The organism is Bradyrhizobium arachidis (assembly GCF_024758505.1).
GTDB lineage: Bacteria > Pseudomonadota > Alphaproteobacteria > Rhizobiales > Xanthobacteraceae > Bradyrhizobium > Bradyrhizobium manausense_C.
Window position 1 is genome coordinate 7,556,554 of the sequence record NZ_CP077970.1, and the last position, 230,686, is coordinate 7,787,239.

The window sequence follows — 230,686 nt, forward strand, 5'->3', positions numbered from 1 at the left end:
GAACACTGCCGGAGGTGGCATTTCCCATCCCGATCCAGCGTTTCATCCGGCAAGGATCGCTCAGACGCGGCCCTTTTGATCTTCCAACCCGATCGCCGCCCCAACGTCGCGACTGGCACCAACTGCACATCACACCGAGCCCATAATTCACTACCGTCAAACGGTGGAATGACCTGCTGTTCGGTATGCGGTAGTTGTGGTGAGCACGCAGACACGGTGCGCTTATCCTTATCGTAACCTTCCCGAAATCGGCAGATCATCGTGACAATGATGGGGTGTTACGATGGCGGATATCATTTTCAAGGCCAGCATCTTCGGGCTTGGCATTCTTTCTACCGTCCTCTTCTCTCTGTTAGTCTTCAGCGGATAAGGCCGAATTGCCCCGCCTGATCGGCGCCGGTCATGGCCAAAACTCATCCGATGAGTGGCTCTGCGCCATGCCCGGAGAGTCCCTGTAATCGCCATCCAGCAATGTCGCTGCTCTTCCCGCACTGCTCGCAGGTCAGGTGAGAGCACCCTAGAGATCGCCCGCGCTTGACGTTCTCGAGGGAAGCTTCGCGTGCGCAGCGCGGGCACGCCAATGGAGCGCGCCTGCCTCCCACGAGGGCGAGCAAAGAACTAGCGAAGGTCGACGCGCGGTTAACGATCCTTTTGACCAATTTCGGAATCCAGAACGACGGTCCGGACTTGGGGGCTGAGTGTGGGGTTCCGGGACCGTCTTCGAGGCGCGGGGGCGCGGCCCATCCGCGCACCGCTAGTAACGTGGATGACGTGTGCAACAGGCAATTGTCTTCTGGTACAACCCTACTGCTGATGTGCATGGTGAGGCCGACACCCCACTGGCATGCACGAGCTGCGGTCATTAAATGCGGCTTTCCGCCCACCCCCCTGACCAGCCCGCTATGGTGGGATCAACGCGCAGGAACGGACAGCGCTCAGCACTGCCGTTGATCTAGATCAAGTTTGGACGCGACCCGATCCAGGAGGATGATAGTTGGGCCAAGCGCGGGGCTTCCGAACCTAATTGGGGCGGATGGCATGAAGTGTTGGGCGGGGCTGCTAATCGCTGCTCTTCTCGTGGCGGGATCGCGCGCGAGTGATGCCACAGTGCGGATCAGAGACGATCCCGGTGGATCAATTGGGAAGTACATATTCAGGTATGAGAGGCTGCGCGCTTCGGGTCAGCCTGTGATCATCGACGGCTTCTGTGCGTCGGCTTGCACCATTGTGCTGGCAACCATCCCTTCGGACAGAATTTGCGTGACTTCTAAGGCGAACCTCGCGTTCCACGCTGCGTGGGATTTCGGCCGTCGTGGACGCCCTGTCACGAACCTCGGAGCGACCCGAATGCTCTATTGGATGTATCCCGTGCCGGTGCGACAATGGATCGCTCATCGTGGCGGTCTAACGCCGCGAACAATCTTTCTGAGCGGAAAACCATTACAGGCGATGTTTCGCTCATGCCCGTCCTTGGCCCGCGAGAGAAGAAGCTTTTGAGACGATTGGCGCAGGGCAAACGGATAGTCAGAACGCTGGGAAAATCAGAAAAGATCAAATCGGTTTGCAGCGCCAAAGGTGGATTGGAAGGCTGCAAATCCGACCGCAGGAGCAGCTTGAGGCCCTAACCCAAGAATTTGCTCCTTGGCCGGAACGAGCAGGCGGCGATAATTGAGCGGACCGCCGCCCGCGCCGCTCGAATTCGTCAGTACTGTATCCATAGGATACTGACCCGGACAAACGTAGCTGCCGTAGGCATCGTAGTAGCAGTGCAGCAACTTGTTGAGATGGGCATCGGCACCGACAACCGGCAACGCGCCGATACGCACGGGAAACAATATCTCGTCAATACCGTCCATGGCTTGTGAAGCGCACGCACTTGTTCGATGAAATGAATACTTGGGACGGGGATAAAAAACGTGGCATGCTTCTGATCGCGTAACATGCGGTCGAGAACGACGCGCGGCGACGTGTGACGCCCCGGTCTCGACGAGTCGGAGCGAGCTCGTTCGCGGCGCGCCGCTGGCCAGGGCTCCGTAGGAGTCGGCAAGCTCACCGTGAATTAGGCGGTCATTTGCATGATCAAGGCACCGCCTCGTCACTCATGTGCTCCCGCCATTTGCGGCGTGATCAACGGTCCGAACACCAACCGACGCCGCTCTAAGCCGAGTATCTTGGGTTAGGCGGCGTCGGCATTTCGCTGGCCCCTGAAATCCCCAGCGCTGGCTTCTTACAAGATCGGCAGAACGAGGTCTTGTGACAGCATGCCAAATTTTTGGGTTTTCGAGCCCGCGCTTCCGGGTTCCCGTGACGGCGCGGCCGATGACGGTGGCGCAGCTGGCACGACGGAGGCGCGGCCCCCGAACGTCAGCCCTCCTGATTTCGGGCTACATCCTGAACAACATCCAGACCATCGCAGCTAACCAACCGGCAAGCCAAACAATCGAAGCCAGGAACGCCCAGTCATATCGCGTTAGGGCTCTGAGGCCGCGCCCCAGCGGATCGCTGTCCTTTGGTACAAGTGTGCTTAGTATCGCTGCCGCTTTTCGTCTTACTTGCATGGTCCCGCGCACTAGCGGATTGCAGCCAAACAAGTCTTGTGATCATGCGCCAGGAAATTGGGACATTGGGCCAGCGTCGCGCCGCAACTCAGCGAACGTCTCTCAGATTGCGGAACGTTGTTGGCGTCGATCCCGTCCAGCGAGCGAAGGCATGTGTGAAGGAGCTAATCTCACCGTAGCCTAACAGCCATGCGATCTCAGAAATCGGAAGGTCCCGTTCCCGGAGATAACGTTTGGCAAGCGCCTGCCGCAATGTCTCAAGCACGCCCGAAAAGGCAGCGCCCTCGGCGGATAACGCACGCGCGAGTGTTCTGCGGCTCATGCCAAGGCGGCGAGCAATCTCCGACGCGTTAGCTTTGCCGTGCGGAAGCAATTGCGCGATTTGATCTTCGACCTGAGAACGAATGCTCGTGCGACGCGCTGCTCGGTTGCTGAGAGCCTCATCGGCGTATCGAAGCAGCAGCGTGTTAAGACGGACGTCGGCTCCAAGAACCGGCAACGCGCCGATGGCCGCTCCAAACAAGATCTCATCCCTATTCGCCCCAAATTCGATTTCGCATCCCAAATGAGATCGGACATCGGAGGGTGTCCCCGGCCTAAAATGTTTCAGCTTGATCTGGTTTGGGGCAAGCCTGCCGCTGCTCAGCGTCCGGCAAATGCGGACCAAGGAGACGAGCCAAAATTCCATGTGGTGACGATCGGAGAGGCGATCAATATTGAAGTATTCGAACCCGATGGCGAGCCTGTCCTTTAAAGAAACCCGCAGCCGCACACCTTCGTTGTTGATCGCGCAATAGCGCTCCGCGTTTTGCAGCGCATCGCCGAGCCGCTCCGAGGAGGCCATAACGTAGTAGAGCAACCCGATTTCGCCCAATTCGAAGTCCCGGGCTAAATGGAAACCAAAACAGTCGTCCTGCATTTCCTTGGCGGCGAGTTCGAGCATTCTGACCTGCGCGCTCGCGCCGACGCGTCGGTTTTCGTCCTGGATATCTTTGCTTGTTAGGCCTGCGCCTGACATGACTGGGGCCAGGTCTGCTCCCGCATCGCGCAATCGATTATATGCGAGCCGAGCTATCCCTCCCGTGGCGCTAGGTATCGACGAGAGGTCCTTAGCGAGACCTTTGCGCATCTGACGTTCCCATCGCGTCCGCGGCGCGCCCGACCCGAGAGTTTGGGGTGAGCGTCGAGGCCGTCGCACGCCGCGGACCGCTTGGCTGGAATGGTCGAGCCGAGTGGTCGCCGCTAGAATGTAGGCAAGTGGCATGGATAGCGCGGCAGTCATTGACTTAAATCAAGTTTGGAAGCGTAAAGGCAATGGGCAGCCGCGCTGGATCGAAAACGGCGCCTGATATGCAAATGCCCCCGGGATCGGCAATGCTCTCCAATCTTGCTGCGATGTTAACCCCGTCGCCAAGGAGGTCATTCCCCTGAACAACAACAACATCGCCCAAATGAATGCCGATCCGAAACCGAAGCGCCAGGTCTTCAGGCTGATCGCCCTCAGCTTCAACGAGCCGAAGTTGAACAGCAACACAGCATTCAACGGCATCCATGGCACTGGGAAACTCAGCCAGAACACTATCGCCGGCTGTGTTTGCTATTCGGCCGCCATATTCAGCGATCAGGTCATCAACAATTTTGCGATACGCAGAAAGTGTTTTGAGGGTGGTGTCTCGTCGTGACTTACCAGCCGAGAATAACCTGCGATGTCGGCTGCAACGATAGCGGCTAGCTTTCGTCGAAGCGCTACCCGTGCCAATATTTACCCCCCTTATCGCATCATTTACGTCGCAATCTCGCGAACGGCCCGGATTAGAATGAACCAAAGCTTAGACGCGGACAATTAGGCCGGGTCCGCCATCGGCAGCATTGGACTTAAACCCGGCGATCTGGCCGCAGGTCGGTTTGGGTCAAAAATGCGGAGAAGTCGGTCCGAGCAAATCCACTCCGCTCCCGCCCACTATGCGGACGTCAATGACAGGCTTGGCCACTTCGCTGATGGGCCACATCCGGACTCATGCAGCGCAACAAGATACGCACTCAGCCGATCACTTTATCAGTGCGCGCGAGTACCATCGGGAGTCGAACCTTGCAATTCGATTCGAATTGCGCGGCGCTTCATTCGGCTAACTTTGTGCGTCGGCGCCAAGTTCGAGGCTATGTCCTGCGATTGGCTGAATCTTGGCCTCCAGGCTCTGCGCATCACCGGCTCCAACGGTCCGATCTCGGGCGCCAACACTAGTTCAACACTCTCACCAGATCATCAGCCTCGCGCAGATCGCGGGAAGTTTCCGCGGATGCGAATTTCGCCCGGGTCGATATTAGCAGGTCTCGTGCCTCAGTGCGTCCGGATGCGCTCCCGCCTGCGCTGACCAGGCGCGCGATGCTGATCGCCGTGCGCAATTCCCAACCGACCGCCCCGAGCTTCCTGGCAGAGGCAAGCGAGCGCTTGAACAAGCGCATGGCGGCCCGGTCGTCCCGCGATGGATCGCGACACAGCAGCGAGCCGTGGATCCGGTAAATCTCGGGAGCAGCCCAGCGCTCGCCGGTTTGCTTCACCAGGGCCTCAGCCGAGGCAGCGAAGTTTCGAGCCCTGCCCATCTGCCCGATCCGTCCGAATTCCGTGGCAAGCAGAATTCGATAGAGCGGCATCTGGATGCACCGGTTCTCGGCGGGCAGCTTATCGAGCAGGCCGCATAGCTGCTCGAGCACGTCCGGCGCGGGGCCTCGTGCCGCCAACGCTGCGGTTGCCCACAATGGACCGATGACCCGGTACATCGGATAGCCATACTCGTCAGCGACCTTCAGACCACGCTTCACGCTGGCAAGGTTCTCCGCAAGGTCACCCTCATACCAGTGATCGGCGACGCCGAGAATGGAGGCAAAAGCCACCATGAACGGATGTCCGATCTCGTTCGCAAGCTGCCGCGCCGTCACGCAACACTCTCTGGCCCGGCCGGGCCGGCCCAACAGCCATTCAATGTGTCCGGAATAGACGAGCGATACAATTAATGGATCATGCTGATAGATCTGGACCAGCTTGCCGTGCTCGCGCGGATTGTAGCGAGCGCTGACCAGAGCCGCGAGCTCACTCGCCTGCTGCAAACGACCGAGGAAGAAATTGGCGATCACGGCGGCGGTGTAGGCCATGAGGGCGGCCTCGTCGTTGCGCCACACTTCTGCCCGCCGGACGAAATTTTCCGCGTGTTCGAGGCCCTTGGTGAGCTCGCAGTTGACCAGCTTGGCTATGGTACTTCCCCACAGCACCGTCGCCTTCTCGCGAATGGTGCCATGGCTCGCGCAAAGCTCGAGTGCACGACTGTAGGGGCCATAGACGTTTGGGTCGGACCATCCGGCGTTGGCCGTGTACGCCATCGCCAGATTGGATTGCAGTCCGATTTCAGCCTCGAAGCGCCGTGGCGACGCCGGCATCTTGGATATCAGCGAGAGGCCTTCGCGAAGGTGAGCCACGGCTTCCTTGGTGGCAGATCTGCGCAGCGCGGATTTGCCAGCCTGGAGCCAGGCCTCGATCGCCTCCGGAATGTTGCCTGCGCGCGCATAATGATAGCCTAATACCGCCGGCTGGCCGCTTTCTTCAATGGAGGCTTCCTGGAGCAGCCACGATGCCACGCGCGCATGGAGTTCACGCCTTTCCTCCATGAGCAACGACGAGTAGGCGACTTCCTGTATCATCGCATGTTTGAACGTGAAGACCTCGCCTTGAGGTTCCTTGCTGCGATACACGATCCCCGCTCTCTCGAGAGCTCGCAACGCCTGTGGCAGCGTTTGGCTCTTATCCGGAAACACGTTGAAAATGCCTTCATAGTCGAAACGCCTTCCGAAAACGGAGGCGATCTGGGCGACGCGCTTGGCAGGACCGAGACGATCAAGGCGCTCCATCAGGGAATCGTGAATACTTGACGGCACCAGGGGTTCCGGCAACTTCGGCACAGGGCTTTCGGCGGCCGGCGGGACCGCACCGGCATCGACGACGGCCCGCGTGAACTCCTCGACAAAGAGTGGCACGCCGTCGGTCCTTTCCACGATCTGGCTGGTAATCTGGCGCGGCACGAAATCGCTGCCCGCGACGGCTGCGACCATCTGCTCGCATTCATGCGCTGCCAGCTTCCGGAGGGGGACCCGTCTAATTGCCGTGCTTGACAACCAGTCGGCCTTGTAATCATCGCGATGCGTGATCAGGACCATGATCCGCTCGCCAGGACAGCGAGCCATCACGCGTACCAGCAGTTCGATGGTGGTCGGGTCCATCCACTGGACGTCCTCGACGATCCCGAGGATCGGCTGCTTGCGCGAGGCGGCGACAAGAGCGTCCACGAACACCTGAAACGCACGCTCGCGCTCCAGGGGAGATCCGAAATCCGCGGGCTCGTATCCCGCGCATGCGGGGATCGATAGCACCGCCCCGTAGTAACGAAGCGCCTGCTTGAGATCGGTGACGGCGCTCGCCAACAGCGATTGCAGTTTTGCCAGCGCGAGTTCCGCGTTGTCGGTCTCGTGGATGCCGGTCGCGCGTATGAGGCGCTCGATTTCCGGGGCAAGCGGCGTGTTGATGTGGAACGGTGAACATTGCAGCGACAGAACATCACGCGGAGACGCACCGAGCGAACTGCGGAACTGGCGAATCAAACGTGACTTGCCGATGCCGGGCTCGCCGGAAATGACGCCAACTTGCCCCGAGCCGGCGAGAGTCTGCTGCCACATCTCGGCAAGTAACGCACTTTCGCTGGTTCGGTTTATCATCGGGGCAAGAGGCGACCTCCGCGCGCGGTCGAACCTGCTTTCATTTGACCCAAGCGCCTCTGCACGCCAAGCCTCGACCGGCTCCTCCACGCCCTTGAGAGCTTGTCGGCCAAGCGGCGCATAGCTGAAGGTTCTGCGGGTCAGATCGTAAGTGCTCGAGCCGACTACGATACCGTTCTCACTCGCGAGTCCTTGCAGGCGGGCAGCGACATGCGCCGTACTGCCGAACACTTCCCGTCGATCGGGGGGCTCGCCGGGCACGCTGCCGACGACGACGACCCCGGTGTTGACCCCAATGCGCACGCCCAGGCGAACGAAGCTGCCGTCCGACAGCAGAAACTTGTGTTCCTTGATCGCCGCGGCAATCGCCAGAGAGGCGCGGACCGCGCGCTCGGGATCATTTTCATGGGCTTGCGGGACGCCAAAAAATGCGAGCAACCCGTCACCAATCATTCTGGCGATATAACCGCCGTAGCGGCGAATCTGCTCGTCGCAGATATCGCGGTAAGTTCTGATAATCGCGAAGAACTCCTCGGGATCGATCCGCTCGCTTAGGGGTGTCGAACCGACGATATCGATAAATGTCACGGTGAGCTGGCGGCGTTCGGCATGCGGAGCCTCATTCTCGACATTCGGCGGCCCCTGTGTCCGCTGAAGTCCGCCTAAACGATCGGGCCTCGGCTCGCTGCTCATGACCCACCAAGTTCACTTTCCGCCGTACCTGCCGCGAGGCAAGATAGACGGCGAGCCGCATCCAGTTAACGCTGCCGAGCCCGTGCCCAGGCAGACAGTTCCAGGGATTGAATACCATGTGCTCGCAGTCGTACAGCGCATTCTGCGTCAAACTCTTGAAATGGCAGTGCTTCCTGGGCGCACTTTAGGACGGGTCCATGGCCGCGAAGCGTCCCCGACGTCATCCGACGTGACGGTGTGACGTACCCTTTTGGAGAAATCGAACACGACGTCATCGCCGCCTTGTTGCGTGCGTGGATGCGGATCCCCCACAAGCGATTTTTGAAGAAAGCTTTTCGATGGGCCCAAAACGCAGACGTCCACCATCTGATGTCCTCATTCGACCACCGGGAGGACCGACCAAATAGCGCACTACCTTGTGCTCGCCGATCTCGGCTTCGGGTCAAAAGGCGAAGAACTCAGCATGAGCAAATCTAGTCGGCTCCACGCCACTAAGCTGACCACAGTGAGCGGTGTCGGCGCTTCACCGATGGGCCAGAAGCGGAAACCTAGAATTGACGATTAAAGACGCCAGCCAATAAGCGATTGTTAGGTGCTCTCATTTGCTTCGGCGGCTTTTTTGCACGAGGTCGTCTACATACGCCTTGCACAGATGGAGGTCGGCACCTGTTTCCGACCGGACAAGGGCAATGGCTGCGATGGGGTTGCGGTCATGTAGGAGGCTCGCCACACGCTCAAAAACATTGAGTGGCAATGTGATCTCTGGACCTGGATCAGCCTGACTAGGCTCTGGCCAGACCGCTGGAGCAATCTTGGCGGTCCATTTGACCATGTCACCGCAACGTTCGGCATATCCGCACGCGACGAGCGCGGCAATCTCGCTATCAAATTCGGGCGCCGGCTCGAACGGTTCAGACCTGAAAAGAGCTGCGTCCCGGCAGGGCCGTATTCGCAAGCGGTGTCGACATATGCCTCCAGCAGGCGTTTGAACAACACATCCGAAATCTCACCACAGGCAAGCACTCGCGCCCGTGTTTCGGGAGCTGGGAAGAACTTATAGACGGCGAATGTTTCCTCGCCCGGGCGCCGCTTTGCATCGACATATTGCTGCCGAGTCATCCCTTGGTAGCCGGTCGCGGTCGTTACCAAGGCCAAGGCGACGCCAAGCTCCCAAAGCACATCGCATCCATCCTCGAACGGAGTTTGCGCGTAGTGCCAATAGTAATCTGGCGGGTCGTCAGGTTCGAGCGTCATTGAAAGGCGCCGCGCGAGACCGACGGCAAGTTCCGCGGCCAACCGAAGGTGTTCTGATGGCTGATCGGCCTTCGTCATTTCCTGATCAATCCGGTATCGGACGACGCGCAGTTCGCCGCAAAACCTACCCCCTGAAGGTTAGGATTTAGTCATCGGCTGAGTCTGCTATGGGTCACATTGAGAAGTCCAGGCGGGCAATCGGGAAGTCTGCTTTGCCCTCAGAAACGGACATTGTCGATGTTGTGGCCGGTCAGGTCCGAAAACGGCCAACACCGGAAGTGGGCCGGGTCTATTCGATCGCCGCGTCGGCGTGCGCAAGGAGTTGTGCGGACACCTCTAAGCTAACGACGCCGGCCGCGGCACTCGATCTGGCGATCAAGTCGCACCACATTTGTAGGCTCGCTGGAATCGTTCGCCAATTTCGGCGCGCGACGACGCAGGAGGAAGGAAACGCCGCAAAGCGTCTGCTTCCTCCACACGACGCGGCAGATGAAGATTCCAGAATGGCCGTCGAACGACAACACAAACTCATTGGCAAATATGTAGTACGGCGCGGAGATACAGGCCCCCAGGGCGCTGATATCGCGCACCACGCATGGATGAGTCCCACGAATTTCATCAAATGACAGCAGCGCCGCCCGGTTGATCGGTATGCGCTTCAGTGCACGACGTTCGATCATGGCGAGACGCTCCAAATGAGGAAGCAACTTCCCATCGAACGACCGCAGCGATCGCGATCGCGCTTTACGAAGTCGGTTTCCCGGTCCCGCCGACGTCCGGAAAACGTAACGTTGATCTGCGCGGTTTACGCTAACAAGCAGTATTATTGTCTTATTAAAATTGGATCTGAGTTGTGGTTAATTCAGATGCTTGACGCCGACCTTTCAAGCGGCCGTACTTTCGGCGGAATAGTAGGCGCTTATCTCCTCCATGAACGCGCGCGACCTCGGGCGGAGCCCCGGCTGCTTGGGTCTGTCGATCACCGCTTGCTCCTGCGACCGTCACCGCTCAGGCTTCGCGCGCATCGCGGCCGCGAATGTCCTGCCCTCATTCAACCATACATCGAGTGACAGATCATTGAGTCGCTCCACCGGCACAATCTTGGTGCCGGACCGCCCATGGTCATCAAACTCGAAATACCAATAGCCTTTACCTTTGGCCCGGTACAACTTCAGGCAGGGGTCGCCGATCAGGTGGACGACCGTTTCCGTGTTGAACATCGTCAGTTATAGCTTCGTTCGATGACCCGGACGCCCGCGTCCTAGGAGGTCGTGGTGTTGCCACTTACAGCGGCAGGAAGCCGCGCATGAATCCGCGATCCAAGCTCGAAGTTGACCCGTCTGCCCTTTTTCGAACGGCATGAGATCCACACTAGGAGCCATCTCGACATCGCAGCCGATCGAGTAACTGCCCGGCGCCTTTCCGACCTTGAGCCAAGCGGTTGCAATGGTGTGCCCTATCAGGCTGCACGATCCGGCAACAGTGATAACAAGGACTCGGCTCAAATCGCTTGGGAATTTTCGCCATCTAATTGTTGTTTCGCGCCAGTCGCAGCAACAGCGGGAGAGCGTAATGAATGGCGCATATTCACAAATTGTTGGCGTGAGGTCCCAAGATACAATCCGGCTTTTTTATTAAGGCGTCCCGCCGCCCCATGGGGGGCATACTTCCGACCAAAATCGATGACCGACCAGCAGCCATCAATGCGCGTCTTTTTCAGTTGCCTGTTTTGCGGCGCGCTTCATAGCGCTATCCAGATAAAGCGGCCGGTCCCAGGAAACGGCCGTTTTGAGTGTCAAAAGTGCAAGCGCACAATGCATCGATGGTGGTTCGGATACGACTTCACAGATTGGAAAGGGCCGCTCGACCGGTAGAGGGGCCGCGCCGACGCGATGAGCGCCAGCAGCCGAACGTTCCGCCCTGCTCTCATTAGCGCACGAAAGCGGGCCCCGCCCCCATCTATGCTCGAGTTCTTAGAGCGGGCTGTGAGGCACTGAGCACGGACCGTAAATGTCGCGGCCGAAGAGTTCGGCTCGCGCTTAAAACTGCAACAAGCCTATCGACCTCCCAAAGCACATCCTCGTGCTCGCCACACATTTGCGCGGCCCACCGTATCGACCGTTCACGGAGTTACATGATAGCCCGCGTAATGGCGACGCGGCACATGTTAGCCTAACGTTGCCGGATCGCCATTACGTCGAGAACGTCAGCAGTGCTCATTGCCCATCCAGACTTCGACGACGTCGATCTCCTCATGACCGGGACTTGCGAATGTTGATCATCGCCACCCTCATGCTCATGAAGGTCAAACAGAACCTCCTCGTCACGCATAATCTTTGGCTCGTGCCGGGTCTGTACGGGCCCGCCTGCTGATGAACTCGTCACCCCAAGCTGCCGTAGCTTCATTCAGAATCACTCATTCACGATTGCAACGTATACAACGTGAAGCGTTATCGGTGTTCTTGAACCGTCCAATAGGATACGGAGGCTTTTGGGATGATATCCAGCACCAATCAACGTCCCAGTTTTACCAGATAACCGTGGCCCCGCAGAGGGCTTGACCTCGATGCGAGAGCCAACAGTAAATTGGTCTTTGATTGAGAGAGGCTCTTGCATCGCTGGCGCCTGCACCATTCTCAGTTTACCGATGTCAGGGGCTACGGCTTCTTGACCGAAGCACCTAGACGGTGGTTTGCCGCTTCATCATCAGGCCCTGTCCAACAAGGAATCCTCGCCGGTGGTTTTCGCCTAGACTGTCGCTGCTATAAGTCGCGCTCCCATTTTGCTTGCGGACGCGCGAGTCGGTGGCAATAGCGAGGCTACTTAGTAGCGAGCGTATGTTGTGCCGGGCTTGCATCCTTCTTTGCGCCCTTCGTTTTTGGTGGGTGTGTTTTGTTTGAGCCAGCGCTGGAGGCGAATAGAGCGGCGCGACGGTTGAAATCACCAACAGAATTAGGACCGCGAGCATGATCGATTTCGTCGAAGATACCTGTTCTTGACCCGCGCAGATTTATCTGCCATTTTTTGATATAGATATTTAAGTACGACTTCTTCTAGAGCTATTTCAATATTATACCCACTCCCGTCGGGATGGAAGATGATCGACGAGAAGATTGCCCGTTTGCGCACCTATCAGAAGAACATTGAGCGGTATGTGCGCCTGCTCCAAACTACGCTGACCGAGGTTGAACGGCAGTATATCGAGAGGCGCTTGACCGAAGAACAATCGGCCATGGCACTCCTGTCCGCCTCGTCGCTTCAGATGGCCATCGAGGCCAAAATTGCCAATCAGGCAAACCGCCAGCCCACGCCCAACGCCCCAGAATAGAGCTAACATCGGTCAATCGACATCCAATGCGCAACTCACCCGCAAGCCGGGTTGCGCAGAGAATCCCGCGGCGAGAAGTGCACGAATCTGCGCAAGGCGGCTACGGTCCAATATGCAAACCGGTGCTGGCATGATCAAATCGGATCCGTTGCCAAAGGCCGGCATTTCCCAGTCGTTGGAGAACGCGTCGGTGACGCCCTCACCTGCTGCTTCTATTAGCTGAGGGACCGGCTTGGGGGCAGCTACCTCTCTGATCCGGGACTTAGATCAGCTAACCTTCGGATGTGCCTCGGAGCGCAATTTGAACAGCTTTGCGGATTCGCTCACCTTGGCTAGGGGCGATCGCATCCAAGTGGTAGATTCGGCATAACAGGCCGTTGATGCGCCTGACAATAACGCGGTTACTGGAATGCCGGTTGCGCGCGCACACCAGCTGACGGCGCACCTCGAGCAGGTCCAGGCGGCGAAACGCCCTTGATTGTACCATGCGAGTTGGCCCCTCCGCACAGGTGCCACGGCTCTCGTTTACCCCAGCGCGCCGTTATCGCGGGTCGAACGATCACAGGCTTCAAACAGATCCGGTGTCGACCGCAAAAGCTCTTTTCAGTTAATTCGCGGGATGTTATTAACATTTAATTTATTTATTGTAAAATTTGAGTGGGCGCCGATTTGAATACCCCATTAAACCAAAAGCTCGATATTGCCGGATCTGAGATCGCTTGGAAGTCCTTTAGCTTCCCTGAGCCGGGCCCAGCTAACGCACTCATCGTTCCGGATGCGCATCTCCTGTTCTCAGGAGAATATGCACGTTCGGGCTATGATCTCATCATTTCCGATCTTAGCCATCGGATCACGATCCCCAATTACTTTCTCGGTGAGAGGCGTTCGCCGCTAAGCTCGGCGGACGGCGCGTTGCTCGATTCGAGAGTCGTTGAAGCCCTCACCGGCTATCAAACCTTTGCTCAAGCCGGAGGAAATGCCGCCGCTGGAAAGGTGATTGGCCATGTCGCCACCATAACGGGAAGCGCCAGCATCGTTCGCAACGGCGTTACGATCGAGGCGAACAATGGGGACGTCGTCTATCAGAACGATGTCGTGCAGACTGGAAGTGGCTCTACTCTCGGTCTCGTTCTGATCGACGGCACAACGTTCAACCTCAGTGCCAATGCTCGCTTCATGTTGAACGAGCTTGGGTATGAAGAGCAGAATAGTGCGAGCGGTACCCTAGTCAGTCTGACGAGTAGCTCAAACCATTCGCTGTTCACTCTCGTCCAGGGTGCCGCCAGTTTCGTCGCTGGCCAGGTTGCCAAAACGGGTGACATGCAGGTCGCGACGCCTGCTGCCGTGATTGGAATTCGCGGTACAGCAGTCCTTCTTAATGTCGATGCAGTGGATGGGCAGGTGTCGGTCTCCGTTGCCGATCAGCATGACGGTCAGGTTCATTCAGTACAGGTCTTCAAATGCGTGCCAACGAACTTGCTTCAAGGCGTTTGTATTGCGGGAGAGGCAATCGGGATAGTGACCAGCGACGGTCCATCGCTGACCATCACGCCAACCGCCAATCTTGAGGTCATCACCCAGGCCATCAGCAAGAGCCCAAGCCAGGTTGCGCAGGAATTCGACGCTTTCCAGCAGGTGTTAACGACCTACGATATCGGGAAGCAACTCGCGCCGAGCACGCCGCCACCGAGCGACGGCAAGCGCGGAGACGTCAATACAAAATCGCTGCAGAAGTTCGCTGGAAGTCCTCCACCGTCCCCCACCGACGCTCCGACGACTGTTGTTGCAGACGACGTCACCGGCCAGGCAGGTGGCCGGTCAATCACCCCAATTTCTGTGACATTCGCCGGCAATACGGGAAATGCTGCTGCGACCTCGACAACGAAGTCTGTCGTGCCCGCTGTCGATACAACCCAGGCTGTCGGCGCGGTTTCGTTGACACCTGTAACGATCAGCAATGCAGGTGGTCCAACCAACCAAGGAAACCAGACGATCAACGGAACTGTTGATGCGGCCTTTGTTGGTACGACAGTGACGCTGTATGATACCTACAACGGTGTCACCACACAAATTGGAACGGTGACCGTTGGCTCTGGCGGCGTCTGGAGCATGGCCGTCACTCTGTCAGGAGACGGCAGCCACAGCATCGAGGCCCGGGACGCCAGCGCCAACGTTACCACAAGCGCGCCCGTTGTTTTCACCCTCGACACAACGGCACCCGCCGTCGCCATCACCAGCGCGGGCGGTTCGACCAACCAGGCCAGCCAGACCATCACCGGCACGGTCGGCGTGGCCGATGCCGGCGCCACCGTCACCATCCTGGACGGCACCACCGCGATCGGCACGGCGATCGTGCAGGGCAACGGCACCTGGAGCACCACGGTCACGCTCAACAACGGCCCGAACTCGCTGACGGCACGGGTCAGCGATGCGGCCGGCAACACCGCGACCAGCAGCGCAGTGCTCTATACGCTCAGCACCACCGGCCCGACGGTGACCGAGGCCCTGGTCTCCGACACCGGCAGCTCGGCCACCGATCACGTCACCACCAACCCGGCGCTGAACGGCACCGGGCTCGCCAACACGGTGGTGCATCTGACGATCGATGGTGTTCTCAGCACCAACACGGCGACGACCGATGCGCAAGGCACCTGGTCGTTTACACCGAGCGGGCTGGCCGACGGACTGCACACCATCGTCGCGAGCCAGACCGATCCCTTTGGCAACACCGGTTCGGCATCGCTGAGCTTCACCCTCGACACGGCCGCGCCCACGGTCGCGATCACCAGCGCGGGTGGCTCGACCAACCAGGCCAGCCAGACCATCACCGGCACGGTCGGCGTGGCCGATGCCGGCGCCACCGTCACCATCCTGGACGGCACCGCCCCGATCGGCACCGCTATCGTGCAGGGCAACGGCACCTGGAGCACCACGGTCACGCTGAACCAGGGCGGCAACTCGCTGACCGCAAGGGTAACCGATCTGGCCGGCAACACCGCGACCAGCAGCGCGGTGCTCTATACGCTCAGCACCACCGGCCCGACGGTGACCGAGGCCCTGGTCTCCGACACCGGCACCTTGGCCACCGATCACGTCACCACCAACCCGGCGCTGAACGGCTCCGGGCTCGCCAACACGGTGGTGCATCTGACGATCGATGGTGTTCTCAGCGCCAACACGGTGACGACCGATGCGCAAGGCGCCTGGTCGTTTACGCCGAGCGGGCTGGCCGACGGACCGCACACCATCGTCGCGAGCCAGACCGATCCCTTTGGCAACACCGGTTCGGCCTCGCTGAGCTTCACGCTGGACACAACGGCACCGACGGTCGCGATCACCAGCGCGGGCGGTTCGACCAACCAGGCGAGCCAGACCATCACCGGCACGGTTGATGTGGCCGATGCCGGCGCCACCGTCACCATCCTGGACGGCACCACCGCGATCGGCACGGCGATCGTGCAGGGCAACGGCACCTGGAGCACCACCGTCACGCTCAACAACGGCCCGAACTCGCTGACGGCACGGGTCAGCGATGCGGCCGGCAACACCGCGACCAGCAGCGCGGTGGTCTACACGCTCAGCACCACCGGTCCGACGGTGACCGAGGCCCTGGTCTCCGACACCGGCACCTTGGCCACCGACCACGTCACCGCCAACCCGGCGCTGAACGGCACCGGGCTTGCCAACACGGTGGTGCACTTCACCATCGACGGTGTTCTCAGCGCCACCACCGCGACGACCGATGCGCAAGGCGCCTGGTCGTTTACGCCGGGCGGGCTGGCCGACGGTTCGCACACCATCGTGGCGAGTCAGACCGACACCTTCGGCAACACCGGCTCGGCATCGCTGAGCTTCACGCTGGACACGGCGGCACCCACGGTCGCCATCACCAGCACCGGCGGACCGGTCAATCAGGCCAGCCAAACCATCACCGGCACGGTTGATGTGGCCGATGCCGGCGCCACCGTCACCATCCTGGACGGCACCACCGCGATCGGCACGGCGATCGTGCAGGGCAACGGGACCTGGAGCACCACGGTCGCGCTGAACCAGGGCAGCAACTCGCTGACCGCAAAGGTAACCGATCTGGCCGGCAACACCGCGACCAGCAGCGCGGTGCTCTACACGCTCAGCACCACCGGCCCGACGGTGACCGAGGCCCTGGTCTCCGACACCGGCACCTCGACAACCGATCACGTCACCGCCAACCCGGCGCTGAACGGCACCGGGCTTGCCAACACGGTGGTGCACTTCACCATCGACGGCAGCCCGATCGCGGCAACGGTGACAACCGATGCGCAAGGCGCCTGGTCGTTTACGCCGAGCGGGCTGGCGGATGGACCGCACACCATCGTTGCGAGCCAGACCGATCCCTTTGGCAATACCGGTTCGGCAGCGCTGAGCTTCACGCTGGACATGGCGGCACCGACGGTCGCCATCACCAGCACCGGCGGCTCGACCAACCAGGCCAGCCAGACCATCACCGGCACGGTCGGCGTGACTGACGCCGGCACCACCGTCACCATTCTGGACGGCACCGCCCCGATCGGCACCGCTATCGTGCAGGGCAACGGCACCTGGAGCACCACGGTCACGCTGAACCAGGGCGGCAACTCGCTGACCGCAAGGGTAACCGATCTGGCCGGCAACACCGCGACCAGCAGCGCGGTGCTCTATACGCTCAGCACCACCGGCCCGACGGTGACCGAGGCCCTGGTCTCCGACACCGGCACCTTGGCCACCGATCACGTCACCACCAACCCGGCGCTGAACGGCTCCGGGCTCGCCAACACGGTGGTGCATCTGACGATCGATGGTGTTCTCAGCGCCAACACGGTGACGACCGATGCGCAAGGCGCCTGGTCGTTTACGCCGAGCGGGCTGGCCGACGGACCGCACACCATCGTCGCGAGCCAGACCGATCCCTTTGGCAACACCGGTTCGGCCTCGCTGAGCTTCACGCTGGACACAACGGCACCGACGGTCGCGATCACCAGCGCGGGCGGTTCGACCAACCAGGCGAGCCAGACCATCACCGGCACGGTTGATGTGGCCGATGCCGGCGCCACCGTCACCATCCTGGACGGCACCACCGCGATCGGCACGGCGATCGTGCAGGGCAACGGCACCTGGAGCACCACCGTCACGCTCAACAACGGCCCGAACTCGCTGACGGCACGGGTCAGCGATGCGGCCGGCAACACCGCGACCAGCAGCGCGGTGGTCTACACGCTCAGCACCACCGGTCCGACGGTGACCGAGGCCCTGGTCTCCGACACCGGCACCTTGGCCACCGACCACGTCACCGCCAACCCGGCGCTGAACGGCACCGGGCTTGCCAACACGGTGGTGCACTTCACCATCGACGGTGTTCTCAGCGCCACCACCGCGACGACCGATGCGCAAGGCGCCTGGTCGTTTACGCCGGGCGGGCTGGCCGACGGTTCGCACACCATCGTGGCGAGTCAGACCGACACCTTCGGCAACACCGGCTCGGCATCGCTGAGCTTCACGCTGGACACGGCGGCACCCACGGTCGCCATCACCAGCACCGGCGGACCGGTCAATCAGGCCAGCCAAACCATCACCGGCACGGTTGATGTGGCCGATGCCGGCGCCACCGTCACCATCCTGGACGGCACCACCGCGATCGGCACGGCGATCGTGCAGGGCAACGGGACCTGGAGCACCACGGTCGCGCTGAACCAGGGCAGCAACTCGCTGACCGCAAAGGTAACCGATCTGGCCGGCAACACCGCGACCAGCAGCGCGGTGCTCTACACGCTCAGCACCACCGGCCCGACGGTGACCGAGGCCCTGGTCTCCGACACCGGCACCTCGACAACCGATCACGTCACCGCCAACCCGGCGCTGAACGGCACCGGGCTTGCCAACACGGTGGTGCACTTCACCATCGACGGCAGCCCGATCGCGGCAACGGTGACAACCGATGCGCAAGGCGCCTGGTCGTTTACGCCGAGCGGGCTGGCGGATGGACCGCACACCATCGTTGCGAGCCAGACCGATCCCTTTGGCAATACCGGTTCGGCAGCGCTGAGCTTCACGCTGGACATGGCGGCACCGACGGTCGCCATCACCAGCACCGGCGGCTCGACCAACCAGGCCAGCCAGACCATCACCGGCACGGTCGGCGTGACTGACGCCGGCACCACCGTCACCATTCTGGACGGCACCGCCCCGATCGGCACCGCTATCGTGCAGGGCAACGGCACCTGGAGCACCACGGTCACGCTGAACCAGGGCGGCAACTCGCTGACCGCAAGGGTAACCGATCTGGCCGGCAACACCGCGACCAGCAGCGCGGTGCTCTATACGCTCAGCACCACCGGCCCGACGGTGACCGAGGCCCTGGTCTCCGACACCGGCACCTTGGCCACCGATCACGTCACCACCAACCCGGCGCTGAACGGCTCCGGGCTCGCCAACACGGTGGTGCATCTGACGATCGATGGTGTTCTCAGCGCCAACACGGTGACGACCGATGCGCAAGGCGCCTGGTCGTTTACGCCGAGCGGGCTGGCCGACGGACCGCACACCATCGTCGCGAGCCAGACCGATCCCTTTGGCAACACCGGTTCGGCATCGCTGAGCTTCACCCTGGACACCACGGCACCGAGCGGCGGCACGCCAGATCTGACGGCGGGCTCGGACAGCGGCAGCTCGAACACGGATAATCTAACGTCGGCGACCTCGCCGAGCTTCACGGTGGCGCTGAACCCGACGGATTCCATCGGCGATACGGTGCAGCTGTTGCTGGGCGGCGCGCCGCTGGCGCATCCGGTAACGCATGTGATCACGGCCGCCGACGTGACGGCAGGCAGCGTCAGCCTGGTGGTGACGGCCGGCGATCTCGGAGCCGATGGCGCCAAGCAGGTCACGGCGCAGTTCAGCGATGCTGCCGGTAACAGTTCGACGACGGCAGCGCTGGGCTTCACCCTCGACACGACGGCGCCTGCGGTTGCGATCACCAGCGCGGGCGGATCGACTAACCAGGCCAGCCAGACCATCACCGGCACGGTTGATGTGGCAGATGCCGGCGCCACCGTCACCATCCTGAACGGCACTACGACGATCGGCACCGCGATCGTGCAGGGCAATGGCAGCTGGAGCACCACGGTCACGCTCAACAACGGGCCGAACTCCCTGACGGCCCGGGTGAGCGATGCGGCCGGCAATACCGCGACCAGCAGCGCGGTGCTCTACACGCTCAGCACCACCGGCCCGACGGTGACTGAGGCCCTGGTCTCCGACACCGGCACCTCGGCCACCGATCACGTCACCGCCAACCCGGCGCTGAGCGGCACCGGGCTCGCCAACACGGTGGTGCACTTCACCATCGACGGCAGCCCGATCGCGACGACGGTGACCACCGATGCGCAAGGCGCCTGGTCGTTTACGCCGGCCGGGCTGGCGGACGGATCGCACACCATTGTGGCGAGCCAGACCGACACCTTCGGCAACACCGGCTCGGCATCGCTGAGCTTCACCCTCGACACCACGGCACCGAGCGGCGGCACGCCAGACCTGACGGCGGGCTCGGACAGCGGCAGCTCGAACACGGATAATCTAACGTCGGCGACCTCGCCGAGCTTCACGGTGGCGCTGAACCCGACGGATTCCATCGGCGATACGGTGCAGCTGTTGCTGGGCGGCGCGCCGCTGGCGCATCCGGTAACGCATGTGATCACGGCCGCCGACGTGACGGCAGGCAGCGTCAGCCTGGTGGTGACGGCCGGCGATCTCGGAGCCGATGGCGCCAAGCAGGTCACGGCGCAGTTCAGCGATGCTGCCGGTAACAGTTCGACGACGGCAGCGCTGGGCTTCACCCTCGACACGACGGCGCCTGCGGTTGCGATCACCAGCGCGGGCGGATCGACTAACCAGGCCAGCCAGACCATCACCGGCACGGTTGATGTGGCCGATGCCGGCGCCACCGTCACCATCCTGAACGGCACTACGACGATCGGCACCGCGATCGTGCAGGGCAATGGCAGCTGGAGCACTGCGGTCACGCTGAACCAGGGCGGCAACTCGCTGACCGCAAAGGTCACCGATCTGGCCGGCAACACCGCGACCAGCGGCGCGGTGGTCTATTTTGTGGGCCTGCCCGGCGCCATTCTCGGTGACGCTGGCGACAACACCCTGACCGGGACCACCGGGAACGATGCATTCGAGGGCTTCGGCGGCAATGACATACTCAACGGCTTGTCGGGTGTTGATCGAGCGGTCTATGTCGACGCGACCGGGGGCATCACTGCAGATCTGACGGCCGGGACCGTGACGGGTCCAGGTGTCGGCACCGACACTCTGATCGGTATCGAAGCCATCCAGGGCAGCAACTTTGCCGATCACTACTCGGCCGTCGGCTTCAACGGTAATTCCGGGGTGCCTGGCACGCCAATTGGCTTCAACAGCTTCGAAGGCATGGGGGGAGACGATATCATCGTTGGCACGGTCAATTCTTCCGGACAGGTTCTGACCCGTGTCTCCTATCTCAGTGCGACAGCGGCAGTTGTCATTGATTTCGCCGCGGGAACGGCGAGCGGCGATTCGTCGGTTGGCAACGACACCTTCACCAACGTCAATTCGGTCATTGGGTCCGCATTTGGAGACACGCTGCGGGGCAGCGACAATCCGAATGGGACTTTCGAGCAATATGACGGTCGTGCCGGCAACGATCTGATCGACGGCCGCGGCGGCTACGATTTCGCCGTCTATAACAACGACGCCGCTACAACCACTGGCATAACCGTCAATCTTGCAGCCGGAACCGTCACTGGCGATGCTACGATCGGCACCGATACGCTGCGTTCAGTAGAAGCCGTCCGCGGCACCAACTTCGCTGACACTTACGATGCCACCGGTTTCAACGGCACGAGCACCAATGCCGGATCGAGCGGCACCTTCAACAATTTTGAAGGCATGGGCGGCAACGATACCATCATCGGCAACGGCAACACTCGAATCCAATATACGCAATCAAGCGCCGGCGTGACGGTCGATTTCCTCGCGGGCACTGCGATCGGCGATGCCTCGGTGGGCACCGATACATTCACCGGCGTCAACGCCGTCATGGGCTCGATGTTTGCCGACACCTTTTCCGGAAGCGGCGCCAACGAGAACTTCATGGGCCTTGCCGGCGATGATTTTATCGACGGAATAGGCGGTTTCGACACGGCGCAATATGCCAACCTAACCTTCACGACCAGCGGGATCAGCGTTCACCTTGCAGCCGGAACGGTGACCGGCGACGCCTCGAGCGGCACCGACACCTTGCGTTCAATCGAAGCCATTCAGGGCACTAATTTCTCCGACACTTATGACGCGACCAATTTTGGCGTCACCGGGGCTATCGATCCCGCTACCGGCCTTCCCTATGCCAACGTCGGCAACAATGGCGCCTTCAATCAATTTGAGGGAATGGGCGGTAACGACATCATCACCGGCAACGGCAGCACGCGTCTGATCTACACCAATGCAACCGGCCCCGTGTCGATCACTTTCAGTCTCAATGGCTGGACCAGCACCACCAGCGGTGCGTCGGGCACCGTAACCGGCGATGGGTCCGTAGGCACCGATACCTTCTCCGGTGTCGGTTCGGTATCGGGGTCGTCGTTTGCCGACACCATCACCGGCTCGAACAATCCAAACAACACCTCGGAAGAATTTGCCGGCCGCGCCGGCAATGACTTCATCGACGGTAAAGCTGGTTTCGACAGAGCTTTCTACAACAACGATGGCTCGGCTTCAGGTATTCAAGTCGATATGGCTTCGGGCGCGGTGACCGGTGACGCTGCGACCGGAACGGACACCCTCCGATCGGTTGAAGCGATCCGCGGCACCGCTTTCTCCGACACTTATGTCGCCACCAATTTTGGCGCCTCCGGGCCAAATGTCGGCGATTTCGGTACTCTCAACGAGTTTGAGGGAATGGCCGGCAATGATGCCATCACCGGCAACGGCAATACCCGCATTGCATTCTACAATGCTCTGGACGGGGTGACCGTCGATCTCGCCGCCGGCAACTCCCACGGGACGGCCTCCGGTGACCTCGCAGGCACCGGGACAGACACGTTCACCGGCGTGAATGCCGTCCGGGGCTCAGCTTTCGCCGACGTCATTCTCGGAGATGCCAACGCCAATACGCTCGACGGGAGGGATGGCAACGACCGGATCGCCGGTCGTGGCGGTGCCGATACCCTGACCGGCGGGAACGGCGCCGACACCTTCGTCTACGCCGATGGCGACGGAGCAGACACAATCACGGACTTCGATCGTACCCAAGGCGACACGATCGATCTGACGGGGTTGTCAGGCTTGTTCACGCTCGCAGATGTTCAATCGAAGGCAACGGTGAGCGGCGGCAACACCATAATCAATGTCGGGAGCGGAAATACTCTGACATTGATCGGTGTAACAAGCCTCCAGCAAAGCGACTTCATCTTTCCCAATGCCACTACCGGCACCTCGGGCTCGGATGTGCTGCTCGGAACGAGCCAAGCCGATGCAATTTCCGGTCTTGCAGGAAATGATCGGCTTCAGGGATTCGGCGGCAACGATCTGCTCGACGGCGGGGCCGATTTCGACCGCGCTGTCTACACGGATGCCACGGGCGGAATCTCCGTCAACCTTGCGGCGGGGACGGCATCCGGTCCGGGAGTTGGCACCGACACGCTCGTTGCTATCGAAGGCGCGGTTGGCAGCGATTTTGCGGACACATTCAATGCGACCGGTTTCGCGGGGACCACCGGTACTCCCGGTACACCCATCGGGTTTAACGAGTTCGAGGGTCGGGGTGGCAACGACACCATTCTAAGTGCAGTAAACCCTTTGGGCGCCGCTCTGACGCGGGTTTCTTATCTGAGCGCTACCGCCGGCGTGACTGTCGATATCGCAGCCGGAACGGCGGATGGTGATGGATCCGTTGGTCACGACACGTTTGTTGGCTCGGGGATTATTGCAGTCTGGGGCTCTTCGTTCGCCGATACCCTTTTCGGAAGCAACAATGGATTCGGTACGATCGAGGTATTTGCCGGGTTCGCTGGCGACGACACGATCGACGGTCGCGGCGGTTTCGACCGCGCCGACTACAATATCGATCCGACCACTACGTCAGGTATCACTGTCAATCTCGCGGCGGGCACCCTGACGGGAGATGCCACCGTTGGTACTGATACACTTGTGTCGATCGAAGCTGTCCGCGGCACCAATTTTGCCGATACCTACAACGCCTCTGGATTCAGCAACGCCAGCACGAACTCCGGATCATCGGGAACCTTCAATGAGTTCACCGGCGAGGGCGGCAACGACATCATCACCGGCAACGGCAACACGCGCCTCGGTTTCAATAATGCGACCGCAGGCGTTGTGGTGGACATAGCAGCCGGCACTGCCACTGGGGACGCCTCGGTCGGAAGCGATACGTTCACCGGCGTCAATGCCATCATGGGCACGATGTTCACCGATTCCCTGTCGGGAAGCGGCAGCAACGAGACATTTACCGGACTTGGCGGCAACGACACGATCGACGGTCGCGGCGGCTTTGATACCGCCGGCTACAACAACATCTATCTTTCGAGCGGCAGTGTCTCCATTGACATGGCGACCGGCACCGCCACCGGCGACTCTTCGATCGGCACGGACACGCTGCGCTCGATCGAGGCTATCCAGGGAACCAACCTTGCCGACACCTATGTGGCAACGGGATACGGCCTCGCAGGCGCTCTTAATGTCGGCAACAACGGCACCTTCAACCAGTTCGAGGGACTTGGTGGTGACGATGCCATCACCGGCAACGGCAACACGCGTCTGATCTATGCGAATGCAACCGGTCCGGTAACGATCACGTTCGGTCTCAATAGCTGGACCAGCACCACCAGCGGCGCGTCGGGCACCGTAACCGGCGATGGGTCGGTGGGCACCGATACCTTCTCGGGCGTCGGCTCGGTGTCAGGGTCGTCATTTGCCGACACCATTACCGGCTCTAACAATCCGAATGGCACAGCGGAAGATTTTGCCGGTCGCGGCGGCAATGACGTCATCGACGGCAAGACTGGTTTCGACAGGGCGTTCTACAACAACGACGGTTCTGCGTCAGGTATTCAAGTCGATATGGCTTCGGGCGTGGTGACCGGCGACACTGCGATCGGAACAGACACTCTTCGATCAATTGAGGCGATCCGCGGGACCAACCTCGACGATACTTATGTCGCAACCAATTTTGGCACCTCCGGTGCGAATGCCGGCGATTTCGGTACCCTCAACGAGTTCGAGGGAATGGACGGCAATGATGCCATTACCGGCAACGGCAATACCCGCATTGCATTCTACAATGCTCTGGATGGGGTGACCGTCGATCTCGCCGCCGGCAACTCCCATGGGACAGCCTCTGGTGATGTCGCAAGTGTCGGTACAGACACGTTCACCGGCGTTAATGCCGTCCGCGGTTCATCCTTCGCTGACCTAATTTTCGGCGATGCTGGCAACAACACGTTGGATGGGCAAGTAGGAAACGACGTGATCCAAGGGCGAGGAGGTGCCGACACGTTGATAGGAGGAGCGGGAAGCGACCAGTTCATCTTCGCTGCGGTTTCCGACTCTACGATTGCAAACCACGATACGGTCAGTGATTTCGTTCATGGCGCAGATATCATCGACACCTCGGCGATCGCAGGAGTGACGAGTGTCCAGGGCTTGCTAAGCGGGAGCGCCCAAGTCGCTGCGCATAGTATCGCGTGGATTCAAAGCGGCGCGAATACAATTGTCTACGTCAACAGCTCGACCACCGCGCAGAACCAAGGGGCGGCGGATATGGAAATTGTCTTGACCAGCGTAGCTGCGAATACTCTAACCGGTCAGGATTTTCTCTTCCACGTCTAACGGCGCAAATTTTTTGATCCTCACGACTGCATGGCCGATGGTTGTTGTCGCGGCAGAGAGCGGGTGCCGCTACAGAGATACGGGCGCGCCAAGCCCTCTCCAATCAGGCTTGTAAAGAAAAACGAAAATCCTCACGCCGCGATTACCGCGGTGGGACTCGGATTTTCGAATGGTTGGAGCGAGGCCCCAGACGTGCATTGTTCGAGATGATCAGGAAGCGCCTGATTGGCCAAGTGCTCCCAGTACTCTGCTTCGGCGAGCAGCTTCCAGCTTCGATCAGGATGATACACGGCGGTCTGTCGGCACAGCGATGCCATCGCGCGCAAGCGGCCTACGCTCTCCATCCACTCCTCCCTTTTGATTTTCCCCACCTTATTTTCTGTTTTTAGGTCGGAGTCATTATGATTATGACACAGAACAAAATTTCGATTTCCGCGGCAGGAGCGGGCTCTGGTCACCCCCGCGCTGCCAGTAATCTTACGGACATTGCGCATTAGCGATCTTTCACCTCTACTTCAGATTGCGTTTTTTCACCATCTCATTTTCGAGCAGAGCCATGAGCGTCAAAGCCATTATGGCGACCATTCTGAAAGACGAGCTGACCTCGCGAGGCGTGACCTCCCTGACGGAATCCGACTATGAGGCGATCATTAAACGTCTTATCGAACTGCTCACCGAGCTTGAACTGGGCTTGGCGGCGCGAGATATCAAAAACAAACCCAAATCCTAGCCCAACCCAAGGAGCCGCCGCGCAACCGCAGCAAGGCGCACCTGTTATTTGTCCGGGCGCAGCCCTGCCTCGTCTGCCAGCAAACCCCGTGCGATGCCCATCATCTAAAATTCGCCCAACCCCGAGCGCTCGGCCGCAAGGTCAGTGATGAGTTCACCGTCCCGTTGTGCCGGGCGCATCACGAGGAGCTGCATCGGCATGGCAATGAGCGCGCGTGGTGGGCGAACCTGCAGATCGCGCCGTTGCCGGTCGCGCAGGACTTGTGGGCAGCGAGCCCGATCCATGGTCCGGCCGCGGTCAGCATCGCGCCGCTTCCCGCAAGCCTTGGTTCGGAGGCCTCACCCCGATGAACGGCCTCTTCCAAACGGCGCGCGAGCTGACCGTAACGGCGCTGCCGGTCGAGTTCGAGGCGTTGGCGCCGCCGCCCCTGCTGCTTCCCGGTGAACATCTCGAACACTACCAGGCACTACGGCAGGCGATCTTCGCAGACCTTGCGCCGCGATCCGCCATCGAATGGCTGCTCGCCATCGACGTCGCCGAACTGTCCTGGGAAATCCAACGCTACCGAATGTTGCGGCACAAGTTGCTCGAGACCTATCGGCAAGAGGCGATTGCAGCCGCCCTCCGACGCATCGACATGGTCGGGATCGATCCGGACTTCGAAGAGGAAGCCGAGTCCTACACGCTGCAAAACGCGTTGAGCTGGCGGATTGATCCCATCGCTGCGACGAGATCGATGCGCGTCTGGCATCCTATGGCTTCGATGCGCACGCCATCACCACGGAAGTCTACGTGCAGGCGCGCGAGGTTCTGGTCCTGTTCGAGGGCCTGCTGAACGCGGCACAGACCAAACGGATGCTGCTGCTTCGCGAGATCAGGAATCTACGCTGGATGGGCGCAACAAGGCCAAGACTTGCAACCGCCGCGCAAACGCCTCGGGGAGATCCGGAGCTCCGATGACAGCGTTCGCTTTTGCGCAAGGCTCGCATCGATCCGCGTCCTGGAAAACTCATTGACCAGCTGACCGAAGACATCGAAGTCCAGCCAGCCAGAAAGCGAGGCCCACATACGAGCGCGGGCTTGCGTCTCGCGTTCGACCCGTCGCCCGTGATTTTTCCTCGCAGGACAGGGGTGGAGGCCAGCCGCGATGATTCATGTCATGTGCCGCTTCTGATCAAAAGCTGAGGCGATGAGGAAATCATCCAGCTTCCGGCCACCTCGAAGTTGCGGCTTGAGCCATCGCGGTACCCTGCCCCGCCCCGACCAGGTCTCCATCGGGTTGTTCGGATTCCGATACTTCGGACGAACGGGCGGGTATTGGCGGCGCTTACGCTCAAGCCGAGTGACTTCGTGAGCCATTCCGATCTTTCGCAGCCGTTCCTCCAATCTGGCTTTTTCCGCCAACATTGTGTCGCTAAGTTTGGCGGTCACCTCGTCGTGAATTTTCAAAAGCTCGTCAAGCGAGAGCAACTTCAGATGATCGATGTTCATAGCTCCATCCCCCGTTCTAGAGCATTAATCAATCAGGCCCAAGCAGCGGACAAGCCACGGCTTATTAAACGGTCCCGCAATCCACATTTAATTGCAGTAACCAGCAGCGATAAAGGCGAGAGAGCGGCAATTGCGTGACGAGCGCGAAAAACCCGTGGGCGAGAACCAAAACGCGACTGCATTCATAGAGAAGATCCCCTCGACTTCGCAACGCATGGTGTCGCGGCATACGCACGCCACTGCTGCGAACCGTGGTGGGTCGAAAAGTGTTGGCTAAAGACCACGCCAGACTGAAAAGCTTTGATTGCCGACGGCACCCGACCACGAACATAATACCGCGAATATTCATTGCGAGTTGCAGCCACTTCTTTAGAGCTGTGGAGAATATTGAAAACTAGAAGAATTGAGAGCGCAGCTCGCATTTAATCCGACGCAGTGAGTCGGAGTCCATGAAGTGCCGGACATTTGGTTTCCACTTCTCGCGACCGCCATCGTCGGCACGCTCCTTTTCCTCGCGTTCCGACGATAGCCCCGCCGTGTGGCAATGAATCCTCAGCCGCCGCTGAAATCGCGGTTCCCCGCGCGATACCTTTGACTGTGCATAAACAGGAAGGTTCACTTCCAAGACAGGAGGTGGACGTGAATACTTGGTTACTCATTTTTCTAATTGTTTTGAGCGTGAGCATTTTGATCGCACACGCTATCGACGCGATGCGCTCCTGAATCCCCGCTCGTCACTTGTCGTTTGATTGGATTTCTCGTTTAGTTTGATTTCGTGAAGAATGACAGAATCGTGCACTGTCTAATCGTAAGCGCTGCTCCGCGCGAAATTGATCGGCTTAGGGCCTGAGGCTTCTGCTCGCCAAGGCGAGGCAGACTGGTGAGTCGAGAAGCAAGACAAAGGAACGCATTTTTTGTTTTGGCCGTAACGAGGCTAAGGCTGCCTTCGCCCAGCTATGCAAGACGCCAAGCGTTCATTGTTCGATCGCCTAGCGACCCAGTTTGATCTCTCAGAGAGGGGCCCGTGCGCCGCCAACCAGACAGCGAGACTGAATCCGAGCGTGGGCTTGTGCCTTGGCTCACGATCTGTACCGCGCGCGGACTAACATCGACAGATGGCATGACCTGGGCGTCCCGCGGGGGCTCACCCTTCAAACTGCACCAGCTCGCTGCGGCCACGGCTTCCTCGGCGCGCGGCGCTAGCTGTTCCTTTCAGGCTTGCGCTCAAGGATAGCCTCAGTTGGATCGCGGAGGCGCAACGGGTTGCGAAGGAACACCGGATCATTAGCCGAGCACGGCCACCGCGAGGCTGCGCAGCACTCGCGGTATCTTTTGAGAGCTTCGACAAGCGGCCGGCGACCTCCGCCATTCGTTGATTGAGACCGTTCGCCCATTCCACCATCCGCTGCTTCGCTCGCAGACTACAAAACTGGCTTTGTCCGGCCCGGAACACGTCTGGGCGATTCAATTGTTCGTCGCTCGACTTGCGCTTTAGCGTCCAGGACCTTGTCGCCAGCTCGTGCGGCCCGCGGCGGGCGTATCCGGTCCGAAAGGCTGGTGCCCCTCCCGAGCACTCCGATCGGCAGGCCATCTGGACCAACACTGCTGTTTCCTTGAGCCTGTGCTGCCGGTGGGGATCTGTTTCGGGAGGGCGCTGAGCCAATGGCCATCTGATCCTCATTGCTCGTGCCGGTCCCAAGCGCGCCGATCGGCAGTCCATTTTGAGCGTGACCAATCCCGGCATTTCTTGCAGCTTGGGCTGCCGCCCGCGACTTGGCCGGCGTGGCGGGCTGAACGTTCGGATTTGTCGGTTGGCCGTTGGTGCCCTGACTTCCGCCGGTGGCGGCGTCCTTTCGTCCCCATTCCACGCTCTTCTCGACCGGTGATAGTACCCGTTCGTCGAAACGCACCCAACAGTGCGGTCAAGACTTCTGTCCTAAGCGGTCCAAGCGTGCCGCCCATCTCCGGGTGTGGTTATGAAATGACGCGATGGGTCAGAGTGGTAGACGTTGCATCACCATGCGGCGTCTTTGCGGTGATCGAGCTCGCTATCCAGAATTGGGTTCGTTCTGTCAAAACTGAAGTTGAGAAGTCGGTCGCCTATTTCTTCCGGAGTGCCGAGGCACTACGCTTGGCATAGCGTTCGAGAGCGCCCAACTGGCGCAGCCGGTCATCGATCTCCTTGCTACTCCCATTCCCCTCCCACAATTGCGTTTCGATCTCGAAGGTGAGTTTGCCCCGCTCGACCTCGATGCGCCCGATCCGCTCGGACAGCGCTTCCAGGTCGAGGCCTGTGTCGGACGTCGTACCTCCACCATGGTCCTCGAGCGTTGCTGCGAGGCCATGGCGGAGCGCGTTCATCCTGGAACGCGCCTTGCCTGAAATCGTCCGTGGTCCGGTGCTCCGGGCAGCGTTTTTCCTGTTGGCGGCAATCTGCTTCTCGGTAGCCATCAGTTCGCCTCGCGCTTATCGGCCACTTCCGGGCGCGCGCGAGAAACGGCGTTCAGCGTGGCCCTGCGCAGCTCTTTTGCGCGCTCGGCGTCGCGGCGATCAACCTCCTTCAAAAACGTCATCAACTGCTTCTGGGCAGCAATGATCTGGCGATCGATCGGCGCAAGGGAAGGCAGCGCGAGCTGGAATGCCTCGACATCGACCGCGTCCGTTGCATAGCCCACGCGGGTGAAGCGCGCCTCGACCTTGGTCTGGCCCGCCTTGCTTGCAAAATACTCCTTCCTGCTGTCGTAGGCCTGGAATGAGGCGGCGGAGCCGCGCTCGACCACACCATCCGTGAGGCGGATCAAGGCCACGACTGCCTCGGGGCGCATGTGCTGGAGGATCGCGTCGCGAATGCGCTCAAGCCCAATGATACGAAAAGTCAGAATCGTCGCCTGAAGCAGCATGACGAACTCGGCGGCCGAACGCTGACCGCCCTGAACGGCCTGCGCCAATTCGTGGAAGAGCGAGCGGAATTCGCCGGCACTTTCGTTCGGGCCAATCGGCGGATGGGCGAGCTGACTCTGGATGAAGCGCGGAATGGGCAGCGACTGCGGGATCGCCTGCGAGGATTGCTGAACGTTCTCTGCCATGTCTGGGGTCCTGTTCTCGGGCACGCGCCAACGCATGCCCTCAAGAAGACCAAACCAGACTCGGCGGCGGCCGGGGAACTCATTTCTTGTGGGCGAAAAGGGGCAGCGCGAACCGGCAACTCAAGTGAACTCTTCGGCAGCAATTCGCTCGATTGTTTCGATGGTTACGCCGGGCAAACCAACCTCATCAAGGTGTGTTTGCAATGGACCGATCACCTTTTCAAGGAAGGAATAGAATGGCCCGCTTTCGACATAGCGCACGCCGCCGCCCGGCGCATCGATCGGGGTCCGCCGCCGGACGATGCGACCGCCGAAGGTCCTGAAGGCGAGCGCCAGGCTTTCGGCAAGCAAGCGGTTGGCGACATTGCGCGGACGACCACGCTGCCGCCGCTGATTTTCAAGTGCTCTGCGAGCTGCCTTCGCGATGCTCGCCGGTGTCGGCCTCTTCGCTTTCGCCTCGAAACGAACCCGCCGGCGCCCAAACACATCCTGCAAATGCATACCGGGCTTCTCGGAGAGTCGACTGTAGTTGGATACGATGGCCCAGTGCACCTCTGGGGGAAGGCCCTTGATGCGAAACAGCGCCGGATTTCTTGCGATCCGCTCGAGCCAGGCTCGGGCAACGCCGTCAGGGGTCTGATGCGAGCAATGTGCCGCAATGGTCAACGCCGTTGCGATCCTCTCGATTGCAGCCTTTTCCTCTCCTTCGAGAGTCCGCGTCTCATCCGCGGACTGAACCTCTATGTCATAGTTCTCGTAGAAGCCCGTCGGCTGCAAAATTGAGACGGCTCGCGGTGCGAGTGCAGAATAGATCGAACTCCAGATCGACAACCAGCTCGGCGCCGGCCGGTAGGATTCTGGACCGTAACGCTTCGGCATGAGCCATTCCCTCTACTTGTCACTCACTGAACACAGTTCAGGCTCCCCCCTGGTGGTCACATCGACCCTAGGCTTTGCCTCGTGGCAGCGCAAAATACTGGGGATACAGCTTCGAGAACTTGCGCACACGACGAATCAGATGATCATCGGCAAGATGGCAGACCTTAGCGCACCATAGAGACGACGCCAGCAGCAAGCCCATTCGTCAAAAGGAGTTCTAAATGTATTACGCCAGAGCGGCTGCGCTCCGCCTTGATCAGCAACGGGTGTGGCTGCGAACACTGCATAAGTCGCTCCTTGCCGATCTCAACAAATGCGGCTCGGGCCGCACGGCCCCAGCCGAGCTCTCCGGGCGCATCGATAGCCTCCGGCGTACGCTCAGAAAGTCAATGATCGAGAGCATCGAGGTTTCGACTACGCTGATCGAGCGCACGGAGATGTTGAACCTGGGCAGTATGGCTGAGGCAGTCCGCGCACAAACACGTCTTCACCAGGTCCACCGCGATGTTACCAAAACGCTGAGCGAGCTTGACAAGGGCGCCGCGGAGCGGAGTTAGAAGACGAGTTAACGACGTCCCTCGAAAGTCCCCGGCCAAGCCGTAGCAAAGAATGTTACTTGGGTAACGTCAATTGCTACGCGCGCGTGCGGAGTACTTGAAACATAGCCTTCACGAGCGCCCCGCCGAATTGCCTATTGCCATCTTGCGATCGGCCCAGCCCTTGATATCGCCGACCGTCATCGCCTTGAGGAATGGATTGGCGTTGACCAGCTTTTCGCGCGTGGTCCGACCTGTCGCGTCAGCGGCGGCCATAAGGGAAGCAGCATCGGCACTTTCTGCGCTGGCCAAGAGCGCCACGGCGCCCGCCGGTCCCGCGAAATGGGCAAGGTAGAGAGAACCGGGCGTGATTGGCAGACCGCGCTTGTTCAGCATCACGGCATATTCCTCGACCAGCCGTGCTGCGATCTCTCGCGCAAGCTCGGCATCTCGCCGCAAGTCCAACACTTGCTTGTCGGTGCGGCCCTGGATCAGATCGCGTCGGTGCCTTCGAACGGCATCGAGCCATGTGTCATCGAGAAACTGGGCGGCGCCAGTCGCGCTCGACCGCTTGTTCCTTGCATTCGGGTCACCGTTGGACTCGGCTATGACAATGCGCTCGACCAACGCCTTGGCGGCAGTCCTGTCGATCGATTTCCCGTTCAAATGAGCGTCGCGAGACAGGACGAAACTTGCGGCGAAAGCTACACCGATTGCCACTCCAAGAACGAGGGTGATGGATTCCGCCGACAGCCAGTCCCGCGCGGCGACAACCGATCCACGCTCGTCGGGTCGAGGCGGCCGGATCTCGTCGGCACGATTTGGTTGCTCTGACGACCGCGCGAGGAGCCGCGGATTGTCGTCGGCCATCTCGCCGATGAAAGGGAATCGTTGGGCTAGGTCTGGCATCCCGTTGATAGTTTCAATACTTTGAATAGGTCATCGAAGGCACCTGACCGGCAGGGCTTGACCTCCGCGACCGGTTTGGCGCGATTGGCATTCGCAGTTGCCTTGGAAGTTTCCTGTCGAGGCCGAGGTCTGGGCAGCATGACTGCGGATTTTCCTCCGCTTGCGCTGTGTTGCTCGATGATCTTCGAACGCTCTTGCGCAACAATCGGTGTTAGATGCGGCGTAGGCATCGGCTGGCTCGAGGGCTGCGGCGCCTCAAGCATGTGCGGGACTTCGAGCCGGTCTGCCGTCGTCAGCATATCGTGTGAGGCGCGTAATCCGACGGTTGCCTGAGCGGGAGGTTCGCTCATAGGCTTTGTCGTGCGCGGCGGTGTCTCGAATTCCATCACCGCGAGTGTACCGAGGCCAACAAGGATGAGAGCCCCTCTCATCTGATTTCACGCTTTCCGAACGAGAGACCTCGCTCAAAGCCTGCCGGAAATAAGCTCCCGAAAATCGGAGAACGATTGCAAACATCCAATAAGGCGGCTTAACGGCGGAAGTGAACCTGCGGGTGGGGTTAGTGAGAAGATCAGAGACAAGGTTAACGCGGGTCGCGCCGGGCAATCAGCCTCGCTGTCCGGAGGGCTTCAATTGCTCTTACGGTAAGGCCTTGATGGCTGCTCTTCCCTTTTGAGACATGTCGACTGGCGCTGGCGACGTCCGTTCACCGCGAGTGGCCGGAAATCGTCGTGTCAGCGCCAACCGAAGCGAATCGGTGCAAGAGCGCCTTCACCGGCATGCGCCTACGGATCAATCAGGACACCCGGGTTGAGCATGCCCTGCGGATCCAGTTCGCGCTTGGCTGCCCGCAAGGCGGCGACGAAAAGCTCTGGCTGTTGTCGGTCGTACCATGGCCTGAGATCGCGGCCGACGGCATGATGATGCGTGATGGTGCCGCCTGCCGAGATCAGTGCGTCGCTCGCCGCATTCTTGATGGCCTGCCACTGCTCGAGAAGCGCGCCGTGGCGACCAAGGGCATGGAAGGTGAAATAGGGTGCAGGCCCGTCCGGGTAGACGTGGGTAAAGCGGCAGGTGACTTCACCCTTGACGCCAGTCGCTTCCCGAATGGCGCGCTCGGTTGCCGCCTTGACTTTGTCGTGAAAGCTTTCGAACCGCTCCCAGGTGATGAATCGCCTCGTCCGAGTTCCCTAAATGTCGAAGATCATTGACTAAAAACCCGGGCGTGTATGCCCATTGATTTACGCCACAATTCGGAGTTCCATTCCTGGATCTGCTGACGCGAGGCCGTGCAATGCCCGTCGGAGCCAGCGCGAGGGAACAGGCCGCCTATATCCCGAAATGGGTAAACGCGCGGCTGCAATTGCCAGCGGGCGCAGCCTCAGTGGATGCGCGCGATGCGACGGTACTTTTGATTGATATCGCCGGGTTTACGGCGAAGACCGATAGTGCGGCGGGTGACGGCGCCGAGGGCCTCACCTACTTCATCAATGACTGTTTCGCGGTCCTCACCGATGTCATCGTTGCGCACGGCGGCGACATCGTCGCGTTTGCAGGCGACGCCATTCTTGCCGTCTGGGCCGACGGTGACGCGGCCACCACGACCGAACAAGCGGCCCACTGCGGGATTGCGCTCCGAAGCGCGATGGCGGGCTGGCCCCATGGCGAGGGAATTAGTGCGCGCATCGCAGTCGAGACTGGCGAGGTTTTCTTCTGTAAGCTCGGCGGCTGGCGCAACGCTTGGCACTACGTCGCGGTCGGCGATCCGTTTTACAGCATTGGCGCGGCCTACCGACGTGCGGACATCGATGACATCGCGCTTTGCACCAATGCGGCGGCACTGCTGTCCGGATCCGCCGAAACAGAGGCAACGCCGTACGGCGCGCGCCTGCTTCGGCTGAAGCCCGCCGATCATCCCCTTGGACTCGCCGGCCCAGTTCAGGCAGAAATAAGTGCGATCGAAATCCCCTTAGCCGACGCGAACGCCTGGGTCGGTGAATTCCGCGCGCTGACAATAGCGCGGATCGGCCCTGCAGATTTCAAATTCGATTCTGGCTTCCCGGCTCGCCTCCAGGATTTCGTTCTCGAGATCCAACAGATAGCGGAGCGCCTGGAAGGCACGATCCATCAGGTCCTGATGGACGACAAGGGGCTGACGCTCGCACTGGCGTTCGGCCTCGCGCCCTTTGCCCATGAGGACGATCCGTTGCGTGCCGTGGAGGCCTGTCTTCGGATACAGCGGCGGCTGCAAGCAAAGGCCATTCCCATATCCGCCGGGATTTCGACAGGGCGGCTGTTTTGCAGCAATTACGGCGGCCGTCACCAGAAGACATTCGGCATCTTTGGATCGGCGACTAATGTTGCCGCCCATCTTGCGGAAGCCGCGCAAGGCGACATCGTCTGCGACGTGACCACCGCGCAAACCGTCGGACGGCGGATGGCCTTTACCTTGCTGCCGCACTTTCGCATCAAAGGCAGCGGCGCATCGATCCTTGCTTTCAGTCCCGCATTCGCAGGCGACGCGGCCTCGGCCAATCCGAAACGGACCATCATCGACCGCCATAGCGAACGGGCCATTCTCAAGGGATGCCTTGAAGGCACCCGCTCAGGCATCGGCAAGCTTGTGCTCGTGTCGGGCGAAGCCGGCATCGGGAAATCGCACTTGTTGGAGGATTTCGTTGCATCCGCGCAGACGCAGGGCCACTCGGTCTTGTTTAGCAGCGGCACAGCGATCGAAAGATCGACACCGTACTTCGTTTGGCGAACCATCTTGAAGCAGTTGCTCAAGTTCGAAACGTTGAGCGACGGGCCGCGAATCCAGCGCGAGCTGTCGCAAGCCATGTCCGGCCATCCCACGCTCCTGAGCTGGCTGCCATTGCTCGAGGAGATCATTTCGCTCGGCTTTTCGCCATCTGGATTCACCGAGCAGATAGTGGGGTCGGCGCGAGTCAGTGCGATCGAGGAACTCGTCATCTTCCTTCTCCGGCAGTCCGGCTTCCGTATCCTGGTCGTCGAGGATCTGCATTGGTTCGACGGCTCGTCCATCGATCTGCTTGGCGCCGTCACGCGGCGGCTTCGCGAATTCCTCAGCGTCGTCACGCAACGCACCGGTGCGAGTTCCGCGTCGAAAGACGACCTTGGTACCGCGCTCGTACCGTCGCTGCAGCTGCCGCTCAACCGGTTATCCCGCGACGATATCGCCGCGTTGATCGGCCAGCGCCTCAAGTCCACCGAGATTCCCGAGGCGCTAACGCAATATGTCTACGGTCATGCCAGCGGAAATCCGTTCTTTAGCGACGAGCTTGTCCTGGCCCTTCGCGATACCGGCAAGGTCCAGGTTTTGCGCGGCGTAAGTTCTTTCGAGGAGCCGCGGTTTACGGATGCTGGCATATCGCCATCGTCTAGCGTCGAACGCGCGATCGTCAGCCGAATCGACCTGTTGTCACCCGACGACCAGTTCGTTCTGAAGGCAGCGAGCGCCATCGGCGATAGCTTCTCGACGGAAATGCTTGAGCATGTGGTCTACGAGCTTTCCCGGGCCTCCGTCGAGGAGAGCATCCGTCGGCTGATCGAGCACGACTTCGTACAAGACGATCGGGAGACGCCGCCCCATTCCTTTACGTTCCGGCATTCGATTACGATGGACGTCGCGTACAATCTGCTATCATTTGCTCAGCGCAGAACGCTGCACCAGCGTGTCGCGGAGTTCATAGAGCTTCACCATGCGAACGAGCTGCAACCATATTATGCGCGCCTCGCGCGGCATCTGGAACTGGGGAACGAGCCATTGCGCGCGCTCACCTATCTGGAACTTGCCGCCCAACACTCACATAACCATACCGCCAATCGCGAAGCGATCCGCTATGTGGAAAAGCTGTTCGACCTGACGCAACGCGAAGCGATTACGATCGGAAACAGCCGGAAAGCGGCCTGGGAAGTCATTCTCGGCGACGCCTATCATGAGCTCTCGGACTACGACAGCTCGGCCGTCCATTACGAGCGCGCGATGCAGCTTCTTGGCCATCGGCTTCCGGCAAACAGAGCCGAGAGGGTCGGCGCGCTCATTCGCAATGCCGCTACACAGCTCAATTTGCGGCTGTTTGCGGCGGGACAGAAAGAGCTGTCTGAACAAGATAAAGCCGACATGCAACGCATCGCGCATATTCATGAATTTCTGTCGGAGCAGTACTTTCATCAGAACGACTCCCTGGCAGTGCTTAATGGGACCTTGGCCTCATTGAACCTGGCCGAAAAATGCGGCGCGACGTCGGAGACGATTCGCGGCTACAGCGCGCTCGCGCTCGGAATGGGCATGTCGGGGCTTGTCAGTATCGCACGCGCCTACGGAGCGCGGGCGATCCGGCTGGCGGAAGACTATGGCTCACTGCCCGAGATCGCGAGGGTGCGGCTGGTGCTCGGCGTTCTCGATTACGGTCTGGCCGAATGGGACAGCGCCGAGGCGTATGGGGAACATGCAAGGCTGCTTTACGAGCGGCTGGGCGATCGAAAGCGCGCGCAGAATAGCGAGACGATGTCGATATTCATCGCGCTATTGCGAGGAAATATCGCGCGCGCCGACGAGAGGCTTACCAGGCTTTTTGGCGAACTGTCCGACGATTCGCCGCTTCAGATTCGCGCATGGGGTCTTTCCGCCCGGGCACGGATCGGCATCACCACGGGGACTTCCGATGCGGGCTGCCTGGATGAGCTGAGCATCGTAGCGAGCCGGCGATTGCTCCGCACCGAACAGTTGCTTTGCGTCGGCGTCGCAGCGGCGGGTTATCTCGAACGTGGAGAGTTGGATGTTGCCCTGGAGCTTGCGGAGCGGGGACTTGCCATTCTGCAAGAGTGTGGCGTTGTCTGGGGCGGATATGTCTTCGGGGCGGCGGGAATCACCGATGTCTTCCTGACGCATTGGGAGCGCGCATCGGGTGCCGTCCCTTCAAACATCCAAAGCAAGGCGAGGCTGGCGTGCCGGCAGCTCTCCCGGTTGGCTCGAACGTCGCCGATCTGTCGTCCCTACAACCATTTGATGAACGGCCGGTTGTCGCTCCTGACCGGCAAAACGACGCAAGCGCTCGACCACTGGAAGCGCGCCGCCGGCGCGGCTGAGTTCCTGCAAATGCCACACGAGCAGGCGCAGGCGATCTACCGTCTTGGCAACGCGTCCGGCGAAGGCGATCCGCGGCGCGCCTCCCGTCTCGAACAGGCCGCGAGCATCTTTCAGCGTCTTGGCGCCGTCAAAGAGCTCGCCGAACTGAAGCGTGCCCATCCGTCCATAACGACGCAACGGAGCCAAACTTGACCGGACAACGGATCGCGATCGTTGGCGGCGGGATGGCCGGGCTTGCTGCCGCCTTCGCACTTACCCGAAGAGAGTTGTGCCAGTGCTACAAGGTCACGGTCTATCAGATGGGATGGCGAGTCGGCGGTAAATGCGCCAGCGGCCGCGACAAGCAGGGACGCAACATTGAGCACGGTCTGCACATCTGGTTCGGCTTTTACGAGAACGCCTTTCGGATGATGCATGAGGTCTACGACGAATGGGATACGCACGGCGCGCCCAAAATCCCACTGCACGTCCTGCTTTGCCCGCAGGAGTTCACCCCGATCGGCGATGGCGACGTGAATAAGCCGGACGTATACGATGTCGAATTTCCTCCTGACAAGGGCACGATGCCCGGCAAGGGATCGGTCGATCTCAGCATTGGAGCTTGCCTGTCGCGTGCCGTCGGGCTGCTGGGACGCCTTCACGACCATGCGCTTGACACAAATCCGTCACCGGAAGTGGACCTCGACGCCCCTTCGTCGCGCACCCTCGCGCGCGGCAACGATCCGCGACTGGCGTCCGGAATATGGGACAAAGCCAAGATCACGGCAAAAGACTGTCTGGAGATTTCCGCAGTGTGGCTGTCGCGTCTCGACGACGATATGATCTTGTTCGGTCCAGAAGACGTCGAACTCGTCCGCCGAATGCTTAAGAACGCCTCGGATGCCACCAAGCAAATGATCTTTGCGCGACGGCGCGCGGGCGAGCTGCTAAGCCAGGCATTGAGCCTCGCCGAGCCATTCGTATCCGGCGTCATCGCGGACATTCTGATCGAGCAGCGGTCCATTAACCAGATCGACAGCGAGGATTTCCGCCACTGGCTTGTTCGTCACGGCGCCCCGCGCGGCCTTGTCAAACGAACCCCACTGGTGAAGTCGCTTTACGACACCATGTTTCAGTACCCGGATGGCGATATCACCAAGGCCAGCTACGGAGCGGGAACAGCGGTCCAGGTCCTGCTTCGAATGCTTGGAACCTATCGGGGTGCAGTCGCGTGGGAGTTGCAGGCGGGGACGGGCGAGGTGATCGTCGCCCCGCTGTTCGAGTTGCTTCGGCAGCGAGGCGTGCAGTTCAAGTTCTTTCACAAGCTGACCGACGTCCATGTCTCGCCGGACACAAAATGCGTCGAATCGCTGCACTTCGACGTGCAGGCTATTCCGCGGCCCGACTACGAATGGACCACGCGGGTCCGCGGCGGCATGGTGGGCTGGAGCAACCAGCCGAACTGGGATCAGATCGAGGGCAACCCGAACCGCAACGCTGATCTGGAATCGTTCTGGTGCAACGAGAAGGTTGGTATTGATGTGGTCAGGCGTGGCGAGCATTTCGACGATGTCATCCTCGCCGCGCCGCTCGGCACTTTCAAGAAGTTCACCGGCGACAAGAAGGTCGAGCGACGGCCCCGGTCAGCCAACTCATCCCGCCCTGAGCCACCGCGCGAGCCGTTCGACGACCTGTACGAGTACAACACCAGGTTCTGGAATATGGCGGCAAAGCTTCAGCTCGTACCAAGCATTTCGGTTCAGTTGTGGAGCGATCGAACGCTCGTTCAGCTCGGCTGGACCAAGGCAAAGCCGGCGCTTGTATCGGGGCCCGATCCCCTCGATATCTGGGCGGACATGTCGCAGCTGCTGCAATACGAGCCAAGTGGGCCTGCTTCGCTTCATTACCTCTGTGATGTCTTCCCTTCGAAACTGTATGAAGCTCCGCGGACGCGCCCTGGCGTCCAGGCGCTGGCGGATCTAATCGCCCGCCTCAAGACGTTGAAATGGCTGAAGCGTAAGTCGCGGTTCATCTGGCCCAACGTGATGGCTCAAGGCAAATTTGACTGGCGCGTGCTTTTCGATCGCGCAGGGCGCACCGGACCGCCACGGCTCGCGGCGCAGTATATCAAGGCCAATATTGGTCCGTGGGACTGTTGCGTCGCGACGGCGGCCGGCACCAGCGCTTGGCGGCTGAAGACAAACGATTCCGGCTTCGTGCACCTGTATCTGGCCGGAACCTGGATCGACACCGGGTTCAACACCGAATGTGTCGAAACGGCCGTGATCTCTGGCATGCAGGCCGCGCGCGCGATCACCGGCGAGAGCATAGAAATTCCGGGAGAACGCTTCCTTCATCCTTCCCGACAATATCTGAGTGTCTGCGATGTGTTGCGCGGCTGCGCTCACCTCGGCTGAGTGAGGACCAGCATGGCGCGGAAAAAGATTGCAATTCTCGGAGGTGGGGTTGCAGCGCTGAGCTCGGCGTTCGAGCTGACGGAATTGGATCCGCTGCATGAACTGTTCGATATCACGGTCTACACGATCGGATGGCGGCTCGGTGGCAAAGGGGCCGTCGGCCGCGATGAGGCAAAAGGCTACCGCGCCGAGGAACACGGACTTCATATCTGGACCGGGTTCTACGACAACGCGTTCGAACTTGTTGATCGAGTTTACGCCGCGATGGATGGTCTCGGCCTGAGTCCACCGTTCGAATCCCGCGAGCAGGCCTTCGAAGGTCTCGATCGTTCCGTGCTCATGGAGCCGTCGAAACAAGCGTGGATTTCGTGGACCTTCGACATTCCGCCCCATGAGGGAATCCCGGGCACGCCACGCCCCGCGTTCTTCTCCCTTGTCGATTTTCTACGCTCGCTGCTCGAATGCGCGGTGCACCAGACTCGTTCGATCGCCGGATTCACCGACCAATGGCCGCAAGGCGTGGCGCCCTCGTTCATGGCGACCGGGGCTGGAGACGGGCCCTTTGGTTCAGCGCGAGCCAGGATCGATGCGCTACCGCTGGATCCCAAAGCAATCAGCGCGCGCCAAAGCGAGGAACTTCGGACGCTGTTGCGGCTGTCACGCATCCAGCTCCGAAGAAAAGCGAAGTTGGCCAAGATGGCCAGCGATCCGCGCAAGATCGTGGCAGAGATCACATTGACAATTGCGATCGGGATGCTGAAGGACGGCGTGCTGTGGCAGGGCTTCGACTGCATTGACGACTTCGAATGGACCAAATGGATGAAGTCGCGCGGGTGCTCTTCAGAGGCGCTCGACTCGGCCGTCGTTCGCGGTTGCTATGACTACGTATTCGGATTTTTCGGCACGAACCCGTATTCAACAGCGGGCACTGTACCGCGCAGGGACGTCGCGGCTGGCACGGGCACTCGCATTTTGCTGAAGCTGCTCTTTACCTATCGCGGGTCGTTCTTCTACCTATTGAGAGCGACGATGGGCGAATTGTTGTTTGCGCCGCTTTACCAGGTGTTGTCGAAACGCCGCGTCAACTTCGAATTCTTCACCAAGGTCGAACAGATCGGACTTTCCCAAGACAAGGCTTCGATTGAAACTATCGAAACCACCATTCAAGCGACCACCCACTCCGGCAAGGTATACGACCCACTGATCTGGATTGGTCAGGATGAAAAGCTCGCCAGCTGGCCGAGCCATCCTGACTACGCTCAGCTCGTTCAGGGAAATGAACTCAGGAAGCGTCGGATCGACCTGGAATCCGCGTGGACGGATTGGACTGGCGTCCGCCCCCGTACCCTGACGCGCGGTACGGATTTTGACGATATCGTGCTCGGCATTGGCATCGGAGCCTTCGACACGATCTGCAAGGATCTTGTCTACCACAAGCCCAAATGGAAACAGATGGTCGATGCCGTCAAGACGACAGCAACCGTCGCCTTCCAGGCGTGGACGACGGTGGGCATGCGAGAGCTTGGCTGCAAGCACGATCGAACGGCTCTTTCGGGATTCGAATTGCCGCTGGATACCTGGGCCGATCTCAGCCTGATGTTACCCCTGGAGGAATGGCCTCTTCAACATGCTCCTAAGGGGTTGGCATATTTCGTCGGCTGCCTAGTCGATGATCAGGCGGCGCCGACACCTCCATTCAGCGATCACACCTATCCAGCGCGGAAGCTCGCCCAGGAACAGAGCAGCATGCTCGCCTGGATCAAGGCGTATCTCCCCTTCTTGTGGCCAGGTATCATCTATCCGAACGGCACAATTCGGTGGGATCGGTTCTTCGACTATCGCGGCCCTTACGCTCCCCCTACCCAAGAGCGATTCGCCGCGCAATATTCGCGGGTAAACATCAATCCCTCGGACCGATATGTGCTATCGGTTGCCGGCAGCATGTTCAAACGCATGAGAGCCGACGAATCCGGCCTCGATAATCTTTACCTGGCCGGTGACTGGGTTCGTACCGGCATCAATGCGGGTTGTATTGAAGCTTCGGTCATGGCGGGCCGCGCCGCGGCAGCCGCAATTGCAGGAGTACATATTGCCATGCCAAACGCCAACGACTTTGATGACGTTTCGCTGCCGACCGCCCTCCTACCGGCATTCGATTTCCTGCGCAAGGTGGGCACCAACGCCGTCGCCGGCACCGGTGAGATCGAGGCGTTCTGCGTCGTCCAGTCACTGCCGTTTGAGTTCGTCGAAGGCAAGCTGCCCGACGGTCTGGCGCTCTACACTCCCGCCACGCCGCCAGGCAAACTCACGGTCGAGACGCACGGAAAGCAGTACGATCAGAAGGAGAGCGGAACATCGGAGCAGACTACCGAAACGCCTGTGCCGAAAAAGCCCGACACACACGAGATCGTTCTGATCTTTGCACGGCAACGCAATGTGCGCCCCGGATTGGTGCCGTTCGGCGGCGCGCGCTACCTGGAAATCGCCCAGTTGATTCCCGACGTCGTCCACAAGGATTCGCACGTGCTGCCCAACGTCCTGTTCAGCTACATGCCGCATTTACTGGTGGACTCGGTGGCAGCTGTCTTGATCGGCCAGAGGTTTTACGGCTTCAACAAGCAGGTCGCCAACATTCGCGAGGACGGGGATTCCTTCTCGGTGCGGAGCCCCACCGGAACAATCAGGAGCTGGTTCAACCGCGATGGCTTGCCGGGCGGCATCGCCAGCTTTCCAAGGATCGCAACCATTCGCGACAAGCTGCAACAGCCTTTGGTCGGCGTCCAGCCAGATGGCAACTTCATTTACTCCGTGCTGAAATACGGTCTCGCCGGCGCGGTGTTTCAACCGATCAAGGGCTCGATCGAACTTCTCCCCCCGTTCGTAAAAGACAAGCCCTCGAAGCCGATCAGCCTCAATGCAATGACTGAGAGTGGAGCCCAACCTTATCCCTGGGGATTCCGCTTCATGAGTCCCTGGACTCTTACCCTGCCCTTTAACTTCCCGAACTGGGACTCCGGTCCGACGGAAAAAAATCTGGCAAGGGCGACTGGTGAATACAGCAAGGCGCTGTTGGGGCGGCTCCTGGTGCGGCGCTAACCGTCTCCGCGTAACTCCGCTTGCCCGAAGACGGGCCAATAACCTCCAAGCAACGCTGGAGGTTTGATTGGAACCGCCAAAGGCGGTTTAAGGGATGTTAGGACGAGCGATTTATTTTCTTTGGACGGCCGAGATCTTAAGCTCTGCTCCAATTCCCGGTCCGCCAGTTCTCGGATCACTCCTCATCCCGACCGATGGTCGCGACAAAATATCCGCGAACCCAGAATCTGTAGGCCGAGAAAAATCTGCTTCGCCTTCTCGTTGCAGCGGATGCAGGGATCGACCGGACCTTTGGGCGCGGGCTCGAGAATTCGACCGTTGCGGTGCTCGAAAAACTCGCAAGGGCGATGCATGCCCCCAATACGGAGCTCTTCGCGACGCCCATTCGGGGTGAACTACCCCCGACCTCTGCCAGGAGGAAGCAGGCGCTTGAAGTAGCGCGCGCAGCCGCCAAGCCTGAGCGAGAGCCGTCAGGCATTGCACGTTAGCGCGACGGGCTGCGTAGTCGGACTCCCGCGCCACCGCCATTCTCGTCGATAAATTCAACGCCGGCATCCTCCAATGCCCTGCGAATGGCGCGGTCATTGGCAGCGGTTAACGAAGTCGCTCCCTCGGTGACTTCCGCCCTCCGAACGGTATTTGCCCCGAGCGCCGACGCCCGCGCCAACTCCTCGGCACTCCATCTCAAGAGCGCTCGCGCCGCGCGAATTTGAGCTGCGAGTAGAGGAGGCTCATCACCCTTGACGTTATTGCCCATGTGGGTTATTTTACACCATATGATCTATTTTGATCATGGAATTTCAAATTAGGAGGCACACGGAATGGATACGCGAGTCCCAGCAAAGGTACACCCCGATCGCCGAACGTTTGTCGGTGGATCCGACGCACGGATCATCATGGGAGACGATCAGGACAAGCTGATCCGGCTTTGGCGTGAGAAACGCGGTGAAGTCTTGCCTCAGGACCTAAGCGGCGACCTGATCGTCCAGCTCGGCAGCATCACCGAAGACCTCAACCGAACCTGGTACGAGCGCACCAGCGGCCACACGGTCGAGGACGTGCAGCGGAAAGTTCGGCACCCGATCCACAAGTGGATGGGCGCAACGCTGGACGGCCGTGTTCAGCAGACCGGGGCAGTGTATGAGGCCAAGTTCATGCTGCCCTGGAATTTCTCCGAGGAAGCGGCGGCCGACAAACACATGGCGCAACTTCAGCACAACATGTGGGTGATCGCAGCGCGCTCGGCCGTTCTTTCCATCATCACCGGCGGCGGCAAATGGGTCGAGATCACCGTGCATGCCGACCCGCTGTATCAACATCTTCTCCTGACCGCGGAAAAAAATTCTGGCGCTGCGTGCAGACCGGTGAGCCACCTGCCCTGTTCGGAATCGAGACCCCACGCCCGCGGCTCGAGGCCATCAAGATCGTCGACATGGCAACATCCAACTCGTGGGCCGAACTGGCCGCGACGTATCTCCGCACACGGGAAGCCCATGGAGACCACGAGCTGGCCAAGGCGGACCTGAAGAAGCTCATGCCAGAGGACGCCAAGGAAGCGGTTGGCCACGGCATCAAGGCCAAGCGGTCGAAATCAGGTGCAATCAGCTTTGAAGCTCTTTCAGCGGAGATCAACCATGCATCAGTCCAGTGAGCGGATCGGCACCATCGCGGCCGCCCTTGCAAGAGCGCAGGCAGAACTGATCAACCCCGAGAAGACGCTCACGGCGACGATACGCTCGCCCTTCCCGAGAGAAGAGGATCGAACATTCCGCTATGCATCGCTGGCCAGTGGCCTCGATATAGTGCGGAAGACGCTGAGCCAGCAGGAAATTGCGACCATCCAGACGACACGCATTGCAGGCGGAACGGGACAGATCCACCTCACTACCCTGCTCGCCCATTCATCAGGGGAATGGATTTCCTCGGACTTGCCGGTGTGCTCAGGCAAAGATGTCGAAGCGCCTCATCGGATGGGAGCGGCGCTGACGTATGCTCGCCGCTATGCCCTGTTCGCCTTGGTCGGGATCGCTGGAGAGGACGATCTGGACGCACCAGATGCGAGCGGCGGCCGTCCGGCTGACACCGAGCCACAAGCCACCCCACGAGGGAATGGAAAGGCACCTAAGGTCGTCTTGAACCGTTCCCCGGTTCTGCCGCCCGAACACTCCGCCGAGTTGCTAGAGCGGCTGCTCGGCGAGCTAGCCTCCCAACAGGACGGCGACGGCCTGCTCGACTGGGCCAAAGCCAGCATCCCCTTGAAGAACACGCTCCTGGCGGCGGACGCTCACATTCTCGAGGCCGCCTACCAGAAAAGGTTCGAGGAAGCCGCCCTTCCCGAACTCAATGTAGCAGAACAAGGGCCAGCCGCATCGATCGAGAAAGCTCCCGGGGAGCAGCATCGGTCGGGATTCCAGGTAACTGCTGACCCTACCCAAGAAGACCAACAGGGCCTCGCCTTTCCGAAGGAGCCTCCTCGAAAACGCAGCAAGGTGCACCTTGCCTTCGTTCGCAGCCAAGCTTGTCTGGTATGCAAGAAGGCCCCGACTGATGCCCACCATCTGAAGTTCGCGCAGCCACGAACACTTGGACGCAAGGTCAGCGACGAATTCACCGTCCCGCTTTGCCGATCTCACCATCAAGACCTGCACCGTCACGGCAACGAGAGAGCGTGGTGGAGCAATATGCAGATCTCGCCGCTCCCGATTGCCAGGGAATTGTGGAGCACAAGCCCGGTTCATGCCGATGGCGAAGCAAGCATGACCAATCAAGATCCTGCACTATCAGCCGGGCTGGAGGCACCGCGTCCATGAACGGGCCTTTTGACAGCCGCCAACCACAAACGTTCACCGCATTGCCCATGGAATTCGCTTTATGTCCTGCACCCCAGCCGCTGCCTGGAGAAAGCCTAGACCACCATCACGCACTTCAGGCGGCGATCATCAGCTTGACCTGATGACGCCCTTTATCGTCTACCCAACGGCCCTCGTGACCTCGCAGCGCGTTGAGCTTGATCACAACGCGCTTCAACCCGCTAATACCCTTCTGACAAGGACCGCATCCGATCGCGACGAGAAGTCGAAATATTAATCAGTGATTAACCAGCTTCACCTTAAGTTCCAATTGCGGAACTCGTGCCTTGTGCCGCTTGCATTGGGCCCCGTGTATGTTTTGCCGATTTTTCATGACCGCCATTAGTGTCGCCAGTCTACTCGCAGGCTGCACAACCGCGCCATCAACCCTCAGCAATTCAATCGGATGGGATGGATTGGGCCGCAATCCCAATCTATCTTTTAGCACGACGCGCGCACAAAACCCTTCCATTTCACGCGACCCCAACAAAGAACGTGAGAGGGTATTACTCGCCCTTCGTCCTTATTCAGAAGCCTGGTGGGGCGTGCACGACGACATCGAAGCCGAAAACGATCGGAAGCTCAGTACCAGGCTGGTGATTTGTCGCGGCTGCCTTGCTCGCTCGCAATCTCAAGACGTAACTGGATCTATCTCTGGACGACAGGGGACGAAGTGATTTGAGCCATCATTCGCCTGCCTCAGCGAGCCGGTATCACGCGTGAGGGCCAACAAAACCGCGCTGTTGGCAAAAGCTTTCAATGCATATCGCCTGAACCGTTCGACAAAGTTCTCGCCTCTTCAGGCCCTCCAGCTTATGCCACCGCAGCCCTCACCTGGATCCGAAAGCTATGCAACAAACAAATAATCCAGTTCACCAAGATGCGTTACGCCCACAATCGTAAGCTTATCGACTCCTCCAGCGTAATGAACGGCCACTCGTCTCCTTCAACAGTCAGATACGCGCTTGCGTCATAACCCTTGAAAAGTAACTTGTCGTGCTCGGCGGTTGAGCTTGTACATACATCGAAGTCGGCGATCGTATCGTGCTCGCTTCCTTTGCCATAGATGAAGGTGTCGTTACCTCCATCTCTAAACAGCCAATCATGGCCTCCTGCCCCGTCGAGAATGTCATGCCGCTTGCCCCCACCATTCGGTTTGCAAGATCGTTTCCAGTTCCGGTCATGCCCACCTGCATCAGACTTAGATTTTCGACGTTTGGCTGGAGCGTAGGCCTGTTCAACGATCTTCGTAGTGCGATCGTAGACGACATAAGTATCGTCCGCTGCCCGCGCGTTCCGACCCGCAGACCATTTCCTTCGGCCCGTGCTGCTGGCAGCGAGCTGTTTCGGGTGGACGACGAGATCATCTGATCTTCATTGCTCGTGCCGGTCCCGCCCCGATCGGCAGGCCATTTTAGCGTGGCCAACCTCGGCATTCCTTGCGGCTTGTGCTGCTGCCCGCGAGACTGGCGGCGGTGCCTTTCGTCTTCCATTCCCGGAGGCTGGCAATGTGAAGGTGCCTCGATCGGTTGCCCCCGCCGCGGCATTACTCTCGCCACTAGACGGAAAGCTGTACGTCAACGGGGGCCTCGGAACTTCAATGGTTGCGTACCAATTTCGGATTATTGTCGCCGCACGTTGTGTCAATGTGCTGGGATGCACCACAAGCCGCTTCCCACATTGGACCCAAAAGGCTGATCAGTTCAGAACCGAACCCTGAACTATTGCGAACCAACTAGGTCAGCGCATGCTCGTAGAGATACTCGCTTAGATCGGGATGGCGTCAAGTCCACACACGCTACCGGCTATATGCGCAGCTCGGCGCTTGGACAAATCCAGCTGCCGTAAACTGAGCCCTCAGTAAGCGCGACGAAGCACTGGCCCCATCGGCGCGCAGACGCGGTCCAGGTACCAGCCATAGGGCGTCTCAACCCGGACGAGCGGACAGCGGCGCCACGGCACATAACGGTTGGGGTAGGGCTGGGCCCAGAAAGTCACCGGCGTCGCCTGGCTCTCGCCCGCGAGAAGTGCCGCCGTGCCGGGCATTTGCATGCCGGCGTTTGCACAACCCACCGCGCAGAAGGAAGCGGCCATCACCAAAACGCCGAGCCGCGCAACCATCTTGAACATTCGTAAAGCTCCCTTGCCCCAAACCGGGAACCCTCCTCGTCGAGCCGCGCAAGTTCCAAGCTTGGTGCGTCCCCGGCAGAAGGAGATTCCGTGAATCACCCTAGACACGGCCTAAAATAGCTTAGCCAGACTACCAACTCCGGAGGCACGAACGCAACCGATCCAGAGCCCGGATTTCGGAATTGGGGCGATATGGCACGCAACTGTGGCTTCCGGGCCCCTAGTTCTCCCCGTTCCACGCCCCTGGTGCGGCAAGATCGGGAGAACGACGGTAAGCGTCACGAAGGAATTGGTAGTTGACCGTTTGGGCGAGGGGCACCTCCTCTTCGCCCAGCTTCGCGAAGATTAGGATATCACGAAGGGTCCGCCACCGGCTTTCGTCGTAATCCGCGATCCGACCGCCAATCGGCAAGACGAGGCTCCGCTGTTGCTCCAGCTCGAATCTCAAGCGATCGGAATTTAGCTTCTGCGGGTCAAAACCAGCGAGAACAGGCACGCTGCGTTCATAGTTGGCGTAGACAAATTGCCAGCCTCGGATGAGGCCCTGGAGAACGTCGGCTATAATAGACGGTCGATCACGGATAAGATCGTTGCTGGCGAAATACACTAGCGCTGGGACGTGAATGCCATATTCCTGCGGCTTGATGACGTTGAGCCGGACGTAGTCAGGGCCAGAAGGATTCGGCTGATCATTAATGGCCGCGATGATTGCATCCACTTCGCCGGCGCGAAGCGCATCGAAGCTGTCACGATCGGCCAGCTTTGTAATCTGGCTGCGCGGCAACCCGAGCTGGGCCATCATCGCATCGAAGACCACCTCCCCCTCAGCACCCTTTTGGTAGCCGACACGCCTGCCGATCAGATCGGCCGGTCGGCGCAGCCCGGAGCTTTCCAGGGTAAAGATGCCGATAGAGGTATCCAGAAAGCTTGCCCCGAAAGCGGTCACGGGTACGCCACGCCAAGTCGCCAGCAGAAACTTCTGGCCACTTGCTACGCCGATGGCATGTTCCCGCGCGACCGTCTCGACGAAGGTGGGGTCATTCGGATGGGGATGGAATGTGATCGGGGTCGCGAAAAACCCCTGCTTGGACGCGGCCAACTCCCCGGCAAAGCGCGAGCCGTGTGGCCCATCTAACAGGACGCTCGCTTGGAGGGGGACTGCCGCCGGCTGCCGATGCGGCGCCGAATCGGGGCGCAGCACAATGATAGCCGCGCCCAGCATGGCAACCGCTGCAAGGCCCATGGCCATGAACAGATGGGTCTTTCGTCGGTACCGGCGCCGCGACTGAGGCACAGAGAGAGCCTCCCAAATGAATCGTGAAACTGATATATCGGCGAAGGTACAAGATGCGCTACAATCCACCCGCTGGGGTAAGGTTACTTTTTCCTTTGCCTTGTGTTGATTGCGATTTGGGCTGATAGCTCGGCCCATTGGAATACTGAATATTGATATTTGTGGGCTTGGGGTACGATGACTATTTTGTCGGCTCGACCGGCGGTAGCTACTGATCCTGCAGCGGAAATTCGCGCTCCGGGGTCGAATTCTGCCACACGTCAAAGTTCAGCGCTTAGCTGGATGCGACCTATAGTCGCAGAACGCATCGTCATCTGTGTCGATATTGCACTTGTCATCGTCAGCGCCATCGGCTGCGCGGTCGGCTACCACCTTGCGACCGCCAGCGCAGTCGGAAAGGTGGCCATCTACGCCGCGGCGAGCACGCTGGTCGCGATCAATTTCGCGTTGCTGATCACGGTCCAGGATGGCTATCGCCTGAAGACCATCACCAACCTGCCACGCACCTTCCGCATGACGCTCGCGACCTGGACGGGCGTCTTCGGCGCTCTGCTGGCGGTCGCCTTCACCATGAAGGTCAGCAACGAATTTTCTCGCGCCTCGACGATTTCGTTCTACCTAGTCGGCCTTTCTGTGCTGCTGATCTGGAAGGCGGTCGCTGCGCGCTGGACGTCGCATGCGCTGCGCACCGGTGCCTTTGCCAACAGCCGCGCGATCATGATCGCCGAATTCGGCCTGCCGGCGTCCTCCCACGCGATGATCGACATCGCGCAGCACGGCTACCGGCTGATGCGGATCATGGAGATCCGCTCGAAGGAGCTCGCTTCACCGCTGTTACTCTCGACCATGGCGCCGCGCTTGGACGAGCTGATCGCCTACGCTCGGGAGAACCGGATCGAGCACGTCTTCCTGCTGATGAACTGGAGCCGGCAGCATGCGATCGACAGCATTCTGGACGCGCTGAAAATCCTGCCCATTCCGGTGCATCTGGTGCCCGATGTGCATGCCGCGCGTTTCCTGCGTTATCCGCTGCAAAGCACCGGCAACATCTGGACGGCGGAGCTGCGGCGCGCTCCGCTGTCCTGGAAGGAGCGCACGCTCAAGCGCATCTTCGATCTGGCAGGCGCTAGCCTCGCACTGATCGTGTTCGCGCCCGTGATGCTGGCGACCGCAGTCCTGATCAAGCTGACCTCGAAGGGCCCCGTGTTCTTCCGCCAGACCCGCAATGGCTTCAACGGGGCCGCCTTCAAAATCTTTAAGTTCCGCACCATGCGCGTGCTCGAGGACGGCCCGACCATCCGGCAGGCCGAGAAAAACGATCCGCGCGTCACTCGCACCGGCAAATGGCTGCGCAAGACCTCGATCGACGAGCTGCCGCAGCTGTTCAACGTGCTGAAGGGCGACATGTCGCTGGTCGGCCCCCGCCCTCACGCCGCCGCCCACAACACCGAATACGAGCGGATCATCGGCAACTACGCTTTCCGCCACCATGTGAAGCCCGGCATCACCGGCTGGGCCCAAGTTAATGGTTACCGCGGAGAAATCAGCGCGATCGAGCTGATGCAGAAGAGAGTCGAGCTCGACATCTGGTATATCAATAACTGGGCCGTCAGACTTGATCTTAAGATCCTGCTTCTGACGGTAGTTACAAGCTTACGCGATCCAAACGCATACTGAAAATCAATAGAGGCTGCGGCTGAGGGGCCAATGGAAAAAAGCATTCTAGTCTTTGGTGGCTCCGGTTTCGTCGGAACGCATCTGTTACGTAGGTTACGACAGACCGCCACAGCCAGAATTGTGAGCGTCGATTTACGAACGCCTACCGCACCTGTTTCTGGCGTGGAATACAAGATCGGTGATGTCCGCGACCTCAGGAACTTTGATGCGCAAGACGAGATCGCAACCATCTACAATCTTGCCGCGGTACACCGCACACCTGGGCATCCCGACCACGAGTACTATGAGACCAACGTCGGAGGAGCCATTGAGATCGCGGCACTGGCCAGACGCAAGCATGTGCAGCAAATCGTCTTCACCAGTTCGATTTCCGTGTATGGCCCTGGTGAAGATATCAAGCTGGAAGATACCCCTCCTGCGCCGAGCTCTAGCTACGGCAGATCGAAGTTCCTGGCCGAACAGGTGTTTCGAGGATGGATGACAGAGAACGGGGATCGAAAGTTAGTCATCAGCCGACCAGCGGTCGTTTTCGGGGTAGGAGAAAACGGAAACTTTACCCGGCTAGCAACTTTACTGCAGAAGGGCTTCTTTGTTTATCCGGGCCGACGCGACACGATCAAGGGCTGCTTCTATGTCGAAGATCTGATCAAAGCCATCGAATTTGCCCGATCGTGTCCGGAACGTTTCGTCTTGTTCAACGCGTGTTACCCGGATCGCTATACGATTGAGGACATTGTTACGGCGTTTCGGACAACTTACTTCCCCAATGCGAAAGAGCTTCTGCTTCCGCAATCTGCGGTGAAAGCTGCAGCCGCTATTCTCAGGCCGTTCTCGGCGATCGGCCTTGGTATTCATCCTGATCGCGTTATGAAGCTCGTCAAGTCTACCGACGTCGTCCCTGGCTGGCTGCTGTCCAAAGACCAAGCGCCACTCGGTCAGCTGCAATCGGCATTACTGCGTTGGCGGAACGATTCATCCGGATGCTTCACGTAACACTTATACCGATTACTTGCTGAATTGCGCCTCTGATCCCGACCAAAGGCTACAGCTTGCTTTTTATTATGAAAAACAGAAATACTAAAATACACAAGAAGATTGATTGTTGAAATCCAACCATCGTTGGATGAAAAACGTGGCGACACGCCCATGCTCGATATTGACGGCCACCGACTTGATTTCCTGACGGTTAATGAGAGTTGTTACAGCTCGTGTCTCGAAGAGCGCGATCTGAAAATGCCGCCGGTTCGGCACGTGTTGCTACTCGCATCGCAGTATGCGCTTGCTTACAGAGGCCTCCGCTGCTTTCACGCAGCAGGCTTTCGAGTGAGCGTCATGGGGACGAAACGGTCGAAACCGCTGTCAAGGTCCCGTTTCATCGAAGCCTTCGTTCTGGCGAAAAATGAATTTGTAGCAACAACTTCCGAACTGCTTGTTGGCGAGATCAATGACACTGTCGCACGTCTCGGCGTGGATATGGTCGCGGCTGCGGATACGCCCGCTCTTAAGGCACTGATTGCCAACAAGGCCGCCTTGGAGGCCAGGTGTTTTCCTTGTCCCGAAGCATCCCAGCATGGGATCTTGGACAACAAGGGCGCCTTCCGGGCCTTGTGCCAAGCTGAAGGCGTTCGGATCCCCCGCGGGTTCGTCGTCGAAGACGCCGGATCGATCGTCCCGGAAATCGAAAATTGTCAGATGGAATGGCCTGTGATGCTGAAGCCTCTTGCGATGGAGGGAGGCCGCGGCGTGGTTAGGGTCGAGAAAGGCAAGATCAACAGCGCGCTGGAATCCCTGGCCTACGGGACCGTACTGGTTGAGGAATTTGTCCCGGGCACAGATGTCGGAATTAGCGTGTACTGCGAAGCGGGCGAAATCAAAGCGTCGGTTTGTCATCGCCTGGAAGCAGGAATTTACAGGGTCTTGCCGATTCCAGAATTGGAAAACGCGGTAAGCCGAATATTGAAAAAATTGAACTGTAGTGGAATCTACAATTTCGATGCAAGACTTGAGGAAGACGGCAGGACTTTCTTGCTGGAATGCAACCCGAGATTCTACAATAAAATGTGTCTGACTTTACTGGCTGGGCTGAATCTGCCGGAGTTTGCCGTGTCAGCGCAGCATCTGCCGGGGACGCCGGCAAGGACTGTAGCCTACACGCCCGATGCGATTGTCTCTGCCGTGTTGACCTCCGGACGCATTCCACGCGGAGCCGCGGCCGACGCAAAATTCTGGATGAGCGATCCGGTGATGCTTTTGTATGAGATGCTTCGCATACCGGAAGAGCTGCGATCAGACACGTCAGGGTACGCCGTTTTCCTCGTAAGCCGGGCGGCCGCACTTTTGCGCAGGTCGCGCAATTCGACGAATTCCCCGACTAAACTCGGCCAATGGTGAGCGCACATCAGTTCCAAAGCGCGACTCGATAGTTTGGACGCGAGGCCAAGGCGAGCAGTTCGCGACCGAAGCTCGGGAGGCCGAGCCAGCAACTTCCTGACGCCACGATCCTCCGTTCGCCCTGTCTGGCTTGGGGGCGCACGGCCGATCGCCGAACAAGTGTCAGATGAAGCTGAAGTCGGCCGCATGAAGGTTCGACAACGCGACGTTGTTCAAGGTCAGAACGTCCGCCTTGTCGACGGTAATGACCACGTTGGCTCCCACCTGACGGGCGTCGGCTAACAGGTGGGCGAAGTCCGGCACCATCTCGTGGCTGAAGGCGATGTGGTCACCCTGCGTTATGGCGGTGCCTGGAGTGAAGTCGTAGATCACCTCCTTACCGAAGCCCGCATTGAAGACGAAAGTGTCTGAGCCGGCACCGCCGGTCAGTTTGTCCCCGCTACGGCCGATGAGCACGTCGGCGCCCGCTCCGCCATTCAGAGCCTGGCTGACCTGGTTAGAGTAGAGGGTAACGCCAGGAGCGCTCGCTGTATTGCCGGCTGCGTCGGTCGCGGTCTGTGTCAGGCTGTGTACGGCCGACTTCGACAGCTGGCTTGTCAAGCTCCACGAGCCGGCCGAGGAGAACGTCGTCCCTATCAGCTTGCCGTTGTCGTACACTGAAACGCTCGAATCGGTTGTGCTGATGCCGCTGATCGTGACTGAGTTCGAACCGGTCTGCACCACGTTAACGACACCCGGGACCGGCGCAACGGTATCGACCGTGAAGTCGAGAGGGGCGCTGGCCGTGCTCGTTTGGCCGGGGCCGGATCCATTCGAGGCGACGGCCGTCACGTGGTGAGAACCGTCCGCCAATGCGCCCAGGACAAAGCTCCAGCCTCCGTTGGCATCCGCAGCGATCGAACCCAAGGCGAGTGAATTGTCATAAACTGTCACCACGACGCCAGCCTCGGCAGTCCCGGTGATCGCGTGTTGCGCCGTGTTGTGCGCCGCGTTGACGTATCCGTTCACGATGCTGGGATCAGTCAGCGCCTGGGGCGCCGCCGGCGGAGTGGGCTGTATCGTGCTAGATTGCTCGATCTCGATGATGATCGGATCGGCCGACAAGCCAACCGTGACGCTGCTAGCGTTCGAAACGGTCTGAATGGCGGTAGTCCCTTTAATGGGGTCGAAAATCTTGATGCTTGAAGCCGCACTGGGCAAACTGATCGTCACTTCCGATGTTGGCGGCGTCACGACGCTGGTGCCGTTGTAAAGTGTGGCATTGCCATTCCAGAGAACGATATCGAAGGCACCGCTCGACTTTTCCAGCAGCATCGACGACGCGGTGCTCGGCAAACCGGTTATGTTGTAGGCAAGAGTTCCGGGTGATGTGAGTGGCGTACCCTTGTCTTGGAGGATATGCGTCAGGTTGCTAATGTCTACCGCGGCCGGCTTCGGGGTCCCGTCGGCGTTGAATAGGCCGAAGTGCTGTTCTTGGGCACTCGACGCGTTAGGCTCGTCCATCAGCTCATACAGGAACGTGATGGCGGCGCCCGCCTTGTATCCATCCAACAGCGCGTTGGTGTCGATGATGCCCTGGGTGTAGGCATCAGCCACGCCTCCGCCCCAGGTCGACGTGTTAAAACCCGAACTGGAGACGCCGGTTTCGGTGATGTAGACAGGTTTGTCGGGGGCGGACGCCCGAGCGGCTGCGACCCAGGCATTGATACCATCCTGCAATTGCTGGCCGATGCCTCCATAGACATGGACGTTCGAAGCGTCCCCAGATGTCCCAAGGGACGGGATCGCCATTGTGCTGCACTCGGAGGCAGCGATCACGCTGACGCCGGCCATCAGCGGGTCGGCTCGCACGGCCGCCAGCAACGCGGCGGTGTCCGCCAGGCCCCAGCTCAGATTTCCCTTGGAGGAAATTCCGTTGAGATAGTAGGTGTTGGTCGTGTATTCATTCGACCCTTCCAGCGCAATGATGCTGCCGGGCACGGCCATTGCGAGAGCATCTGCGCGCAAAACGTCGGTGACCGCATTCACCTGGCTCGCCTGATCCGCGTAAAAGGAATTTGACTCGAGAAGAACAAAACGGACTCCGGTCTCGGCCAGCGCGATATAAGTCGAAAGCGCATTGGCGGGCGGGATGCCGTCACGGACATTCGAAATCCCAAGATAGGATAACTCGCTCAGGACGTGAGTCGGATCGTACGTCGCAAGGTGGGCGGCAACACCAATCGAATTGATAAAGCTCGCCGTGCTCGTTGCGGAATTGATCGCATAACCCGCAGTGGAAGTTGAACTGGACACCTTTGGCGCTCCTCAAACTGGACGCGCGCACTGTAGGTGGCAGAAGCGGATTTCGGTTTAAGGAAACCGAGCGCTCTTTAATCGATGTGCTTAATTTGACGTTTAACAACCATTCGCCCACGACTGCTCGATTTGCTCCCTGCCCGGGCGCACCGCTCCTTAATGAAATCGAAAGGCAGTAGGAGCTGTCGGTAACCTTGCCCCAGTCTTAATGCAGTGAGCAGCGCAGAGCAGCCAACCGCGGGCTCGAGATGTTTACGGGCGGCCGTCCGCGCTATCGATGGAGCACTGGAGGATTCGTTTTTGGTCTTCTGCATTGCTTCGAGCCGCGGCGACGGCTTCTTGCGAGAAAGAACCATGAGCTCCCAAGAGATCCAAATAGAGTTGCTTTGTCCGCTCAGCCATTGATTTGGCCGTGTAGTGCGTCCTAAACCGTCGATGGGCGTTTTGAGCGAAGCTTCGCAATTCTTCAGTGCTGGTGGCACGTATCGCATTCGCGATATCCAACGGTCGCAAGCTCCTCAGCAGCCGTCCGGTCGCTCCATCCTCGACAAGCTCCGGAAGCCCTCCTACTGACGAGGAGAAGATCGGAAGGCCCGCTCGCATCGCTTCGATCGCGATCATGGGCGACCCCTCCCAGCGAGAAGGCATCAGGAGCAGATCAGCCGTCGCCAGACTCTCTTCGACCTGCGACCGAGTTCTCCAACCGAGGAGCTCGACATTCTCTGGGACTTCTAGAGCGGTCGTGACATCGGTAACGAAGTCACCCACCGCAAAGCCCTGAGCCAAGTTGCCAAGCTCGGACATGACACCGAGAAATACGTCAAATCCCTTCTGTCGATCGAAACGACCTACGAAGAGAATTTTCATTGGCCTCCGAAGGCCCAGTGCTGAGTTCGCTGGTGGTGTCGTCTCATCCGCGATTCCATTTAGAATCACAGTACATTTCGAAACAGCAATGCCGGCCGAAACAGCCGCGTCGCGTTCGGAGGACGATACGCAAACAACACCATCGCATAGGCGTGACAACGCCGCCTCGAGCCACGCATATAACCGGTTTGCCTTTGAATCCCGCAAGAACGCCCAACCATGGGGACAATAAACGACGGTTGGACGGCGCTTCCGCAAGAACGCAACCGGACGCACGAGAAGTCCAGCAAAGGTGGAATGGATATGAACGATATCGGGCTCGAAGCGTTGAATCAACGCGCTCGCGACAAAGAGGAATCTGATCATAGACCGCATCGATCGTCCAACGTATGGATACGACTTGATCACGAGCTTTGGATGAGCCAGCTTTGATAGACCCGCGTCATTTACGTCGGGACCGAAGACCACGATTTGAGAAATTGCAGGATCCTTGATCTGCTCGGCGATTAATTCCTGCAAATGCGCAAGCACCCCTCCCATCGGCGCCTCGGTGAAGTGCGCGACCCTTAGGTTGAGATTGTCTGTTTTCGACGTCACCTTGATCGCCCTTTCGCCTGTTTCATCCTGAGAAGGTCTCGCGCAATAACAAAAAATGCAGGGAGTATCAGAAAGGCAAACAGGCCGAAGCTATTGCCCCAGAACAACCCAGATCCACCCCACGCCCCTGCCAAAATGACTTTAGCCAAAAAACAGCATACTCCCGATAAGCTCGCCAGTTTCACCTGCACAGGCAGTAGGGACGGTACGCTCATTAGTGACGTGAGCACCGCGTTTACGGCGAAAACCGGAATCCAGATCGCAACGCCGACGATCAGGTCATTTGGAAGCGATATCGCGCCACGCGTCCAAAGACGCGTGACATCGTCTCCAAAGAGGACAATCATCATCGAGACAGAACCCGCTATGAGCAAGGCCAGTGCAAAGGCGGAGATCAGAATTCCGCCTGCGCTACGGGCGTTTTGTTCCGCCGTTGCGGCTCGGAACTGAGGCCAGAATGGAGTGAGGCCAATCGAAAGTAACGTCTGGACCGCAATCGCCATCTTCTGCGCAACTCCAAATCGAGCCGCCTGCTCCGCATCAAGAAGGTGAAGCGCCAAGACAGAATCGAAGGAAAAGCTGATAGCACTGATCGCGTTTACGAGCAGGAACGGAGAGCCTGATTTCAGTACAGCTGCAAGCTTCCCGGCACTTGCCAGCGAAAGACTTGGTTTCAGATCAGGGTACCGCCGAAACAATTGAGCGCCATTTAGACAATGCACGAGTAGCGGCACGGCGCAAAACGAGGCTACCACAGCGACGATGCCTGCATTGAACCAGAGACTGACAATGATCGCGCAAAATATACCTAGAGAGGCGAAGGCATCCCAAAGGCTTTGAATCGCGGTTTCACCGAGGCCAAGTCGGATTTTCCAAATCAGGCTCAGCGGCGCCACGATGCAAAGTGTCAGACACGTCACAAAGAACGCGCTCCAGGTTCCAGCTCCTCGAAAATGAATGAAGCCATTCTCCGTCCCACTTGAGAAGAACGTCAGACATACCACCGTCGCACTCGCGAGCGAGAACAATGAAAGGACCACGAACGCATTCGAAACATATGTTCGCGCGCTAGCGGAAACTCCCTTCGAGACCGCGATGTGATTGACCAGATTCGATCCTATTCCCAAATCGATGAAAGCAAAGGCTCCCATCAAGGAACTCGCGGCGAGCCACACGGCGAATTGCTCGGAGCCCAGGTGACTGAGCAAAATCGGCACCAGAGCCAGCGTCGATCCCATCTGAATGAGCCGAGCCGCCAAAGCAGTCGCGGCACCAAACAATGGGCGCGACCGCAAATTGCTCCAGACCTCCACGGGCCGGTTCACGGGAGCTGCAACCGAATGCAAGGCCATAATACGATCACGGTTCCCAGCCCGCTCATCCGGATCGTGTTCCCACCGCGCGTCGGCCACTTTGTCTCGAATCCCCTACGAAGTCGGTTGCTGTGATACGCTGGTGCCACGCCATTCCCTGTCGATATGCCGATCAGCCGCGCGAGGGCGCGAGATAGGTCTGGCTTGGAATTCGTCGCGCGGATGGTTGGAGGACACCACCAGCAATTTGTCTCACTCGCGCGCTGAAAGAGGCGCCGGCGCCCAGGACGATCCAGATCATGGGGGTTCGAAATGTATCCGTGGTAAGCGCGGTTACGAGAACGTCGGCACAGCTCATGATAATCGGGTATGCGACCACCGGCACACGCCGACCCGAACTCGCGTAGTTCAGCCCCGCACGGCGCACCGAAACCATAAGTGCGATCCAGATTGCCAGCCATCCGAAAAGGCCGATCAAGCCAAGCTCGGCAGCGAGCCTGGTGTAAAGCGAGTAAGTGTTAGGCCAGGGCGCGTCAGTAAACGCGAGGGAAGATTTGACCTCCGAACTGATGTAGCCCCAGTCAGGCATATATGAGGCGGCATTGAAGGCAAACTGACCCAGCCCAACTCCCAGTATCGGGTTCGCCGAGAAAATTCTGATAGACGTAACTTGATAGGCCAAACGCGAGAGATCGGAAACAGAAGTCCCGACGATGGTATCGCGAATGATCTCGTCGAAGCTCGCCGCGTAGAAGACGATCTCCGCAATCATTGCAACCAGCAGTAATCCGGCAATCAACGCCGTCGACTTTGGTACACGTCCATCAGGGGGCAGGAACAGAAATCTCAGTAGACCGAACGCAACTACGTTGGTTGCCAAGAGCAGCCATCCCGTCCGGGCCTGAGCACCAATGATCAAGACTGTAAAAGCCAAGAGCAAAGCAATATGGAGTGCCTTCCTGATGCCCCGGGTCATGAAGACAGCAGCGAAAAGCCATGGCCATGCAAGTCCGGCAAAATTCCCGAACGATGGAGGCTCGAACGAAACGGTTCGAAGGCGTTTATCCCATCCTTCGACAAATCTCAGATTCAGGGCGCCATCCCACGCTTGAACACTATGGTCCGAACCCGCGTGGAGAAACGAATTCAGAGTTTGATAGAATGGAAAACTGACTCCGGCTCGATCGAGAGCCTCGAGCGAGCCGAAGCCGACACACAGTGCCGCGCTAATACAAATGGGCAGTATGAGGCAGGTATACCATCGCCCCGGAACGACTGCACGGGTCAACAATGCGAGTGCCAAGCCGTAGATTACCACGGTCGCGGAAGTGGCCAATTTCACAACCCCATCGCGATCATGAAACCTCGCGGCGCTGATGTCAGTCGCATTCCAGAGGGCTGAAATCGCTGTAACGGCTACGATGGCCGCGCCGGTTCGCCAGATAAAGCTCGCGCCTGGCGGCGCGCCAAGATCACCAGCTACGGTAGCGCCAGCAGCGTTGATTCCATACAGCCCCATGGCCAACGCAAAGAAATAGAAAGAACTCTCGTCCCCGAGCTCTCCGAAAGCTTTGAAACCCGCGATCGCGTCGAAGGGAATCGCAATCACGGCCATCGCAAATACCGGGGCAATCAGTCTAACGCGCATGACGAAGTCCGCCGGCTTCGATCTGGTCACCAACGACGATTGCAGGGTAGTTGCTGAGAACGACGGCCTTTCCGGCTATCGTGACGACGGTGTTTCGAGTGGGGTCGTCTGACCTAAGCCAAGCAACGATCCGATTCGCCCCCCCTTCCTCGAACAACAGAACTTGTACCTGAGGGTCCACAGACTCCAATCGGCGAACGAACCTCATGCTCGTCAATCGCCGAACCAATCCGTCATCCGGCTCAACCTTGAAAATACCCTGCGCCGTCTGAAGTCCGAAATGAGACTCTGGATTGGCGGGCTCGTCCCTCGAGTCCTTCCATTCGTACCAGACCGTTGCCCGAACGCCGCTGGCGACGTTCGCAAGATACGCGCGAGCCAAATATGCTCGCTGGGTTGCACGGCCGACCGCCGACGTGGGATATCCCCATTCAGTGCACAGCATGGGCACGTCACGCCATCGATCGGACAGGCGCTCAAGCAGTGCGCGACTGGCCAGGTTCTCAGTTTCCACGCTCTCCGGATCCGGCCGCTGTCCGCGGCTTATGCGATAACTATGCATACTCAAGCCATCAAGACACCCTGCCGCCTCGGTCTTCGCCAGGGCCCCATAGAGTGAGGGCGCCCGGACCGGCAGGCTGGCAGTCGCCGGCGCAAGCACCATTGCCTTGGGAGCAGCCATCTTGATTGCGCTGCAAGTCATTGCGGCGAGTTGCGCATAAGCATCTGGCTTTGGTTTGGGCGGCCAGAATATTGGCAAGTCCGGTTCATTCCAGACCTCCCACGTAACTGACTCGTCAGCGTACCGCTTCGCGGCTGCGGCAGCGAAGCGGCTAAAGGCCGCCATGGCAGCCTCACTCTCTGGTGGTGCCGCAACTTTCCTTTCTCGCACGCCCGGATCTGCCGGCAATTCCAGCCAGCGGCTATAAAGATGGTTTCCGGTAGCTAGAATCACGACGGAGGAAAGACCCGAATGTCTGACCTTCTCAAAAAACGCGTCCGTCGCTGCCCAGTCGAATTCTCCTGGATTTTTCTCGATCGCTTCCCACGACATACCCCATCGTACAAAGCTGAAGCCAAAATTCCGGATACGTTCCAGGTCAGCAGCGTCAATCTGCCATACCTGCACGTGAACACCCAAGCCGGAGGGGAGGCCTTCGGCCATCGCACCCCGATTCGGTGCCGCCAACTCAACGAGCAGCAGAAGAAGCTGTGCCAGCAGCCGTCTGCCTCTACGCAACGGCTTCCTGCGTGGGGTGAATCGGCTTTTGTAAGGAGCTTCGACCATCGTCTGACGCTCGGCTAGCGACGAATGCTGACAACTTCAAACGATCGACATCCAACCACTGTCTGTGCGCATCAAGCCGCGGTCAACCAACTCGCGACTCGAGCTGTAACGGACGCTTTCGGCGTCTATGAGCGACAGGTTTGGATTTGCTGCCAGGAGTTCACCGTAGCGGCGGTACTCAATTGAGCCGCCGTAGTGTTCTCCGTGCGCAAGGGAGTCCTCTATGCGCTTGCCGAAATCTTGGAAGTACTTGAAGTGTAACAGAGCGCCCGTGACCGGCGACAGTCTAACCGCGTTAAGCCTGTGACTGTTTACATATCCATTTCCCTTCCGCCATTTGACGAGCGGCACCTTATATGCCTGCGTTGCCACGACCGGAGCTATCTGCTTGTGCAAAAATCCGGCCTTGTGAGCGACGGATAAGGCCCGCCTGGCCAATTTTGGCTTGAGACGCGGCCATAGTGCCGGTGTATTCTGATCTCCGAAACAAAGGCGCAGACGCGGCCCACCGATGTGCTCGAAGGGTGGGAAGGCAGACGGGAAACCGTATCGGCGCACCACAACATAGCTGCTGTCGTGGTAAGAGCATGTCGCTCTAAAGTCTTCTCCTTGCCGATAGTTGACCTCGCGAATTGGAAGCGAGCTGTACATGTCGAGGAGCAGAGCGTACACGGCCTCATGACCGGACTGATCCAGCCAATTGCAGAATTGCTGCAGCTCCGTATTTTCGCAACCGGGATAGACAAACAGCTCGTCGGTGTCCGCCAGAATAATCCAATGCGATACGCCGTAAGTATCCAGAAGGGAGTTCAGCCAATAGACACCGGCGCGGCTCTTCCCGTATGATCCTTCCGTGTAAAACACGTGACAATCTGGTTGATCGAGGACGAACTGCCCTGAGCCATCCTTGGAGCCATTATCGATTATAAAGAAACGGGATACGCCGAGTTGGCGATAATAGTTGAGAAAGTAGGGTAGGCGTAACATTTCATCGCGCAGCACCGCGAAGACACGGATTTCACTCTTATTGTCGGGTATGTTTCTTCGGTCTTGCCGAACGAGTTCAGGATGGAGCGTATTCATATGATCTCGTGAAAATCGTTAGCTGTGGGGCTGAGGAACCGCTAGGCAAATCATCTGCTGTTCCAGTTGTGATCGTACAAGCGCCACCCGACCGTTGAGCGCGCGCACAGTGTGAAGGCGAGAATGCCGGGGCCCGTCAGGGAGTATATTCGACATCAATAGAGCTTTCAGCTACTCGCTCCGCGTTGCCTATCCCGCCCCGCCGGTGGTTGTCCATACGTAGATCAAAGTGCATCCATTTAATTATTAATGCTGGCGCACTGGAGATGCTACTCGGCGAGTGCACAACCACACGAACGGATTGAAGCTCGGCTCCGAGTTTCGTGTCCGACCGCTTGCCCCTTCTCACCGCCAAAATCTCTCGTCCAGCTCAACCCCAGGTATACGCACCTTCGCCCCGTCGCGCGCCAATCTCTTGGCAAAGATTTCGCGCGATACGATATCCACTTGCTTCAGGTTCTCTAACAAGCGCTCGCGCTCAACCCAGCCTACACCGGTCAAATTGATCGCGGCTTCCTCGACGAAGCCGCTATTGATGAGAGCCGCAAATTCAGAGACCACTTCTTGTTGAACAGATTTGCTTAGCATCGAGAAGATCGCAAGCGACAACTGATTGCGTCGAAGCCCGACCCAGCCCTCGTTCGGTCCAGACGCATAGGACCGATCTAGATAGCGTATATTCTCTGGGTCGAATCCGTTGCGCCTCGTCACTACCGAATAGAGCATCAGCCAAAGATACGAGTCGGTTGGTTTTACCTCGAGGGCCGACCGCAACGCGCCCTCGGCCGCTTGCATTTCGCGATCAGCCTCATCCGGGCTCTTTCGCTGCATCGCATTCTCGGCAGCTTGCAGCGTTACCAGCGCCAGTGCGTATCGTAACTCAGGTTGCAGGATAGCCGGTTGCTGCTGGGCTTTCATGCGGACCAGCATGTCTGCCAAAATACCAGGCCTGAACCGGCCATCGGCCATGATGTGTAGTGACACTTTACGGACGGGTGCCATCAACCAGAAGGATGGCAGGACAACCAACGCCCAAAGCGTACCGAAGAGCGCCACGAACAGCAGTATCGCGCGCACGAACGCCTTCCGCACCGGGCGACCGTTATTCCACGTACCCATACTTTGCGTAGTATTTCTGGTAATAATGGCGGCCATGATAGGCTTCATAGCGCGAAAGCAGCCTCGTCTCGGCCTTGTTCAGCACGGCTCCAAGCAGCTTGCTGTGGATCTCCGGCGCTCCGCGCAGATTGTGTCGTGCCACATCAGTCTTTGTCTTGCCCCACTCGACCACAAACAGAAACGAATCGACGAAGGACGAGGTGACACGCACGTCCACCACTGGCGCCATCGGCGGCATGTCTAGCACCACGTAGTCGAATTTCGAGCGCAACAACGCGACAAGATTGTGCATCGCTTTGGATGCGAGGATCTCGTTGGTGTGCAGGAGCTTCGAGTTCGCCGCTATCGGCAATACGGAGAGCTTGGTCTCAGGGTCGACGACTAACGTGTCTTCCAGCCCTGCCCTGAGCGCGATCACATCGACCAAGCCGACCTGCGCGTCCGGCACCAGCGCGCGCGACAACGACGGGTTGCGCAGGTCAGTATCGACCAAGATTACCCGGGCACCACCATGGGCCATAAGCTGGGCGAGATTGACGGAAAGCGTGCTCTTTCCTTCATTGGGAAGGGTCGAGGTGACCGCCAGCACACGGTTCTCCCGCACGACCGAGTTGAGATCCATCGCCACCTTAAGAGTGCGTATAGCCTCGGAATAGCGGGACAGCGGATTTTCGACCACGTAGCGCAGGAGGTCCGGATTGGAGTTGCCCGGGTTGTTGGCAAACCTGTCCGCAAGCGAGCCGGGAAGAAGCGATCGCGACCGTGCGGCGGGGCCGCCCACAGCGGGGAGGATCGCGAGGCAATTCGTACCGAGGATTTCCTCCACCTGCTCGGTAGTCCGGAACACGTTGTCCGTGAGCTCGCGAGCCATCGCCACGCCGAAGCTCAGCAGCAGTCCTCCCAATAGCCCCGCCGCCAGAACGACCAGCGACTTCGGGTAGCTCTTTTTCAGCGGCATCGTCGCTGCGCTGATAATGCGCGCCTCAGTGATCGGGAAGGACTGCTGCTGCACCGATTCCATGTAGCGCTGCAGAAAATTGTCGTACATCGCTTGGTATGACTGGGCGGTACTCTCGAGCTCGCGCAACTGGATCTGCGCCTGATTGGTGAGCTGTGCTTCCGAGACGGCCGCGTTCAGGCTGGTTTTGATGCTCTCCTCGCGGGTGAGTGCGATATCATAGTCGCTCTTGTAGGATTCCTGGATGCGCTTGAGCTCGTCCGTAATGTTCTTTCTGATCTCGTCCATTTGCCGGCGAAGGTTAACAGCGGCGAGATGATCGTGCCCATATTTCGTCGACCAAATGGACTCCTTCGACGCCATATCGACATATTGGGCGCGCAACTTGACGATGGTCTCGTTCTTCAGCGCGTCGGCAACAGAGGCATCCGGTATCTCCTGCCTGAGGATGCTATTCATGCGATCGAGCCGCGCCTTGGCTTCGGCGGTCGCTGCATGCGCCAGCACCAGCTGGCTGTTCACTTCAGCAAGCTGCTGTTCATTCATCAGCCGCCCGCCAGTATTGACGATGTTGTTCGCGCTCTTGAAATCAACCACCGCCCTCTGCGCTGTCGAGGCTTGGGTGCGCAGCTCCTTGATGCGGTCCTGCAGCCAGACGCTGGCGCGGCGGGTCGCCTGGTACTTCGCCTCAAGCTGGTCGACGATATAGGCGTCCGCGATGGCATTGGCGATCTTCGCCGCTTTCGCCGGATCGCGCGAGGTGAAGCCGATCTCCATCACATAGGTCGTGCCAAGGCGCTTGATAACGCGATTGCTGGCGAACTGCTCGAGCGCCTTTCGCGTCAATTCGAATTCGGAAAGTGGGCTGCTTGAGGAAAACAGCCCGGCAATAGCACCAAGCAGGGCGCCACCGGTGCCGGTGAACTCGGGGTCATCGATCAGGTGAAGGTCGCGGATGACGGTAAGGCTGATGTTTTCAGATTTAAGGATTTCAACCTGTGTTTCCACGGTGGAGGAATCGATCGCGACGTCCCCGAGCACCGACTGTTGCTGGAACAACTGCACCTTGCGCGTGTCGATCACCATCGACGCTGTCGAGGTGTATTGTGGGGCGGCGGTAAAGAGATATAGCAGCGCAACGATCAGGCAGGCCGCCAGGATGGCGATCATCGTCGGGAACTGTCGGCGAATAATGGCGAGGTAGGAGGCCGGCGACTGCGACTGAGAGCTTTGCATCTCAACGAATTCGCTGTTGATCTCCGAGGCCGGCTTGTTCACCTGCAACATCTATCGATTCCTGAAAATCAGTCCGCGAATGCTTTCAAGGATTGTAAATTTGCAACAGAGCCCTAGCGCTCCACGCGCATCCCCTGCCAGCGCCCAAATAGCGATAGCACAGCACTCGCTGGAATTGAACGCCGGCGCGGGGCGCAAGCGCAGCACCCACGCATCATTTTGCGTGAACCTTAACGGCACGAAAGCAAGCGGCGCCCAATGGCGCCGCTCTCGAGACCGAGTGAGGCAACTCAGATGCTTGCCTCAGCGAGGACTCACGCTATTCGTGGCGCTTGCAACCGAACCGCTAGGCGTGCTGGTAGCGGAGTTTGGTCTCGCGGAGTTGCCGAAAGTCGTCGCTCCGCTAGCGTTGCCGCCAGTGGCAAATCCGCCGGTCCCCGTGGGACCACCTGCCCCGGTGCCACCACCGCCGGCACCACCGCCGGCTGCGGCGATAGCCACGTCGCCCGTTGCGGCCTGATAAGCGGCGATCACGTCAGCGTTGCCGCTCGCAGCAATAGCGGTCTGGATCTCGTTTCCGTAGGCTTGGTCCTGCTGCGCGGCCATGCGCGCCACCAGAGCAAGCCCGGCAACAATCGCCCGCATCTGGTCCTTGGTGGTTCCGGAGTTTTTGAGCAGCCCAATCAACCCATCCAATGTCGTTGGATCGGAAGCTCCGAGATCCCGCACGCGCGAGATCATCTGCGCGCCCCCGTCTGGAAATTGCTGCAGCAGGCTCGTGGGCGATGACTTGAAGCCAGATATCACCTGGGAGGAAAGCTGGCGGTTCGGCGGGTAAATGGCCGCACTGGCGGCCGAGACAATCGTTAGGGCAACCGCCGCCGCGGAAGCCATCCGCAGCGCAAATCGCATGACGCTCATACATACCTCCTGAAATCAATTGGCCCGATCCGCGGGCAAGTAATGTGCGATGCGGAACAGTAACGAAACAACCGAGAGCTGTCCACTTAATCTAAAGACTTCGTTAACCAGCAACTGCTTCAGAAATAGACAGTTTTGTGCATTTCCGGACTGCGATGGCCCGCCTTGGCGGCAATCTCAGGGCGCGTATTCTTCCGTCCCGCGGGCACGGCGAGCTGTCGATCGGACTGGCTCGCTTGTGCGGAAGGACTGCACCAGCCCGGCGCCAAAAAGCGCAAAGAATGGAATGGAGTAGCCGGGGACCTGAAGTGTGAAATCAAGACACGAATGCAGGAGCGAGAGGCTGGCGGTCGCCGCCCCCGCAAGCGGGATAATGGCGTCGCGCCGTCTTCCAAAGACGCCCTTCGCCAATACGATGAACATGACGATCCAAGCGAACGCGACCAAAAGCGCCAGAGGGACACCGACCTCGGATGCGAGCTCTAGAGGGGTCGAATGAGCCGCATCCCAGATGCCGCGAATCGAGATGTTGGGGCTGCGATAGGGCGGAAAGGCCCATTGGAAGGTGCCCATCCCGGTGCCGAACCAGGGGTTGTCGGCGATGATGCGGAGCGTCGATTTCCAGGCCTCCACCCGCCCTTCATCCACGAGCCCCTGGCTGTCGAAGCGGCTGGAGACGCGCCCGCCCAGCAGCTGCATAAGCCCGAGCGCGACGACGATGCCCGAGCCGAGCGAGATCCAGATGCCGGTCCTCGGCGGCAGGTCCTTGCGCAGGAAGACTGTGAACGAGACGATCATGGCGAGCAGCGACAGCGCGACGCCGGCGCGCGAGCCGGTCATGAACATCGCCATCAGGCAGATCAGGAGCGCTACGAGTTGCGGCAGGGTCTCGCGCGGCGGAATGTCGGAGAGATCGCGCGAGAGGCGCTTCCATTCGATGTGCCGCTCCGGCATCCGACGGCGCACGTCCTCCAGGATCAAGAGGATCCAGATCACCGCGCAGGAGCCGAAATAGGCCGCTGCCGTGTTGCGGTTGATGAAGGTGCCGGTGACGCTGCCGAGATAAGCGGTCTTGTCGCGCCACAGGATCATGGTCGGTTCGATCAGGAACGAGGCGACGCCATAGAACGCATAGAGGCTGCCCGAGACCGCGATCACCCACAGCATCCACCGCGCCCGCTCCCGCGCGGCACCGACGGTGATGCCCAACAGCATTGCGAGGATGTTTGCCAGCGGCGCGCCGAGCGCGAAGAACGCCTCGTTCTTCACGATAGATGCGGACGGGGCAATCGGCGTGCCCAGCAGATCCGAGGCCTGCTTCCAGATCGGGTGAAACGGCGCCAGGAACGGATGGTCGGAGAGCTGCTCATGCAGCACGAAGCCATAGCCGGCGACGATCACGCCGATGCCGGCGATCAGCCACAGATGCTGGGCGCGCAACTCGCGCGTCGGCGCGAACACTAGCGCGATCCCAAGGCACAGGCACCAGAACGCGTTCGACAGATCGTTGGTCGAGCCGAACGGAAGCGGCGCCGCGGCCACCACGAACAACAGGATGAAGGTGGCGGGCCAGCTCCAGGACCAGCGGATATCAGGAAGCCGAAGGCGCATCGTCGTTACCGGCACCGCCTCCGCCTAAAGGAAGCAATCGATGGGATAGATCTTCAAGTCCACGTTCAGACGGCTGTGTCGGGTTTGTGCCCGAAACGCAAAGAACGATCCCCGATCATCACTCCCCGGTTCGAGTTTTATTCCGGGCGTGAGCTCATCGGGCGGCACCAGCAGGCCGATGTGCCGGTTGATGCCTGATATCTCGACCTGCCCCTCCCCCTCGCCGAAGCGGCCGCCAAGCCGAGTGACCGTGACCTTGGGCAAGCCGCGCCGCTGATGGCAGACGTCTTCCTCCCACAGCTTGGTTTGCTGAACCAGCGGCTTGTCCGCTTTGTCAGGGACAACGAGATCCGGGAAGGAGGGGTGCAGCATTCCGAAGAACCGGCTCTCCATGGAGTTTGCCGACAGCCGGACCGTGAACGAAAGTTCGCCCTTGGCCCCACGCAAGCGCTGAAACATCGGCGCGTCAGGCTCGGCGGAGACCACCACGTCGATTCGATGGCGAACGCCGAGCTGCTGAGGTTGGCCGGCAGCCTTCCCGGGGAGCGCGGCCCCCGCGAGCAAAAGAGCCAGAAAACGCCAAGATGCTTGCCGTCCAAAGCGCATGAAGCCCTCGCAACACTGCGGGGGTGACCGATGACCGGCGCGCCTTGCTCAGTGATGCCTTGATCCATAGCCCGAACAGGGCCGCCCCGATTGCTAAACGAAAATGGCACCGGGACAAAGCCCCGGTGCCATCGTTTCTGGTGGATCAGCTTGGCCCCGCCTTACGGCGCCAACTTGATGTTGTTGCGGAAGATCAGCGCGTCGTTGGCAAGGTTCACGGCATCGCTGCCGGTCGCCATGATCACCCGCAGGTAGACCAGGAACTTGGCAACTTCGACGTTGCGCGAGTTCGAGACGTAGATGATGTCCTGGTTCTTCATCATGACCTTGGTGGCCAGGAAGAAGCCGCCCGGATCGCGGAAGTTCACGTTGAAGATGACCGGAATGGTCTCGGAGGTGTACTTGCTGACGTCGATGCCGAGCTGAGCAGCAACCTCACGCGGCTCGCGGCGATAGAGATACACCGAGGCCGGATCGGCTTGGCCATCCAGGAGACCACCAGCCTTGCCGACGGCTTCGCCGAGATTGATGCGCCAGGCATCGAAGTTGAACTCGCCGCTCTGCCCGCTCGCACCGAACGCCAGGAACTTCTGCTGCTCGCGATAGACATAGATGCTGTCGTCGGGCCGCACGTAGATGTTGTTCTCGGGCGCCATCACGAGATTCTCGAACGGCACCGTGGCGCGCCGACCGCCGCGCTCCAGCATGACCCAGGTCTCGAAGCCCTGGCCCTTGATGCCGCCGGCCCGGGTGATGGCGTCAAGCACCTTGTCCTTCGCACCCGCCGCGCTTGCCGGATAACGCGCCGGGCTGTTGACCTCGCCGAGTACGCTGATGAGCTGCGTCCGCTGCGAGGCCATCGCCACGACCGCCTGCGGCTCGATGGCGCGGTTGCTGATCTTTTCGACGATCGAGCGCTGGATCTGCACCGCCGTGAGGCCGGCGGCCTTGACCTGCCCGGCGTAAGGCACCGTGATGAAGCCGTCATTGTCGACGGCCTGATCGGGAATCGTGACGAAGTTGCCCGGACGGACGCCGGCTTCGGCCGGGATGAACAGACCGCCGGCGGCGGCTTCGAAGATGGTAACGCTGACGACGTCGCCGATGCCAAAGACGATGCTGGCCGGCGGCCGCTTGTCGGTAAAGGCCCCCGCGAGCCCCTTGGGTTCATGGGTGTGCAGGATTTTGACCGTGGCCGGGTTGATCGGCACCAGCTCGTAGGCCGGCGCGTTCTCGGTCTGGACCTTGTTGTTAACGTCGTCGGTCAGAGGCCCGGACCCTGGGTTGGTCGAGCAGGCGCCCAGCGCCAAGGCAACCAACAAGAATGCTGGTTTCAAAACATGAGTCTTGGCAATGGATTGCATGAATCGAGCCCGATGATCCCCAATTACACAAATTGGTACGGCCTAGCGGATGGTGCGGCAAGCTGCCCAGCCGATTTGGCAGGGTTAACGGCGCCGTATGTTGGTAAGTGTTGCCCCTCTGCAACTTAACGGAACCAAGGTTAAGCCATTGTGACCATTTGTTGTAATCCGTGTGCCGCTTGTGCGGGCAGTCTGCCTCGCCAAGCACCGCTCCCAAGAGGACCGGTTGTCTGCTACTGGTTCCGCTCGCCCACGGCATGGAGTTCCGGAGTGCCTCTTTCTGCTGCTGCCCTGCTCGGTTTCATCGCGGCAGCCCCCCTCGCGGGCCCCGTTCAGACTGATGGCCTCTGCCCCGGTGAGACGGCAGCCTCCGCCTGCGTGGTGCGCGTCGCGGCCCCCTCGGCGTGGAAGTTCAGCCGCACGCAAGGGAGCAAGGAGGGCGAGAGCTTCGCCGCCATCACGAAAACGGCCGATACGGTCCAATCCGATGCCGATTTTGCCGGCCTGATCATCCGCTGCGCGCCGAAGGGCAAGATCGACGTGTTGGTAGCTCTGATTCGGCCCTTCCCGCCGAGGAGCCACCCCAAGGTGACGATCACGTCGTCAACAGGAGGCACCCTGACGGTCGAGGCCAACATGGCGGCCGCGGGCGCCGCTGTGCTGTTGCCCGACGAGGTCTCGGCCTTTGCCGCCGGCAAATGGCAGACGACGCCCTCGCTTTCGGTGGCGGTCAAAGAAAATGACAGCGAAATCAAAGGGGTCGTCGGCCTGAACGGGCTGCGCGAAGCCTACAATTCGCTGCTCGCCAATTGCGGTCAATAGATCAAGGTTTAGCCCTCCACTTAAGGGTGTTTTAGGGGTCGGGAACCTAAAGTCCGAAGCACGGGGGTGTTTCGGATGGCTGAGCTTTGGATTCTTTGTTTTCTCGTGGGCGCGGTGCTCGGGCAGCGCTTTCGGGTCTTCGTGCTCTTGCCGTTGACACTTGCGATGGCGCTCGTTGCGCCTGCGATCGGCTTGGTCGCACAACTCTCCTTCTTTGACGGGCTGAAGGCCTTCATCCTCTGCGCGCTCGCCGCTCAAGGCGGCTATCTGTTCGGCTCGCTCGCCCGCTTCTGGCTCGCGGCCTCACGCGCGTCGCGTATCTTCGCTCGCCCGCTGAAGACCGCGCGCTAGACGCTCCCGCAAGCATCGTTTTCGATTCGCGTCACAGGTCTGTCGTGATCGGACCGCCGCTTGAAATGCGGATGGTGGCTTGTATGGTGGTCTGATCTTTCAGGCCTTCGTTCGAGCGCGCCGTTTGTCCCTCGCCTATTTCGCCCTCATCCTCGCGATCGTTTCCGCTTCCATCCTTGAAATCGCCGGCGCCCAATTCAGCGCGCCGATGGGAATGGCCGCGGCCGCACTGGGCGTGCTCGCAGCCTCCTTGAGCGCGCGAAAGGCCGACTACGACCATTATCTTCGAGCCGTCGCCTGGACCCGCTGGTTTCTCGTCATCGTTCCCATCGGCATTGCGCTCCAACTGCTTCCGGTCTGGCTCTCGCTCGCACACCCGATCTGGGCGAGCGCGCGTGAGGCCGTGGGCGCCTTGCCGTTTGGGTTCATCACCGCCGATGTCGGACTGACGCTGAACGCGCTCGCCTTGGCGCTGTCGGCGGTCTCCCTGATCGGCGTGGCCATTGTGGTCTCCCGCGACCGCGGCCGCGCCGAGCTGATTCTGTTCGTCCTGGGCGGCGTGACGACGGTTTCGGCCCTCGTGCTGGTCCTGCACGGCTCATCGCCGACGCTGGCGAGCGCATCCTTGACGGGTCTTGCAACCACGCTCGGTGGCCTTGGCCTCCTCGTCAATCTCGCCGTCATGCAGTTAGCCGCCGAACGGGCCGAGACCCATCATGCGCTGTCCCGCTCGATTGCCATCGGCCTTTGCGGCCTCGTCGGCGCGCTGATTTGCGCGCTGGCGGTCTTTGGCTTTTCCGGTACCGGCAGCGCCATCGGCGCGACGTTCGGCATCGTCCTGGTGCTCTTGATCCTGGTGATCCGGCGTCTCGACCTGTCGGCTCTTGCCGCCGCAGCCTTGTCGGTCGCAGCGCTGGTCGGGGCCGCGATCGTGCTCGCCTTTGTGTTCGAGGAGGGCTCAGGATCTGCGCTGCTGCGGCTCGCGCCTGATACGGCCGGCGGGTTGAAGCCGACGCTCGAGCGGATGCTTGCCGACACGCGATGGTTTGGCGCCGGCGCGGGCGCCTTCGCCGCCGTATCGCGCATCTATCAGAGCGATCCGGGACAGCTCTTGCCCGCGCCCTCGGCGGCCGCCGCGATCTTCGTGGATATGGGTTGGGTGGGTCTTGTCGCTGCGTTTGCCGTTCTTGCCGCGCTTCTGCTGCGCCTGTTCTTTGGCGCCCTGGCGCGCGGGCGCGACTCCTTCTTCCCGGCGGCCGCGGCCGCCTGTCTTAGCTTTACGCTGGTTGAAGCCTTCTCAGGTCCCGGCCTGCTCCGCCCGGCCGCCATCTTGTGCCTGTCGGCGATTGCGGGACTCGGCCTATCGCAAAGCATCGGCCAATCCTCACGATCCTGACGTCCGGCCCAAGCCGGCGATCAGACACTGCGCTCGCCGAGGGAAGCCCAATAGTTCGGATTCTTCGGCGTCTGGATCCGCACCCAGCGATAGGACTTTTTGAACCAGGGCAGGATGTGTGGGCTGATATTGTCCAGCACGAGATCGCCGCTAAGAGTGCGCACCACGACCACGAGATGATGCTGCCCCCCGGAGGTCACGACTTCGCTGAGCAGCACCGATCGCGCCGGAAAGCCCTTCGCGATTAACTCGTGGCGCTTTGTCACGGCGTAGTCGTTGCAGTCGCCGCTGGAGGGATGCAGGAGCCACTTCTCACCCGCCAGGCCCTCCATATTGGGCTCCGGTCGGATCGCAAGATTCACCTGACGGTTGACTTGGTTGAGCTCGGTCCAGCGCTGGGGCGTCAGCTTGAGCCGGCCACGCCTGAACACCATCAGGCGCGGCTTGCACTCGTTCTCGTATTTCAGGCAAAACAACGTGAACGCCATCGGCGGCAGCGTCGGCGCGTCGAATTTGATGTATTGAATTGCGCTACCCAGTCCCATTGGTGCGCCTACGAGGTCCGCCTCCACCTCGCGCGGAACCCCGATCGACACGATCGAGGCGATCGCCAGGAATTTCGCAGCTTTGCGCATTTTGCGCTCCCCGTTCTTGTGGAAGGGGAATTCACAAAATACCTCTCAAGTATGCCTCACCCGTCCGAGTGGCAAACCAATCAAACAACAACTTCAACAATCTTTGGCTGTATTTGTTCCCTGGTTCGCCGAAGGCCGCCGCGCTCGTGGACATCATGCGATTGGCCAAGAGGCAAGGAATTGGCGACTCGTCAGACGTTCCGATCGGCGAGCGACGCCCAGTAGTTCGGATTCTTCGGCGTCTGGATGCGCACCCAGCGATAGGACTTCTTCGACCAGGGCAGGATTTGACCGGTAAGGTTGTCCAGCACGAGATCGCCGGAGAAGGTGCGCACCACGACGACAAGGTGATGCTCGCCCCACGTGGTCACGACTTCGCTGAGAAGCACCGAGCGGGCCGGAAACCCCTTGGCAATGAGATCGTGACGTTTTGTCACAGCGTAATCGTTGCAATCACCGCTCGTCGGATGCAGCAGCCATTTCTCGCCGCGCAACCCTTCCAGATTGGCTTCCGGGCGGATCGCGCTGTTGACGTGCTGGTTGACCTCTTGCACCTGCGCCAGCCGTTCGGGCGTGAGCTTCAGACGACCGCCCCGGAATACGATCTGCCGCGGCCTCGGCTTACACTCGTCCTTGTACTTCAGGCAAAAGATCGTGAACGCCATCGGCGGCAGTGTCGGCTGATCGAACTTGATGTATTGAATGGCGCCGCGCAGCCCCATCGGCGCACCGACGAAGGCAGCCTTCGCGCTTTGCTGAACCCCGGCAGCAAACACAATGGCAGCAACGGCCGCCAGGTACTTCACAACGTTGCGCATGTCGCGCTCCCCCGTTTCTTATTGGGGGCAAGCTACAGAACACCTCTTGAAATACGGCTCAAGGGAGACGCGATCCTTTAATCAAACCGCCTGGAAGTCTTTCAGAACCAATTAAGATTACCGGTATGCAACTTGTTCTGCTAAGAGCGATCACGATCCCTGCTCATAGTGACAGATGCGATTCGATCGACCTGATGGGCCTTACCCGACGCTTTCGTAAGAAGAACAAGCCCCGGCTGCCCGACGGAGTCCGCGTCTACGCGATCGGCGACGTGCACGGCCGGGCCGATCTTCTTCAATCCCTGTTAACGGTGATCGACGCCGATCTGAGGCGCTCTGCGCCCGGGCGGGCCATCCAGGTCTTCCTCGGCGACTACGTCGATCGCGGCCCGAACTCCCGCGCCGTGCTGGACATCCTGATCGAACGATCAAAGTCGCACGAGACCGTATGCCTGAAGGGCAATCACGAGGTCTTCCTGCTCGAGGTGTTGCAGGACCCGAGCCGGCTCCAGGAATGGCGTCATTACGGCGGCCTGCTCACGCTCGTCTCCTACGGCGTGACCCCGACCATGAATCCGACCGCAGAGGAGCAGGTCGAATTGATCGAGGCGCTCAAGCGCGCCCTTCCGGCCGAGCACCTCAGCTTCCTTCAGCAACTGCCGTCCTCCTTCAGCTGCGGCGACTTCTTCTTCGCCCATGCCGGCATCAAACCCGGCATCCCGCTCGAGCGGCAGCGCGACGAGGACCTGCTCTGGATCCGTGACGAATTCCTGAACTCCGAAGAAAGCTTCGGCAAATATGTCGTCCACGGACATACGCCGGTCAGCGCACCCGACATTCGTCCCAATCGCATCAATATCGATACCGGCGCCTATGCCACCGGCAACTTGACCCTGCTGACGATCCAGGGCGATAGTCTGCTCGCAATCTAGAGCCTCGCCGCAAGAGGCAGGTTGCGGCTAATCTTTTTGCCAAATGTCTCTCAGCTGTGGTTTGAGGCTTCGCGCATGATCCGACTGGACTGGCTTCGCGCGCTCGGCGCCGTCCTTGCAGCGGTGCTGCTGATCTATGCTGGCCTTGGCTTGGTCGGCCATCTCGCGCAGCCGTTGGCCGCTCCCTTGGCACTGCTGTCGCTTGATGGAGATTTGCTCGCCAGCGATGCCGCCAGCAGGGCCGCCGAGGTCCTGCACCGGCCGGCCAGCGATGCGAAGGGCCGCAGCGAGGAAAACAAGGCCGCGCAGGACGCGCTGATCACCGCACTCAAGATATCGCCGATTCGGCCCGCGCTCTGGTTGGCACTCGGCGCGCTGAAGGCGCGATCGGGCGAACCCGCAACGCCCGCACTGAAGGTATCCTATCTGACGGGATCGGTCCCGGTGGAGGTCGCCTTCTCGCGGGTCCAGACCGTCACATCAACGTCGGCCGCAGCCGATGAAGAGATCAGGCTGTTTGCGACATCCGACATCCGCGCCGCGCTTGCCAAGCACACGCGGTTCGAGGCGCCACTCGTTGCAGCCTATGTGCAGGCGACGCCCGCGGGGAAGTCCCTGCTGCTGGAAGCGACCCAAGCCACCGATCCGGCGTTCAACGCGACGCTGCGCCGCTATTGACGGCGGGCTATTCGCTTAACGAACGGGTTTCGGGGCAATCGGCAAAAAGTCCTGGTCGCGCCGCGGCTGGTCCGATCGGCCCTGATAGACGAACATGCCCTTCTTGGTTGCGACGATGTCGCCCCGCTGCAAGCTTTCATCATTGAGCACGCGCTCGCTCGCGGCCCTCTCCGGATCTTCCGGAATCGGCCTGTAGAGCTCGGGGTTTTCGCGCCGCTCACGCGAGACCTCTTTGGCCCGCCGCTTTGCATCTTCGATACGCTGCCGCCAATCTTCACGCGACGGTTCGGGCTCGGCGGGAGGGAGGTAGTCGTTGACGCTTGGCTCCGGGTCCGTTTGCGCCAGGCAAGCAGGCGCACAGGCAGAAGCAAGCAGTCCAGCAGTAACGATCGCGACCGCCCCGAACAGCGCCCGGCCGCGCATTCCGACGTCGGGCGTGGTGTCGTGTCGCGCGGGCCGCACTTTGAGAACTCCAAAGAATAGTTCGCCAGAAGCCGCTCTTGTGTTCCTAACCACTCTATCCCGTCGCCAATTGCAAGAAAGCGAATTCACGGGCAAGGTTTCCACTTTAGTTTGGGAGATTTGCCTGTGTTTCGTAGCCTTGCCCGCTTCATGGCTTTCACCGTCCTCTTTGCAACGCTGCCTGCAACGGCGGGCCAGATCGAATATCCGCAAGTGATTCACACCCAGTACGAAGCCGTCGACCAGAAGGCCGGCGGTCATTTCGTGCTGTGGTCGGAGCGCGAAAAGATCTTCTACGGCCTGGATCAAAAGCTATTTCCGGGAGCCAAATATGTCGACATCACCCAGGTCACGCCGAGCGTGGGATCGATCACGCTGACCTATGTCGAGGTGCGCACGGTCAGCAGCACCACTTCCGACTATTTGTATCTGGCGGGCAATGTCCGCTTCCGCGTCAGCGGAATGACGCTCAAGTCCAGCAATTTTCCCGCCGGCGGCGGGATGACGCCCGGCGGCCAGTGATACAGTCGCTGCTTGGCCGCTCTCGTCGCCCGTCGTGAGGAGATGCCCTCGTCTGGCACGAAGGTGACGAGCATCTGGCGAACCCGAGCGCTTCTAGGGACCTCGTTAGCTCGCTGATCTTTATCTTCGGAATCCGCGTGGAGCTGCCGTCGAATGCCTCAAAAACCGTTATTGCTGCTAGCTGCCGGCATCGCCGCTTCCGCTGCGCTTGTCATGGCGGCTGACGCCAGTCCCATCTGCGTCAAGGAACGGACGCCGTTTGCACTAGCGGGGGACACGGTGACGTGGACGATGACCATCCCGCCTGGATCCGACTGCATCCAGGGCCTGCGTTGGTCGTACATGCAGATCTTCAAGGTATCGGTCGAGAGCGGACCATCAAGGGGACAATTGACCGTGCTCGGATCCGGCTTCCGCTATGTGGCAGAAGCCGGCAAGCAAGGTCCCGATAAATTCACCCTTCTGATCTCGGGTAAAAATCGTCACGGTGCAGGGACATCGACGCTGGAGGTCGAGGTCAATCCTGAATAACCCACTTAATGCCGGTCCTTTAGGACATGGGCCCTCCTGGATTTGCCGAAAATCGTTCACGGCAGCCGAATGGCGATGTTCTTTGGCTGGGTCTCTGGCTGGTTCTCTTGCCAGCCGGCGGCGCACTACCGGCGGCTCGAGCCGCTGGTGCGGGTCCGGTTGCCGTAATAGGGCACGGCACGTCCGCCCCTGGTCAGCGGCGCCCGGATTGTGCTCGGAATGTTGCGGGTCGCCGTGCTCGACGATGGCTGCGACGGGTTGACGACAATCACGTTGCGATTGGGTGTCGAGGGGTCATTAACCCCCTGCGCCCAAACGGCGGAAGGCACGAAGAGCGCGGCTGCGATCAGAATTACTCGTTTCATGCGGCATCTCCCGAAACAGGAAACGTCGGGCAGGCAGCGACTGTTCCTTCACAGTTCCCTGAGCCGCGGGTTACCGAGGCACCGCGACCAACTTGCCATCCCTCCAAACGCCCTGAGCCGCCATTCCCGGTCGCAAGGTGCCCGGCGCCAAGTTCCGCGTGGCCGTGGGCCGCGAGGCAGCCTGGACGGTTTGCGCCTTTTTCGTGGGCGTCGTGACGATGCTGGTGCTCGTGAGGTTAGCGGGATCCTTCACGCCTTGCGCGACAACAGGCTGTGCCAGGAAGGTCGAAAGAAGCAGGGCCGCCGCAACTGCGCGCATGATCGAACACCGGAAAGAGAAATTTTCGCGAATGTTGCAGGTTTTGCCGCAAAAGCAAGCGCCTTGACAACCATGATTGGCGACACAGGCTCCGTGTTGTTCACTTTGCGAGCACCTAGCGAAAGCGCGTTTTCCGGGTTACTTCATCGGTCTCGATGACCCACTCCGACAATTTCTCCGACACGGCTTCGAACGACCGGGCCATCAAGGCCGAATTCGTCCGCGTGCTGTCGGACCGTGTCCGCTCGATCTCCGGCGACCCCAAGCTGTTGCGGGAGACGGTCTACGAGCTGGCGCGGATCAAGCTTCAGGAGCAATTCACCCACCAGAACGTACGGGAGACGTGGGAAACCTTGCGCATTCTCGAACGCGCGATCGCCGAGGTCGAGGTTTCCTTCGAACGCAACCCCGTCTCCGCCTCGCCGCCGCCCGGCAATCCTGCGATCGTTACCGCCGTCCCACCTGACGTCGGCGTAGGTCCGCCGCCTGCAAAGCTCGAGCAAGAAACAAGGCGCCCCACTCCGCCGCCCGAACCCGCACGACCAAAGCGGACCGGCGCCTTCAGCCCCGTCATGCGCCTCGTCGCGATCCTTCTGGGCCTGGCGAGTGGCGTCGCTCTCGTTGCTTATTGGCCCCGATTGGCGACCTCGCTCGCGGTATTGCAGCAGCGTTCTCCGCCGACGACGCCCCAGCCCGCTTCGCCCCCGCGCGAGAACGAGGTTGCCGACCGCGCGCAAGGCGGCCAGAGCGATGGGCCTGCTGGCACAGCCTCGTCTGGTTTCCAATCCGCACAGCCGGCAATGCCGCTGCCAACCACCTTCGGCGTTTATGCCTTGAGCGACGGGCAGCTTCAGGAACTGAAATCGGTCCCTGGAAAGATCCCAGACCGCCGCGTCGCGATCTCGGCGGCGATCACGACGCCGAGTGCGACCACGCTCACCAGCGGCGATGCGAGGTTCATCGTGTTCAGGCCCGACGGGGGTGTTGATGCAAGCGGCACCGAAGTGCGAGTGGTGGCAAAGGTCTTGCGCGCGATGGGGGTCGACGCATCGGGCAAGGCCTCGATGGTGAACGCAGGCGACTCCTGGGTCATCCGCAGCATGTCCTTCCCCTACAAGGTCGGGCCGGTCGAGGAGCAGCCGCGCATGCTGCAACTGCAGCCGGAGACCGACGGCTTCACGCTGACGCCGGGCCGCTACGTGATCGTGGTCAAGGGGATCGGTTACGATTTCACCGTCGCGGGAGAGGCCACGGATCCCAACCAGTGCGTCGAGCGCATCAACGCGACCAACGGCGCGTTCTATTCGCCCTGCCCGCCACGGCGATAGACGGACAAAGCCTAGCCGAACCGCTACTTGCTCGGCTTGGCATCTTTGGCGGCGTCGCCCGGCTGGTCGTCGACCTTGCCGTTATTGGCGACACATTTGTTGAAATAGTCGCGCTTGTCCTTCGCCGTCCCCTTGGTGCTCCCGGCGGCGGGATTGCCGATCTGGCGCGGCGGATATGCTTTCGCCACGGCAGCGTCGCAGGCGCGCGCGACCTCGGCCGTGATCGCCGATGCCGTCGCAGGCGCAGCCAATATCAGGACAAGTGCAAACCCGATCGCCTTTGGCATGGTGCAGACGGACACTTGGCTTCTCCTCAAGTTTTTTCGAAGGAACCATAGCAAAAATCATCGACCAGCCAAACGACCAAAGTGTGCGCTGTCGACGCCGTGCACCGCGCGTTGGATCTTGCCGAGAGATGCACAATCAAGCTGAACAACCGCTGCAAGGACAGGAACTGCAATCCGTGCTCCTGAATTAGCCCTCAACACCGCAGGAGGAAAGCAGCCGTGGTATCGACCAAATTCGTATTGCTGTTGGCCGCCGCCATCGCGGCCACGCTCGTCGCGACCATCGCGCAAGGCGGCGGCGGAGGAGGAGCTGGCGGCGCTGCCGCAGGCGGGAGCGCAGCTTCGTCGGGCGCTTCGGCAGGAACAGGCACATCGTCCGGTGCTGCCAGCACGTCGGGTAGCACCGGAGTCGGCGTCAATCCGCAGATGTCGACATCGGGCGTTGGCGTCGCGGATCGCCCCTCGTCCGGCACGACCTCTTCGCATCCCGGTATCGGTACCCTGCCTGGCGCAACGACGACGCAGCCGGGTCAGACCACGGGGATGACAGCGGAGACGCCCGCGCAGGCTCAGGCCCGGCGCAATGCCGGCGCAGGCCATGCTCCGAACGGCCAGCCCATCGGCTCACCAGGGACGGGCACAGGCAATAACGACTAGCGAGAAGTCCGGTCAGCTACTGAGCTGCTGCGACCTGAAATCGGGAAAGCGGGTCAGCATCGCCGCCTTGACGAATTTGAGGTGCGAGATCGTGCTCGCGAGCTCCTTGAGACGCCGCTGACCGTTCGAGATATCGGCGGCGAACAGGTCCTGGTGGTAGTTGTCCAGCGCTTCGCGCTCGAGATATTCATCGGTGCCGTTGCCGAAGGTGACCGACGCGCGCGCGAGCGCATCGTCAACGCGTCGGTTGAGGCCGGTCTGCTCCTTCTCCGCTTGCTCGATGGCGGCATCGATCGCGGTCATGATGGATCCAATTCGCGTGTGATCCGTCTCCGCATCGCGCTCGGCGGACCGCGCCTTGAATCGCTCCTCGCCGCGGCGAAGGCTCAGCAGATTGTGGGCACGTGCTCTGAGGAATAGCTGGAACATGTGGGCCATCCCGGTCCGAAGCTCTCAAACGCGCAGCATTGGTCAACCATGGTTAACAAAGGATAAATTTGCCGCGTCCGCGGCGCGACTTTGCACGATCCAGGCCTTCCATGCCAACTCATGCTTTGCATAGAGCTCGCGCCAGCGGATTTCCTGTGTCCTTCCTCCGGCGTCCCTCATCGCGTGTCCCGATTCAAACGCAGAGGCATCCTCCAGAGTTTCGAACTCGGTGGTCTCCTCCAGCGAGAGGCCGATCAAGACGCGATGCCCATGGCCATCGACAAAATAGCGGCGGGGCGCGTTGCCGTTTTGCTCAATCATATTGGGCGCTCTCCTTCTCAATCCAGGGGAGAACTTCGAGACGAGGGCCGCAGGCCCGGATAGGAACGACCAGGCTAGGCGTCATGCCAGGCAACGCAGTGAAATTCGCCATCGACGCCTTCCCACCCCGCGCAATTCGGGACCGATTGATCGTGCAATGATCATGTTCTCTAGGCATTCGCATCGACGCTCACAAGAACCGCCGCTCCTTAACCTAACCACACATGGTTACTTCCGGTCTTGAGATCATCTCGTCGATCTCATCAACAGGCGACGAAGGCCCGCCCCGCGCTCCTCATCCTGCCGGATGTCGACTTTGTCCGCCTCCGAGCGCCGTCGATGTATAGGGCGCATAGAGGCGATATCTCGCAAGACGCTTATGGGACCGCCAGGCTCTGACGCCATAGCCGCAACCAAAGCCCGCAGCGAAGATCGATGACAGAATCAAGGCCAGCATCATTGGAATGTTTCCACGTAAGCGGAACGCTCCTCCCCCCTCACATTTCATCGGTTCGCCGTGCCGACTTCAAGGCACCAAACGCTGAAAGTTTTGTCAGACGACGATGAAGTTTGTGCAACGGTCTGCTTGAAGAGTAGCCTTGCACAAGGTTCCGCTGCCATTTGTTGGCTCAGGGCTGTTCCATCAAGGTTAAGCGATCAAATCGGAATCGATGGGCCGGCGCGATTTGACCTCATTGCCCGCACGCACTATCCCTCACCGGACATTCAGCCTCAGCGAGAGACAAAGCACGGACGACATGACCGACAGACCCATCGTTCTCGTCACAGGCGGCGCAGGCTATATCGGCTCGCACGCCTGCAGAGCGCTCGCCGCTTCCGGCTATGAGCCCATCGTCTATGACAACCTCAGCACCGGGCATCGCGGCTTCGTGGCCGGCCGGCTCGTCACCGGCGACCTGCTCGATGCGGCAACGCTGGCACGCACCTTCGCCGAGCAAAAGATCTCGGCCGTGATGCACTTTGCTGCGGCGAGCCTGGTTGGCGAGTCCGTCGTCGATCCGCAGAAATACTACATCAACAACGTCCAGGGCACGCTGACACTGCTCAACGCCATGCGCGAGGCCGACTGTCGTCGTATCGTGTTCTCATCGACCGGCGCGGTCTATGGCAACGCCGATTCCAAGGCGCTGCCCGAGGATTTTCCGTGTGCCCCGATCAATCCATACGGCGCCTCGAAATGGATGATCGAGCGCATGCTCGCCGATTATCGCAGAGCTTACGGCTTCGGCGCGTTCTGCCTGCGCTATTTCAATGCCGCCGGTGCAGACCCGGATGGCGGTATCGGCGAGCTGCGCGATAACGAGACGCACCTCATTCCGCGCGCGATGATGGCGTTGCAGGGGCATCTTGCGGACTTCGCCGTCTTCGGCGACGATTATGATACGCCCGACGGCACCGCGATCCGCGACTACATTCACGTCACCGATCTTGCTGCGGCCCATATCGCGGCGCTCAAACTCCTGCTCGAAGGACATGCCGGTGACAGCTTCAATCTCGGCACCGGCTCGGGGTTTTCGGTCCGTGAAATCCTCTCCGCGATCAGGCAAGAGACCGGGCGCGACGTTCCTCAAATCGTCAAGCCGCGACGGGCTGGCGATCCGACCTATCTGGTCGCCGATCCCTCTGCCGCGCGCAAAATGCTGAGCTTCGTTCCCCGCCATTCCGATCTGCCGACCATCATCCGGACCGCCTGGGCCTGGCACCAGACGGCGCATCCGCTCAGGCAGGCATAGCCGGACCTGACACGGTCACTCCCCGCCGCCGAGGAGATCCAGCTCGCTTGCCAGGGCTTCTTGCCAGGAAGGCGTAACGACGCCGAACACCTCGCGCGGGCGTGTGAGATCGAGCCGTGAATTGGCCGGTCGTCGCACCCTGGAGGGATACTCGCTCGTTGTCGTCGCCCGGACGCGTCTGGCCTTGATGGCCTGTCCTCTCGCCCGGAGCCCCTCCACGATGGAAGAGGCAAAGCCATGCCGGCTTGTGCTCCCGGAATTTGCAAGATGCACGACGCCGCCTGCTCTTGCAAAACTCGCGCTCAGCTCCCGTGGTGAAGGATGCTGGGCGATAATGGCTGACACGGATCGTCCGATCGATGCCGCCGACGTGGGGGCACCAAATTGGTCGGCGACCACTCTGAGCTCGTCCTGCTCCTTCGCCTGGCGAATGATGGTCCGCAGGAAGTCATTTCCGGCCGCCGCGTAGACCCACGACGTGCGAATGATCAGGTGCGAGGCACCAGAGGCTTGCACGGCCCTTTCCCCCTCCCATTTGCTCCGACCATAGGCTGAAAGCGGATTGCACGCGTCGTCTTCACGCCAGGGCGTCTCACCCGAACCGTCGAAGACATAATCGGTGGAAAAATGCACAAGCGGCACGTCGTGCCGGGCTGCCCATCGCGCCATAGCGCGCGGTGCCTCGGCGTTAACGACAAGGGCAAGCTCGGGCTCGTCCTCCGCGCGTTCCACGGACGTGAAGGCGGCCGGATTGACGATGAGGTCGGGTCGGAGGCGATCGAGCTCGCTCGGGAGCCGTTCCGGAACGGTGAGATCGAACTGATCCCGACGTGGCGCCAGCACATCGAAACGTTCACTCAAGTACGGCAGCAGCGCCCCACCGACCTGTCCACTTGTCCCGGTCAGCAGGATTCGCATCAGATGTCGCCATAGCGGGGCAGGTTGGGGATATCCGCCAGCAGTGGGGCAGCTCTATCCTTCGCGGAAAGCAAGGGGGTTTCGATGCCCCAGGGGATGCCGAGCGCAGGGTCGTCCCACCGTATCGTGATCTCATCTTTCGCGCTGTAGAGCTGATCGCATTTGTAGAGAACGTCCGCTCTCTCCGAGAGCGTCAGAAAGCCGTGTGCAAAGCCCCGGGGAATCCATGCTTGCCGACGGTTTTCTTCGTCAAGTTCAATCGCGGCGTGGCGGCCGAAGGTTGGGCTGCCAATACGCGCATCAACCGCGACATCGAGAATGGCGCCGCTGACAACACTGACGAGCTTACCTTGCGCGTTGGGGTTTTGCAGGTGCAATCCCCGCAGCACTCCCTTGATTGAGCACGAAATGTTGTCTTGCACGAAAGAAGCCGAAATACCGTGCTCAGCATACCGGCTTGCCTGGTAGCTTTCGAGCAAGACGCCGCGGGCGTCACCGACAAGCCGCGGCTGGACGATCAAGACATCCGGAAGATCGCTCGCAAAGACGTTCATCCTGTTCGACCTAGCCCCAAAGCACCTGATCGGCCAATCAATATCCAACTTGCGCGAGCCGTGCCATAGGCTATCAAGGAATGGATATCGCCTGAACGCCAAGAGCAGCTATGGCGAATATTTGCTGTCGGTTCATCGCTTGCTCAGCCGGGAGGCTGCGATCATCGAGCAGGGATTGAATGCGCTTCGAAGGGTCAACCATTTTCGTCACGGGCGGCGCCGGCTTCATCGGCTCGGCCGTCATTCGTCATTTGCTGGCGGACACCGGAGCCCGCGTTGTCAATATCGATAAGCTGACCTACGCCGCCAATCTGGCTTCGCTTGCGGGCTACGAGGGCAACCCGCGTTACGCTTTCGAACGGCAATGCATTTCCGACGACGCGGGCCTGCGCAAATTATTCGATAAGTTTCGGCCGACCGCAGTGATGAATTTGGCGGCAGAAAGTCACGTCGATCGTTCCATCGACGGACCAGCCGAGTTCATCCGGACCAACATTGTCGGCACCTTCAGCCTGCTTCAGGAAGCGTTGCGCTACTGGCGCGCACTCCACCCGGACGGACGCGCGCAATTTCGGTTTTTGCATGTTTCGACCGATGAAGTTTTCGGCTCGCTCGGTCGTGACGGGCTGTTCACGGAGCAGACGGCCTACGCCCCCAACTCGCCCTACTCTGCCAGCAAGGCCTCGTCCGACCATCTGGTTCGCGCGTGGCGCGAGACCTATGAACTGCCGACTTTGGTGACGAACTGCTCCAACAATTACGGGCCCTATCACTTCCCCGAAAAGCTTATCCCGCACATCATCATCCGTGGGCTGGCGGACGAGTCCCTCCCCGTCTATGGCGACGGCAAGAACGTGCGCGACTGGCTCTATGTCGAAGATCACGCTCGGGCGCTGACGCTCGCGCTTGAAAACGGCAAGGTCGGCGAGACCTATTATGTCGGCGGCCGGAGCGAGCGCACCAACCTTGAGGTGGTGGAGCAGGTCTGCGATCTGCTCGACGCGTTCGCGCCAAGCACGCGTGGATCGCGGCGCGATCTCATCACCTTCGTCACCGACCGTCCGGGCCACGATCGCCGCTACGCGATGGACTCCGGCAAGATCGAGCGTGAGCTTGGCTGGCGTGCGCACGAGAATTTCGAGAGCGGCCTAGCCAAGACCGTTCGCTGGTTCTGCGAGAACCGAAGATGGTGGCAGGACATTCTCGACCGCGGATATCAACGCACGCGCATCGGACTGGGTTAAAAAACCCGTGCTTCTACGGAGCATCTCTCGCCAAGTAAGGTTGAGCAGTTAGCTTAATCCGCAGTCCTTGTTGCGCGTTTTTTTGGATCGCCTATCCCTCTCACCACCGGGCTTCCCCAAGGCCCGGCCCCACCCAAGCAAAGCCGTCGAGCGAACATGGGTCCGCTTGGCGGCTTTGTCGTTCCGTTCGCGTGAGAGGATCGTTTCGGTTATGGCGCGCAAGCCCTGGTCGTTCAAGGAAGACCGCCGGTTGATGGAGCTGGCCAAGTCTTCGATATCGCTGGAAGAGGCTGCCAGGCAGCTCGGCCGGTCACCCGACGCAGTCAAACGGATGGCGCTGCGGCTCGGCCTGTCGATCAAGCCGAAAAACGCCAAGAAGAGCTAAAAGCGCTCCCTCCCGCCTGCCTCGCCCCATGCAGATATGGAACTCGCCTCCACGTGGCGCGTTATCCGGGATGAGCGAAGCAAATTGAGGGCTTGGCCGTGGCGCACATTGCCATCTGCACAATGCTTGTCTGGCTTGCGATCAACATTGCTTTCGTCGTGCTACGGCTATGGGTCACGCGGCCGAGCGGACCGGGCCTTCTGCGACATGAGGTTGAGGTGCCTCAAGGCTCTCAAATGAGGCCGGTGCCCGTTCGGGACCGCAAGCGCCGCTAAGCGGCGATCGCCTACCGGTTCAATGCCCCCTCGGCCGGGGTCCTCTAAACCTAATTTTAGCGCCTGCCGCGGTAGGGTCAGGTCATCGCATTTTAACCCCTCCCGGGCCGGATGACGTTGCGGCGGGCGAACCTCGTACTGGCGGCGCTCGTACTTGCGAGCACGGCTGCGTTCGGCCTGGCGGGACACTTCGCCGCCACGAGTTTCATCCGCCATCAACAGGCACGCCAGCTCGCCGAGTTGACCGAAGTCGTGCTGCGCCGATCCGAATTCGCGGTCGATTTCGCCGCCGCGAGCCTCGACGATCTCGCCGGCCGCGGTTTTGCCAATTGCGAACCGGCTGCGTTACAGGCGGTCCGCCTCCACGTCTATCAGCGCTCCGCGATCAAGGATGTCCGCCTCGTCAATCCCGACGGCTCGGTGATCTGCTCGGCCTATTCCGAGACGCTGGAATTCGACAAGGGCTGGGTCGACCGCGCGGACATGCTGGCCTCGCGCGACAAGAAGCTGTTCCTGTTCCGCGTCGAGCAGTTCGGCGGCGACGCGCTCGGCGTGCTCAGGGACATCGACGCGAAGAAGGCGCTGGTTGCCATTCTCGGCGTCAATGCGAGCCTGTTCGACATCATGCCGGCCGAGCTGCGCGCTCACAGCGAGGTGCTGCTCTCGCTCAACAACGGTGAAAAACTCGGCGAGTTCGTGCTTGACGCGGACAAGGCGCTGCCCTTCCCGACCGATGTCGAAAAGAGTTCGGCGCGCTATCCCATGCGGACCACCATCCGCGTCGAACGCGCGGTGTTGTCGACCTGGAACACCGAGGCCTACTGGCCGGCAATGGCGGTTGCGCTAGGGCTCGGCGTCCTCTTCGGCGTCTTGTCGGCGCGGAGCCGGCGGATGGAGGGGCCCGTCGCCGATCTCGACCGGGCGCTCGCGCGCCACGAGTTCAAACCCTACTTCCAACCGATCTTCGATCTCGAGACCCGCGCAATCAAGGGTTGCGAGATTTTGGCGCGCTGGCAGCGCGAGGACGGCTCCGTCGTGCCGCCCATGAATTTCATCCCGCTCGCAGAGTCGAGCGGGCGCATCCAGGCCATGACCTGGCACTTGCTCGAGCGCGCCCTGTCCGACCTGCGGCCGCATCTGCGGGCCAACAAGGATTTCAAACTCTCGCTCAACGTCGTACCAAAGCATCTGCTCAGCGCCGGCTTCGTCGAAACGCTCCGCCGCACGGTGCTGTCGGCCAGAGTCTCCACGCGCCAGATCGTGGTCGAGGTGACCGAGCGCGATGAGCTCGACGACCTCGCGCGCGCGGCCGCCGTGGTCGCGGAGCTGCGCGATTATGGCTTCCGTGTCGCCATCGATGACGTCGGCGTCGGCCACAGCGGGCTGTCGCGCCTGAAGGGCCTGGGCGCAAATACGATCAAGATCGACAAGTTTTTCGTCGACACCATCACGCTCGACGCCTCGACCACGACGATCGTGGAAATGCTGGTGACGCTCGCTAGGGACCTGCACATGACCGTGGTCGCCGAAGGCATCGAGACCGAGGAACAGGTCCGCGCGCTGATGGCCTGCGGCGTCCAGGAAGGCCAGGGCTATCTGGTGGGCGCACCCTTACCGGTCGCAAAGTTCATTGAACTCCTGGGCGCGCGCTGTAACAAGGGCGTCGGAAAACCCGGACCCGTGAGTACGGCCCTGGTTGCGTGAGCGGGCGCCCCAAAGCCAGGTCTAGCCTAGGTCCTTTCGCGGCGCCGTCTGGTACGTCAGCGAATGTAGAAATAGCCATTCCACCGCGCGTTTACCGGCTGACGGTTTGCTTTCAGCGCCCGAACTTCCTCGACCGATCTCAGATACGGTCCATAAACTGCCGGTGGATACACGTCATCCCAATAAACATATCCAGACGCGGATCTCTGCGACGAGGGGATCGATAGCTCGGCACTCGAAGCCGTGCCGGGCATCAGAGAACTGCAGGCACAAAAAGCAACGATTGGCGCAAGCACATGAAGCTTCATGAAAATCGTCCTCTTCAAAATGGGCTAATCCCGGGATAATGCGTTCGACCTCGGGAAGTTGCAAGGCCGCTTCCCGTTTGGTCCTCCCCAAGGTTGCCGTCCGTGCATACCGGCGAGGAAAGTTGTCTCGCCCGCCTGCAGCATCCAGTATGAGGCTGCCCCGCCGGCACCGCCCCAGCCGGATGCTTGGATCTCGTCTACTTCACCATCTGCCCGCGCAGCTCACCACCCGGATTCGCCGCGGTATGGATGTTCGCGTACCACTTCCCGGCCAACAGGTCGGCGGCCTGTGCATCGGTCAGGGTGGCGGTGCCCTGGATCGGGCTTTGCGCCGACTTGAAGGGCAGCGCGATGCCGGCGTTCTTGCCGGCTTCGCTGGGCCCATGGAAATGCGCGCCCATCGCCGGTCCCGTGAGACCGTTATAGGTGACAGTGTAAGTCAGGGTCTTGGTATCCGTGTCGTAGGTCGCCTCGGCCTTGCCCGAGCCGGAACTGTTGTTCGGCGGCACCTCGCTGCTGCCCTTGAGCTCGCCGCTCAACTTCACCACCTCGGCGCGGGCCGCGGAACCCAACAGCGTCACGCCCAACAGCATCGCACCCGCCAGACACACGGCCTGCTTCATGTCAGCCTCCCCAGGGTCTTTGACTCGTTTGGTTGAAACACCGTCGGTCAGGGCAAATTCCGGCCGCGGGCTCACCCTGATTCGAGCCGATTATACTGATGGCTGCAACTTGTACTATCGGATCATCCGGAGGCTGCGGCACTCTTGCGAAGTAAAGGCTATGCGGACACGGCGCCGCGCCGCCCGCCTGCCGCGTCCGGCGTCAGGAGCTCGACCATCTGCTGGTGCGTATCGCGCAGCGCCGCAATGGCGAAGTCGAGATCGAACTCCGCGTCGCGAACGGCGGCGAAAAACTTGGCCGTGAGCGCAGGGTTCAGCTTGACGCGCGTACAGCCGTCGCGGCTCTTGCGGCGATCCAGCGACAGATGCGCGGCCAGATGCCTCGCCGCCGCGGCGTCGCAGCCGCACAGGGTCGCCAATTCGTCGTACGTCATCCAGATCTGGGGCATGTTCTTCACCGCATTGCAGACCGGCACGCTAGGCCGCAATTGTAAAGGCCGTGTTGCCACGCGGGCCGCGAGACAAGTACGATCTGCGCACCCTCAGAGCGCCTTCGCGAAGCCGTCAGGAGACCGGCCTCTTCGGCCCCGACTTGAACGGAGTTCGCGCGCGCGAACGGGCGTCCAAGGTCCTCGGGAGCTTGTCGGCCTTGAGCTTGACGACGGCGCATTTGGCTTCCGTCGCCGGCATCTCGTCCTGGCTGTAGATCAGCGTCGCCTCGAACAGCACCTCCGGGGCCTCTCTGGCCGTGCCCGAGCAGGTCGCCATCGCGCCGGTGCACACACCCGAGAGATCGACTTCGACCTCGTCAGGCCCGAACACGGTCGGTGGTCCCTGCGCATGCCGCCGCGTCGTCAGGACAGCGGTGAAGCGATCCTGGTCGACCTGGTAGGAGCCGCCATAGATGAAGAAACTGTCGCTGCCGGTGATCCGTCCACCAGCGAGTTGAACGATGCCGGTGCCCTGACCACGCGGGGTCCTGAACCAAGCAGCGTATTTGCCATCTCTGAGCATGGGTGTGCCTGCAACTGGAAGGCGCGTATGTGCTCCCAACTCTTGGGCGCGACAATGACCGATCGGCGAGCCATGTCGCGACGGTTAACGCCGCGCAAAACAATCCGGTCAAATTGACCTCGCGGCGCCGCGCCCCGCAGACAACACGGGCAGAACAGTTCGATGCCGACCGCTAGGCACTCTTCCGGATCATGCTCTAGTCCCGCGAGATCCGCGGCGTCGACGGCGTGACATTCGCTGGCGTGTGGAAATCGATGCGTGCCGCGTCCTCCTCGCGCACGCCGCTGTCGTCGCCGAACTCGACATATTTTTGCGCGCCGACGGTCCATTGCGGCCATGGTGTCCCGGACGTGCCGGGATCGCCGGTGCGCGCGAACGCGACCAGCGCATCCATCATGCGATCTGACAATACGCGGTCAAACTCGGTCCAGACGCGGGTCGTCCGGAACTTGTTGAAGGCATCCTGCGTACCGAACCAATAAGGCACGTCGGAGGTGTGATAGGCGCCGATTTTTTGCGGGCTGTCGAAGAACTGCACCTCCTTGGCAAAGGGATGCACGCGCGAGAACATGTACATGTAAAATGGCGCCTTGCCCGTCTTGCGCTGCGCGATCGCCCAGTTGCGCGTGCCGACCTCGACCAAGCCCTCGCGCGCGGCGAGCAGCCCCACGGCCTTGGCCTCCTCGTCGCTCTTCGCGGGATAGAGCGAAAGGAAGCGATCGGCCTGGTCACCGTAGAGTTTTCGCGCGGCCGCAACGTAGCCTTCCAGATTGGCAGCGGTACGCAGATCGTTCGAGCTTTCGTCGCGCGTAAAACCTGCAACGGTCGCGACATCGTTCTGCCTTCCGGCCGCAAAGATGTTTGGCACCGTATCGGGCAGGACGTAGCCGTCGATGTCGAGCGTCACCGCAATCGTGCCGGCGCACCCGAGCTGGCAGTCCTTCTGGACGGCGAGGATCTTGTCCGCCTGGATCAGCCGCATCTCGGCAAGCGAGCCCGCGCCCAGCGCCGACTGCACCTCGAGCCCGATCTTCTCGGCGTCCGCAAGCGGGGGGAATTTGAAGCGATTGTCGAACATGCTCAGGCTCATGGCGAAGCCGCGGTTGAACAGGCCTTTTGCCAGCGGGCTTGCTTCGAGCGCGGAGACCGACATCGCGCCGGCCGACTGGCCGGTGATGGTGACGTTGTCAGGGTCGCCGCCGAAGGATGCGATATTGCGCTTGATCCATTGCAGCGCCGCGACCTGGTCCATCAGGCCGTAATTGCCGGACGCCCGGTGCGGCGATTCCGCCGTCAGCTCGGGGTGGGCGAGATTGCCCAAAATGCCGACGCGATAGTTGAAACTGACGAAGATCGTGCCCTTCCTGGCGACATTCTCGCCGTCATACATCGCCATGCCGCTGGAGCCGAGCGTGAAGCCGCCGCCATAGATCCACACGACGACCGGCAGTTTTGCGCCCGCCTTGGCGTCGGCGTTCGCCCAGATGTTCAGATAGAGGCAGTTCTCGCTCGTCGCCTCCTCGCCAAAATAGTGGTTGAGATTGTGCCGGCGCAGCACCTGGATGCATTCCGGCGACAGGCGGTCGGCGTGATAGACACCCTTCCAGGGCTCGACCGGCTGCGGCGCGCGCCAGCGGAGCTCGCCGAGCGGCGGCGTCGCAAAGGGGATGCCGAAGTAGGCTTTTACGCCCGAGGTCAGCACCTTGCCGGAGACGGTGCCGCTGTCGATCTTGACGGGATCCTCGGGGATCGGCGTGGCGACGATCTGCGCCGCCGCAGGTGCGACCATTGTGAACAGACAAAGACCCGCCGCGATCGCCGACCACGACACTGCGCGCATTGCGCGCTTTGCTGATGTCATCATCTTGCCTCCAGCATCTTCTTGTTGTTCTCGGCAGTCCGATCCTGGCGCGCCGCAAGATCCGCCCACAGGCGGAACCGCTCACCCTCATTGGTGGAGGCAAGGTGGAACGGCGCGGCGAAGACCGCAAGGCGCTCGGTGCCGGCTTCGAACCGCGGCCAGACTTCCGCGACATCAGGCGCGTCCGTCGCAACGAAGCGCAGCACGCTCGCCTGCAGCCGCTCGGCTACCGCGATGTCGTCAGGCGTCATCGGTCCGCCCGCGCGCCTGAGGATCGGCCGATCGATGAAATTTGGCACGTGCGCCCACAGACAGGCATTGTCGGCGCCGTGGGTCGGCCCCTGTGACAGAAACGGCTCCAGCGCCGGACGATGGTCGAAGCGGCTCAGCCACACCGCACCGCCCGCCGCGCTCTGGTCGCGCGCGAGATCGGTCATCGGCCGATGCCAGAACGCATCCGACAGCAGGGCTTCGTAAGGGTCTTCGTCCGTACGCGCGGTGGCGCGATAGCAGGCCAGGAGGCGCTCCCAGCCGGCATCGCCGAAGGAGGCGCGGACCTGCCGCTCGGTGGCGCGGATCATCGCGGCCGGCGGCGTACTCTTCAGGAACATCGTCATCTCGTCGCGGCAGGAGCCGAGCCAGAGCGGGACGTTGCGCAGGTAGCCCTCAGCAATCACCTCTCTCGGCTCGCGCACGATCACTGCGCCGTCGAGCACGGGGCCGAACACGGTGCCGGAGGAGGTTTCGTCCGCGAGTTTTCGCCCAACGCTGTCCATCGCGGCGAACAGATTTGGCAGCGGCAGCGTCGCGATGGCATCCGAGTTGCGCGCAAGATCGAGCTCCGCGAGCACACGACGCACCACCTCGTCGGCGCGCTCCGCACTCATGATGGTCCGCCCCGGCGCGCTCAGCGCAAAGACACGGCTGAATTTGCCTTTGGCCTGCGGCAGGCTCGCCAGCGCAATCACCAGGGACGCGCCGGCGGATTGGCCCGACAGCGTCAGCGCATCGGGGTCGCCGCCGAAGTTTGCGATGTTGTCCCGGGTCCAGTCGAGTGCGGCCAGCGTGTCGGAGATCGCCAGGTTATTTGCCTCGGCCAGCGCACCACCGTGCCGATGTAGTTGCAGGAACCCGAGCGGCCCGAGCCGGTAGTTGATGGTGACGATGACGGCCGGGCCGCTCGCCGCGAGGAAGGCGCCATCATAATCGGCGCCGCCGCCGGTGACGAAGGCGCCGCCATGGATGAAGAACAGCACCGGCAGCGGACGATCGACCACATCGGGCGCGAAGATGTTCAGGGTGAGGCAGGCCTTCTCATGCGAGTGGTCGAGATGACCGGGCTGCGGCGCGTAAGCGCCGTAGTCCGTGCAGTGGCGCGGCTCCGTCCACGGGCGCGGCCTTGTCGCCTTTGCAAACCGCCGGCTAGTGGCGAATGGCACGCCCTTGAAGGCACGTACGCCATTCTGCGCAAGGCCGATGACCGGCCCGCTCGTGGTCGGAACTGCAGATGTCAGCATGCTATCGGTCACCCTTGCTCAGTTGCGCCGCTTGCCGAGGTCGGCGATGTCGACCTTGTGAGTCTCGCGTGCGGTTGCGGCCGCGGCCGCCGAGATCACGCAGCAGGCCGCCACGAAGCTCGCGACCGGAATCCAGCCCGTCGGTCCTTCACCCACCAGGCTTGCGCTCACCAGCGGCGTGAAGCCGGCGGCGAGGAAGCCGAGTTGGGTGCCGATCGCGGTTCCGGAATAGCGCACCCGCGCCTCGAACATCTCGGCATAGAAGGACGGCCAGATCGCGTTCGGCGCCGCGTAGACGATCCCGGAGAGGATCATGGCGGCGGCGAAGATCAGGACCGTATTCCCCGACGTCACGGCCATGAAATAGGGGAACAGCAGCACCGCGCAGCCGAGCACGCCGCCGATGAACACGGGCTTGCGGCCGATGCGGTCGGCGAGCAGCGCCCATAGCGGCTGGGTGACGAGCGCGGTGACGTTGCCGAGCACACCGGCCCACAACATGGTCGGTCGCGCCACTCCGAATTTCGAGGTGACATAGCCAAGCGTGAACACTGCCGTCATGGTGCTGACGGTTGCGATCAGCGCGCAGACGATCACGCGCAGCACGTCGGGCCAGTAGTCGCGCAGCAGCGCGACGATCGGGAAGCGCGCGACCTTCGCCTTGTCCTTGATCTCCTCGAAGACGGGCGTTTCCGGCATCGTCCGCCGCACCACATAGGCGACGACGAGCACGAAGAACGACAGCAGGAACGGAATGCGCCAGCCCCAGCTCAGGAGTTGATCCTCGGGCAGGCTGGAGACCGGGATGAACACCAGCGTCGCCAGGATCGCGCCGGCCTGCGTGCCGCTCAGCGTCCAGCTCGTGAAGAAGGCGCGGTTGGAGTTGGCGGAATGCTCCAGCGTCAGCGAGTTCGCTCCGCTCTGCTCGCCGGCGGCCGACAGGCCCTGCAACAGCCGCAGCAGCGTGAGGATGATCGGCGCGGCGTTGCCGATGGTCTTGGCATCCGGCAACAAGCCGATCGCAAGCGTCGAGCCGCCCATCAGCACCAACGTGAACAGCAGCACCGTCTTGCGCCCGATGCGGTCGCCGAAATGGCCGAGGATGACGGCGCCTACGGGCCGCGCGATGTAGCCGATGCCGAAGGAGAGCAGCGCGAGCAGCGTCGCGGTCGAGGGATCGACGTTGGCGAAGAACACTTTTGGAAAGATCAGGGCCGCGGCGGTGCCGTAGATGAAGAAGTCGTAGTATTCGAGCATGCTGCCGACGAAGCTGACCAACGCGGCGCGCTTCGGCAGCTTGTTCTGACCGGCTTGTGCCGTGGATGATGCAGGCAGCGATGCGGTTGACGTCAAAGTCATGAAAATCCCTCCCATTGATGTCTGGTTGTCCGGTGTCGCCACGTCGGCGCCCTGCGAGGTCTCTGACCTCCCGCTTGGCGCTTTCAGATCGCGGTTGCCGGGACCTTGTTTTCAGCCATAATGTACGAACTAGTACGTTTATGCAAGATCGTGCGAACGACGCTGCCGTAAGGCGAAATTTGCCCTCGCATTCAAGGTGATCCATAGGATTGGCGGGAGAAACATCGATGCTCGAGCGCATGCCGCCAATACCAAAGCGCACCAACGACCCCGAGCGCACCAAGCGCGACATCATTGAAGTGGCGACCCAGGAATTCGCCTCCGAGGGCTATTCCGGCGCCAGGGTCGATGCCATCGCCGCGCGGACCCGCACGTCCAAGCGGATGATCTACTATTACTTCGGCGGCAAGGAGCAGCTCTACCTCGCGGTGCTGGCGGAGGCCTATCGCAGCATCCGCGCACTGGAGGACCAGCTCGACATCGAACGCTGTGATGCGCGCGAGGGGCTGCGCCGCCTGATCGAGGCGACCTTCGACCACGACGAGCGCAACCCGAGCTTCATCCGCCTCGTCAGCATCGAGAACATCCACCATGGCAAGCATCTGAAGCAGAACCCGCAACTGCGCCAGCTCAATGCCAGCGTGATCACGACGCTCGACAAGATCCTGCAGCGCGGACGGACGGACGGCAGCTTCCGCGACGACGTCGACGCCATCGATCTGCATCTTGCGATCAGCTCCTACTGCTTCTTCCGCGTCGCCAATCGCCACACCTTCGGCGCTCTGTTCGATCGCGACCTCAGCGAGCCAAAAGTGCTGGCGAAGAGCCGGCAGCAGATCGTCGACATGATTTTGGCGTGGCTGTCGGCGGCGCCTCGGCGTCGTCCTGGCGAAAGCCAGGACCTATAACCCCAAGCGGGAGTCGTGACGCGAGCTGGTGGCGATCAATCTTCGCCAACCCCTGTAGTCATGGGTCCTGACGTTCGCCAGGCGACGATGGGGAAGCAATTTACAAGCGCCTGAACGATCTCGTCACTACGCTCGCAAGCGCTCTAGTGGTGCTCGATCGCGCGGATCGCACCGCGGAGTTCGGCGAGGCCACGCAAACGGCCGATCGCGGTATAGCCGGGGTTTGTCCGCTTGGTCGCGGCGAGGTCGTCGAGCATGCGGTGCCCGTGATCGGGTCGGAACACGATTTTCTTGCCCGGCTCGCGCCGCGCGTTTTCCTTCAGCAGCGCCTTGAGCACCGCGATCATGTCGACGTCGCCGTCGAGATGGTCCGACTCATAGAAGGACAGGCTGTCAGCCTCGCGCTTGGTCGCGCGCAGATGCGCAAACGCAATGCGCGGGCCAAAACGCTCGGCCATCGCCGGCAGGTCGTTGTCGGCACGGACGCCCAGTGATCCCGTGCACAGGCAGATGCCGTTGGCCTTCGACGGCACGGCATCGAACAGCGCCTGATAGTCATCGGCAGTGGAAGCGACGCGCGGCAAGCCGAACAACGGACGCGGCGGATCGTCGGGATGCAGCGTCAGCGACACGCCGAGCTGTTCGGCGACCGGCGCCACGCGGCCCAGGAATTCGGCGAGGTGCTGGCGCAGGACCTTTGGCGTGATGTCGCGGTACTGTTCGAGCCGGTCGCGGAATTGCGGGATGGTCATCGGCTCGGTGGTCGAGCCCGGCAGGGCGCTGGCGATGGCCATGACGAGATAGTCGACGTCGGCCTGGCTCATCTTGTCGAAGCGCTCTTTCGCGCGCGCCTGCTGTTCAGGCGAATACTCCTGCGGCGCGGTGGGGCGCTTGAGGATGTGCAGCTCGAACGCCGCAAAGCGGTCCTGGTCGAAGCGCATCGCCCGCGCCCCGTTCGGCAACTCCCATTCGAGATCGGTGCGGCACCAGTCGACCACGGGCATGAAGTTGTAGCAGATGACCTTGATGCCGGCGGCGGCAACCGCCTCCAGGCTCGCGATCCAGGCCTCGATCGAGCGCGTCGCCTTGCCCCCGAGACGCTTGACGTCGTCGGGGATCGGGATCGACTCGACGACGGACCATGTCAGCGGCGAGCGACCGGGCTGGCCATGCTCGATGAAATTCTTGCGCTCCTCGACCGCCTTGCGGGTCCAGGCTTCGCCGATCGGCACCTGGTGCAACGCCGACACGATGTCGGTCGCACCCGCCTGCCTGACATCGTCGAGCGAAACGGGATCGTTGGGGCCGTACCAGCGCCATCCCTCGAGCATCATGTCTCTCTCCCTAGAGCATGATCCGGAAAAGTGTGAAGCGGTTTTCCGAAAAGATCAGGCTCAAAACAAGAATCTAAAGCGCGGTCAGCACGACCTTGACGCTTTGCGAACGGTCGAGCGCCAGGCGCAACGCATCGGGTGCGGTGGCGAGCGGACGCTCGGCCGTCACCAGCGACAGCACGTCGACGCTGCCATTGCCGATCAGCTCCACTGCGTTCATGAACTCGAAGCCGAAGCGGAACGAGCCCCTGAGATCGATCTCCTTGGCCATGACGGCGTTCGCCGGCACCGGGATCTGCCCGCCCGGCAGATTGCCGATCTGCACGACGATGCCCCCGCGCCTGATGATGCCGATCGCGCTGGCAAGGCCTGCCGCCGTGCCCGAAACTTCGAAAGCGACATCGTATGGACGCGCAGCGGCTTGCGCCTTCAGTCCGTCTTCCCCGCCGGAGACGTTCTCGACATGCGAGGCGCCAAGCCGGGTCGCGAAAGCGAGCGGCGCCGGCGCGATGTCCGCCACCGTGATGTCGGCCATGCCGGCCCGGCGCGCCGCGAGCATGGTGAGAAGCCCGATCGGCCCTGCGCCAAAGATGATGCCGCGCTTGCCATTGATATCACCGGCGCGCGCCACGGCATGCAGGCAGACGGCGAGCGGTTCGGCGAGCGCGGCCGCCTGGTAGGAGACATGGTCAGGAATTTTCACGCATTGCGCGGGGATGGCGTCAAAATAGTTGGCAAAGCCGCCCTGCATATGCGGGGTCTTCGACGCCGAGCCCATGAAGAAGATGTTTTCGCAGAGGTTCGGCCGGCCCTCGCGGCAGGCGACGCAATGGCCGCACCAGCGCGACGGGTTGACGGCAACGCGGTCGCCGACCTTCAGGTTCGGTGCCGCGCCCGCGATCTCCACGACCTCGCCGGAAATCTCATGGCCGAGCACCAGCGGCGACTTCACCACGAAATCGCCGGTGCGGGCGTGGCGGAAGTAGTGCATGTCTGAACCGCAGATGCCGCCGGCACCAAAGCGGATGCGCACCATGCCATCGCCAAGCTTCTCGAGCGGATGCTCGATCATGCGGAGATCTTCGGGACCGAACAGGGTAGCGGCGAGAGCAACAGAGGTCATTTGGACAATCCCATATATTTCGGCAGCCAGAGCGTGAGGTCAGGAATGTAGGTGATGGCGATCAGCGCGAGCAGTAGCGGCACCAGCCAGGGCAGGATCGCGACCGTCGTGCGCTCGACCGAGAGCTTTGCGACGCGCGCCAGCACGAACAGCACCATCCCGAGCGGCGGATGCAACAGGCCGATCATCAGATTCAGCGTCATGATCAGGCCGAAGTGGATCGGGTCGATGCCGAGCTTGAGCACGATCGGCAGCAGGATCGGCACCAGGATGGTGATGGCCGCGATGGTGTCGATGAAGCAGCCGACGAACAGGATCAGGATGTTCGCGAGCAGCAGGAACACCCATTTGTTGTGGGTGAAGGACAGCATCGCGTCGGAGAGCGTCTGTGCCGCTTGCGACACCGTCAGCAGCCACGCGAAGATCGAGGCGGCCGTGACGATGAACAGCACGGAGGCCGTGGTTTCGATAGTGTCGAAGGTCGCCTTCGCCACCGTCTTCAGCGTCATGGTGCGGTAGCGCACGAGGCCGAGGAACAGCGACCAGATCACGGCGGCGACCGCGGCTTCCGTCGGCGTGAACCAGCCGAGCGTCATGCCGCCGATCAGGATCACCGGCGCCATCAGCGCCATCACGGCCGAGAAGTCAAAATACCAGTCGATCGCGAGCAGGACGCCAAGCCCGATGAGCACGGCCATGTTGGTCGACAGGCCGGCGAGCACCATCAGCCAGATCGCGAGCGGGAAGCTGAGCACGATCAGGATTTCGAGCCCCGCCGAGCCCAGCTGCGGCCAGGAGAATGGCGTGTCGCTGCCCCAGCGGTTCTTGTGGGCGAAGTAGGTGACGGTGGCCATCATCAGCAGCGTCATGACCACGCCCGGAATGACGCCGCCGAGAAACAGCGCGCCGATCGAGACGTTGGCCATCATGCCGTAGATGACGAAGGGCAGCGACGGCGGAATGATGGGCCCGAGTGTCGCCGAGGCCGCGGTGACGCCGACCGAGAATTCGGTCGAGTAGCCGTGGTCCTTCATCGCCTTGATCTCGATGGTGCCGAGACCGGCGGCGTCAGCGATCGCGGTGCCGGACATGCCGGAGAAGATCACCGAGCCGATGATGTTGACGTGGCCGAGACCGCCACGCATCCAGCCCACCAGCGCGACCGCAAACTTGTAGATGCGCCCGGTGACGCCGGCGATGTTCATGAGGTTGCCGGCCAGGATGAAGAAGGGCACCGCGAGCAGCGGAAAACTCTCGACGCCTGCGATCATGCGCTGCGCCAGCGTGACGTCGGGCGTGACGCCGCTGACGATGATGTAGAGCAGCGACGACACCGCCATCGCGAGTGCGACCGGCAGGCCGACGAGCATCAGGATGAGAAAGCCCCCAAGCAACAGCAGCATGGCATCACCCTTCCGTTCCGTCGAAAGCACCGGGACGTTCGAGGATCGAATAGCCCCGCCGCCAGTTCTCGACCGCCACCTGGATCGAACGCCCGAGCATCAGCACGAAGCCGAGCAGCGCGGCGTAGTAGACATAGTTCTTCGGGAAATTGATCGTCGTCATCGGCTCGTCGCCGATCACCTTGATGTAGATCCACACCAGCCGCACGGCGTAGGCAAAGAACACGATGCGAATCACATCGATCACCGTCGACAGCGCTCGCGCCACGAGGTGCGGCAGATAGCGGTAGATGAGATCGACCTGGATGTGGCGCGACAGCCGCACGCACATGGACGAGCCGATGAAGACCACGCCGATCAGGCAGTAGGTCGCGATCTCCTCGGTCCAGGCGTAGCTGTCGTTGAGGACGTAGCGGGTGAAGAACTGGAGGAAGACCGAGAGCGCCATCACCCAGAAGATCGCCAGCGCCACCCAGTCCTCGAAGGCATATTGGCCGAGATCGACCTTCGGCGTCCCCTCCTCCTCGAAGGTATGGGCGATCTCGTCGGCGGTGATCTGCCGGTGCAATTCGGCGGTCGACATTTATTACCTCCCAGAGGTCCAATCGTCATTCCGGGGCGATGCCGAAGCATCGAACCCGGAATCTCGAGATTCCGGGTCTGGTCCTTCAGACCATCCCGGAATGACGATGCTAGTTATTTCACCGCCTGGATGCGTTCCCAGTCGGCCTTGCGATAGCCGAAGCTTTCGAACGTGACGTTCTTCAGCACGGTGTCGCGGAACTCGTTCTTGTCGACTTCCGTCACGGAGAGGCCCTTGTCCTTGAAGAAGGCGACCAGCTTGGCCTCGTTCTGCTTGATCTCTCCCGTCGCCTTCGCGGCCGCTTCCTGTGCCACGTCGGTGAAGATCTTCTTGTCCTCGTCCGAGAGCTTCTTCCAGAGGCCGCCGGCGACCACGGTGTTGAGATGGTCGACGATGTGGCCGGTCAGCACGATGTGCTTCTGCACTTCGTAGAACTTCTTGGCCTCGATCGTGGTCAGCGGATTTTCCTGGGCCTCGACCGTTCCGTTCTGGAGCGCGAGATAGACTTCGGCGAAGGCGATCGGCGCGGTGTTGGCGCCGCATGCGCGCGGCATCGCAAGATAGGCCGGCACGTCGGGCACGCGCATCTTCAGACCCTTCATGTCGGCGCAGGCCTTGATCGGCTTGTTGGACGAGGTCTGACGCACGCCGTAGTAGGTCACGGAGACGATGTGATGGCCGCTCTTGTCCTCATAGCCTTTCGCGAGCTCCTTGAAGATGTCGCTCTTGGTGTAGGCGAGGAGGTGATCGGCGTCGCGGAAGGTGTAGGGATAATAGGTCACGCCGATCGGCGGAAAACTCTTGGCCGCGAAGCTCGAGCCGGAGATGATGATGTCGACCGAGCCGAGCGCCAGGCCCTGGTTGATGTCGGTCTCCTTGCCGAGCTGAGAGGCCGGATAGACGTCGATCTGGTAGCGCCCGTTGGTGCGCTTGCCGATCTCCTGCGCGGCCCAGACCGAGGCGGTGTGGAACGGCTCCGAGGTCTCGTAAACATGGGCCCATTTCAGCTTGGTCTGCGCCATGCCGGGACTAGCGGCTGCGAGCAGCGCGCTCGTCGACACAGCCAGTGCAATCGTCATCTTCTTCAACATCGATTTTTCCTCCATCGTTCAAGTCTGCTTCTTGTTCGCCCGGTCGATTGAGCCCGGGCCGCCCAACTTCATGACCGCCGCGATCTTCCGGCAGCAGCCTGTTTCCCGGATGCCCGCTTTGGACTCGCAGGCTTGGTGGCCGTTCGCGTGGCACGACCCTTTCCGGCTGCCGGAGCCGCCCCAGTTTCCGTTCCAAAATTCTGCGCGAACCGCTTCTGCGATTTCGCGAGATGGTCACGCATGGCATCGCGCGCGCGATCACCGTCGCAGGCCACGATGGCGTCGCGCACGGCACGGTGTTCGTCGAGCGCGGCGCGCCAGGACGCAGGGTTCTCGAAATAATGCGCAAGCTGCGCGAAATAGGGGTTGAGGCGCTGGTCGAAGAGCTCGCCGACCACGCGCACCAGCACGGCATTGCCGAGGCAGCCGGCCACCGCGACATGGAAGGCGCGATCGTGGACCATCGACAATTCACCGGGATGCTCGACATTCTCCATCGCGGTGAGGGACGCATCGATCCGGGCGATGTCCTCGCGTTTCGCCACGCGTGCGGCCTGCTCGGCGATCGCGCCTTCGAGGAATTCTCGCGCGCGCAACAGCTCGAACGGACCTTCCATGACGGCAGCGGCAGGAAATGACGGGACGGCGCCGGCGGGCTCGATCACGTAGATGCCGGAGCCGACGCGGATACGAAGGCGGCCCTCGACCTCGAGCGCGATCAGCGCTTCACGCACAGTCGGCCGCGACACCTTCAACTGCTCGGCGAGCTCCCGCTCGGTCGGCAGCCGGTTGCCGACCGCGTACTCGCCGCTGTCGATCAAGGCTCGCAATTGATCGGCGACCTGGCGGTAAAGCCGTCTCGCCTCCACAGCTTCCAGCGGCACGCTGGCCTCCCCGAAAGGGCCGTTTCGGGACCAGTCCCGACGGCCTGCCAATTTTGGAAAATTGGTCTTACCAATTGACCAGAGCATTGACCGAGGAAAGCCGGCATGTCAAGGCTCGCGAAAATCAGGGGAGGACGACCATGCGGCTCGGCCGCGCCAATCTCGACCGGCTGCCGTCCGGCATCCGCCGCCCAGCCTACGATGTTTCGCGCGTGATGCCCGGCATCGTGCATCTCGGCCTCGGCGCGTTCCATCGGGCCCACCAGGCCGTCGTCATCGACGACTGCCTTGCCGCCGGCGCGCCCGGCTGGGGCATCATCGGCGCCAGCCTGCGCAGTCCTGACACGCGCGACGCCCTCGCGCCGCAGGATCATCTCTACACAATTGCCGTGCGTGCAGCCGAGGGCACCGCCTATCGCGTGATCGCTTCGCTCATCGGCAGCGAAGTCGCGCGCGAGAATCCCGCGCGGCTCGTCGCGCGCATGGCCGATGCTGAGACGCGCATCGTCTCGCTGACTGTCACCGAAAAAGGCTATTGCCATACGCCGCAGACCGGCGATCTCGACGAGCGCCACCCGGACATTGTGCATGATCTCAACAATCCGGACGCGCCGCGCTCGGCGCCCGGCTTCATCGTTGCCGCGCTTGCGCGCCGGCGCGCGCAGGGATTGTCGCCCTTCACCGTGCTTTGCTGCGACAATCTCGCGGCGAACGGCCACACCGTGCAGCGGATCGTGACGCAGTTCGCGGCGCTGCGATCGAAGGATCTCGGCAAGTGGATATCAGATAGCGTCGCCTTCCCCTGCACCATGATCGACCGCATCGTGCCGGAGACGACGGACGCTGACCGCGCCGCCGTGTCCAACGCACTCGGGATGGATGACGCGTGGCCGGTCATGACGGAGCCGTTCACGCAATGGGTGGTCGAGGACCGCTTCTCCGCGGGACGGCCGGATCTGGCCGCAGCCGGCGTCGAGCTCGTCGCCGACGTAAAACCGTTCGAGCTGATGAAGCTGCGGCTGCTCAATGCCAGCCATTCGGCGCTCGCCTATCTCGGCTATCTCGCCGGCTACGAGACCATCGCCGATACGATGGCCGATCCGCACTTCGCGCGGCTGGCCGCGCGGGTGATGGAGGAGGCCGCGGTGACGCTTGTCATGCCTGCCGGCACTGACCTTGCCGCCTATCGCGTCTCGCTGCTCCAGCGTTTTTCCAATCCGGCGCTGCATCACCGCACCTGGCAGATCGCCATGGACGGCTCGCAAAAGCTTCCGCAGCGGCTGCTCGGTGCAATGCAGGAGCGATTGAGCCGCGGCCTGCCGATCGCAACACACGCGCTCGCCGTCGCCGGCTGGATGCGCTACGTCACCGCAACGGACGAGCAGGGCCGCACAATTGACGTGCGCGACCCCCTCGCCAAGGAGTTTGCCGCACTCGCGAACGAGGCGGGCCCGGTCGCCGAACGTCTGGCGCCAGCGCTGCTCGGCGTCGCAAAAGTGTTCGGCCCGTTCGGCGCCGATCCGCGGCTGCGCGATGCGGTGACAGCCGCGCTCGGCCGTCTCTACGCGCAAGGCGCGCGGCGGACGGTTGCGGATACCTGAATAGCTCTTGATTTTTCCGCGTCTTTGGCCCACCCGGAAAGGCATGACGAAGGAAAGCAAGGTCATCGCCGCCAACGCGGCCTTCTACGCGGCCTTTGCGGCGGGCGACTTCGCGGCGATGGAGCGGCTGTGGGCGGATGACGACGGCATCTCCTGCATCCACCCCGGCTGGCCCGCCATCATCGGGCGCGCCACCGTGATCGGAAGCTGGCGCGACATCCTGCTAAATCCGGAGCGGCCGCAGATCGCGTGCGCCGAGCCGCAGGCGATCGTCGATGGCGATTCCGGCCGCGTGCTGTGCATCGAGATCGTGGACGGCACGGCCCTCGCCGCCGCCAACCACTTTCGCCGCGTCGGTGACACCTGGCGTCTGGTGCACCACCAATCGAGCCCGATCGCGCAGATCGTCGAGCAGACCCACGACGAGCCGTCCAGCCCGAGCCGGCGCATTCACTAAGCTCGGCCCGCTCACTCGCGCCAATACTGCTGTAGCTCCTCCGCCGTCACCAGATCGATCTGGCCGTGGAAGCGCGTCCGATACATGGTCATCAATGCATCGTGGCCGACGTCCGACGAGCTGCACAGCGCGTCCTCGACGATCACGACCCGAAAACCGAGATCGACCGCGCTGAGCACCGTCGAGAGCACGCAAACGTCGGTCTCGGCACCCGTGATCACGATGGTCCGAACGTTCTTGTCGACGAGCAGACCGCGCAAGCCCGAGCCCGTGAAGGCCGAATAGGCGGGCTTGTCGATGATCCGCGCCGGCGGGACGAACCTCGCCAGGACCGGCACCAGATCGAGATCAGTCGTCCACAATTGCGCCCGTGTCGCACAACGCCAGCGGCGGAAATAGTTTTGCCACTGTCCCGGACGGTCTTCCGGCTGTTCCGGCGTGATGAAACGGGAAAAAATCGTCCGCTCGCGATATCGCGACGCGATCGAGACGATCGCGGGCAGGACCTTCTCCATCCAGGGAGTCTGCCAGAGGCCTCCGGGCGCAAAAATGTTCTGCATGTCGATGCAAAGATGCACGGCGTCGCTGACGTCAGCGATATCAGGACCGTCGTCCCTCATCGGCTCGGATGTCAGCTACCGAGCGCGGATTCGCCGAGCTCACGTCCAGGAACGCTCAGGTGGACCTCGTGTCCCTGACGGATCGCGAGCGAAGCCGCCGCGGCGGCCGATTCGAACGCGGACTCCTTGGTGGCGTACTCACCATTGATGTTGCCATCATGCAGCACACCCCATTGATCCCTGACTGGAACAATCGCGTATTGGGCAAGTCCCATGACCGGTCTCCTACTCAGCAGGAGACATAACGTCGGCACGCGCCGCACTGTTCCGCGCTGTCAGGCGAACCGCCGCGCCCCGGCGACGCAGAGGACGACGATGGCGGTCGATGCTACCATGGGCCAGGCGACAGGCTCGTGCAGCAAGAGGGCTGCAAGGACGAAGCCGAAGAAGGGTTGCAGCAACTGCAACTGGCCGACGCCGGCGATGCCGCCCAGCGCCAGGCCGCGATACCAGAAGATGAAGCCGACCAGCATGCTGAAGATGGAGACATAAGCGAGCCCGATCCAGGCGGGCATACCGATGCCGCTCCAACTGCCCGGCAGCGTGAGGAGAGTGAGCACCGCCATCACCGGCAGCGACAACAGCAGCGCCCACGAGATGACCTGCCAACCGCCGAGCCGGCGCGATAGCGCGGCGCCTTCGGCGTAGCCGAGCCCGCAGAGCAGGATCGCCGCGACCATCAGAGCGTCGCCCGTCGCCGAGCCACCGCCGCTGCGCAACAGCGCAAAACCTGCCACCGTCGCCGCGCCCAGGATCGAGAACAGCCAGAACGCAGGCTTCGGCCGCTCGCCGCCGCGCAGCACCCCGAAGATGGCGGTCGACAGCGGCAGCAAGCCAACGAAGACGATCGAATGCGCTGCGGTGATGTGCTGGAGCGCGAGCGCCGTGAGCAACGGAAAGCCGACGACCACGCCGACCGCCACGATCGTCAGCGGCACCAGATCGGCGCGTCCGGGCGGTCTTTCGCGAAGCGCGAGGAGACATAGCGCCCCGAGCAGTGCTGCGATCGCCGCGCGTGCGGAGGTGAGGAAGATTGGGGCGAAATCGGCCACCGCCGCGCGCGTCGCCGGCAGCGATCCGCTGAAGATCAGCACACCGAGGAGGCCGCTGCCCCAGCCGACGGTCGTTCGTTCCATGTCACCTCACCTTCCGATGCGAGACATAACGGGCGGCGGCTGGCGCGCAAAGGGACAATGGCATACAATTTGGCCTAACTGTATGGCTCAACCGAGCCATACACATTGGTCCGAGGACAGCCATGGCCGACAGGGAAGCGACGCGCACCGAGACGCTGATGGAGGCGGTGCGGACCAAGATCGCTAGCCGCGCATTAGCGCCGGGCGACCGGCTGCCATCGGTTCGCCGTTTCGCCGAGACCATGGCCGTCTCGCCGTCCACGGTGGTCGACGCCTATGATCGCCTTGCTGCGGAGGGCGTGATCCGGGCGCGACGTGGCTCCGGATTCTACGTGACGGGCATCAACCTGCCGCCGCTCGTGCTTGCAGAACGCGGAGCGCCGCGCGCCCGCGACGTCGATCCGTTCTGGGTGTCGCGGCAATCGCTCGATGCCGACCCGTCGGTGCCGAAGCCCGGCTGCGGCTGGTTGCCAGCGGACTGGATGCCGAACGCCGCGCTGCGGCGCGGGCTCCGTCAGCTTGCGCGCGGCGACGACGCAGTGCTGTCGGATTATGGCAGCACGGCCGGATCGCTCGCCTTGCGCCGCCTGCTGCTCGGCCGGTTCGCCGACGAAGGCATCACGGCGACGACGGACCAGATCATGCTGACGAACTCGGGAACGCAGGCGGTCGATCTGATCTGCCGCCTCCTCCTGCGCCCCGGCGACACGGTACTGGTGGACGATCCCTGCTACTTCAATTTCCGAGCACTGTTGCGCGCGCACCAGTTGAAGATCGTCGGCGTCCCCTACACGCCGGCGGGACCGGACATGACCGCTTTCGAGCAGGCCATCCTTGCCGAGCGCCCTCGCCTCTATCTCACCAATTCGGCGCTGCATAATCCGACCGGGGCGAGCCTGTCGCCACAAACGGCGCATCGAGTCCTCAGCCTCGCCGCTGCGCACGACATGACGATTATCGAAGATGAGATCTTCGCGGATTTCGAGCCCGCGCCGTCGCCGCGCCTTGCCGTTCTCGACGGTCTCCATCGCGTCATCAGGATCGGCAGTTTCTCCAAGACCCTCTCCGCATCCGTGCGCTGCGGCTATGTCGCTGCGCGAGCCGACTGGATCGAAGGGTTGATCGACCTGCAGGTCGCGACCAGCTTTGGCGGACCGAGCCGGGTCACGACCGAGCTGATCGCAGGCGTGCTGGCGGGCGGCAGCTATCGCAAGCACATGGACGACATCCGCCAGCGCCTCGTCCGCGCGCGCAAGTCGGTCGCTGCAAAACTGGCGCCGCTCGGCATCGTGCCATGGATCATGCCGCGCGGCGGATTCTATCTGTGGTGCCGCCTGCCCGATGGGCAGGACTCGACGGAGATCGCGCGCCGTTGCATGGAAGAAGACGTTATCCTCGCGCCCGGAAATGTGTTCAGCGTATCGCAGTCGGCGGCCGCCTTCATGCGCTTCAACGTCGCGCAGCTCGGCGGCGAGCGTGTCCTGGCGGTGCTTCGCGCGGCGATGGCGTCGCGCGTGGACTGACGCAGCAGACTCCTGTCAGCGCTCGGTCGCGGCGTTCGATGCCGGCGCGGTGCGTTCAACGCGGATCCAGGCCACCGTAATCTCCCAGGCGACGGCGAGAACGATCGGCCCGATGAAGAGGCCGACGATGCCGTGCGCGAGCGTGCCGCCAATCACCCCGATCAAGATGACGAGTGTCGGCGTGGTCAGCCCGCGCCCCATCAGGATCGGTTTCAAGATGCTGTCGATGAAGCCGACGATGACGAGGAAGATCGTCAATAACAGCGCCGTGGTGACGTCCTTGTACATCCAGAGCCAGATGATCACGGGCGCAAGGACGATGAACGCGCCGATCTGTACGATCGACAGCAGGAGGACGATGAAGGCCAGGAGGCCCGCGCTCGGGAGCGCCGCCAACTTGAAGCCGACGCCGGCGAGCAAGGCCTGGATGATGGCGACGCCGATGACGCCCTGCGATACCGCGCGAATGGTCGCGCCCGCCAGCCCCAAAAAGTGCTCGCTCTGCTCGGGAATGATGCGGAATAGAAATCCCCGACCGGCCGCCACGAGCTGCGGTCCGAATGGAAAGAGGAAGCCTGCAACGAATACCGACACGAGAAACTGCAGGGTCCCAACGCCGGCATCGCCCGCGAGCGACAGCATCGTGCCGGCCAGCGGCTTCAGATACGGCACCACCTCCTGCAACGTGGCGCGCAAATTGCTGTAGACCTCGTTCCAGAGATCGAAGAGCCAGGGCCCGACCAGCGGCCAGGTCTTGATCTGCTCCGGGGCGGATTGAAGCACGAGATCGCCGCTGCCGATCTGGCCGGCGAGATCCTTGATGCCTTCGACCGCGCTGATGCCAAGCCAGGTTGCGGGCCCGATGACGATCCCAAGCGTCACCAGGGTAAGGATCGCCGCGGCCGTCTTGGGGCGGCCGCCGAGCAGCTTTGCGAGCCAGCTAAAGGCCGGGTAGAACGCAACGGCGAGCACCCCGCTCCAGGCCAGGATCGGCACGAAGGGCCGGATGATGACGAAAGTCCAGGTGATCAGGAGCGCGAGCAGGCCGAGCCGGATCACGAGCTGGATGATGTCTTCCGCCGACGCCGATGGACGAAGTGGTTTCAAGGCCGCGCCTTTTTCTCAAGGACCATGCTGGGAGCCCAAATTCGCTCCCCCTTTCTCGCGGCAATTCCGGTCCAGTTCAAGTGGGGAGCCGCACCGTTCTCAGGCTTGACTCTCAGGGCAGATTGTCCCGCAGAAAAATGTCGATGCGGATGCGCTCCTGGTCGGGGCTGGTCGGCTCAGCCAGGCAATGCGCGAGCAGGACGCGCGCGGCAGAGCGCGCCTCGTGGCCGGGGTCCTGGTTGATGATGGCATCGATCGTGCCACGCACCAGGAAACGCCGCGTGTGCTGGGTGAGCTCATGGGCGATCCAGACCACGTCGCGAGCGCGACCCGAGGCTTCCAGCGCCTCGGCAATACCGCGGTTGCCGGCACCGCAGGAATAGATGCCGAGCAGGTCGGGCTGGCGCGTTAACAGCTCGGCCGTGAGCAGGCGCGTGCGCTCATTGTCGTCGCGCCCTTCCAAGGCCGGCAATGCCGCAACGTTCGGATACTCGCTTGACAGTATCTGGTGAAAGCCGAACTGCCGCTCGGTATGATCACGCAATGACAGCGAGCCTGCGATGACGGCGACACTCCCGGTGCGACCGCCGAGGAAGCGCCCCATCAGCGTCGCGGCGGTGCGCCCCGCCGCGGGATTGTCGATACCGACATAATGCAGGCGGCGTGAGCTCGGCGCGTCCGAGACCAGCGTGACGACGGCGACGCCGCGCGCCGCCAGATCATCGATCGCAGCCCGCACGCGCGGATGATCGAGCGCGATGACGGCGACGCCCTGATAGGCCGGCGACAGTTCCTCGAGCGTGCCGGCCAGAACGTCGGGATCGAACACGTCGACATGCAGGACATCGATGAAGGCGCGCTGGGTGGCGAGCCAGTCGGCCGTGCGCTGAACCTGCTCCGTCAGATTGGTCATAAAACTGTTGGTGCCGGCCGGCAGCACGAAGGCGAAACGGAAGGTCTGCCCTCGTGCCAGTCGGGCGGCCGCGGCATCGATGCGATAGCCGAGCTTGGCCACCGCCGCCTCGACGCGCGCCACCGTCTTCGCGCGCACGCCTTCGCGGCGGTTGACGACGCGGTCGACGGTTGCGAGCGACACGCCCGCCGCGCGCGCGACGTCTTCCAGCGTGGCGCGTGCGGCCGGCTGCATCTGGCCGCCCGTCATTCGCGCGCAGCCCACAGCATGCCGCGGGTCATCAGCGTCCTGATCTCGGGCACGTCGAGCTCATAGGCGCGATGGCCGAGCGAGGAATAGAACACCCTGCCCTCGCCATAGCGCTTCTTCCAAACCACGGGCATCACCACGCCATCGATCCAGGGCGCGTGCTCGCCGGAAAACGTCGTCGTGGCCAGCACCTCGTTCGCGGGGTCGACATGCATGTAGTACTGCTCGGACCGATGCTCGAAGCTGCTCAGGCCCTTCATGATGGGGTCATCAGGCTTCGTCACATCGACCTTGTAGTCGATGATGTTGCCGGGATGTGCGACCCACTGCCCGCCGCAAAGAAACTGGTAGTCGACGGACTCGCGGAAGGCGTCGCACATGCCGCCATGATGGCCGGCAAGCCCGACGCCGCTCCGCACCGCGGCACAGAGATTGAGCGCCTCGGGCTTCTCGATCTTCGACATGGTGTAGATCGGAATGATCAGCGAGAGATCGTGGATCGCGGGATCACCGAACGCTGCCGTCGTGGTTTCGATGCGAACGTCAAAGCCTTCCTGCTTCAGCCAACCGCGGATCATGGAGGCGCAGAGATCGGGATCGTGTCCGGGCCAGCCGCCCCATACAATAAGTGCCTTGCGCATTGTTGTTGTCCTCAGTCGATCTGTCCGGTGTCGCGTCCCGCCGGCATCATTTCCGGCCGGTCGACGCGGCTTTCGATTTTGACGCGCCGTCCCTCGTCGGCCGAGGTCTGGAACGCCTCCATGATCTCGAGCACATGGAAGGCGAGCGCGCCGGAGGCGCGATGCGGCCGGCCGGTGACGATCGCGGTTGCCATGTCGGCGACGCCGATGGAGCGGAATTCGCCCTCGACATGTCCATGCGTCAGCGGCATCGCCTCCCATTCTCCGCCGGTCTTCGCCACCTGCACCTCGCCGCCGAAGCGGTTGGGGTCCGGCACCAAAAGGCTGCCCCTGTCGCCATAGATCTCGATCGGCGCATGACGGTGTTTTGGCACGTCAAAGCTCATGGCGATGGAGACGACGGCGCCACTCTCGAATTCCAGCATGCCCGCGACATGGGTCGGGACCTCGACCGGGATCAGCGCGCCGTTCATCGGCTGGCTGGTGACGAGGCGCTCGGATCGCGGCCGCGCCGTCGAACCCATCACGCTGGCGACCGGGCCGAGCAGCTGCACGAGGTCGGTGATGTAATACGGCCCCATGTCCAGCATCGGCCCGCCGCCGCGCAAATAGTAGAAGCCCGGCGCGGGGTGCCAGCGCTCATGGCCCGGACAGCCGAAGAAGGCGCTGCCGCCGACGGGCGCGCCGATCGCGCCATCGTCGATCAGCTTGCGTGCGGTCTGATGACCGCCGCCGAGGAACGTATCCGGCGCACAGCCGACGCGCAGGTTCTTCTGTGCAGCCAACTCCATCACCTTGCGCGCCTCCGCGACGTTGACGCCGAGCGGCTTTTCGGAATGGACGTGCTTGCCGGCATTGAGCACGGCGAGGCTGACGTCGGTATGAGCGAGCGGCACCGTGAGGTTGATGACGATCTCGACGTCGTCGCGCTTCAGGAGCTGATCGACCCGCATCGCGGGCAGGCCGAACTCGGCGCCGCGCCGCTCGGCCGCGTCGCTGCGCATGTCGGCGACCGCCTTGATGTCGAGGACGGGAAAGCGCTGTGCGGCCTTGAGGTAAGCGGTGCTGATGTTGCCGCAACCGACGATTCCGATACCGACTTTTCTCATTCCATGCTCCCTGAGGTCTCGATCCGCCTATCCCTTGACCGCACCGGCGGTCAGACCGGCAACGATGTGCCGCTGCGCGAAGATGAACAGGATGATGGTGGGCAGGATCGTCAGCGTGATGAAGGCGAGGATCAGGTGCCATTCGGACGAGTACTCGCCCTGATAGACCATGATGCCGAGCGGCCAGGGATAGAGCGCGTCGGTGTTGAGCATCACCAGCGGCAGCAGATAGGCATTCCAGCTATTGACGAAGGTGATCGTACCGACGGTCGCCAGGATCGGCCGCGACAATGGCAGCGTCACGTAGCGGAAGAACTTGATATAGCTGCAGCCGTCGACCAGCGCGGCCTCGAGCAGCTCGTAAGGGATGTCCTTGAAGAAGCGACGCAGCAGCAGGACGCTCATCGCGAGGCTGAAGGCGACCTGCGGCAGGGCAACGCCAAAGTAGGTGTCGAGCAGGCCGAGGTCGCGCACCTTGATGAACAGCGGCAGCACCGCGGTTGCGGCCGGAAATAGCAGGCCGAGCGTCAGGTAGCTCAGCAGCATCGAGCTGCCGAAGAATCTGACATGAGCAAAGGTGAACGCGGCCATCGACGCAACGATCAGGGTCAGCGTCACCGCGAGCGTCGAAATGACAAGCGAATTGCGCAGCAGTTGCCAGTATCTTTTAGAGAACAGGATGTCGGCATAGTTCTGCCATTCCCAGTGCTGCGGCAGCCCGAACGGATTGACACGCAGCTCGCCCAAGGACTTGAAGCCGCCGAGCACGGTTGCAAGCAGCGGCACCAGCACAAAGGCCGCGATCGCGGCCAGGAACAGCGCCTTGTAGAGCACGACGGGGTCGAAGGGCGGGCGCGAGGTCTCGACACTACTCATCGCGCATAAACCATCGTTTGTAGGTGAAGGCGAAGGTCACGCAGATCGTGAACAGGATGACGCCGACGGCGCTGCCATAGCCGACCCGCATGCGGGAGATGCCGTTGTTGTAGAGGAAGCTCACCAGCGTGTTCGAAGAGTCCGCCGGCCCGCCGCGGGTCAGCGGCATCACCAGGTCGAACAGTTGCAGCGAGCCGATGATGGCAAAGAACACCGAGAGGCGGATGGTCGGATAGAGCAAGGGGATGACGACGTGACGCAGCACCTGGCTCCGCGTTGCGCCGTCGATGCGGGCGGCCTCGATGAGGTTCTTATCCAGGCTCTGGAGTGCCGCGATGAACAGCATCATGTGGAAGCCAAAATACTTCCAGACGATCACGATCAGGATCGCCAGCATCGCCGTATCGGTCGAAGCGAGCAGATGCGGCGCCTCGGCGCCGAAGAAGCGCCAGATCGAGGCGACGAGGCCGTAGTCGCCGTCATAGACGAAGCTGAAGATCAGCCCGGTCGCGATCTCGGCGAGGATATAGGGCAGGAAGAACAGCATGCGCAGCGCCACCGCGCCTCGGAAGCGTTCGGCGAGCATCAGGGCGAGCGTCAGCGCCAGCGGCAGCTGGACCAGCAGCGACACCGCGATGATCAGCCCGTTGTTGCGCAGCGCCAGCCAGAAGGCGCGCGTCTCCAGCACGAAGCGGTAATTGTCGAGCCCGATCCAGTTGGTCGGTCTGCCAAAGCCGTTCCAGCTGAAGGCGGAGTACCAGGCGGCCTCGCCGATCGGCAGCACGACGAACAGCGTGAAGAGCAGCAGGGCCGGCGGCAGGAACAGGATGAGCACCGTATAGCGGCCATCCCAGGCCGGGCCGCGGACCGCCACTGGTGCGGGTGCAGCCTCCACCAGATCGAGCGACGGAGAGCTTGCGATCCGCCGCGCCACGGCTCAGTTGCCCTGCTTCCACGCCGCCTCGATCGCCTTGGCCGCGTCCTGCGGGCTCATGCTTCCGCCGGCAATCTCGGCCGAGACGTCATTGACGACGCGGCCAACCGACGGACCGAGGCTCTGGTCGTAAAAATTCTGGTGATAGTTCGACTTCGAAAGATTGTCGGCGATCCGCTTCATGAATGCATTGTTCAGGCCGGCCTCGGCGCCCTTCACCACGGGGACGATGAAGTTGCCGCTCGCAAGGCGCGTCTGCACGTCCTTCGAGATGAAGTATTTGAGGAAGTCGACGGCCTCCTTCGGCGAGCCCTTGGTGACGAGCCAGCCGGTGATACCGCCAAGCGTATCGGTCGGCGCGCCCTTGCCGCCCGCGACCACGGGAAAGTCGAACCAGCCGATCTTGTCCTCGGAAAGACCGACCTTGTCGGCGGCGAGCGCGCGCTGGAGATTGTAGACGCTGCTGATGGCGAGCGTCATCGCCGCTTTGCCATCGCCGAAATAGCCCACGGCCTGCGGGTTCTTGAAGCCGAGGAAACCATTCTGGAACGGTTGGAGATCGACGAGCTGCTTGAACAGCTCGCCGGACTTCTGGAATGTCTCGCCGGCAAAGCCGCCGTTCTCTCCGCGCAGCGCAGCATCGAACGCCGGTTTGCCGCCGATGCGGACCGCAAGATGCGTCCAGTAGAAGTGCAGCGGCCATTTGTCGGCGCCGCCGACCACGATCGGCGTCACGCCGGCGGCCTTCAGGGCCTTCACCGCGGCGAGCAGATCGTCCCAGGTCTTGATGGCGGCCGGATCGACATTGGCCTTCGCCATCAGTTCCTTGTTGTAGACAAAGCCGACCTGCGACAGCGCGATGGGCAGGCCGTAATTGCGACCGTCCCGGGCGAACGCCGCCAGCGCCGCCGGAGTGATGGTGTCGCTGTAGCCCTTGATCTGATCGGTGATGTCGTCGAGGACGCCGGCCTCAATCTGAGCCTTCAGGACGCCGCCAGCCCAGCTGTAGATGATGTTCGGCCGGTCCTTGGATTGCAGGATGGTCGGCAGCTTGGCCTTGTAGGCCTCGTTCTCGAGGAACTGCATCTCGATCTTGACGCCCGGATGCGATGCCTCATAGGCGCGGGCAACCTCCTCCCAGATCTTCACCTGGGCCGGATTGACCTCGATATGCAGCCATTTCACTGAGGTGTCGGCGGATGCCGCGCCAAGCGCGAGCAGCCATGCGGTAGCGGCGAGTCCCAGCTTGCACAGCAGTTTCATCTGCAGTCCTCCCGATGGCATCTATTCTTTTGCTGCAATCCTGCCCTCGATTTTTGAGGTGCGCAACTAAAATTCTGATCGATACACCTCACCGCGGACCGGCTAGGGTTCGGAAGAAGCATTGCCGGCGGCGTGCGGCGCCGCCGAAGCAAGCATTTTGGGAGGAAGCCAATCTTGGGAGAAAACGATGGCCGCCATTTATCCTGACCTCGCCGGCAAGGTTGTCCTTGTTACCGGCGGGGCGTCGGGGATCGGCGAAGCGATCGTGCGGCATTTTGCGCGACAGAAGTCGACCGTTGTGTTCTTCGACATCAAGGTCGAGGAAGGCACGCAGCTTGCGCATGAACTGACAGCTGGCGGCCTCGCCGTACATTTTCAGAACGTCGACCTCACCGACACCGCGGCGTTGCGCGCCGGAGTCGTCGAAGCGCGCAAGGTGCACGGCGCGATCAGCGTGCTCGTCAACAACGCCGCTCATGACGAACGGCATCCGACCGAGGAGATGACGCCGCAATATTGGGACGACCGTATCGGCGTGAACCTCAAGCATCAGTTCTTCGCAGCGCAGGCCGTGCTGCCGGACATGAAGGCCGCGAAGGCCGGCGTTATCATCAATTTCGGCTCGATCTCCTGGATGGCCGGACAGGGCGGCATGGCCGCCTACACCGCCAGCAAGTCCGGCGCGCTCGGCCTCACCCGCTCGCTGGCGCGCGACTACGGCCCTTCAACATCCGCGTCAATGCGATTGCGCCCGGCTGGATCATGACCAAGCGTCAGCTCGAGAAATGGCTGACGCCGGAAGGCGAGGAAGAGCTGATGCGACGGCAATGCCTGAAGCGCAAGCTGGTCCCGGACGAGATCGCGAAGTTCACGGTGTTCCTCGCCTCCGAGGAGGCATCGGCCTGCACTTCCCAGCAATACACCGTGGACGGCGGCTGGGTGTGATGGATTAAGCCCCCATGAATACGTCCTTCCTCGCGCGCGCTCCCTTCAATCTCGACGCTCCCACCATTGCCTGGGTCGAAACCACTTATCGCGCGCTGAGCCTGCAAGACAAAGTGGGACAACTGTTCAACCTCCTGTCGCGGGGAACCGATCCCGACGAACTTGCGCGCCTCGAGCGATTGCGACCTGGCGGAATCACCCGGTACTTCGGTTCGGATGGTGATGCCGAGCGCATGCGAATAGCGGCGGCACAAAGGTCCGCGCCGGTGCCTCTGCTGGTCAGCGCCGATCTGGAGGGCTCGCGCATGAGCCTGCCATTCGGGACGCAAGTCCCCAATCCGCTCGCGCTGGCGGCGATCGACGACATCGAGGTCACGGCGGAGATTTCGCGCATCATCGCCGATGAAGCGGTTGCCGTTGGAGTGAACTGGTCGTTCACGCCCGTGATCGACATCAACCACGCCTTTCGCAGCCCGATCGTCGCAACGCGGAGCTTCGGCTCCGACGTCGATGCAATTCGTCGCCACGCGCTGACGCAGATCGAGGTCCTGCAACGGCATGGCGTGGCCGCAACCGCCAAGCATTGGCCCGGCGAAGGCTACGACGACCGCGACCAGCACCTGGTGACCACGATCAATCCGCTCTCCATGGCGGAATGGGAGATGACCTTCGGCAAGCTCTATCGCGCTGCGATCGACGCAGGCGTACTTTCCATCATGTCGGCGCACATCGCCCTGCCCGCATTTGTCAGGGAACGGCTGTCCGATCCAGGGATCGAGGCGTTTCGGCCGGCGTCCATCAGCAAACTCCTCAATATCGATCTGCTCCGTCGGGAACTCGGCTTCAACGGCCTGATTGTCTCCGACGCCAGCGAGATGGCCGGCCTGACATCATGGTCTCGCATGCGCGCGGCCAAGTCGCAGCTCATCGCCGGCGGGTGCGACATGATCCTGTTCACGCGCGCACCGGAAGAGGACATGGCGGAGGTACGCGCGGCGGTCGAGGCGGGCCAGCTTGCCGCCGAACGTTTCGAGGATGCGGTGCTGCGCGTCCTGGCGCTGAAGGCGGCGCTCGGCCTCCACAAGGCGTCAGAGCATCTGCCGACCGGAGCGATCGCGCGGGCATCCGACAAGACCATCGCCGACGCCGCTTTGCGGCGGGCGCCAACCCTGGTCAAGGACACTTTGGGGCTACTGCCAATCAGTCCGAGCCGGTATCGGCGCATCCTGGTGATATCGGGAGGAATCATCAGTCCGCTTCACGGCACGCCCAGTGAATTCAGACTGCCGGACATGCTGGCCGGCGAGGGATTCGAAGTCACCCTTCACACGCAGCAGCCCGCGATCGATCCGGCTGATTTCGATCTCGTCCTCTATCTGCTCGGCGAGGAAACACTGCTGACCCGCGGCCGCGTCTTCCTCGACTGGGCGCGGCTTGGCGGTGACTTCGTCGGCGCGATGCGCCGCTATTGGCACGACATTCCGACCGTCATGATCTCGTTCGGCTACCCCTACCATCTCTATGACGCGCCGCGCGTACCGGTTTACATCAATGCCTATTGCACAATCGACGACATGCAGGCCGCCGTCGTGGACTTGTTGATCGGCCGGCATCCCTGGAACCGGCATAGCCCGGTTGATCCAACTTGCGGGGTGGAGGACGCGAAGTATTGACGCAAGTGCATCCCGTTGGGCTGCACCTTATTCCGCGCTCGCGCCGCCGAGCGACGCTCCGGCACCGCTGGCTTGCGGCTTTCCCTTGGCAGTCGTCGCGCGGCGGCGGCGCTGCACCAGGTACTGGTCGGCCAGCACGCCGATCAGGATCACGGTGCCCATGACCGCGAAATTGAGCGAGCTCGGAATGCCCAGCAGATTGACGAGGTTTTGCAGCACCTGGAGCAGCACGGTGCCGAGCACGACACCGACGATCGAGCCCTCACCGCCGCGCAAGGAGCAGCCGCCGAGCACAGCGGCGGCAATCGCATAGAGCTCGTAGAACGAGCCATGCACCGCCGGCGAAATCGAGCGGGTGTACATGGCGATCAGGATCGCGGCAAATGCGGTCAGCCCGCCACAGATCACATAGGCGACAACGACGACGCGGTCGGAGCGGATGCCGGAATAGCGCGCCGCCTCCTCGTTCTTGCCGACCGCATAGAGATAGCGGCCGAACACGGAGCGATGCAGCACCACCCATGCGATGACGGCGACGACGACCAATGCGATCACGCTATGTGGTAGCGGGAAGCCCAATACGTTGGTGCGGCCCGCCGTCAGCCATTCCAGCATCGGAAAGCTCGCGCCGAAGCCAAATCCGGCGGTGGCATCCTCGGTGTAGTAGCGCGCAGCGCCACGGTAGATCAGCAGGCCGCAGAGCGTGACCACGAAGGGCTGGATGCCGATCTTGGTGACCAGCGTGCCGTGCACCGCGCCGATCGCCAAGCCGCTGGCGATGATCATCGCGAGGGCCAGCACCCAGTTGACGTCGTGATTGACGATGAGGTCGATGAAGAGGACGCCGAGCAGCGCGATGACCGAGCCGACCGACAGCTCGATCCCGCCGATGATGATGACGAAGGCTTCCGCGATCGAGAAGATGCCGAACATCCCAACCTGGTTGAGCGTGTTGGAGAGATTGCCTACGTAGAGGAAGCGCGGATTGATGAAGGCGACGACCGCGCCGACCACGAGGATCAGGACAAGGAGGCTCAGATCTTTCTTGTTCAAGGCACCCTCACTCCACCGCGTGGCCGACAGCCAACTGGAGCACATTGTGCTCGCTGAACTGGCTGCGATCAAGGAAGCCCGAGATTGCACCTTCGTGCATGACGGCGATCCGGTCGCTGACCCCGATCACCTCCTCCATGTCGCTCGAAATCATCAGAATTGCGACGCCGGCATCGGTGAGGCGGCGCAGCATGTCGTAGATCTCCTGCTTGGCGCCGACGTCGACGCCGCGCGTCGGCTCGTCGAAGATCAGCACTTTTGGCCGCATCGACAGCCATTTGGCGAGCACGACCTTCTGCTGATTGCCGCCGGACAATGAACCAACGGTTGTTCCAACGTCGGGTGCGCGGATCTTGAGCCGCTCGCGCTGGGCCTGCGCGTTCGCCGTCTCCTGCGCGGTGTTTACCAGAAAGAGGCGCAGATAGGACGAAAGGTCCGGCAGCGAAATGTTCTCGGCGATCGACACGTCGAGCAGAAGGCCACAACCCTTGCGGTCCTCCGGGATCAGATAGATGCCATGGTCGATCGCCGCGCGCGGGCTCGCGACGCGGATGGGTTCACCCTCGAGCCTGATCGCGCCTGCGCGCAGCGGATCGACGCCAAAGACGGCGCGCGCAAGCTCGGTGCGGCCGGAGCCGACGAGGCCGGCGAGGCCGAGAATCTCGCCGCGGCGCACCGAGAGGCTGACGGCGCGGTCCGGATAGGTCGCGGTGACGGCGCCCTCGATGTCGAGCACGCTGTCGCCGGGCGGCGCGGCCGGCGGAACATAGAGCGATTTGAGATCACGTCCGATCATCAGCCGGATCATCGCCGCGGGCGCAAGCTCCTCGCGCCTGAGCGCGCCGACCATGCGTCCGTCGCGCAGCACCACGGCGCGATCGGCGCATTGCACGACCTCGTTAAGGCGGTGGGTGATGAAGATGACGCTGACGCCGTCGGCCTTCAGGCCTGCGATCACGCGCATCAGCCGATCGGTCTCGGTCAAGGTGAGGCTCGAGGTCGGCTCGTCCATGATGACGAGACGCGCATCGAGCGACAGCGCTTTCATGATCTCGACGATCTGGTGCTGGGCAAGCGACAGCTCCGCAAGCGGCGCATCCGGGCCGAAATCAGCCCCGAGACGTTCGAGCAGCGGCTGCACCTTGGCATGCAATTGCTTGCGGTCGATGAGCCGGAGCGGCCCGCCATAGACGGGCTCGCGGCCGATGAAGACGTTACCGGCGACGTCGAGATTGTCGAAGAGATTGAGCTCCTGATGGACGAAGGCGATGCCCGCCTTGATCGCTTCCCCCACCGTGAGCGAGCGGCGCTCGACGCCGTCGACCCGGATCAGGCCGCCGCTCGGTTCAACCACGCCGCCGAGCACGCGCATCAGCGTCGACTTGCCGGCGCCGTTCTCGCCGATCAGGGCGATCACCTCGCCGCGCGACACAGAAAGATCGACGTGGTCGAGCGCGACCACGCCGGGATAGTTCTTGCTGATGTCGACCAGCTCGAGAAACGGCTCAGGCATTGGAAGCTGCGAGCGCCAAGTGAGCGTCAGGTCTCCCGTTACTTTTTGAGCATCGCTTTCATCGAGCCCATGAAGTCGTCGACGTTCGACTTGTCGATAACCTTGCCGGGCACGATGATGATGCCATTCGCCGGAACGCCCGACTTGTCGCCTTCGAGATACTTCGCCATCAGCTTCATGCCCTGATAGCCCCACTCGAACGGCTGCTGCACGACGGTGCCGGCGATGCTGCCCTCTTTGACGCCGCCGAGCGTGATCGGATCCTCGTCGAAGCCGATGATCTGGATCTTGCCGAGCTTACCGGCTTCCTTCAGCACCTCATAGATGCGCGGCGTGTTGTAGGAGTAGAAGCCGACGAGGCAGCTCACGTCGGGCATGGCGGCGAGGATGTCCTCGACATTTCGCTTGGCACGGGTCTGGTCGATTTCGTCGCCGCGGACGTCGACGAGCTCGACCTTCGAGCCCTTGATGGTTTCCTTCACGCCCTCGATGCGCTCGCGGGCATTGTCGGCGCCGGGCAGGCCAACGAAGCCGACGCACTTGCCGCCATTCGGCAGCGCCTTGAGCATCAGCTTGCCGGCGTCCTTGCCGAGATCGGTGTTGGACGAGCCGATATAGCCGACGCGCTTCGATTTCGGAGCGTCGCTATCGGTGGTGAAGAGCACCGACTGCGAGGCGATCTTGTCGAGATGCGCGGTCTGGTTCTTCGGATCGACGGCGCTGACCATGATTCCGGCCGCACCGGCGGCGACCAGATCGTCCATCACGCGCTGCTGCACGGCGGCCGCGGCCTGCTCCGGATATTTGAACTGGAGATCGTAGTTGGGCAGCTCGCCCTGCGCCTTCTTCACGCCGGCCTCGGCGATTTTCCAGAAGTCGGACGCGCCATTGACGACGAAGGCCAGGACCTTCTTGTCGGCAGACTGCGCGGAGCCGAGCCCCAGCAGAACCGAAACGGCAACGGAAACACCTGCAACAACGAGACGCTGCATCGAACCCCTCCCTGATTGCGGTCAGCCATCTGCGGGCTAACTCGCGTCACACGCCTAAGCGAACGTCGCCTCAAAATGAGGCGCGCACCTCAAAGCTAGCAGAAACGCATCAGAGGCGCAACCGATGGCCCATCTCTGAGCATCTGCACAACGACGGCGAGAAACCCACAGGAACCGGACGCAGCCCTGCCGACTAGCTCGCCCAGTTCTCCCGGAATTCACCGAAGAGCGTGAGGCCTCCGCAGACGTAGATGGTCTGTCCGGTGATATAGCCGGCCTCCTCGGAGGCAAGAAATGCGAACACGCCGGCAATCTCTTCAGCGGTTCCGACGCGCCCGAGCGGAATGTGCGCCTCGACGGCCTCCCGCTTGGCCGGGTCGCCGGTCCATGCCGCGTTGATGGGGGTATCGATGGCACCGGGCGCCACCGCGTTGACGCGAATGCCGCGACCAGCAAACTCCAGCGCCAGGGTCCGCGTCAGGTTCGCCATGCCGCCCTTGCTGATGGAATAGGCGAGATAGCCGGGTTTTGGGACGATCTGGTGGACGCTCGAACAGTTGACGATCGTACCGCCGCCACCGCGCTTGACGAAATGCGCGAGCGCCTGCTGGGCGCAGAGCACCGCTCCATTCAGATTGACATCGAGAATGCGACGATAGGTTTCGACATCGAGCGCCTCGCTCGCGGACTCCCGCTGGAAGCCGGCATTGTTGACAAGGCAATCCAGGCGCGGCCAGTGCGCCAGCACTGTCTCGAACATTCCCATAATGTCCGGCTCGGCACCGATATCGGCCTTTACGACGAGATGGTCCCGATCGCCATGCCCACGCTCACGCGATGCCGCTTGCACCTGCGCGAGCGTATCCTCGGCATTCGCACGATGATCATGGAAATTGATGGCAACTGTCGCGCCCTCCTGCGCGAACCGAACAGCAATGGCGCGCCCGATCCCCTGAGAGGCACCCGTCACCAGCGCGTATTGCCCAACCAGGCGCGATGAAAATTGAATCGAACGATCCGGCTGCTGCATGGGAGGGTCACGCTGGAAGGTTGGAGGGAACGGCGACGATCGCTGCGCTCGCAAGAGGCAATGCGACCGCCCGCGTTCCAGCGCCGCCTGCGAGAGGCGGCGCTCCGCAAAACATATCACTCGTACGACTATTGCGAACGGTCCGAGGTCCAGCCCTTGTACTCGGCGACGTTATCCCGGGTAACGAGCTTCGACGGCAAGAGTTCGACCGGGTTGGCCGGCTTCTGCCCGCCGAGAATGCTGACACCGACCTGAACGGCGCGGCGCGCCATGAAGAACGGATCCTGCGAGGCCGAGGCCTGGATCTGGGGTGACCCCGGGTCCTTCAACGACGCCTCGATGTCGGGCGCGCCGTCGACCGCGGTGATGATGATGCCGCTGCGCTGCTGCTGCTTCGCCGCGAGATCGGTGCCGATCGCCTGCGGATCGTTGATGGCGAAGATCGCGTCGATCTTCGGGAAACGGGTCAGATAGCCCTGCGCCACGGTCAACCCGCCCTCGCGCGATCCCTTGCCATCCTGATCGCTGGACAGGACCTTGATGCCGGGGTTCTTGGCGAACACGTTCTTGCAGCCGACGACGCGATCGATCACGGCCGAGACCTGCGGCCCGTTCTCGATGACCACGTCGCCTTTGCCGCCGAGTTTGTCGACGATGTACTGACAAGAGATCTCGCCGGCCTGGACGTTGTTCGTGGTCACGGTGGCGTCGGCGCCTTCCGCGGCAGTGTCCACGGCGACAACGATGATGCCCGCCGCCTGGGCCTTCTTGATCGCCGGCCCGATCGCCTTGGGGTCGCCTGGGTTGAGGAGAATCAGGTCGACGCCTGCGGCGATGAAGTTGTCGATCTGGGTCACCTGCTTGCCGAGGTCGTATTCGAAGCCGACCGTCGTCACCTTCACGTTCGGATTGGTCTTCTTGGCCTCGAACTCCGCGCCCTTCGACAACGCGACGAAAAACGGATTGCCGAGCGAACCCAGCGAGACGCCAATCGATTTGAGCTCCTTGGCAAAGGACGGCGCTGAACTCAGGACCAGCGCCATGGCGGCGCCGGCAAGCGAGATCGTCTTCAACATGGCTTCCTCCCTGGTCTGGTTTTTGTCCCGCGACGGCCGACCAGTTGCCATCATAGGGTCCCACAAGGCGGCATAGAACCTTGCGCGCAGCCAAACTTCAAGTACGAGCCGAGCCCTGCAACCGGTAACGATCGAGTGCAACGGCACCGATGATCACCAGGCCCTTGATCACGTATTGCCATATATCGGACACACCGACGAGAATGAGACCGTTCGACAGCACGGCAATGATCAGGGCTCCGACCAGCGTCCCCCAGATCGACCCGATGCCGCCGACGAAGGATGTACCGCCCAGGATCACTGCTGTGATCGCGTCGAGCTCGTAGGACTGACCGAGTTGCAACCCGTTGGCCGCATAGAGACGCGCGGCCTGCATGGCGCCGCCAAGTCCGGCAAAGAGTCCCGACACGCCATAGACGAAGATCACCACGGCCCAGACCTTGATGCCGGCCAGGCGCGCCGCACTCTCGTTGCCGCCGACAGCATAGATGTGTACGCCGAGCACGGTTCGGCGCAGCACCAGCCACGAGGCGAGGATGACCAGCAATGCGATCACCGACAGCCAGGGAATCGAGGCAACGCCGGGAATGAGTGTCAGGGAACCGTTGCCGATGAAGGCATAGGGAATGGACGGATTGAAGACGGTGGTGTCGGCACCGAGCAGACGCGCGAGACCTCGGACGGCCGTCAGCGAACCGAGCGTCACGATGAAGGGCGGCAGGCGTAGAAGCGCAATCAGCGCGCCATTGATGACACCGAAGGCGAGGCCTGTGAGGACAGCGACTGGCAACCAGAGCAACCCGAATTCGGGAAGTTTTGAGATCGTCAGCCCGGCCATCGCGGCCGCCGCGAGAATGGAGCCTACCGAGAGATCGATGCCGCCGGTGAGGATGACGAAGGTCATGCCGGCCGCCAGCACCGTGTTGACCGCGGCCTGCTGGAGCACGATGCCGAGATTCTGGCCGGTGAAGAAGCGCCCCTCGGACAGGAAATGGAAGCCGAGACACAGGATCAACAGCACCGGCAGCATGCCGAGGGCGCGGACCAGCAGCCTGACGCGCTGCCGCTTCGTCTCTTGTGCGGCCGCGACGCCGTTCGCCGTGACGGGCACGGTCTTGGCCTGCGAGATACCATCGTCAGGCATCGAGATGCTCCATCCCCGTAGCGAGTGCCATGATGTCCTCCTGGTTCAGCGGCGACGTCTCGGTTCGCGTGATCTCACCGGCGATGTGCCCCATCCGCATGACGATGACGCGGTCGCAGATCCCGATGATCTCCGGCAGGTCGGACGAGATGACAAGGATCGCGGTGCCGGCTTTCGCGAGATTGTCGATGATCGAATAGATCTCGGACTTGGCCCCGACGTCGACGCCACGCGTCGGCTCATCGAGGATCAAGACTTTCGGCGCGATCGCAAGAAGCCGCGACAGCAGCACCTTCTGCTGGTTTCCGCCCGAGAGTCCGCCCGCTGGCACGCCGGCATTTGCGGCGCGGATGCTTAAGCCCGTGAAAGCCCGGTCGGCGCGCTCGCGCGCCTTGTCGCGATCGAGGACCCAACCAAGCTTGGCGTCGCGGCCCAAGACCGCGAGGTTGATGTTGTCCAGGCACGACATGTCGAGGAACAGGCCGAGCGCCTTGCGGTCCTCGGTGAGGTAGGCGATGCCGGCCTCCAGCGCCTCGCCGGGCGTGCGTATCTCGATCGGCCGTCCCTCGAGCTCGAGCCGGCCCGAAATCTTCGGCGCGGCGCCGATGATGAGATGCGCAAGCTCGGTGCGACCCGCGCCAATCAGGCCGGCGAGCCCGACGACCTCGCCCGCATGTACGGTGAGCGAGCAGCCCTTGACGCGCTGCCCGTCGGACATGTCGACCGCGGCGAGTACCGGATGCCCCCTCCCCGCTTCGGGATCGTGATCCTTCTTGTAGAAGGACGAGACGTCGCGCCCGACCATCATGCGGACGATGGTGTCGGCGCGGATGCCGGACTTGTCGAGCGCGCCGACAAGGCGGCCATCGCGCAGCACCGTGACGCGGTCGCCGAGCGCGTACACCTCGTCCATGCGGTGCGAGATATAGATGATAGCGAGCCCCTCGGCGCGCAGTTGACGGACCAGCGCGAACAGCCGCTCGCTCTCGGCGGCGGACAGCGAGGTGGTTGGCTCGTCCATGATCAGGATTTTCGATCGCACATGGAGCGCGCGGGCGATCTCGACGAGCTGGCGCTGGCCCATCGACAGATGCGTCACCAGCGTAGACGGGGTGAAGTCCGCGCCGAGGCGCTCCAGGATCGGGCCGACGCCCTCGCGCATGGCGCCGCGTGCGAGCAATCCTGAACGGGAAACCTCGCGGCCGAGATAAATATTCTCCGCAACCGTCAGATTGGGGGCCAACGATAGTTCCTGGTAGATGATCGAGATGCCGGCCGCGCGGCCGCCAAGCGGGCCGTGGATGTGCACCGGCTTGCCCTCGATGCGGATCTCGCCGCCGGGATCAGGCTTGTAGGCGCCCGACAGGATCTTCATCAGCGTCGATTTGCCGGCGCCGTTCTCGCCCATCAAGGCATGGATTTCGCCGGCATAGACAGTCAGGTCGACCTGACGCAACGCCTTGATACCGAAGAAGGACTTCGAGACCCCGCGCATCTCGAGGATCGGATCGTTCATCGTGCCTCCCGGCGCACAACGCGTTCTCGGCCGCGTCTCGTTTGGCAGGCAGCGCGGTTCGCGCATTAAACAAAAGGCCGCGACGGAGGGCAATACCGATCGAGCCTCGCCGGATCGACCGCCATCAAATTTGAGGACTGAGCTAGTTCCGCGGACGGTACAGCGCGCGCCATTCGGGAAGCCGCTCGGCATAGGCGGCAACGAGCACGCGTTCAGGTTCGAACGTCTCGACGCGTCGCGGTGGCGTGCAGACGTCTTCGACGGCCTCGCCGGTGACGGCAAGCCGCCCCAGTCGCGCCGCACCAAATGCCGCGCCCGTCTCGCCATCGGCAAAGCGATGGATCGGGACATCAAGGACATTGGCCAGCACCGACAGCCAGAACTGCGAACGCGATCCGCCGCCGATGACATCCGCCTGCGCGATCACGATGCCGGTATCGGCGAGCACATCCCGGCAATCCGCAAGCGCGAAGGCCACGCCTTCGAGCACGGCTTGTACGATCGCAGTTCGATCAGTGCCAAAGGACAATCCGTCGAGCATTCCGCGCGCCAGGGGATCATCGTGTGGCGTCCGCTCGCCGGACAGATATGGCAGAAAGCTCACTGGCGACGGCGCCTTCGGACCCAAGCCAAGCGGCTTCAGCAGATCTGACTCGGAGGCGCCAAACAGCCGCGCGATCCAGGCAAGGCATGACGCGGCCGAGAGAATTGCGCCGGCCTGTATCCACATTGCGGGAACAGCGTGGCAGAAAATATGCACGGCCCGATCGGGATTGGCGGCGATCGCGTCGGTCGGCACCAGCAACGCTCCCGAGGTCCCCAGCGAGATGAAAGCGGCCCCTCGCCGAATCGCACCGATGCCGACGGCACCCGCCGGATTGTCGCCGGCGCCTCCGGCGATCACGGGACGCCGCGTCATTCCCCAGCGCTGTGCCAACACGTTTCGCAGCGTTGTCGCGGGCGCGCACCCCTCGACAAGGCGCGGCACCTGCTTGCGTGACAGGCCGGTCGCGGACAGCCCTTCATCCGACCAGTCTCGCTGCGCGACATCTAGCCACAATGATCCCGATGCGTCCGATACGTCCTCGACCGCTTCACCGCTGAGGATCAGGCGCAGATACGCCTTCGGCAGCAGCACCAGCCTGGTCGCCGCAAAGATGTCCGGCTCGTGCTTAGCGACCCAAAGCAGTTTCGGCGCGGTGAAGCCGGGCATCGCCTTGTTGCCGGTCGTCGTGCGCAATGCGGGCCAGCGCTCTTCGAGCGCGCGACATTCGAGAGCGGATCGCCCGTCATTCCAGAGAATGCAGGGACGCAGTGGCCGGAGGTTCACATCGAGCAGCGTCGCGCCGTGCATCTGGCCGGACAGGCCGATGCCCTCGACATCAGCCAATTCACGCGGATGATCCGCTTTGAGTGCGTCTAGCGTTGCAAAGGCGGCATCGACCCACCCCGCAGGGTCTTGTTCGGAATAGCCTGGATGCGGCGAAGCGGTGTCAAGCGATCGGCTTTGGGTCGCGATCACGCGCTGCGCGTCATCGACCAGAACGGTCTTCACCGCCGACGTGCCGAGATCGATGCCGAGATACATGATGCTTGCCTGCGTTCAGCAGCAATCTCACCTGGTTCCGTAGGCGCGGTCGCCGGCGTCGCCGAGGCCGGGGACGATGAAGCCGTTTTCGTCGAGCCCTTCGTCGACGGCCGCTGTCCAGATCGGGACGTCGGGATGCAGACCCCTGATACGTTCGAGGCCTTCGGGCGCGGCGATCAGACAGGCGAGCCGGATGTCCCTGGCGCCGCGCTCCTTCAGCCGGTCGACGGCGGCGACCGCCGTGTTGGCGGTCGCGAGCACCGGCGTCACCACGATCGCGAGCCGCTCGCCGAGATCGGACGGCGATTTGAAGAAATATTCGACCGCGGCGAAACTGTGGGGTTCGCGATAGAGCCCGATATGGGCAACGCGCGCAGTCGGGACCAGGTCCATCATGCCGTCGACGAAGGTCACCCCGGCGCGCAGCACCGGAACGAAAGCCAGCTTCTTGCCGGCGATCTTGGCCGAGTGCATGCGCGCCAGCGGCGTCTCGACGACGACGTCGGTCAGCGGAAGGTCGCGCGTGACCTCGTAGCACACCAGCATCCCGATCTCCTTGAGCAACTCGCGGAAGGATTTCGTCGAGATGGACTTGTCGCGCAGCAGCGTCAGCTTGTGCTGGACCAGCGGATGATCGACGATCGTGACGCCTTCCATGACGTGATGCTCCCAAGATCTAGATGATGCGCGATGCCTTGCCGATCATGCGCTAAAACACGGTGCCGTCGCTGATGATCTTGAGCGGCGGTGCGCCATCGCTGCGCCGCTCGAACGCGGCGGCGCGCCCTGCCGCCCAGGTGCCGCCTTCCAGAATGCTGGCTAACGGCAACTCGCGGGAATTGCGGCCAAGCTTCGTGCGGATGCGTTCGGCGATGCGATCCAGCAAGGCAACCGTCAGCGCGCGCCACTCCACGACGAGGAGAGAATCGACGCTGTGCGAACGCTCCGCGTCCGCAGCGTCGCGCAAGCGCAGCACGCCGAGATCGACGAACAGGCCGCCATTGCGGTATTCAGCGAGGCCAGTCAAGCCGTCGATATCGGTCACATCGAAGCCCGCGCGCTGCAAGGGCTCGATCAGGGAATAGCTCAGCCATTGCGACAGCTTATGCAGGGGCACGAGGCCCGCGGTCGCATCACCGGCCGTGATCGCCGGATGGCGCCAGCAATCACCGAGCGGAACGCCCGCGAGCGCAAGCCGCGACGGCCAGATCGGTCCGAGCTCGCCCAGCACCTCGGCCAGGATGACGGGCGCTGCAATCGCGCCGCCAACGGCCTTCGCAACGAGACGGTCGAACAATCCTCCCGGACGCGGGCGGTCGTTGGTAGCGAAGACCTGCGGCTGGTCCAGTACCAGCCTGCCCAATCGTCGCAGCAAATCTGCGCGGCCATCGAGGCCAAGCAGCGGATTCTCGTCGGAAACCTGGAAGCCAAGGCTCAACCGATCCAGTTGCAGCTGCGCGATCACGTCGGCGTCGACGCGGTAAGGATCGCGCGCATCGTGAGAAAAGACGCCGCTCGCGAACATGTCCAGGCTCGCGAGCGCAAGTCCTTCGGAACGGCCGACGAACTGCCTGGAAACGGCGTCGCCGTACTGCCAGACAGCCCCGGCGCCTGCATCCAGCAATACGCTGACGATGGCAAGGTCGAACTCGGCGCGGGCTTGCGCCGCGCGATCCGGCCATGCGACAGCATCGGCAATCGAGGCCCAGCGATCGACGCCGTCACGAACGAAATGTCGCCAGCGGGCATGAAAGGGAACGTTCAGCGCCGGATAGGATCGGCGTGTGATCGCGAGCACGGCGTCGGCCACAGCATCCATGCGATCGAGATGCACCGTGAAGTGATTGAGGCCGTCACGCAGACCGATCGCGAGCATCTGTTCGGCGCGCGCACGTACCGCTGCTGCCGTGAGCAGCGAACGGGCCTCTCGTTCTGTGGCCGCGACCGGCATCACGGGATCAATATTTCTCCAGCGAGCGTCCGACCGTGTCGGTCAAATCCTTCGCCGCCGGAATCTCCTCGGAGTAATATCCGGCCGCTTTCTTGGCGGCGATTTCGACATGCGCGTCGGCCGGAATCAGCTCCAGCGGGATCGGCACGCGCTCGACGATATCGATGCCCTGCGCGGTGAGCGCGTCGTACTTCATGTCGCTCATCGACAGGAAGCGATCAATCCGCTTTAGCCCGAGCCAGTGGATCGTATCCGGCATCAATTGCTGGAAGCGCGCATCCTGGACGCCGGCTACGCATTCGGTGCGTTCGAAATAGGCAGCGGCCGCGTCACCGTCCTCCTGGCGCTTGCGGGCGTTGTAGACGAGGAACTTTGTGACTTCGCCGAGCGCCCGCCCTTCCTTGCGATTGTAGACGACGATTCCCAACCCGCCCGCCTGCGCGCCGCGCGCGCATTCCTCGATGCCGTGGATGAGATAGGGACGGCAGGTGCAGATGTCGGAGCCGAACACGTCGGAGCCATTGCATTCGTCGTGTACGCGGCAAGTGATCTTGGTGCGATGGTCCGGCAGCTTGGTGACGTCGCCGAACATGTAGACCGTGGTGCCGCCGATCGGCGGCAGAAACACTTTCATGTCCGGCCGCGTCACGAGTTCGGGGAACATGCCCGCGGTCTGCTCGAACAGCGTGCGCCGCAGGCTGCTCTCGCTGGTGCCGAAGCGCGTGGCGATGCCGGGCAGATACCACACCGGGTCGATGGCGATCTTCACCACCGACACACTGCCATTGGCATGCACGACCTCACCATCGGGCTTCAGCCGCTTCGCAGCGATCGCGTCGCGGATCTCGGGCAAATCGAGCCGTGCGCGCGTCACGGCGATGCTCGGCCTGATGTCCGCGCCCTCGGCGATCTCCTGCCGGAAATTCTCGGCGACCAGATGCCCCCACGGATCGAGCGCGACGATCTTGTCCGGATCGGTCCATTGCGGGAACGGCCCGATAGTCGCGGCGGGAAACGTGTTGGTGAGGTCGGGACGCCTGATGGGATCGAGCGCGCCGGCAGAGACCGCGAGCGCACGATAGACGGCATAGGAACCGCCATGGCTGCCGATGACGTTACGGTCCTGAGCTCGCGACACCGTGCCGACGATCGGCCCGCGTGCGCGCGCATCCGCGGCGCCCCAGTGGATCGGGAAAGCCGCCTTTCCGCCCGGCTCCGGATGGGAGGTGAGACGGATATGGTCGGTACGGTTCGAGCGGCTCATGACCGGGCTCCTAAAAAGCCAACGGCCCGCCTGTCGGACGGGCCTGGCTCCGTGACGTCGCTGTTCTCGTGGCGCTCATATTAGTATGCGCGGGGAACTACGACGATTGATGATCAATATAGGGATGATTTGTTATTAATTTCAATAGCGTGGGGCCCCCCCGGAACCGCCTCCAGCCGCTAGGACACGCCGAGGAAGACGCGGATCGCGCCCAATACCTCCTCGGGCTTGTCGTGGTGAAGCCAATGTCCTGCGTCAAAAATCGTCTCGATGCGGGCCTGCTTGAAATGGTCGGCAAGCCCAGCCGCGCGGGCACCGCCGAGGAAGCTTTCGGAGGCGTTCACCAGCAGCGTCGGGCAGGCGATGCGCGACCAGAGCGCGACATGATCGTCCGACCACAGCCGATGCGGCGCCGACGCGCGCTGGTAGGGATCGAACTTCCAGCTAAGGGTGCCGTCGGCGTTCTGCCGCGTACCGTGGGTCGCAAGATGGAGCGCCAGCTCGCGCGACAAACGCTTGTTGTGGGCCTGCATCCGCGCCGCCGCGTCCTCGATCGCCGGATAGCGATGCGGCGTGCGATCGTGCAACCGGTCGAGCTGATCGACCCATTTGGCGATGCGCTCATGTGCCGGCGGCGGGCTCTTTCCACCCGGCAACACGGTGACACCGTCCAGTACGACCAGGGCCGACACCTTGTCCGGGAATGATCCCGAATAGATCAGGCTCACCATGCCGCCCATCGAGTGACCGACGAGAGTCACCCGCGGCACCGCAAGCGTCTGCACCAGCCGGGTCAGATCGTAGACATATTCAGTCAGCGCGTAGCTGCCGCCTTTGGTCCAGTCGGAATCGCCATGGCCGCGAAGGTCGGGCGCCAGCACGTGAAAATGCGGGCGCAGCGCGCGGGCCAGGACATCCCAGCTCCGGCAATGATCGCGGCCGCCATGAACCAGGATCAGCGGCGGCGCCGTCTCGTTACCCCAATCGGCATAATGCAGCCGCAGGCCCTGGGACTCGTAGGTGCGGCTTTCGGGAATTGCCATGGCGGCCTGCATTCCTCTGTCTGGATGGCCCTTCGGTCAGTAGCGGCAGGCCGGCCCCGCCGCAAGGCGAGACCGGAACGAGCCCCTCGGGACAAAGTGTCGAAACAACCCCATGCAAAGTAGAGGGCCCGTCGCCCCTGATTTCCGGGGTGACGCCTGCTACGACGTTGAGGCGTCGGACAAATCGGCGGCACAGGCGCAGCACCGCCCGGCCGAGGCGACGGCACGGCCAGAGATCATGGATAGATCTTGCCGGGGTTCATGATGCCGTTCGGATCGAGCGCGTTCTTCACCGCCTTCATCAGGGCGACGCCCTCGCCGTGCTCGGTTTCCATGTGCACGATCTTGTGCAGGCCGACGCCATGCTCGCCCGAGCAAGTCCCGCCCATGGCGATGGCGCGGCGCGCGGTGCGGAAGGCAAGCGCCTCGGCGCGCGCGGCTTCCAAGGGATCATCGGCATCGTAGAGAATGCCGAGATGGAAATTGCCGTCGCCGACATGGCCGACGATCGGCGCCAACAGACCCGATGCGATGATGTCGGCCTTGGTCTCCAGCAGGCAGGCCGGCAAGGCCGAGATCGGCACGCAGGCGTCGGTGCCCATGTTGCTCTTGCCGGGCGCAAGCGCCCTCACCGCCTGGTATCCATTGTGACGCGCCTTCCAGAGGCGATTGCGGTCCTCTGGACGCTCGGCGAACTGGAACGCGCCGCCGCCATTGTCCTCCGCGATCACCTGCATCGTCTCGACATCCTCGCGCACGCTGGTCGGCGTGCCCTGGAATTCGAGGAACAGTGTTGGCGTCTCCGCATAGTCGAGCTTTGAGTAGTTGATCGCGGCGCGCATCTGCACCTCGTCGAACAGTTCGACGCGCGCCAGCTTCAGATTGGATTGCAGCGCCGTGACGACGGCAGCCACAGCCCCTTCGAGCGTATCGAACTGGCAGACGGCGGCGATCACCGCCTCCGGCAGCCCGTAGAGCCTGAGCTGAATCTCCGTGATGACGCCGAGCGTGCCTTCGCTGCCGACATAGATGTGGGTGAGATCGAGGCCAGCCGAGGATTTTCGCGCCCGGCTGCCGGTGCGCACGATGCGGCCATCGGGCGTGACCACGGTGAGGCCGAGCACGTTCTCGCGCATCGTGCCGTAACGCACCGCGTTGGTGCCGGAGGCGCGGGTCGAGGCCATACCGCCGATCGAGGCGTTGGCGCCGGGATCAACTGGAAAAAACAGGCCGGTGTCGCGGATATGCGCGTTGAGCGCCTCGCGCGTCACGCCGGCCTGGACGCGACAATCGAGCGAGTCCGGCGAGACTTCCAAAATCTTGTCGAAGCGGCTCGTGTCGAGCGACACGCCGCCGGCGAGCGCGGCAAGCTGTCCCTCCAGCGACGATCCCGCGCCGAACGGCGTCACCGGCACGCGATTGACGTTGCAGAGCGAAAGGACGAAGGCGACTTCTTCGTTGGTCTCGGGATACACGACGATGTCGGGCACGCCGATCGCGGGCAGCCCCTCGCCATGGCTGTGCTGCTCGAGCACAGCGCGCGAGACCACAACACGCTCGCCGAGGCGCGCGACGAGCTTTTCCCGCACGGCGGCAATAACGTCAGGCGCCGGGCGCGGCAGGGCGCCGAAGGCTTGGGCATTGAAGGCTTGGGCGTTCATGACACCTCCTTGGTGACCCCGTCTTGTCCTCGGCGGGTGAAACCGACGTAGCGCGCTCCCGACCGTTCGACAAGCATGGAGGCGCATGCAGGGGGACATGAACTATTTCATCAGCCAGTTCTCCTTCGGCGACGACCAAGGCAGAGGTGCTGCACTCCGTCGGTATCTTCACGAAAGAGATGGAGCTGGCGCGGGACTGATCGACAAGACAAGGGCGGCCGTCCTTGCGGACGGTCGCCCCAGCGACAAGGCCCTGGCGTGCTAGCTCGGCGGCGCGACGACGAGACGGGCGCTGTCGAAGCGGACATTGGCGTCCGGCTTGATCAGGGCCGCGGCTGCCTCGGGCGCGGAGTCGGACAGGCCGGTGGTCGGTTCGAACACCAGCGAGGGCTGTTCAGCCGCACTGACGCCGAGCCGGTGCACCGCGTCGGTCGCATCGAACTCGAACTGGCTGGCATTGGCGGGGCCCGTGTGATGGGCATGGGCGCCGCCCGCGGGAGCCGAGAAGTTGAAGAAGTTGATGATGCCGACCTGCTCGCGCTGGCTGCCCTTCACCAGATAGACGTTGTAGAGCGTTCCCGGCGCCGCATCGTATTTGAGGCCGTCGATGACCAGGCTAACGCGACGTCCGGCGAGTGGCTCGGCGGTTGCGGAAAGGCTCTGCATGCCCGCGCCGGAGACGTTCATCGGCACGGTGGTGACACCGCGTTCGAGCTTCGTCTGACCGACGGAGGCGAGCGGGCGTTCGCTCGACGCCGCTGCGGCCGTCGTCCGGTTCGCATCGCTCATGGTCACCCCTTGCATGCTCACGCCTTCCGCCTCGGCGACCAGGGTTCCGGCCGGACAGCCACCGCCCGCGGCATAGGCATAGCCCAATTGCGAGAGCCGCAGCATATCACTGACCTTGCGCGTGGGGGTACTGCCGTCGGAGTCGATGAAGGAGAACTGCGTGTTGAGATGGCCGGAATCGGTCGGCAGCCGCGCCGGCTCGTTGACCTTGAGCCAGCATTCGTACAGCCGGTCGATGTTGGTGTGGTGCGCGTAGAACACCGGATCGAGTGCCGCGACCGGCACCGAACCCATCAACCCGTTCGGGCAACCGGCGACGCCGACGGCGCAGTGAACGGAGCCGTGCGGGGTCTGTTCGAGCGACGAGTTGAACGACACATAGTTCGTTGCCGTCATCGCGCCGGCCGACGAGCGGACGCCCGCCGACAGCGTCGACGTGCCCGCGTTCAGGCTGGCCTGACGTGCCTCGACGCGCAGCGGGTTCGGAACCGTCTGCCCGCCCTCGTTGACATAGGTCGCGTCACGATACGCGGCCGGCAAGCCGGGGTCGGTCGCGTAGTCCCAATACGGCAGGCGAAGCGAGGGATCGCCGGCCGCCTGCTGCAGCACGCGCTCGAAATACCAGAGGTACATGCGGTGCCAAGTTAGGAAGCGCTGGGTGCCGTGCTCGCATTTGCACCACGTCGCGGTTTCGGCCGCGTTCGTTGCGGTGAATGTCTGCACGCCCTGCATGCCCTGCCCGCTGATCGGGCCGGCGCAATCATTGCCAAAATGCAGATGCATGTTGGCCCAGAAGATCCAGCTCCGGCGGAAGTCGGCGCTGTCGCGCGGGGCCGCATTGCGCGCCATCATCGTCGCGACGCCCTTGCGCAGCGACATCAGCTCGGCTGCCGTGAGCGAATTGATCGACTTGCGCTGGCCGACGGCGCAGGTCGGGCACGGCCACCAGCGATGCCACATGGCGCGGTCGGTGCCGCGGGCAAAGCAATCGATGCGGTTCGCGCCCCAGCTCACGCAATTCGGCTGCTCCAGGATGACGCCGCCGAGATTTTCCCAGCCGCCCCAACTGTTGCCGTCCCACCAGCGATGGAACATCGCGAGGTTGGTGCCGCGGGCGAAGCAGTCGATGCGGTTCGGGCCCCAGCTCACGCAATTCGGTGCTTCCAGGATGATGCCGCCAAGGCTCTCCCAGCCGCCCCAGGCCGAGCCGTTCCACCAGCGATGCCACATGGCCCGGTCGGTGCCGCGGGCGAAGCAATCAATGCGGTTCGCCCCCCAGCTCACGCAGTTCGGTGCTTCCAGGATGACGCCACCGAGGCTCTCCCAGCCGCCCCAAGAGTTGCCGTCCCACCAGCGGTGCCACATCGCCGCGTCCGTGCCGCGGGCGAAACAATCGATGCGGTTGGCGCCCCAGCTCACGCAGCTCGGCCCTTCCAGGATGACGCCGCCGAGATTCTCCCAGCCGCCCCAGGCCGAGCCGTTCCACCAGCGATGCCACATCGCGCTGTCGAGACCGCGCGCGAAGCAGTCGATGCGGTTCGCGCCCCAGCTCACGCATTCGGGCCGCTCGCGGATGACGCCGCCGAGATTTTCCCAACCGCCCCATTCGGAGCCGTTCCACCAGCGATGAAACATCGCCTGGTCGGTGCCGCGCGCGAAGCAGTCGATCCGGTTCGGCCCCCAGCTCACGCAGTTCGGCGCTTCCAGAATGATGCCGCCGAGATTTTCCCAGCCGCCCCAGGCCGAACCGTTCCACCAGCGGTGGAACATCGCGGCGTTGGTGCCGCGCGCAAAGCAGTCGATGCGGTTCGGTCCCCAACTGACGCAGTTGGGCTCTTCGAGAATGATGCCGCCGAGACTTTGCCAGCCGCCCCATTGTGCGCGCGCCGCTCCCGTCACGAGAGAGCTCGTCGCAGTCAACGTCAAAGCGAGTGTGAGAATCTTGATGAAACGCATGACAGCCTCCGGATCGCATCTCGTTGAAAAAACGGCGATAGCTGGCGCGCTACTGTGGGGCAATAATCCCAGAGTATTCAACCTAACGCTGTGTTTGTACACCCGCGGGGAAAATCAGAGAAGTGAATTCAGTGTGACAAATTGAGTTAACCTGCGGTTGCATCACTAAATGCATGCATCTACGGCAGCAATGGTGACGTGATGAGGCAGGGAACCGCGGTGAGACGTTTCTCAGAAGCGTCGTAGATCGGGTAAAGGGCCTTCAGCCGTGATACGCGAACAACTCGACGGGCTCGCTGAAGCCGCGTACCGGATGTTCGCCGACGCGTTCGAGTTCGAAATCGCTCTTTACGAGGTCGGCGAATGCGCGGGAGAGCAGAACGGTTCGCCCCAACTGTTTGGTGAGGGCTTCGAGGCGCGAGGCCATGTTGACCGCAGGACCGATGACGGTGAAATCGAGCCGCGAGCGCGAGCCGATATTGCCGTACATGACGTCGCCGACATGGGCGCCGATGCCATAGTTCAGCGGCGCGCGCCCGTTCTCCTTGTTACGCTCATTCAGTGCCGCCATGGCCTGGCGTGCCTCGGTCACGGCATGCAGCAGATTGGCGCAGGCCGCGGGCTGGCTGAGCGGAAAGATGGCGAGCAGGCCGTCGCCGATGAATTTCAGGATTTCGCCGCCATACTTCGCGATCGGCTCGCTCATAGCGTCAAAATAGTCGTTGAGGAGATCGATGACGTCGTCGCGCGGCCAGTTGTCGGAGATCTTCGTGAAATCCCTGAGATCGCAGATCAGGATCGCGGCGCGCACCGTCGTTCCGGTACCGCGCCTTGTGGCGCCGGCCAGAATGAGCTCGCCGGCATGTGAGCCCACATAGGTCTCGAGCAGCGTGCGCGCCAGCCGGTTCTTGATGCGGATCTCGCTGACCAGCGCCAGCACCGGCAGCAAGCTCTTCAGGGCAGCGATATGCGCCTCGTCAAAGCCGCCGGGACGGTCGGTCGCAAAGGTGACGAGATGCCGCTTGCCGAGCGTATGGTAGAGCGGCCAGGCGACGTATTCGGTCAGGCGCATCGCCCGCATCTCGTCATAGAGAGCGTGCTTGCGCCCGAGCGCGGGGTCGCGTTCGAGATTCTCGCGCACCTCGGTTGCACCATCAAAAATCTCGTTGGCGGGGCTGCCGATGAATTCGGACCGTTCCCGCACGTCGAAGTCGACCCGCGAAATCTCCGCCTCGCGCATTCCGTCGGCCCACATCATCCGCGCGCCCAGCCATTGCGGGTGCTGGATCAGCATATGCAGCGTCCCCCGCTTGACGGGAATGCCCGCCTGCTGCAGGCGGATGCACATCTCGGCAAAGAGATTGTCGATGAAACGCTGGTCGCGCGTCTCGTTGGTCAGCCAGTGCAGAACGCCGGCGGCTGAATGCCCTGCGGCGGGGGCGATGTTGGGCGGCGCGTTCATGGCTGGCTCCTGGACCGGGGCGGGCTTTGGCAGGTGCAGCCTATGTCGTGTCTCGGACGCTTGGCGTCAATGGAGCGTGGAGCGGCGAATGCAGAGCGGCGTCTCGCCCTCGGAATCCGTCGGATCGTGCCAGCCGCCCTCCGCCGAGCACCAAGTTCCCAAGCACGGCCCCCTGGCCTTTGCCATACGCGCATTCGCCAATTCGCCGCAGGCTTCCCGGCCTCGTCGACATTGCCGCCTCGTCCATGATGAAACATGATGGGTGTGACGACTTTTCTTCGAGAGGTAGAGATCATCCGATGAACGAACACGAAATCCGCAAGTCCATCGCGCAGGTGAAGCAAGGCACGCTGTCGCGACGCTCGTTCATCCAGAAGCTGGCTGCGGTCGGGATCGCGGCGCCGGTCGCGAGCCAGATCCTGCTCTGGAACGACGTGGCGATGGCGGACGCCACGCTGGAGTACAAGCCGACCAAGGCCGGCGGCGGAGGCCCGCTCAAGATCCTGCTGTGGCAGGCGCCCACCTTGCTCAATCCGCATTTCGCGATCGGCACCAAGGATCAGATCGCCTCGCGCATCTTCTTCGAGCCGCTCGCCGGCTGGGACAAGGACGGCAACCTCATCCCGTGCCTTGCCGCCGAGGTCCCGACCAAGCAGAACGGCGGCCTCTCGGCCGACGGCACCAGCGCGATCTGGAAGCTGAAGCAGGGCGTGAAGTGGCATGACGGCAAGCCGTTCACCGCCGACGACGTCGTCTTCACCTGGGCCTATGCCGCTGATCTTGCCACGGCCGCGTACAGCACGGGATCCTACAAGGACATCACGGTCGAGAAGATCGACGACCACACCGTCAAGGTGCTCTTCAAGGCCCCGACCCCGTTCTGGGCCGACCCCTTCGTCGGCTCGGTCGGCCAGATCCTGCCGAAACATCACTTTGGCGACTATGCCGGCGCGAAGTCGCGCGAGGCGCCGGGCAATCTGAAGCCGGTCGGCACCGGCCCGTACAAATTCGTCGAGTTCAAGCCCGGCGACTTGATCCGGGCCGAACGCAATCCCGACTATCACATCAAGAACCAGCCGCATTTCGACACGCTCGAGATCAAGGGTGGCGGCGATGCCGTCTCCGCGGCGCGCGCGGTGCTGCAGACCGGCGAATACGATTATGCCTGGAACCTGCAGGTGGAGGACGAGGTCCTCAAGCGCATGGAGGCAAGCGGCAAAGGCAAGATCGACGTCACGCTCTCCGGCAATGTCGAGTTCATCATCCTCAACACGACGGACCCGTGGACCGAGGTCGAGGGCGAGCGCTCCAGCGTCAAGACCAAGCACCCGACGCTGTCTGATCCGGCCGTTCGCCAGGCGTTCAACCTGCTGATCGATCGCGACTCGATTCAAAAGTTCATCTACGGCCGCGGCGGCGTTGCGACCGCAAGCTTCGTCAACCAACCCGCGCAGTTCAAGTCGAGCAGGCTGAAATACGCGTTCGACGTCGACAAGGCGAACAAGATCCTCGAGGATGCCGGCTGGAAGATGGGTGCAGACGGCATCCGCGAGAAGGACGGCAAGAAGCTCAAATACGTCTTCCAGACATCGATCAACGCCCCACGCCAGAAGACGCAGGCCATCATCAAGCAGGCCTGCCAGCGCGCCGGCATCGAGATCGAGCTCAAATCGGTCGTTGCATCGGTGTTCTTCTCGTCTGATGTCGGCAACCCCGACACCTACTCAAAGCTCTATTGCGACATGGAGATGTATAATACGACGCAGCCGCAGCCCGACCCGGAGCGGTTTTTGAACCAGTGCGTCTCCTGGGAGATCGCAACCAAGGACAACAAATGGCTGGGCCGGAACATCTCGCGCTGGTCCGATCCAGAGGCCGACAAGGCCTACAAGGCCGCGCAGAACGAGCTCGATCCGGTCAAGCGCGCCGCGCTGCTGATCAAGGTCAACGAGATCTTCTGCGAGGCAAATGTGCTCGTGCCGCTCCTCTCGCGCAACATCGTCGGCGGCGGCGTCAATAACCTCATGGTCGACATCTCGGGGTGGGACGTGACGACCTGGAATGTGGCGAGCTGGTATCGCAGCTCGAAGGATGGGTAGTCCGGTGGTCGCATCAGCCGATCAGCTGGATCGATCCCAGCACCGCCAATCCTGAAACGAGCGCGAGGTTCGATGCCTCGCTCAGGTCGACCCTCAACGTACCGTCGTTGGGAATCGCAAACTCCTCGTCATCGAGCCGGACGCTGCAATCGCCGCACGCCGCATAAAGGAGATGTGTGCCGGTGGGCAACCGCCGATCGCCGGGCTCTCTGAGAGCGACAAGTTCAATCTCCGCCGCACCGCGCCGCGCCATCAGATTCACCACCTCGACCGGACCGGCCTCGAGTTCGGTTACGATCGCAAGCTCGCCGGTGAAGCGCACCGTCGTGAACGCCTCGCGCTCGTCAAAATCCTGGCCCGGCGCCTTGAGCACCAGCCCGCGCCCGCGGATAACCATCTGCAAGCGATCGATGCCGGGCATATGCGAGAACGGGCCGGGCGTCACGATCGGCGTGCTGGCGAAGCGCCAGAGCAGGCTGTCCCAATCCTTCGCCGGCGCATCGGCGCGATGGGCATCCGCGATATCGGTAAAGATGCCGCCGCCGTTCTTCCACGGCGAGCGGGTATAGTTTTCAGATTTCAGCAGCGTGGTTTTCATGTCTTGACGCGCGTCCGGAGAGCGATGTCAGCCGATATCACCCGCGCGCATCATACGCCAGCCAGTTTGACGGACGACTCCCGCAAACGGCTTATCAGCCCTGCCCGAGCGCACCGGCAAGAACCCGGCCGAGCATCCCCGCTTGTGACACACTGCCGCGCCAGGCCACGATCTGATCGGGACGGATGAGCGCGAGGTCGGCCTCGTAGAGGTCGCGCAACTGGCTCGGCAGCGTGACGAGCTTCACGTCGGCGCCGAGTGCTCGCGCTGCTTCGTGCAGCGGACCATCAACAGACACGACGTCGTCGAATTGGAGCAGCGTCCATTCGAATCCGAACAGGTCGTACAGGGATACGCCGTCCGCGAGCCAGGCATGCGGCGCGCGGCCTCCGGGACAGGCGCTCGGCACGTAGACATTTGCGGCGTCGGGCGGAGGCTTTGTGCCATCGGCCAGGATGATCGGCGAGGTGTCATAACGTCCGCCGAAGGTGATGCCGGGAATGTTGAATTCGGCGCGGGCGTGCTGGTCGAGATAGGTACCGGCCGCGCGCCTTGCGTCATTGCCCGCTTCAGTCGCGTCCTCCAGTTCCGGCACGGCCGCAAACAGGCCGAGCGAGTCGGCGAAGCGCCGCGCATAGCCCGTGTTGCGCAGCGCGACCGGACGGCGCTCGACCTCGTAGCTGTCGAGGAGCGCAACGGGACTGATGCCCTTGACGACGCTTGAGAGCTTCCAGCCGAGATTGACGGCGTCCTCGATCGCAGTGTTGTAGCCAAGCCCGCCGGTCGGGGTGAACAGATGCGCAGCATCGCCGCCGAGGAAGACCCTGCCCCGCTGCATGCCGTCAGCGACCAGCGCATGACCTGCGGTCCAGGTCAGATGGGACAGCACCTCGCATGCGATCGGTGCGCCGCATGCGCGCTGGAACGCGGCTTTCGCTTCATGAGCGGTGATCGTCGTCTCGTCCTCACCGGGCCGAAGCTGGGTGTGGAACGCGAATTCGTCGCGCCCGTTCACGGATGCCATGAAGGCGCGGCGGTCGCCGTTGAAGCAGTTGTACATCCACGCCCTGGCGTGGGGGATGCTCGCGTAAAAATCCGGCGACCGGAGATAGACGGCGAGCATCCGCCCGCCCATGAAATCGCGCTGGATCCCGGCCTCGCCGCCATAGGCAATGCCGAGCGACTGCCGCACCATGGAGCGCGGCCCGTCTGCGCCAACCAGAAAATCGGCATGAACCTCAAAGCGGCGGCCGTCGTCGCGGCATTCGATGTCACCGACGATGCCGTCGTCGTGTTCGGCATAGCTAATCAGACGGTGACCGTAATGAAGCCGGATTCCCGGCAGCCGCTCGGCATACCGGCGCAGCACCGCCTCGACATATTTTTGCGAGACGCGATGGGGCAGCTCGGCGGCGCTCCACGAGCCCGACAATCCCTTCACGAGTTCGGTTGCGCGGCTCGAGGACGGCAATTGAAACCGCGCCAGCTCGTAGCCAGTGTAACGGGTGAAGTAGGCGACGTCGGTCGGATAGTCGGCAGGCAGTCCCGCCTGCCTGATCTCGGCGGCAAAACCGAGCCGGCGATAATGCTCCATCGAGCGGGCCTGAGTCGCATTGGCCTGCGGATTGAATGCCGTCCCGGGCTTTTCGTCGACCAGCACCGCAGAGACACCGCGCCGCCCGAGCTCGTTGGCCAGCATGAGCCCGCAGGGGCCGCCGCCCACGATGAGCACGGAGGTCGTCAGGCGTGTTTCCAAGGGGCGTCTCCAACGAGGCATTATCCTGCATGGTAAGGATACCTGACGATTTAGTCAAGCTACCTGACGATCTCGTCATCGAGCGTATCGAAACTCGCGCCATAGGCCGCGAGCCCTTTCAGGATCGCCTCCATGCTCGCCTTGCCGAGTTCGGCGCGCATTTCCCGCTCCGCGACATCAACCGCATCCCGAAAGGCATTTAGCCAGATCAGGCCGGCCGGCGTGAACTTGACGATGCGGGCGCGGCCGTCGCTCGGATCAGGAATGCGGTCGACCAGGCCGAGCTCGACACATTGGTCGACCAGCTCTCCCATGGCCTGCTTGCTCATCGAGGCCCGCCGGGCGAGCTCGGTCAACCGCGTTCCCTCGACGTCGAGATTTCGGGTCAGGCCGACATGGGCGATGCGCGTCTCGGCATGCCCGCGCGCGCTCATCAGCTCGAGGACGCGGGCCTCGAAGCGGCGCACCGCGTTGTTGAGAAGGCGACCGACATTGGCATGCCGCCACGCAGTCCCGGACTTTCTGGCATTCATCCCTACACCGGATCGAATGCGCGGATTGGCGGCAGATTGCCGGTGAACTTCTCCACCTCGACCGTCGTGAGCTGGCCGGTGCAGCCCTGCGCGAAGGATGAGGTGCCGATGTCGCGGGTCAGCACGTTGGGATTGCCGTGAACGCAGAGCGGCGCCTCCTCCTCCGGATCCATCGGATCGTACCAGGCACCGGTCGGCAACTGGACGATGCCGGGCGCGATGCCGTCGGTGACATGCACCGCGGCAAGGCAGGCGCCGCGCTCGTTGAACAGGCGAATGATGTCGCCGTCCTTGATGCCGCGAGACTCGGCGTCACGCGGGTTCATGCGCGCGACCTCGCGTCCCCGATGTTTTGCGCCCAGGGAATGTCCGCCAAAATCGAGCTGGCTGTGCAGGCGCGTCACCGGCTGATTGGCGACGAGGAAGCACGGCGCCCCGGGTTTTGGCATATCGGTCTTCTCGAGCCACACCGGATGGCCCGGACAATCCGCATCGCCATGACCCGCGATCTTTGCCGAAAAGATCTCGATGCGGCCGCTCGGCGTCGGTAACGCCTGCGCAACCGGATCCTCGCGGAAGCGGCGCAGCCTGCCGCCGTCGTCGGGCTGCTGCGGCACCACCAGGCTGCCACGCGCCCAGAATTCGTCGAAGTGTGGGGCCTCGAGGCCCCGCTTGGCGAGCGAGGCGCGGGTCGGCTCATAGAGATATGCGAGCCACTCCCGCGACGTGCGGCCTTCGGTGAAAGGCTCGCGCGCGCCAAGACGGTCGGCGAGATCGGCAAAGATGTCGTAGTCGTCGCGCGCGAGCCCAAACGGCTCGGCGATGCGGTGCATGGCGACCATCAGGGGATCGTTGGTGGAATAGCCGATGTCCTCGCGCTCGAGCGTCATGGTCGCGGGCAGGACGATGTCGGCGTGCCGGGCCGTGGCGGTCCAGGCGAGCTCGTGCACGACCAGCGTATCGACCTTCGCAAACGCCTTGCGCAGGCGGTTGATGTCCTGGTGATGATGGAAGGGATTGCCGCCGGCCCAGTAGACGAGGCGGATATCGGGATAGGTGCGCGTCTCGCCGTTGTAGCGATAGGTTATTCCGGGATTGAGCAGCATGTCGGCGATGCGCGCCACCGGAATGAAATCGGCAACGCCGTTGCGGCCCTGCCCCAGCGTCGGCCCCGGCACGTCGTTGACGCGGCGGCCGTAATAGCCGATCGCCCCGAGCGAATAGGCGTAGCCGCCGCCGGGAAGGCCGATCTGGCCGAGCGCGGCCGCGAGCACCATGCCCATCCACACCGGCTGCTCGCCATGCTCGGCGCGTTGCAGGGAATGCGAGACGGTGATGAGCGCCCTTTTGCCGGCGAGGCGGCGCGCGAGCTTGCGGATGTTGTTCGCATCGACGCCGCAGATCGCGGCGGCCCAGTCGGCGTGCTTCGGCTGCCCATCGCTCTCGCCGGTGAGATAGCGCAAAAAGACCGGCCAGCCTTCGGTGTAGCGATCGAGGAAGGCCTGATCGTGCAGGTCTTCGGTGACCAGCGTGTGCACGATGCCGAGCATCAGCGCGGTGTCGGCGCCGGGCACGCATGTCATCCATTCGGCACCGGCCTCCGCGGGCAGATCGTCGCGCAGCGGACTGACCAGGACGAACTCGCAGCCGCGCCGGCGTGCCTCTGCCATGGCGCCGCGCTCGACATGCTTGCTGATGGAGCCACCGGCCACCATGGAGTTCTTCAGCGCCATACCGCCGAACGCCAGCACGATGTCCGTCTCGGCCGCGATCTGCTCCCAGGTCACGTTGCGCCTGGTGATGTCCTCGTAACCGCAGAGAATCTGCGGCAGCAGCACCGAGGATGCACCCGACGAATAAGTGTTCACCGAACGCACATAGCCGCCCATCGCGATGTTGAGGAAGCGATGGACCTGGCTCTGCGCGTGATGGAAGCGGCCCGCACTCGACCAGCCATAGGAGCCGCCGAAGACGGCCGAGGGACCGTGCGCGTCGCGGATGCGCGAGAGCTCGTCACCCAAGAGATCGAGCGCCTTCTCCCAACTCACGGAGACGAATTCGTCGCGGCCGCGGCGATCATCGGGGCCCGGGCCATTCTCGAGCCAGCCGCGGCGGATCGCCGGCTGGGCGATACGGGCCTGGTGACGCAACGCGCCGGGAAAATTGTCGATGATGCCGCTCGGATCGGGGTCGCCCGCATAGGCCCTGACTTCGAGCCCGGCCGCACTGTTGCGCGCCGAGAACACGCCCCAGTGCGAGGTGTGCGGCTTGAAACCGTCGGAGAGGTCGAGGCCGGGATCGGGGAAGCCTATGGTGTCGGTCATCGCGTCGTCCTTGTGGCGGGAGGCGCCAATCGTGCCGTTCCCGTTACAGGTATCCGAACCGCATGGTGAGGCCAACTGGATATGTTATCGCCAAGTTGCATCGCGGGGTCGCGCGATTGCACGCTTCTGGTTCCCTGGCTTCTCAGGGCGCAGCGCAACATGCAGACACAGGCGCGCGGTGGCGCAACGTTATCCGCCGTCTCTCGCGCGACGGAACAGATCGGCTCCGCCGACTTGTCCGCCCTTCAGCGCGATTTCGGTTCTCGCATGCGCGCGATCCGATGACGCGCGGCAGAGCGGTGCCCCCTCTGCGAGCGGAGCGATCGCTGTCAACGCATAGATGCCCATGGCTTGTAGCGCATGGCCGGATGTGTCCCCGCCGGCGACAACGGCACGTTGGAGCCGCGCGGTTTCAAGAATGGAGTCCAGCGCCTGGCCCAGTCCGGCGCCGATGCGATCATTCACCGCTGCCGCATTTGCGCCACTCGCCTTGATCGCCGCGTTGAGTGTGCCGATCGCCGGATCGTCGGGGCCGCTTGCGGTGATCAGGAGCGCGTCGCGGCCGGACGAGAGCGCGGCGAGCCCACGCTCAGCAGCTCGGCCGATTTCCTTGGTCCATTCGACCGCGTCGACGGCACGCGCTGCATCGAGCCGCACGATGTCAAAACCGTTCTCCGCGGCATGAGTGATCTGCCCCGCGGTGACGGGCGAGCAGGAGCCGGAGACGCAGGCGATGCGCTCGACGCCGGTGAGCCGCAGGTCGGGCTTGCGGTCCGGGATCAGCCCGGCCGCACGCCAATAGGCGACCAGCGCCTGTTCGACGCCTTGCGAACCGGCGGCAAAGAGCCGCTCGCCGCGATGCTGCCAGATGAGGCGGCCGGCCTCGATCAGCGAGGCCTGGTCGAGCACGTCGAGCGAGATGATCTCGGTGCCGGCGGTTTTCGCGCGCGCCAGCGCCTCGTCTGCACCGCCCCTTGCCATGGTGACGAAGTCGATCAGGCCGATCGACCGCGCCGTCTGCTTGGCGAGATGGCGGCCGAGGTCGGACTCGTCCATCGGCGTCACCGGATGGCGCGACATCGTCGGATGACGGTCGAGGCGATGGCCGACGCCGTTCACGGCCGCGAACAGATTTCCGAACATCTGATAGCGGCCCATCGCCGGCGATCCCACGAGAAGCGGATGCCAGCTACCGCCGAGGCGCGGCACGGCGAGATCGATCGCGCGTCCGATCGAGCCGATATGCGGTGCGGAGTCGAAAGTCGAGCACACCTTGTAATGCGCGATCGGCGCACCGATGCCGGCGAGGACGTCGAACACCGCCGGAAGATTCTGCTCCATCCAGGCGGGATCCTTTGCGCGCGCAGTGCCGGCAATGCCGATGCCGCGAAACTGCCCGGAGGCCGCAAGGCGTTCCGGTGTCGGGGGCTCGAGGAACAGGATCGTGGGTAGCCCGGCGAAGGTGAGCGCCTCCATCGCGGCCGACGAGCCGGTGTAATCGTCGCCATAGAATGCGACGAGAGGACCGTCTGGCAGGAATGTCGTGCCGCTCATGATTTGCCCGCGATTGCGGCATCCCACGCAGCGCGCAGATCGGCGACCCCTGCAGCGGGGCCATCGGGATGCGCAAGGATGCCACCGCCGGCGGCAAAGATCAGATCGGTCGAACCGAGCGCGCGCCAGGTTGGAAGTGCCTGCGCCGGCGACTGGCCCGACGAGAACACCGGCATGGCGATGCACGGCTTGTGCGCGAACATCGGCGTCAGCGCGGCGCGCGCCGACGTGACGACGCTGTCATCGGTCTCGCTGAACTTGTTGCCGATGCCGTTGACATGCATGTGATCCGCACCGGCAAGCCGCCAGATTTTTTGCCACGCCGTGTAATCCCACCCGAGCGCAGGATGGCGGTTCAATGCGCCCCAGCCGTTGCGATGCGCGTGAATCGGAAGCTGTGTATGGCGGCCGAGCTCGATCATGCCGGCGAGCCCGACCGAATTGATGCTCACCATCACGCAGGTGCCGCCTTCCCTAAGCACCAGATCGTGGCGGCGACGCATCTGGTCGATCTCGCCGGTCAGGTTGAAGGCGATCATCACCTTCTTGCCGGTGCGATCAGCATGGTCGTTGACGACGCGCATCACGGTTCGCACGCGTTCGTCGAACGGGCAATAGGCGCCGTCCGATTGCAGCTCGTCATCCTTGATGAAGTCGATGCCCGCCTCGCACAGCGTCGCGACGAGACCGGCCGTCTCGGCCGGGCTCAGCCCGATGCTCGGCTTGATGATGGTGCCGATCAGCGGACGACCGCTGACGCCGGTGAGCTCGCGCGTGCCGGCGACGCCGAATTTTGGACCGAAATAGGCGGAGGCGAAGGCAAGCGGAAGCCGCAAATCGAGCAGTCGCAGGCCGGTGAGCTGGCGCAACTCCCAGAGATTGCCGGCGATCGCCGTGACCAGATTGGGCAGCGACACGCCGATATTGTCCAGCGGCCACGACAGCGTCACGCGCGCGCGGTGCCAGGGACCGTCTGGATTGACCGGCCGTGCCACGGGGAGCGATGGCGCGGAGGCGGCCTCGAGCAGCTCGATGCTCTCGACCCGCGCGGCCGCGCGCGCTTTCAACTCCGGCGTCTCACCGGGCACCGCGACGAACGTTCCGCTCGACTGCTCGCCCGCCATCGTCTCGGCGGCAACGCGTGGATCGACTGATGTCTCGATCAGATAGTCGGCTTCGATGCGAACAGGGTTTTCCGTCACGGGATCGCAGACAGGCTAGAGTTTTGTCAGATCGGGAAATGGCCGCACGGGATCGCGTCCGTCCCAGCCCTTGGCCGCTTTGCGGATGAGGTCGAACATCTTGCCCTTGGGACCCGCGACTTCAGACAATTCGATCACCGTTCCCGGATGATACTCCGTGTCGAAATAGACAAAGCGGCCGCGGGCGCCGACCTCGCCGCTCATGACGGGCTTGAAACCCTCTGCCTCGAGGCGCGAGAGATCGGCGTCGTAATCTTCGGTCCAATAGGCGACGTGCTGCAAGCCCTTATTCCCTGCTTTGAGGAAATCGGCATACATCGACGGCGCATCGTTGCGGATCTGGATCAGCTCCATCTGCAACGGCCCGGAATTGGCAAGCGCCACGGAATTGTGCGGCTCGTAGGCCTTGCCGCGATAGCGGTAGTTCACGATCGGCACGCGCGGATTGTAGAACCACGGCCCGATGCCGAGCTCGCGGCTCCAATAGTCCATCGCCTTCTCGATGTCGTCGACGACGTAGCCGGCCTGCCGGATCTCGCCAAAAAAGCGGCTCATTGAACGATTCCCACTCTGTTCAGAATTTGAGGAAGCCGGTCGACAGCCACGGGAATGCCGCGACGATGACGAGGCCGACGAACAGTGCCGCGACATAGCCCCAGATGTGCTTGAGGCCTTCGTCGGGCGATATCTTGCTGATCGCGCAGGCGCCGTAATAACCGACCCCGAAGGGCGGCGAGAACAGGCCGATGCCCATCGCGATGATCACGACCATCGCGTAGTGCACCTCGTGCACGCCGGCCTGCCTGGCGATCGGAAACAGCAGCGGGCCGAACAGCACGATCGCCGGAATCCCTTCGAGCACGCTGCCGAGCACGACGAAGGCCAGAATCGAGATCGCGAGGAAGCCGTAGGCGCCGCCCGGGATTGCCGCCATCGCCTTCGCCAATTGCTGCGAGAAGCCGGATTGCGTCAGGCCCCAGGCCATCGCCGTGGCGCAGCCGATGATGAAGATGATCGCACCCGTCAGCGACGCGGTCTCGACCAGCATGGGCTTTAGGCGTGCCCAAGGAAACTGGCGGTAGACCAGAAGCCCCATCAACACGGCGTAGGCGATGCCGATGGTCGAGACTTCCGTGGCGGTTGCAACTCCTTCCACCACGGCAGTGCGGATCACGAAGGGCAGCAGGATGGCAGGCAGGGCGACGATCGCGAGCTTGCCGATCTCGCGCCTGGAGGCGCGCACCACATGACTCAAATCTTCGTGCCGGTAGCGCCGCCAGACCACGACGCAGAGCGCCGCGCCGACAACCAGGGCCGGCAATAGCCCGCCGGTGAAGAGCGCGGCAATCGAGACGCCGGTCACCGAGCCGATGGTGATCAGGACGATGCTCGGCGGAATGGTTTCGGTCTGCGCGCCCGTGGCGGACAGCAGCGCGACGAGATCGCCGGGCTTGGCGCCGCGCCGCTGCATTTCCGGCAGCAGCACCGGCGCGATCGCGGCCATGTCGGCGATCTTCGAGCCGGAGATGCCGGAGACCAGATACATCGCGCCGATCAGCACATAGGACAGGCCGCCCCTGACATGACCGAGCAGGCTCGCCAGGAACTGGATCATGGCGCGCGCCATGCCGGTCATCTCGATCAGCGCGCCCAGGAAGATGAAGAGCGGCACCGCGAGCAGGATGAGGTGCGACATGCCTTCATCGAGCCGGCCGACCATCACCAGCATCGGCGTGGATGTCGTCAGCGCCAGATAGCCGAAGGTCGCGAGCGCGAAGGAGAAGGCGATCGGCACGCCGGCGAACACATTGACCGCGACCACACCGACGAAGAAGACGATGAGGTTGTAGCGCCCAAGCGGCGCGAGACTTGGTCCGGCGAGCCAGAATGCGGCGATCAGGATGGCGGTCGTGATGAAGGCTGCAGCGACCAGCGCAGGGCGGTGTCGCAATGCGAGCCGGATCGCGGCGATGACGGCCATCAGTGTCATTCCGACGGGAATCGCGGCCGCCCGCCAGGCATTGCTGATCTCCAGCGCCGGCGTGACGATGATCCGTTCCTCGCTCGCATAGTCGAAGGCGGGATGCAGGATCAGCGCCAGCAGAGCCAACGGCGCCACCGCTGCGATCGTCTCGAGGAAGGCGCGCGCACCCGGGCCGACATGGCTGACGAGCCCCGTCATGCGCATGTGCTCGCCGCGGCGCAGGGCAATCACCGCGCCCAGCATCGAAAGCCACAGAAACAGGATCGAGGCCAGCTCGTCCGACCAGACCAGCGGCCTGTGGAAGACGTATCGCATCACGACGCCGGCGAGCATGATGGCGATCTCGACCAGCACGAGGCCGGCGGCCGTCGTTTCCACGACAGCACCGAGCCAGCGGTCGACGGCGCCGCAGGCTTTCGCGAAACGGCGCGCGCTCCCATTGGAGGCAGCGCGAGCATCTGCCTCCAGATAGTCCGTCATCTGATGCTCTGCGACCGTCATCGCACTCAGGCCAGCTTGCCGACGGCGCCTTCGAGCAGCCCCCAGGCCTCGTCACCGAAGCGGCCCTTCCATTCGCCGTAGAAGCCGGCATCGCGCAATTTTGCACGGAACGACTCGGGCGCGGGCTTTGTGAAGGTCAGCCCCTTGCTTTGCAGATCGGCCTGCACCGTCGCATTGAACGCCTTGATGTCGTCGCGCTGCTTCAGGCCGGCATCGTTGATGGCGTTGGAGACGATCTTCTGCATATCGGCCGGCAGGGCCTGGAAGGCGCGCGCGTTGGCAATGAACCAGAAACCGTCCCAGATGTGGTTGCTGATGGCGCAGAATTTCTGCACCTCGTAGAGCTTCGCCACCTGGATGATCGGCAGCGGATTTTCCTGCGCGTCGACGATGCGGGTCTGCAGCGAGGAGTAGACCTCGCTGAATTGCAGGCTCGTAGGCGAGGACGCCAGCGCCTTGAACATGGAGATGCTGAGCGGGCTGACCGGCACGCGGATCTTCAGACCATCCATGTCCTTGGCGCTTTCGATCGGCTTGGCGCCGCTCGTGATCTGGCGGAACCCGTTGTCCCACATCTTCTCGAACGTATGGAGGCCGACCTTGGCCATCGCGGCACGGACATGCGCGCCGAGCGCGCCATCCATCGCCTTCCAGACCTGGTCATAGTCAGCAAAGGCAAAGCCCACCGCGTTGATGGCGGCAACCGGCACCAGGGTCGCAACCACCAGCGCGGAAGGCGTGAAGAAGGTCAGCGCACCGCTGCGCACCTGCGCCAGCATGTCGGTGTCGCCGCCGAGCTGATTGTTCGGAAAGATCGCCATCTCGACCCGGCCGTTGCTCTCCTTGGCTATGCGGTCGGCGGCTTCCTGCGCGCGGATGTTGAGCGGATGCGTGAGCGGCAGGTTGTTGCCGTATTTCAGCGAGAACTCGGCCGCACGGGCCGGGCGCGGCAAGGTGCCGACCAGGCCCGCCGCGGGAAGAGCAGACAGGGCTTGCAGGGCACGCCGACGGGTCAGGGACATGGCTTCTCCTCCAATCACGATTTGATGTTATTTGATGTCTCTGCGACAATCTTGATGCGAAAATCGCGGCTTAGGGCTAGTGTGTCAAACACCAAAAATGATGTCTTTTGATGTACTCGAAGCCCGAGCTGTGAAATGGACAAGCAGGTCGCGCCCCCGCTGAGCCGCATCGTCGACGTCGCGCGCCGTGCCGGTGTCTCCACGGCGACGGTCGACCGCGTGCTCAATCGCAGGCCCGGCGTGCGGGCGATCACCCAGCAGCGCGTACTCGCCGCCGCGTCCGAGCTCGACTACATGCCGGCCGACGATCTCCTGGCAGCGATGCGGCCGAAGCCGATGCGGCTCCTGTTCCTGCTGCCGGCCGGCACCAACCGCTTCCTCTCGACGCTGGGGCAGTTGATCGCGCATTCCGATGGCCGGCTCGCGCCGTTCAACGTCCATTGCCAGGTCGACACCATCAAGAGCTTCAATCCCGAGCTCCTGGCACGCCGGCTCTGGCAATCCCGCGACAAGGCCGACGGCATCGCCTTCATGGCGCTCGAGCATCCCGCCGTGAGGGAAGCCGTCGACCGGCTCGCGGAGCGAGGCGTGCCGACGGTGACGCTGATCTCTGACATCCTGAACACGCGTCGCGCCGCTTACGTTGGATTGGACAATCGTTCCATCGGACGCACCGCCGGCTACATGATCGCGCGCTTCCTCGGCGAGCGTCCGGCCAAGGTCGCGATGATCGCGGGCAGCCTCAGCTACCGCGCGCATGAAGAGCGCGAGATGGGCTTTCTGCACGTGTTCGAAGAGCTGTTCCCTTCCATCAAGGTCGTGGGCCTGCGCGAAGGCCATGATGATGCCGATCGCAACTATCGCCAGACCCGCATGCTGCTCGGCCAGCATCCCGATCTTGCCGGCATCTACAATATCGGCGGCGCCGCCGACGGCGTCGCGCGGGCGCTGAAGGAAATGAATCGCGCGCGCGACGTGGTCTTCATCGGCCACGGCCTGACCTCTGATACGCGCAGCTTCCTGCTCGACGGAACGATGGACGCCGTCATCACCCAAAATCAGCTCAACACGATGATGAGCTGTGTCGGCATCTTCGACAATCTCCGCGCGGGCCGCGGAGCCATGCACGGCATTGAGGCGCCGCGTAGCGAGATCATCTTTCGCGAGAACATTCCTGCGCTGGGCGGCTAGAGGCGACCAGCGTCTTCAATCGTCCAGGAGATCCAAAAACTCCTCCACCCGCACGAATGGGTCCTCTTGCCCCCTGCTGGCATAGACGACCCGATCGCCATCGCGCTGCAACGAACGCGCCTTGGATTTCCGCAAGCGCCCGGGGAGGAATGTCGCCGCGACGGCCTCGTGCCCGACATCCAACCTGACGATGCCTCGTCGCTTGCACTCGATCCTGAGCCTGGCTGCAGCGAAGAAATCGTGGGCCGGCTGCGGCAGCTTGCCGAAGCGGCGGGACGTCTCCTCCTCAAGGTCTTCCAGATCGTCCTCGCTGCGACACCTGGCGGCGCGGCCATAGATTTCGAGCCGAACTGATTCCGACTGCACATAGCTTGCAGGCAACATGTCCGCGAGCGGGAGGTTGAGATCGGGCACCCACAATTCGCCGCCGCCGTCGCTGGTCTTCTCGGAGGCCAGCTTCAGGAGATGACTGTAGAGCACCGGTCCAAAGACCTGCACGTGGCCGGACTGCCGTTCCGAAAACAGGTCGCCCGCTCCTCTGAGGTCCAGATCGCGCTCGCTGATCGCAAAGCCCGCGCCCGGTCGACTAAACTCCTCCAGAACGGCCAGGCGCTTTTCGGATTGCTCGGACGTCGAGTCGGTCAGCAGATGTGCGAAGGCCCGCGTTCCGCCGCGTCCGACCCGCCCTCTGAGCTGGTGAAGCTGGGCCAGGCCGAACTTTTCGGGCCAGCACACCACGATGGTATTCGCCCTGGGAATATCGAGCCCACTCTCTACGATGTTGGTTGCCAGCAAGACGTCCGCGTCGCCTTCAACGAAGCGCATCATCCGGTCGTCGATGTCATCGACGGGCAACCGGCCGTGGAGAGAGACGATGCGGAGATCGGGAGCCACCGATTGCACGCGCGCCAGCATCGGATCCAGATCCTGGATGCGCGGACAGATCAGGAAGCTTTGCCCGTGTCGCCTCTGCTCTCGCAGCAGCGCCGCGGCAATGGCCGCATCCGACAGCGGTGCGATCCTGGTTACGATCGGGAGACGATGGACGGGCGGGGACGCGATGACGCTGAGGTCCCGAAAACCTGCAAGGCCCGCCGCAAGGGTTCGCGGGATCGGCGTGGCGCTCATCCAGAGCGCATGGGCACCTTTTGCCAGCCCGGACAGCATCGCCTTCTCGGCCGCGCCAAAATGCTGCTCTTCGTCGATGATCACGAGGCCAAGGTCAGCAAACCTGACGTCCTTCGCGGCTAGCGCCTGCGTGCCGACCACGACTTTGAGTTTTCCGCTGCGCAGCCCTTCCTTCGCCGCCCTCGTCTCCGGCGCCGAATTGGCGCGCGACAGGCTTGCGACCTCGATACCGAAGGGACCGAACCGCTTGCGAAACGTTTCGACATGCTGCCTTGCCAAGACCGTTGTCGGCACCGCAATCGCCACCTGCTTTCCCGCAAGCGCGACGGCGGCTGCCGCCCGCAATGCCACCTCGGTCTTGCCAAAGCCGACGTCGCCGCAGATCACGCGGTCCATGGGATGACCTGACGCCAGATCATCGAGCACGTCCTGAATGGCTTTTGCCTGGTCCACCGTCGTGAAATAGGGAAAGCGCGCGACGAACCTCTCGTATCCCGGACCGGGAGGGACCAGTTTGGGCGCGCGCCGACGGCGGCGCTGGCTGATGTGTTTGGCAAGCTGTTTTGCGGCAGCCTGGATCTCCTGCTCCGCCTCGGTGCGTCGAGCCCACCACGTACTTCCGTCCGCCCTGTCCAGCGCCAGCTTGCCGCGCTCCGCCGCATACGGCCAGATCAACGCAAGATCGGCCGGTGGAACGAGGATCGCGTTGTCTCCGGCGGAGGCCAGCCTGATCATCTCCCGCCGCGTCCCGCCGCCCATGTCGACGGTCTGCAAGCCATCGAGCAAGGCCAGCCCGCGCTGCAGATGGACGACAACAGAGCCTTGCTCCGGTACATCGGGGTGATCGAACGCGGCGTTCCAAGCCCTGGCCATGGGCTGCGGATGATGAGCCCGGCTGCCGAGCACGTCGGATGCCGTCACGATGACGAGCGGCTTCTTGCCAACGCCAACGAAGCCGACATCGAAATCAGCCAACAGCGCGCCTTCGTCGCTCCGTGCCTTCGTCACTGCGTTCCAATCGGCGAACCGCTCGGCCTTGATCCCGCTCATGCGCTCCATTGCGCGCAAATCGTCCTCGACGGCCGCGACGAAAAGCAGCCGCGATCCTGCGCGCTGGGTATCGGCGACGAATGTGCGGAAAGCCTTTCTCGGCGTGGGGACTTTCGAAAACTCCTGCGTCGGGCTGAAAGCCGCTTTTCGCGGCAGCACGCTCATCCGCTTCTTCAGCCGCTTCCACTCCCCTTCGCCCAAATACTCGCGTTCCGCTTCCCTTCGGCCGGCCTCCTTGATCGTACCGAGCCAGCTTTCGGCGTGGGCCAACACCCCGGCATCCACAATCCACCGGGCGCGACCGCAATAGTCCGGTAGCGTTGCTCGCTGTGCGCGCTTGCCTCCAAACGCGAGCCGTTCGGACATGGGATCGACGATCAACTCCTTGGTCTCGAAGACGACTTCGTGCTCGATGGGGTCAACGGCCACGATCCGCCGAACCAAACCATCAGAGTGCTCTATCCTGAACGGACCAAGCGCGCCCGCGGGAAACACCTCGAAGGTCTTGCCGTGGAACAGAACGCCCCCCGGGTACTCCGCCTCCTCGTCGAGATCGTAGCCAAGGGCGGCCAGTCGGTCTTCCAGCTCCTGCTCGGAGAAAGCCGCCTCCACCTTCAGGCTCAGGCTCGACCGCAACCAGTTCGCCGGCGGCGGAAGGCGCTCCATGATGGCCTCTGCCGTCGACACCAGGAAAACGGGTTTCTTTGTCCTGGCCAGACGCCGCAATACCGCGCTGCGCCGGCCGGCAATCTCTCGCGACGGCTCAAGGCCATCGAATGGCAGGGTATTCAACCGCGGAAACACCAGCACATCGACCGAAGGATCGAGCGCGTGGATGATGCCGCCGAGCCGCTCCGCCCGGTTCTCGTCTTCACAAAGGAAGACGATGCCGTCGCGGCCGGACTTTCCCCATTGTTCGAGAAGGTGGAGGGCCACCATGCCAAGCGGCGAGGACGAGGAGATCGCGAAACGCGGTGGGCTCTTCTTTTTCTTCGTCGCGCCAATCGTGGCGCGGGCCTTTTTGGGATGCCCCACGTCGAATCCATCGATGTTTCATAAGAGGAGTTGGTCGACGCTGGTAGCGCAATTCCGCCCGCAGTGTCCAACGACCTCTTACGCGCTCGTAATCGTGTTGACCAGCGTTCGCGGGTGCGCCGAGTTCCAGCCTAAAGCGCGATGGCGTTAGGTCGAATCGTCATCGTGCTTTAGCTCATTGTTTGAGCATGATCTTTTCGGAAAACCGCTGTGCACTTTTCCGGATCATGCTTTAGTCGTCTTGCGACAAGTTCTTTCGCGACGGAGGCGCCGTAATCGCCCCTCCCTCGCCGACCGACAGGTCGCGGCCGCCCTGCTCGGGGCGCTCGGCCTCGTCCTTCTCGGGATCCGGCCTCTGAGAAATAGGCACGTCCCGTGGCTTCTTTGGCATCGTCGGCCTCCGCCACGATAAGACGCGAGGCCCGAAATCGTTCATTGCCTATTCATCTGCGACAACGCCACCTGACGCCGTCGGAGCTTTCGAACCCAATCTGCAGCTGCAACTTCTGAACGTGCCGGCAGAATCGAGGACCAACGCGGTCATTTTCGCACGAAGAGCCAGCTAGTAGCCGATTGCAGCCCCGTCACTGCGCGGGTCAGACCCTCCACCCAGGATTCCGGTTTGTGGATCGACCGTAATGCCGTGAGCGTGGCCGGCCATCTCGTTCCATGCGCCCCAGCGATTGATGATGTGCCCCCTCTGCGCAAGCGCCCGCAGGGTCTCGTCGGGAAGGCGGCCTTCCAGGTGCAGGGTGTCCCGCGCCTCGCCAAGCCCGAACCGGCCGGACAGGAAGCGTGGCATTTCGATCGCCTCCTGGATATCGAGGCCAAAATCGATCATCGCCGAATAGAGCTGCAACTGGATCTGCGGTTGTCCGTCCGCCCCCATGCAGCCGAGCACGCTCCACAGTCTGCCATCGCGCTTGGCGATGGAAGCGATCAACGTGTGCAAGGGAATCTTGCCGGGTTCGAGGCGATTGGGATGGTCGGGATCGAGTGAGAAGTAGGCGCTGCGGTTCTGGAGCACCACGCCGGTGCGGCCGGCAACGAGGCAGGATCCGAACGCGCCATATAGACTCTGGATCAGCGAGACAGCATTGCCCTCCCCGTCGACCGCGGCAACATAGACGGTGTCACCGGCGAGACTCCCGTAGGACGGGACCTGGTCCCATCGCAGCGCCGAGCGGATGTCGATCAATTCGGCGCGCTTGGCCGCGTATGATTTGGAGATCAGCCTTTCGACCGGCACTTCGGCGAAGGCGGGATCGGCGAGCACGCCGTCGCGGTCGTGATAGGCGATCTGCTTCGCCTGCACCATGAGATGCACGCGCTCCGGTCCGAGCAGATCCCTTTTGTGCAGCTCATAGGGTTCGAGCAGGTTGAGCATCTCGAGCACCGAAAAGCCCTGGGTCGGCGGCGGGGTGTTGTAGATCTCGACATCGCGGTAGCGGCCCACAAGTGGCGCGCCCCAGCTCGCCGTCTGCTGCTCAAGATCAACGTCTCGAAAGAAGCCTCCCGCCTCGCGCGCGAAGCGTGCCAGCTCTTCGGCAACTGCCCCGCGGTAGAAGCCGGCCCAACCCGCATCCGCAATGGCTTGCAGCGTGCGGGCGAGATCCGGATTTGCCAGCTTCGCTCCGGGCGCCGGGGTCTCTCCACCGGGCAGGAACAGCGCGGCAGCCTCAGCCTGTCGTGCAAGCTCGCCCCGCATCAGATCGATGAAGCTCGCAAGCCGAGCCGTGACGGGAAATCCGTCCCGCGCGCAAGAGATCGCGTTCTCGAGTACCTTCGCAAGCGGCAGTCGCCCATGTGCCTGATGGGCTTCGGTCCAGCTTGCGACTGCGCCAGGCACCGTCAGCGTCGCAGGAATGATTCCGCGCAGTGGGATCTCGCTCATACCCCTCTCGCGCAACGCTGCCAGCGATGCCGTGCCGGCCGCCTTCCCGCCACCGTTGAGGAATTTGACGGCGCCGCTGCGTCCCTCGTGGATCAGCCAGAACGCATCGCCGCCGAGCCCCGTCCTGTGCGGATACATGACCGCCAGGACGGCGCTGGTGGCAAGCGCGGCATCGGCGGCGGAGCCGCCTGCACGCAAGATGTCGATGCCCGCGCTCGAGGCCAGCGCATGCGGCGACGTCACCATTCCGCGCGGCGCAAGGGTCACGGGGCGACCGGTGGTGATCTCCATGGCAGGCCCCCTCAAAGATCAGATGCGCGGCGCCCGGGTGAAGCCGCCCAATGCTTGCTCGACCAGCTGGGCAAATCTCAGCGTGGTGCGGTCCCCGAGATAAGGTCCCACAATTTGCACGCCGGCCGGCACACTGCCGACCATCCGGCCCGTCGGAACGGCGGTGGCCGGTAGATTGGCGACCGTGACGAGACCGGGCCAGGCCAGATTGTCCATGTATGGGACCGTGCGGCCGTTCACGGCGAGGCGACGGGTAAATTGCGCGGCGAGATCGAGGCGCTCGATGTCGTGCGGGAACGCCACCGTCGGCGTGACCGGGCATAGCAGCACGTCGTAATCGGCGAAGAAACGACGCCACGCGCGATAGAGCTGGTGCCGCTGCTCCGTCCCCGCGAAGAACTGCGGCAGTGTCTGCCGAACCGCGTCGGCAACACGACGCGGATAGCTGCCGCTCTCGGCCACCTCCCCCGCAGCGAGGAGGGCCTCGCGCGCGGGCGGCGGCAGCCCGGCGCCGATGATCCCGAACAGGGTTTGCAGATAGACGTCGTAGCTTGCAGCGGGATCAATGGCTGGCCGCGCGGCCCTGTCGACCGTTACGCCGATGCGCACGAGATCATCGACCAGTCCGTCGATCGCGGCCGCGTAGCCGTCGTCCAGCGGGTAAGCCTGCGCATCGTTCCAGACCGCAACGCGAAAGGACCGGAGGTCGTCATGCCGCGGTGCCGGCAGCCGCAACTGCGCGCCGGCAGCCTCGACGTCGGACGCGCCGAGCACGACGTCGAGCAGCAGCTCAAGATCGAACGCGCTGCGGGCCAGAGGTCCGGCGACACCGAGCTCCGCGGGTGCGATGTGGCCGGGCGGTGGTGGAATGTGTCCCTCGGTACTGACGAGACCATAGCTTGGCTTGTGGCCGTAGACGCCGCAGAAATGCGCCGGCACGCGGATCGAGCCTCCGATATCGCTGCCGAGCTCGAGCGACGTCAGCCCCGCCGCGAGCGCAGCGGCCGAGCCTCCGGAGGAACCGCCGACGGTGCGCTCACCATCCCATGGATTGCGCGTCAAGCCGAACAGCGTGTTGCGGGATTGGTGGTCGGCGGCACCCGCCGGCAGATTGGTCTTGCCGAAGATGACCGCACCGCCCGCGCGGATTTTTGCGACCGTGACGGCGTCCTCACGCGGCCGATAATCGCGCAACTCCTCGAGCCCGCAGGTCGCGGCCATGCCGGCGACGGCGAAGGAATCCTTGATGGTCATCGGCAGGCCGTGCAGCGGCCCGGTCGTTTCACTGCGCACCAGCTTCTCGTCGGCGATGTGCGCCTGGCGGCGCGCCCCTTCTTCATCCAGCGCGACCACGGCATTGCAGGATGGATTGACGCGTTTCACCCGATCGAGATGCAGCTCAAGCAGTTCGAGCGCACTGATGCGCCGCGACGCAAGCAACGTCTTCTGCTCGGTTGCGGTGAAGAAACAGGTTTCGTCTGCAGACATGGCAATTATCCCAATTGTCCGGCTTTTTCGGCCAGCGGTGCGAGGCCGAACGCAGCCGGCGCCTTCCGGCCGACGCCGAGAAGCCGCAGGCCGAAGTGGTCGCGCAGCGGCGGCCACAGCCCCCGCGGCGACCAGAGCATCACGATGACGGCGACGGTACCCAGTGCCACCAGGTACCAGCCGGCGGATATCCCAAGCTGGTCCGTGATGACCTCGCGCAAGCCGAAGAATATCACCGTGCCGATGACGGGGCCTTCGAGCGTGCCGATGCCGCCGATCATCACGATGAACATCATGTAGACGACCCAGTTCACGTCGAAGGCCGCCGCCGGAGAGACATAGAGGTTTCCGAGGAAAGACACGGCGCCGGCAAGTCCGCAGCCGGCCGCGGACAGCACGAACACGATGAACCGGTTGCGCTGGACATCGACGCCGACGCTCATCGCGGCAAGATCGTTGTCGCGCACGCTCATCAGGCCAAGACCGAAGCTCGACCGCATCAGAAGGAACAGGCCGCCGATCGTCCCGAGAGCCAGCGCGCCGGCAGTCCAGAACAGCACCGGCTCGAACCAGTCGAGGTCGAGCAACCGGCTCGATTTCAGCGGCAGACCGGACGTGCCGCCGAGCCAGGTTGCCTTCATCACCAGGGCCGCGACGATCTCGGAGAACACCCACATGGCAATCGAGAAATAGGCCTCGCGTAGCCGGAACAGCGGCAGCGCGATGACGGACGCAACCAGCGCGCCGGCAAGTGGAGCGACCGGCAGAACCCAATAGGGCGACAGATCGAAGGTGTCGGAAATCAGGAACAGCCCGTAGGCACCGATCCCGACGAAGACCTGATGGCCGAAGGATACCAGGCCGGCATAGCCCGCGAGCAGATTCCACATCTGCGCCATGGCCAGGATCAAGAGGCACTCGGTCGCAAAGCGCAGGGCGCCCTCGCCGAGCAGCAGCGGCCCTGCGGCGAGCAACACGGCAGCGACGGCACAGGAGATCGTGATTCCCTTCGACATCGATCAACCCCTGCTCGCGACAAGACCCGCGGGACGGATCAGGAGCATCACGAAGAACAGCAAGTGCGCATAAAGCAAGCCCGCATTCGCGTCCCATTTCAGGCCGACCAGTTGTGCCATTCCGAGCACGATCCCGCCGAGCAACGCGCCCCAGAACGAACCGATGCCGCCGAGCACCACGACCTCGAAGGCGATCAGCAAACGCTCCACGCCGGAGAATGGCGTGAAGCTCGAGCGCACTGCGAGCAGCACACCGCCGATCGCGCCGAGCGCCAGCGACAGACCCATGACGTAATTATAGACGAGCTCCGGCTTGACGCCGAACAGCCGGACAATGTCGCGGCGGTCGGCGGTCGCACGCACGATACGTCCAAAGATCGTGCGCTTGAGCGCCCACTGCAGAAGCAGGAACAACAGCACTGCCGCGATCAACGTCAGCAAGGGCATGACGCCGATGCTGAGTCCGAACAGCTTGATGCTCGCGCGCGAGAGCTCGCCCAGCTGGAGCCCTCTGACGTCCGCGCCGAAGACTTCGACCATCAGGTTGCGCAGGACGATGGAGACGCCGAAGGTCAGCAGCAGCGGTGCGAGCGGATCCGGCGCCCGCGCCACTCGATTCATGATGACCGCCTGATAGAGATAGCCGACCACGAAGGCCGCGATCACGACCGGAATCAGCACGAACAGCGGGTGGACTTGCGGAAAAAGGCTGACCAGGATCACCGCGAGATAGCCGGCAAGTACCATGAACTCGCCATGGGCGATGTTGACGAGCCGCATCACGCCGAAAACGAGCGCAAGGCCGATGCCAAGCAGGCCGTAGAGACCGCCCAGCAAGGCTCCGTTCACCAGCGTCTCGATCCAGGCCATTTCCCCTCGCTCACATTCCAAAATAGGCTTGCGTCAATTCGGCAACGCTGACGTCGCCTGCCTTTGCCGTCAGCGATACGCGCCCCTTCAGCAGGCAATAGATGCGGTCGCTCGCGCTTGCGGCGCGCTTGACGTCCTGCTCGACCAGCACCAGCGCCGTTCCTTCCTTGCGGATGTCGTTGAATGCGCCGTAGATCTGCTCGACCATGACGGGTGCGAGCCCCAGCGAAATCTCGTCGCACAGAAGGAGGCGCGGGTTGCACATCAGCGCGCGTCCGATCGAGACCATTTGCTGCTGCCCACCCGAAAGCTGCCGCGGCAGGTGGCCGCGCCGCTCTTCCAGCGCCGGAAACAGGTCGAACACGCGACGCAGCGTCCACGATCCCGATCGCTTGCTGACCTGGCCCATCAGAAGGTTCTCCTCGACGGTCAGGGTGTCAAACAGCATACGCCCCTCCGGCACCATGCCGAGACCAAGGCGCGCGATCGTCTCCGCCGGCGTGTCCTGGATGTCGCCACCATCGAACCGGATCCTGCCCTGCTTGCTGTCGATCAGTCCGACCAGCGCCCGCAGGAACGTAGTCTTGCCTGCGCCGTTGGCGCCGACCAGCGCAACCGCCTCGCGCTCGGCCACGCAGAAGGCAAGACCGAACACCGCCTGGAGGTCGCCGTGAAAGACGTCGAGGCCCTCGACTTCAAGCAACGTCATCGGCGGTCAATCCCATGTAGATTTCCTTGACCGTGCGGCTTTCCATCACCTCTCCCGGAGGGCCGTCGAGCACCTTGCGACCGAAATTCAGCACGAGGATGCGATCGGCCACCGCGCGCAAGGCATGGGGGATGTGCTCGATCCAGATCATGGCGTGATCGGCCTTCACGCCTGCAATGACCTCGATCAGCCGCTCGACCTCCGGCTCGGTCAGTCCGGCTGCGATCTCGTCGAGCAGGATCAGGCGCGGCTTCGAGGCGAGCGCCTTGGCGAATTCGAGCCGCTTGCGGTCGATCAGCGGCAGGGCGCCGGCGATGCGGTCCGCCTTGCCGGCAAGCGAGGTGCGGCAAAGCACGTCCATGGCCCAGTCGGCCGCCGCCGCGCCATGCAGGCCGCCGCCATAGGTCGCTGCCACCAGCAGGTTCTCGTAGACGGAGAGATGCGGGAACGGCTGCGGGATCTGGAAAGCCCGCCCGATGCCGAGGCGCACGCGGCGATGCGGCAGCAACTCGGTGATGTCAATGCCATCGAGCGTAATCGAGCCGGCATCCGGCTTGATCAGCCCAACGATCAGGTTCAGCACCGAACTCTTGCCGGCACCGTTTGGTCCGATTACGCCCAGGCATTCGCCGAGCGCTAGCTCGAAATCGAGATCATCCGCGACCCGGATGACCCCGAAATTCTTGCAGAGACCTGCAACGCGCAGCACTTCAACCATCTGCTTACGTGTCCGCGTCGATCCGTATCCCGCTCAGGCGAGCTTCGATAGCAGTGCGAGATCGGCCTGCTTCGGAATGAACGGCGCGGTGCCGTTGTGCACGATCAGGAGCTCGTAAGACGACTTGCCGCCCTTGGTCTTGCGCCATTGCCCGCCGGACAGCGAAGTCACCGCGACATTCTTGATCGGGCTGCCCTTGAACTTGACGGGGCCGACGACGGTTTCGAGATCGAGACCGGCGATGGCATCGCGCAGCGAATTCTTGTCCTTGGGGTCGCTGTTGCGCAGCGCCGCGAAGCCGACCTCCCAGAGCGCGTGCGCATAGCCGATCGGCTGGGTCCATTGCTTGCCGGTCGTCTTCTCCCATTCGGCCGCAAGTTCGGCGGCGCTCTGGCCGGTGAGCGAAGATTTGAACGGATAGGCCGGCGTCCACCAGACCTCCGTCGACATGCCGTCGCCGCGATCACCGAGCGCATTGACCGCGCTCGGGAACAGAAAGGCCGCCGCCACCGTGCAGATCTGGGGTTTGAAACCAGCCTGCGCGGCCTGGTTCCACAACGTTACCCAGTGATTGCCGTAAGTGAATCCGGAGACGATGTCCGCGCCGGCGTTCTTGAACGCCGAGACCTGGTTGGAGAAGTCGTCCGTCGCGATCTGAAAACTGCCGGTCGAAATCTCCTGCAAGCCGGCCTGCCGGATACCCGCCGGCAAGCCCAGCTTCTGATCGGAGAACGCCGTTCCGGCCGGGTTGTCGATATAGAGCGTCCCGACCTTCTTGTTGGTCTCGACCGACTGCCACATGCCGACGAAATTCTTCACGACGTCATCGGCCCCCCAGAAGAAATGGAACGTATAGGGAAAGCCCTTATCGGGCGTCGACTTGCGCGGGAACATCCAGCCCTGCCAAGGCAGCATGGTCGAGATCGTCGGCACACCGCGCGCGTCGGCGAGCTCGCCGATCGGGATCTCGGCATCGCCATCCTCGACCAGGATGAGATCGCATTTTTCGCGGAGCACGAGCTCGCTCGCCACCACCGAGGCGCGATTCGGATCGGACTGGTCGTCCTTGATGACGAATTCGACCGCGTAATTCTTGCCGCCGATCTTCAGCCCATCCTTCACCAAAGCCTTCATCCGCTCGTGGATCCAGGGGTCGGGCTCCGCGAAGGCCGCGCGCACGCCGGACAGGCAACCGGCCCAGCCGATCTTGATCGTCGTCGAGGCCGCGCCGGCGATATTGACCAGCGGCACGTTGCTGGCCGCGGCAAGTCCCGCAGTGCCGGCCGCCTTGAGCAGGCTACGCCGGCTGATCTTTCCGCCGCCAACCTTCGTCGCTGTGAACTTGTTGGTCTCGCTCACGACATGCCTCCTGCAAATCATCCGTTGATTTAGAACCGTTCCGTCTCATGCCGTCGATCGCACAATGGCCTCGCGGCTGATCTTGCCGAACCGCGCGAGCGTGTGCTCGATCGCCTCCCTGGAGATGTCGCGGGTGATGAAGATCAGGCGCGAACTGCGGTCGTCCAACGGCCAAGCGTCCAGCGCGATTGGCGGGTGCAACACGTGCTGAACGGCATGCACGACAACCGGCCCCTGCGGTCGGTCGGCGACGTTGACCAGTGCCTTGAAGCGCAGCAGGTCGTCGCCTTTGAGCGCGGCAACATAGTCGAGCCAGCGCGAGAACGCCGCCCACCGGATCGGCTCGTTCACGACCAGGCTGAAGGAGGAGACTCCCGAACCGTGCGCGTGATGATTGTGATGATGTGAGGTACGCGACTGCGTCGCTGTCGCGGCCGCGGCCCTCGCGAACCAGCTTGCGACCTGCTCCGACCGCGCTTGCGGCACGAACAGGCCCGCTTCGAGCACTGCACCCGGTTCGACGGATCCATGGTTCACGCGCATCACGGAAACGGTCGGATTGATCGAACGGATCCGCTGCTCCACCGCCGCAACAGTATTCCCTTCGGCAAGGTCCGCCTTGGTCAACAGAATGCGGTCAGCGACCGCGATCTGCTTGATCGCTTCGGCGTGATTGTCGAGCGAACGAAGCGCGTTGACCGCGTCGACGGTAACCACGACGCCATCGATCCGATAGCGGGCAACCACGTTTGGTGCCGTCATCAGCGTATGCAATACCGGCACGGGGTCGGCGAGGCCGGTGGTTTCGATCAGGACGCGACGGATCGGCGGCAGCTTTCCGCCGGCTTCCCGCGTCGACAGATCTGCGAGCAGCGTGACGAGATCCTCGCGGACCGAGCAGCAGACGCAGCCATTGTCGAGCAGCGCAAACCGCTCCTCGCTCGTCTCGACCAGAAGATGATCGAGCCCGACCTCGCCGAACTCGTTGATAACAGCGACCACGCCGTCCATGCCGGCTTGCCGCAGCAGATGATTGAGGACCGTGGTCTTGCCGCTGCCGAGGAAGCCGGTCAGCACGGTTACGGGAATGAGCGGAGCGCTGGTCATCGGCGGCGCTCGTAGACCTTGCGACCTTCGAAGAAGGTCATCTCCACATTGGTCTCCGCGATCTGATCGACGGGGATGTCGAACAGCGCCTGATCGAGCACGATCAGGTCGGCGGACTTTCCGACCTCGATCGATCCCGTGATCGTGCCGAGGCCCGCGGCGCGCGCGGCATTGATGGTGTAGATCTCGATGACGGTTTCGAGCTCGAGCGCCTGCTCCGGCCAGAGTGAGGCGCCGGGAAAGTCGCCGGCGGGATTGCGCCGCGTCACCATGCCCTCGATGCCGTGCCAGGGGTCGGGATTGGGAATGACCGGCCAATCCGAGCCGCCGGCCATCAGCGCACCGACGATCTTGAGGTCGCGGTTTGGCCAGAAGCGCTGCGCCCGCTCCGCGCCCATCGCCGCCTTGTGCGCCTCGAGGAACACGGTCGGAAACCAGATGATCGGCGAGAGGTCAGCGGCGACGCCGAGTTCGGCAAATCGCGGGATGTCGTCGGGCGTGATGTAGCTCGCATGCGCGATGTGATGGATGAGCGTGGTCGGTCCGTCGAACGAGCGCACCACCTCGATCGCATCGAGCGCCTGCGTGACGGCGGCGTCGCCCGCGCAGTGGATCTTGGCCGCGAGTCCCAGCTTCTCGCATTTGCCGAGCCAGCGGATCAGCTCCGGCACCGTCAGCATGGTGGCGCCGCGGAAGCAGCAGCCGCGCACGGGATCGGCGACATACGGCTCGTGGAACGCGGCTGTCTTGGCGCCCGGCACGCCGTCCAGAAACATTTTTGCGTAATCGGGCTTCACATGGGCGGAGCGATACTGACCACGTAGCGCGAACAGTTCCTCGCCCGCCGTTCCAAACATGAAGCCGGGCTCAACGATCGGCATGGCGCAGACGGCCCAGGCCGAGAGCTCGCCGCGATCATCGAGCCCTTTCAGCGCGGCGAGAATCGGTTGCATGCTCGCGGCATCGACGAAACCCGTGACGCCGAACGAATTGAGCACCCCGATCGAACGCGCGACGGCGGCGCGGTCCATCTCCGGCGTGTAGTGGCCGGCCTTGGCGAGCGCGCGCTCGATGATGCCGGAGGCCGCTTCCACCATCAGCCCGGTCAGACGGCCACTGCGGAGGTCCCGGCCAATCTCGCCGTCGATGGGATCAGGCGTTTCGGTCGTGATGCCTGCGATCCGCAAGGCCTCGGTGCTGGCCCAGCGATTGTGATAGCTGTCGTCGCGCAGCAACACGGGATGGCCGAGGCTCGCGGCGTTGAGCTCGGCTGCGGCGGCGTCGGTGTTGAGCTTTTGCAGGAGATCGTTGCCGAACTGGCCGCCGACGATCCAGCTTCCGGGAGCAGCCTTTGCAGCGGCCTCCTTCACGGCGCCGGCGATCTGGCTGATCGAGTGGTTCGACGGGAAGCGCAGTTCGTAGAGGTCCGCCTGGCCGCCCATCATGATGTGATTGTGGATGTCGATGATGCCCGGCATGGCGGTGCGGCCGCCGAGATCGACCACCTTGGTGTCGCTGCCGACGAACGACTTGACGTCGCCTTCCTCGCCGACGGCGACAAAACGCCCGGCCTTGACCGCTGCGCAACTCGCCCAGGGCTGATCGCGATTGACGGTGTAGATCCTGCCGTTTCGGAACAGCGTGTCGGCGCTGGTCTTGATGTCGCTCATTCCCGGATCCCGATTGTGAGAGGAGCTTGTTCCGCGTGCGCGTTCGTCACAATCAGCCGTTCGGTTGATGAGGCCGCTGCAAGGCGCGTCAGCCCCATTGCCGCTCGACGGCAAAGCCGGTTTCGGGAAGCGTCGTCCCGCCGTCGACCACGATGGTCTGTCCCGTCACGTAGCTTGCCTGCTCGGAGGCGAGATAGAGCATGGCGTAGGCGACGTCGTCAGCGGTGCCGATCCGCCCCATCGGAATGTGGCGGGCGATGCGCGACAGGTTATCCGCCGTGCTCAGCGAGCCTCGCCCCGGCTTGGAAATAAAGCCCGGCTCGACGACGTTGGCCGTGATGCCGTCGCGGGCAAGCTCGAAGGCGGCGCCCCGAATGAAGGCGTTGACGCCGGCTTTCGCCACGGAATAGTGCGCGCCGCCGCCCATCGCCAGGCGCGACGAGATCGAAGACGTCACCAGAATGCGGCCATATCGCCTGGCGCGCATATGTGGAACGGCCGACTGAATGAGCCAGATTGCCGAAGTGAGATTGATCGACAAGGCCTGTTCGAGCCTGTCTTCATCGAGGTCATCGAGGGCCGCCCAGGGACAGCCGCCGGCGTTGTGGACGAGGATATCGAGCCGGTCGAACCGGCTAATCACCCGATCGACAAGGTCACCGAGGCCGGACCGGTCAAGCCTGTCGAATGTCGTCGTACTCACGCCAAGACCGCGGCGGCTCAGATCGACAGCAAGCGCATCGGCCACATCCTGGGAGCGGTTGGCGATCACAACATGGGCGCCTGCTTCTGCGAGGCGGGTCACGATTGCGGCACCAATGCCCCGCCCGCCGCCGGTGACCAGGGCCATTCGCTTCGTCAAATCGAACGGCGACGCCATGATCAGATCACTCCTGCATCCTCCACCAACCCAACGAAGCGCTCGAAGACGTCACCATGCCGATCGACATCGGCCAACGACGTCGCCGGGCAGGTCAGCAGCATGCCGTGGAATGGCGTAATCAGGATTCCTTCATTCATGTAGAAGGCATGCATCAGCGTCTCGAGATCGGGCTGTCGTCCGGCGATCACGTCGGCACCGTTGCGCGGCGCATTCGGCATGAACATGATCTCGATGCGGGCGCCGATCTGGGTCGCATGCCAGGGTAATCCTTTCCGGCCGATGACGTCGCGGGCGCGCGCGGCCAGGCGCTCGGCATGCGCGATCATGCTGACATAGGCCGGCGCCGTCAGCACCTCCTGCAGCACCGCGCGCATCGCGGCGACCGCCAATGCGCCGCCCGCCAACGTGCCGCCGAAGCCGAGATGCGCCGATTGCCGCTGCCGCGGATTGACCGGGGGAACGATGCGCCAGAGCCGCTCCGCGGTGGCGTAGTCGAGACCGAAGATGCCCGCCGGAATGCCGCCGGCAATCGCCTTGCCCGCGACCAGGATGTCCGGCTCGAGACCGTGAAGCGCCGTATAGCCGCCCGGCCCGCACGACAGAGTATGCGTCTCGTCGATGATCAGTACCGTGCCCGCCCGGCGCGTCGCATCCCGCAATGACTGATGGAACCCATCCGCGACCGGGATCATGCCGAAATTCGTCATTATCGGCTCGGTGAGCACGCAGGCGACGTCGCCTGAGGCCAACGCCGCCTCCACCGCCGCGACGTCGTTGAATTCGACAACGTTGGTCACCGCGTCGTAGTTGACGGCGTTCGGGTGGATCATGTTGCGCAAACCGATCCGCCCGTCGCGGATCTCGACATGCGCTTCGTCGACGCCGCCGTGATAGCAGCCGGAGAACACCAGGACCTTGGACTTGCCGGTGATCATGCGCGCGATGCGAATAGCCGCACGGTTGGCATCTGTTGCCGACGTTGTCAGGGTCCAATAGCGAGGACCGAACCGGCGCGACAGTTCGGCGCCAACCCAGAGGCTGTTCTCGGTCGGCAGCATCATGGTGGCGCCGCGCTCGATCTGTCGCGTCACCGCGCGCGTGACGGCGTCCGGCGCATGGCCGCACATGGCACCGGTGTCGCCGAGGCAGAAGTCGACGTAGTCGCAGCCGTCGATATCCCTCACATGCGCGCCCAAGGCCGTGTCGACACAGATCGGAAATCCTCCGGCCCAACGGCGCATCCAGTGCGACGGCGCGCCATAGAGGAAGTGACGCCGGCCTTCCCGCCATGCGGCCGCAGAGCGCGGATGCAGGCGAAGGAAGCGCGCCTGCTCGTCGTTGATCAGCCGGTCGAGCGTCGCCGCCCGTGCTTCTGTTGCTACCGTCACAGCGCGATCCAGGCCGTTTTCCGATCGGTGTATTCGTCAAGCGCGTGCAGCGACTTGTCACGGCCGAAGCCGGACTGCTTGAAGCCACCGAGCGGCACCGTCACATCGGTGCCGCCATAAGCGTTCACGTGCACCACGCCGGCATTGATCGCACGCACCATCCGGTGTGCCGTGCGAAGCGAACCTGTCCAGACCGCGGCTGCCAGCCCGTAGTCGCTGGCATTGGCGAGCCGCACCGCGTCCTCCTCGTTCTCGAACCGGGTCACCGCGAGCACCGGCCCAAAGACCTCCTCGCGCCAAAGCTTCATTTTGGAGTCCACGCCGGCAAAGATCGTCGGCGCCATGTAGTAGCCGCCGCTCTCTTCATGTAGTCGCCCGCCGCCGCACAGCCGCTCGCCACCCTCTTCCTCCGCTCGCCGCACGACGGCAAGATTCTTGCGCAACTGCGCTTCGCTGTTGACCGCACCGATATCGAAGGCGAGATCGAGGGGATCGCCGATCCTCAGCTTGCCTGTGACCGCGAGCAGTTCGCTCATGAACTCGTCGTAGACCCCGGACTGCACCAGAAGCCGCGAGCCGGCGACGCAGACCTGCCCGGAGTTGCGAAAGATACCGTTCGCCGACACCTTGGCGGCCTGCTTGATATCCGGGACATCGGAGAACACGACGTTCGGCGACTTGCCACCGAGTTCGAGATAGACCCGTTTCAGATTGGAGCGCGCTGAATATTCCAGGAGTCGCCGGCCAACCGGGCCTGATCCCGTGAACGCCAGCACATCGACGTCCATATGCAACGCCAGCGCTTCGCCAGCCGTGGCGCCGCTCCCGGTAACGACGTTGAGCACGCCATCGGGCAATCCGGCTTCCCTCGCCAGGACAGCCAGACGCAGCAGCGTCAGCGAAGCAGCCTCGGGCGGCTTCACCACGACGGAATTGCCGGCGGCGAGCGCGGGCGCGATCTTCCAGGCGCCGATCATCAAGGGAAAATTCCAGGGGACGATCACCCCGACGACGCCGAGCGGCTCGCGATGAATGAGCCCGAGCACGTCCCGACCGGTCGGCGCGATTTCGCCATAGACCTTGTCGATCGCTTCCGCATAGTAGCGGATCGTCGCAACCGCCGATAACGGCTCGGCCTTGTACGCCATCCCGATTTCGGTGCCATTGTCACGCACGCCAAGGACCGCGAGTTCCAAGGCGTGCCGCTCGACGAGATCGGCGAACCGCAACAAAACTCTCTTGCGCTCCGCGGGCGCGGCACGCGACCATGCGCCACCGTCGTAGACCCGTCGCGCTACCTGCACCGCGCGATCGATGTCACCGGCATCGCCGTCTGCGATCGTCGTCAGACGCTTGCCGTCGATGGGAGAGATCACGTCCAACCGGGCGCCGCCCGCGCTCTCGACCGCAACACCTGCGATCAGATGCTGCTGCGGGGAAACGCCCGTTGCGCGCAGCGCGTCGATTTCAGATTGCAACATGAGCGAACTCGGCGTGGAAACGTTGAATTCGACGGCTGCGCAGCCGATCGTGATGGTGCGCATCATTCAGCTTCGACGCGGCGTCTCTCACAATCCACCGATAGGTGGATGTCATGCATCGCAGCAGCTTCATAAATTTGCCGCCAACAATCACCCTGCGCACTGCCACGGCCCATTGCGCGTCCATTCGCCAGACACCGGCATTCCGAAGACATGACCAACAGATCACGCCCGCGCATCCTGCTGATCGGCACCGGCGATACCAAGGCCGACGAGCTCCTGTTCATGCAGCGCTGCATTGGTGAAGCAGGCGGCGTGATTGTCATGATGGACATCAGCGTGCTCGGCGACCCCCCTTACAAGGCGGCGCACGACAAGCATGCGGTGGCCGCCGCAGCCGACAAGACGATTGAGGCCGTGATCGCCAGCGGCGATGAGAATTCGTCGATGACCTTGATGGCACTCGGCGCCTCCCGCTTGACCAGGCGGCTGTGCGACGACGGCGAGATCGATGGCATGATCACGATCGGCGGCACGATGGGCACTGATCTCGCGCTCGACGTCGCACTCGGCCTGCCCCTCGGCTTCCCCAAGCTGATCGTATCGACGATCGCATTCTCCCACCTGATCCCGCCGGAGCGCATTGCCGCGGATCTGATGATGATCTTGTGGGCCGGAGGCCTGTACGGACTCAATGGCACCTGCAAGGCCGTGTTGTCACAGGCCTGCGGCGCTATCGTCGGCGCATCCCGCAGCGCCATTCGGCCGCGGCCGCAGCGTCCGATCGTGGCGCTAACGTCTCTGGGCAAAAGCTGCCTCAGCTACATGGTCGAGCTGAAGCCGCAGCTTGAAGCACGCGGCTACGAAGTCGTCGTGTTTCATACCACCGGCATGGGCGGCCGCGCGATGGAATCGATCGCCGCGCAAGGCGGGTTTGCCGCGGTGCTCGACCTCAGCCTCCAGGAAGTCGCCAACCAGTTGATGGGCTCGGTGGTAAATTCCGGCGCGGACCGCCTGATGAATGCAGGCCGCCATGGCATCCCCCAGATCGTGGCGCCCGGCGCCATCGATATGGTGGACTTCCCGGCTTGGCTACCGGTGCCAGCAGAACTCGCCGATCGTCCATTTCATGCGCATAATCGCCTGCTCGCGTCCGCGACCTCGGGTCCCGAGGATCGCCGCCGGATCGCGCGCGCGATTGCAGCGAAGCTTGCAGAGGCGACGGCCCCGATTGCCTTCGTGCTCCCGACCGGCGGCATCCAGCAATGGGACCAGGAGGGCGAGCCGCTGCACGACCCGGAAGGGCTGCGCGCGTTTGTCGCGGAGATGCGCGCCGCGATCCGCGCACCGGTCGAGCTTCACGTGATCAACGATCACATCAACGAGCGCGGTTTTGTCGAAAAGGTGCTCGCGATCTTCGACCGCTGGGTCGCCGATGCCGTCGTTCCCGCCGGCAAGGTTGCGGTAGAACGGATATGACCGCAACTGCGGCAAGCGCGCTGGTGCTGGATTTCGGCGGGGTGATCTCAAAGACCCTGTTCGAAACCCATGATGCGACGGAAGCCGCGCTCGGCCTTGCGCCGGGGACATTGACCTGGCGCGGGCCTTTCGCCGAGGACACTGACCCGCTCTGGTCGACGATGCAGCGTGGGGAATTGTCCGAGCGCGACTACTGGCGCACGCGCAGCCGCGAGGTCGGCCAGCTCGTCGGCGAGCACTGGCAGGATATGCAGACCTTCGTCCGGCGCGCACGCGGCGCTGATCCGATGCTGGTCATCCGCCCGGAAGCCGAGCGCGCGATCCGCATCGCAAGCACGGCCGGCCGCAAGCTCGCCATTCTCTCCAATGAGCTCGACCTGTTCTATGGCGTGGACTTCCGGCGCAAGCTACCGCTGCTCGAGCATTTCGACGTCATCGTCGATGCCACCCACACCGACATTCTGAAGCCCGACCCGCGCGCCTATGGATCCGTGTGCGATGCCCTCGGGCTCGCCCCTGGATCTTGCGTCTTCGTCGACGACCAGGAGCGCAACATCAAGGGCGCGATCGCCTGCGGGCTCCCGACCGTCTGGTTCGACGTCCGACAGCCCGAAGACTCTTACCGGAAGGCCCTGCACTTGCTCGGCCTTGCCTTCGATTGACGACAAGCGGAGCCATCCATGCGCGAAATCAATTTCCTGGTCGAGAACAATGCCCGCCGCATCTGGCATCCAATGGCGCATCCCAAGGACATGCAGGACCATCCGCCGCGCATCATCATGAAAGGTGAAGGCATCTTCGTCACCGACATCGAAGGCAAGACTGTGCTTGATGCGGTGGGCGGTCTCTGGAACGTGACGCTCGGCTATAGCTGCGATCCGATCAAGAAGGCAATCGCCGATCAGCTCACTGAATTGCCCTATTACTCCGGCTTTCGCGGCGTCTCCACGGGACCCGCGATCGAGCTCGCCTATGAGCTGACCGAATGGTTCAGGCCGGAAGGCATGGTGCGCGCGTTCTTCACTTCAGGCGGATCCGACTCCGTCGAGACTGCGCTGCGGCTCGCGCGGCAATACTGGAAGATCAGGGGTCAGCGCGACCGCACCAAATTCCTGGCATTGAAGAAGGGCTATCACGGCACGCATTTCGGCGGCGCCTCGGTGAACGGCAACGCCAATTTCCGTCGCAACTATGAGCCGCTGCTGCCCGGCGTCTATCACATCCCCTCGCCCTGGACCTATCGCAATCCATTCAACGAGACCGATCCGGCCAGGCTCGCGCGGCTCTGCGCCAATGCGCTCGCCGACGAGATCGAATTCCAGGGGGCCGACACCATCGCCGCCTTCATCATGGAGCCGGTGCTTGGCGCCGGCGGAGTGATCGTGCCGCACGAGAGCTTTATGGGCCTGGTGAGCGAGATCTGCGATCGCTACGGCATCCTCCTGATCTCGGACGAGGTTGTCACCGGCTTCGGCCGGAGCGGCGCCTGGTCCGGCGCGCGGCTCTGGAACGTCAAGCCGGACATGATGACGATCGCAAAGGCCGTGACGTCAGGCTATTTTCCTCTGGGTGCCACCATGATCGGCGACAAGATCGCCGAAGCCTTCGAGAGCGACGAGACGAGTTTTGGTTCGATCGGCCACGGCTACACCTATTCCGGCCATCCCGTCGGCTGCGCGGCCGGCATTGCGGCGCTGGCTGAAACGCGCCGGCTGAAGCTCGACGTCAAGGCGACAACCTCCGGCGCCGTGCTCAACGAGGCGCTTGCAGCTCTCAAGCAGAAGCATGACATCGTCGGGGACGTTCGCGGCAAGGGTCTGATGGCGGCACTCGAACTGGTCGCCGACCGCGGCACCAAGAAGGCGCTCGACAAGAAGATCGTCGGGAAGATTGCGGACGCGATCTACGATGCCGGCGTGATGGTGCGCGTCTCCGGCAGCAACATCATCCTCTCGCCGCCTCTGATCATCACCGCCGACGACGCGAGAACGATCGCACGTGCGATCGACCACGGCCTCTCGGCTGCCTGACGAGAGACCGGAGCAGCCGCGCTAGTTCGGCCGCGCCATCAGCGCCACCACAGCGGAGCGCGTCTCCACGCCGAGCTTCTCGAAGATATGGATCAGGTGCGTCTTCACCGTCGCCTGGCCGATCTTCAGGCACTCGCCGATCTCGCGATTGGTGCGGCCGCAGCACAGAAGCCGCACCACGTCCATCTCGCGGCTGGTCAGGCCATAGCGTTGCCCGTCATCGGATGCGGCCGAGCGGCCGACAAGGTTGAACTGGAGATACTGGTGAATCTTCCGGGCGATGGTCACGGCGCCCTCCGGGATCCTCGCGTCCCTGTCCCATGCGACACTCATGCCAGCGACGATCTGGTCGCCGCGCCGGAAGAAAAAATCGACCATGTCGACGATCCCGCACTGATCGACGAAGGAGCGGTACAGCGCCGTCTCGCGCGGCTGCCGATCGGCAATCGTGTTACTCAGGCGTGCGACCGCAAGGCCCCCCGCATGACGAGGATGCTGCGGGTCAAACTCGCTCATACCCTCGAGATACTGCCGATGAAACGGCTCCGGAATGCCGGACAGAAGGAAGCGCCTGAGGTTATAGGTCTCGTCGACCTCATAGAAAGCGGTCGCCGACCCGTCCAGCATGGACTGGGCAAAATGCACGGCTTCGCTCGTTGCCGGATCCGAGCGGCCCATGAGCATCAGCATGGCCTACCCTCCTCGATTCCACTCCATTCGGGACATCTGGCGCGTCCTCGCATAAGCGACGCTGGGACACGCACAGCACTTAGTCAAGCAATTTCCGGACCACGGCTTTTACGTGACATGAACTTCGGTCCGGTCGGATTTGCGCCTCCACCGATTGGTTGATTGACGGGGCAGTGATCAACGGCCGCGACGCGGCCAAGCTCGACAGGACCGCCACTGAATTGCGAAGCATTGCGCCAAGGCGACGTCACCGCCGTGGCGCCGACGTCACCACCACCGACGGTCAGGCGCCGCGCCTATTTCAGGTAACTCGCGAGATTCATGCTCAGAATTTTTCCGAGCGCCGAGTAGGACGCGGTGAGTTGGGACTGGTAGGTCGAGAGCTGCGCCGTGATCGCCGCAACGTCGACGCTGGTCAGGTCGCTCGACAGCGTCTCGGCAAAACCCTTGTAGTCGCTCTGCCGGGCGGTCGCCGTCTCGATCTGCGAGGCCGCGCTCGAAAGCCTCGCCTGCACGGCCGCCGTGTCGTCGAGCGCTGTGCCCGCCAGATCGAGCGCCGCGGTAATGTCGGAGGACGACAGCGAGGTGCTGTTGGCCACGAACTTCAGGACGCGCATCACCTCCTCGAACGCCGAATTGTCAGCGGTCACGCCATAGGAGACGGTCTGGTCCGCGGAGACGCGGACCGAGGCGATTTCGCTGTCCCCCGAATAGTAGCTGGTATCCGCGGTCGTCGTCGATCCGGTGCCTGAGGCAAAGCTCGTGAGATCGACCGGCGCCGTCTCGGTCTTGCCGCCGGCAAACACATATTGGCCGTCATACTGCGTATTCAGCAGCGAACCCATCTGCTCCAGGAGTTGCTGCGCGGTTGATATCACCGAGCTCGTCTCGGTTGAGCTGCCGGTCGAGGCCGCCGTGAGCTGCGCACGCAGTTGCGTGACGATGTCTGTCACCGAGCCGACCGCGGAGTACATCACCTGGACCCTGCTGTCGGCGAGCGTCGCCGCGTCGATATGGGATTGCGCCCGTGTCACCGAAACCTGGAGATTGACCACGTGCTGCGCGGTCGAGCCATAGCCACCGAAATCGGTCGAGGTCACCCCGGATGATTCCTGGATCTGCTCGTTGGCCATGACCGATTGGATGCGCAACGCGTCCGCGATCATGGTGTTGGACTGCGCGAAGGTTGCAACCCGCATCGCCATCGGCACCTCCTCCTTTAGGCCGATTGCACGGCGGTGAGAAGCGCCGAGTACATCGTGTTGATGGCCTGGATCAGCGCGGACGCCGCGGAGTATTTGTTCTGCAACGTGCTCAGCCGCGCCGACTCCTCGTCGAGATTCACACCCGACTGCGAGGAGAGCGAGCTCGCATAGGTCGACTGCGCCGTTTCCTTCGCTGTGTAGGTCGAGGAGGCCTGCGACGACTTGCTCGCGACGTCCGAGACGATCGTGGCCGCATAGTCGGCAAAGGAGCCCGTGGTCGCAGCGAGCCCGCCAGCGGCCGCAAAACTGCGCGAGCCGGTCAGCATGTCGTAGAGATCGTTGACAACAGTGGCCGAGCCCGACGACAGCACCTGGCTGCCGACCGTCAGCGTCGACGACGAATCCAGCGTGGCGAGCGGCAACTCGGAGGTGCCGGACAGAATGCTGCTGTTGACGGCAAAGTCCGCGGCGCCGGTTCCGGTGACGATGTCGTTCAGTCCGAAATATACGGAAAATCCCTCGCCGGAGCTGCCGACGGAGCTGGTCATCTCGCTAGTCGCGATGCCATTGCCGGAGCCCGTCGCGGAGATCGAGAGATGACCCTTGGCATCGACCGACGCCGACAGGCCGGAAATGCCGTTGATGGCGGTCACGAGGTCGCCGACCGTCGCGTAGGACGACAGGTCGAGATCGCTATAGGACACCAGATTGCCGCTCTGGTCGGTGACGGCAAGGCGCACCGTACCGGTCGCCGAGAGCGCGTCCGTGCTGGCGACCGCCGACGTCCCGGTCAGGCTGGTCGGCGGCGGCACCGACGAGGCGCTGTTCGACACGCCGTTCAGGGCGGAGGCGAGCTGTTGGGCAAGCTGGTCGAGCTGGGACTGTGCGGCAGGCAAGGTCTTGTCGCGCAGGGCGACGAGCGCGCCGATGTCGCCGCTCGTGATCTGGGACGTGATGTCGACACCATTCACGGTGATGGCGCTGAAACTCGTCGATGACGTGACGCTGGCGGCGGTCGTGTAGCTGATCGTGTGCGCGGTGCTGTCGACCAGCGCCTGGCCAGACGTCGTGTAGACCTGGAGGTCGCCGTTCGACGCGGTAAAATAGCTGACGTTCATCTTCGACGCGAGCTCCTGCAGCGCAGTGTTGCGCTGGTCCTCCAGGTCGGCGGTCGACTGGCCGGACGCGGCGACTTGCTTGATCTCAGCGTTGAGGTCGGCGATCTCTTGCAGATCCTCGTTCGCGTCGTCGACCGAGGAGGCGATGTCCTGGTCAGCATTGGAGCGGAGTTTCTGGATGCCGGCCGAGGTTTCCCGAAGCTGGCTCGCGACGTCGTCGAGCGCGCTCACCACGTTGGATTGCAGCGACGCGCTGCTCGGCGTGCTTGCGAGCGATGACAGCGCCGACTCCAGCGAGGCCAGCGTATTGGCGAGTGAGGTTCCAGTCGACGAGCTGTCCGAGGTACCGGTCGAACCATATAGCTTCTGCAGCGAGGTCAGATAGGTGTTGGTGGTATCGGCCGCGCCGAGCTCCGAGGTGGCGCCGATCAGCGACTTCAGCAACAGCTTGTCAACGGTCGAGCTGATGCCGGTCACCGTGACACCGGTGCCGACACCGTTAGTGACGCTGCTCGACTGGTTCGCGGTCTTCCGGGTATAGCCGGTCGTGTCGGCGTTGGAGATGTTCGACGACGTGACGCTGATCTGGACCTGCGTGGCCGAGAGCCCGCTGAAGGCGACCAGTCGTGCGATATCGAGCGACACAGCGGCCTCCCCGTTCCGTCAGGCGCGCCGGCTGGTGCCGCTGGAGACGGCCCGTGCGGCGGCGACACGGCCAGAGGCGCCATAGGGTGACACCGCGGCGATCTGCTCGCGGATCGCCTGCATCACCGCCTCGATCCGGCGGTTGCTGGCCTCGATCGCCGCACGCAATCGCACGAGGTTCTCGTCCATGGCCAAACGCAGCTTCAAAATCCGCTCCATCAGCTGCTCGCGCAGGATCCGGTCCTTGACGTGCAGGCTGGTGGTGCCGCCGGCGCATTCGGCGACGGTCCGCTCGAACAGCTCGGCCAGCCGGTTCTTCTCATCGACCTGCTTCATGCGCGAGGCGGGCAGCCCCTTGGCGAGCTCCGCATTCTCTTCGGCAACCAGAGTGGTCAACACGTCGATCAGCGCGATCAGCGACTTGATCCGGGTATCGCCCGCAGCTGCACTGGTCCTGGTAAGCTCTGCCTGTTTCATGTTCGTTGCCTTCACATCATTCGCTTAATTCCGCGGTCGGCTGCGGCCCGCCTGTGACCCGCGCAGATAAGCGCCGATCGCGGTCGTTCGTACCGATGCGCGCCGCATCTCGTCCTCGACCTGTGCGCACTCGCGCAGCAGGCCGCAGCGCGTCGTCTCGATGTCGTCTAGCAGCGCCAGCACTTGTCCGCGATCGGCGGTTTTCGCGGTGCCTGCGCGCGTCACCAGCCGCTTGAGGCGCAGCAGCAGCCCCTCGCCGACGGCATGATCCCTGACGCCGCCCACGGCCTACCTCATCGCCGAGATCAACGTGTCGTACATCTTGTTGACGGTCGAGATGACCTGCGATGCCGCGGAATAAGCCTGCTGCGCCGAGATCATGCTGGAGAACTGGCTGCTGGTATCAGTGGTCGAGGATTCGAGCTCGCTGCCGTAGATGGTGCCCGCGCCGTTCTCGCCTGAGGCCTGCAGCGCTGCGTCGCCCGACGTCACGGTCGCCGAATAGATGCCGTCGCTCTGCGCCGAAAGGCCATTCGGATCGGAGAAGGTCGCCACCGCGCTCTTGTAGATCGGAATGGTCTTGCCATTGGAATAGGTGGCCTCGACGAGGCCGCTCTTCCCAATCGCGATGCTGGAGAGTTTTCCATAGGACAGGCCGTCCGACGTGATGCTGGTGAGGTTCACCGACGGCGTCGTCTCACCCGAGGCATACTGCGTCAGGCCGTCGGTTGCGCCGGCGGTGCCGAGATCGAGCGTGATGGTGCTGTCGGTGGCGCCGTCGGTCCAGCCCGTCACCGAGATCGTCGCCGGGCTCGGGCTGGTGCTAGCGAGCGAACCGTCGCTGTTGAAGGTGATATCGACGGTTCCGCTCGCCGTGCCGGTGGAAGTGGTCGTGTCCGAGGCCGACGTCGGATTGGCGAAACTCGCGCTCCAGGTGTTGGTGGCTGTCTTGGTCCAGGTGATCTGGATCGAGTTGGCCGCACCGAGCGAGTCGTAGACCGTCATCGAAGGTATCGCCGGTGGCGGCATCGGACGGCAGGTTCGCCGCGATCGTAGTCTTGGTGGTAGCGCTGCCGCTGCTCGATGCGACCTGGGTGTCGATGGCCTGGAGGCTGCTCGCCGATTCGTTGCCGACGACGTTGCCCTCAGCGTCGGTGCGCCAGCCCTCCAGATAGTAGCCGTTGTTCTCCAGATAGCCTTCGTTGTTGATCGTGAAGGCGCCGTTGCGGGTGTAAGAGACCGTGCCGCCGGCCGTGGCGTCGGTCACCACGAAGAAGCCGCTGCCCTGGATCGCGACGTCGGTGGCGTTCGATGTCGCCGCGAGCAGTCCCTGCTGGGTGATGTTGGCGCGGCCGGAGACGGTGACGCCACCCGACGCATAGGAGGTCGCATTGCTCGAGGCGGTGACGAGCGCATCGAACATCGCCGACGTCGTCTTGTAGCCCGTCGTGTCCGAGTTGGCGATATTGTCGGAGATCATCGACAGGGACTGGCTCTGCGCGCTGAGCGCCGAGATTGCCGAGGAAAGTGCGCCGGTGAGACTCATGGGAAAACTCCGGATGAAATCAGGACGTGACGCCGATGATGTTGGCGGCGCTGACCGAGACGCCGCCGACCGTGAGCGACGGCGTCGAGGTCGAGGTGTCGATGCCGGTCACCGTGCCGGTGACGGTCGTGTAGTAGAGGACCGAGTTTCCGGCCGAGTCGGTCGCGGTGACGGAGATCGTGTACTGGCCGCCATCAGAGAGCTGGTTGCCGCTGGAGTCCTTGCCGTCCCAGGTGAAACTGTTGGAGCCGGAGTTACCGGTGCCCGAACCGGTCCACACCGTGTTGCCCGAGGAGTCCTTGATGCTGATCGAGACGTTCTCGGCCGCCGAGGACAGCGAATAACCGAACGTCGCTGAGCCGTTGCTGAGCGTCGCCGTATCGGTCTTTGCCTCGACGGTGTGGCCGATGTAATTGACCGAGTTCAGCGTCACGAGGCTGGAGAACGAGCTCGCCAGCGCCGAGAGATTGCTGTTGATCGACTGCTGCGAACTAAAATTGGCGTAGGAGGTGAGCTGGTTGATGAAGTCGGTCGTCGAGGTCGCGTTCAGCGGATCCTGGTTCTGCAACTCGCTGACGAGCAGGCTCAGGAAATCGCTCGACGTCAGCCCTGACGTTGCGGACGAGCTCGTCGACGTCGTCGTCGTTGTTGCAGTTGAGACGGAACTCGTCGCGGAAACGGTCATCGCACACCCCGGTTCAAGGCCGACCTGTGCGCTCTTCGTCACGAAGCGGTTGCGCAGAGATCCCAGTGCTGATGAAACGGGTCGCGGTGCGAATTCAGGCGCGGAATTGCGCGTGTTCGAACGCTGCCTAAGGCGGCAAAATCTGCCGCGTCTGCAGCGTCAATTCGAAAATGACCAGTGTTGAAATGTGGACGCGAAACAGCGGGCGTTCAGCCCCTCGCGGTCTCGCCCTCGCTGTGCGCCTCGGCGGCGTCGGTGCTCCGCTTGGTCGCCGCGGTAACGATGCGATCGGCGAGACCAGCCGGCGCCCGGACCGGCGGCGCGGCCAGAGCGGCACGAAGTTCGCACGCTTCGGCAAGTAAAGATTGCGCCTCAGCAGATTCGGCCAGCAAGCGTTCGGCAGGCAAACGGCGATCATCAGGCCAAAGCGAGAGATCCTCGCCCAGCCGATCGATCAGGTCCTCAAACTCGGTGACGTCCATCGTCCGGATATCCGCCTCGCCAAGCCCCTCATAGAGCATTGCAGGCGACGCGGAAACCGAATTCACACTGTTAGCCGCGCCAAAGCGCGCCGGCATGGCCGGAACAGCGGCCAAAGACGGCCTGCGGCCGCAGCTCCCGGTCATCCGCAGCAGACCGGAACCGCCCGGCTCCCGCGGTTACCACTTCAGTGCCGAATCGGCCTTGCCGCCCCGGCGCGTCGCGTCGACAAACTCCCAAGCTTCGCGCATCTCGGTCAGGCCGGCAATGATCCGCCCGAAACTCTCGCGGGCATGCGGCCGGCCGTAGGCCTTCAGGCTCGCCAGGATCAGGGCGCTATAGGTCTGGTACAGCCGCTCGGCAACCGCGCCGCCATTGGTGAAATCGAGATTGTGGCTGAGCCCCCGCAGGATGGCGGTTGCCTTCGTCAGATGTTCATGCCCTTCCTCGAAACGCCGCGCCTCCTGGGCGACCAGCGCCTTCTGGAGGAAGGAGACCGCTCCGCCGAGAAGCATCGACACCGCCTTCAGCGGCGGCACGGTGGTCGCAGCTCCCCGATAGGCCTGGTTGGCCATGTATGCCATCTGGTTATGCATCATCACTCACTCGATTCCACTGGATCAATCGCTCGACGAAGCATTGAGCAGCGCCTTCAGATAGGTCAGCGTGCTGTTGGCGCTCTCAATCGCCGCCTGGTACTTCGCATACTGGGTCTGAAGCTGCGCTTGCAGCGTCGACGCCGCGCTGTTGATGTCGTCGACCTTCTGCTGGAGCTCGTCGTCGCGCGTCGTCAGATTGGTGATCAACGTTTGCAGCGCGCCGGTCGACGAAGAGTAGTTCTTGGCGACCTGATAGAGCTGCGTGGCGAGACCTGACGTCGACGTCACCGTGATCGACTGCGAGGTCGAACCGCTATAGGTGAAGGCCATGCCGGCATAGATCGAGCCGGACGCGCCGATGATCGTACTGCCGCTGACGGTGAACAGCGACGAATCGCCGCCGATCGAAGCCGAGGCGAGATTGCCGTCGGAATCGACCGTGAGGTCCAGCGCGAAGGACTGCGGCGACGTGCCGGTGTTGACGACGGTGAGCTGGTTCGACGACGTCGTGGTCTGCGCCGACAGGAGCTTGGTGACGCCGCTGAGATTGGTGCTCAGGATATCCGACAGCGTCGAGGTGTCGAGCTCGAGCTCGTTGTTCTCGTTGAAGGACAGGCCGAGATCGGCCATCGTCAGATCGCCGACGGTGCTGTTCAGCGCTGCCTGGAGCCGGTCCATGATGTTGCGCATGGTTCCGTCGCCGAACAGCACCGCGCTCGAGGATGCCGTGCCGTCGGTGTCGGTCGACTGCTGCGCGATGACCTCGTCGCGAAATGCATTGTAGTTGGTAACGAACGTCTCCAGCGCCGATTCGATCTGGCTGGTGTCGGTCTCGATGCTGATGTTCAGCGTCGTTCCATCCGGTGTCGCCTGGAGCAGATTGAACGTGACCCCCGTCAGGACGTCCGAGATGTCGTTGGTGTCGCGGGTCATCGCGATGCCGTCAAGGGTGAACTCGGCCGACTGTGCCTCCTGAAGCACGTCTGCAAACTCCCCGGAACTGTCGGTGACGCCGAGCTTGTTGAGGATGTCGTCGCCGGACGTGCTGGAATAGGCGATGTCGGCGGCGTCCTCCGTGCCCGTCAAGACCATCTCGTACGAGCCGCTCGACACCTGCACGATCGAGGCCTGGACGTTGGTCGTCGAGGTCTGGGCGTTGATGGCGTCGACAACGTCCTGGAGCGACATCGTGCTGGTCACCGTGATGTCGGCGGAAGAGCCGCCCGAAAGGCCGAGCGAGAAAGTCCCGGAATATCCAAGCTCGTCGGTCTGGCTCGACTGGGTGGTCCCAACCACCTTGTGCGCGGTGGCGAGCTGACTGATCGTCAGCGTGTGGTCGCCGGTCGCGGCGCCGTTCTTGATGGTCATGGACAGCGCCGACGAGGCGCTGACGTCCCCGCTCGAGCCGATGGTTGCCGAGCGGGTTGAAAATGCGTTGGTGGCAAGCGAATTGACCACCGACGTCGCGAGCGACGCCAGCCCGGAATACAGCGTCTTCAGGTCGCTTTGGAGCGTCTGATAGGCCGAGATCTTGGCCTGGTTGTTGGTGATCGACGTCGAGATCGTCGTCGCCTGCGTCGTCTTCGCGCTGACCGCGGCTTCGATCAACGCCGACCAGTCGATGCTGCTCGAATTGGTCGTCCCGCTCGTGGTGATCGAGACTCCCGAGCTCGCAGTGCTTGTGCTCGAACTGACGCTGGTCACTTGCCTGACGACCCCTTGAGAAGAGCCGGGCCAGCCTCATGCCGGCCCGGTCAGATCAGATCAGCCCGCGAATTTAACCGAGCAGCTTGAGCAGGTACTGCGGCATCTGGTTCGCGGCCGCCAGCGCCGACACGGCCGCCTGGGTCTTCACTTCGGCAGACGACAGTTTGGACTGCTCGGCCGCGATGTCGACGTCCTTGATCGCCGAGTTCGCCGCCTGCAGGTTCTGGGTCTGGGTCGAGATCGAGTCCGCGCTGAAGTTGAAGCGCGATTCCTGCGCGCCGATGCTGGCGCGGGCGGCCGAGACGGTGTCGATCGCGGTATCGAGCGCGGTCAGCGCCGAGGTCGCGCCAGACTGGGTGCTGACGTCGAGCGAGGACACGCTGAGCGACGACGCCGTCAGGCTCGACAGCGTGATGGTGATCGTGTCGGAGCCGGACGAGCCGACCAGCACGGAGACGCCCGAGGCGAACACGCTGGAGCCGTCGAGCAGGCTCTGGCTCGAATAGCGGGTGCCGGTCGCGATGGAATCGATTTCGCTCGTGAGCTGCGAGAATTCCGAGTTGATATAGGCGCGGCTGGAGTCGGTCGTGGTGCCCGAAGCGGATTCTGACGCCAGCGACTTCATGCGAGCGAGGATGTCGGAGATGTTCGAGGCGCCGCCGTCGGCGGTCTGCAGGATCGCAGTGGCCTGCGAGGCGTTGGTTGCGGCCTGCTGCAGCGTGGTGACGTCGGAGGAGATGCGGGTCGAGATCGCGAGACCGGCGGCGTCGTCGGACGCGGACGTAATGCGCGAGCCACTGGACAGTTTCGAGAGCGAGCTAGTCTCCTGCGCGGAATTGACGTTGAGGTAGCGGACTGCAGCATTGGCGGCGGTATTGGTGTTGATCGCGGGCATTGGAAGCTCCTGTGCTGATGGGCATGACGCCGCATCGTTGAAGGCGATTGACGACGACGCGGGCGCAGCCCCGTCCGCTCGCTCAAACGAAGGAGCGCCAGCAGATCAGGCGGAAAACTTTTCGCGGGCTGAATTTTATGGTTAGCAGTCGGTAAACGCAGTGCGGATGTCGCGTTCGTGCCGGCGCAGGAGCTGACGAAGCTGCTGGCGGCCGCGCTTGAGAAGCGACTCCACGGCAGCCACCGTGGTGTCCATAACCTCTGCGATCTCGCCGTTGCTCATGTTCTCATGATAGGACAGGATCACCGCAATGCGTTGCTGCTCGGGCAGCCGCTGCATCGCATGCTCCAGCATGTCGTTCAACTCGTTGCGCTCGATCACGCGCGAGGCATCCGGCTGCCCGTCGGCGACCTCGGGCACGGTGTCGACATTCTCGGTGCGCGGCTTGCGGCGCAGGTCGATGCAGCGGTTGGAGATGACGCGATAGAGCCAGGTGGAGAACTTTGCGCGGCCGTGCTGCCAGCGGCCGCGATGGCTCCAGATCTTCAGCATGGTGTCCTGCACCACATCCTCGGCATCCGCCGCGTTGCCGACGATGCGCAATGCGATCGCATAGGCGCGATCGATGTGGCGTTCGACCAGCATGCGGAACGCCGTCTCGTCGTCGGCGGCAAGCCGATCAAGAAGCTCGCTGTCCTCGTCGAACACGATATCGGCCGCGACCGGCTCGCTGTCCGGCGCGATCGAGGCCGACGAGACCTTCGGCGCGTCAGCTTCGCTCGTGACCGTCGTCGCGATCTCGGCTTCGGCGGGAGCAAAAACGTCCAGCGCAAAACTCATCCCGCAATCTCCAACCCGCAATGCCGGCGGCGCATCTTCCACACGGCTTCCAGGCGTTGAACGCGGGGCGAAAACAATCCAGGCGATGAATTTTTGTTATTTTTCAAGATGTTAGGTGGAATCTTTTGCCGACCAGCCGGCAAAGATTGCCGACGGCGCGCAGCCAGGCGCGGCTTGGTCCTGCAATCGTCGGCATCGTCTCGCATCATCGCGGATCATTCATCTCGAACAGAGCTGCACAAAAAACGCTGTGATTACGCGGCACTGAACCGATCGCGCACATCACGCGACGTGCGCGCGACTATCGATTGTTTCCGAGTGGAAATGAACGCGCGACGGCTTTTTCACTCGGCAATTTTTTCCGAATCACAATTCGAACCTAACGGATTTTTTGAATCTGTCAGTCGCGAGATCCGCGATTTTGAATCGCGCATCGATTTTTTTCGACGTCGTACGCCTGAATTCGTGCGCACGTACGTTGATCGCTTCGATTGGCGGAGAATTTTGGGATGAACGTCGCAACGATCGACGCACAGCGTCGCGCGAAAATTGTTTCTGCTTGGTCGTTCGATGTTTTCGAGACGTTTCTGATGCGCGCCTGCACGACGCCGGACGGCGTGTTTGAAAGGACTTACGAGCTTTCCGGCATTTCACGAACTTGTCCGAATGTTTCCGCCAGTTTCGTTCAGCATCGAATGCAGGCCGAATCACGTGCGCGACGGACTGCGAAGGACACGCGTGGCACGAGCGAGGTGCATATCGACGACATCTATTCCTTGTTTCCGTTCAGGCTGTTCGGCCTGAAACGCGCGCATCTTCACGATCTCGTTGACGTCGAGTTCGAGGCCGAGCTCGAGCTCTGCCGCGTCAACCCGGACATGCTCCGGCAATATCTGGACATGAAGCAGTTGGGCCATCGGGTCGGATTCATCTCCGACACCTATTGGAACTCCGATCAGCTCGCGCGTCTGCTGCGTGCCTGCCGCCCGGGATTGTCCTGGGATTTTCTTTATGCGTCCTGCGACCATGGAAGCAGCAAGAGCGAAGCGCTGTTCGCAAAATACCTCGCCGAACAGACCGTCGATCCCGCGGCGTCCTTTCACATCGGCGACAATGAGCGCGCCGACATCAAGGGGGCGCGGCGCCACGGCATTCGTCCGCGCTACTATCCGCAAGCCGGCCCGCAACTCGCCTCAAAGCTCCAGCGCGAGACGGCGTTGTTCGAATTGCTGTGCCAGGGGTGGCCTGCGCGACTCGACCATGGCTCGCGCACGCTGCGGCGGATGGTGGCAGCGCGTGGCGCGGAGAAGTCGCCGGCCTTTCAACTCGGACTGACGGTCCTCGGTCCGGCCATGACGGCGTTCGATGCCTTCGTCGCGGCCCGCCGCGACGCGCTCGACGAGCCTGGCCGGCAAGTCGTCGTCGGCTTCCTCGGGCGCGACGGCTTTCTGTCGCACCGGGTGTGGCAAAGCAGCCGAGACACTCCCTCCGCTTATATCGAGATCAACCGCCGCGTCAGCCTGATCGCCTCGGCCGACACCATGCAGCCGCTCTGCGATCTCCTCGGCAAGGTCCTGAAGATTGACGCGACAACCTTTCGCGACATGGTGAAGGTGCTGCCGCCCAAGGTCGCCGAATTCTTCGCCAAATTCCCTGATGGCATCGCGACCGGCGAGGAATTGGCGGACGCCCTGCCTCACCTGATGAATGCGAGGGAGATCACCGAGCTCGCCACGGGTCTGCGCGCCCGGCTGCTCGCTTATCTGCGCCATGTCATCCCGGAATTCGATCGCTGCACGGATCTCGTGCTGGCCGATCTCGGCTACTCCGGCAGTGTCCAGAAGGCGTTGCGCCGCATTTTCGACCAGGAAGGCCTCGCGATCCACCTGCACGGCACCTATGTGATGTCGCTGGACGATGCCTTCGACGATGTCGCGGAGGCCGATACGGCGCACGGGTTCATCTCCGATCTCGTCGTCACGCCCCACGTCAAACGCATGCTGATCCGCAATGTCGCCCTGCTGGAGCAAATCTGCTGCGCCGCCGACGGCTCGGTGCGCGACTATGAGGGCGGACAGGTACTGCGCGAGATCAATCCGCGCTCCGCGGCACAGATTGCGTTGGCTTCGGAGATCCAGGCCGGTGCGCTTAGTTTCGCCGCCAACGCCGGCGAAACTGCCGCGGGCTTCGGGCTGCAGCCCTATGCGGCGTTCGATATCGCGGCGCGCTGGAGTGCGGCGACGCTGGCGCGGCTCCTGCTGCTCCCCGACGACGACGAGCTGGTGCTGCTCGGCGAACTGAAGCACGACGTCAACCTCGGCACGCATGCGCTCGCGCCGATGCTCGACACCGGCTTCGTCCGCGAGCAGCTCACCGCGCGCGGGCTGACGGCCGCGTGCACCTCGGTGGCGCCGCCGATGTGGCTGGCCGGCAGCTTCGCCGGTCTGTCCCCGTCCCACGCCTATCTCTATACGCTGTTCGGTGCGAACCGCCTGCCCGCCGATGTCTTCGAGGAGACGCCCTGCGGCGCGTTGCAGGTCGGATTGTTCCGCGCAAGCGGAGACGCCTCGATGGAAACAGTCACGATGTACCGCACCGGTCTCGGCGAGCTGCGCCTGCGCATCCCGGTATCGCGCGCCATGGCGATCGCCATGATCGCGTTGCCGATCGCAAAAGCGGCACGCGACAGCCTGCTTCACGGCGTGACCGTGCAGCTCGGCGACAACGTTCGCGACGCCGCCGAAAGCCAGGAGGTGACGGGCATCCCTGCGGAGCAATTGACCTATGCCGGACTCACGCTGAGTGGCACCTCATATCACGCCGCCGATGACGAAGGTTGCCTGCTGATCCCGGTCGGCCGGCTGGCGCGCGAGATCGCGATCTATTCGGTGGCAATCACCCCACTCGGCCACGCGCGCGTGCTCGCGGACCATCGCGATTAGTGCGCCTGGATCCGCCCCTTCGGCCGTTGAGGTGAATGGGCCGGCATGACGCAAGGGGCACGGGAATTGACCGACGACACGTACGCGAACCTCGATAACCTCCTGCGGTCGGCGGGGATCAGGCTCGGCCGTATCCAACGCGATCGCCTCGCCTGGCTGGTCCGCCGCTACGGTGCCCCAACCGTCGGCGGCCAGCATGAGGGCCTGCGCCCCGGCGGGGTCGTCATCCTGACGGAGCCCCCGAGCGGTGCCGCGGCCGAGCTGTTCCATCGTTCGCTGCATTCCGGCTGTGCCGTGGTCATACCCTTCGGCGAAAATCCCGGCTTCGATTTCCTCAAGTCAAAGCTCACCGAGTTCGGCACGGTCAGCCCGAGCGCCGAGGGCCCGCACGAATTGTGGTGGGGCGGCATCGGTTGGTCGAAGCTTATCGCCAGCGCCGACGGCGCCACGATCCGGCCACGCATCATCTCGTATTATCCCTATGGCAGTGATCCGGACGGCATCCGCGGCCTGAGGCAATCGCTCGATGAGCTGGAGCTGGACTCGCACATCGAGCCGATCGCGGCCGAGCTCGGTGAGCAGGTGCTGTGTTTCGAGAAGGCCGAGTTTTTGGCCCGGATGTGGCAGCGCTACAGCGAACCGCTGCTATTCGTGGAGGCCGGCGCGATCTTGCGCGAGGCGCCCTTGCTGCCATCTGCGCTCGGCTGCGACGTCGCACTCCATAAATGGAACCGCTGGGAAATGTCGTCGCGCACGCTCTATCTCGGCCGCACCGTGCGCGCCGAGCGATTGCTGCGGAGCTGGCATCATCTCGCGGCGTCCTATCCGGCGATCTGGGACGGCTATCTGCTGGACCAGGCCTGGAGCCTCACCTCCTCGCAAGTCCCACTCGACACGGTGTGGCTGCCGCGCTCCTACCACGCCATGAACGGCGACCTCGGCGCCGCGCGCGCCACCATCCTGCATAGCGGGCAGACCACGACGACCAGCCTCGGCCCCGATCCGAACTTCGCCGGTCTCGTCCGCACAGCCCGCCGCGCCAGTCGGACCGGCGCGCGCGACGCCTTCATGGTCATGACGTCGGAAGCCGCCAACGAAAACGGCATCGCCGTGATCCTGCGCGACGTCGAGGCCAATGACGCCCGTGCGGTGGCCGCGACAGTGGAGGCCGTGACCAGCGCCTTTGCGGCCGATTGCGGCGGCTATGGCCGGCTCGAGCTGTCGCTCTGCGCTTGGCAGGACGATGTCGGCGCAGCGCGAGAGGCCGCGCGCCTGGCGCGCTACCGCGTTCTGGAGGTCACGCCGGGACGGACCATCGCGCGCAATTTCTTCGCCAACGCCGCGGCTGATCCTGTTCGCCACCACTTCATCCCCTGACGAGAGCCATACGATGCTGAAGACCATCATCCTGCTCACAAAGACCACCGGACAGCAGCCGCCACTCGGCGCCCTGCTCCGCGAGCACAATCCCGACCTCGTCTTCTGTTCCGCACTGTCGGCGCAAGACCTGCTCGCGATCGATCCGGCTGTCTTGGAAGAGGCCCGCCTGGTGTCTTTTGCCAACGACATCGCGGTTCCCGAAAAATTCCTGCTCCGGCTCGGACACGGCGCCTACAAATTCCATGTCGCGCCGGTACAGTATCCGGGTCTTCCGACATCGCCCGACAACGGCGACGATCCGCGCTGCTTCTCGGCGATCGCACAATCGATCACGATCTGGCCGGACTGCCGCCGCGTGGTCGGGCTTGAGACCGTGACCGTGCCTGACGACGCCGCGCCCATGGAGCGCGAGCGGTTGGCCTTCACCCGCCTCGCGCATCTATTCTGGCGGATGTCGGGCCTGATCGCGAAGGACGCAACAGAGCTACCCGGCATCATCGACAGCGTAGAGAGCAGGCCGACGTTTGCGCAGATGAACTAAGCCGTGGGCCATGCACCTTGCTTCGCGACTCAAGCGGACGTTGCTTAACTAGCTCGTTATTGCCATCGACAAGTCGGAGCTACACCAGCTCGCGGGTGCGTCCATCTTGCTCGAACAGGCAGTTGCACCTACGCAGGAAGCGCAACACCGGTCAGTTCGCCCAACCTGGCGATGAGCCGGTTCTGGAACTCGGGATCAGTGGCCTCACTCGCTGGCTGCTCCCGTCGGAGGTGATGCCAGTAGAGACCCGTGACCAAGGCGGCTGGATCGTGGCTGACGGCCAGCCAGGTCTGGGTCCGCTGCCCGGTGTCGATGTCCACCGGCGCGCTCGAGCCGCCCATCTTCGTGCGCGCCCAACCGGGGTCGACGGCGTTGCTGAAGACCTGCGGCCAGCGTCGCGCCAGCGCGAATGCGAGTGCGACCACGTGCAGCTTGCTTTCGGCGTAGGCCCGGGCCGGATCCCAGGGCCGCTTCGTCCAGTCAAGATCGCGCAGTGAACCCTCGCCACCGCGGTGCAGACCGCTACTGAGGTAGACCAGTCGACCGGGGCGTTCGATGAGCGCCGTCAGCATGTACGGCGCAAGAGTGTTTATCGCAAGGATGCCGGCGTGACCCTCTGGGCTCGAGCCGCGGCTTCGCTCCGAGTAGACGCCGGCGTTGTGGATGACCGCATCCATCCTCCCGATCGCGTTGACCTGGTCTGCGATGCTCATGGTCTCAACGGCGCTGCGAAGATCACCGACTACGATTCCAGCGGCACGCGACGCGAGACCGGCAATCGTTGCGGCGCGATCCGCCGATCGGGCGTGCAGCACCACTTGATGGCCGGCATCCAGAAGTGACTGCGCCGCCGCGCGTCCCAGCCCGTCCGTGCTGCCGGTTATCAAGACAGTCGCCATCTCTGGTCCTCACAACCTCGATAGTAGCTTCTGACGAAGCAACGCGCCACTCGTCACCAATGTGGCGCCGCCAGCACTGGGACTGCTCCTTTACCCAACCTTCATCTGTGCTGCCGGAGTTCGATCAACCTCGGAAGCAACGTCGGTTATTATCTCGCGTAACCACGCCAGCGCCGGATCCATGTGAAACGATGCCGGCCATTGAAGAGCCTCCCGAAATGCTGGGATACGGACTGGGGCGCGCAGCAGCTTCAACGGAAAGTTTCTCGCAAAGATGGCAGCGAGTCGATGATGCATCGTTGCGATACGGTCTGTCCCGATCACCATGGCAGCCATCGCGGTAAAGTTCGGGGCGATGACTTCGATACGTCGTCGATAACCGAGCTGAACCAGCGCCCGTTCATCAAAGGATGCCCCGCCCATTAGCCCGAGTTGAGCCGTTATATGCCCAGCCTGAAGATAGCGCCGGAGCGAGATCGAACGGCCGATCTTCCGGTTTCCTCGCCAGGCGATGCAGCAGAATTCGTCCGTAAACAAACGTTGGCTGGGATGACCGTCAATGAGATTTGCAGCGGGAACTACGACAAAATCGACCTCTCCCCGCTGAAGCTGTTCATCGACCCGATCGCTAAAGGGAAGGATTTCGAGACAAACCCCCGGAGCATCCCGATAGACGCGCTTCATTACGGCATGCATCAACACAATGCTCGCATAATCGGAAACGACCAGCCGAAATCGCCGTTCCGAGCTCGCCGGGTCGAATTTCGGCGGCGAGATCAAATTGGCCCGGATACGCAGCAAGATGTCCCGTGTCGGCTTTTCCAACGATTGCGCTAATGGCGTCGGCACGAGCTTTCGCCGTGAAATCGTGAAGATTTCATCGCCGAAGTACTGACGCAATCTTCCAATGGCGGCACTCATCGCCGGCTGGCTCAGATGAAGGCGCCGACTGGCTCCCATGACACTGCGCTCTTCAAGGATCGCATCGAGAGCGATCAGGAGGTTGAGGTCCAAGCCTTCGAAGCGCATGGGATCACATCCATGATGTAAATATCACGGATCAATATAATCGATTTTTCAAATTCAAGGAAACCCGGATAATCGAGAACGAGCCGATCAAAGGGCCGCCAATCAAGAAACAGTCAAGCCTGGGGAGAAACACACCTTGATCAAGCCGTGGATTTTTGAGTTCATGCAGGCCCCGACTCCGAGCGATGAGGAGGCCCTGCCCGGCACTGTGAACACCGCATTCAACGAAGGTTACGCATTTTGGCTCGAAGCCGAACGGCTGGGGTTCGAAGGAATATTCTTCAGCGAGCATCACTTCGGCCATTCACTAAGCCCCTCCCCCAATCTCTTGATCGCAGCTCTCTCTCGACACACCACCCGGCTGCGCCTGGGAACGATGGGAATCGTCGTGCCTTTCTACGAGCCGTGGCGCGTCATCGAAGAACTGACGATGCTCGACCACCTGACCAATGGACGCCTCGAGATCGGCTTTGCAGCCGGCGTGCCCCAGGAATTGCAGCGGATAGGTTTGGGAATGGAGGAGGCCCGCGAACGGTTCAACGAGGCTCTGGAATTTCTCGATGCTGCCCTGATGAACCCCGTCGTCAGCCACAGCGGAAAAAATTGGAAGCTCAACAACCTCAACCTGATGCCGGGTGTCTTCCTGCAGCCCGCGCCGCCGAAATGGACGACTGTCGTCAGCACCGGGTCTGCACAGAAATCAGCTCACAGGCGATCCAAGATTTGCACCGGCTTCGAATCCGTCGCTCGCATATCGGAGATCTTCGACGTGTATCGAGGTGAATGTAACCGACTTGGACTGCCGTCGGGTCCCGATCAGCTCGCAATCCGGCGCAATGTCTCCATTTCACGTGATGCGGCGGAGGCCCGAGAAGAAGCCCGGGCCGCGAAGGCAGCCACTCTGAAGATTGTGGCTGGCGATCCCCGCGTCGTTGACCGCGCGTCGTCGACGCTCGATGCACCGAAAGCCGGGGCCGGATTTTCATTGCACGACGATGACTATGTCGCGGGCACGCCGGCGCAAGTGGCCGAACAAGTCATCGATCAATGCCGCAAATGCGGTGCAGGCCATTTTCTCGCGATGCTGGGCAGGAGCACGTCGCCGCATCGCCGCGAATCGCTCGCCCTCTTTGGCGAGGAGGTAATTCCCCAAATGCGCCGCGCGCAGATCGGTTGATCGACCCGGCCGGTTGAGCACGCATCAATCGGCTCACACGCGACGATACTCCGGCATCTTCGACTGGCATTTCCGGCAGGCCCGAGGAAGCCGTCGCCACGAGACACAACTTGAGCAGAAGATGATCCACGATAAACCTCTCATTGTCGGAATTGGCGGCACTCTGCGACGCGGGTCCTCATCCGAACGCGCGCTCGCGGTCAGTCTCAAGGCGGCCGAGGATAAAGGCGCCAGGACAATACTTCTGTCCGGCGCAGAACTTCTTTTGCCGATGTATATGCCCGGGCAGCAGCAATCCGACCAGGCTTCACGTCTCCTCGCCGCGCTTCGCGAATGCCACGGCATTATTATCTCGTCGCCTGCCTACCACGGCTCCATATCAGGCTTGATCAAGAACGCCCTCGACTACGCTGAAGAACTCCGGGCGGATGCGCGCGCTTACCTCGACGGAATTCCGGTGGGCTGCATCGCGTGCGCTGGCGGGTGGCAGGCAGTGGGGCAGACATTAGCCGCACTGCGAACGATTGCGCACTCGCTCAGGGGCTGGCCCACGCCCCTGGGTGCGATGTTGAACACGTCCACAGCCCTGTTTGACGCGGAAGGCAATTGTACCGACATGGCAACCCAGCGTCAGCTCGAGACGGTCGGGCACCAGGTGATCGACTTCGTGCGCGTGCAAGGGCTTGGCAGACAGAGAGCACCATCCATCCCGGCAGACGCAACGGTCGAGCCATAGTCGCAGCGTCGGGCAAACGGGATCAGCAAGGAGTTTGACGTGACATTCGAAACGATGAGACTCGAAATCGACGGCGTCGACACGGTGATAAGGGTCATCGGAGAGGGCCCCGCCGTCCTGGCGCTGCACGGCGCAGCAACAATCGAGGGGCATGAATGGGCACGAGCCTTGGCCAGCAGGTTTCGGATCTATCTGCCGTTTCATCCCGGCTTCGGCGAAAGTGGGCCCGCGCCGCATATCTGCGGGATGCAGGATTTGATTGTTCACAACCTGCGGCTCATCGCGGCACTGGGTCTGGATCGACCGCACCTCGTGGGGCATTCCATGGGCGGTTGGATGGCGGCGGAACTTGCCGCCGTCGCCGGTGAACGTTTTGCTCGCCTGGTGCTCAATGCACCTGCCGGGCTCAATCCCCCCGATCATCGCGGCGTCGACCTCACCAAAGTCGCCCCGCAGGATTTGCCCCAATACCTGGCTCATCGAACGGAAGTCGCAGCCCGATACTTTCCTGGAGGCTCGCTTGCACCTCCGCCAGAACAGTTCATTGCGGCTCGCGAAAGGGAAAGCCAGGCGCTGAGCAATATTCGGAAGTCCCACGGCGTGGGACACCCGAATCTGCGCCGATGGCTGAGCCGGATACCCAACGAAACTCTGATCTTATGGGGCGACAGGGACAGGGTGGCACTAGCCAGCCAGGCAGAGCTCTGGGCGAGAGAAATCCCGAAAGCACGCGTCCATATCGTGCCCGGTGTCGGGCACTTCGCCATGCAGGAAGACCCGAGCTGTATCACGACGATCGGCGATTTCCTCGACGGTTGAACGCAAGTTGCTCGAGCCGCTCTCTTACATGGGAAACGCGAGCCTGCGGACGAGGCGAAAATCCACCACCTTCTTCCAATAACACAACCTGGGGAGACCGACATGAGGGCCATTGCAATCGCGCTCGCTTTCGTCGTGGGCGTTATATCGACATCGCTCGCGCAGACTTGGCCCGCTCATCCGATTCGTCTCGTCGTCAACTTTCCTCCAGGAGGGGTCGCCGACCTGCTTGCTCGCCTCATAGGTCAGTCCCTCGGCGAAACCTTCGGTCAACCCGTGGTCGTCGAAAACAAGGGCGGGGCAAACGGAAATATCGGCGGAGACATGGTGGCCCGATCCGGCCCCGATGGCTACACGTTGCTCATGTCGTCAGGCGGCATGGTCGCGATCAATCCGCATCTTTATGCCAGCCTGCCTTTCGATCCGGTGAAGGATCTTGTTCCCGTCGCGTCCGTCGCGCGCGTCCCCTTCTATCTCGTTATTCGCGCAGACAATCCGGCACAGGATTTCACGGCCTTTGTCGCCGACCTCAAGGCCAACCCGGGAAAGCGAAACTTCGGGTCGCCAGGGATCGGCAGCTCCCCGCATCTTGCGGGGGAAATGCTCAAGAAGATGACCGGCACGGATGCCGTGCATGTGCCTTATCGTGGCGCAGCACCGGCGCTCAACGATCTGCTTGCAGGTCAGATCGATTTCCTGTTCGACCCCGGTATCGCCATCGAGCACGTGAAAGCCGGCAGGTTGCGAGCCCTTGCAATCGGGAGCCTGCAACGCTCGCCGCAACTTCCTGACGTACCAACGTTGCAGGAGCTTGGCCTCGCGGGCTTTGACGCGGACGCTGTCTTCGGCGTCTATGCACCCGCCGGAACCCCGGCCGAAATCATTACTCGCCTGAATTCCGAGATTAACCGGGCGCTCGCGACGGCCGCTCTCACCGAGCGCATTACGGCCGTCGGCAGCATCCCCGCGGCGATGTCTCCCGATGAGTTCAGGGAAATGTCTCGCAAGGATTCCGACCGGTTCGGCCCCATCATCCGGGAGCGGGGAATTACGGCCGGCAATTAGCGCCGCAGGGGTGGCCTCTATTTCGCCGTTCCAATCCTGCCAGCGGTGTCAGACCGTTGATTCCCGGCAAGGCCAAGCACCATGTCCGAGAACCGCTCACCCTGCACCAGGACATGGTCGTGAAGGCGAGTTGCGGCGAGCTGCTCATCGCCGGCACGGATCGCTTCCAAAATCCCGGCGTGCTCCTGTAGCGATTGCAAGAGACGGTTACGCGCGCGAAGCTGGATGCGGCGATACGCGCTCAACCGCTTGTGCAGGGCGAACGCCTGATCGGCGAGGAAGCTGTTGCGGCTCGCGCGATAGATCGCTTCGTGAAAATTGCGGTTGTCGGCGTAGTACTGCTCGCTGTCGCCTTGTCGCGCGGCCACCTCGCACGCGCGGTGCGCAGCTTCCATCGCGGCGTCGTTCTCCGGCATGAGCCTGCGCGCCGCAAGTCGCCCGCACGCGCTTTCGATCTCGGCCATGGTCTCGAACATCTCGAACAGCCGGGTCGGTGATGGGACGCTGACGATCGCGCCGCGGCGCGGACGGACATCGATGAAGCCCTCGGCGCCGAGCTGAAGCAGCGCCTCACGGATGGGGGTCCGCGACACCCCGAATCGCTCCGCCAGTGACGCCTCGTCCAGGCGATCGCCGGGCAGGAATTCCCCTGCAATTACAGCGTCTTCGATTGACTGCTTCAGTCTGAAGGCTTGGCTCATTGTATACACTCGTCCCTCAAGTTCCATACCACAGGCTTGACAGAACATACAGCATGCAGTTTATATAGTAATTGTATGCAAGATATGTAGTTAAAAATGCAATCTGCAACGGGAGGTATGGAATGAGGATGTCTCGACGTCAGGCTCTGGCCCTCGGGATCGCAGCACCGGCGCTGCTACGGCTCGGGCCGGCAAGTGCGGCCACAGCCCTGAAGATCTCGCACCAGTTTCCCGGGGGTACGGCGACGGAGGGCGATTTCCGCGACCGGCTCTGCCGGCGTTTCGCGTCGCTTATCCAGGAGCGCAGCAAGGGCGCGATGACGGCCGAGATCTATCCGGGCTCGTCGCTCATGAAGACCAACGCCCAGTTTTCGGCGATGCGGAAGGGCGCGCTCGACATGAGCCTCATTCCGATCTCCTACGCCGGCGGAGATCTCCCCGAACTGAACATCGGCCTGATGCCCGGTCTCGTCACCGGCTACGAAGAAGGTCTCGGCTGGAAGAACAAGCCGATCGGCCAGGAGTTCACAAAATATCTCGCGGCCAAGGGCATCATCATCGTGACCTGGATCTGGCAGGCCGGCGGTGCCGCCAGCCGCGCGCGCCCTCTCGTCGAGGTCGCCGATGCCAAGGGCATGAAGATCCGCGGCGGTTCGCGCGAGATGGATCTCGTGCTCCAGGCTGCTGGCGCCTCGGTGCTGTCACTCCCGTCCAACGAACTCTATGCGGCGATGCAGACCGGCGCGTGCGATGCCGCCCTCACCTCGTCCACCAGCCTGACCTCGTTCCGGCTGGAAGAGCTCGCCAAGCATCTCACGACCGGCCGGGCGAAGAGCTACTGGTTCATGCTCGAGCCGCTCGTGATGTCGAAGGCCGTGTTCGACCGGCTCTCGAACGAGGAACGCGACATCATCGTTTCGGTTGGCGCCGAGCTCGAAGAGTTCGGGCGCACTGCAGCCGTGCAGGATGACGTCCGCGTGGCGAAGGTCTACGAGGCCGCCGGCGCCACCGTCCACGATCTCGATGACAAGACGGTGCGGGCATGGCGCAATCTGGCGCGCGACACCGCCTGGAAGGACTACGCCAGCAAGAACGAGAACTGCGCCCGCCTGATCAAGCTTGCCATGGAGGCCGGCTCATGAGCGCGCATGGCGTCGATCTCGGCCAGTCCGTCGTCCTGACGGCAGCTCGGCCCGGCTCGCCAATCGCGCGGATCAACCGCGCGATGGCAGCACTCAACAAGGCGATCGTCGTGCTCTGCTCGATCGCCCTCATCGCCGCGAGCCTGATCCTCAGCTACAGCGTGGCGGCGCGTTACTTCTTCAACGCCGCAACCTATTGGCAGGACGAAGCAGCCGTCTTCCTGCTGGTCGGCTCGACGTTCCTGTCCACCGCCTTCGTGCAGGCGGGCCGCGGCCATATCGGCATCGAGGCGCTCACCGGCTATCTGTCGAAACGCGGCAATGCGATGCGCACCCTGGTGGTGGACGCGGCAAGCCTGCTGTTCTGCTGCTTCTTCGCCTGGAAATCCTGGACGCTGCTGCACGAGGCGTGGGTCGACGGACAAGTGTCCGGATCGACCTGGGCGCCGCCTTTGTGGATTCCCTACAGCATGATGGCGCTTGGCATGACGTTGCTGACGCTGCAGATCGCGCTTCAGCTCGCCTCGAGCGTCGACGGATGGAGGAACAGATGAGCACGTTTGCCGTCGGACTGATGTATGGCGGAGCAACGCTCGCCGTCATGGCCTCGGGCATGCCGATTGCGCTGGCGCTCGGCGCCGTCGCCGTCATCTTCATGTACTTCTTCATGCCCGCCGCATCGCTCGATACGGTGACGCAGAACGTCTACGAGGAAATGGCCTCGATCACGCTGCTGGCGATCCCGCTCTTCATCCTCAAGGGCGCCGCAATCGGCAAATCGAAGGCGGGACAGGACCTCTACAGTGCGCTGCATGTCTGGATGGGACGCATCCCGGGCGGGCTCGGCATCGCCAATGTGTTTGCCTGCGCGATGTTTGCCGCGATGGCCGGATCATCTCCCGCGACCTGCTCCGCGATCGGTTCGGCCGGCATTCCCGAGATGCGCAAGCGCGGTTATTCCGGCGGCTTTGCCGCCGGCGTGATCGCAGCCGGCGGCACGCTGGGCATCCTGCTGCCGCCGTCGATCACCATGATCCTGTATGCGGTCGCGGCGGAGCAATCGCTCGGACGTCTGTTCCTTGCCGGCATCGGCCCGGGCCTTCTGCTGGTGGTGCTGTTTGCGACCTATGCGGTGCTGCGGTTCAGGACCGAATACGCCGCGGCACAGCGGGCCTATGCGGCCGACCCCACGCAGCATCCGATCCTGTCGAACGAGCGTTTCACCATGGCGATGCGGTTCGGCGCGCTGCCGCGCGTCCTTCCCTTCGTGGTGCTGCTCAGCGGCGTGATGGTCGCACTCTATGGCGGCTATGCCACGCCTTCGGAAACCGCAGGCCTCGGCGGCATCCTGGCGCTGGTCCTGATCGCCTCGATCTACGGCGTGTGGCGCCCCAGGGATCTCGGGCCGATCCTGGAATCGACGCTGAAGGAATCGACCATGCTGATGCTGATCATCGGCATGTCGCTGCTCTACTCCTACGTGATGAGCTATCTCCACATCAGCCAAGGCGCGGCCCAAGCCATCGTCGCAATGCACCTCTCGCGATGGGTGCTGCTGGGCGCGATCCTCGTGCTGGTGGTGGTGCTCGGCTTCTTCCTGCCGCCGGTCTCCATCATCCTGATGACCGCGCCGATCATCCTGCCGCCGCTCAAGGACGCAGGATTCGACCTGATCTGGTTCGGTGTGGTGATGACCATCGTGATGGAGATGGGCCTCATTCATCCGCCGGTCGGTCTCAACATCTTCGTTATCAGGAATATCGCGCCCGACATCCCCCTGCGGGACGTCATCTGGGGGACGCTGCCCTTCGTTCTGTTGATGGCGTTCGCGGTCGTCCTTCTGTGCCTGGTGCCGTCGATCTCCACCTGGTTGCCCAACCTGGTGATGGGTCCCCCTTCCCGATAAATGCGGAGACATGAACCATGCTGAACGACACAAGGTCCGGACGCATCATGGCGCCCGAATTCCTGCAAGGGCTCATCGACACGCTGACGCAGCGCGGCCGCGCAGTCCTCGGCATGAAAGCCGAGCGCGATGCGGGCGAGGATCGCGATCTCGAAGTCCTGGGCGAGGCGCTGCTGTCTCGTCGCGGCGAAGCGTCCGGCGTTGCGATCGCGCAGTCGCTGCTTGCGGCCTTCGAACGGGCCGCCGAGCCGGAGCAACTGAAATTCCTCGCCTCGCTCGCCGACCGGTTCGGACCGGATCGCCGCGCGATCGAGCTTGCGATCGCCGCCTACCAGCGCAAGGAGGGCGGCGACGGCACCAGGCTCGCGGCGCTCCACGCCGCGGCGGAGCCGCGCCGGCAGGAGCTCGTCCGGCTCCTCAATCTGTCGCCGGGCGGGACGTCGTCCCTGGTGCGCATGCGGGAAGTGCTGCTCTCCCTCCTGCGTGAGCATCCCGAGCTCCAGCCGGTCGACGACGATTTCGTCCATCTGTTCTCCTCCTGGTTCAACCGGGGTTTCCTCGTGCTGCGTCCAATCGACTGGAACACGTCCGCCAATATCCTCGAGAAGATCATCAGGTACGAGGCGGTCCACGCCATCCAGGACTGGGACGATCTTCGTAACCGGCTCGAGCCGCCGGATCGCCGCTGCTACGCCTTCTTCCATCCGCAGCTCATCGACGAGCCGCTGATCTTCGTCGAGGTGGCGCTCACGAAGGAGATTCCCGCCGCGATCGGTCCGCTGCTGGACAAGTCGCGCCAGGCGATCGACGCGCGTGACGCCACCACCGCCGTGTTCTATTCGATCTCGAACACACAGAAGGGCCTGGCAGGCGTCACCTTCGGCAACTTCCTGATCAAGCAGGTGGTGCAGGACCTCGCTCGCGAGCTGCCAAACCTGAAGACTTTTGTCACGCTTTCCCCGGTGCCCGGCTTCGCCGGCTGGGTGCGGCGCGAGCTGAAGGCCGAAGCCTCAACCGCGATCGATGAGGAGACCAGGCGCGCGTTGGCCGCAGTCGATGATGGCGGCGACATCGCGCAGGCCAAGGAAGCCATCACGTCGCTTGCCGCCTATTACTTCCTGAAAGCAAAACTTCCATCGGGCAAGCCGGTCGATCCGGTCGCCCGCTTCCATCTCGGCAACGGTGCCCGCCTGGAGCGGCTGAACTTCCTCGGCGATGCTTCGCCTAAGGGCATGAAGCAATCCTACGGCCTGATGGTCAATTACCTCTACGCGCTCGATCACATCGAGACCCACCACGAAGCCTTTGCCGAGCACGGCACCGTCGTCGCCTCGGACAAGGTGAAGAAGGCGCTGCGCGCCAAACTGTCGTCGCGCGACCTCGTTCCGAGCCCCCAAACCAATTCCCAACGGAAGACATCGTCATGACCTGGAACCTGTACGACCGCCTGCTTGCCTCTGCGGATTCCGACCGGTCCGTCTGCATCGAGAAGGAAAACGGCGCCACCTTGAGCTACGCCGAACTCGCCGCCCTCAGCGGCAGGCTCGCGAATTTCCTTGCGAAGAACGGCATCGGCCCGAACCATCGTGTCGCCGCGAAGGTCGAGAAGTCCGTCGAGGCCATTGCGCTCTATCTTGCGACGCTCCGCGCCGGAGCGGTCTATCTGCCGCTCAACACGGCCTATACGGCGGCCGAGACCGAATACTTCATCCGCGACGCGCAGCCGACATTGATCGTGTGCGATCCGAGGGAGGAAGCTGATCTGCGCGCCATGACCGCAAAGACTGGCGGGCGGGTCGAGACGCTCAACGAGCAGGGTCAGGGCTCGCTCGTCGAAGCAGCCGCGACCTTCCCCGCAGGCTTCGATACCGTGGCCAGGGAGAAGGACGATCTAGCGGCGATTCTCTACACGTCAGGCACCACGGGACGCTCGAAGGGAGCCATGCTGACCCATGGCAATCTGGTTTCGAACGCGCTGACGCTGGTCGAGCAATGGCGCTACTCGCACCGGGACGTTCTCATCCACGCCCTGCCGATCTATCACATCCACGGCCTGTTCGTGGCCGGCAATGTGACGTTTGCCGCACGCGCCCGCATCCTGTTCATGCAGAAGTTCGACGCGGAGCGAATTTTGGCTGCGATGGCGCGGTCGACCGTTCTGATGGGCGTGCCGACCTTCTATGTTCGCCTGCTCCAGAGCGCGAATTTGAACGAAGCCACGACCGCGGGCATGAGACTGTTCGTCGCCGGTTCTGCGCCGCTTCTGGCCGAGACGCACCGTGACTGGAAAAAGAAAACGGGCCACGAGATCCTCGAGCGCTACGGCATGACCGAGACCGGCATGATCGCCTCCAATCCATATGACGGCGCGCGCATTCCAGGCTCCGTGGGGCGCCCGCTGCCCGCGGTCGAGGTTCGCATCACCGATCCCGAAAGCGGCGCCGCGTTGGCAACCGACGAGGTCGGCATGATCGAAGTGAAGGGACCAAATGTGTTTGCGGGCTACTGGAACATGCCCGATAAAACAGCGACCGAATTTCGCGCCGACGGCTTCTTCATCACGGGCGACCTCGGCAAGCTCGACACGCGCGGTTATCTGTACATTGTCGGCCGCGGCAAGGACCTCATCATCACCGGGGGCTTCAACGTCTACCCGAAGGAGATCGAGACAGAGATCGACGCCATTCCTGGCGTGTCCGAGAGCGCGGTTGTCGGCGTGCCCCATGCCGACTTCGGCGAAGGCGTCACCGCTGCCGTCGTCCGGTCGGCCGACTCCAAGGTGGACGAACGCGCCATCCTGGAGGCGCTGTCGGGACGACTGGCCAAATTCAAGCAGCCCAAGCGCATCATCTTTGTGGACGCATTGCCGCGCAACGCAATGGGCAAGGTGCAAAAGAACCTGCTGCGGGAGCGCTTCGCCGACGTTTATTCGGCCAAGGTCGGCTGATTGAGAGGCGTTTGACGCAGAAAATGCGGGAGCACCTCTCACATCGCGAGACAGGGCTACGCGCGCTGCGCCGCAAGCCGTGAACGCCACAGCTCCTTATGCTTTTTTCGGCTGCCGCGCGCTCGCCACCAGCACCAGCATGAATGAGGCCGCTGTCATCAACGTCGAGATGGCGGCGATCGTCGGATCGATCTCGTCGCGCAGCGCCGTGAACATCCGCTTGGTCAGCGGCTGGTACTGACCGCCGGAGATGAACAGTGCGATGATCGTCTCGTCCATCGCGGAGATGAAGGCAAAGATGCCGCCGGCGACCACGCTGGACTTGATCTGCGGCAGCGTCACCGCAAAGAAGCTGCGCAGGCGGTTCATGCCCAGACTGCGGGCCACCATCTCCTGCGTCGGGTCAAAACTCTGTAGGCCCGCCAGCACCGAGATCACCACGTAAGGCAGCCCCAGCATCACGTTAGCCAGCACCAGACCGGGCATCGTGGCGACGAGGCCGACCCTGACATAGACGAAGAAGATGCCGACTGCCGTGATGATGATGGGCACCACCAGCGGCAGCAACAGCGTCATGTGGATCAGACGCATGATGCGCAGCTTCGACTGGCTGATCGCATAGGCGGCGGCAACGCCGAGCGGCGTCGCGATCGCCACGGTAAAGAAGGCGACCGTGAGCGTCACCCGCGTCGCCTGCATCCAGGCGGGATTCGAGAAATACTGCTGATACCAGCGCAGCGACAGCGACGGCGGCGGGAAGGTCAAAAACCGCGCGCTGGAGAACGAGATCGGCGCGATGATCAGCACCGGCAGGATCAGAAACACCAGCACCAGCGCGCAAACCGCGATCAGGGCAATCCGTCCGGGCGAGATCGTTCTCATTTCTGCCCCAACACGCGATCGAGCGAGATGAAGCGGCTGACCACGAAGAAGATCAGGAGCACGCTGAGGAGCAACACCACGGCCACCGCACTTGCCGCACCGAACTGGTTGTAGAGCTCGACATTGCGGCTCACCAGCATCGACACCATCACGGTGCGGCCGCCGCCGAGCAGTTCGGGCGTGATATAGAAGCCGAGGCAGAGTACGAACACCATGGTGCAGCCGGCGAGCACGCCGGGCAGCGACAGCGGCAGGAAGATGCGGACAAAGGCGTGCGCAGGGCCAGCGCCGAGACTGGCACCGGCGTGCATCAGGTCGCCCGGGATCTTCTGCATGGTGGCATAGAGCGGCAGCACCATGAACGGCAGCAGGATATGCACGGTCGCGACCACCGTGCCAAACGTGTTGTGCACGAGCGCGAGCGGTTCGCCGATCACGTCGAGATAGCGCAAAAACTGGTTGATGACGCCGGTCCGCTGCAACAGCGCCAGCCAGGCATAGGCGCGGACCAGTACGCTGGTCCAGAACGGCAGCACGACCAGCGCGAGGATGAGGACGCTCCACCCGCGCGGCACGGCGTTGGCGAGATAAGCGACGGGATAGCCAAGTAGCAGCGCCAGCACCGTAACCAGAAGGCTGATCTCGAAGGTCAACGCAAAGCTGCGCCAGTAGATGCTTTCGGTCACGATGCGGCGGTAGTTCTCCAGCGTAAAACCGTCGTGATAGATCGACTGCCAGGCGAGCCAGCCGACGGGCAGCACGATCAGAGCCAAGATCACCAGCAATGCCGGCGACACCAGCGCCAGCATCAGGCCGTCTTCACGACGCTGATGGCGCAGGGAGGGATCTGGTGTCGGTGTCGCCAACGCTGCCTCGCTTACTTCTGCATGAACGCCGCCCAGCGCTTCTCGGCCGCTTCGCCCTGCGGCGAAGACCACCAGGCGTAGGACATCAGCGCCTGCTTCGCCGCGTTCGCCGGCTCGCTCGGCAGTTGCGCGGCACGCTCCGGCTTGATCACGCTGGTCTCGAACGCCTTCGGGTTGCCGGGACCGTAGTCGATGTGGAGCGGCAGATTGGCCTGATGCACGGGGTCGACGGCCTCGTTGAGGAATTTGACGGCGGTGTCGAGGTTCGGCGCGCCCTTGAGGATGCAGAGCGAGGTGCTCTGCAAGATGCCCTGGTTGTAGGTGAAGGCGACCTTGGCGCCCTCCTTGGCGACTGCGCTGACGCGACCGTTCCACGCCATCTCCATGTCGACCTCGCCGTCATTGAGAAGCTGCGCCGATTGCGCGCCGGAGGTCCACCACACCGTGATGTGTGGCTTGATCTCTTCAAGTTTCTTGAAGGCGCGATCGACGTCGAGCGGGTAGAGCTTGTCCGGCGCGACGCCGTCGGCCATCAGTGCCGCTTCGAGCGTCGCGAAGGGGTGGTTGCGCAGCGCGCGGCGGCCGGGAAACTTCTTCACGTCCCAGAAATCGGCCCAGCTGTTCGGCGCGTCCTTCGGGAAAGTCTTCTGGCTGTAGGACAGCACGCTGGAATAGAACTCGTAGGACACCGAATAGGGACTGCGATAGGCCTCCGGCATCGCGGCGCCATTTGGAATCTTCGAGAAGTCGAGCTTCTCCATCAGCCCCTGCTCGCCGCCGCGCAGGCAGTTGCCGGTCGGGGTGTCCACGACGTCCCAGATCGGCTTGCCGCTGCCGACCTGCGTCTTGATCGCTGGCCAGGCGTCGGGGATCGAATCCTGGTTGACGGTGATGCCGAGCTTCTTGGCTGAGGGATCGAGGATCGCCACCATCTGCGCCTGCTGATAGGCACCGCCCTGCGAGACGAAAGTGATTTGCTCCGCGGCCTGTGCCGCGACGTTGCCGAACCCCATCGCCGCGATCGACGCGCCAAGCAACAGATAGCCGTATTTCAAGCCCGATACCTTTTTCATTCGATCCTCCTCTCCAGCCAATTGAGATGTCATCGTCCGATCGCGTCCATAAACTGGTACCAGCCGGCGACCATGCGCACGGCGGGCTCGCGCAACGGATAGAACGGAATTGTCTTGAGCCGGCTTGCATCGAGCAGGCCGACCTCAGGCGTCTCGCCGCGGACGAAGGCCGCGAGGTAACGGCCCATCAGGCTCGACATCGCGACGCCGGCGCCGTTGTAGCCCATCGCGAACAGCGTCCGGTCGTCGAGCCGGCCGATATGCGGCACCGAGTCCAGTGTCATGCCGACGAGGCCCGACCATTTGAACGCGAGCGGCAGGTCGGCGAGATCGGGGAAGATGCCGACCATGGCCTTACGCAGCGCGTCAAAGGCGGATTCGGAGTCCTGCTTGCCGAAGGCGCCGCGGCCGCCGAAAACCACGCGGTTGTCCACCATGCGGAACCAACGCATCATGCGCTTGGTCTCGGTGTAGGTCCGTCCCGTCGGCATCAGCCGTCCCGCGAGATTGCGCGGCAGTTTTTCGGTCGCGATGATGGCGCTGCGGAACGGGATCAGCGTGTGCTGCATATGGGCGGTCGCGCCCGTCAGGTCCGAATAGCTGTTGGTCGCGATGATCGCCTGTTTGGCGCGTACCGTGCCCTTCGGCGTCTCCGCGACGATTCCGCCCTGCTCCCGCCGCAGCTTCACGACCGGGGTGTCCTGGTAGATCGCGACACCACGACGCGCCACGCCGTCGGCAAGGCCGCGCACATAGTTGAGCGGATGGATGCCGCCGGAGCCCGGATTGAGCACGCCGCCGACGAAGACGTCTGAGCCGGTTTCATCGCGCACACCCTTGGCGTCGAGAATGCGGACCTCCGCATCCCCCATCTCGCGTTTCATCCAGTCGGCCTCGTCGATCGCCGCCTTCAGCGTCGTCTCGTTGTGCGCGGCCTTGACCTGGCCGGTGCGCGTCAGCGCGGCGCTGGCGATGCCGAACTCGGAGACGAGCTCCTCGACGATATCGGTCGATTCGTGCGCGATCTCGTACATGCGCCGTGCCATGGCGCGGCCATGCGCGGCATCGATCTCGCGGAACGACAGGCGGAATTTTGCGGTGATCACTCCACCATTGCGGCCGCTCGCGCCCCAGCCGGGCCTGTTGGCCTCGAGCACGACGGGCGCAAGCCCGCTTTTCGCGATGTGATGCGCTGCCGACAGGCCGGTATAGCCAGCGCCGATGATGACGACGTCGGCCTGGGTCTCCCCAGTCAGGACCGGGAATTCGCGCGCAGCATCGGCCGTGCTCGCCCATAGCGAGTTGGCCGATGGCAGCGAGGTCCAATTCCCTGTCATGCGCGCATCCATGCCTTATGCCGCCGCGCCGATCGCCGCGTCCGCAAAGGCTTTCATGGTCGAAAAGTGGAAGTCGGGCTTGGTCAGGTTCGGCACTTCGGGCGTACCGCCGAAACCAGGCATGCCCTGGCGCCGCTCGATCCAGCAGACCTTGTAGCCGAGTTTTCGCGCGATCCCGATGTCGTGATACTGGCTCTGCGCGACGTGCAGGATGTCGGACTGCTTGTAGCCGAAGGCGGACTGCCGCCCCTTGTTGTAGGCGAAAAATTCCGGATCAGGCTTTGCAACGCCTGTGTCGTCGGCGCAGACCGTGTCGTCGAAGGGATTGCCGAGCGCATGCGCGTAGCAGGACAGCGCGACGCGGTCGGCATTGGTCATCGCCACCAGGCGGAATTTGGTGCGCAGGCGCTTCAAGGCCTCGACGGAGTCGGCGAACGGCGCCCAGCGCAGCACTGCGAGCTGGAACACGTCGCAGGAGGCATCGTCGGAGGGAAGCTTAAGCTCCTTTGCGAGATGGCGGTAGACGTGGAACATCACCTCGCTCGACCGTTCTGGATGCAGATCGCGGCCGCGCTTGTAATGGACAAAAATCTGGTCGTCTGAGAGCTCGGCTGGCGTCTTGCCCGAAATCTTGCGCACCGCGTTGAGCACGCCGGTCTCGAAATCGATCAAGGTGCCGACGACGTCGAAGGTAAGGACCTTGAAATTGCTGAACGAGGATGAGGACGGCATTGGGAGCTTCTTCTCTTTAGTTTCGATTGGGTTGCTTGAGGGGATTCATGCGCCCGCTTTCGGCACGACGATGGTATCCTCGGGGTGAAGGGTGACGCTGAGACTGCCGCCGACCGGCGGGATGCGGCGATGCGCCTCGTGATGGCTCGGCTGGCGCAGGCTGAGCGCGGTGCCGTCGGCAAGCGCCAGGAAGAGGCGCAGGCTCTCGCCCTGATAGACCACGTCGGTGACGGTGCCGGTGAGACGGTTGCAGGTGGCATCACCAGCGCCGTCGTCGATCAAGAGCTTTTCGCTGTGAACGGCGAGCATGAGCGCGTCCGAGGCAGGAATCGCCCGCGCACTGCGCAGCACGGCGTTGCCGAGCGCAACGCTGCAGTCATCGAGGCGGCGGACCGGCAGCAGGGTCGCTTCGCCAATAAAACTCGCGACGAAGGAATCCGCGGGGTGATCGTGCAGTCGCGCCGGCTCGTCGATCTGAATCAGGCGACCGTCCTTCATGACGGCGACGCGGTCGCTCATGGTCAGCGCCTCGCGCTGGTCATGGGTGACGTAGATGATGGTCGCGCCGATGCGCCTGTGCAGCGCGCGCAGCTCGATCTGCATGGACTCGCGCAATTGCTTGTCGAGCGCCGAGAGCGGCTCGTCCATCAGGATCAGCCGCGGCTCGAAGATCATAGCGCGCGCCAGTGCCACGCGCTGGCGCTGGCCGCCGGAGAGCTGCGCCACGCCGCGCGCCTCGTAGCCGGCAAGCCCGACCATGGCGAGCGCGGTGCGCACCTTGTCGGGCCATTTCGACTTCGGCAAGTGGCGTGCGCGCAGGGGAAAGGCGACGTTCTCGCCGACGCTCATATGAGGAAACAGCGCGTAGTTCTGGAACACCACGCCGATGTCGCGCTTATGCGGCGGCATCCAGGTGACGTCGCGGCCACCGAAGAGGATCGTGCCGGACGAGGGCAGGATGAAGCCGCCCAAAATGCCGAGCAGCGTGGTCTTACCGGATCCGGATGGGCCGAGCAGCGAGACGAACTCGCCGGCACCAACATTGAGCGAAACGTCGTCGAGGGCGCGAACCGCGCCGTAAGCCTTGCTTGCGGACCTGATCTCGACGCTTTCCGCTCGTTTGTCCAACGATCGACCTCGCCACGTCCTGCAACGGCGTGCCTCACTGCACGCCATAAGCCTGCCTTATATACAAGGACTCGGGGCACTCACGGTTGTAGCGTGCGTCGCACCCAATCTTCTCTCGCGAGCCCAGTCTTTAGGCTGTCATGCCAATGACACCAGAGTTGGCAAAACTCGGCAATTGCCAAATTCTCACCAACGGCATAACATCAAGTTATGCCTGAACTCCGCCGCATGCTGCCTTCCTCGAACGCCCTGTTCGTCTTCGACGCGGCGGCGCGCAACGGCAGCTTTACGGCGGCGGCTGCCGAGCTGAATGTCACGCAGCCCGCGGTGAGCCGGATGCTCGGCCAGTTCGAGGATCATCTCGGCGTCCGCCTGTTCGACCGCAAGGCCGGACGCGCCGTGCTGACCGAAGAGGGCGAACTGCTGTACAGGCGCGTGCTCGACGGGTTTCGCAGCATCGAGACCGGCTTGATCGAGATCGAGCGCCGGCGCAAGGGCACCGAGACGGTAACGCTGTCGGTATCGTCAGCCTTCACCACGCACTGGCTGATGCCGCGGATCGACAAGCTGCAACGGCGCTTTCCCAATGTCGATTTGCGCTTCCAGTTGATCTCGGGTGCGCTGCGCGGCCCGGTCGAGAATGTCGACCTCGGCATGCGCTTCCGCGACCGCGACGAGCCGTATTCCGGCGGCACGCTGGTCATGAAGGAGGTCATGCTGCCGGTGTGCAGCCCCGGCTATATGAGCGAAGCCGAGCCTGCGGAAGGCAACACGATCATCCGGCTTGCCGAAACGCCAGGTGACTGGGCGGCGGACTATCCGAGCTTCCTGACCAGGCGGCGCGGCCCGGCCAAGTCGCTCAGCTTCAGCGACTATGCGGTGGTGGTGCAGGCCGGCCTGCTCGGCCAGGGCATCGCGCTGGGATGGCTGACCGTCACCTCGCACTGGCTGCTCACCGGCGCGCTGGTGCCGGCCTCCGACACGCTCACCACCACGCGGCGGGTCTGCGAATTCTTGCCGCCACGCAACCGGCCGATGCGCCCCATCGCGGCCGAAATCCGCGACTGGATCATCGAGCAGATGCGCGGCGAGATCGCACAGATTGACCGGCTGCATCCACGGCTTGGATTAATGGCCGTCTGTTATTGAGCGTGCCGATCAGCAGCGCGACCATTTGGCCGACGATCGGCTTCATGAATTGCCGACAGATCACGGGTCCGGCAAAGACGGAGTACTCGATTCCGATCGTCGACACCTCCGTTGCCAGGGAAACCGAGTTACTTCGTCTCGTGATGCTGACCGGCCGCAGATCAGAAATGTCGACCTAGGACTCTCGCACTTCTTCCGCCGCGAAGGCAATCTCATTGCGACCGTGAAAGCGCAGACCCTCTACCGCGAAGTGCAACGATTCTACCAGGGCGTTCAAGCGGTCCAAGACGTCGCGATCGAGTTCAAGAGCGGTGCGGCATCGAGGCGATCCGAATTTACGCTGCCCTGAATGGCCGCAGGACCATGTGTCGATTGACATCCTTATAGAGGAGATAACGGAACCGACCGGGGCCTCCGGCGTAGCACGCCTGCGGGCAGAAAGCGCGCAGCCACATATAATCTCCTGCCTCGACCTCGACCCAGTCCTGGTTGAGCCGGTAGACGGCCTTGCCCTCCAAAACGTAAAGGCCGTGTTCCATGACATGGGTCTCAGTGAAGGGAATCGACGCGCCCGGCTCGAACGTGACGATATTGATGTGCATGTCATATCGGATATCGGTCGGATCGATGAAGCGCGTGGTCGTCCATCTCCCGTCTGTGTCGGGCATTGGCGACGGCGGGAGCGAGTCTTCATTTGTCACAATGACATCGGGCTCGGCCAATCCCGGCACGCGCTGGTACAACTTGCGGATCCAGTGAACATGCGCCGGGCTCGAACCGCGGTTACGAAGGCTCCAGGCAGAGCCCGGCGGCAGGTAGGCAAAGCCGCCAGGCCGCAGCTCCCGTTCCCTGTCCGCAAGCTTCAGGCTCAACTTGCCGCCTGCGACGAAGAGCGCGCCCTCAGCGCCCTTGTCCGGCTCCGGCAGCTCGCTTCCACCGCGCGGCGCCACTTCCATGAGATAATGGGAGAACGTCTCGGCAAATCCGGAGAGCGGTCGCGCCAGCACCCAGACACGGGTGTTGTCCCAGTGCGGCAGATGGCTGACGACGATGTCGCGCTGCACGCTGTTCGGTATGACCGCATATGCGTTGGTGAAGACCGCACGGCCGCTCAAGAGCTCCGTCTGGGCTGGATGGCCGCCCTGCGGCACGTGATAGGTTCGCGATGGCATCGCTGTGGCCTCCTACAGATTTCTCGTGCGGTATGTCATTGCGCGGCACTGCTTCGCGCGCGTCATTTTGCGAGAATGCTGTCCGGCGCGAGATCGACCCGCATCATCTCTTCCAGCCAATATTCCTCGAGATTGTCGCCCCCACCCTTTCGGTCGACGACGAAGAACGGACTGGAGGCTTCCAGAACAAGCAGCGGATGGTGCCAGCAGTTGCGGGCATAGTTCACGCCCTGGTTTCCCGCTGCAGCGAAGGCCCGATAGGTTGAGGCGATGCGCGGGTCCGTGCAAACGACGATCAGCCAGTCCTTACCGTTCAAGGGCATGAACAATTGGCTTCCGAGCGGATGGCGCTCCATCAGACGGATCGCGATCGGCGCAGGCCGGGTGGAGGCGACAAACCAGCTGATGTTGATCTGTCCGCCTTCCGCGCTGACGTCGATAGTGGCGAGATCGTTAAAGCGCTGGGCATAGCCTTCGTTGATCGGCAGGGGCGTCAACCCGTCCGTATCAACGACATCGCCAAACGGCGCAAACGCCTCCCTCGTTAGAGGCTCAATCGAAAGCGTCAGCATCGCCACATTCCAACAAACACCCGCGTTTCATGCCGTCTGTGCACCCGGAACCGGCTCATCTCCGCCGACAGCATCGACGAGCCCGTTACTTGAGGGATCAATCTCGCCGTTCAGGATACCATGCGCTTTTGCCCGATCGATGTCGCCTTCCCATGACGCGACGACGACGGTGGCAACGCAGTTTCCGACATAATTGCCGAGCGCGCGGGCAATGCCGATGAACCAGTCGACCGACAGGATGAGCACAAGGCCAATCGCCGGAATAGCCGGGATAGCGGCAAGCGTCGCGGCGAGCACGACGATGGCCGAGCCTGGAACGCCGTGAGCACCTTTCGAAGTGAGTAGCGCAACGCCAAGAATGGCCAGGAGGTCACCCGTGGCAAGCGGCGTGTTGGTCGCCTGTGCAATGAAGACTGCGGCCAAGGTCAGGTAGATGGAGAACGCGTCCAGATTGAACGAATATCCGGTCGGAATCACCAGGCCAACGGTCGACCGCTTGATGCCGAGCTGCTCGAGCTTTCGCATGGTTTGCGGCAGCACACTGTCGCCTGCGGCGGTGCCGAGAACGATCATCAACTCTTCGCGCAAGTACGCGAGCAACTTGAACAGGCTGAAGCCAGACAGTCGCATGATCGCGCCGAGCACTACGATCACAAACAGGACCACGGCCAAATAGAACAGGCCGACGAGTCCGCCGAGTTGCTTGAGCGAACCAATACCGTACTTGCCAACGGTGAAGGCGATCGCACCAAACACGCCAATCGGGGCGAGCCGGACGACGAAATTCATCATCTTGAAAATGATTTCGTTGACGCGCTCGACGAACTCGACGACTGGCCTCGCCCGCTCGCCGCACAAGGACACGGCGCAGCCGAACATGATGGAGATAATCAGCACCTGCAGGACGTCGCCAGAGCTGAAGGCCCCCACCATCGTCGAGGGGATGAGCTTCATCAGGAACTCGGAGACGCCGCCTCCGGCGACCTGGGCCGCGGTCTGGCTGAACCCGCTGAGGGCCTTGGCGTCGAGCGTCTTCGGGTCGATGTTCATTCCCGCGCCCGGCTCGAAGTAGTAGGCAAGCGCAATGCCGAACACCAGTGCGACGGTGGTGACGATCTCGAAATAGAGTAGTGAGCGGATGCCGACCCTTCCAACCTTCGACAGATCTCCCGCCGCAGAGATACCGTGCACGACGACGCAGAACACGATCACGGGCACCAGCATCTTGATCAGCTTGATGAAGCCGTCGCCGAGCGGCTTCATCTGAAGGGCGAGGTCGGGGTTAGCCATGCCGAGAGCGATGCCCAGCAATAGCGCAATGACCACTTGGAAGAAGAGTGACTTGAAGATCTTGGGCACGGCTTTTCCTCGCATGGCTATATCTTCGATTTGGTGCGGCTTGGTGGGCCCTCAGGCCTCCGCCTATCTTGTTGTTGGTGGCGACGTGTCGTCGTACTCGCAAAGGAACGCCCCCTGCCGTGATCGCGCGCCGGCTCGCAGGGGGCTCCATCGGGCATTCGTTGACCATCGTGGATTTCAAGTCCAATATATAGAACGACACGATTGATAGGATTTTCCTATGGATCTCCGCCAGCTCCGGTACTTCATCGCCGTCGCCGAGGAGCGCAGCTTCACCCTCGCCGCCCGGCGGCTGAACCTTTCCCAGCCACCGCTGAGCCAGCACATCCAAACGCTGGAGGCAGAGCTCAAGACGCAGCTTCTCCACAGGACCAGCCGCCGGGTCGAACTGACCCAGGCCGGCGAAGCCCTGCTGGCGCGAGGGCGCGCTATTCTCCAGCAGATCAAGCTCGCAGAAGACGAAGTTCAGTCGATCGGCGCTGGCTTAGTCGGAACGCTTGACGTTGGTGCAACGGGCTCCATCCTGCGCGGGCGGCTGGCGGAGCTGCTTGCCGCCTACCGAAAGATTGCTCCGTCGGTGAGGACCACGGTGCATGAGCAGGCGCCGGCACTGCAGATCGCAGCCCTCCTCAACCGCACGACCAACATTTGTCTTATTCGCGGCGTTCCGACCGAACGCGGCCTGACCAGCAAGCTTGCGTGGCGGGAAGAGGTTGTTCTCGCCCTGCCCCACGCGCACCCGTTGGCCGGGCGCAAGCGCGTTGCGCTCGGCGAACTGGCATCGGAGGATCACATCGTCCTCGACCCCAATAGTTCCGAATTCGCACGCTACGTCCAGAAATGCTGTGTCGATGCCGGCTTTCTGCCGCGGGTATCCCAGCAGGTTGTCGACGCCCAGTCGATGCCGAGCCTGATTGCCGCGGGCTTTGGCGTGGCGCTCGTGCCGCAATCCATTGCGCGCTTCACCACAGCCGACATCATATTCCGGCCTATCAGACCCTCGCCACCATCGGCCGACGTGTTTCTCGTGTTCAGAGAGGACGAGACGTCGATGGTCGTGCACAATTTCATCAAGCTGGCCCTTCGCTACCTAAGCCGGAGCAAGAGTCTGGGCCAATCCTCCAAGAAGCGCTAATCAAAAATCTTGCAGCCTGCGGATCCTCGACCACCTGTCAGTCGATACGGGGGATCTTGGCCTCGTCGATGACTTTCGACCATTTGGCGATTTCGGCCCGGATCAGTATCCGCATATCCTCGGACGTACTGCCGCGCGCCTCTCCGCCGGTCGCCGTCTCGAGCGCCTTCTTTACCGCGGGATCGCCGAGCATCGAGGCGACCTCCCGGTTCAGCCTGGTGACGATATCGGCCGGAGTGCCTTTCGGTGCCAGAAGCCCGGCCCAGGTCCGCACATCATATCCTTCGAGACCCGCTTCCGCGACCGACGGCACGTTCGGCAACAGCCCCGTCCGCGTCGGTGATGTCACGGCAAGACCCCGAATGGCGCCGCTCTCGATCTGGCCGGCCAGCAACACCGTCGTGCCGACGATCACCGGCACCTCTCCGCCGAGCAGCGCCGTCGCGCTCGGCGCGTCGCCCCGATAGGGGACATGCACCATTTTGATTCCGGCGGTCGTGTTCAACAGCTCACCCGCGAGATGATGGGTGCTGCCGAACCCGACCGATCCGAAGCTGATCTCGTCCGGCTTCTGCTTCGCCAGTGCGATCAGATCCGGCAATGTCTTCGCGGGGTGATCCGCCCGCACGGCAACGACGAGCGCATAGTAGACGAGCGTCGAGACCATCTCGAAGCTGTCGGTCGGATGATAGGCGAGCGTCTTGTAGAGCGCGCCGGAGATCGCGTGTGCGCCCGTCACGAGTCCCAACGTATAGCCGTCGGGAGCCGCGTTCGCGACCGCGGCCGCGGCAATGTTTCCGCCAGCACCGGGCTTGGCCTCGACGATGACCGGCTGTCCCAGCCTCTTCGAAAGACCTTCGGATACGATACGTGCGAGTGTATCTGCAGCTCCGCCCGCCGCAAAACCGTGCAACAGCCGTATTGGGCGGTTTGGATAAGTCTGCGCGACAGTCATCGAAGGCACCAGAGCAAGCAGCCCCGTGGCAATGAGCGCCGCCGCTGTCGCAAACACCCTCAGACGTCCAAGCAAACCAGATTTCCCAGCCATCGCGTTCCCCCTTCTTGTTGTTGTGGTGGACGGATTGAGCATCGGAAACGCACCGGTGCCGCAAGTCACTCGTCGACGACGCGATTTCTGAGCACGCCGATTTTCTCGACCTCCACCTCCACCACATCGTCCGGCTTGAGGAAGATCGGCGGCTTACGGGTGAAGCCAACGCCGGCCGGCGTGCCAGTGGCGATTACATCGCCCGGCACGAGGTCAAAGATCGTGGAGCAATACTCAATCAGTCGCGGGATCGGAAAGATCAGCATCGACGTGTCGGATACCTGCATCACCGTTCCATTGACCCGCGTCTCAATCTTGAGCTTCGTGGGGTCGCCAATTTCATCCGGCGTCACCAGCCAGGGCCCGAACGGACCGGTGCCGACGAAATTCTTGCCCGATGCGATCTGCTGGGCATGACGCTGCCAGTCGCGCACGCTGACATCGTTGTAGATCGAATAGCCGGCGACATGCGCCCAGGCATCGGACTGGCTGATATGGCGACCGGCCTTTCCGATCACCACCGCAAGCTCGCCTTCCCAGTCGAGATTGTCCGAGACCTTCGGCCGAATGATTGGCTCGTCGTGGCCAACCTGCGAGCGCCAGACCCTCAGGAAGATCGGCGGATACCCGGTGAGCTCGCGCTTCATGCCGAAGGCCACGGCCTCGTTGTGATGATCGAGGTAGTTGCGGACGGCGCAGACGATCTTTTCGGGCCGCGGAATGATCGGCAGGAATTTGATATCCGAAAGTCCCGGACCCGGCCTCCCTGCGCCGACGATTTCGTTGCGGCGCGCGAAATCGTCGCTCGCGATGAAATCCGCGAGCGTCGGATAATGCGGCAGGGCCTTGCCGAGGTCGAGCACGGCGTCTCCAATGACTGCGCCCCAGCTTTCCCGTCTGCCCTCGGAGAACGACAACAGTTTCATGGTTCGACCTCGCTCGCGATCATCCTCGCTTAGGCGAGGTCTTCGGGCGCCACGACGTTCAGCTTCTTGGCAAGCGTCACCAGCCTCGAGCGCGTTCCCTGTGCGAGCGGGATCCCGGTACGCGATCGCCTTTCCATCACCTCGAAACCTCGCTCGCCCGGCAAATAAACGCCGTCCAGTCCGTCGGCCAAAGGCAGGGCCTTGATGGCCGTGCGGAGACGATCGACGTCAAAAGTGAAATTGTTGCCGAAGGCTGAGGGATCGAGCACAGCAACCAGGCCGTTGCCGCCGGGATCGCTGCCGTCAGCCAGCGCCATACTGATGAGGGGATTCGCCACCATCACGCTGGCCAGAACTTCGATCATCAGGGAAAGCCCCGAGCCCTTGGGGCCGGCCATCGGCAAGACCGCCTTCACCTTGCGCGGGTCCGTCGTCTCTCGCCCACTCTCGTCGACACCCCAGCCGGCCGGAATCGTCTGACCGGCGTCCTTGGCAGCCATGATCTTCCCGATCGCCACCGCGGCCGTCGACATGTCCAGGAGCAAGGGGCGGTCCGGATTGCTGGTGGGTGCGGCAATCGCGATCGGGTTGGTCGAGACACCTTCGGCCTTCGATCCATGGTAGACCATGAGAGGCTTTGACGCCGTCATGGCAATCGCAACGCGCCCAGCTCGAGCGGCCTGTTGCACGTAGTATCCGATCGCGCCGGCATGAGTGATGGCGCGGACCGCACACCAGCCAATGCCGTTGACGTCCGCGAGCTCGATCGCAGCTTGCGTTGCGAGGTTCATCCCCACGGCGCCGGGCGCACGTTGCGCATCGATCACGGCGACCGCGCCCTTGCCCGAGACCCGGCGCGGTTCAGCGGCTGGATTGATCAGACCAAGCTCGACCATCTCGACATAGCGGGGAATCCGCAGCACGCCATGCGAGTCGACGCCGCGCAGATTAGCCCAGACGAGCATGGCCGCCGTCTGCTCCGCCTGATCGGCCGTAAATCCGCCTGCCCTCAGCAGTGCGGCTGCGAAGCCCTGGAGCGTGCCAGAGCCGATCCCGACCATATCCGTAGCCACGCCCACCGCTCAGGCTCCCAGCGGCGAGGGAAAGAACTTGTCGAGCCAACCCTTGATGATCGCCTTGGTGCGCGGCGCATCCTCATGCGCGAGCGGGAAATGCGAGGTCCCGGTGATCAGGACGAGCTCGGCCGGCTGACCGGCCTTTTCGAACATCCGGATCGATTGCTCCGTCGGAGTGATCGTGTCGTTTGCGGTGTGCAGGAACAGGATCGGACGCGGTGCGATGTTGCCGACGACCTCGTCGGCGCGGAAATTGTACATGCTCCACGCCGTCTCCACCGGAATCTCCATGATCGCCTTGGGCGAGAGGTTCTTGCGCAGATGCTCCGGGATCGGCACTGCATCGAAGCGGGAGATCCACATGCTCTTGCCCGTCTCCTGCTTCTGCTTGCGGCCCTTTTCCAAAAGACCGGTGAACTTGGCCCAGGCCTCGGGCGTCGGATGCTGTCCGCGGAACTTGCGTTCGCCGTCGCCCCAGCCGCAGGACGAGATTACGCAGGCGAAGCGATCGTCCACGCCGGCGGAATAGACCGAGACGGCCGCGCCAAAACTGTGGCCGACCACGCCGATCCGCGTGGGATCGACCTCCTCGCGCTCGGCCAGGAATGTCAGTGCGTTCTTGGCGTCCGCCACCTGGTCGAAGCAGCGCACCTGTGCCCGCTCACCCTCGCTTTCGCCACAGGAGCGAAAATCGAAACGGAGCGCCACATATCCCATCTCCTCGAGCATGCGCGCCTGGATTTCGGCGTGGGACTCGTCCTTAGAGCCGACGAAGCCGTGCAACACGATGAAAGCCGGCAGCCGCTGGCCTGATTTGCGCGCATCCGGCACGTGGAGAACGGCGGAAAGCTTGAGCCCGTCGGAACGGAAAGAGAGCTTTTCTTGCATTGGCGTATCCTTAGGTACTGCAGGGCGCGAGGCGAAGACCGATGGACGGCCTTGTTAGTTGACGGCGGTGAAGGGAAAATGATGCTGGCGCCACTCGAGCGGTGCAGGCGTCCCCCAGACATTCATCGCCCGCACATTGCCTGGGCGCTCGAGGTTGGTGATGACGTTTGGCTCGTAATCCCCGTCATCCGCGATCAGGGCCATCGAGCCGGAGCATTCGATCATCACTCCGCTGGAGTCGGTGTAATAGGCATAGGTGTTATCGCCGGGCCGATGGCGACCCGGCCCCCACAGCATCTCCTTGTCGAACCGATCGAGCAGGTCGCCGAGCTTGAGGTAGTCGTTGAACTCCCTGAACTCGAAAGAATAGTGGTGCAACCCGACCTTGCCGCGAACGACGCCGAGGATGTGATGCTGGCGATTGCCGCCATACATCCAGCTCAGGCTGTCGTCGACCATGCGTTCCGACAAGCGAAGCCCGCAGATCATTTCGAGCTGCCGGCGCGTTGCCGCGGGATCCGGCGTCGTCAGATTGAGGTGATCCATACGATTGGGACCGACGCCATGGGTTGGGTGACGTCGCGAATTGATCTTGTTGCGAATGGGGGTGTGGATCTCGAAGCGCAGCCCCTCGGGCGTGGCAAAGGTGACGCTGGCCTCGATGCACTTCAGGCTCGGTTCTCGCGACTGGATCCGGCAACCCGCGCCTTCGACACGCGACGCCACCTCACGGACCGCTTCGACCGTCAACGCCTCCAATCCGATCGTATGCACGGCGTTTTCGTGCGACCTGAACAGCACCAGTTCGGCCGCGCGTCCATTTGAGCTCAGCCAGGTCTGGCGGTCATCCGAATGGGTAACGTGCAACCCGAGGATTTCGGTCGCTTCCCGCACCACCGCCTCGGTCACGGTCGTATTGATCTTCACGTGCCCGACTGCGTTCACCAAATGCGACATCGCCGCCTCCCGACTTTTGAGCTGTTTGAGCCTCTGCTACCGCATTGAAAGGGCAATGGCAATATATTTTCGATCATAATTGATTATTTCGAAAATATGTGAGATGGACGCCACCTTCAACGGCCGAGAAGGCTCCCGGCACACGGAGAAGGTGAGAGCGATGGCAGGCGTAAAACAGAGCAATCCGTTCGCGTGGGACGATCCATTCCTGCTCGAGACACAACTTGCCGAGGAAGAGCGGATGATTCGCAACACCGCGCGCGCCTATGTGCAGGAGCGCCTTGCTCCGCGTGTCCGACAGGCCTTCCGCAACGAGCGCACCGACCCGGCGATCTTCCGCGAGATGGGCGAGCTCGGCCTTTTGGGTGTGACCATCCCCGAGGCCTATGGCGGCATCGGCGCATCCTACGTCGCTTACGGTCTCATTGCGCGCGAGGTCGAACGCGTCGATAGCGGCTACCGCTCGATGATGTCTGTGCAATCGTTGCTGGTCATGTATCCGATCCACGCCTATGGCTCGGAGACGCAACGGCGCAAATATCTCCCCAAACTCGCAAGCGGCGAAATGATCGGTTGCTTCGGCTTGACCGAGCCCGACGCGGGGTCCGATCCAGGCAGCATGAAAACGCGCGCGGCAAAGATCGCCGGTGGCTATCGGCTCACCGGCGCAAAGATCTGGATCACCAATGCACCAATCGCCGACGTCTTCATCGTATGGGCGAAGTCCGATGCGCATGGCGGCAAGATCCGCGGCTTCGTTCTGGAGAATGGCTTGGCCGGCCTCTCGGCACCGAAGATCGATGGCAAACTGTCGCTGCGCGCTTCGGTCACCGGCGAAATCGTCCTCGACGGCGTCGAGGTCGATGATGGCGCGCTCCTGCCCGATGCGGAGGGCCTTGCCGGACCATTTGGCTGCCTCAATCGGGCACGCTACGGGATCGCCTGGGGCGCGATGGGCGCAGCCGAAGCCTGTTAGCATGCCGCACGACAGTACGGGCTCGACCGCAAGCAGTTCGGGCGGCCGCTCGCCAATACCCAGCTCTATCAGAAGAAACTCGCCGACATGCAAACGGAAATCGCGCTCGGCCTTCAGGCGGCGCTGCGCGTCGGCAGACTCTTTGACGAACGAAGCATGGCGCCCGAGATGATCAGCCTGATCAAGCGCAATAATTGCGGCAAGGCGCTGGACATCGCGCGGCTCGCGCGTGACATGCATGGTGGTAACGGGATCTCGGACGAGTTCTGCGTCATGCGACACATGCTGAACCTTGAAACCGTCAACACCTATGAAGGCGCCCATGATGTGCATGCGCTGATTCTCGGCCGCGCACAGACCGGACTGCAGGCTTTCGGGTGACGAGCCGCTAAGGGGAAACGACGCACTCTCCGGTGAGGGGCTCTGGCGGATTGCCGGTGCCGCGCTGAGCCCTCGCGCGCGACGGGGTTCGGGCGCCGTTGCCGCCCGGTCGCTCCTTCATAGCCCGAAAAGTTTGATTTTTTTCGAAAATCAGCCCATAATCTTGGCTACGAACAGCAACCAGGGCTGCATGGATGCGCGACAGGGTCAAACCGGCAGGAGAAACACGGGCAGCGGATGTGCTGCACCGGATGCGCGCTGACGTCATCAGCTGCACGCTGAAGCCCGGCGCCAAGCTTCGCTTTGAGGCGCTGCGGGACATGTACGGTGTCAGCTTCTCAACGCTCCGGGAGGCACTGTCGCGGCTTGTCGCCGAAGGGCTTGTTATCGCCGAGGATCAGCGTGGCTTTATCGTTGCGCCGGTTTCGATCGAAGACTTGAACGACCTGACCTACGTCCGCGTCCTCGTCGAGCGCGAATGCCTGGCGCTCGCAATCAAGCATGGCGATGACGATTGGGAGGCCGACATTATCGGCGCATTCCATCGCATGGATCGGCTCCAGAGCCGGCTCGGCTCCAACTACTATCTGTCCGAGGAATGGAGCAAGCTGCACGGCGATTTTCATTTTTCGCTCGTTGCGGCCTGCGGTTCGCCCAATCTGCTGGAGATTCGCCAGAAGATGTTCGAACGCGCGCATCGCTATCGGCGGATGTCGTCGCAGTTCCGGACCAAGTGGCGCGCCAAGGACGTCGAACACAAGATGATCATGGATTCGGTCATCGCGCGCGATACGGCAAAGGCTCAGGAGTTGATCGAGCGCCACATCCGCGAGACGACCGAGAACGTCATCAATCATGCCGGCCACCTCTTCGTCGCGACGGACGAAAAGCGCCACAATCGGACTGCTCACGTCGCGGCTGAATAGCGCTGCGCCAGCGCTTCTCCCGTCTTCCTAGAACGAAATTCGACCTAACGGCGGGATTCGCCCCGCTGCATGCCCAGACGTGCCTTCCTGATCGCCCAGCGCCGCTCATTACGAAAAGATATTGTATTTTCGAAAATAGAGTGACACAGTGCGCGGGGGAGGAAGCGGGCTCATAGGCCCGCCGTCCACACGACAAAGGGAGGAATAGATGGTCGTTGCTGACACGATGACCGCTGCCCGTATGCATACGGTCGGCGGCGAATTGAAACTGGAAAAGCTGCCCACGCCGAAGCCAGGCGACATGGACGTGCTGGTCCGCGTCAAGGCCTGCGGGATCGTTCCGAACCTTGGCAATATCCTCGCCAACTGGCCGACCTGGTTTCCACATATGCCGCAGCCACCGCTCCCCGCCGTGTTCGGGCTGGATCCGGCCGGCGAGATCGTCGCGGTCGGCCGACAGGTCCATGCGCTCAAACCTGGCGATCGGGTTTACGCCAACCCCGGCCGCTCATGCGGCACATGCCGCCATTGTCGCCGGGGCGATTCCATTTCCTGCAAGCACTACGCCTTCCAGGGCTATTTCGGCTTCAGCGAGCACGCCATGCAGACCTTTGGCGATTACCCGGTCGGCGGCTTGAGCGAATACACTGTGGTCCCCGCTTCGGCGATCGTGAAGATCCCTGACAACATGACCTACGAGCAGGCAGCGCGGCTCGGTTATCTCGGCACGGTCTATTCGGCACTGAAGAAGGTCAATGCCGGGCCCGGCGACACCATCCTCGTCAACGGCATCAGCGGCACCCTTGGCATCAGCGCCGCGATTTTTGCGCCAGCCATGGGCGTCAAGAAAATCCTCGGCACTGGACGCGATCGCAAGCTGCTCGAGGAAGTCAAAGCATTGGCTCCGTCGCGCATCGAGGTGTTCTCGATTGACGATGGCAGTGTCACCGATTTCGTCATGAAGCACACCGACGGTGAAGGCGTCGATGCCTTCCTGGACTGCCTCGGACCCGGCGCGCTGCACGAGACCTTCCTGCAGGGCCTTTACAGCCTGCGCCGCGGCGGCATCGCCGTCGACATCGGCGCCGTCATGGGGCCGGTCGCGATCGACGTCCATCGCCTGATGGACCGCAATCAGCGCCTCTACGGCTCGGCCTGGCTGACCACGGAGGAAGGCCAGGAAATGGCGGACCTCGTCGGCGCAGGCGCGGTGGACCTGTCGATGCTCGAGACGCAAGGGCGGCGTCTCTCCGAAGTAAACGAAGCCATATCCGGCATCGCCCAACGGCATGGCGGGTTCTCCAACTTCGTCATCTATCCCTGACCGAACGACCAGGAGAGGAACATGAGCTTCAGACGCGTTGTTACCGGCAAGAATGCCGCGGGAAAATCTGTGGTGGTGAGCGATGGCGCCTCGCCGCGCGAAATGGCCCTCAAGCATACGCCGGGCTTCGTCTCTGCGCCGATGTGGACGATCGCCGGCACGCCATCCCTGCCCGCGAACGGCAAGGACCCGATGTCGGTCCCGGGCAGCAGCCTGCTGCCCGGTCCGGGTGGCTCCAGCTTCATGGTCGTCACCTTTCCACCTGACAATGTGATGATGTCGCCCGATTTTGATCCAGCCAAAGCCGGCCCCGAGCATCTCGCTGCGGCGCCCGGCATCGCCGAGACCTTCGAAATGGACAATCCGGGCATGCACACCACGCCGACGGTGGACTATGCCTGCATCATCGACGGTGAGATCGTGCTGGAGCTCGACGACGGCGTCACCGTCCAGTTGAAGAAGGGCGACACCGTTGTCCAGCAGGGTGCTCGCCATGCCTGGCGCAATCCGAGCAGCAAGTCCGCCACGCTTATCTTCGTGCTGCTGGGCGCGGCGTCCAAGTGACGCCCCAGGTCTGTTTTTGTGCAAGCAAGGACGCCGGCGTTAATTGGCCAGCGTCCCGCCATTTCCGCTGTAGGCAGCGATAGAAATGATCCCGGTCGACGAAAGAGACACGTCAGCATCATCAGGCAACGCGCCGGATGTCGTCGTTGTGGGACTCGGGCCAGTCGGCATCACGCTTTGCAACCTGCTGGCCGCTGAAGGCGTAAGCGTCGAGGGTGTGGACGCAGCCACCGACGTCTACGGCCTTCCGCGTGCGATCGGAATGGATCACGAGGTGATGCGTATCTTTCAGAACGTCGGTGCTGCCGACGCCCTCGCCCCCGCCGTCGGTGACTACCGCCCCTCTGAATATCGTTCTGCGCAAGGCGTCCTGCTGCGGCGCTTCGAGTCACCAGCCGAACCCTATCCGCTGGCATGGCCGCCCTATCTCACCTTCCTGCAACCCGAGCTCGAGCAGGTTCTGCGCGACAACGCGAAAAGATTCCCGACGCTCACTTTACGCACGGGCCTCGAGTCGATCGAACTGAAGGACCCTCATGCGCCGATCCTGACGCTGCGTGACAGAGCGACGGGAGAGACGACGCGGCGCACTCCTCGCTTTGTCGTGGGTTGTGACGGCGGTAACAGCTTCGTCCGTCGCAGTCTCGACATCGGTTTCGAAGATCTCGGCTTTCACGAACCCTGGCTCGTGGTGGACATGATCGTCGAGGACGAGCATGCGCAACTCCCACAGACGAACATCCAGTTCTGCAATCCGTCCCGACCGCACACTTTCGTGATCGGACCCGGGCGGCTGCGGCGCTGGGAGTTCATGATCCTGCCAGACGAGGATCCGGATGACGTCAATCGTCCGGCACGCATCTGGGAGCTGCTTTCGCCTTGGCTGCGTCCGGACCAGGCGCGATTGTGGCGTTCGGCGACCTATACTTTCCACGCTCTGGTAGCCGAGACATGGCGCAAGGGCCGCGTCTTTCTCGCGGGAGACGCCTGTCACATGATGCCTCCCTTCCTCGCCCAAGGCATGGTGCAGGGTATCAAGGATGCCGCTAACCTTGCATGGAAGCTGGCTCACGTGCTGCGGGGCACCCCGGAGGGTCTGCTCGATACTTACCAGGCAGAGCGCCGCGCTCTGGTGCGGGACGTGATCGAGATTACGAAGCGGCTCGGCCGGGTCATCTGCGAGCTCGATCCGGAAAAGGCGCGCGCACGCGATGCCGAACTGATTGCGGCGATGGAGGCCGGACAAGGAATCCAGATTCGCCAAAACCTGTTTCCGCCGATCCGCCATGGCGTCGTCGCCCATCGCGCCGATGGATCGCTGTCGCCGGGGGTCGGAGAGCCCTCTCCTCAGCCTTGGATCGTCAGCCCCGGTGGTCGCACGCGTCTTGATGATCTGCTTCCCAGTGGGTTCGTGCTTCTGCTTGCGGAAGACATCGATGCACCGCCTGCCCTGCTCGAACAGGCGAGGAAGTTGGGTGTGACTGTCCACCGAATTTCACGGACCCGACCCGAGCGAACGCCGCTCGCGGAGGAGGATGGGGTTTTTGCCGCCTGGCTTTCGGCGAAGGGCGCCTGTGCCACGCTCGTACGTCCCGACCGCATGGTCTTCGGCACCGCCGCAAATGTTCGCGAGGTCGAAGTACTCTTACGCGAACTGCGCTCACACCTCGCCGGCTAGACTGACTCGCTTGCGATCTGCGCTTACTGCGTATGCCTTCAGCAGCAGGCCGGGATCGATCGCCGCGTCTGCAACCGATTTCGGGTCAGGAGTGATCCCTGCCGCAATCAGCCGCTTGGCGATCATGTAACTGCGGGCATCATTCATCGCATCGACCGCAAGCAGGGTGTCGCCTCCGAAGTACCAATGTGAGATGGCGCCGGGCCTCCCGCCGCGGCGCACGACAACCCGGTCGTAGTTTGCGTTTAGCCCGGCAATCTGAAGCTTGACATCGAACTGGTCTGACCAGAACCAAGGCGTCGCGACGTAGGGCTCATGCGCACCGCAGATGTTCGCCGCGACCGTCTCTGCGTGGTCGATCGCATGCGGCACACTTTCCAGTCGGATGCGCCTGCCGGCATACGGGAATGATGCGCAATCCCCAGCGGCCCATATGCCCTCAATTGAGGTGCGCCCGAACACGTCGACCTCAATCCCATTCCCAAGCTTGAGCCCGGCTTCGCTCGCCAGCGCAATATCCGGTTTCACGCCGATGCCGACAATGACGAGATCGGTTGCCAGCACTTCATCATCGGACAGGTGCGCCCGAGCGACCGTGCCGTTTCCGTCAAGCCTCCGGACCGCGGTCGATTCGAGAATACGCACCCCATGCTGCGCGTGGAGCGCGCGGAAGTACGCCGCGGTTTCTGCGCAGGCAACCCGCTTGAGTATGCGGTCGGCCATTTCGACCAGTACCACATCAAGCCCAGACTGTGCGGCCACCGCGGCAGCCTCAAGACCGACATAGCCGCCACCGATCACGAGGAGACGGCTGCCCGCCGAGAACACCGGTCGAATGAGGTCGACGTCCGCGATCGAGCGGAGCGTGAAGACGTTGCCGAGCGCACCGCCGATCGCGGGATCCAGCCGGAGAGGTCTTGCGCCAATCGACAGCACGAGGTGATCGTAATCGAGGCTTCCCGTGCTGGTCTCGATGCGTCGCGCGTGCGGCAGGACGCGAATGACCCGACACCCCAGGCGAAGTTCGATCCTCTGATCGCGGTACAGCGAGAGTGGACGAATTTGCAGCGCCTCGGCCGTCGTCTTCCCGAGCAGATAGGCTTTCGAGAGCGGCGGGCGCTGGTATGGCGCCATCGGCTCGTCACCAATCAGGATGATTTCGCCGGAAAAGCCAAGGGCGCGCAGCTTCAGCGCGGCAGAGCATCCGGCCTGCCCGGCTCCGACGATAACGACGCGGTTCATGAGGCTTTCCTGGCCAACCTACTGCAGGGCTGGCACGCGCACTGTCATGCCGTCCATCTCTGCCATGACGCGCACCTGGCAGCTCAAGCGACTGTCCGCTGTGCGCTCCGAAGCCGCGAAATCGAGCATCTCGCTCTCCTGCTCGCCGATCTCCCCGACGCAGGCGGCGTAGGCCGGATCGAAGTAGCAGTGACAGGTGGCACAGGCCGCTGCACCGTTGCACTCGGCGACGATGCCGGGCACGCCGGCGGCGAGCGCTGCTTGCATGATGGATTGGTCCGCACCGGCTGCGACTTCGCGCGTGACACCGTCGGCACTGACGAAGATGATCTTCGGCATCTCTTTTTCCTCAGGCGTCCCAGCGAACAGGCAACGACACCGGGCCGCGAAACACCCAGCCACGGATGAGCGGCGGCGCATCTTCGCGGAGACGAAGATTGCGAAGGCGCTCGAACAGCATCGGCACCACGATCTTGCCGACGGTCTGTCGGGACACCCAGGTTCCCGCACAGAAATGCGCGCCGGCCCCGAAGGCCAGATGCGATTGCCTGGGCCGGAAGATGTCGAACATATCCGGATTGCTAAACCGCCTGTCGTCCCGGTTCGCCGCGCCGACGCAAAGACCGATCTGAAGGCCTTCGGGCAACATGACGTCGGAGAGATCGGTTTCGCGGGTGACCCGACGCGGATACATGCCGATCGGAGAGATCCAGCGTACCGCCTCCTCAAACGCATTCGGCCACAGCTCCGGCTTGACGAGAACGCTCTCCTTTTGTGCTGGGTTTGCAAGGAGGCCCAGGGTCAGCGTCAGGATCGCGTCACGCGGCTCGTTCAGACCGCCGCCGATGATCACCTTGATGTTGGCGCGAATCTCCTCGATGGGCATCGGCGGATCCGCGTGCACCATCGAGGAAAGGATCGAAGGATTGGGGTGAGCGCGATGATGATCGAGCACTGCCTCGATCGCTGCATCGATGCCGGAGCCCGCCTCCATCGCCTTCCGCTCGATCTCGGCATCGCGTGCGTAGTTGCCTGCACCGTCAATAAGAAACTGCGACCACAGGGCGAGAGTCTCCCACGGCATCTCCTTGAAACCGATCATCTCCATCAGGCTGAGCGATGCCATGGGCGCGGCGAGCGCATGGAAGAGGTCCGCCTCGCCTGCGCCGCTGAGCGAGTTGATGAGCCGCTCGCTGATCTCGGCAAATCTCGGCGTCCAGTGCTCCTTAATCGTGCCGGAACGGAAGGAAGGCTCGATGGCCTTGCGCCCTGTGGCGTGCTCGGCGCCATCCTTGCGCATGAAGGTCGGTCCCATAACCTTGTTAACCAGGGACGTCGGGTTGTCGGATGAGTAGGTTACGGGGTCGCGCTCGATCTTCACGATGTCGTCGAAGCGTGTGACCAGCGTCAGGTTGGCGGCAGCCACGAAGACGGCCGAAGCCGTATCGCGAACGCGCTTGAAGATCGGATAGGGATCGTTGAGCAGATCCTGATAGGCGACATCCGAGATGACAGGTGCTGCGCTCGTCATCTTCTTCCTCCCTGGCCTTGTTTCCGAGAACGTTAAAGGCCCCGAACCGAACGCTCAATTCGATCGCCTCAATAGACCCCATCGAAATCTTGCATAACCCGTGTTACGTTGGCCCTGAGCCGCGATCTGGAGTTCACGCCCGTGACGATCAATTCCACCCTTGATCCGATTGATTTTGGAGCGCTGCGCACGCTTGTCCTGGTGTACGACCTACGATCGTTCTCGGCTGCGGCTGAACGGCTCGATGTCAATCAATCCACGATCAGCTACACGGTCGAGCGTCTGCGCAGCGCGTTTCGAGATTCGCTTTTCGTCCGCCAGGGCAACGGCGTTGCCGCAACCGAGCGATGCGCTGCGTTGGTGCAGTGGGCGCGGGAGACACTTGGCGAGATCGAGGGCCTCGCCTCGCCGACGGAATTCGATCCCGCCGAGGCGAAGGGCACGGTGACGATTTCCTGCAACCATCACGAGCGGCAGACGCTGTTTCCGCAGTTCAGCTTCCGCTTTCGTACCGCGGCGCCGCATGCAAAGCTCGTGCTGCTGGACGCGGCTGGACACGGCAACGTCCACCTCAAGCAAAACGAATGCGACATCGTCATTGGTCCAGTCGGAATCGTCGGTGAGAGTTTCTACCGGCGCCATATCCTCACCGACCACTATGTGTGCGTGATGGATCGGAGCCACCCTCTTGCACGCGGCCGGATCACGTTGTCAGCCTATTGCAAGGCCGAACACGTCTTCGTAACTCACAACGGTGAGTGGCAGCCGCTCTACATCAACGCTCTCAAGGCCAAGGGTATCGTGCTGGAGCCGGCGGTCACGCTGCCAAGCCATGACTGTCTCGAGCGCATCATTCCGGGCACGCGTCTCGTTGCAGCCATCCCACATCATTTGGCACGCGCCATGCAGGGCCGTCTGCACATCGCGCCCCTGCCCTTCCGCGTGCCGATCAGCATCGACATGTATTGGAGCGCAAGAACCGCCAAGTCTGGCCTCCACAAATGGGCGCGCGGTCTCCTCGCCGAGGTGGCCAAGGAGAGCACCGCCTGATCTAGAGCGCTATCCGCAAACGAAAGAGCGAAAAAGGTCACTCGATTTGAATGCCGGCTTTGGCGACGATTCGGCCCCAGTTGTCGGAGTCCTGCTTCAGGAACGCCGTAAACTCTTCTGACGTCCCGCCTCGCGGAATCTGCAGGAACTCCTTCACCTTCTTCCGGAAGTCATCTCCGGTCGTGATGGTCTGGAGCGCAGATGACAAGCGGCTGGTGATCTCTGGCGGCGTGCCGGCGCGCGCGAAGATGCCGTTCCACGAATAGAGCGGCACGCCCAATCGCGCTTCTTCGAATGTCGGCACATCGGGCAGCTCCTCGAGCCGTTGACGTGTCGACACGACAAGCGGTCGCAAGGCGCCGGACTGAATGTGAGGAATGGTCGTGGCCGTCACGTCGAGCGAGCAATCGAGACGCCCGCCCAACAGATCGTTCAAGCCACCATCCTTGTAAGGCACGTGGATCATCTTCGCGTCGGTGGCCTGCAGCATTTGCAGCATAGCTACGTGATTGGCGGAACCGAGGCCGTAGGACGGATAGGTGAGCTTGTCCGGATCCGCCTTCGCAGCCTGCAGCAGATCCTGCACTGTACGATAGGGCGAGTCTGCGCGCACGACCAACACGAAGGGCACGTCCAGCAAGTGGATGATCGGCGTGAAATCCGATGGCTTGTAGGGCACCGACTTGAAGAGATGCGGATTGAGGATCACCGACAGAAGACCGTAGAGCAGCGTATAGCCATCAGCCGGCGCGGTGGACGCCGCCTGATAACCGATATTCGAGCTGGCTCCAGGGCGATTGTCCACCCAGACCGGTTGCCCCAACTCGGCGTGCAGTTTCTCGGCGATGAAGCGCGCCATCGTATCAGCGGACGTGCCGGCCGGCAGCGTCATGACGAGACGGATCGGGCGGTCAGGCCAGCCACCCTTGGCGAAGGCTGAGGCGCCACTCAGCACCATGGGAGCCGCAAGAAGGGAGCGGAGAACGGCGCGACGCGAGTATTGGCGGTGTGTCGATTTCACGTGTGTTCCTCCTATGGGGCGGGGGCGGCATTGTTCTGCTCGTTGTTATGATCAAGGAAAGGATAGTCGGTGTAGCCGCGGTGATCGGGCGAATAGAGTTCGTCCTGGTTCAGCGGATTCATGCGCGCGCCGATCTCGAGCCTGCGCGGCAGATCAGGATTGGCAATGAAGAGCCTGCCGAAGGAGATCAGATCGGCATGGCCCGCGAGCGCGCGCTCGGCCTGCGCGCGGCTGGAGAAGCCGTTGTTGGCGATATAGATGCCATTGAAGCCGCGGCGCAGCGCCGAATAGTCGAGATCGTGGGTGGCCGGTTCTGTCGTGGTGGAGCCTTCCACCACATCCACATAGGCGATGCGCAATTCGCTCAGCATCACAAGCGCGGTGGCAAGCAATCGCGCCGGATCAGAGTCGCGCAAGTGATAGTTGGTCGGGTTGGCCGGAGAGAATCGCACACCAACGCGTTCCGGACTCCAGATCTCACTGATGGCCTCAACAACTTCAACCAGGAGCCGACAGCGGTTTTGCTCCGAGCCGCCATACGCGTCCGTGCGGTGATTGGCGGAATCGCGCAGGAATTGGTCGAGCAGGAAGCCGTTGCCCGCGTGGACCTGCACGCCATCGAAGCCGGCTGTGCGCGCGTTGCGCGCAGCCGCGCGGTATTCCTCAACAACACCTGTGATCTCGCCAGCCGTCAATTCATGCGGCACCAAAAGCGGCTTGCGGCCTTCGGCCGTGCGAATGGTGCCTGGCGGCAGAAGGGCCGAAGGCCCCAGCGGCAGCGCGCCGCCCGGCTGCGTCAACGGGTGGGAGTTGCGGCCGCAATGCCAGAGCTGGGAGAAGATTCGCCCGCCCGCGCGATGCACGGCATCGGTGACTTCCCGCCAGCCTGTGATCTGGGCCTCCGTGTAGATGCCGGGCGTGTTCGGCCATCCCACACCACGGGCGGAAATGGCGGTTGATTCGGTGACAACGAGTCCAGCCGTCGCGCGCTGCGCGTAGTAGCGGGCATTGAGTGCCGTCGGCACGCCGCCGGGCGATCGGTCGCGAGACATCGACGACATAACGATCCGGTTGGGAAGCCGCAAAGCACCCAAGGGCGCAGGATCGAACAGGCTTTTGGCCACGGTGTCTCGTTCCCTAGGCGATTACGCGCGGGTGAGGGAAGCAAGTCCGCTCCTTCGACCGCCGCTCCAGCCTACGACCGTCGTCAGACGATGACAAGTATTTTCGAAAAGCACATAGATTTACGTAATCAATGGTGAGCCAGGCAACCATCCAACGACAAACAGGCCCGACACGAGGCCTCGAAGTTATTGAGCTTCGGCATGATCAGGCGAGTCCAAACCAACAGGACGCGAGACTGGCCGAACGCGACTTGGCTGTCATAGATGCCGATCAAGCG

General features: G+C 62.5%; 185 protein-coding genes and 8 pseudogenes (1 of these 193 cut by a window edge). 62 read left to right on the plus strand and 131 right to left on the minus strand.

Annotated features, from left to right (window positions below):
• The first annotated feature begins 1,038 nt into the window (after window positions 1–1,038).
• Window positions 1,039–1,497, plus strand: coding sequence for a Clp protease/crotonase-like domain-containing protein (locus KUF59_RS35045; RefSeq protein WP_258767752.1), 459 nt, complete (start codon window positions 1,039–1,041; stop codon window positions 1,495–1,497).
• 44 nt (window positions 1,498–1,541) lie between these two features.
• Here the strand turns inward: KUF59_RS35045 and KUF59_RS35050 are convergent, their stop codons facing one another.
• From KUF59_RS35050 to KUF59_RS35080, 7 genes and pseudogenes are all read right to left on the minus strand, one after another.
• Complete coding sequence (locus KUF59_RS35050) at window positions 1,542–1,856, minus strand: hypothetical protein (protein WP_258767753.1); 315 nt, start codon at window positions 1,854–1,856, stop codon at window positions 1,542–1,544.
• Window positions 1,857–2,646: 790 nt separating this feature from the next.
• Entirely contained in the window at window positions 2,647–3,687 is a 1,041-nt protein-coding gene (locus KUF59_RS35055) for an AraC family transcriptional regulator (RefSeq protein WP_408918051.1), read from the minus strand.
• 202 nt (window positions 3,688–3,889) lie between these two features.
• Window positions 3,890–4,320 (minus strand): annotated as a pseudogene (locus KUF59_RS35060) (adenylate/guanylate cyclase domain-containing protein); the annotation flags it as partial.
• Between the two features lie 476 nt (window positions 4,321–4,796).
• Window positions 4,797–8,012: an ATP-binding protein gene (locus KUF59_RS35065; protein ID WP_258767755.1), complete on the minus strand. Its 3,216-nt coding sequence runs from the start codon at window positions 8,010–8,012 to the stop codon at window positions 4,797–4,799.
• 633 nt (window positions 8,013–8,645) lie between these two features.
• On the minus strand, window positions 8,646–9,344 hold the full coding sequence (locus tag KUF59_RS35070) for a hypothetical protein (RefSeq protein WP_258767756.1): 699 nt from the start codon (window positions 9,342–9,344) through the stop codon (window positions 8,646–8,648).
• A 263-nt stretch (window positions 9,345–9,607) separates the two neighbouring features.
• Entirely contained in the window at window positions 9,608–9,946 is a 339-nt protein-coding gene (locus tag KUF59_RS35075; RefSeq protein ID WP_212462708.1) for a PilZ domain-containing protein, read from the minus strand.
• Between the two features lie 321 nt (window positions 9,947–10,267).
• Window positions 10,268–10,486, minus strand: a complete 219-nt coding sequence (locus KUF59_RS35080) for a hypothetical protein (RefSeq protein WP_258767757.1) — start codon at window positions 10,484–10,486, stop codon at window positions 10,268–10,270.
• 1,877 nt (window positions 10,487–12,363) lie between these two features.
• On the opposite strand from KUF59_RS35080, the gene KUF59_RS35085 reads away from it, so the two are divergent.
• The 6 genes and pseudogenes from KUF59_RS35085 (at window position 12,364) to KUF59_RS35110 (ending at window position 27,059) form a co-directional block, all read left to right on the plus strand.
• On the plus strand, window positions 12,364–12,594 hold the full coding sequence (locus KUF59_RS35085) for a hypothetical protein (RefSeq protein ID WP_212462710.1): 231 nt from the start codon (window positions 12,364–12,366) through the stop codon (window positions 12,592–12,594).
• A 1,095-nt stretch (window positions 12,595–13,689) separates the two neighbouring features.
• Window positions 13,690–13,953 (plus strand): annotated as a pseudogene (locus KUF59_RS44455) (FecR domain-containing protein); the annotation flags it as partial.
• A gap of 159 nt (window positions 13,954–14,112) precedes the next feature.
• Window positions 14,113–25,494, plus strand: a complete 11,382-nt coding sequence (locus tag KUF59_RS35095; RefSeq protein ID WP_258767759.1) for a beta strand repeat-containing protein — start codon at window positions 14,113–14,115, stop codon at window positions 25,492–25,494.
• Between the two features lie 556 nt (window positions 25,495–26,050).
• Window positions 26,051–26,224, plus strand: a complete 174-nt coding sequence (locus tag KUF59_RS35100) for a hypothetical protein (protein WP_258767760.1) — start codon at window positions 26,051–26,053, stop codon at window positions 26,222–26,224.
• Window positions 26,221–26,574, plus strand: a pseudogene (locus KUF59_RS35105) (DUF968 domain-containing protein); the annotation flags it as partial. The gene KUF59_RS35100 and the pseudogene KUF59_RS35105, both read left to right, overlap by 4 nt.
• The gene (locus tag KUF59_RS35110; RefSeq protein ID WP_258767761.1) at window positions 26,487–27,059 is read left to right on the plus strand and encodes a hypothetical protein; all 573 of its coding nucleotides are present in this window, start codon (window positions 26,487–26,489) and stop codon (window positions 27,057–27,059) included. The pseudogene KUF59_RS35105 and the gene KUF59_RS35110, both read left to right, overlap by 88 nt.
• A gap of 317 nt (window positions 27,060–27,376) precedes the next feature.
• On the opposite strand, the gene KUF59_RS35115 is transcribed toward KUF59_RS35110, so the two are convergent.
• From KUF59_RS35115 to KUF59_RS35130, 4 genes are all read right to left on the minus strand, one after another.
• Entirely contained in the window at window positions 27,377–27,715 is a 339-nt protein-coding gene (locus KUF59_RS35115; RefSeq protein ID WP_212461246.1) for an H-NS histone family protein, read from the minus strand.
• Window positions 27,716–29,815: 2,100 nt separating this feature from the next.
• A complete protein-coding gene (locus KUF59_RS35120; protein WP_258767762.1) occupies window positions 29,816–30,166 on the minus strand; it encodes a hypothetical protein in 351 nt (116 codons plus the stop codon).
• Window positions 30,166–30,801, minus strand: coding sequence for a hypothetical protein (locus KUF59_RS35125; protein WP_258767763.1), 636 nt, complete (start codon window positions 30,799–30,801; stop codon window positions 30,166–30,168). The genes KUF59_RS35120 and KUF59_RS35125 overlap by 1 nt, the downstream gene beginning before the upstream one ends.
• A gap of 120 nt (window positions 30,802–30,921) precedes the next feature.
• Entirely contained in the window at window positions 30,922–31,680 is a 759-nt protein-coding gene (locus KUF59_RS35130; protein ID WP_258767764.1) for a hypothetical protein, read from the minus strand.
• A 221-nt stretch (window positions 31,681–31,901) separates the two neighbouring features.
• On the opposite strand from KUF59_RS35130, the gene KUF59_RS35135 reads away from it, so the two are divergent.
• Window positions 31,902–32,237: a hypothetical protein gene (locus KUF59_RS35135; RefSeq protein ID WP_258767765.1), complete on the plus strand. Its 336-nt coding sequence runs from the start codon at window positions 31,902–31,904 to the stop codon at window positions 32,235–32,237.
• Between the two features lie 111 nt (window positions 32,238–32,348).
• Here the strand turns inward: KUF59_RS35135 and KUF59_RS35140 are convergent, their stop codons facing one another.
• Window positions 32,349–33,086, minus strand: coding sequence for a lysozyme family protein (locus KUF59_RS35140; protein WP_258767766.1), 738 nt, complete (start codon window positions 33,084–33,086; stop codon window positions 32,349–32,351).
• 770 nt (window positions 33,087–33,856) lie between these two features.
• Between KUF59_RS35140 and KUF59_RS44550 the strand changes: the two genes are divergently transcribed.
• From KUF59_RS44550 to KUF59_RS35175, 6 genes and pseudogenes are all read left to right on the plus strand, one after another.
• Window positions 33,857–34,336 (plus strand): hypothetical protein, encoded by a 480-nt coding sequence (locus KUF59_RS44550; protein WP_475647867.1) that lies wholly within the window; start codon window positions 33,857–33,859, stop codon window positions 34,334–34,336.
• Between the two features lie 83 nt (window positions 34,337–34,419).
• The gene (locus tag KUF59_RS35150; protein WP_258767767.1) at window positions 34,420–38,430 is read left to right on the plus strand and encodes an AAA family ATPase; all 4,011 of its coding nucleotides are present in this window, start codon (window positions 34,420–34,422) and stop codon (window positions 38,428–38,430) included.
• The gene (locus KUF59_RS35155; protein ID WP_258767768.1) at window positions 38,427–40,634 is read left to right on the plus strand and encodes an NAD(P)-binding protein; all 2,208 of its coding nucleotides are present in this window, start codon (window positions 38,427–38,429) and stop codon (window positions 40,632–40,634) included. The genes KUF59_RS35150 and KUF59_RS35155 overlap by 4 nt, the downstream gene beginning before the upstream one ends.
• A 12-nt stretch (window positions 40,635–40,646) precedes the next feature.
• Entirely contained in the window at window positions 40,647–43,730 is a 3,084-nt protein-coding gene (locus tag KUF59_RS35160) for an NAD(P)-binding protein (RefSeq protein WP_258767769.1), read from the plus strand.
• A gap of 821 nt (window positions 43,731–44,551) precedes the next feature.
• A pseudogene (locus KUF59_RS35170) lies at window positions 44,552–45,381 on the plus strand (YqaJ viral recombinase family protein).
• Window positions 45,365–46,540, plus strand: a complete 1,176-nt coding sequence (locus tag KUF59_RS35175; protein WP_258767771.1) for an ERF family protein — start codon at window positions 45,365–45,367, stop codon at window positions 46,538–46,540. Before KUF59_RS35170 ends, KUF59_RS35175 begins: the two are co-directional and overlap by 17 nt.
• Window positions 46,541–48,436: 1,896 nt before the next feature.
• Here KUF59_RS35175 and KUF59_RS35185 read toward each other — a convergent pair.
• Complete coding sequence (locus KUF59_RS35185; protein WP_258767773.1) at window positions 48,437–48,709, minus strand: hypothetical protein; 273 nt, start codon at window positions 48,707–48,709, stop codon at window positions 48,437–48,439.
• A gap of 220 nt (window positions 48,710–48,929) precedes the next feature.
• Window positions 48,930–49,958, minus strand: a complete 1,029-nt coding sequence (locus KUF59_RS35190; protein ID WP_258767774.1) for an ABC transporter substrate-binding protein — start codon at window positions 49,956–49,958, stop codon at window positions 48,930–48,932.
• Between the two features lie 327 nt (window positions 49,959–50,285).
• On the opposite strand from KUF59_RS35190, the gene KUF59_RS35195 reads away from it, so the two are divergent.
• The 3 genes from KUF59_RS35195 (at window position 50,286) to KUF59_RS35205 (ending at window position 54,071) form a co-directional block, all read left to right on the plus strand.
• Window positions 50,286–51,680 (plus strand): undecaprenyl-phosphate glucose phosphotransferase, encoded by a 1,395-nt coding sequence (locus KUF59_RS35195; protein WP_258767775.1) that lies wholly within the window; start codon window positions 50,286–50,288, stop codon window positions 51,678–51,680.
• Window positions 51,681–51,710: 30 nt separating this feature from the next.
• Window positions 51,711–52,673, plus strand: coding sequence for an NAD-dependent epimerase/dehydratase family protein (locus KUF59_RS35200; RefSeq protein WP_258767776.1), 963 nt, complete (start codon window positions 51,711–51,713; stop codon window positions 52,671–52,673).
• Window positions 52,674–52,826: 153 nt separating this feature from the next.
• Entirely contained in the window at window positions 52,827–54,071 is a 1,245-nt protein-coding gene (locus KUF59_RS35205; RefSeq protein ID WP_258767777.1) for an ATP-grasp domain-containing protein, read from the plus strand.
• Window positions 54,072–54,233: 162 nt separating this feature from the next.
• Here KUF59_RS35205 and KUF59_RS35210 read toward each other — a convergent pair whose 3' ends face one another.
• From KUF59_RS35210 to KUF59_RS35265, 12 genes are all read right to left on the minus strand, one after another.
• Window positions 54,234–56,366 carry an Ig-like domain-containing protein gene (locus KUF59_RS35210; RefSeq protein WP_258767778.1) on the minus strand — a complete coding sequence of 711 codons (2,133 nt, stop codon included), beginning with the start codon at window positions 56,364–56,366 and terminating at the stop codon, window positions 54,234–54,236.
• A 255-nt stretch (window positions 56,367–56,621) separates the two neighbouring features.
• Window positions 56,622–57,833: a glycosyltransferase family 4 protein gene (locus tag KUF59_RS35215; protein ID WP_258767780.1), complete on the minus strand. Its 1,212-nt coding sequence runs from the start codon at window positions 57,831–57,833 to the stop codon at window positions 56,622–56,624.
• A complete protein-coding gene (locus KUF59_RS35220; RefSeq protein ID WP_258767781.1) occupies window positions 57,830–59,245 on the minus strand; it encodes a lipopolysaccharide biosynthesis protein in 1,416 nt (471 codons plus the stop codon). The genes KUF59_RS35215 and KUF59_RS35220 overlap by 4 nt, the downstream gene beginning before the upstream one ends.
• 73 nt (window positions 59,246–59,318) lie before the next feature.
• A complete protein-coding gene (locus KUF59_RS35225) occupies window positions 59,319–60,794 on the minus strand; it encodes an O-antigen ligase family protein (protein ID WP_258767782.1) in 1,476 nt (491 codons plus the stop codon).
• Complete coding sequence (locus KUF59_RS35230) at window positions 60,784–62,082, minus strand: cellulase family glycosylhydrolase (RefSeq protein ID WP_258767783.1); 1,299 nt, start codon at window positions 62,080–62,082, stop codon at window positions 60,784–60,786. Before KUF59_RS35230 ends, KUF59_RS35225 begins: the two co-directional genes overlap by 11 nt.
• A gap of 36 nt (window positions 62,083–62,118) precedes the next feature.
• Complete coding sequence (locus KUF59_RS35235; RefSeq protein ID WP_258767784.1) at window positions 62,119–63,165, minus strand: glycosyltransferase family 2 protein; 1,047 nt, start codon at window positions 63,163–63,165, stop codon at window positions 62,119–62,121.
• Between the two features lie 345 nt (window positions 63,166–63,510).
• Entirely contained in the window at window positions 63,511–64,320 is an 810-nt protein-coding gene (locus KUF59_RS35240) for a hypothetical protein (protein ID WP_212403941.1), read from the minus strand.
• Complete coding sequence (locus KUF59_RS35245; RefSeq protein WP_258767785.1) at window positions 64,268–66,529, minus strand: AAA family ATPase; 2,262 nt, start codon at window positions 66,527–66,529, stop codon at window positions 64,268–64,270. The genes KUF59_RS35240 and KUF59_RS35245 overlap by 53 nt, the downstream gene beginning before the upstream one ends.
• Window positions 66,530–66,781: 252 nt before the next feature.
• Entirely contained in the window at window positions 66,782–67,399 is a 618-nt protein-coding gene (locus KUF59_RS35250) for a hypothetical protein (RefSeq protein ID WP_258767786.1), read from the minus strand.
• A 177-nt stretch (window positions 67,400–67,576) separates the two neighbouring features.
• Window positions 67,577–69,010: an O-antigen ligase family protein gene (locus tag KUF59_RS35255; RefSeq protein WP_258767787.1), complete on the minus strand. Its 1,434-nt coding sequence runs from the start codon at window positions 69,008–69,010 to the stop codon at window positions 67,577–67,579.
• A gap of 24 nt (window positions 69,011–69,034) precedes the next feature.
• On the minus strand, window positions 69,035–69,616 hold the full coding sequence (locus KUF59_RS35260; RefSeq protein WP_258767789.1) for a hypothetical protein: 582 nt from the start codon (window positions 69,614–69,616) through the stop codon (window positions 69,035–69,037).
• Window positions 69,617–69,777: 161 nt separating this feature from the next.
• Window positions 69,778–70,980, minus strand: a complete 1,203-nt coding sequence (locus KUF59_RS35265) for a polysaccharide biosynthesis/export family protein (protein ID WP_258767790.1) — start codon at window positions 70,978–70,980, stop codon at window positions 69,778–69,780.
• 378 nt (window positions 70,981–71,358) lie between these two features.
• Here KUF59_RS35265 and KUF59_RS35270 point away from each other — a divergent pair, with 378 nt between their 5' ends.
• From KUF59_RS35270 to KUF59_RS35280, 3 genes are all read left to right on the plus strand, one after another.
• The gene (locus KUF59_RS35270; protein WP_258767791.1) at window positions 71,359–71,802 is read left to right on the plus strand and encodes a hypothetical protein; all 444 of its coding nucleotides are present in this window, start codon (window positions 71,359–71,361) and stop codon (window positions 71,800–71,802) included.
• 75 nt (window positions 71,803–71,877) lie between these two features.
• On the plus strand, window positions 71,878–72,153 hold the full coding sequence (locus KUF59_RS35275; protein WP_258767792.1) for a hypothetical protein: 276 nt from the start codon (window positions 71,878–71,880) through the stop codon (window positions 72,151–72,153).
• A gap of 124 nt (window positions 72,154–72,277) precedes the next feature.
• The gene (locus KUF59_RS35280; RefSeq protein ID WP_258767793.1) at window positions 72,278–73,549 is read left to right on the plus strand and encodes a hypothetical protein; all 1,272 of its coding nucleotides are present in this window, start codon (window positions 72,278–72,280) and stop codon (window positions 73,547–73,549) included.
• Between the two features lie 20 nt (window positions 73,550–73,569).
• On the opposite strand, the gene KUF59_RS35285 is transcribed toward KUF59_RS35280, so the two are convergent.
• Entirely contained in the window at window positions 73,570–74,184 is a 615-nt protein-coding gene (locus KUF59_RS35285) for a transglutaminase-like cysteine peptidase (protein ID WP_258767794.1), read from the minus strand.
• A 191-nt stretch (window positions 74,185–74,375) separates the two neighbouring features.
• Entirely contained in the window at window positions 74,376–75,002 is a 627-nt protein-coding gene (locus KUF59_RS35290; RefSeq protein ID WP_258767795.1) for a transglutaminase-like cysteine peptidase, read from the minus strand.
• A 194-nt stretch (window positions 75,003–75,196) separates the two neighbouring features.
• Between KUF59_RS35290 and KUF59_RS35295 the strand changes: the two genes are divergently transcribed.
• Together KUF59_RS35295 and KUF59_RS35300 are read left to right on the plus strand one after the other, a co-directional pair.
• On the plus strand, window positions 75,197–75,934 hold the full coding sequence (locus tag KUF59_RS35295) for a metallophosphoesterase family protein (protein WP_258767796.1): 738 nt from the start codon (window positions 75,197–75,199) through the stop codon (window positions 75,932–75,934).
• Between the two features lie 75 nt (window positions 75,935–76,009).
• The gene (locus KUF59_RS35300; protein WP_258767797.1) at window positions 76,010–76,612 is read left to right on the plus strand and encodes a hypothetical protein; all 603 of its coding nucleotides are present in this window, start codon (window positions 76,010–76,012) and stop codon (window positions 76,610–76,612) included.
• Window positions 76,613–76,627: 15 nt separating this feature from the next.
• Here KUF59_RS35300 and KUF59_RS35305 read toward each other — a convergent pair whose 3' ends face one another.
• Complete coding sequence (locus KUF59_RS35305; protein ID WP_258767798.1) at window positions 76,628–77,074, minus strand: hypothetical protein; 447 nt, start codon at window positions 77,072–77,074, stop codon at window positions 76,628–76,630.
• A 126-nt stretch (window positions 77,075–77,200) separates the two neighbouring features.
• Here KUF59_RS35305 and KUF59_RS35310 point away from each other — a divergent pair, with 126 nt between their 5' ends.
• Complete coding sequence (locus KUF59_RS35310) at window positions 77,201–77,596, plus strand: hypothetical protein (protein ID WP_258767799.1); 396 nt, start codon at window positions 77,201–77,203, stop codon at window positions 77,594–77,596.
• A 153-nt stretch (window positions 77,597–77,749) separates the two neighbouring features.
• Window positions 77,750–78,127, plus strand: coding sequence for a cadherin-like domain-containing protein (locus tag KUF59_RS35315; protein WP_258767800.1), 378 nt, complete (start codon window positions 77,750–77,752; stop codon window positions 78,125–78,127).
• Between the two features lie 125 nt (window positions 78,128–78,252).
• Here the strand turns inward: KUF59_RS35315 and KUF59_RS35320 are convergent, their stop codons facing one another.
• The gene (locus KUF59_RS35320) at window positions 78,253–78,492 is read right to left on the minus strand and encodes a hypothetical protein (RefSeq protein ID WP_258767801.1); all 240 of its coding nucleotides are present in this window, start codon (window positions 78,490–78,492) and stop codon (window positions 78,253–78,255) included.
• 474 nt (window positions 78,493–78,966) lie between these two features.
• Between KUF59_RS35320 and KUF59_RS35325 the strand changes: the two genes are divergently transcribed.
• Complete coding sequence (locus KUF59_RS35325; protein ID WP_258767802.1) at window positions 78,967–80,139, plus strand: hypothetical protein; 1,173 nt, start codon at window positions 78,967–78,969, stop codon at window positions 80,137–80,139.
• Between the two features lie 23 nt (window positions 80,140–80,162).
• Here the strand turns inward: KUF59_RS35325 and KUF59_RS35330 are convergent, their stop codons facing one another.
• Window positions 80,163–80,441: a hypothetical protein gene (locus KUF59_RS35330; RefSeq protein WP_258767803.1), complete on the minus strand. Its 279-nt coding sequence runs from the start codon at window positions 80,439–80,441 to the stop codon at window positions 80,163–80,165.
• A gap of 204 nt (window positions 80,442–80,645) precedes the next feature.
• Between KUF59_RS35330 and KUF59_RS35335 the strand changes: the two genes are divergently transcribed.
• Window positions 80,646–81,083, plus strand: coding sequence for a hypothetical protein (locus KUF59_RS35335; RefSeq protein WP_258767804.1), 438 nt, complete (start codon window positions 80,646–80,648; stop codon window positions 81,081–81,083).
• 12 nt (window positions 81,084–81,095) lie between these two features.
• Here KUF59_RS35335 and KUF59_RS35340 read toward each other — a convergent pair whose 3' ends face one another.
• Window positions 81,096–81,512 carry a hypothetical protein gene (locus KUF59_RS35340; protein WP_212461292.1) on the minus strand — a complete coding sequence of 139 codons (417 nt, stop codon included), beginning with the start codon at window positions 81,510–81,512 and terminating at the stop codon, window positions 81,096–81,098.
• A 42-nt stretch (window positions 81,513–81,554) separates the two neighbouring features.
• Window positions 81,555–81,833, minus strand: a complete 279-nt coding sequence (locus KUF59_RS35345) for a hypothetical protein (RefSeq protein ID WP_258767805.1) — start codon at window positions 81,831–81,833, stop codon at window positions 81,555–81,557.
• A gap of 758 nt (window positions 81,834–82,591) precedes the next feature.
• Between KUF59_RS35345 and galE the strand changes: the two genes are divergently transcribed.
• Complete coding sequence (gene galE, locus KUF59_RS35350) at window positions 82,592–83,587, plus strand: UDP-glucose 4-epimerase GalE (protein WP_258767806.1); 996 nt, start codon at window positions 82,592–82,594, stop codon at window positions 83,585–83,587.
• 15 nt (window positions 83,588–83,602) lie between these two features.
• On the opposite strand, the gene rfbD is transcribed toward galE, so the two are convergent.
• Window positions 83,603–84,505: a dTDP-4-dehydrorhamnose reductase gene (gene rfbD / locus KUF59_RS35355; RefSeq protein WP_258767807.1), complete on the minus strand. Its 903-nt coding sequence runs from the start codon at window positions 84,503–84,505 to the stop codon at window positions 83,603–83,605.
• Window positions 84,505–85,059, minus strand: coding sequence for a dTDP-4-dehydrorhamnose 3,5-epimerase (rfbC, locus tag KUF59_RS35360; RefSeq protein ID WP_258767808.1), 555 nt, complete (start codon window positions 85,057–85,059; stop codon window positions 84,505–84,507). The genes rfbD and rfbC overlap by 1 nt, the downstream gene beginning before the upstream one ends.
• A gap of 179 nt (window positions 85,060–85,238) precedes the next feature.
• Here rfbC and rfbB point away from each other — a divergent pair, with 179 nt between their 5' ends.
• From rfbB to KUF59_RS35375, 3 genes are all read left to right on the plus strand, one after another.
• A complete protein-coding gene (gene rfbB / locus KUF59_RS35365) occupies window positions 85,239–86,303 on the plus strand; it encodes a dTDP-glucose 4,6-dehydratase (RefSeq protein ID WP_258767809.1) in 1,065 nt (354 codons plus the stop codon).
• Window positions 86,304–86,514: 211 nt separating this feature from the next.
• Window positions 86,515–86,688 carry a hypothetical protein gene (locus KUF59_RS35370; protein WP_212461298.1) on the plus strand — a complete coding sequence of 58 codons (174 nt, stop codon included), beginning with the start codon at window positions 86,515–86,517 and terminating at the stop codon, window positions 86,686–86,688.
• A gap of 386 nt (window positions 86,689–87,074) precedes the next feature.
• A complete protein-coding gene (locus KUF59_RS35375) occupies window positions 87,075–88,667 on the plus strand; it encodes an EAL domain-containing protein (RefSeq protein ID WP_258767810.1) in 1,593 nt (530 codons plus the stop codon).
• Between the two features lie 505 nt (window positions 88,668–89,172).
• Here the strand turns inward: KUF59_RS35375 and KUF59_RS35380 are convergent.
• The 6 genes from KUF59_RS35380 to KUF59_RS35405 form a co-directional block, all read right to left on the minus strand.
• Window positions 89,173–89,598, minus strand: coding sequence for a CHRD domain-containing protein (locus tag KUF59_RS35380; protein WP_258767811.1), 426 nt, complete (start codon window positions 89,596–89,598; stop codon window positions 89,173–89,175).
• 158 nt (window positions 89,599–89,756) lie between these two features.
• Window positions 89,757–90,047, minus strand: a complete 291-nt coding sequence (locus KUF59_RS35385) for a hypothetical protein (protein WP_212461302.1) — start codon at window positions 90,045–90,047, stop codon at window positions 89,757–89,759.
• Between the two features lie 115 nt (window positions 90,048–90,162).
• Window positions 90,163–90,612, minus strand: coding sequence for a hypothetical protein (locus tag KUF59_RS35390; RefSeq protein ID WP_212461303.1), 450 nt, complete (start codon window positions 90,610–90,612; stop codon window positions 90,163–90,165).
• A 196-nt stretch (window positions 90,613–90,808) separates the two neighbouring features.
• Window positions 90,809–92,476, minus strand: a complete 1,668-nt coding sequence (locus KUF59_RS35395; RefSeq protein WP_258767812.1) for a carboxylesterase/lipase family protein — start codon at window positions 92,474–92,476, stop codon at window positions 90,809–90,811.
• On the minus strand, window positions 92,473–93,990 hold the full coding sequence (locus tag KUF59_RS35400) for a carboxylesterase family protein (protein ID WP_212461304.1): 1,518 nt from the start codon (window positions 93,988–93,990) through the stop codon (window positions 92,473–92,475). The genes KUF59_RS35395 and KUF59_RS35400 overlap by 4 nt, the downstream gene beginning before the upstream one ends.
• An 18-nt stretch (window positions 93,991–94,008) precedes the next feature.
• Window positions 94,009–95,349 carry an MFS transporter gene (locus tag KUF59_RS35405; RefSeq protein ID WP_212461305.1) on the minus strand — a complete coding sequence of 447 codons (1,341 nt, stop codon included), beginning with the start codon at window positions 95,347–95,349 and terminating at the stop codon, window positions 94,009–94,011.
• Window positions 95,350–95,576: 227 nt separating this feature from the next.
• Here KUF59_RS35405 and KUF59_RS35410 point away from each other — a divergent pair, with 227 nt between their 5' ends.
• Window positions 95,577–96,257, plus strand: coding sequence for a TetR/AcrR family transcriptional regulator (locus KUF59_RS35410; protein WP_212461306.1), 681 nt, complete (start codon window positions 95,577–95,579; stop codon window positions 96,255–96,257).
• 143 nt (window positions 96,258–96,400) lie between these two features.
• On the opposite strand, the gene uxuA is transcribed toward KUF59_RS35410, so the two are convergent.
• The 6 genes from uxuA to KUF59_RS35440 form a co-directional block, all read right to left on the minus strand.
• Entirely contained in the window at window positions 96,401–97,591 is a 1,191-nt protein-coding gene (uxuA, locus tag KUF59_RS35415; RefSeq protein ID WP_212461307.1) for a mannonate dehydratase, read from the minus strand.
• Between the two features lie 73 nt (window positions 97,592–97,664).
• The gene (locus KUF59_RS35420; RefSeq protein WP_258767813.1) at window positions 97,665–98,714 is read right to left on the minus strand and encodes an L-idonate 5-dehydrogenase; all 1,050 of its coding nucleotides are present in this window, start codon (window positions 98,712–98,714) and stop codon (window positions 97,665–97,667) included.
• Entirely contained in the window at window positions 98,711–100,117 is a 1,407-nt protein-coding gene (locus KUF59_RS35425) for a TRAP transporter large permease (protein ID WP_212461309.1), read from the minus strand. Before KUF59_RS35425 ends, KUF59_RS35420 begins: the two co-directional genes overlap by 4 nt.
• A 4-nt stretch (window positions 100,118–100,121) precedes the next feature.
• Window positions 100,122–100,700: a TRAP transporter small permease gene (locus KUF59_RS35430; RefSeq protein ID WP_212461310.1), complete on the minus strand. Its 579-nt coding sequence runs from the start codon at window positions 100,698–100,700 to the stop codon at window positions 100,122–100,124.
• A 113-nt stretch (window positions 100,701–100,813) separates the two neighbouring features.
• Complete coding sequence (locus KUF59_RS35435; protein WP_258767815.1) at window positions 100,814–101,791, minus strand: sialic acid TRAP transporter substrate-binding protein SiaP; 978 nt, start codon at window positions 101,789–101,791, stop codon at window positions 100,814–100,816.
• Window positions 101,792–101,859: 68 nt separating this feature from the next.
• Entirely contained in the window at window positions 101,860–102,675 is an 816-nt protein-coding gene (locus tag KUF59_RS35440) for a FadR/GntR family transcriptional regulator (RefSeq protein ID WP_258767816.1), read from the minus strand.
• A 140-nt stretch (window positions 102,676–102,815) separates the two neighbouring features.
• Between KUF59_RS35440 and KUF59_RS35445 the strand changes: the two genes are divergently transcribed.
• Both KUF59_RS35445 and KUF59_RS35450 read left to right on the plus strand, forming a co-directional pair.
• On the plus strand, window positions 102,816–104,276 hold the full coding sequence (locus KUF59_RS35445; RefSeq protein WP_258767817.1) for a mannitol dehydrogenase family protein: 1,461 nt from the start codon (window positions 102,816–102,818) through the stop codon (window positions 104,274–104,276).
• Window positions 104,277–104,319: 43 nt separating this feature from the next.
• Complete coding sequence (locus KUF59_RS35450) at window positions 104,320–104,733, plus strand: nuclear transport factor 2 family protein (protein WP_212461314.1); 414 nt, start codon at window positions 104,320–104,322, stop codon at window positions 104,731–104,733.
• Between the two features lie 11 nt (window positions 104,734–104,744).
• Here KUF59_RS35450 and KUF59_RS35455 read toward each other — a convergent pair whose 3' ends face one another.
• The 3 genes from KUF59_RS35455 to KUF59_RS35465 are packed head-to-tail and all read right to left on the minus strand — an operon-like array spanning window position 104,745 to window position 106,489.
• Window positions 104,745–105,353, minus strand: coding sequence for a cysteine hydrolase family protein (locus KUF59_RS35455; protein ID WP_258767818.1), 609 nt, complete (start codon window positions 105,351–105,353; stop codon window positions 104,745–104,747).
• 11 nt (window positions 105,354–105,364) lie between these two features.
• Window positions 105,365–105,568 (minus strand): hypothetical protein, encoded by a 204-nt coding sequence (locus tag KUF59_RS35460; RefSeq protein WP_212461316.1) that lies wholly within the window; start codon window positions 105,566–105,568, stop codon window positions 105,365–105,367.
• A gap of 60 nt (window positions 105,569–105,628) precedes the next feature.
• The gene (locus KUF59_RS35465) at window positions 105,629–106,489 is read right to left on the minus strand and encodes a DMT family transporter (RefSeq protein ID WP_258767819.1); all 861 of its coding nucleotides are present in this window, start codon (window positions 106,487–106,489) and stop codon (window positions 105,629–105,631) included.
• A gap of 122 nt (window positions 106,490–106,611) precedes the next feature.
• On the opposite strand from KUF59_RS35465, the gene KUF59_RS35470 reads away from it, so the two are divergent.
• Entirely contained in the window at window positions 106,612–108,012 is a 1,401-nt protein-coding gene (locus tag KUF59_RS35470) for an aminotransferase-like domain-containing protein (protein ID WP_212461318.1), read from the plus strand.
• Between the two features lie 15 nt (window positions 108,013–108,027).
• Here the strand turns inward: KUF59_RS35470 and KUF59_RS35475 are convergent, their stop codons facing one another.
• The 7 genes from KUF59_RS35475 to KUF59_RS35505 all read right to left on the minus strand — a co-directional run bounded on the left by KUF59_RS35475 (window position 108,028) and on the right by KUF59_RS35505 (window position 115,104).
• A complete protein-coding gene (locus tag KUF59_RS35475) occupies window positions 108,028–109,119 on the minus strand; it encodes an AI-2E family transporter (protein ID WP_212461319.1) in 1,092 nt (363 codons plus the stop codon).
• Between the two features lie 112 nt (window positions 109,120–109,231).
• Window positions 109,232–110,281 (minus strand): LacI family DNA-binding transcriptional regulator, encoded by a 1,050-nt coding sequence (locus KUF59_RS35480; protein WP_212461320.1) that lies wholly within the window; start codon window positions 110,279–110,281, stop codon window positions 109,232–109,234.
• Window positions 110,278–110,922: a ThuA domain-containing protein gene (locus KUF59_RS35485; RefSeq protein ID WP_212461321.1), complete on the minus strand. Its 645-nt coding sequence runs from the start codon at window positions 110,920–110,922 to the stop codon at window positions 110,278–110,280. The genes KUF59_RS35480 and KUF59_RS35485 overlap by 4 nt, the downstream gene beginning before the upstream one ends.
• An 11-nt stretch (window positions 110,923–110,933) precedes the next feature.
• Window positions 110,934–112,031 carry a Gfo/Idh/MocA family protein gene (locus tag KUF59_RS35490; protein ID WP_212461322.1) on the minus strand — a complete coding sequence of 366 codons (1,098 nt, stop codon included), beginning with the start codon at window positions 112,029–112,031 and terminating at the stop codon, window positions 110,934–110,936.
• Between the two features lie 27 nt (window positions 112,032–112,058).
• Window positions 112,059–112,907, minus strand: coding sequence for a carbohydrate ABC transporter permease (locus tag KUF59_RS35495; RefSeq protein WP_212461323.1), 849 nt, complete (start codon window positions 112,905–112,907; stop codon window positions 112,059–112,061).
• Complete coding sequence (locus KUF59_RS35500) at window positions 112,900–113,841, minus strand: carbohydrate ABC transporter permease (protein WP_212461324.1); 942 nt, start codon at window positions 113,839–113,841, stop codon at window positions 112,900–112,902. Before KUF59_RS35500 ends, KUF59_RS35495 begins: the two co-directional genes overlap by 8 nt.
• Window positions 113,842–113,844: 3 nt before the next feature.
• The gene (locus tag KUF59_RS35505; RefSeq protein ID WP_212461325.1) at window positions 113,845–115,104 is read right to left on the minus strand and encodes an extracellular solute-binding protein; all 1,260 of its coding nucleotides are present in this window, start codon (window positions 115,102–115,104) and stop codon (window positions 113,845–113,847) included.
• A 187-nt stretch (window positions 115,105–115,291) separates the two neighbouring features.
• Here KUF59_RS35505 and KUF59_RS35510 point away from each other — a divergent pair.
• Window positions 115,292–116,049 (plus strand): annotated as a pseudogene (locus KUF59_RS35510) (SDR family NAD(P)-dependent oxidoreductase).
• Between the two features lie 14 nt (window positions 116,050–116,063).
• Complete coding sequence (locus KUF59_RS35515) at window positions 116,064–117,722, plus strand: glycoside hydrolase family 3 protein (RefSeq protein ID WP_212461326.1); 1,659 nt, start codon at window positions 116,064–116,066, stop codon at window positions 117,720–117,722.
• A 27-nt stretch (window positions 117,723–117,749) separates the two neighbouring features.
• On the opposite strand, the gene KUF59_RS35520 is transcribed toward KUF59_RS35515, so the two are convergent.
• From KUF59_RS35520 to KUF59_RS35590, 15 genes are all read right to left on the minus strand, one after another.
• A complete protein-coding gene (locus tag KUF59_RS35520; protein ID WP_212461327.1) occupies window positions 117,750–118,775 on the minus strand; it encodes an ABC transporter permease in 1,026 nt (341 codons plus the stop codon).
• A gap of 7 nt (window positions 118,776–118,782) precedes the next feature.
• Window positions 118,783–120,288 (minus strand): sugar ABC transporter ATP-binding protein, encoded by a 1,506-nt coding sequence (locus KUF59_RS35525; protein WP_212461328.1) that lies wholly within the window; start codon window positions 120,286–120,288, stop codon window positions 118,783–118,785.
• Between the two features lie 38 nt (window positions 120,289–120,326).
• Window positions 120,327–121,280, minus strand: a complete 954-nt coding sequence (locus KUF59_RS35530; RefSeq protein ID WP_212461329.1) for a sugar-binding protein — start codon at window positions 121,278–121,280, stop codon at window positions 120,327–120,329.
• A gap of 193 nt (window positions 121,281–121,473) precedes the next feature.
• On the minus strand, window positions 121,474–122,310 hold the full coding sequence (locus tag KUF59_RS35535; protein WP_212461330.1) for a glucose 1-dehydrogenase: 837 nt from the start codon (window positions 122,308–122,310) through the stop codon (window positions 121,474–121,476).
• A gap of 128 nt (window positions 122,311–122,438) precedes the next feature.
• A complete protein-coding gene (locus tag KUF59_RS35540; RefSeq protein ID WP_212461331.1) occupies window positions 122,439–123,386 on the minus strand; it encodes an ABC transporter substrate-binding protein in 948 nt (315 codons plus the stop codon).
• A 97-nt stretch (window positions 123,387–123,483) separates the two neighbouring features.
• Window positions 123,484–124,530, minus strand: coding sequence for an ABC transporter permease subunit (locus tag KUF59_RS35545; protein WP_212461332.1), 1,047 nt, complete (start codon window positions 124,528–124,530; stop codon window positions 123,484–123,486).
• Complete coding sequence (locus KUF59_RS35550; protein WP_212461333.1) at window positions 124,523–126,046, minus strand: sugar ABC transporter ATP-binding protein; 1,524 nt, start codon at window positions 126,044–126,046, stop codon at window positions 124,523–124,525. The genes KUF59_RS35545 and KUF59_RS35550 overlap by 8 nt, the downstream gene beginning before the upstream one ends.
• Before the next feature lie 142 nt (window positions 126,047–126,188).
• Window positions 126,189–127,634, minus strand: a complete 1,446-nt coding sequence (gene xylB / locus KUF59_RS35555; RefSeq protein ID WP_212461334.1) for a xylulokinase — start codon at window positions 127,632–127,634, stop codon at window positions 126,189–126,191.
• Between the two features lie 27 nt (window positions 127,635–127,661).
• Window positions 127,662–128,291, minus strand: coding sequence for a uracil phosphoribosyltransferase (gene upp, locus KUF59_RS35560; protein ID WP_212461335.1), 630 nt, complete (start codon window positions 128,289–128,291; stop codon window positions 127,662–127,664).
• 52 nt (window positions 128,292–128,343) lie between these two features.
• Window positions 128,344–129,585 (minus strand): DUF1688 family protein, encoded by a 1,242-nt coding sequence (locus KUF59_RS35565; RefSeq protein ID WP_212461336.1) that lies wholly within the window; start codon window positions 129,583–129,585, stop codon window positions 128,344–128,346.
• A 7-nt stretch (window positions 129,586–129,592) separates the two neighbouring features.
• Window positions 129,593–130,849: a GTP cyclohydrolase II gene (locus KUF59_RS35570; RefSeq protein ID WP_212461337.1), complete on the minus strand. Its 1,257-nt coding sequence runs from the start codon at window positions 130,847–130,849 to the stop codon at window positions 129,593–129,595.
• A 179-nt stretch (window positions 130,850–131,028) separates the two neighbouring features.
• Window positions 131,029–131,892: an alpha/beta fold hydrolase gene (locus tag KUF59_RS35575; protein ID WP_212461338.1), complete on the minus strand. Its 864-nt coding sequence runs from the start codon at window positions 131,890–131,892 to the stop codon at window positions 131,029–131,031.
• A 236-nt stretch (window positions 131,893–132,128) separates the two neighbouring features.
• Window positions 132,129–133,553: an FAD-binding oxidoreductase gene (locus tag KUF59_RS35580; protein WP_212461339.1), complete on the minus strand. Its 1,425-nt coding sequence runs from the start codon at window positions 133,551–133,553 to the stop codon at window positions 132,129–132,131.
• A 261-nt stretch (window positions 133,554–133,814) separates the two neighbouring features.
• Window positions 133,815–136,298: a DUF8189 domain-containing protein gene (locus KUF59_RS35585; RefSeq protein ID WP_212461340.1), complete on the minus strand. Its 2,484-nt coding sequence runs from the start codon at window positions 136,296–136,298 to the stop codon at window positions 133,815–133,817.
• 262 nt (window positions 136,299–136,560) lie between these two features.
• A complete protein-coding gene (locus tag KUF59_RS35590; RefSeq protein WP_212461341.1) occupies window positions 136,561–137,760 on the minus strand; it encodes an adenylate/guanylate cyclase domain-containing protein in 1,200 nt (399 codons plus the stop codon).
• Window positions 137,761–138,059: 299 nt separating this feature from the next.
• Between KUF59_RS35590 and KUF59_RS35595 the strand changes: the two genes are divergently transcribed.
• Window positions 138,060–139,859, plus strand: a complete 1,800-nt coding sequence (locus KUF59_RS35595) for a peptide ABC transporter substrate-binding protein (protein ID WP_212461342.1) — start codon at window positions 138,060–138,062, stop codon at window positions 139,857–139,859.
• Between the two features lie 13 nt (window positions 139,860–139,872).
• Here KUF59_RS35595 and KUF59_RS35600 read toward each other — a convergent pair whose 3' ends face one another.
• The 9 genes from KUF59_RS35600 to KUF59_RS35640 form a co-directional block, all read right to left on the minus strand.
• Window positions 139,873–140,457 (minus strand): HutD/Ves family protein, encoded by a 585-nt coding sequence (locus tag KUF59_RS35600; protein ID WP_212461343.1) that lies wholly within the window; start codon window positions 140,455–140,457, stop codon window positions 139,873–139,875.
• A gap of 94 nt (window positions 140,458–140,551) precedes the next feature.
• Window positions 140,552–142,213, minus strand: coding sequence for an FAD-dependent oxidoreductase (locus KUF59_RS35605; RefSeq protein ID WP_212461344.1), 1,662 nt, complete (start codon window positions 142,211–142,213; stop codon window positions 140,552–140,554).
• A gap of 59 nt (window positions 142,214–142,272) precedes the next feature.
• The gene (locus tag KUF59_RS35610) at window positions 142,273–142,746 is read right to left on the minus strand and encodes a MarR family winged helix-turn-helix transcriptional regulator (protein ID WP_212461345.1); all 474 of its coding nucleotides are present in this window, start codon (window positions 142,744–142,746) and stop codon (window positions 142,273–142,275) included.
• Window positions 142,747–142,748: 2 nt separating this feature from the next.
• On the minus strand, window positions 142,749–145,070 hold the full coding sequence (locus KUF59_RS35615; protein WP_212461346.1) for a molybdopterin guanine dinucleotide-containing S/N-oxide reductase: 2,322 nt from the start codon (window positions 145,068–145,070) through the stop codon (window positions 142,749–142,751).
• Window positions 145,071–145,259: 189 nt separating this feature from the next.
• A complete protein-coding gene (locus KUF59_RS35620) occupies window positions 145,260–146,624 on the minus strand; it encodes a four-carbon acid sugar kinase family protein (protein ID WP_212461347.1) in 1,365 nt (454 codons plus the stop codon).
• Complete coding sequence (locus KUF59_RS35625; protein ID WP_212461348.1) at window positions 146,621–147,826, minus strand: ribulose-bisphosphate carboxylase large subunit family protein; 1,206 nt, start codon at window positions 147,824–147,826, stop codon at window positions 146,621–146,623. Before KUF59_RS35625 ends, KUF59_RS35620 begins: the two co-directional genes overlap by 4 nt.
• Before the next feature lie 15 nt (window positions 147,827–147,841).
• Window positions 147,842–148,381, minus strand: coding sequence for a VOC family protein (locus KUF59_RS35630; protein ID WP_212461349.1), 540 nt, complete (start codon window positions 148,379–148,381; stop codon window positions 147,842–147,844).
• A 19-nt stretch (window positions 148,382–148,400) separates the two neighbouring features.
• Window positions 148,401–150,311: a TRAP transporter large permease gene (locus tag KUF59_RS35635; RefSeq protein WP_212461350.1), complete on the minus strand. Its 1,911-nt coding sequence runs from the start codon at window positions 150,309–150,311 to the stop codon at window positions 148,401–148,403.
• 5 nt (window positions 150,312–150,316) lie between these two features.
• On the minus strand, window positions 150,317–151,333 hold the full coding sequence (locus tag KUF59_RS35640) for a TRAP transporter substrate-binding protein (RefSeq protein ID WP_212461351.1): 1,017 nt from the start codon (window positions 151,331–151,333) through the stop codon (window positions 150,317–150,319).
• Window positions 151,334–151,468: 135 nt separating this feature from the next.
• Here KUF59_RS35640 and KUF59_RS35645 point away from each other — a divergent pair, with 135 nt between their 5' ends.
• Window positions 151,469–152,524, plus strand: a complete 1,056-nt coding sequence (locus KUF59_RS35645; RefSeq protein WP_212461352.1) for a LacI family DNA-binding transcriptional regulator — start codon at window positions 151,469–151,471, stop codon at window positions 152,522–152,524.
• A 15-nt stretch (window positions 152,525–152,539) separates the two neighbouring features.
• Here the strand turns inward: KUF59_RS35645 and KUF59_RS35650 are convergent, their stop codons facing one another.
• From KUF59_RS35650 to KUF59_RS35715, 14 genes are all read right to left on the minus strand, one after another.
• Entirely contained in the window at window positions 152,540–155,641 is a 3,102-nt protein-coding gene (locus tag KUF59_RS35650) for a DEAD/DEAH box helicase (RefSeq protein ID WP_212461437.1), read from the minus strand.
• A gap of 328 nt (window positions 155,642–155,969) precedes the next feature.
• Window positions 155,970–156,128 (minus strand): hypothetical protein, encoded by a 159-nt coding sequence (locus KUF59_RS35655; RefSeq protein WP_212461353.1) that lies wholly within the window; start codon window positions 156,126–156,128, stop codon window positions 155,970–155,972.
• A gap of 171 nt (window positions 156,129–156,299) precedes the next feature.
• Window positions 156,300–157,922: a gamma-glutamyltransferase gene (ggt, locus tag KUF59_RS35660; protein WP_258767820.1), complete on the minus strand. Its 1,623-nt coding sequence runs from the start codon at window positions 157,920–157,922 to the stop codon at window positions 156,300–156,302.
• Between the two features lie 18 nt (window positions 157,923–157,940).
• Window positions 157,941–159,410 carry an amidase gene (locus tag KUF59_RS35665; protein ID WP_212461355.1) on the minus strand — a complete coding sequence of 490 codons (1,470 nt, stop codon included), beginning with the start codon at window positions 159,408–159,410 and terminating at the stop codon, window positions 157,941–157,943.
• A gap of 5 nt (window positions 159,411–159,415) precedes the next feature.
• Window positions 159,416–160,426: a branched-chain amino acid ABC transporter permease gene (locus KUF59_RS35670; protein ID WP_212461356.1), complete on the minus strand. Its 1,011-nt coding sequence runs from the start codon at window positions 160,424–160,426 to the stop codon at window positions 159,416–159,418.
• A 3-nt stretch (window positions 160,427–160,429) separates the two neighbouring features.
• Window positions 160,430–161,296: a branched-chain amino acid ABC transporter permease gene (locus KUF59_RS35675; protein WP_212461357.1), complete on the minus strand. Its 867-nt coding sequence runs from the start codon at window positions 161,294–161,296 to the stop codon at window positions 160,430–160,432.
• Window positions 161,297–161,306: 10 nt separating this feature from the next.
• The gene (locus tag KUF59_RS35680; protein ID WP_212461358.1) at window positions 161,307–162,005 is read right to left on the minus strand and encodes an ABC transporter ATP-binding protein; all 699 of its coding nucleotides are present in this window, start codon (window positions 162,003–162,005) and stop codon (window positions 161,307–161,309) included.
• On the minus strand, window positions 161,992–162,723 hold the full coding sequence (locus tag KUF59_RS35685) for an ABC transporter ATP-binding protein (protein WP_212461359.1): 732 nt from the start codon (window positions 162,721–162,723) through the stop codon (window positions 161,992–161,994). The genes KUF59_RS35680 and KUF59_RS35685 overlap by 14 nt, the downstream gene beginning before the upstream one ends.
• Window positions 162,724–162,756: 33 nt before the next feature.
• Window positions 162,757–164,082: an ABC transporter substrate-binding protein gene (locus tag KUF59_RS35690; protein ID WP_258767821.1), complete on the minus strand. Its 1,326-nt coding sequence runs from the start codon at window positions 164,080–164,082 to the stop codon at window positions 162,757–162,759.
• A 45-nt stretch (window positions 164,083–164,127) separates the two neighbouring features.
• A complete protein-coding gene (locus KUF59_RS35695; protein ID WP_212461360.1) occupies window positions 164,128–165,189 on the minus strand; it encodes a CobW family GTP-binding protein in 1,062 nt (353 codons plus the stop codon).
• Window positions 165,186–166,859, minus strand: a complete 1,674-nt coding sequence (locus KUF59_RS35700) for an amidohydrolase (protein ID WP_212461361.1) — start codon at window positions 166,857–166,859, stop codon at window positions 165,186–165,188. The genes KUF59_RS35695 and KUF59_RS35700 overlap by 4 nt, the downstream gene beginning before the upstream one ends.
• Window positions 166,860–166,947: 88 nt before the next feature.
• Window positions 166,948–167,739 (minus strand): SDR family oxidoreductase, encoded by a 792-nt coding sequence (locus tag KUF59_RS35705; protein WP_212461362.1) that lies wholly within the window; start codon window positions 167,737–167,739, stop codon window positions 166,948–166,950.
• 2 nt (window positions 167,740–167,741) lie between these two features.
• Window positions 167,742–169,130 carry a transaminase gene (locus KUF59_RS35710; protein WP_212461363.1) on the minus strand — a complete coding sequence of 463 codons (1,389 nt, stop codon included), beginning with the start codon at window positions 169,128–169,130 and terminating at the stop codon, window positions 167,742–167,744.
• The gene (locus KUF59_RS35715) at window positions 169,127–170,608 is read right to left on the minus strand and encodes an aldehyde dehydrogenase (protein ID WP_408918130.1); all 1,482 of its coding nucleotides are present in this window, start codon (window positions 170,606–170,608) and stop codon (window positions 169,127–169,129) included. The genes KUF59_RS35710 and KUF59_RS35715 overlap by 4 nt, the downstream gene beginning before the upstream one ends.
• 1 nt (window position 170,609) lies before the next feature.
• Between KUF59_RS35715 and KUF59_RS35720 the strand changes: the two genes are divergently transcribed.
• Genes KUF59_RS35720 through KUF59_RS35735 form a run of 4 tightly spaced genes read left to right on the plus strand, consistent with a single transcriptional unit; the run spans window position 170,610 to window position 174,120 of the window.
• On the plus strand, window positions 170,610–170,828 hold the full coding sequence (locus KUF59_RS35720; RefSeq protein ID WP_212461365.1) for a hypothetical protein: 219 nt from the start codon (window positions 170,610–170,612) through the stop codon (window positions 170,826–170,828).
• Window positions 170,825–172,090, plus strand: a complete 1,266-nt coding sequence (locus KUF59_RS35725) for a Tm-1-like ATP-binding domain-containing protein (RefSeq protein ID WP_258767822.1) — start codon at window positions 170,825–170,827, stop codon at window positions 172,088–172,090. Before KUF59_RS35720 ends, KUF59_RS35725 begins: the two co-directional genes overlap by 4 nt.
• Window positions 172,087–172,752 carry an HAD family hydrolase gene (locus KUF59_RS35730; RefSeq protein ID WP_212461367.1) on the plus strand — a complete coding sequence of 222 codons (666 nt, stop codon included), beginning with the start codon at window positions 172,087–172,089 and terminating at the stop codon, window positions 172,750–172,752. Before KUF59_RS35725 ends, KUF59_RS35730 begins: the two co-directional genes overlap by 4 nt.
• A gap of 18 nt (window positions 172,753–172,770) precedes the next feature.
• The gene (locus KUF59_RS35735) at window positions 172,771–174,120 is read left to right on the plus strand and encodes an aspartate aminotransferase family protein (RefSeq protein ID WP_212461368.1); all 1,350 of its coding nucleotides are present in this window, start codon (window positions 172,771–172,773) and stop codon (window positions 174,118–174,120) included.
• 21 nt (window positions 174,121–174,141) lie between these two features.
• Here the strand turns inward: KUF59_RS35735 and KUF59_RS35740 are convergent, their stop codons facing one another.
• From KUF59_RS35740 to KUF59_RS35800, 13 genes and pseudogenes are all read right to left on the minus strand, one after another.
• On the minus strand, window positions 174,142–174,810 hold the full coding sequence (locus KUF59_RS35740; RefSeq protein ID WP_212461369.1) for a helix-turn-helix transcriptional regulator: 669 nt from the start codon (window positions 174,808–174,810) through the stop codon (window positions 174,142–174,144).
• Between the two features lie 296 nt (window positions 174,811–175,106).
• Window positions 175,107–176,015, minus strand: coding sequence for a flagellin (locus KUF59_RS35745; protein ID WP_212461370.1), 909 nt, complete (start codon window positions 176,013–176,015; stop codon window positions 175,107–175,109).
• A gap of 14 nt (window positions 176,016–176,029) precedes the next feature.
• On the minus strand, window positions 176,030–177,778 hold the full coding sequence (flgK, locus tag KUF59_RS35750) for a flagellar hook-associated protein FlgK (RefSeq protein WP_212461371.1): 1,749 nt from the start codon (window positions 177,776–177,778) through the stop codon (window positions 176,030–176,032).
• Between the two features lie 18 nt (window positions 177,779–177,796).
• Window positions 177,797–178,255, minus strand: a complete 459-nt coding sequence (locus KUF59_RS35755; protein WP_212461372.1) for a flagellar protein FlgN — start codon at window positions 178,253–178,255, stop codon at window positions 177,797–177,799.
• Between the two features lie 24 nt (window positions 178,256–178,279).
• Window positions 178,280–178,540: a hypothetical protein gene (locus tag KUF59_RS35760; RefSeq protein ID WP_212461373.1), complete on the minus strand. Its 261-nt coding sequence runs from the start codon at window positions 178,538–178,540 to the stop codon at window positions 178,280–178,282.
• A 3-nt stretch (window positions 178,541–178,543) separates the two neighbouring features.
• The gene (flgE, locus tag KUF59_RS35765; RefSeq protein ID WP_309501008.1) at window positions 178,544–179,449 is read right to left on the minus strand and encodes a flagellar hook protein FlgE; all 906 of its coding nucleotides are present in this window, start codon (window positions 179,447–179,449) and stop codon (window positions 178,544–178,546) included.
• A pseudogene (locus KUF59_RS35770) lies at window positions 179,340–179,801 on the minus strand (flagellar hook-basal body complex protein); the annotation flags it as partial. The gene flgE and the pseudogene KUF59_RS35770, both read right to left, overlap by 110 nt.
• A gap of 19 nt (window positions 179,802–179,820) precedes the next feature.
• A complete protein-coding gene (locus KUF59_RS35775; protein WP_212461375.1) occupies window positions 179,821–180,486 on the minus strand; it encodes a flagellar hook assembly protein FlgD in 666 nt (221 codons plus the stop codon).
• A 209-nt stretch (window positions 180,487–180,695) separates the two neighbouring features.
• Window positions 180,696–180,968, minus strand: coding sequence for a hypothetical protein (locus KUF59_RS35780; protein ID WP_212461439.1), 273 nt, complete (start codon window positions 180,966–180,968; stop codon window positions 180,696–180,698).
• A gap of 177 nt (window positions 180,969–181,145) precedes the next feature.
• Window positions 181,146–181,565, minus strand: coding sequence for a flagellar export chaperone FliS (locus KUF59_RS35785; protein WP_212461376.1), 420 nt, complete (start codon window positions 181,563–181,565; stop codon window positions 181,146–181,148).
• A 21-nt stretch (window positions 181,566–181,586) separates the two neighbouring features.
• A complete protein-coding gene (fliD, locus tag KUF59_RS35790) occupies window positions 181,587–183,269 on the minus strand; it encodes a flagellar filament capping protein FliD (protein WP_212461377.1) in 1,683 nt (560 codons plus the stop codon).
• Window positions 183,270–183,342: 73 nt separating this feature from the next.
• Window positions 183,343–184,167, minus strand: a complete 825-nt coding sequence (locus KUF59_RS35795; RefSeq protein WP_212461378.1) for a flagellin — start codon at window positions 184,165–184,167, stop codon at window positions 183,343–183,345.
• Window positions 184,168–184,308: 141 nt separating this feature from the next.
• Window positions 184,309–185,007: an RNA polymerase sigma factor gene (locus KUF59_RS35800; protein WP_212461379.1), complete on the minus strand. Its 699-nt coding sequence runs from the start codon at window positions 185,005–185,007 to the stop codon at window positions 184,309–184,311.
• 695 nt (window positions 185,008–185,702) lie between these two features.
• Between KUF59_RS35800 and KUF59_RS35805 the strand changes: the two genes are divergently transcribed.
• From KUF59_RS35805 to KUF59_RS35815, 3 genes are all read left to right on the plus strand, one after another.
• A complete protein-coding gene (locus KUF59_RS35805; protein WP_309500892.1) occupies window positions 185,703–187,949 on the plus strand; it encodes a hypothetical protein in 2,247 nt (748 codons plus the stop codon).
• A gap of 66 nt (window positions 187,950–188,015) precedes the next feature.
• Window positions 188,016–189,326: a hypothetical protein gene (locus tag KUF59_RS35810; protein WP_212461381.1), complete on the plus strand. Its 1,311-nt coding sequence runs from the start codon at window positions 188,016–188,018 to the stop codon at window positions 189,324–189,326.
• Window positions 189,327–189,339: 13 nt separating this feature from the next.
• Window positions 189,340–189,870, plus strand: coding sequence for a hypothetical protein (locus KUF59_RS35815; RefSeq protein WP_212461382.1), 531 nt, complete (start codon window positions 189,340–189,342; stop codon window positions 189,868–189,870).
• A 128-nt stretch (window positions 189,871–189,998) separates the two neighbouring features.
• On the opposite strand, the gene KUF59_RS35820 is transcribed toward KUF59_RS35815, so the two are convergent.
• Both KUF59_RS35820 and KUF59_RS35825 read right to left on the minus strand, forming a co-directional pair.
• Window positions 189,999–190,769 (minus strand): SDR family NAD(P)-dependent oxidoreductase, encoded by a 771-nt coding sequence (locus KUF59_RS35820; RefSeq protein WP_212461383.1) that lies wholly within the window; start codon window positions 190,767–190,769, stop codon window positions 189,999–190,001.
• A 90-nt stretch (window positions 190,770–190,859) separates the two neighbouring features.
• A complete protein-coding gene (locus tag KUF59_RS35825; protein WP_212461384.1) occupies window positions 190,860–191,798 on the minus strand; it encodes a LysR family transcriptional regulator in 939 nt (312 codons plus the stop codon).
• 136 nt (window positions 191,799–191,934) lie between these two features.
• Between KUF59_RS35825 and KUF59_RS35830 the strand changes: the two genes are divergently transcribed.
• The 4 genes from KUF59_RS35830 to KUF59_RS35845 all read left to right on the plus strand — a co-directional run bounded on the left by KUF59_RS35830 (window position 191,935) and on the right by KUF59_RS35845 (window position 195,595).
• A complete protein-coding gene (locus tag KUF59_RS35830) occupies window positions 191,935–192,975 on the plus strand; it encodes an LLM class flavin-dependent oxidoreductase (RefSeq protein WP_212461385.1) in 1,041 nt (346 codons plus the stop codon).
• Window positions 192,976–193,096: 121 nt separating this feature from the next.
• Complete coding sequence (locus KUF59_RS35835) at window positions 193,097–193,711, plus strand: NADPH-dependent FMN reductase (RefSeq protein WP_212461386.1); 615 nt, start codon at window positions 193,097–193,099, stop codon at window positions 193,709–193,711.
• Window positions 193,712–193,750: 39 nt separating this feature from the next.
• A complete protein-coding gene (locus KUF59_RS35840; protein WP_258767823.1) occupies window positions 193,751–194,530 on the plus strand; it encodes an alpha/beta fold hydrolase in 780 nt (259 codons plus the stop codon).
• Between the two features lie 102 nt (window positions 194,531–194,632).
• Window positions 194,633–195,595, plus strand: coding sequence for a Bug family tripartite tricarboxylate transporter substrate binding protein (locus tag KUF59_RS35845; protein WP_212461387.1), 963 nt, complete (start codon window positions 194,633–194,635; stop codon window positions 195,593–195,595).
• Window positions 195,596–195,612: 17 nt separating this feature from the next.
• Here the strand turns inward: KUF59_RS35845 and KUF59_RS35850 are convergent, their stop codons facing one another.
• Window positions 195,613–196,296 carry a GntR family transcriptional regulator gene (locus KUF59_RS35850; RefSeq protein ID WP_212461441.1) on the minus strand — a complete coding sequence of 228 codons (684 nt, stop codon included), beginning with the start codon at window positions 196,294–196,296 and terminating at the stop codon, window positions 195,613–195,615.
• A 122-nt stretch (window positions 196,297–196,418) separates the two neighbouring features.
• Between KUF59_RS35850 and dctP the strand changes: the two genes are divergently transcribed.
• Genes dctP through KUF59_RS35875 form a run of 5 tightly spaced genes read left to right on the plus strand, consistent with a single transcriptional unit; the run spans window position 196,419 to window position 202,291 of the window.
• Window positions 196,419–197,438 carry a TRAP transporter substrate-binding protein DctP gene (gene dctP / locus KUF59_RS35855; protein WP_212461388.1) on the plus strand — a complete coding sequence of 340 codons (1,020 nt, stop codon included), beginning with the start codon at window positions 196,419–196,421 and terminating at the stop codon, window positions 197,436–197,438.
• Complete coding sequence (locus KUF59_RS35860; RefSeq protein ID WP_212461389.1) at window positions 197,435–197,992, plus strand: TRAP transporter small permease; 558 nt, start codon at window positions 197,435–197,437, stop codon at window positions 197,990–197,992. Before dctP ends, KUF59_RS35860 begins: the two co-directional genes overlap by 4 nt.
• A complete protein-coding gene (locus KUF59_RS35865) occupies window positions 197,989–199,344 on the plus strand; it encodes a TRAP transporter large permease (RefSeq protein WP_212461390.1) in 1,356 nt (451 codons plus the stop codon). Before KUF59_RS35860 ends, KUF59_RS35865 begins: the two co-directional genes overlap by 4 nt.
• A 17-nt stretch (window positions 199,345–199,361) precedes the next feature.
• Window positions 199,362–200,771 (plus strand): malonyl-CoA decarboxylase, encoded by a 1,410-nt coding sequence (locus tag KUF59_RS35870; protein WP_258767824.1) that lies wholly within the window; start codon window positions 199,362–199,364, stop codon window positions 200,769–200,771.
• A complete protein-coding gene (locus tag KUF59_RS35875; RefSeq protein WP_212461392.1) occupies window positions 200,768–202,291 on the plus strand; it encodes a malonate--CoA ligase in 1,524 nt (507 codons plus the stop codon). The genes KUF59_RS35870 and KUF59_RS35875 overlap by 4 nt, the downstream gene beginning before the upstream one ends.
• A 96-nt stretch (window positions 202,292–202,387) precedes the next feature.
• Here the strand turns inward: KUF59_RS35875 and KUF59_RS35880 are convergent, their stop codons facing one another.
• The 6 genes from KUF59_RS35880 to KUF59_RS35905 all read right to left on the minus strand — a co-directional run bounded on the left by KUF59_RS35880 (window position 202,388) and on the right by KUF59_RS35905 (window position 208,309).
• Window positions 202,388–203,173 (minus strand): ABC transporter permease, encoded by a 786-nt coding sequence (locus tag KUF59_RS35880; RefSeq protein WP_212461393.1) that lies wholly within the window; start codon window positions 203,171–203,173, stop codon window positions 202,388–202,390.
• Entirely contained in the window at window positions 203,170–203,982 is an 813-nt protein-coding gene (locus tag KUF59_RS35885; RefSeq protein ID WP_212461442.1) for an ABC transporter permease, read from the minus strand. The genes KUF59_RS35880 and KUF59_RS35885 overlap by 4 nt, the downstream gene beginning before the upstream one ends.
• A gap of 68 nt (window positions 203,983–204,050) precedes the next feature.
• Window positions 204,051–205,112: an ABC transporter substrate-binding protein gene (locus KUF59_RS35890; protein ID WP_212461394.1), complete on the minus strand. Its 1,062-nt coding sequence runs from the start codon at window positions 205,110–205,112 to the stop codon at window positions 204,051–204,053.
• 29 nt (window positions 205,113–205,141) lie between these two features.
• Entirely contained in the window at window positions 205,142–206,449 is a 1,308-nt protein-coding gene (locus KUF59_RS35895; RefSeq protein WP_249140655.1) for an NAD(P)/FAD-dependent oxidoreductase, read from the minus strand.
• Window positions 206,450–206,464: 15 nt separating this feature from the next.
• On the minus strand, window positions 206,465–207,181 hold the full coding sequence (locus KUF59_RS35900; protein WP_212461396.1) for an HAD family hydrolase: 717 nt from the start codon (window positions 207,179–207,181) through the stop codon (window positions 206,465–206,467).
• 45 nt (window positions 207,182–207,226) lie between these two features.
• On the minus strand, window positions 207,227–208,309 hold the full coding sequence (locus tag KUF59_RS35905) for an ABC transporter ATP-binding protein (RefSeq protein WP_212461397.1): 1,083 nt from the start codon (window positions 208,307–208,309) through the stop codon (window positions 207,227–207,229).
• A 210-nt stretch (window positions 208,310–208,519) separates the two neighbouring features.
• Between KUF59_RS35905 and KUF59_RS35910 the strand changes: the two genes are divergently transcribed.
• Window positions 208,520–209,458 carry a LysR family transcriptional regulator gene (locus KUF59_RS35910; protein ID WP_212461398.1) on the plus strand — a complete coding sequence of 313 codons (939 nt, stop codon included), beginning with the start codon at window positions 208,520–208,522 and terminating at the stop codon, window positions 209,456–209,458.
• Between the two features lie 335 nt (window positions 209,459–209,793).
• Here the strand turns inward: KUF59_RS35910 and KUF59_RS35915 are convergent, their stop codons facing one another.
• The 3 genes from KUF59_RS35915 to KUF59_RS35925 form a co-directional block, all read right to left on the minus strand.
• Entirely contained in the window at window positions 209,794–210,630 is an 837-nt protein-coding gene (locus KUF59_RS35915; protein ID WP_212461399.1) for a bifunctional allantoicase/(S)-ureidoglycine aminohydrolase, read from the minus strand.
• A gap of 62 nt (window positions 210,631–210,692) precedes the next feature.
• The gene (locus KUF59_RS35920; protein WP_212461400.1) at window positions 210,693–211,202 is read right to left on the minus strand and encodes an ureidoglycolate lyase; all 510 of its coding nucleotides are present in this window, start codon (window positions 211,200–211,202) and stop codon (window positions 210,693–210,695) included.
• A 27-nt stretch (window positions 211,203–211,229) separates the two neighbouring features.
• The gene (locus KUF59_RS35925) at window positions 211,230–212,561 is read right to left on the minus strand and encodes a C4-dicarboxylate transporter DctA (protein ID WP_212461401.1); all 1,332 of its coding nucleotides are present in this window, start codon (window positions 212,559–212,561) and stop codon (window positions 211,230–211,232) included.
• Window positions 212,562–212,781: 220 nt separating this feature from the next.
• Between KUF59_RS35925 and KUF59_RS35930 the strand changes: the two genes are divergently transcribed.
• On the plus strand, window positions 212,782–213,696 hold the full coding sequence (locus tag KUF59_RS35930; RefSeq protein ID WP_212461402.1) for a LysR substrate-binding domain-containing protein: 915 nt from the start codon (window positions 212,782–212,784) through the stop codon (window positions 213,694–213,696).
• 37 nt (window positions 213,697–213,733) lie between these two features.
• Here the strand turns inward: KUF59_RS35930 and KUF59_RS35935 are convergent, their stop codons facing one another.
• The 5 genes from KUF59_RS35935 to KUF59_RS35955 form a co-directional block, all read right to left on the minus strand.
• Complete coding sequence (locus KUF59_RS35935) at window positions 213,734–214,744, minus strand: tripartite tricarboxylate transporter substrate binding protein (RefSeq protein ID WP_212461403.1); 1,011 nt, start codon at window positions 214,742–214,744, stop codon at window positions 213,734–213,736.
• A gap of 65 nt (window positions 214,745–214,809) precedes the next feature.
• Entirely contained in the window at window positions 214,810–215,670 is an 861-nt protein-coding gene (locus KUF59_RS35940; RefSeq protein ID WP_212461404.1) for a fumarylacetoacetate hydrolase family protein, read from the minus strand.
• Window positions 215,671–215,699: 29 nt separating this feature from the next.
• Window positions 215,700–216,743: an Ldh family oxidoreductase gene (locus tag KUF59_RS35945; protein ID WP_258767825.1), complete on the minus strand. Its 1,044-nt coding sequence runs from the start codon at window positions 216,741–216,743 to the stop codon at window positions 215,700–215,702.
• 9 nt (window positions 216,744–216,752) lie between these two features.
• A complete protein-coding gene (locus KUF59_RS35950) occupies window positions 216,753–217,634 on the minus strand; it encodes an alpha/beta hydrolase (RefSeq protein WP_212461405.1) in 882 nt (293 codons plus the stop codon).
• Between the two features lie 54 nt (window positions 217,635–217,688).
• The gene (locus tag KUF59_RS35955; protein ID WP_212461406.1) at window positions 217,689–218,591 is read right to left on the minus strand and encodes a VOC family protein; all 903 of its coding nucleotides are present in this window, start codon (window positions 218,589–218,591) and stop codon (window positions 217,689–217,691) included.
• Window positions 218,592–218,751: 160 nt separating this feature from the next.
• Here KUF59_RS35955 and KUF59_RS35960 point away from each other — a divergent pair.
• The 5 genes and pseudogenes from KUF59_RS35960 to KUF59_RS35980 all read left to right on the plus strand — a co-directional run bounded on the left by KUF59_RS35960 (window position 218,752) and on the right by KUF59_RS35980 (window position 224,440).
• Window positions 218,752–219,948: pseudogene (locus KUF59_RS35960) on the plus strand (acyl-CoA dehydrogenase).
• Between the two features lie 194 nt (window positions 219,949–220,142).
• A complete protein-coding gene (locus KUF59_RS35965) occupies window positions 220,143–220,874 on the plus strand; it encodes a GntR family transcriptional regulator (RefSeq protein WP_212461407.1) in 732 nt (243 codons plus the stop codon).
• Window positions 220,875–221,082: 208 nt separating this feature from the next.
• Complete coding sequence (locus tag KUF59_RS35970; protein WP_212461408.1) at window positions 221,083–222,198, plus strand: alcohol dehydrogenase catalytic domain-containing protein; 1,116 nt, start codon at window positions 221,083–221,085, stop codon at window positions 222,196–222,198.
• A 21-nt stretch (window positions 222,199–222,219) separates the two neighbouring features.
• Window positions 222,220–222,762 (plus strand): cupin domain-containing protein, encoded by a 543-nt coding sequence (locus KUF59_RS35975; RefSeq protein ID WP_212461409.1) that lies wholly within the window; start codon window positions 222,220–222,222, stop codon window positions 222,760–222,762.
• 85 nt (window positions 222,763–222,847) lie between these two features.
• A complete protein-coding gene (locus KUF59_RS35980) occupies window positions 222,848–224,440 on the plus strand; it encodes a bifunctional 3-(3-hydroxy-phenyl)propionate/3-hydroxycinnamic acid hydroxylase (protein ID WP_212461410.1) in 1,593 nt (530 codons plus the stop codon).
• On the opposite strand, the gene KUF59_RS35985 is transcribed toward KUF59_RS35980, so the two are convergent.
• Genes KUF59_RS35985 through KUF59_RS35995 form a run of 3 tightly spaced genes read right to left on the minus strand, consistent with a single transcriptional unit; the run spans window position 224,423 to window position 227,213 of the window.
• The gene (locus tag KUF59_RS35985) at window positions 224,423–225,682 is read right to left on the minus strand and encodes an NAD(P)/FAD-dependent oxidoreductase (protein ID WP_212461411.1); all 1,260 of its coding nucleotides are present in this window, start codon (window positions 225,680–225,682) and stop codon (window positions 224,423–224,425) included. The genes KUF59_RS35980 and KUF59_RS35985 overlap by 18 nt on opposite strands.
• A gap of 18 nt (window positions 225,683–225,700) precedes the next feature.
• On the minus strand, window positions 225,701–226,021 hold the full coding sequence (locus tag KUF59_RS35990; RefSeq protein ID WP_258767826.1) for a 2Fe-2S iron-sulfur cluster-binding protein: 321 nt from the start codon (window positions 226,019–226,021) through the stop codon (window positions 225,701–225,703).
• Between the two features lie 10 nt (window positions 226,022–226,031).
• Window positions 226,032–227,213, minus strand: coding sequence for a cytochrome P450 (locus KUF59_RS35995; protein ID WP_212461413.1), 1,182 nt, complete (start codon window positions 227,211–227,213; stop codon window positions 226,032–226,034).
• A 141-nt stretch (window positions 227,214–227,354) separates the two neighbouring features.
• On the opposite strand from KUF59_RS35995, the gene KUF59_RS36000 reads away from it, so the two are divergent.
• The gene (locus tag KUF59_RS36000) at window positions 227,355–228,263 is read left to right on the plus strand and encodes a LysR family transcriptional regulator (protein ID WP_212461414.1); all 909 of its coding nucleotides are present in this window, start codon (window positions 227,355–227,357) and stop codon (window positions 228,261–228,263) included.
• Window positions 228,264–228,300: 37 nt separating this feature from the next.
• Here KUF59_RS36000 and KUF59_RS36005 read toward each other — a convergent pair whose 3' ends face one another.
• From KUF59_RS36005 to KUF59_RS44460, 3 genes and pseudogenes are all read right to left on the minus strand, one after another.
• A complete protein-coding gene (locus tag KUF59_RS36005; RefSeq protein ID WP_212461415.1) occupies window positions 228,301–229,155 on the minus strand; it encodes a Bug family tripartite tricarboxylate transporter substrate binding protein in 855 nt (284 codons plus the stop codon).
• A gap of 140 nt (window positions 229,156–229,295) precedes the next feature.
• Window positions 229,296–230,408: an alkene reductase gene (locus tag KUF59_RS36010; protein WP_212461416.1), complete on the minus strand. Its 1,113-nt coding sequence runs from the start codon at window positions 230,406–230,408 to the stop codon at window positions 229,296–229,298.
• Window positions 230,409–230,605: 197 nt separating this feature from the next.
• Window positions 230,606–230,686, minus strand: a pseudogene (locus KUF59_RS44460) (TrbI/VirB10 family protein); its annotated part runs 9 nt beyond the window's last position; the annotation flags it as partial.

Bases quoted from the DNA above. Each gene is read 5' to 3' on its own strand.
- KUF59_RS35045 (WP_258767752.1), top strand. From the start codon at position 1,039: ATGAAGTGTTGGGCGGGGCTGCTAATCGCTGCTCTTCTCGTGGCGGGA.
- KUF59_RS35050 (WP_258767753.1), bottom strand. From the start codon at position 1,856: ATGGACGGTATTGACGAGATATTGTTTCCCGTGCGTATCGGCGCGTTG.
- KUF59_RS35055 (WP_408918051.1), bottom strand. From the start codon at position 3,687: ATGCGCAAAGGTCTCGCTAAGGACCTCTCGTCGATACCTAGCGCCACG.
- KUF59_RS35065 (WP_258767755.1), bottom strand. From the start codon at position 8,012: ATGAGCAGCGAGCCGAGGCCCGATCGTTTAGGCGGACTTCAGCGGACA.
- KUF59_RS35070 (WP_258767756.1), bottom strand. From the start codon at position 9,344: ATGACGAAGGCCGATCAGCCATCAGAACACCTTCGGTTGGCCGCGGAA.
- KUF59_RS35075 (WP_212462708.1), bottom strand. From the start codon at position 9,946: ATGATCGAACGTCGTGCACTGAAGCGCATACCGATCAACCGGGCGGCG.
- KUF59_RS35080 (WP_258767757.1), bottom strand. From the start codon at position 10,486: ATGTTCAACACGGAAACGGTCGTCCACCTGATCGGCGACCCCTGCCTG.
- KUF59_RS35085 (WP_212462710.1), top strand. From the start codon at position 12,364: ATGATCGACGAGAAGATTGCCCGTTTGCGCACCTATCAGAAGAACATT.
- KUF59_RS35100 (WP_258767760.1), top strand. From the start codon at position 26,051: ATGAGCGTCAAAGCCATTATGGCGACCATTCTGAAAGACGAGCTGACC.
- KUF59_RS35115 (WP_212461246.1), bottom strand. From the start codon at position 27,715: ATGAACATCGATCATCTGAAGTTGCTCTCGCTTGACGAGCTTTTGAAA.
- KUF59_RS35120 (WP_258767762.1), bottom strand. From the start codon at position 30,166: ATGGCTACCGAGAAGCAGATTGCCGCCAACAGGAAAAACGCTGCCCGG.
- KUF59_RS35125 (WP_258767763.1), bottom strand. From the start codon at position 30,801: ATGGCAGAGAACGTTCAGCAATCCTCGCAGGCGATCCCGCAGTCGCTG.
- KUF59_RS35130 (WP_258767764.1), bottom strand. From the start codon at position 31,680: ATGCCGAAGCGTTACGGTCCAGAATCCTACCGGCCGGCGCCGAGCTGG.
- KUF59_RS35135 (WP_258767765.1), top strand. From the start codon at position 31,902: ATGTATTACGCCAGAGCGGCTGCGCTCCGCCTTGATCAGCAACGGGTG.
- KUF59_RS35140 (WP_258767766.1), bottom strand. From the start codon at position 33,086: ATGGCCGACGACAATCCGCGGCTCCTCGCGCGGTCGTCAGAGCAACCA.
- KUF59_RS35150 (WP_258767767.1), top strand. From the start codon at position 34,420: ATGCCCGTCGGAGCCAGCGCGAGGGAACAGGCCGCCTATATCCCGAAA.
- KUF59_RS35160 (WP_258767769.1), top strand. From the start codon at position 40,647: ATGGCGCGGAAAAAGATTGCAATTCTCGGAGGTGGGGTTGCAGCGCTG.
- KUF59_RS35175 (WP_258767771.1), top strand. From the start codon at position 45,365: ATGCATCAGTCCAGTGAGCGGATCGGCACCATCGCGGCCGCCCTTGCA.
- KUF59_RS35185 (WP_258767773.1), bottom strand. From the start codon at position 48,709: ATGTTCAAGATGGTTGCGCGGCTCGGCGTTTTGGTGATGGCCGCTTCC.
- KUF59_RS35190 (WP_258767774.1), bottom strand. From the start codon at position 49,958: ATGGCCATGGGCCTTGCAGCGGTTGCCATGCTGGGCGCGGCTATCATT.
- KUF59_RS35195 (WP_258767775.1), top strand. From the start codon at position 50,286: ATGCGACCTATAGTCGCAGAACGCATCGTCATCTGTGTCGATATTGCA.
- KUF59_RS35200 (WP_258767776.1), top strand. From the start codon at position 51,711: ATGGAAAAAAGCATTCTAGTCTTTGGTGGCTCCGGTTTCGTCGGAACG.
- KUF59_RS35205 (WP_258767777.1), top strand. From the start codon at position 52,827: ATGCTCGATATTGACGGCCACCGACTTGATTTCCTGACGGTTAATGAG.
- KUF59_RS35225 (WP_258767782.1), bottom strand. From the start codon at position 60,794: ATGCGCGTTAGACTGATTGCCCCGGTATTTGCGATGGCCGTGATTGCG.
- KUF59_RS35230 (WP_258767783.1), bottom strand. From the start codon at position 62,082: ATGGTCGAAGCTCCTTACAAAAGCCGATTCACCCCACGCAGGAAGCCG.
- KUF59_RS35235 (WP_258767784.1), bottom strand. From the start codon at position 63,165: ATGAATACGCTCCATCCTGAACTCGTTCGGCAAGACCGAAGAAACATA.
- KUF59_RS35240 (WP_212403941.1), bottom strand. From the start codon at position 64,320: ATGGCCGCCATTATTACCAGAAATACTACGCAAAGTATGGGTACGTGG.
- KUF59_RS35245 (WP_258767785.1), bottom strand. From the start codon at position 66,529: ATGTTGCAGGTGAACAAGCCGGCCTCGGAGATCAACAGCGAATTCGTT.
- KUF59_RS35250 (WP_258767786.1), bottom strand. From the start codon at position 67,399: ATGAGCGTCATGCGATTTGCGCTGCGGATGGCTTCCGCGGCGGCGGTT.
- KUF59_RS35255 (WP_258767787.1), bottom strand. From the start codon at position 69,010: ATGCGCCTTCGGCTTCCTGATATCCGCTGGTCCTGGAGCTGGCCCGCC.
- KUF59_RS35260 (WP_258767789.1), bottom strand. From the start codon at position 69,616: ATGCGCTTTGGACGGCAAGCATCTTGGCGTTTTCTGGCTCTTTTGCTC.
- KUF59_RS35265 (WP_258767790.1), bottom strand. From the start codon at position 70,980: ATGCAATCCATTGCCAAGACTCATGTTTTGAAACCAGCATTCTTGTTG.
- KUF59_RS35275 (WP_258767792.1), top strand. From the start codon at position 71,878: ATGGCTGAGCTTTGGATTCTTTGTTTTCTCGTGGGCGCGGTGCTCGGG.
- KUF59_RS35285 (WP_258767794.1), bottom strand. From the start codon at position 74,184: ATGCGCAAAGCTGCGAAATTCCTGGCGATCGCCTCGATCGTGTCGATC.
- KUF59_RS35290 (WP_258767795.1), bottom strand. From the start codon at position 75,002: ATGCGCAACGTTGTGAAGTACCTGGCGGCCGTTGCTGCCATTGTGTTT.
- KUF59_RS35295 (WP_258767796.1), top strand. From the start codon at position 75,197: ATGGGCCTTACCCGACGCTTTCGTAAGAAGAACAAGCCCCGGCTGCCC.
- KUF59_RS35300 (WP_258767797.1), top strand. From the start codon at position 76,010: ATGATCCGACTGGACTGGCTTCGCGCGCTCGGCGCCGTCCTTGCAGCG.
- KUF59_RS35315 (WP_258767800.1), top strand. From the start codon at position 77,750: ATGCCTCAAAAACCGTTATTGCTGCTAGCTGCCGGCATCGCCGCTTCC.
- KUF59_RS35320 (WP_258767801.1), bottom strand. From the start codon at position 78,492: ATGAAACGAGTAATTCTGATCGCAGCCGCGCTCTTCGTGCCTTCCGCC.
- KUF59_RS35325 (WP_258767802.1), top strand. From the start codon at position 78,967: ATGACCCACTCCGACAATTTCTCCGACACGGCTTCGAACGACCGGGCC.
- KUF59_RS35340 (WP_212461292.1), bottom strand. From the start codon at position 81,512: ATGTTCCAGCTATTCCTCAGAGCACGTGCCCACAATCTGCTGAGCCTT.
- KUF59_RS35345 (WP_258767805.1), bottom strand. From the start codon at position 81,833: ATGATTGAGCAAAACGGCAACGCGCCCCGCCGCTATTTTGTCGATGGC.
- galE (WP_258767806.1), top strand. From the start codon at position 82,592: ATGACCGACAGACCCATCGTTCTCGTCACAGGCGGCGCAGGCTATATC.
- rfbD (WP_258767807.1), bottom strand. From the start codon at position 84,505: ATGCGAATCCTGCTGACCGGGACAAGTGGACAGGTCGGTGGGGCGCTG.
- rfbC (WP_258767808.1), bottom strand. From the start codon at position 85,059: ATGAACGTCTTTGCGAGCGATCTTCCGGATGTCTTGATCGTCCAGCCG.
- rfbB (WP_258767809.1), top strand. From the start codon at position 85,239: ATGCGCTTCGAAGGGTCAACCATTTTCGTCACGGGCGGCGCCGGCTTC.
- KUF59_RS35370 (WP_212461298.1), top strand. From the start codon at position 86,515: ATGGCGCGCAAGCCCTGGTCGTTCAAGGAAGACCGCCGGTTGATGGAG.
- KUF59_RS35375 (WP_258767810.1), top strand. From the start codon at position 87,075: ATGACGTTGCGGCGGGCGAACCTCGTACTGGCGGCGCTCGTACTTGCG.
- KUF59_RS35380 (WP_258767811.1), bottom strand. From the start codon at position 89,598: ATGAAGCAGGCCGTGTGTCTGGCGGGTGCGATGCTGTTGGGCGTGACG.
- KUF59_RS35385 (WP_212461302.1), bottom strand. From the start codon at position 90,047: ATGCCCCAGATCTGGATGACGTACGACGAATTGGCGACCCTGTGCGGC.
- KUF59_RS35390 (WP_212461303.1), bottom strand. From the start codon at position 90,612: ATGCTCAGAGATGGCAAATACGCTGCTTGGTTCAGGACCCCGCGTGGT.
- KUF59_RS35395 (WP_258767812.1), bottom strand. From the start codon at position 92,476: ATGATGACATCAGCAAAGCGCGCAATGCGCGCAGTGTCGTGGTCGGCG.
- KUF59_RS35400 (WP_212461304.1), bottom strand. From the start codon at position 93,990: ATGCTGACATCTGCAGTTCCGACCACGAGCGGGCCGGTCATCGGCCTT.
- KUF59_RS35405 (WP_212461305.1), bottom strand. From the start codon at position 95,349: ATGACTTTGACGTCAACCGCATCGCTGCCTGCATCATCCACGGCACAA.
- KUF59_RS35410 (WP_212461306.1), top strand. From the start codon at position 95,577: ATGCTCGAGCGCATGCCGCCAATACCAAAGCGCACCAACGACCCCGAG.
- uxuA (WP_212461307.1), bottom strand. From the start codon at position 97,591: ATGATGCTCGAGGGATGGCGCTGGTACGGCCCCAACGATCCCGTTTCG.
- KUF59_RS35420 (WP_258767813.1), bottom strand. From the start codon at position 98,714: ATGACCTCTGTTGCTCTCGCCGCTACCCTGTTCGGTCCCGAAGATCTC.
- KUF59_RS35425 (WP_212461309.1), bottom strand. From the start codon at position 100,117: ATGCTGCTGTTGCTTGGGGGCTTTCTCATCCTGATGCTCGTCGGCCTG.
- KUF59_RS35430 (WP_212461310.1), bottom strand. From the start codon at position 100,700: ATGTCGACCGCCGAATTGCACCGGCAGATCACCGCCGACGAGATCGCC.
- KUF59_RS35435 (WP_258767815.1), bottom strand. From the start codon at position 101,791: ATGTTGAAGAAGATGACGATTGCACTGGCTGTGTCGACGAGCGCGCTG.
- KUF59_RS35445 (WP_258767817.1), top strand. From the start codon at position 102,816: ATGCGGCTCGGCCGCGCCAATCTCGACCGGCTGCCGTCCGGCATCCGC.
- KUF59_RS35450 (WP_212461314.1), top strand. From the start codon at position 104,320: ATGACGAAGGAAAGCAAGGTCATCGCCGCCAACGCGGCCTTCTACGCG.
- KUF59_RS35455 (WP_258767818.1), bottom strand. From the start codon at position 105,353: ATGAGGGACGACGGTCCTGATATCGCTGACGTCAGCGACGCCGTGCAT.
- KUF59_RS35460 (WP_212461316.1), bottom strand. From the start codon at position 105,568: ATGGGACTTGCCCAATACGCGATTGTTCCAGTCAGGGATCAATGGGGT.
- KUF59_RS35465 (WP_258767819.1), bottom strand. From the start codon at position 106,489: ATGGAACGAACGACCGTCGGCTGGGGCAGCGGCCTCCTCGGTGTGCTG.
- KUF59_RS35470 (WP_212461318.1), top strand. From the start codon at position 106,612: ATGGCCGACAGGGAAGCGACGCGCACCGAGACGCTGATGGAGGCGGTG.
- KUF59_RS35480 (WP_212461320.1), bottom strand. From the start codon at position 110,281: ATGACGGGCGGCCAGATGCAGCCGGCCGCACGCGCCACGCTGGAAGAC.
- KUF59_RS35485 (WP_212461321.1), bottom strand. From the start codon at position 110,922: ATGCGCAAGGCACTTATTGTATGGGGCGGCTGGCCCGGACACGATCCC.
- KUF59_RS35490 (WP_212461322.1), bottom strand. From the start codon at position 112,031: ATGAGAAAAGTCGGTATCGGAATCGTCGGTTGCGGCAACATCAGCACC.
- KUF59_RS35495 (WP_212461323.1), bottom strand. From the start codon at position 112,907: ATGAGTAGTGTCGAGACCTCGCGCCCGCCCTTCGACCCCGTCGTGCTC.
- KUF59_RS35505 (WP_212461325.1), bottom strand. From the start codon at position 115,104: ATGAAACTGCTGTGCAAGCTGGGACTCGCCGCTACCGCATGGCTGCTC.
- KUF59_RS35515 (WP_212461326.1), top strand. From the start codon at position 116,064: ATGAATACGTCCTTCCTCGCGCGCGCTCCCTTCAATCTCGACGCTCCC.
- KUF59_RS35525 (WP_212461328.1), bottom strand. From the start codon at position 120,288: ATGCCTGAGCCGTTTCTCGAGCTGGTCGACATCAGCAAGAACTATCCC.
- KUF59_RS35530 (WP_212461329.1), bottom strand. From the start codon at position 121,280: ATGCAGCGTCTCGTTGTTGCAGGTGTTTCCGTTGCCGTTTCGGTTCTG.
- KUF59_RS35535 (WP_212461330.1), bottom strand. From the start codon at position 122,310: ATGCAGCAGCCGGATCGTTCGATTCAATTTTCATCGCGCCTGGTTGGG.
- KUF59_RS35540 (WP_212461331.1), bottom strand. From the start codon at position 123,386: ATGTTGAAGACGATCTCGCTTGCCGGCGCCGCCATGGCGCTGGTCCTG.
- KUF59_RS35545 (WP_212461332.1), bottom strand. From the start codon at position 124,530: ATGCCTGACGATGGTATCTCGCAGGCCAAGACCGTGCCCGTCACGGCG.
- KUF59_RS35550 (WP_212461333.1), bottom strand. From the start codon at position 126,046: ATGAACGATCCGATCCTCGAGATGCGCGGGGTCTCGAAGTCCTTCTTC.
- xylB (WP_212461334.1), bottom strand. From the start codon at position 127,634: ATGTATCTCGGCATCGATCTCGGCACGTCGGCGGTGAAGACCGTTCTG.
- upp (WP_212461335.1), bottom strand. From the start codon at position 128,291: ATGGAAGGCGTCACGATCGTCGATCATCCGCTGGTCCAGCACAAGCTG.
- KUF59_RS35565 (WP_212461336.1), bottom strand. From the start codon at position 129,585: ATGCCGGTCGCGGCCACAGAACGAGAGGCCCGTTCGCTGCTCACGGCA.
- KUF59_RS35570 (WP_212461337.1), bottom strand. From the start codon at position 130,849: ATGAGCCGCTCGAACCGTACCGACCATATCCGTCTCACCTCCCATCCG.
- KUF59_RS35575 (WP_212461338.1), bottom strand. From the start codon at position 131,892: ATGGCAATTCCCGAAAGCCGCACCTACGAGTCCCAGGGCCTGCGGCTG.
- KUF59_RS35580 (WP_212461339.1), bottom strand. From the start codon at position 133,553: ATGAACGCCCAAGCCTTCAATGCCCAAGCCTTCGGCGCCCTGCCGCGC.
- KUF59_RS35585 (WP_212461340.1), bottom strand. From the start codon at position 136,298: ATGCGTTTCATCAAGATTCTCACACTCGCTTTGACGTTGACTGCGACG.
- KUF59_RS35590 (WP_212461341.1), bottom strand. From the start codon at position 137,760: ATGAACGCGCCGCCCAACATCGCCCCCGCCGCAGGGCATTCAGCCGCC.
- KUF59_RS35595 (WP_212461342.1), top strand. From the start codon at position 138,060: ATGAACGAACACGAAATCCGCAAGTCCATCGCGCAGGTGAAGCAAGGC.
- KUF59_RS35600 (WP_212461343.1), bottom strand. From the start codon at position 140,457: ATGAAAACCACGCTGCTGAAATCTGAAAACTATACCCGCTCGCCGTGG.
- KUF59_RS35610 (WP_212461345.1), bottom strand. From the start codon at position 142,746: ATGAATGCCAGAAAGTCCGGGACTGCGTGGCGGCATGCCAATGTCGGT.
- KUF59_RS35615 (WP_212461346.1), bottom strand. From the start codon at position 145,070: ATGACCGACACCATAGGCTTCCCCGATCCCGGCCTCGACCTCTCCGAC.
- KUF59_RS35620 (WP_212461347.1), bottom strand. From the start codon at position 146,624: ATGAGCGGCACGACATTCCTGCCAGACGGTCCTCTCGTCGCATTCTAT.
- KUF59_RS35630 (WP_212461349.1), bottom strand. From the start codon at position 148,381: ATGAGCCGCTTTTTTGGCGAGATCCGGCAGGCCGGCTACGTCGTCGAC.
- KUF59_RS35635 (WP_212461350.1), bottom strand. From the start codon at position 150,311: ATGACGGTCGCAGAGCATCAGATGACGGACTATCTGGAGGCAGATGCT.
- KUF59_RS35640 (WP_212461351.1), bottom strand. From the start codon at position 151,333: ATGTCCCTGACCCGTCGGCGTGCCCTGCAAGCCCTGTCTGCTCTTCCC.
- KUF59_RS35645 (WP_212461352.1), top strand. From the start codon at position 151,469: ATGGACAAGCAGGTCGCGCCCCCGCTGAGCCGCATCGTCGACGTCGCG.
- KUF59_RS35650 (WP_212461437.1), bottom strand. From the start codon at position 155,641: ATGGTGGCCCTCCACCTTCTCGAACAATGGGGAAAGTCCGGCCGCGAC.
- KUF59_RS35655 (WP_212461353.1), bottom strand. From the start codon at position 156,128: ATGCCAAAGAAGCCACGGGACGTGCCTATTTCTCAGAGGCCGGATCCC.
- ggt (WP_258767820.1), bottom strand. From the start codon at position 157,922: ATGGAGATCACCACCGGTCGCCCCGTGACCCTTGCGCCGCGCGGAATG.
- KUF59_RS35665 (WP_212461355.1), bottom strand. From the start codon at position 159,410: ATGTCTGCAGACGAAACCTGTTTCTTCACCGCAACCGAGCAGAAGACG.
- KUF59_RS35670 (WP_212461356.1), bottom strand. From the start codon at position 160,426: ATGTCGAAGGGAATCACGATCTCCTGTGCCGTCGCTGCCGTGTTGCTC.
- KUF59_RS35675 (WP_212461357.1), bottom strand. From the start codon at position 161,296: ATGGCCTGGATCGAGACGCTGGTGAACGGAGCCTTGCTGGGCGGTCTC.
- KUF59_RS35680 (WP_212461358.1), bottom strand. From the start codon at position 162,005: ATGACGTTGCTTGAAGTCGAGGGCCTCGACGTCTTTCACGGCGACCTC.
- KUF59_RS35685 (WP_212461359.1), bottom strand. From the start codon at position 162,723: ATGGTTGAAGTGCTGCGCGTTGCAGGTCTCTGCAAGAATTTCGGGGTC.
- KUF59_RS35695 (WP_212461360.1), bottom strand. From the start codon at position 165,189: ATGACCAGCGCTCCGCTCATTCCCGTAACCGTGCTGACCGGCTTCCTC.
- KUF59_RS35700 (WP_212461361.1), bottom strand. From the start codon at position 166,859: ATGAGCGACATCAAGACCAGCGCCGACACGCTGTTCCGAAACGGCAGG.
- KUF59_RS35705 (WP_212461362.1), bottom strand. From the start codon at position 167,739: ATGGCGTCGCCGTTCGATTTGACGAAGCGAATGGCCCTGGTCACCGGC.
- KUF59_RS35720 (WP_212461365.1), top strand. From the start codon at position 170,610: ATGAGCGAACTCGGCGTGGAAACGTTGAATTCGACGGCTGCGCAGCCG.
- KUF59_RS35725 (WP_258767822.1), top strand. From the start codon at position 170,825: ATGACCAACAGATCACGCCCGCGCATCCTGCTGATCGGCACCGGCGAT.
- KUF59_RS35730 (WP_212461367.1), top strand. From the start codon at position 172,087: ATGACCGCAACTGCGGCAAGCGCGCTGGTGCTGGATTTCGGCGGGGTG.
- KUF59_RS35735 (WP_212461368.1), top strand. From the start codon at position 172,771: ATGCGCGAAATCAATTTCCTGGTCGAGAACAATGCCCGCCGCATCTGG.
- KUF59_RS35740 (WP_212461369.1), bottom strand. From the start codon at position 174,810: ATGCTGATGCTCATGGGCCGCTCGGATCCGGCAACGAGCGAAGCCGTG.
- KUF59_RS35745 (WP_212461370.1), bottom strand. From the start codon at position 176,015: ATGGCGATGCGGGTTGCAACCTTCGCGCAGTCCAACACCATGATCGCG.
- KUF59_RS35755 (WP_212461372.1), bottom strand. From the start codon at position 178,255: ATGAAACAGGCAGAGCTTACCAGGACCAGTGCAGCTGCGGGCGATACC.
- KUF59_RS35775 (WP_212461375.1), bottom strand. From the start codon at position 180,486: ATGACCGTTTCCGCGACGAGTTCCGTCTCAACTGCAACAACGACGACG.
- KUF59_RS35780 (WP_212461439.1), bottom strand. From the start codon at position 180,968: ATGGACGTCACCGAGTTTGAGGACCTGATCGATCGGCTGGGCGAGGAT.
- KUF59_RS35785 (WP_212461376.1), bottom strand. From the start codon at position 181,565: ATGATGCATAACCAGATGGCATACATGGCCAACCAGGCCTATCGGGGA.
- KUF59_RS35795 (WP_212461378.1), bottom strand. From the start codon at position 184,167: ATGCCCGCGATCAACACCAATACCGCCGCCAATGCTGCAGTCCGCTAC.
- KUF59_RS35800 (WP_212461379.1), bottom strand. From the start codon at position 185,007: ATGAGTTTTGCGCTGGACGTTTTTGCTCCCGCCGAAGCCGAGATCGCG.
- KUF59_RS35805 (WP_309500892.1), top strand. From the start codon at position 185,703: ATGCAGGCCGAATCACGTGCGCGACGGACTGCGAAGGACACGCGTGGC.
- KUF59_RS35815 (WP_212461382.1), top strand. From the start codon at position 189,340: ATGCTGAAGACCATCATCCTGCTCACAAAGACCACCGGACAGCAGCCG.
- KUF59_RS35820 (WP_212461383.1), bottom strand. From the start codon at position 190,769: ATGGCGACTGTCTTGATAACCGGCAGCACGGACGGGCTGGGACGCGCG.
- KUF59_RS35825 (WP_212461384.1), bottom strand. From the start codon at position 191,798: ATGCGCTTCGAAGGCTTGGACCTCAACCTCCTGATCGCTCTCGATGCG.
- KUF59_RS35835 (WP_212461386.1), top strand. From the start codon at position 193,097: ATGATCCACGATAAACCTCTCATTGTCGGAATTGGCGGCACTCTGCGA.
- KUF59_RS35845 (WP_212461387.1), top strand. From the start codon at position 194,633: ATGAGGGCCATTGCAATCGCGCTCGCTTTCGTCGTGGGCGTTATATCG.
- KUF59_RS35850 (WP_212461441.1), bottom strand. From the start codon at position 196,296: ATGAGCCAAGCCTTCAGACTGAAGCAGTCAATCGAAGACGCTGTAATT.
- dctP (WP_212461388.1), top strand. From the start codon at position 196,419: ATGAGGATGTCTCGACGTCAGGCTCTGGCCCTCGGGATCGCAGCACCG.
- KUF59_RS35860 (WP_212461389.1), top strand. From the start codon at position 197,435: ATGAGCGCGCATGGCGTCGATCTCGGCCAGTCCGTCGTCCTGACGGCA.
- KUF59_RS35865 (WP_212461390.1), top strand. From the start codon at position 197,989: ATGAGCACGTTTGCCGTCGGACTGATGTATGGCGGAGCAACGCTCGCC.
- KUF59_RS35870 (WP_258767824.1), top strand. From the start codon at position 199,362: ATGCTGAACGACACAAGGTCCGGACGCATCATGGCGCCCGAATTCCTG.
- KUF59_RS35875 (WP_212461392.1), top strand. From the start codon at position 200,768: ATGACCTGGAACCTGTACGACCGCCTGCTTGCCTCTGCGGATTCCGAC.
- KUF59_RS35880 (WP_212461393.1), bottom strand. From the start codon at position 203,173: ATGAGAACGATCTCGCCCGGACGGATTGCCCTGATCGCGGTTTGCGCG.
- KUF59_RS35885 (WP_212461442.1), bottom strand. From the start codon at position 203,982: ATGCTGGCGCTGGTGTCGCCGGCATTGCTGGTGATCTTGGCTCTGATC.
- KUF59_RS35890 (WP_212461394.1), bottom strand. From the start codon at position 205,112: ATGAAAAAGGTATCGGGCTTGAAATACGGCTATCTGTTGCTTGGCGCG.
- KUF59_RS35895 (WP_249140655.1), bottom strand. From the start codon at position 206,449: ATGACAGGGAATTGGACCTCGCTGCCATCGGCCAACTCGCTATGGGCG.
- KUF59_RS35900 (WP_212461396.1), bottom strand. From the start codon at position 207,181: ATGCCGTCCTCATCCTCGTTCAGCAATTTCAAGGTCCTTACCTTCGAC.
- KUF59_RS35910 (WP_212461398.1), top strand. From the start codon at position 208,520: ATGCCTGAACTCCGCCGCATGCTGCCTTCCTCGAACGCCCTGTTCGTC.
- KUF59_RS35915 (WP_212461399.1), bottom strand. From the start codon at position 210,630: ATGCCATCGCGAACCTATCACGTGCCGCAGGGCGGCCATCCAGCCCAG.
- KUF59_RS35920 (WP_212461400.1), bottom strand. From the start codon at position 211,202: ATGCTGACGCTTTCGATTGAGCCTCTAACGAGGGAGGCGTTTGCGCCG.
- KUF59_RS35930 (WP_212461402.1), top strand. From the start codon at position 212,782: ATGGATCTCCGCCAGCTCCGGTACTTCATCGCCGTCGCCGAGGAGCGC.
- KUF59_RS35935 (WP_212461403.1), bottom strand. From the start codon at position 214,744: ATGGCTGGGAAATCTGGTTTGCTTGGACGTCTGAGGGTGTTTGCGACA.
- KUF59_RS35940 (WP_212461404.1), bottom strand. From the start codon at position 215,670: ATGAAACTGTTGTCGTTCTCCGAGGGCAGACGGGAAAGCTGGGGCGCA.
- KUF59_RS35950 (WP_212461405.1), bottom strand. From the start codon at position 217,634: ATGCAAGAAAAGCTCTCTTTCCGTTCCGACGGGCTCAAGCTTTCCGCC.
- KUF59_RS35955 (WP_212461406.1), bottom strand. From the start codon at position 218,591: ATGTCGCATTTGGTGAACGCAGTCGGGCACGTGAAGATCAATACGACC.
- KUF59_RS35965 (WP_212461407.1), top strand. From the start codon at position 220,143: ATGCGCGACAGGGTCAAACCGGCAGGAGAAACACGGGCAGCGGATGTG.
- KUF59_RS35970 (WP_212461408.1), top strand. From the start codon at position 221,083: ATGGTCGTTGCTGACACGATGACCGCTGCCCGTATGCATACGGTCGGC.
- KUF59_RS35975 (WP_212461409.1), top strand. From the start codon at position 222,220: ATGAGCTTCAGACGCGTTGTTACCGGCAAGAATGCCGCGGGAAAATCT.
- KUF59_RS35980 (WP_212461410.1), top strand. From the start codon at position 222,848: ATGATCCCGGTCGACGAAAGAGACACGTCAGCATCATCAGGCAACGCG.
- KUF59_RS35985 (WP_212461411.1), bottom strand. From the start codon at position 225,682: ATGAACCGCGTCGTTATCGTCGGAGCCGGGCAGGCCGGATGCTCTGCC.
- KUF59_RS35990 (WP_258767826.1), bottom strand. From the start codon at position 226,021: ATGCCGAAGATCATCTTCGTCAGTGCCGACGGTGTCACGCGCGAAGTC.
- KUF59_RS35995 (WP_212461413.1), bottom strand. From the start codon at position 227,213: ATGACGAGCGCAGCACCTGTCATCTCGGATGTCGCCTATCAGGATCTG.
- KUF59_RS36005 (WP_212461415.1), bottom strand. From the start codon at position 229,155: ATGACGCTGCCGGCCGGCACGTCCGCTGATACGATGGCGCGCTTCATC.